Source organism: Streptomyces sp. NPDC017991, assembly GCF_044328075.1.
GTDB lineage: Bacteria > Actinomycetota > Actinomycetes > Streptomycetales > Streptomycetaceae > Streptomyces.
The window spans coordinates 112,750-343,435 of record NZ_JBIRGP010000001.1; the positions used below are offsets into that span (position 1 = coordinate 112,750).

The 230,686-nt window shown below is 71.7% G+C and carries 169 protein-coding genes and 2 pseudogenes (1 of these 171 cut by a window edge); 78 read left to right on the forward strand and 93 right to left on the reverse strand.

The window, feature by feature from the left end:
* The first annotated feature begins 224 nt into the window (after window positions 1–224).
* Window positions 225–893 (forward strand): DUF4352 domain-containing protein, encoded by a 669-nt coding sequence (locus ACH4DZ_RS00540; protein WP_398284660.1) that lies wholly within the window; start codon window positions 225–227, stop codon window positions 891–893.
* Window positions 894–1,034: 141 nt separating this feature from the next.
* On the opposite strand, the gene ACH4DZ_RS00545 is transcribed toward ACH4DZ_RS00540, so the two are convergent.
* Together ACH4DZ_RS00545 and ACH4DZ_RS00550 are read right to left on the reverse strand one after the other, a co-directional pair.
* The gene (locus ACH4DZ_RS00545; RefSeq protein WP_398284661.1) at window positions 1,035–1,181 is read right to left on the reverse strand and encodes a hypothetical protein; all 147 of its coding nucleotides are present in this window, start codon (window positions 1,179–1,181) and stop codon (window positions 1,035–1,037) included.
* Between the two features lie 155 nt (window positions 1,182–1,336).
* On the reverse strand, window positions 1,337–1,789 hold the full coding sequence (locus tag ACH4DZ_RS00550; RefSeq protein WP_398284662.1) for a MarR family winged helix-turn-helix transcriptional regulator: 453 nt from the start codon (window positions 1,787–1,789) through the stop codon (window positions 1,337–1,339).
* A gap of 63 nt (window positions 1,790–1,852) precedes the next feature.
* On the opposite strand from ACH4DZ_RS00550, the gene ACH4DZ_RS00555 reads away from it, so the two are divergent.
* Complete coding sequence (locus tag ACH4DZ_RS00555) at window positions 1,853–2,221, forward strand: VOC family protein (protein WP_398284663.1); 369 nt, start codon at window positions 1,853–1,855, stop codon at window positions 2,219–2,221.
* A gap of 59 nt (window positions 2,222–2,280) precedes the next feature.
* On the opposite strand, the pseudogene ACH4DZ_RS00560 reads toward ACH4DZ_RS00555, so the two are convergent.
* Window positions 2,281–3,259, reverse strand: a pseudogene (locus ACH4DZ_RS00560) (phosphotransferase family protein).
* 642 nt (window positions 3,260–3,901) lie between these two features.
* Here ACH4DZ_RS00560 and ACH4DZ_RS00565 point away from each other — a divergent pair.
* Genes ACH4DZ_RS00565 through ACH4DZ_RS00580 form a run of 4 tightly spaced genes read left to right on the forward strand, consistent with a single transcriptional unit; the run spans window position 3,902 to window position 8,664 of the window.
* Window positions 3,902–5,062 (forward strand): polyprenyl synthetase family protein, encoded by a 1,161-nt coding sequence (locus ACH4DZ_RS00565; protein WP_398284664.1) that lies wholly within the window; start codon window positions 3,902–3,904, stop codon window positions 5,060–5,062.
* The gene (crtI, locus tag ACH4DZ_RS00570) at window positions 5,059–6,678 is read left to right on the forward strand and encodes a phytoene desaturase family protein (RefSeq protein ID WP_398284665.1); all 1,620 of its coding nucleotides are present in this window, start codon (window positions 5,059–5,061) and stop codon (window positions 6,676–6,678) included. Before ACH4DZ_RS00565 ends, crtI begins: the two co-directional genes overlap by 4 nt.
* Window positions 6,665–7,660, forward strand: coding sequence for a phytoene/squalene synthase family protein (locus tag ACH4DZ_RS00575; RefSeq protein ID WP_398284666.1), 996 nt, complete (start codon window positions 6,665–6,667; stop codon window positions 7,658–7,660). The genes crtI and ACH4DZ_RS00575 overlap by 14 nt, the downstream gene beginning before the upstream one ends.
* Window positions 7,657–8,664 (forward strand): DUF5914 domain-containing protein, encoded by a 1,008-nt coding sequence (locus ACH4DZ_RS00580; protein ID WP_398284667.1) that lies wholly within the window; start codon window positions 7,657–7,659, stop codon window positions 8,662–8,664. The genes ACH4DZ_RS00575 and ACH4DZ_RS00580 overlap by 4 nt, the downstream gene beginning before the upstream one ends.
* Before the next feature lie 92 nt (window positions 8,665–8,756).
* Here ACH4DZ_RS00580 and ACH4DZ_RS00585 read toward each other — a convergent pair whose 3' ends face one another.
* From ACH4DZ_RS00585 to ACH4DZ_RS00600, 4 genes are read right to left on the reverse strand one after another with little or no spacing between them, the layout of a single operon-like run.
* Window positions 8,757–10,262 carry an FAD-dependent oxidoreductase gene (locus ACH4DZ_RS00585; protein WP_398285432.1) on the reverse strand — a complete coding sequence of 502 codons (1,506 nt, stop codon included), beginning with the start codon at window positions 10,260–10,262 and terminating at the stop codon, window positions 8,757–8,759.
* 53 nt (window positions 10,263–10,315) lie between these two features.
* Complete coding sequence (locus ACH4DZ_RS00590) at window positions 10,316–11,047, reverse strand: class I SAM-dependent methyltransferase (protein WP_398284668.1); 732 nt, start codon at window positions 11,045–11,047, stop codon at window positions 10,316–10,318.
* On the reverse strand, window positions 11,044–12,237 hold the full coding sequence (locus tag ACH4DZ_RS00595; protein WP_398285433.1) for a lycopene cyclase family protein: 1,194 nt from the start codon (window positions 12,235–12,237) through the stop codon (window positions 11,044–11,046). The genes ACH4DZ_RS00590 and ACH4DZ_RS00595 overlap by 4 nt, the downstream gene beginning before the upstream one ends.
* A gap of 26 nt (window positions 12,238–12,263) precedes the next feature.
* On the reverse strand, window positions 12,264–12,701 hold the full coding sequence (locus ACH4DZ_RS00600) for a hypothetical protein (RefSeq protein ID WP_398284669.1): 438 nt from the start codon (window positions 12,699–12,701) through the stop codon (window positions 12,264–12,266).
* Window positions 12,702–13,020: 319 nt separating this feature from the next.
* On the opposite strand from ACH4DZ_RS00600, the gene ACH4DZ_RS00605 reads away from it, so the two are divergent.
* The 5 genes from ACH4DZ_RS00605 to ACH4DZ_RS00625 all read left to right on the forward strand — a co-directional run bounded on the left by ACH4DZ_RS00605 (window position 13,021) and on the right by ACH4DZ_RS00625 (window position 16,430).
* A complete protein-coding gene (locus ACH4DZ_RS00605) occupies window positions 13,021–13,821 on the forward strand; it encodes a thioesterase family protein (RefSeq protein WP_398284670.1) in 801 nt (266 codons plus the stop codon).
* Between the two features lie 302 nt (window positions 13,822–14,123).
* Entirely contained in the window at window positions 14,124–14,342 is a 219-nt protein-coding gene (locus ACH4DZ_RS00610; protein WP_398284671.1) for a hypothetical protein, read from the forward strand.
* A gap of 394 nt (window positions 14,343–14,736) precedes the next feature.
* On the forward strand, window positions 14,737–14,943 hold the full coding sequence (locus ACH4DZ_RS00615; protein ID WP_398284672.1) for a hypothetical protein: 207 nt from the start codon (window positions 14,737–14,739) through the stop codon (window positions 14,941–14,943).
* Window positions 14,940–15,323 (forward strand): hypothetical protein, encoded by a 384-nt coding sequence (locus ACH4DZ_RS00620; RefSeq protein ID WP_398284673.1) that lies wholly within the window; start codon window positions 14,940–14,942, stop codon window positions 15,321–15,323. Before ACH4DZ_RS00615 ends, ACH4DZ_RS00620 begins: the two co-directional genes overlap by 4 nt.
* Window positions 15,324–15,527: 204 nt before the next feature.
* The gene (locus ACH4DZ_RS00625; protein ID WP_398284674.1) at window positions 15,528–16,430 is read left to right on the forward strand and encodes a TIGR03619 family F420-dependent LLM class oxidoreductase; all 903 of its coding nucleotides are present in this window, start codon (window positions 15,528–15,530) and stop codon (window positions 16,428–16,430) included.
* Window positions 16,431–16,677: 247 nt separating this feature from the next.
* Here the strand turns inward: ACH4DZ_RS00625 and ACH4DZ_RS00630 are convergent, their stop codons facing one another.
* Complete coding sequence (locus ACH4DZ_RS00630; RefSeq protein ID WP_398284675.1) at window positions 16,678–17,586, reverse strand: NAD-dependent protein deacetylase; 909 nt, start codon at window positions 17,584–17,586, stop codon at window positions 16,678–16,680.
* Between the two features lie 325 nt (window positions 17,587–17,911).
* On the opposite strand from ACH4DZ_RS00630, the gene ACH4DZ_RS00635 reads away from it, so the two are divergent.
* The 5 genes from ACH4DZ_RS00635 (at window position 17,912) to ACH4DZ_RS00655 (ending at window position 24,443) form a co-directional block, all read left to right on the forward strand.
* Entirely contained in the window at window positions 17,912–18,922 is a 1,011-nt protein-coding gene (locus tag ACH4DZ_RS00635) for an Lrp/AsnC family transcriptional regulator (RefSeq protein WP_398284676.1), read from the forward strand.
* A 91-nt stretch (window positions 18,923–19,013) separates the two neighbouring features.
* A complete protein-coding gene (locus ACH4DZ_RS00640; RefSeq protein ID WP_398284677.1) occupies window positions 19,014–19,991 on the forward strand; it encodes a polysaccharide deacetylase in 978 nt (325 codons plus the stop codon).
* Window positions 19,988–21,319, forward strand: coding sequence for an MFS transporter (locus ACH4DZ_RS00645; protein ID WP_398284678.1), 1,332 nt, complete (start codon window positions 19,988–19,990; stop codon window positions 21,317–21,319). The genes ACH4DZ_RS00640 and ACH4DZ_RS00645 overlap by 4 nt, the downstream gene beginning before the upstream one ends.
* Window positions 21,319–22,149 carry an SDR family NAD(P)-dependent oxidoreductase gene (locus ACH4DZ_RS00650; RefSeq protein ID WP_398284679.1) on the forward strand — a complete coding sequence of 277 codons (831 nt, stop codon included), beginning with the start codon at window positions 21,319–21,321 and terminating at the stop codon, window positions 22,147–22,149. The genes ACH4DZ_RS00645 and ACH4DZ_RS00650 overlap by 1 nt, the downstream gene beginning before the upstream one ends.
* Window positions 22,146–24,443, forward strand: coding sequence for a 2-dehydropantoate 2-reductase (locus ACH4DZ_RS00655; protein WP_398284680.1), 2,298 nt, complete (start codon window positions 22,146–22,148; stop codon window positions 24,441–24,443). Before ACH4DZ_RS00650 ends, ACH4DZ_RS00655 begins: the two co-directional genes overlap by 4 nt.
* An 85-nt stretch (window positions 24,444–24,528) precedes the next feature.
* Here the strand turns inward: ACH4DZ_RS00655 and ACH4DZ_RS00660 are convergent, their stop codons facing one another.
* From ACH4DZ_RS00660 to ACH4DZ_RS00675, 4 genes are all read right to left on the reverse strand, one after another.
* Entirely contained in the window at window positions 24,529–26,031 is a 1,503-nt protein-coding gene (locus ACH4DZ_RS00660) for a family 43 glycosylhydrolase (RefSeq protein WP_398284681.1), read from the reverse strand.
* Between the two features lie 692 nt (window positions 26,032–26,723).
* Window positions 26,724–27,599: a SigB/SigF/SigG family RNA polymerase sigma factor gene (locus ACH4DZ_RS00665; RefSeq protein WP_398284682.1), complete on the reverse strand. Its 876-nt coding sequence runs from the start codon at window positions 27,597–27,599 to the stop codon at window positions 26,724–26,726.
* A 172-nt stretch (window positions 27,600–27,771) separates the two neighbouring features.
* A complete protein-coding gene (locus ACH4DZ_RS00670) occupies window positions 27,772–28,206 on the reverse strand; it encodes a DUF2267 domain-containing protein (RefSeq protein WP_398284683.1) in 435 nt (144 codons plus the stop codon).
* Window positions 28,207–28,424: 218 nt separating this feature from the next.
* Entirely contained in the window at window positions 28,425–28,859 is a 435-nt protein-coding gene (locus tag ACH4DZ_RS00675) for an Hsp20/alpha crystallin family protein (protein WP_398284684.1), read from the reverse strand.
* A 138-nt stretch (window positions 28,860–28,997) separates the two neighbouring features.
* On the opposite strand from ACH4DZ_RS00675, the gene ACH4DZ_RS00680 reads away from it, so the two are divergent.
* Window positions 28,998–29,660 (forward strand): type III effector protein, encoded by a 663-nt coding sequence (locus tag ACH4DZ_RS00680; protein WP_398284685.1) that lies wholly within the window; start codon window positions 28,998–29,000, stop codon window positions 29,658–29,660.
* A gap of 113 nt (window positions 29,661–29,773) precedes the next feature.
* On the opposite strand, the gene ACH4DZ_RS00685 is transcribed toward ACH4DZ_RS00680, so the two are convergent.
* From ACH4DZ_RS00685 to ACH4DZ_RS00715, 7 genes are all read right to left on the reverse strand, one after another.
* Window positions 29,774–31,099 (reverse strand): APC family permease, encoded by a 1,326-nt coding sequence (locus tag ACH4DZ_RS00685; RefSeq protein ID WP_398284686.1) that lies wholly within the window; start codon window positions 31,097–31,099, stop codon window positions 29,774–29,776.
* A gap of 104 nt (window positions 31,100–31,203) precedes the next feature.
* A complete protein-coding gene (locus ACH4DZ_RS00690; protein ID WP_398284687.1) occupies window positions 31,204–32,460 on the reverse strand; it encodes a PP2C family protein-serine/threonine phosphatase in 1,257 nt (418 codons plus the stop codon).
* A 220-nt stretch (window positions 32,461–32,680) separates the two neighbouring features.
* Window positions 32,681–33,175: a MarR family transcriptional regulator gene (locus ACH4DZ_RS00695; RefSeq protein ID WP_398284688.1), complete on the reverse strand. Its 495-nt coding sequence runs from the start codon at window positions 33,173–33,175 to the stop codon at window positions 32,681–32,683.
* A gap of 37 nt (window positions 33,176–33,212) precedes the next feature.
* On the reverse strand, window positions 33,213–33,692 hold the full coding sequence (locus tag ACH4DZ_RS00700) for a MarR family winged helix-turn-helix transcriptional regulator (protein WP_398284689.1): 480 nt from the start codon (window positions 33,690–33,692) through the stop codon (window positions 33,213–33,215).
* 205 nt (window positions 33,693–33,897) lie between these two features.
* Window positions 33,898–35,268 (reverse strand): hypothetical protein, encoded by a 1,371-nt coding sequence (locus ACH4DZ_RS00705; RefSeq protein WP_398284690.1) that lies wholly within the window; start codon window positions 35,266–35,268, stop codon window positions 33,898–33,900.
* Between the two features lie 394 nt (window positions 35,269–35,662).
* Window positions 35,663–36,676 carry a helix-turn-helix domain-containing protein gene (locus ACH4DZ_RS00710; protein ID WP_398284691.1) on the reverse strand — a complete coding sequence of 338 codons (1,014 nt, stop codon included), beginning with the start codon at window positions 36,674–36,676 and terminating at the stop codon, window positions 35,663–35,665.
* Window positions 36,673–37,473 carry a peptidoglycan-binding protein gene (locus ACH4DZ_RS00715; protein WP_398284692.1) on the reverse strand — a complete coding sequence of 267 codons (801 nt, stop codon included), beginning with the start codon at window positions 37,471–37,473 and terminating at the stop codon, window positions 36,673–36,675. Before ACH4DZ_RS00715 ends, ACH4DZ_RS00710 begins: the two co-directional genes overlap by 4 nt.
* 264 nt (window positions 37,474–37,737) lie before the next feature.
* Here ACH4DZ_RS00715 and ACH4DZ_RS00720 point away from each other — a divergent pair, with 264 nt between their 5' ends.
* The 3 genes from ACH4DZ_RS00720 (at window position 37,738) to ACH4DZ_RS00730 (ending at window position 40,850) form a co-directional block, all read left to right on the forward strand.
* Window positions 37,738–38,184 carry a peptidoglycan-binding domain-containing protein gene (locus tag ACH4DZ_RS00720; protein ID WP_398284694.1) on the forward strand — a complete coding sequence of 149 codons (447 nt, stop codon included), beginning with the start codon at window positions 37,738–37,740 and terminating at the stop codon, window positions 38,182–38,184.
* Window positions 38,185–38,417: 233 nt separating this feature from the next.
* The gene (locus ACH4DZ_RS00725; RefSeq protein ID WP_398284695.1) at window positions 38,418–40,061 is read left to right on the forward strand and encodes a peptidoglycan-binding protein; all 1,644 of its coding nucleotides are present in this window, start codon (window positions 38,418–38,420) and stop codon (window positions 40,059–40,061) included.
* Between the two features lie 57 nt (window positions 40,062–40,118).
* Window positions 40,119–40,850 carry a DUF4253 domain-containing protein gene (locus ACH4DZ_RS00730; protein ID WP_398284696.1) on the forward strand — a complete coding sequence of 244 codons (732 nt, stop codon included), beginning with the start codon at window positions 40,119–40,121 and terminating at the stop codon, window positions 40,848–40,850.
* On the opposite strand, the gene arsM is transcribed toward ACH4DZ_RS00730, so the two are convergent.
* Window positions 40,813–41,661: an arsenite methyltransferase gene (gene arsM, locus ACH4DZ_RS00735; RefSeq protein WP_398284697.1), complete on the reverse strand. Its 849-nt coding sequence runs from the start codon at window positions 41,659–41,661 to the stop codon at window positions 40,813–40,815. The genes ACH4DZ_RS00730 and arsM overlap by 38 nt on opposite strands.
* Window positions 41,662–41,765: 104 nt before the next feature.
* Between arsM and ACH4DZ_RS00740 the strand changes: the two genes are divergently transcribed.
* The 3 genes from ACH4DZ_RS00740 to ACH4DZ_RS00750 are packed head-to-tail and all read left to right on the forward strand — an operon-like array spanning window position 41,766 to window position 43,319.
* Window positions 41,766–42,149 carry an ArsR/SmtB family transcription factor gene (locus tag ACH4DZ_RS00740; RefSeq protein ID WP_398284698.1) on the forward strand — a complete coding sequence of 128 codons (384 nt, stop codon included), beginning with the start codon at window positions 41,766–41,768 and terminating at the stop codon, window positions 42,147–42,149.
* Window positions 42,146–42,883 carry an aquaporin gene (locus ACH4DZ_RS00745; protein ID WP_398284699.1) on the forward strand — a complete coding sequence of 246 codons (738 nt, stop codon included), beginning with the start codon at window positions 42,146–42,148 and terminating at the stop codon, window positions 42,881–42,883. Before ACH4DZ_RS00740 ends, ACH4DZ_RS00745 begins: the two co-directional genes overlap by 4 nt.
* Before the next feature lie 22 nt (window positions 42,884–42,905).
* Window positions 42,906–43,319: an arsenate reductase ArsC gene (locus tag ACH4DZ_RS00750; protein ID WP_398284700.1), complete on the forward strand. Its 414-nt coding sequence runs from the start codon at window positions 42,906–42,908 to the stop codon at window positions 43,317–43,319.
* A gap of 145 nt (window positions 43,320–43,464) precedes the next feature.
* On the opposite strand, the gene ACH4DZ_RS00755 is transcribed toward ACH4DZ_RS00750, so the two are convergent.
* The 3 genes from ACH4DZ_RS00755 to ACH4DZ_RS00765 form a co-directional block, all read right to left on the reverse strand.
* A complete protein-coding gene (locus tag ACH4DZ_RS00755; protein ID WP_398284701.1) occupies window positions 43,465–43,932 on the reverse strand; it encodes an ATP-binding protein in 468 nt (155 codons plus the stop codon).
* Window positions 43,933–44,028: 96 nt separating this feature from the next.
* On the reverse strand, window positions 44,029–44,205 hold the full coding sequence (locus tag ACH4DZ_RS00760) for a hypothetical protein (protein ID WP_398284702.1): 177 nt from the start codon (window positions 44,203–44,205) through the stop codon (window positions 44,029–44,031).
* Window positions 44,206–44,418: 213 nt separating this feature from the next.
* Window positions 44,419–44,988, reverse strand: coding sequence for a TetR/AcrR family transcriptional regulator (locus tag ACH4DZ_RS00765; RefSeq protein ID WP_398284703.1), 570 nt, complete (start codon window positions 44,986–44,988; stop codon window positions 44,419–44,421).
* A 75-nt stretch (window positions 44,989–45,063) separates the two neighbouring features.
* On the opposite strand from ACH4DZ_RS00765, the gene ACH4DZ_RS00770 reads away from it, so the two are divergent.
* The 6 genes from ACH4DZ_RS00770 to ACH4DZ_RS00795 all read left to right on the forward strand — a co-directional run bounded on the left by ACH4DZ_RS00770 (window position 45,064) and on the right by ACH4DZ_RS00795 (window position 54,944).
* Window positions 45,064–45,906 (forward strand): MFS transporter, encoded by an 843-nt coding sequence (locus ACH4DZ_RS00770; protein WP_398284704.1) that lies wholly within the window; start codon window positions 45,064–45,066, stop codon window positions 45,904–45,906.
* Window positions 45,849–46,346 carry a hypothetical protein gene (locus ACH4DZ_RS00775; protein WP_398284705.1) on the forward strand — a complete coding sequence of 166 codons (498 nt, stop codon included), beginning with the start codon at window positions 45,849–45,851 and terminating at the stop codon, window positions 46,344–46,346. The genes ACH4DZ_RS00770 and ACH4DZ_RS00775 overlap by 58 nt, the downstream gene beginning before the upstream one ends.
* 458 nt (window positions 46,347–46,804) lie before the next feature.
* Window positions 46,805–50,089, forward strand: coding sequence for a GH92 family glycosyl hydrolase (locus ACH4DZ_RS00780; protein WP_398284706.1), 3,285 nt, complete (start codon window positions 46,805–46,807; stop codon window positions 50,087–50,089).
* 468 nt (window positions 50,090–50,557) lie between these two features.
* A complete protein-coding gene (locus tag ACH4DZ_RS00785; protein ID WP_398284707.1) occupies window positions 50,558–50,887 on the forward strand; it encodes a hypothetical protein in 330 nt (109 codons plus the stop codon).
* A gap of 353 nt (window positions 50,888–51,240) precedes the next feature.
* Complete coding sequence (locus tag ACH4DZ_RS00790) at window positions 51,241–52,698, forward strand: FAD-dependent oxidoreductase (RefSeq protein ID WP_398284708.1); 1,458 nt, start codon at window positions 51,241–51,243, stop codon at window positions 52,696–52,698.
* A 5-nt stretch (window positions 52,699–52,703) separates the two neighbouring features.
* A complete protein-coding gene (locus tag ACH4DZ_RS00795; RefSeq protein WP_398284709.1) occupies window positions 52,704–54,944 on the forward strand; it encodes an MMPL family transporter in 2,241 nt (746 codons plus the stop codon).
* Window positions 54,945–55,000: 56 nt separating this feature from the next.
* Here ACH4DZ_RS00795 and ACH4DZ_RS00800 read toward each other — a convergent pair whose 3' ends face one another.
* The 23 genes from ACH4DZ_RS00800 to ACH4DZ_RS00910 all read right to left on the reverse strand — a co-directional run bounded on the left by ACH4DZ_RS00800 (window position 55,001) and on the right by ACH4DZ_RS00910 (window position 79,844).
* Entirely contained in the window at window positions 55,001–55,531 is a 531-nt protein-coding gene (locus tag ACH4DZ_RS00800; RefSeq protein WP_398284710.1) for a PPOX class F420-dependent oxidoreductase, read from the reverse strand.
* 28 nt (window positions 55,532–55,559) lie between these two features.
* Entirely contained in the window at window positions 55,560–56,576 is a 1,017-nt protein-coding gene (locus tag ACH4DZ_RS00805; protein WP_398284711.1) for an NADPH:quinone reductase, read from the reverse strand.
* Entirely contained in the window at window positions 56,573–57,523 is a 951-nt protein-coding gene (locus ACH4DZ_RS00810) for a UbiA family prenyltransferase (RefSeq protein WP_398284712.1), read from the reverse strand. Before ACH4DZ_RS00810 ends, ACH4DZ_RS00805 begins: the two co-directional genes overlap by 4 nt.
* 12 nt (window positions 57,524–57,535) lie before the next feature.
* Window positions 57,536–59,095, reverse strand: coding sequence for a class I adenylate-forming enzyme family protein (locus ACH4DZ_RS00815; RefSeq protein WP_398284713.1), 1,560 nt, complete (start codon window positions 59,093–59,095; stop codon window positions 57,536–57,538).
* Window positions 59,096–59,176: 81 nt separating this feature from the next.
* Window positions 59,177–59,854 (reverse strand): 50S ribosomal protein L11 methyltransferase, encoded by a 678-nt coding sequence (locus ACH4DZ_RS00820; RefSeq protein WP_398284714.1) that lies wholly within the window; start codon window positions 59,852–59,854, stop codon window positions 59,177–59,179.
* Window positions 59,855–61,381: a flavin-containing monooxygenase gene (locus tag ACH4DZ_RS00825; protein ID WP_398284715.1), complete on the reverse strand. Its 1,527-nt coding sequence runs from the start codon at window positions 61,379–61,381 to the stop codon at window positions 59,855–59,857. It abuts the gene before it with no gap.
* 45 nt (window positions 61,382–61,426) lie between these two features.
* The gene (locus ACH4DZ_RS00830; RefSeq protein WP_398284716.1) at window positions 61,427–61,897 is read right to left on the reverse strand and encodes an SRPBCC family protein; all 471 of its coding nucleotides are present in this window, start codon (window positions 61,895–61,897) and stop codon (window positions 61,427–61,429) included.
* Window positions 61,898–61,983: 86 nt separating this feature from the next.
* Window positions 61,984–62,853, reverse strand: a complete 870-nt coding sequence (locus ACH4DZ_RS00835; protein WP_398284717.1) for a maleylpyruvate isomerase family mycothiol-dependent enzyme — start codon at window positions 62,851–62,853, stop codon at window positions 61,984–61,986.
* Window positions 62,850–64,025, reverse strand: coding sequence for a PEP-utilizing enzyme (locus tag ACH4DZ_RS00840; protein WP_398284718.1), 1,176 nt, complete (start codon window positions 64,023–64,025; stop codon window positions 62,850–62,852). Before ACH4DZ_RS00840 ends, ACH4DZ_RS00835 begins: the two co-directional genes overlap by 4 nt.
* Complete coding sequence (locus ACH4DZ_RS00845; RefSeq protein ID WP_398284719.1) at window positions 64,022–64,684, reverse strand: hypothetical protein; 663 nt, start codon at window positions 64,682–64,684, stop codon at window positions 64,022–64,024. The genes ACH4DZ_RS00840 and ACH4DZ_RS00845 overlap by 4 nt, the downstream gene beginning before the upstream one ends.
* Window positions 64,685–64,729: 45 nt before the next feature.
* Window positions 64,730–65,005 (reverse strand): acyl carrier protein, encoded by a 276-nt coding sequence (locus tag ACH4DZ_RS00850; RefSeq protein WP_398284720.1) that lies wholly within the window; start codon window positions 65,003–65,005, stop codon window positions 64,730–64,732.
* Window positions 64,992–66,503, reverse strand: a complete 1,512-nt coding sequence (locus tag ACH4DZ_RS00855; protein WP_398284721.1) for a PEP-utilizing enzyme — start codon at window positions 66,501–66,503, stop codon at window positions 64,992–64,994. The genes ACH4DZ_RS00850 and ACH4DZ_RS00855 overlap by 14 nt, the downstream gene beginning before the upstream one ends.
* Window positions 66,500–67,483: an SDR family oxidoreductase gene (locus ACH4DZ_RS00860; protein ID WP_398284722.1), complete on the reverse strand. Its 984-nt coding sequence runs from the start codon at window positions 67,481–67,483 to the stop codon at window positions 66,500–66,502. Before ACH4DZ_RS00860 ends, ACH4DZ_RS00855 begins: the two co-directional genes overlap by 4 nt.
* Window positions 67,480–68,598: an SDR family oxidoreductase gene (locus ACH4DZ_RS00865; RefSeq protein ID WP_398284723.1), complete on the reverse strand. Its 1,119-nt coding sequence runs from the start codon at window positions 68,596–68,598 to the stop codon at window positions 67,480–67,482. The genes ACH4DZ_RS00860 and ACH4DZ_RS00865 overlap by 4 nt, the downstream gene beginning before the upstream one ends.
* On the reverse strand, window positions 68,595–69,845 hold the full coding sequence (locus ACH4DZ_RS00870) for an acyl-CoA dehydrogenase family protein (protein WP_398284724.1): 1,251 nt from the start codon (window positions 69,843–69,845) through the stop codon (window positions 68,595–68,597). Before ACH4DZ_RS00870 ends, ACH4DZ_RS00865 begins: the two co-directional genes overlap by 4 nt.
* Complete coding sequence (locus ACH4DZ_RS00875; protein WP_398284726.1) at window positions 69,842–71,521, reverse strand: AMP-binding protein; 1,680 nt, start codon at window positions 71,519–71,521, stop codon at window positions 69,842–69,844. Before ACH4DZ_RS00875 ends, ACH4DZ_RS00870 begins: the two co-directional genes overlap by 4 nt.
* A gap of 15 nt (window positions 71,522–71,536) precedes the next feature.
* Entirely contained in the window at window positions 71,537–73,120 is a 1,584-nt protein-coding gene (locus ACH4DZ_RS00880) for a class I adenylate-forming enzyme family protein (protein ID WP_398284727.1), read from the reverse strand.
* Window positions 73,121–73,177: 57 nt separating this feature from the next.
* The gene (locus ACH4DZ_RS00885) at window positions 73,178–73,708 is read right to left on the reverse strand and encodes an SRPBCC family protein (protein WP_398284728.1); all 531 of its coding nucleotides are present in this window, start codon (window positions 73,706–73,708) and stop codon (window positions 73,178–73,180) included.
* The gene (locus ACH4DZ_RS00890) at window positions 73,705–74,370 is read right to left on the reverse strand and encodes an isochorismatase family protein (RefSeq protein ID WP_398284729.1); all 666 of its coding nucleotides are present in this window, start codon (window positions 74,368–74,370) and stop codon (window positions 73,705–73,707) included. The genes ACH4DZ_RS00885 and ACH4DZ_RS00890 overlap by 4 nt, the downstream gene beginning before the upstream one ends.
* Before the next feature lie 9 nt (window positions 74,371–74,379).
* Window positions 74,380–75,168 carry a 2,3-dihydro-2,3-dihydroxybenzoate dehydrogenase gene (locus tag ACH4DZ_RS00895; protein WP_398284730.1) on the reverse strand — a complete coding sequence of 263 codons (789 nt, stop codon included), beginning with the start codon at window positions 75,166–75,168 and terminating at the stop codon, window positions 74,380–74,382.
* Window positions 75,169–75,476: 308 nt separating this feature from the next.
* Window positions 75,477–76,706 (reverse strand): 3-deoxy-7-phosphoheptulonate synthase, encoded by a 1,230-nt coding sequence (locus ACH4DZ_RS00900; RefSeq protein ID WP_398284731.1) that lies wholly within the window; start codon window positions 76,704–76,706, stop codon window positions 75,477–75,479.
* Window positions 76,703–78,757, reverse strand: a complete 2,055-nt coding sequence (locus ACH4DZ_RS00905; protein ID WP_398284732.1) for an anthranilate synthase family protein — start codon at window positions 78,755–78,757, stop codon at window positions 76,703–76,705. The genes ACH4DZ_RS00900 and ACH4DZ_RS00905 overlap by 4 nt, the downstream gene beginning before the upstream one ends.
* Before the next feature lie 175 nt (window positions 78,758–78,932).
* A complete protein-coding gene (locus ACH4DZ_RS00910; protein WP_398284733.1) occupies window positions 78,933–79,844 on the reverse strand; it encodes a ParB N-terminal domain-containing protein in 912 nt (303 codons plus the stop codon).
* Between the two features lie 169 nt (window positions 79,845–80,013).
* Between ACH4DZ_RS00910 and ACH4DZ_RS00915 the strand changes: the two genes are divergently transcribed.
* The 3 genes from ACH4DZ_RS00915 (at window position 80,014) to ACH4DZ_RS00925 (ending at window position 83,662) form a co-directional block, all read left to right on the forward strand.
* Window positions 80,014–80,553 carry a hypothetical protein gene (locus tag ACH4DZ_RS00915; RefSeq protein WP_398284734.1) on the forward strand — a complete coding sequence of 180 codons (540 nt, stop codon included), beginning with the start codon at window positions 80,014–80,016 and terminating at the stop codon, window positions 80,551–80,553.
* A 202-nt stretch (window positions 80,554–80,755) separates the two neighbouring features.
* The gene (locus ACH4DZ_RS00920) at window positions 80,756–81,310 is read left to right on the forward strand and encodes an SRPBCC family protein (protein ID WP_398284735.1); all 555 of its coding nucleotides are present in this window, start codon (window positions 80,756–80,758) and stop codon (window positions 81,308–81,310) included.
* Window positions 81,311–81,349: 39 nt separating this feature from the next.
* Entirely contained in the window at window positions 81,350–83,662 is a 2,313-nt protein-coding gene (locus ACH4DZ_RS00925) for an FdhF/YdeP family oxidoreductase (protein WP_398284736.1), read from the forward strand.
* 24 nt (window positions 83,663–83,686) lie between these two features.
* Here the strand turns inward: ACH4DZ_RS00925 and ACH4DZ_RS00930 are convergent, their stop codons facing one another.
* The 9 genes from ACH4DZ_RS00930 to ACH4DZ_RS00970 all read right to left on the reverse strand — a co-directional run bounded on the left by ACH4DZ_RS00930 (window position 83,687) and on the right by ACH4DZ_RS00970 (window position 130,002).
* On the reverse strand, window positions 83,687–84,196 hold the full coding sequence (locus ACH4DZ_RS00930; RefSeq protein ID WP_398284737.1) for a GNAT family N-acetyltransferase: 510 nt from the start codon (window positions 84,194–84,196) through the stop codon (window positions 83,687–83,689).
* 133 nt (window positions 84,197–84,329) lie between these two features.
* Window positions 84,330–84,533, reverse strand: coding sequence for an MbtH family protein (locus tag ACH4DZ_RS00935; protein ID WP_398284738.1), 204 nt, complete (start codon window positions 84,531–84,533; stop codon window positions 84,330–84,332).
* 122 nt (window positions 84,534–84,655) lie between these two features.
* Window positions 84,656–105,445, reverse strand: a complete 20,790-nt coding sequence (locus ACH4DZ_RS00940; RefSeq protein ID WP_398284739.1) for a non-ribosomal peptide synthase/polyketide synthase — start codon at window positions 105,443–105,445, stop codon at window positions 84,656–84,658.
* Between the two features lie 13 nt (window positions 105,446–105,458).
* Window positions 105,459–124,313: a non-ribosomal peptide synthase/polyketide synthase gene (locus ACH4DZ_RS00945; RefSeq protein WP_398284740.1), complete on the reverse strand. Its 18,855-nt coding sequence runs from the start codon at window positions 124,311–124,313 to the stop codon at window positions 105,459–105,461.
* A gap of 123 nt (window positions 124,314–124,436) precedes the next feature.
* Window positions 124,437–125,738, reverse strand: a complete 1,302-nt coding sequence (locus tag ACH4DZ_RS00950) for a serine hydrolase domain-containing protein (protein WP_398284741.1) — start codon at window positions 125,736–125,738, stop codon at window positions 124,437–124,439.
* 149 nt (window positions 125,739–125,887) lie between these two features.
* Entirely contained in the window at window positions 125,888–127,096 is a 1,209-nt protein-coding gene (locus ACH4DZ_RS00955) for a cytochrome P450 (protein WP_398284742.1), read from the reverse strand.
* A gap of 1,081 nt (window positions 127,097–128,177) precedes the next feature.
* Window positions 128,178–129,242, reverse strand: coding sequence for an aldo/keto reductase (locus ACH4DZ_RS00960; RefSeq protein ID WP_398284743.1), 1,065 nt, complete (start codon window positions 129,240–129,242; stop codon window positions 128,178–128,180).
* Window positions 129,243–129,385: 143 nt separating this feature from the next.
* Window positions 129,386–129,769, reverse strand: coding sequence for a hypothetical protein (locus ACH4DZ_RS00965; RefSeq protein ID WP_398284744.1), 384 nt, complete (start codon window positions 129,767–129,769; stop codon window positions 129,386–129,388).
* A 35-nt stretch (window positions 129,770–129,804) separates the two neighbouring features.
* Window positions 129,805–130,002 carry a hypothetical protein gene (locus ACH4DZ_RS00970; protein ID WP_398284745.1) on the reverse strand — a complete coding sequence of 66 codons (198 nt, stop codon included), beginning with the start codon at window positions 130,000–130,002 and terminating at the stop codon, window positions 129,805–129,807.
* Between the two features lie 326 nt (window positions 130,003–130,328).
* On the opposite strand from ACH4DZ_RS00970, the gene ACH4DZ_RS00975 reads away from it, so the two are divergent.
* Together ACH4DZ_RS00975 and ACH4DZ_RS00980 are read left to right on the forward strand one after the other, a co-directional pair.
* A complete protein-coding gene (locus ACH4DZ_RS00975) occupies window positions 130,329–130,838 on the forward strand; it encodes a beta-class carbonic anhydrase (protein WP_398284746.1) in 510 nt (169 codons plus the stop codon).
* Window positions 130,839–131,069: 231 nt separating this feature from the next.
* Window positions 131,070–131,810, forward strand: coding sequence for a VOC family protein (locus ACH4DZ_RS00980; protein WP_398284747.1), 741 nt, complete (start codon window positions 131,070–131,072; stop codon window positions 131,808–131,810).
* Between the two features lie 74 nt (window positions 131,811–131,884).
* Here ACH4DZ_RS00980 and ACH4DZ_RS00985 read toward each other — a convergent pair whose 3' ends face one another.
* From ACH4DZ_RS00985 to ACH4DZ_RS00995, 3 genes are all read right to left on the reverse strand, one after another.
* Entirely contained in the window at window positions 131,885–132,382 is a 498-nt protein-coding gene (locus ACH4DZ_RS00985) for a sensor histidine kinase (protein WP_398284748.1), read from the reverse strand.
* Entirely contained in the window at window positions 132,280–133,035 is a 756-nt protein-coding gene (locus ACH4DZ_RS00990; protein ID WP_398284749.1) for a hypothetical protein, read from the reverse strand. The genes ACH4DZ_RS00985 and ACH4DZ_RS00990 overlap by 103 nt, the downstream gene beginning before the upstream one ends.
* Window positions 133,036–133,770: 735 nt before the next feature.
* Window positions 133,771–134,373 carry a TetR/AcrR family transcriptional regulator gene (locus ACH4DZ_RS00995; RefSeq protein WP_398284750.1) on the reverse strand — a complete coding sequence of 201 codons (603 nt, stop codon included), beginning with the start codon at window positions 134,371–134,373 and terminating at the stop codon, window positions 133,771–133,773.
* 108 nt (window positions 134,374–134,481) lie between these two features.
* On the opposite strand from ACH4DZ_RS00995, the gene ACH4DZ_RS01000 reads away from it, so the two are divergent.
* On the forward strand, window positions 134,482–135,042 hold the full coding sequence (locus ACH4DZ_RS01000) for a TetR/AcrR family transcriptional regulator (RefSeq protein ID WP_398284751.1): 561 nt from the start codon (window positions 134,482–134,484) through the stop codon (window positions 135,040–135,042).
* A gap of 3 nt (window positions 135,043–135,045) precedes the next feature.
* Here ACH4DZ_RS01000 and ACH4DZ_RS01005 read toward each other — a convergent pair whose 3' ends face one another.
* Window positions 135,046–135,528 carry an MSMEG_6728 family protein gene (locus ACH4DZ_RS01005; RefSeq protein WP_398284752.1) on the reverse strand — a complete coding sequence of 161 codons (483 nt, stop codon included), beginning with the start codon at window positions 135,526–135,528 and terminating at the stop codon, window positions 135,046–135,048.
* Between the two features lie 453 nt (window positions 135,529–135,981).
* On the opposite strand from ACH4DZ_RS01005, the gene ACH4DZ_RS01010 reads away from it, so the two are divergent.
* The gene (locus tag ACH4DZ_RS01010; RefSeq protein ID WP_398284753.1) at window positions 135,982–137,256 is read left to right on the forward strand and encodes an NAD(P)/FAD-dependent oxidoreductase; all 1,275 of its coding nucleotides are present in this window, start codon (window positions 135,982–135,984) and stop codon (window positions 137,254–137,256) included.
* Between the two features lie 72 nt (window positions 137,257–137,328).
* Here the strand turns inward: ACH4DZ_RS01010 and ACH4DZ_RS01015 are convergent, their stop codons facing one another.
* Both ACH4DZ_RS01015 and ACH4DZ_RS01020 read right to left on the reverse strand, forming a co-directional pair.
* On the reverse strand, window positions 137,329–139,359 hold the full coding sequence (locus tag ACH4DZ_RS01015; protein WP_398284754.1) for an ATP-binding protein: 2,031 nt from the start codon (window positions 139,357–139,359) through the stop codon (window positions 137,329–137,331).
* Window positions 139,360–139,604: 245 nt separating this feature from the next.
* A complete protein-coding gene (locus ACH4DZ_RS01020) occupies window positions 139,605–140,519 on the reverse strand; it encodes an oxygenase MpaB family protein (RefSeq protein ID WP_398284755.1) in 915 nt (304 codons plus the stop codon).
* Window positions 140,520–140,793: 274 nt separating this feature from the next.
* Between ACH4DZ_RS01020 and ACH4DZ_RS01025 the strand changes: the two genes are divergently transcribed.
* A complete protein-coding gene (locus ACH4DZ_RS01025) occupies window positions 140,794–141,930 on the forward strand; it encodes a P1 family peptidase (RefSeq protein WP_398284756.1) in 1,137 nt (378 codons plus the stop codon).
* Between the two features lie 26 nt (window positions 141,931–141,956).
* Here ACH4DZ_RS01025 and ACH4DZ_RS01030 read toward each other — a convergent pair whose 3' ends face one another.
* Both ACH4DZ_RS01030 and ACH4DZ_RS01035 read right to left on the reverse strand, forming a co-directional pair.
* Entirely contained in the window at window positions 141,957–143,927 is a 1,971-nt protein-coding gene (locus tag ACH4DZ_RS01030; protein WP_398284757.1) for an FHA domain-containing protein, read from the reverse strand.
* 171 nt (window positions 143,928–144,098) lie between these two features.
* Window positions 144,099–146,189: a serine/threonine-protein kinase gene (locus ACH4DZ_RS01035; RefSeq protein WP_398284758.1), complete on the reverse strand. Its 2,091-nt coding sequence runs from the start codon at window positions 146,187–146,189 to the stop codon at window positions 144,099–144,101.
* 231 nt (window positions 146,190–146,420) lie between these two features.
* On the opposite strand from ACH4DZ_RS01035, the gene ACH4DZ_RS01040 reads away from it, so the two are divergent.
* The 3 genes from ACH4DZ_RS01040 to ACH4DZ_RS01050 all read left to right on the forward strand — a co-directional run bounded on the left by ACH4DZ_RS01040 (window position 146,421) and on the right by ACH4DZ_RS01050 (window position 148,744).
* Window positions 146,421–146,546, forward strand: coding sequence for a hypothetical protein (locus ACH4DZ_RS01040; protein WP_398284759.1), 126 nt, complete (start codon window positions 146,421–146,423; stop codon window positions 146,544–146,546).
* 194 nt (window positions 146,547–146,740) lie between these two features.
* The gene (locus tag ACH4DZ_RS01045; RefSeq protein ID WP_398284760.1) at window positions 146,741–147,970 is read left to right on the forward strand and encodes an MFS transporter; all 1,230 of its coding nucleotides are present in this window, start codon (window positions 146,741–146,743) and stop codon (window positions 147,968–147,970) included.
* Between the two features lie 96 nt (window positions 147,971–148,066).
* A complete protein-coding gene (locus ACH4DZ_RS01050) occupies window positions 148,067–148,744 on the forward strand; it encodes a 2-phosphosulfolactate phosphatase (RefSeq protein ID WP_398284761.1) in 678 nt (225 codons plus the stop codon).
* Here the strand turns inward: ACH4DZ_RS01050 and ACH4DZ_RS01055 are convergent.
* Window positions 148,713–150,149 (reverse strand): PLP-dependent aminotransferase family protein, encoded by a 1,437-nt coding sequence (locus ACH4DZ_RS01055; protein WP_398284762.1) that lies wholly within the window; start codon window positions 150,147–150,149, stop codon window positions 148,713–148,715. The two genes, ACH4DZ_RS01050 and ACH4DZ_RS01055, sit on opposite strands and share 32 nt — an antisense overlap.
* Before the next feature lie 46 nt (window positions 150,150–150,195).
* Here ACH4DZ_RS01055 and ACH4DZ_RS01060 point away from each other — a divergent pair, with 46 nt between their 5' ends.
* The 3 genes from ACH4DZ_RS01060 (at window position 150,196) to ACH4DZ_RS01070 (ending at window position 152,692) form a co-directional block, all read left to right on the forward strand.
* Window positions 150,196–151,137 (forward strand): aldo/keto reductase, encoded by a 942-nt coding sequence (locus tag ACH4DZ_RS01060; RefSeq protein WP_398284763.1) that lies wholly within the window; start codon window positions 150,196–150,198, stop codon window positions 151,135–151,137.
* A 107-nt stretch (window positions 151,138–151,244) separates the two neighbouring features.
* Window positions 151,245–152,219: an aldo/keto reductase gene (locus ACH4DZ_RS01065; protein ID WP_398284764.1), complete on the forward strand. Its 975-nt coding sequence runs from the start codon at window positions 151,245–151,247 to the stop codon at window positions 152,217–152,219.
* Window positions 152,220–152,476: 257 nt separating this feature from the next.
* Complete coding sequence (locus tag ACH4DZ_RS01070; protein WP_398284765.1) at window positions 152,477–152,692, forward strand: hypothetical protein; 216 nt, start codon at window positions 152,477–152,479, stop codon at window positions 152,690–152,692.
* A gap of 114 nt (window positions 152,693–152,806) precedes the next feature.
* On the opposite strand, the gene ACH4DZ_RS01075 is transcribed toward ACH4DZ_RS01070, so the two are convergent.
* The 3 genes from ACH4DZ_RS01075 to ACH4DZ_RS01085 form a co-directional block, all read right to left on the reverse strand.
* Window positions 152,807–153,010 (reverse strand): cold-shock protein, encoded by a 204-nt coding sequence (locus tag ACH4DZ_RS01075; RefSeq protein ID WP_107014587.1) that lies wholly within the window; start codon window positions 153,008–153,010, stop codon window positions 152,807–152,809.
* Between the two features lie 255 nt (window positions 153,011–153,265).
* Window positions 153,266–153,604: a hypothetical protein gene (locus ACH4DZ_RS01080; protein ID WP_398284766.1), complete on the reverse strand. Its 339-nt coding sequence runs from the start codon at window positions 153,602–153,604 to the stop codon at window positions 153,266–153,268.
* A gap of 368 nt (window positions 153,605–153,972) precedes the next feature.
* The gene (locus ACH4DZ_RS01085; RefSeq protein WP_398284767.1) at window positions 153,973–154,968 is read right to left on the reverse strand and encodes an aldo/keto reductase; all 996 of its coding nucleotides are present in this window, start codon (window positions 154,966–154,968) and stop codon (window positions 153,973–153,975) included.
* A 162-nt stretch (window positions 154,969–155,130) separates the two neighbouring features.
* Here ACH4DZ_RS01085 and ACH4DZ_RS01090 point away from each other — a divergent pair, with 162 nt between their 5' ends.
* Entirely contained in the window at window positions 155,131–155,991 is an 861-nt protein-coding gene (locus ACH4DZ_RS01090; RefSeq protein ID WP_398284768.1) for a helix-turn-helix transcriptional regulator, read from the forward strand.
* A 127-nt stretch (window positions 155,992–156,118) separates the two neighbouring features.
* On the opposite strand, the gene ACH4DZ_RS01095 is transcribed toward ACH4DZ_RS01090, so the two are convergent.
* Both ACH4DZ_RS01095 and ACH4DZ_RS01100 read right to left on the reverse strand, forming a co-directional pair.
* On the reverse strand, window positions 156,119–157,579 hold the full coding sequence (locus tag ACH4DZ_RS01095; RefSeq protein ID WP_398284769.1) for an amidase: 1,461 nt from the start codon (window positions 157,577–157,579) through the stop codon (window positions 156,119–156,121).
* Between the two features lie 187 nt (window positions 157,580–157,766).
* Window positions 157,767–158,354, reverse strand: a complete 588-nt coding sequence (locus tag ACH4DZ_RS01100; RefSeq protein ID WP_398284770.1) for a TetR/AcrR family transcriptional regulator — start codon at window positions 158,352–158,354, stop codon at window positions 157,767–157,769.
* A gap of 107 nt (window positions 158,355–158,461) precedes the next feature.
* Between ACH4DZ_RS01100 and ACH4DZ_RS01105 the strand changes: the two genes are divergently transcribed.
* The 13 genes from ACH4DZ_RS01105 (at window position 158,462) to ACH4DZ_RS01165 (ending at window position 170,463) form a co-directional block, all read left to right on the forward strand.
* A complete protein-coding gene (locus ACH4DZ_RS01105) occupies window positions 158,462–160,288 on the forward strand; it encodes a CocE/NonD family hydrolase (RefSeq protein ID WP_398284771.1) in 1,827 nt (608 codons plus the stop codon).
* 77 nt (window positions 160,289–160,365) lie between these two features.
* On the forward strand, window positions 160,366–162,033 hold the full coding sequence (locus tag ACH4DZ_RS01110; protein WP_398284772.1) for an ABC transporter substrate-binding protein: 1,668 nt from the start codon (window positions 160,366–160,368) through the stop codon (window positions 162,031–162,033).
* On the forward strand, window positions 162,030–162,980 hold the full coding sequence (locus tag ACH4DZ_RS01115) for an ABC transporter permease (protein WP_398284773.1): 951 nt from the start codon (window positions 162,030–162,032) through the stop codon (window positions 162,978–162,980). Before ACH4DZ_RS01110 ends, ACH4DZ_RS01115 begins: the two co-directional genes overlap by 4 nt.
* The gene (locus ACH4DZ_RS01120; RefSeq protein WP_398284775.1) at window positions 162,977–163,852 is read left to right on the forward strand and encodes an ABC transporter permease; all 876 of its coding nucleotides are present in this window, start codon (window positions 162,977–162,979) and stop codon (window positions 163,850–163,852) included. Before ACH4DZ_RS01115 ends, ACH4DZ_RS01120 begins: the two co-directional genes overlap by 4 nt.
* Complete coding sequence (locus ACH4DZ_RS01125; RefSeq protein ID WP_398284776.1) at window positions 163,849–164,889, forward strand: ABC transporter ATP-binding protein; 1,041 nt, start codon at window positions 163,849–163,851, stop codon at window positions 164,887–164,889. The genes ACH4DZ_RS01120 and ACH4DZ_RS01125 overlap by 4 nt, the downstream gene beginning before the upstream one ends.
* Window positions 164,882–165,745, forward strand: a complete 864-nt coding sequence (locus tag ACH4DZ_RS01130) for an ABC transporter ATP-binding protein (protein ID WP_398284777.1) — start codon at window positions 164,882–164,884, stop codon at window positions 165,743–165,745. Before ACH4DZ_RS01125 ends, ACH4DZ_RS01130 begins: the two co-directional genes overlap by 8 nt.
* Complete coding sequence (locus ACH4DZ_RS01135; protein WP_398284778.1) at window positions 165,742–166,200, forward strand: DUF3237 domain-containing protein; 459 nt, start codon at window positions 165,742–165,744, stop codon at window positions 166,198–166,200. The genes ACH4DZ_RS01130 and ACH4DZ_RS01135 overlap by 4 nt, the downstream gene beginning before the upstream one ends.
* A 364-nt stretch (window positions 166,201–166,564) precedes the next feature.
* Window positions 166,565–167,059, forward strand: coding sequence for a lamin tail domain-containing protein (locus ACH4DZ_RS01140; protein ID WP_398284779.1), 495 nt, complete (start codon window positions 166,565–166,567; stop codon window positions 167,057–167,059).
* A 113-nt stretch (window positions 167,060–167,172) separates the two neighbouring features.
* Window positions 167,173–168,138, forward strand: coding sequence for a bile acid:sodium symporter family protein (locus tag ACH4DZ_RS01145; protein ID WP_398284780.1), 966 nt, complete (start codon window positions 167,173–167,175; stop codon window positions 168,136–168,138).
* Between the two features lie 266 nt (window positions 168,139–168,404).
* A complete protein-coding gene (locus tag ACH4DZ_RS01150; RefSeq protein ID WP_398284782.1) occupies window positions 168,405–168,506 on the forward strand; it encodes an RICIN domain-containing protein in 102 nt (33 codons plus the stop codon).
* A 56-nt stretch (window positions 168,507–168,562) separates the two neighbouring features.
* Window positions 168,563–169,342 carry a DUF1963 domain-containing protein gene (locus ACH4DZ_RS01155; RefSeq protein ID WP_398284783.1) on the forward strand — a complete coding sequence of 260 codons (780 nt, stop codon included), beginning with the start codon at window positions 168,563–168,565 and terminating at the stop codon, window positions 169,340–169,342.
* Between the two features lie 185 nt (window positions 169,343–169,527).
* On the forward strand, window positions 169,528–169,830 hold the full coding sequence (locus tag ACH4DZ_RS01160) for a hypothetical protein (RefSeq protein ID WP_398284784.1): 303 nt from the start codon (window positions 169,528–169,530) through the stop codon (window positions 169,828–169,830).
* Window positions 169,831–170,334: 504 nt separating this feature from the next.
* Window positions 170,335–170,463 carry an LPFR motif small protein gene (locus ACH4DZ_RS01165; RefSeq protein WP_263973004.1) on the forward strand — a complete coding sequence of 43 codons (129 nt, stop codon included), beginning with the start codon at window positions 170,335–170,337 and terminating at the stop codon, window positions 170,461–170,463.
* A 169-nt stretch (window positions 170,464–170,632) separates the two neighbouring features.
* Here ACH4DZ_RS01165 and ACH4DZ_RS01170 read toward each other — a convergent pair whose 3' ends face one another.
* Entirely contained in the window at window positions 170,633–171,943 is a 1,311-nt protein-coding gene (locus ACH4DZ_RS01170; protein WP_398284785.1) for a hypothetical protein, read from the reverse strand.
* Window positions 171,944–172,182: 239 nt separating this feature from the next.
* The gene (locus tag ACH4DZ_RS01175) at window positions 172,183–173,418 is read right to left on the reverse strand and encodes a sensor histidine kinase (RefSeq protein WP_398284786.1); all 1,236 of its coding nucleotides are present in this window, start codon (window positions 173,416–173,418) and stop codon (window positions 172,183–172,185) included.
* A gap of 305 nt (window positions 173,419–173,723) precedes the next feature.
* On the opposite strand from ACH4DZ_RS01175, the gene ACH4DZ_RS01180 reads away from it, so the two are divergent.
* Window positions 173,724–174,734 (forward strand): lysostaphin resistance A-like protein, encoded by a 1,011-nt coding sequence (locus ACH4DZ_RS01180; protein WP_398284787.1) that lies wholly within the window; start codon window positions 173,724–173,726, stop codon window positions 174,732–174,734.
* Window positions 174,735–174,892: 158 nt separating this feature from the next.
* Here the strand turns inward: ACH4DZ_RS01180 and ACH4DZ_RS01185 are convergent, their stop codons facing one another.
* Together ACH4DZ_RS01185 and ACH4DZ_RS01190 are read right to left on the reverse strand one after the other, a co-directional pair.
* Complete coding sequence (locus tag ACH4DZ_RS01185; RefSeq protein WP_398284788.1) at window positions 174,893–175,168, reverse strand: hypothetical protein; 276 nt, start codon at window positions 175,166–175,168, stop codon at window positions 174,893–174,895.
* Between the two features lie 139 nt (window positions 175,169–175,307).
* Window positions 175,308–175,883: a TetR/AcrR family transcriptional regulator gene (locus ACH4DZ_RS01190; protein WP_398285434.1), complete on the reverse strand. Its 576-nt coding sequence runs from the start codon at window positions 175,881–175,883 to the stop codon at window positions 175,308–175,310.
* Here ACH4DZ_RS01190 and ACH4DZ_RS01195 point away from each other — a divergent pair.
* The 3 genes and pseudogenes from ACH4DZ_RS01195 to ACH4DZ_RS01205 all read left to right on the forward strand — a co-directional run bounded on the left by ACH4DZ_RS01195 (window position 175,824) and on the right by ACH4DZ_RS01205 (window position 177,167).
* Window positions 175,824–176,417 carry an SDR family NAD(P)-dependent oxidoreductase gene (locus ACH4DZ_RS01195; protein WP_398285435.1) on the forward strand — a complete coding sequence of 198 codons (594 nt, stop codon included), beginning with the start codon at window positions 175,824–175,826 and terminating at the stop codon, window positions 176,415–176,417. The genes ACH4DZ_RS01190 and ACH4DZ_RS01195 overlap by 60 nt on opposite strands.
* Before the next feature lie 51 nt (window positions 176,418–176,468).
* Window positions 176,469–176,549, forward strand: a pseudogene (locus ACH4DZ_RS01200) (hydrophobic protein); the annotation flags it as partial.
* Window positions 176,550–176,717: 168 nt separating this feature from the next.
* Window positions 176,718–177,167, forward strand: a complete 450-nt coding sequence (locus ACH4DZ_RS01205) for a spore-associated protein (protein ID WP_398284789.1) — start codon at window positions 176,718–176,720, stop codon at window positions 177,165–177,167.
* 165 nt (window positions 177,168–177,332) lie between these two features.
* Here ACH4DZ_RS01205 and ACH4DZ_RS01210 read toward each other — a convergent pair whose 3' ends face one another.
* Both ACH4DZ_RS01210 and ACH4DZ_RS01215 read right to left on the reverse strand, forming a co-directional pair.
* Complete coding sequence (locus ACH4DZ_RS01210) at window positions 177,333–177,503, reverse strand: hypothetical protein (RefSeq protein ID WP_398284790.1); 171 nt, start codon at window positions 177,501–177,503, stop codon at window positions 177,333–177,335.
* Window positions 177,504–177,530: 27 nt separating this feature from the next.
* The gene (locus tag ACH4DZ_RS01215; protein ID WP_398285436.1) at window positions 177,531–177,887 is read right to left on the reverse strand and encodes a PRC-barrel domain-containing protein; all 357 of its coding nucleotides are present in this window, start codon (window positions 177,885–177,887) and stop codon (window positions 177,531–177,533) included.
* A 249-nt stretch (window positions 177,888–178,136) separates the two neighbouring features.
* On the opposite strand from ACH4DZ_RS01215, the gene ACH4DZ_RS01220 reads away from it, so the two are divergent.
* The 6 genes from ACH4DZ_RS01220 (at window position 178,137) to ACH4DZ_RS01245 (ending at window position 198,669) form a co-directional block, all read left to right on the forward strand.
* Window positions 178,137–178,661, forward strand: a complete 525-nt coding sequence (locus ACH4DZ_RS01220) for an NUDIX domain-containing protein (protein ID WP_398284791.1) — start codon at window positions 178,137–178,139, stop codon at window positions 178,659–178,661.
* 267 nt (window positions 178,662–178,928) lie between these two features.
* Window positions 178,929–179,900 (forward strand): polysaccharide lyase family 1 protein, encoded by a 972-nt coding sequence (locus tag ACH4DZ_RS01225; protein WP_398284792.1) that lies wholly within the window; start codon window positions 178,929–178,931, stop codon window positions 179,898–179,900.
* A gap of 175 nt (window positions 179,901–180,075) precedes the next feature.
* Window positions 180,076–183,636 carry a substrate-binding domain-containing protein gene (locus ACH4DZ_RS01230; RefSeq protein WP_398284793.1) on the forward strand — a complete coding sequence of 1,187 codons (3,561 nt, stop codon included), beginning with the start codon at window positions 180,076–180,078 and terminating at the stop codon, window positions 183,634–183,636.
* Window positions 183,637–184,278: 642 nt separating this feature from the next.
* Window positions 184,279–188,346 (forward strand): amino acid adenylation domain-containing protein, encoded by a 4,068-nt coding sequence (locus ACH4DZ_RS01235; protein WP_398285437.1) that lies wholly within the window; start codon window positions 184,279–184,281, stop codon window positions 188,344–188,346.
* Entirely contained in the window at window positions 188,346–197,720 is a 9,375-nt protein-coding gene (locus ACH4DZ_RS01240) for an amino acid adenylation domain-containing protein (protein WP_398284794.1), read from the forward strand. Before ACH4DZ_RS01235 ends, ACH4DZ_RS01240 begins: the two co-directional genes overlap by 1 nt.
* Before the next feature lie 70 nt (window positions 197,721–197,790).
* The gene (locus ACH4DZ_RS01245; protein ID WP_398284795.1) at window positions 197,791–198,669 is read left to right on the forward strand and encodes a TauD/TfdA dioxygenase family protein; all 879 of its coding nucleotides are present in this window, start codon (window positions 197,791–197,793) and stop codon (window positions 198,667–198,669) included.
* Between the two features lie 97 nt (window positions 198,670–198,766).
* Here the strand turns inward: ACH4DZ_RS01245 and ACH4DZ_RS01250 are convergent, their stop codons facing one another.
* Both ACH4DZ_RS01250 and ACH4DZ_RS01255 read right to left on the reverse strand, forming a co-directional pair.
* Window positions 198,767–200,371: a hypothetical protein gene (locus ACH4DZ_RS01250; RefSeq protein ID WP_398284796.1), complete on the reverse strand. Its 1,605-nt coding sequence runs from the start codon at window positions 200,369–200,371 to the stop codon at window positions 198,767–198,769.
* 148 nt (window positions 200,372–200,519) lie between these two features.
* On the reverse strand, window positions 200,520–200,690 hold the full coding sequence (locus ACH4DZ_RS01255; protein ID WP_398284797.1) for a hypothetical protein: 171 nt from the start codon (window positions 200,688–200,690) through the stop codon (window positions 200,520–200,522).
* A gap of 356 nt (window positions 200,691–201,046) precedes the next feature.
* Here ACH4DZ_RS01255 and ACH4DZ_RS01260 point away from each other — a divergent pair, with 356 nt between their 5' ends.
* Window positions 201,047–203,326 (forward strand): M4 family metallopeptidase, encoded by a 2,280-nt coding sequence (locus ACH4DZ_RS01260; protein WP_398284798.1) that lies wholly within the window; start codon window positions 201,047–201,049, stop codon window positions 203,324–203,326.
* Between the two features lie 88 nt (window positions 203,327–203,414).
* Here ACH4DZ_RS01260 and ACH4DZ_RS01265 read toward each other — a convergent pair whose 3' ends face one another.
* The 3 genes from ACH4DZ_RS01265 to ACH4DZ_RS01275 are packed head-to-tail and all read right to left on the reverse strand — an operon-like array spanning window position 203,415 to window position 205,697.
* On the reverse strand, window positions 203,415–204,386 hold the full coding sequence (locus ACH4DZ_RS01265; protein ID WP_398284799.1) for an alpha/beta fold hydrolase: 972 nt from the start codon (window positions 204,384–204,386) through the stop codon (window positions 203,415–203,417).
* Window positions 204,386–204,619, reverse strand: a complete 234-nt coding sequence (locus ACH4DZ_RS01270; RefSeq protein ID WP_248775526.1) for an acyl carrier protein — start codon at window positions 204,617–204,619, stop codon at window positions 204,386–204,388. The genes ACH4DZ_RS01265 and ACH4DZ_RS01270 overlap by 1 nt, the downstream gene beginning before the upstream one ends.
* 37 nt (window positions 204,620–204,656) lie before the next feature.
* The gene (locus tag ACH4DZ_RS01275) at window positions 204,657–205,697 is read right to left on the reverse strand and encodes a beta-ketoacyl-ACP synthase III (RefSeq protein ID WP_398284800.1); all 1,041 of its coding nucleotides are present in this window, start codon (window positions 205,695–205,697) and stop codon (window positions 204,657–204,659) included.
* A 193-nt stretch (window positions 205,698–205,890) separates the two neighbouring features.
* On the opposite strand from ACH4DZ_RS01275, the gene ACH4DZ_RS01280 reads away from it, so the two are divergent.
* Complete coding sequence (locus tag ACH4DZ_RS01280) at window positions 205,891–207,120, forward strand: hypothetical protein (protein ID WP_398284801.1); 1,230 nt, start codon at window positions 205,891–205,893, stop codon at window positions 207,118–207,120.
* A 58-nt stretch (window positions 207,121–207,178) separates the two neighbouring features.
* On the opposite strand, the gene ACH4DZ_RS01285 is transcribed toward ACH4DZ_RS01280, so the two are convergent.
* From ACH4DZ_RS01285 to ACH4DZ_RS01300, 4 genes are all read right to left on the reverse strand, one after another.
* Entirely contained in the window at window positions 207,179–207,985 is an 807-nt protein-coding gene (locus ACH4DZ_RS01285; protein ID WP_398284802.1) for an HD domain-containing protein, read from the reverse strand.
* 208 nt (window positions 207,986–208,193) lie between these two features.
* A complete protein-coding gene (locus tag ACH4DZ_RS01290) occupies window positions 208,194–208,937 on the reverse strand; it encodes a TetR/AcrR family transcriptional regulator (RefSeq protein WP_398284803.1) in 744 nt (247 codons plus the stop codon).
* Between the two features lie 116 nt (window positions 208,938–209,053).
* On the reverse strand, window positions 209,054–210,199 hold the full coding sequence (locus ACH4DZ_RS01295; protein WP_398284804.1) for an RNA polymerase sigma factor: 1,146 nt from the start codon (window positions 210,197–210,199) through the stop codon (window positions 209,054–209,056).
* Between the two features lie 6 nt (window positions 210,200–210,205).
* Window positions 210,206–210,613 carry a YciI family protein gene (locus ACH4DZ_RS01300; RefSeq protein ID WP_398284805.1) on the reverse strand — a complete coding sequence of 136 codons (408 nt, stop codon included), beginning with the start codon at window positions 210,611–210,613 and terminating at the stop codon, window positions 210,206–210,208.
* Window positions 210,614–210,905: 292 nt separating this feature from the next.
* On the opposite strand from ACH4DZ_RS01300, the gene ACH4DZ_RS01305 reads away from it, so the two are divergent.
* Together ACH4DZ_RS01305 and ACH4DZ_RS01310 are read left to right on the forward strand one after the other, a co-directional pair.
* Window positions 210,906–211,295 (forward strand): VOC family protein, encoded by a 390-nt coding sequence (locus ACH4DZ_RS01305; protein ID WP_398284806.1) that lies wholly within the window; start codon window positions 210,906–210,908, stop codon window positions 211,293–211,295.
* A 240-nt stretch (window positions 211,296–211,535) separates the two neighbouring features.
* A complete protein-coding gene (locus ACH4DZ_RS01310; protein WP_398284807.1) occupies window positions 211,536–213,791 on the forward strand; it encodes a catalase in 2,256 nt (751 codons plus the stop codon).
* Window positions 213,792–213,911: 120 nt separating this feature from the next.
* Here ACH4DZ_RS01310 and ACH4DZ_RS01315 read toward each other — a convergent pair whose 3' ends face one another.
* From ACH4DZ_RS01315 to ACH4DZ_RS01340, 6 genes are all read right to left on the reverse strand, one after another.
* Window positions 213,912–214,478: a type 1 glutamine amidotransferase domain-containing protein gene (locus ACH4DZ_RS01315; RefSeq protein WP_398284808.1), complete on the reverse strand. Its 567-nt coding sequence runs from the start codon at window positions 214,476–214,478 to the stop codon at window positions 213,912–213,914.
* A gap of 52 nt (window positions 214,479–214,530) precedes the next feature.
* A complete protein-coding gene (gene dps, locus ACH4DZ_RS01320; RefSeq protein ID WP_398284809.1) occupies window positions 214,531–215,091 on the reverse strand; it encodes a DNA starvation/stationary phase protection protein Dps in 561 nt (186 codons plus the stop codon).
* A gap of 61 nt (window positions 215,092–215,152) precedes the next feature.
* On the reverse strand, window positions 215,153–215,983 hold the full coding sequence (locus tag ACH4DZ_RS01325; RefSeq protein WP_398284810.1) for a glycosyltransferase: 831 nt from the start codon (window positions 215,981–215,983) through the stop codon (window positions 215,153–215,155).
* Window positions 215,984–216,018: 35 nt separating this feature from the next.
* Window positions 216,019–216,633 carry a class I SAM-dependent methyltransferase gene (locus ACH4DZ_RS01330; RefSeq protein ID WP_398285438.1) on the reverse strand — a complete coding sequence of 205 codons (615 nt, stop codon included), beginning with the start codon at window positions 216,631–216,633 and terminating at the stop codon, window positions 216,019–216,021.
* A 104-nt stretch (window positions 216,634–216,737) separates the two neighbouring features.
* On the reverse strand, window positions 216,738–217,607 hold the full coding sequence (locus ACH4DZ_RS01335) for a PIG-L deacetylase family protein (RefSeq protein ID WP_398284811.1): 870 nt from the start codon (window positions 217,605–217,607) through the stop codon (window positions 216,738–216,740).
* Window positions 217,604–218,704 carry an acyl-CoA dehydrogenase gene (locus ACH4DZ_RS01340; protein ID WP_398284812.1) on the reverse strand — a complete coding sequence of 367 codons (1,101 nt, stop codon included), beginning with the start codon at window positions 218,702–218,704 and terminating at the stop codon, window positions 217,604–217,606. Before ACH4DZ_RS01340 ends, ACH4DZ_RS01335 begins: the two co-directional genes overlap by 4 nt.
* 271 nt (window positions 218,705–218,975) lie before the next feature.
* Here ACH4DZ_RS01340 and ACH4DZ_RS01345 point away from each other — a divergent pair, with 271 nt between their 5' ends.
* The 7 genes from ACH4DZ_RS01345 to ACH4DZ_RS01375 all read left to right on the forward strand — a co-directional run bounded on the left by ACH4DZ_RS01345 (window position 218,976) and on the right by ACH4DZ_RS01375 (window position 228,305).
* Entirely contained in the window at window positions 218,976–220,028 is a 1,053-nt protein-coding gene (locus ACH4DZ_RS01345) for a formylglycine-generating enzyme family protein (RefSeq protein ID WP_398284813.1), read from the forward strand.
* Between the two features lie 209 nt (window positions 220,029–220,237).
* Window positions 220,238–221,479, forward strand: a complete 1,242-nt coding sequence (locus tag ACH4DZ_RS01350; RefSeq protein WP_398284814.1) for an ROK family protein — start codon at window positions 220,238–220,240, stop codon at window positions 221,477–221,479.
* 31 nt (window positions 221,480–221,510) lie between these two features.
* Window positions 221,511–222,329, forward strand: a complete 819-nt coding sequence (locus tag ACH4DZ_RS01355) for an ABC transporter permease (RefSeq protein WP_398284815.1) — start codon at window positions 221,511–221,513, stop codon at window positions 222,327–222,329.
* Window positions 222,326–223,288 carry an ABC transporter ATP-binding protein gene (locus ACH4DZ_RS01360; protein WP_398284816.1) on the forward strand — a complete coding sequence of 321 codons (963 nt, stop codon included), beginning with the start codon at window positions 222,326–222,328 and terminating at the stop codon, window positions 223,286–223,288. Before ACH4DZ_RS01355 ends, ACH4DZ_RS01360 begins: the two co-directional genes overlap by 4 nt.
* Window positions 223,289–223,474: 186 nt before the next feature.
* Complete coding sequence (locus ACH4DZ_RS01365; RefSeq protein WP_398284817.1) at window positions 223,475–224,452, forward strand: aliphatic sulfonate ABC transporter substrate-binding protein; 978 nt, start codon at window positions 223,475–223,477, stop codon at window positions 224,450–224,452.
* On the forward strand, window positions 224,449–225,930 hold the full coding sequence (locus ACH4DZ_RS01370) for a sulfatase-like hydrolase/transferase (protein WP_398284819.1): 1,482 nt from the start codon (window positions 224,449–224,451) through the stop codon (window positions 225,928–225,930). Before ACH4DZ_RS01365 ends, ACH4DZ_RS01370 begins: the two co-directional genes overlap by 4 nt.
* 50 nt (window positions 225,931–225,980) lie before the next feature.
* Window positions 225,981–228,305, forward strand: a complete 2,325-nt coding sequence (locus ACH4DZ_RS01375; RefSeq protein WP_398284820.1) for a family 43 glycosylhydrolase — start codon at window positions 225,981–225,983, stop codon at window positions 228,303–228,305.
* A 49-nt stretch (window positions 228,306–228,354) separates the two neighbouring features.
* On the opposite strand, the gene ACH4DZ_RS01380 is transcribed toward ACH4DZ_RS01375, so the two are convergent.
* The 3 genes in view from ACH4DZ_RS01380 to ACH4DZ_RS01390 are tightly spaced (at most 56 nt apart) and all read right to left on the reverse strand, a layout consistent with a single transcriptional unit that may run on beyond the window.
* Window positions 228,355–228,693 (reverse strand): 2-oxo acid dehydrogenase subunit E2, encoded by a 339-nt coding sequence (locus tag ACH4DZ_RS01380; RefSeq protein WP_398284821.1) that lies wholly within the window; start codon window positions 228,691–228,693, stop codon window positions 228,355–228,357.
* A 56-nt stretch (window positions 228,694–228,749) separates the two neighbouring features.
* Complete coding sequence (locus ACH4DZ_RS01385) at window positions 228,750–229,733, reverse strand: oligopeptide/dipeptide ABC transporter ATP-binding protein (protein WP_398284822.1); 984 nt, start codon at window positions 229,731–229,733, stop codon at window positions 228,750–228,752.
* Window positions 229,730–230,686, reverse strand: partial view of an ABC transporter ATP-binding protein gene (locus ACH4DZ_RS01390; protein ID WP_398284823.1) — the 3' portion only. It continues 30 nt past the right edge of the window; only the last 957 of its 987 coding nucleotides appear in the window; the start codon falls outside the window, past its right edge — the gene reads right to left on this strand; it ends in the stop codon at window positions 229,730–229,732. Before ACH4DZ_RS01390 ends, ACH4DZ_RS01385 begins: the two co-directional genes overlap by 4 nt.

Genomic DNA, 230,686 nt, shown 5'->3' on the forward strand with positions numbered 1-230,686 from the left:
TTACAGGGAGGTCATCCGCCCTGCAGATCCTGCGTGCCGACCAACACCAAGACACCGTTCTCGGACCACCAGCCGTCCGCGTACCTTTCCGAATCCGGACCGCCGGTCCATCGGCCGCCAGTGCCCTGCCAGTTGTGGCAGGAACGCGGGCAACAGACCTCACGCACCTCACACATGGTATAGATTCACGTCTCTTGCGCATATAACGACCAATGGGGGGCGACATGAACCAGCACGACCCGCAGAACCAGAACCCACAGAATCCGCAGAATCCGAACTGGGGCCAGCAGCCGCAGCAACCGCAGTGGGGCGGACCGCAGCAGCAGCCGGGGTGGGGAGCCCCGCCCCCGCCGCCACCGCGGAAGAGCAACACGGGTCGCAACATCGGCATCGGATGCGCCGGCGCCGTCGGCCTGCTCGTCATCCTGGGCATTTTCGGCGCCGCTCTCGGCGGCGACTCCGACGACAGCACCGGCAAAGACACAACTGCGGTCGCCAGCAAGGACAGTGGTGCAGGGGACGAGAAGAGCGAGACATCGAAGAAGAAGGAAGAGGCGGCGCCCGAGTCGCCCATCAAGGTCACCGCGAAGGAGACCGCCTTCAACGGCTCGATCCTGGCGCAGAACGGCAACTACACCAGCGTGTCCGTGACGATCACGAACAACAGTGACGACACGATCGACGTGAACCCGCTCTACTTCGCGATCACCGACAGCAAGGGCACGAAACATGCCTCTGAGCTGGCCGCCGACGAGAACCAGATCGACACCGTGAAGTTGGCCCCCGGCGAGAACGTCACCGGAGCGGTCACCGGCAAGGGCAAGTTCACCGCGAAGACCGTGACATACACGGACGGGCTCATCGGCGAATCGATCCGCGCCGACGTGTCCTGACTCTGCGCCCTGTAAGCCCGGCCCGCTTCCGTGCGCGGTCGGGCTTCGCCATGACGCCGGCCACATACGCACTTTCCCGATCACCGACACGATCAAGAAGGCCGTAGCCGCCCGCAGTCGCCAGGTCCGCGGCGTCGTTCTTCACATCGACAAGGACACCCAGTGCAGTGCGGCCACCTTCGCCGAGGTCTGCCGCCGGTGCCGTAGGTCGCGAAGCAGGTGTTCCGGCAGCGTGCCGCCCGGATGTGGCATTTTGTGGTCCACCGCCTGCTGGGCAATGCCGGTCAACTCGGTGACGTAGGTGGGCAGTTGTGGCCGGGACGGATCAGTACTTTCCCAAGGCGCCTGCGGGCGTTCCTGACATCGCTCCCTACCGACGGTCCGCCGCCGAAGCCGGTGAGCCTTCTTGCCTGCGGCTTCCTGACGTGCGACGGGCTCAAGAGCTAGGCACCGTCGTTGCCGTCGCGCAGGGAATGAATCATGCTTCGCAAGATCCGGAACGCGCCTGACTGCTCGGTCTCGGTCATGCCGGCCAGCATTCTGACCTCGACCGACCGGACCGCCAAGGTCGCCTTCTCCAGGCTCCGGCGGCCGCGAGGCGTGAGCCGCGTGGGAAGAACCTTGCCGACGGGCGCCTCCGCGGGCCTGGTCACGTAACCCTCTCGCTCCAGGGTCTGGAGCAGCACGTTCATCGACTGCCTCGTGACGAACGCGCCCCGTGCGAGCTCGGAGTTCGACAGGCCCGGTCGTTGCGCCAGCAGCTCAAGGCAGGAGTAGTGCGTCACGCTCATCCCGAGCGGCCGCAACACCTCCTCCATCGCCGCGCGCAGGACGCTCGACGCCTCTTTCAGCAGGTAGCCGAGAGACGACTCCAGGTCGACACCGTCTTGATTCATGTCAGCATTCTGACATAGGTTGACCTGTGTCAGAAAACTGACACGAGAATGAGGAGCATCACCATGCCCGCCACCGGACCCGACTTCATCTCGCTCCAAGCGCGCGACCTCGACGCGTCACAGGCGTTCTACGAGCAGTACCTCGGCTTCGTCCGCTCGCCGGCCGGACCCCCGCACGCCGTCGTCTTCGAGACGAAGCCGATCGCGTTCGCACTCCGCGCCGTCGTTCCCGGCACCGATCTCGCATCCGTTGCCCAGCCCGGCATCGGTGCCGCGATCTGGCTCCACGCCACCGACGTCCAGGCCATCCACGATGCTCTCGTCGCCGACGGTCACACCATCGTCTCCGCACCGATCGACGGCCCCTTCGGCCGGACCTTCACCTTCGCCGACCCCGACGGCTACCACGTCACCCTCCACGACCGCGCCTGATACTCCCCACGCCAACAGACAGCTGGGCCGCCGGCACCCGTTGGGGCGACAACAGCCGCTCAGCCGTACGCGGTGAAGAGCGCTTCCAGATAGTCCTCCAGGCGCTCTGCCAGGACGGATGACGTCAGGTCTTCTCTCCCTAGTTCCCGCCACGGCCCGGCGACCTTCTCCGCGTCCGGCGCGAAGGCCAGCGCGTCCAGCACACGCCAGTACAGGTGGTCCGGGTTGTCGCCGAGCGTTCCACCGGCTGCGGCGTAGTGCTCGGCCAGCCGCATACCCGCGGGCACTCCGCAACAGAGCAAGTGCGGTGGAGCAGTGGGCGACATCCAGGTCAGCCGGCCCCCAGGACGTCTCCACCCAGTCCACGACACCGGTGATCGTCATGGCGGCTCCCTCCCCGCTGAAGAGCACGTTCCCAGGGTGGAAGTCACGGTGCAGGAAACAGGACCGGTGAGCAGGCGGAGGGCGGCGGATCACGTCGACGGCCCGCCGCCACACGTCCGACCGTCGCGGACGGTCGGGCAGCCGCACCCGCTCCGGACTCGTCCATGCCTGATACGTGCGCGGCCGGTCCCCCGCAGGGACGGGCAATCCGTGTATCACCGCGAGCTGCCGGGCCAGGAGTTCCGTCTGCCGCTCGAAGCCCTCTGTCGTCAGCCTGAGGCTTCCCGGCAACATGGACATCAGCAACGACGGATGATCACAGTGCTCGGCTGACGCATCGACACGGTGGAGACGAGCGGCCGGCACGGTCGTGTCGGCGAGCAACCGGAGGACGTCCGCTTCCCTCGTCAGCAGCCCCGGCGCGTGCTCCACGAAGAACGGTTATGTGAACGACCTGAGCACGAGGGAGTACGGCTCGTCCTTCCCCTCGATGTCGAGGCGGCGCATCCGTGACGTCCACCCGCCGCGCAGCGTTTCAACAGCACGAATGCGGTCTCCGGAAGGGAGGTGCTCCTCCGCCCACGCACGAGTGGCGGCCCAGCCCGTGTCCCCGCCGTCGTGTTCAACAACCACTGTGCGCCTGCCCTCAGCCATGACCGCAGCCTAGTGACCGGGAAAGAACGTCCCGAACGGACACGTGCTCGCTCTGCCACGCACACAGCGTCACTCTGGGGCCACCAACGCCCGGACCGGACCCGCGGGACGCGTCACACCATGACCGAATCACCCGAATCCAGCTCCTCCCACCACCGGTGGGCGCTCTCGTTCAGGTGCGTACGGGCGATCGGACCCTTCTTCATCTCCCAGCGGGCCAGCCACGAAGTGACACGGCCCGGGCCAGCGGGCTGGGCCTGGGCCACCGCGGCCGGCCCGCCGCAGCCAGTCCCCGAGCAAGTCGGGCTCGTACTCCCCCTCAGCCAGCATCGAAGCACCGCTCGCTTCCGGTCTCGCGATCACAGCCGCTGCGAACACCACACTGCTGCGAGCCGGCCGCCGCGGGCAACCGCCGAGCCGCTCAGCCGGTACGGGAACTCGTCCCGTTCGCAGGCCCGGCGCAGGTGCGATGCGAGCAGCGTCTCCGGGGTGACACACCGCCCCGAGACGCGGGGCGCTGCGCCAGTGGAGTGACTCCAACCGGCGACAGGTCCCGCAGCGGGCAGGAATCAGCGCATCCGTTAACAGGCCCGTGAGAGAAGCACTGGTGTGCAGGTGACCGAGAGTGAAGGGGAGTTGTGCATGCTGGGACTCCGGCCCACCGTGGCCGAAGCTGCCGTGCCCGTCGACAGTCCGCTCACGGCCCTGGAGGCCGTCCGCGCCGTCGAGGCGGAGCTCGGGCGTGTACTCGACACCAAAGCGCGCGGGGCCTTCGACGTGGACCAGGTGTTCGCGCAGGACGTCGCAGGCCGCGTCACCGCGTTCGTCCGCCGGGGCGGCAAGCGGCTGCGCTCGGCGTTCGCATGGTGCGGCTGGCGGGCCGCGGGCGGCTCGGGTGACCCCACCCCGCTCCTGCGGACCGCGGCCGCGCTCGAACTCGTACAGGCCTGCGCTCTCATACACGACGACGTCATGGACGGATCACCGCTCCGCCGGGGCGCACCGGCTGTCCATGTGGAACTGGCCCGCATGCACCGCAACACCGGGATGACCGGCTCACCGGAAGCGTTCTCGACCTCCGTCGCGATACTCGCGGGCGACCTCGCCCTGGTCTGGGCGGACGACGTGCTGACCGAGACGGCACTCGGTTCGCCGCACGGCACGCGGCTGTTCCACGAGTGGCAGGCGATGCGCACGGAGATGGTCGCCGGTCAGTACCGCGACATCCACGCGCAGGCCGCCGGATCGTCCGGCGTCGACGAGGCAGTGAGCATCGCCACGCTCAAGAGCGCCCTGTACACGGTCGAGCGGCCCCTGGCGCTGGGCGCGTCCCTGACCGGTGGCGACGAACACACCCTGCGCGCCCTCCGCTCCGCCGGGCGCTGTGCCGGGCTGGCTTTCCAACTGCGGGACGACCTCCTCGGCACCTACGGCAACCCGAACAAGACCGGCAAACCCGCCGACGACGATCTACGGACCCGCAAACTCACCTATCTCCTCGCGGTCGGCTTGTGGCTCGCTGACGCCGCCGGTGACGAGGAGGCGGCCGACGCCCTGGGCCCCGGCTCCAGCATCGAGGTCGGCGCCGGCATCCGGTCGGACGACGCGGTGAACCGGATGCGAGCGGCCCTGGAGCGGACCGGCGCCAGGGACGTCGTGGAGTCCAAGATCTCGGAGTTGGCGGCGACGAGCGTACGGCACTTCGCGGGGGCCACCACCGACCCCGTCGTACGGCGGGAGTTCACCACGTTGGTCGAGCGCGCTTCGGGCGTCGCACCGGGACACACCGGGGAGGCGGCATGAGAACCGTACCGGGGCCGACGGATCATGTCGTCGTGGTGGGCGCCGGGCTGTCCGGCCTCGCCTGCGCGCTGCACCTGCTGGGCTCCGGCCGCCGGGTGACCGTCGTCGAACGGAACGCCGGACCGGGCGGCCGAGCCGGCCACGTACGCATGGGCGGCTTCGAGGTGGACACCGGCCCCACGGTGCTGACCATGCCCCACCTGGCCGACGAAGCCTTCGCCGCCGTCGGTGACAGCCTCGCCCGGCACGTCGAGCTGACGGCCCTCCACCCGGCCTACCGGGCGTCCTTCGCGGACGGGACTTCGCTCGACGTGCACACGGACGGCGAGGCCATGGAGGCGGAGGTGCGGCGGTTCGCGGGACCGGCCGAGGCAGCGGGCTACCGCGAGCTGAGGGACTGGCTGGAGCGGCTGTACCGGGCGCAGATGCGGCGCTTCATCGACACCAACTTCGACTCCCCCTTCCAGCTGCTCCACCCGGACCTGGCCCGGCTGGCGGCGCTGGGCGGCTTCGGACGACTGGACCGCCGTATCGGCCGCTTCCTCTCCGACCCGCGTCTGCGCCGCATCTTCTCCTTCCAGGCCCTGTACGCCGGAGTCGCCCCGGCCAGGGCCCTCGCGGCGTACGCGGTGATCGCCTACATGGACACGGTGGCCGGCGTCTGGTTCCCGAAGCACGGCATCCACGCGCTGCCCCGGGGCATGGCGAACGCGGCGGCCGGCGCGGGCGCCGACTTCCGCTGGTCGGCCGACGTGACCTCGCTCGAACACAGCGGCGGTCGGGTGCGTGCCGTACATGTCGCCTCGGGCGAGCGGATCCCCTGCGACGCGGTGGTGCTGACCTGCGAGCTCTCCACGGCGCACCGGCTCGTCGGACGGACGCCCAGGCGCCCGGTGGGGCTGCGGCACTCACCGTCGGCCGTGGTGCTGCACGCGGGGACCGACCGTACGTGGCCCGGTCTCGCCCACCACACCCTCTCGTTCGGCGGGGCCTGGGAGGGCACCTTCGAAGAGCTGACCCGGTCGGGGAAGCTGATGAGCGACCCGTCCCTGCTGATCACCCGGCCGACGGCACACGACCCCACCCTCGCCCCGCCGGGCAAGCACCTGCACTACGTGCTGGCCCCCTGCCCGAACACCGACCTCGGCCCCTCCGCCGAGGCCTGGCGGGACCTCGGCCCCCGCTACCGCGACAGTCTGGTCGCCGAACTGGAACGTCGGGGCCTGCACGGATTCGCCGACAGCGTGCAGGAGGAACTGCTGGTGACCCCGCTGGACTGGGCGGCGCAGGGGCATGCGGCGGGCAGCCCGTTCTCGGTGTCCCACACCTTCGCCCAGACAGGGCCGTTCCGCCCGCGCAACCTGGTGCGCGGCCTGGAGAACGTCGTGCTGGCCGGCTGCGGCACCACACCCGGCGTCGGTGTGCCGACGGTGCTCATCAGCGGAAAGCTCGCCGCCGCACGCGTCACAGGCGGTGTCACAAGCGGCGTCACAGGCGGTGTCACAAGCGGTGTCACAGGTGGTGTCCGAGGCAGTGGCCCGCGTATCCGTCCCGTACCGCGCGCCGCACGTAGCGCCGCGGTCCCCACCGAGGAAGGCGCTCATGACGCGTCGTGAGCTGGACGCCGCAGACATCACCGATCCCGCCCTGCGTGCGGCCTATGCCCACTGCCGGCGGCTCAACGCCCGCCACGGCCGGACCTACTTCCTGGCCACCCGACTGCTCCCGGTGGAACGCCGCTCCGCGGTCCACGCGCTGTACGGTTTCGCCCGCTGGGCGGACGACATCGTGGACGACCTCGACCGGCACCGGACTCCCGACGAGCGCGACCGGCTGCTGAGGTGCCTGGAGAGCGACCTCTCGCACGGGCTGCGTACCGGATCCGGGGACGAGCCGGTGGTGCGGGCCGTGGCCGACACCGCAAGCCGGTACGCCATCGAGCACACGCTGTTCGCCGACTTCCTGGCGTCGATGCGCAGCGACCTGCACATCACGGACTATCCGACCTACGCCGACCTGCGCGCCTACATGCACGGCTCGGCCGCGGTGATCGGGCTGCAGATGCTGCCCGTGCTGGGCACGGTCACCTCACGCGAGGAAGCGGCACCGCGCGCCGCCGACCTGGGCGTGGCCTTCCAGCTCACCAACTTCCTGCGCGACGTGGGCGAGGACCTGGACCGGGGCCGCGTCTACCTGCCCACGGACCTGCTCGCGGCCCACGGCGTGGACCGTTCGCTTCTGGAGTGGAGCCGCCGCACGGGACGCCACGACGCGCGGATTCGTAGGGCGCTCGTCGCCGCCGAGGGCATGACCAGGGAGGTCTACCGGGCGGCGGAACCGGGCATCGCCATGCTGAACCCTCGGACGCGGCCCTGCATCCGCACCGCGTTCACCCTCTACGGCGGCATTCTCGACGCGATCGCGGACCAGGACTACACAGTGCTGCACCGCCGCGCGGTCGTGTCGCGCGGGCGCCGTGCGGCGACGGCCGCCGCGGGGATCGCCGGCATCGCGAGGGCGCGCTGGGGCGCTCGCGCCTCCCGTCGGACATCACGGGCGGACGTCACGCCCCTGCAGCGGAAGGGATCCGTGCGGTGAGTGACCGGGCGAACCGAGCAGGCTGGACGCCGCCGTTGCGGCGGCGCCGTCGGTCGGACTGGGCGGCACAGCCGCCGACTTGGCAGGAGGCACGCCCGACGGTCATCTCCGACGCACTCAAACGGGCGTCCGCCCGTGCGTCCGGGAACTGGTTCGTCGTGGGTGCCTCGCGGGACGTGCGCGTGGGCGGCGGCCCCTACGGCAGAACGGTCGGCGGCGTCGAAGTCGTGCTGTGGCGGTCGGACACGGGCCGGCTGCGGGCCGGCCCGGGCGTCTGCCCGCACCTCGGCGCCCCTCTGCGCGACAGCCGGGTGGTGTGCGGCACGTTGGTGTGCCACTGGCACGGACTGGCCCTGGACGGAGGGTCGTTCGCGGGTTGGGATCCCTTCCCCGCCCACGACGACGGTGTACTCGTATGGGTCCGGCTGGACTCGGTGGGCGGCGAGCAGCCGTCCGAGCAGCCCTTGGTTCCGGAACGGCCGACGGCGGGCAGCGGAGTCGACGCCGTCTTCACGGCCGTCGGCCGGTGCGAGCCACAGGACGTGGTCGCCAACCGGCTGGACCCCTGGCACGGTTCGTGGTTCCACCCCTACTCGTTCGTCGACCTCACCGTGACCCGCCCGCCGCTCGGCGAGACGGACGACGCGTTCGTCGTCGATGTCTCCTTCCGCCTGACCGACCGTCTGGTGGTGCCGGTGCGGGCGGAGTTCACCGCTCCCGGGCCACGTACCGTGGTGATGCGCATCACCGAAGGTGAGGGGACCACGTCCGTGGTCGAGACCCATGCCACGCCGCTGACCGGCGCGGCCGAGGAGCAGCCGCGGACCGCCGTGATCGAAGCGGTCGTGGCTGCCTCGGACCGGCGGGGTTTCGCCCTGGCACGGGCTGCCGCGCCCGCGCTGCGCCCGTTGATGCGCCGGACGGCCGGCCGGTTGTGGCGGGACGACCTGGCCTACGCGGAGCGGCGCTGGGCGTTGCGCAGCACGGGACGCTTCCCGGGCTGAGCGGAGGGCGTGCCGGCGACGGACCGGGGCTGATCCCGAGCCGGCACCGCTTTCCGGCACACCTTTCTCGACGTCTGCCCGACGGGCGGGACTCAGCGGCTCCCGACCGTGCCGAGCGCCCGCAGTACCGGCGAGCGGCCCGCCCGGGGCACCGTCCACAGCACCTGGCCCTGGACTCCCCAGCCGGCCAGCAGGGCGTTGGCCGCCAGAAAGCCGGTCGTGGCGGCGCGTTCCATGAGGGCGACGGGCAGGTCGCAGCGGATCGCGTCACCGGCCAGTGTCACCTGCGGATGCGCGGTGGTCACGGTGGGCCGCCGGACGTAGGAACCGACCGGGAAGAGCGGGCAGTCGGAGCGCCACTCGTGTCGGGCGTCCACGGCGCGCGCCCTTCGTGTCTCCGGATAGACCTGATGCAGCCGCTCGACGAGTCGGGACTGTACGGCTTCGGGCCGCGCGTCCTCCGGAACGGCGTAGGCGTGCAGTTCCACCACCGAGCCGCCGGAACGGGCCGACCACCGGGCGGCCTCGTCCTCGTAGCGATCCAGGACACTGACGTTGTCGAGGCCGTCGTAGCCGCTGGTGCCGAGGAACGCGGCGCGGTCGGCACGCACCGGGCGGTCGAGCCAGAGCCGCGAGACAAGAAACCGCGGAGCGGTACGCAGACCGGCGACGTCATCGCGCCAACCGGCGGTGCCCAGACCGGGTGACGCCGCGACAAGACCCCGCAGGGCGCCGACGTCGAGGGCGAGAACCGCCGCGTCATGACGGTCCACGGCGAGGTCCGTCCGCACTTCCACTCCCCGTCCGCCCCCTCCGTCGCACGGCTGGACGGCGCGCACCGGCGTCCCGGTGCGGACCTGCGTCCCGAGGCGCTGGAGGTACGCACCGAGCGGGTCCCACAGCGCCTGGGGAAAGGGAGCGGTCGGTACGTCGAAGAGCAGGCCCTCGGACGAACCGAGGAAGTAGATGTGGAACATCAGCAGCAGTTCCGCGGCGGACAGTTCACGTGGGTCGGCGAAGAAGCTGCGGGAGAACACCTCGAACGCCAGATGATGCGCGGCTTCGGGGAAGCGGACGCGTTCGAGGAAGTGGGTCGCGCTGACCGAGTCGAAGCGCTCGTAGACCTCGGGTACGCGGACGTCGAGGAGGGGCAGCGCGGCTCGGGCGTCCATCGCGGCGAGGTCGCGCCAGCCGAACGTGGGGCTCAGCGCGACGAACCCGAGGGCGCTGAACGGTGGTGTGCGCGGTACGCGGGCGAAGCTGTCGGTCAGCCCGCCGCTGTGCTGCAGAGGGTAGTCGGGCAGCTGCCGGAGTCGGTCGAGGGCCGGATCCGTCCGCCGCAACAGGCCACGGAGGTTGTAGTACTGGCGGAAGAATGCGTGGAAGCCACGGCTCATGGTGGCCTCCCCGCCGTCGGCCAGACGGGTGCGCCAGCCGGCGAGCCGGCCGCCGAGCGACTCCTCCTGTTCGTAGAGGGTCACGCGGGCGCCTCGTTCGGCCAGCAGGGTGGCCGCGGCGAGGCCCGCGATCCCCCCACCGATCACGGCGACACCCGGGGTGTCAGCGGAGGCGAACCGTTTCACGCCGGGCGCGGGCATCACGACCTCGGCCTTGCGGTCGCGGCCTCGCCGGGCGGCAGGTCGCGGATCGTTCACCGTGCGTACTCCGTCGTGGCCGCCGAGCCCTCGCGGGCAAGGAAGGTGTGCACGATCCCGGTCTGCCACCCGGCGACGGGCAAGGCGCGTACGGCCGAGAATCCGGTGCCCCGCAGACGGTCGCCGAAGACGGGAACCGTGTCGAAGTCGAGGACGCTTCGCCACAGGTGGCGGTACAGGTCGCGGTCACCGCCGACAGTCCCCGCGGGGATGATCACGCCTCGACAGACAGCCGTCCACACGGCTCGGTGGACGGCGGAACCACTAAGGCTGTACTCGTGGACGGCGAGCCGTCCACCCGGGCGCAGCAGAGTCCGAACGGTCTTGAGTACGTCGTCCGGGTCCGTGACGTTGCGGAGCAGGTAGGCGGCGAACACCGCGTCGTAGGGCCCCTCGTCCGCGGCGGCCAGCGCCTCGGCCGTCAGGTGCCGGAAGCGCACCTGCGCTGGCCAGGATTTGGCCCGCGCACGAGTCAGCATGCCGGACGACGCGTCGACGGCCGTGATCCGGGCGCGGGGCGCGGCCCGGAGAAGGGCCCGGGTGGAGGCTCCCGTTCCGCACCCCAGGTCGAGCACGTGCAGGCCGGCGCCGGCCCGGGGCAGCCGAAGCCGTCGCGCCGAACGCAGGAGATCCGTGCGGTATCCGGGATTGAGGGCCGTGAGGCGGTCGTAGCGGTGCGAAGCGTGGTCGAAGGCGAGTGCCAGGTCGTGGTCACGCAGCAGGGTCATCGGTGGCTCTCTTTGATTCGTGGGGCTGGGTGGGTACGGCGCCGCAGGAAGGGGAGTTCGACGGCGGTCCGCAGCATGGGGCCCACGGGGGTGCGCAGGCCGATGCGCCACTCCTCCCAGGGTGAGGTACCGCCGTCCAGGAAGCGCAGCAGCCGCTCCGGCGGAACGCGGCGGAACAGGCCGGTGAAGAAGCCGGGGCCGTCGATCCGCCCGGTGTCCAGAGCCCGCAGCAGGATCGCGTCCATGGCCAGCACGCGCCGCGTATGCGGTCGGGGCGCGATCGCGTGGCCCTCCCGCAGGGCGGCGGCGATGGCCCGGCTCTGCCGCTGCACCGCGGCGAAGGTATAGCCGGTCGCCGGGCGGGTGGCGCCACCGGCGGTCCCGATCCGGAAGACGGCTGTGCCGATCCGGCGCGGGAAGCGCGCGTCGGTCATGGGGATCACACCCTGCTCCGCCCTCTCGACGGTGAACGCACCGATTTTGAGGATCTCCCGGCTGTAATGCCCCAACGCCGACTCGTACGCCGCACGGGTCAGCGGGGTCCGGGAGAACTCGGTGTACTCGACGAGCGCACGGTCCGGCGCGAGCGGCAGTACGTATCCGAAGGCGAGGCCGTGGCGCGGCTGTGGCACCCGGAAGTCCATCAGGTCCGCGACCGCCGGATCGAACCGTTCCGTGTCCGTGCGCACGAACCAGCCGCGGAAGTGCTGGAGCAGTTGCGTCCTGGCCGGCGGCAGGGCCCGGAGAGGGCGGGAGTCGAACACATGGCGGGCATGGAGCGTCAGTGTGCGGCCGTCGGGCGCCGTGCACCTGACTTCGGCTCCCCCAGGGATGTCGCGCACCGTGTCCGCCGTCGCGCGCACGATCCGCGCACCGGGCGACCGGACGATCCTGGAATGGGCCACCTGCTCGAAGGCCGTGGAGCGGAGCATGCGGTAGCGCAGCGGGGAGGGATCCACGGTGATGACGCCGCCGTCGGTGTCGTGAACGCGAAGCCGCGACCAGGACGCGTCGACCGCTTCATCGAGCTCGTCGCTGTCCGCGTCCCAGAAGCACCAGGTCCGCTCGGGCGCGCGCAGCGGACCGTCCGGCGCTTCCACCAGGGTCACGGTCATGCGATCGGTCGCCACCAGGCACTGCGCGAGGCTGAGTCCGGACGCGCCGCCGCCCACGATGACCACGTCGGACATCTCGTCCGGGGCGCCGGAGCGGCCGCTCACCGGGCGCGCCGTTCGATGAGCGGTGTTCCGTCAGGAGCCGTGCGCAGCAGCTCGGCGTCCGCCGCCATCGCGTCCGCGACAGCTTTGACGGCGTCGCGCGGGTCGCCGGCCGCGGGCGACGGCGGGGCCGTGCACATGACCACGCGGTCGGCGCAGCCGGTGTCCAGCTGTCCGGGCCGGACTTCCAGGACCGGGACGCCCGCGGTCCGTACTTCGCGGCGCACGGCGCCGAGCCAGGCACTCAGACTCGGCGCGGCTTTCGAAGCCCTGTAGTCGGCCAGGCCCGCTTGCGGGTGTTCCGCGACCACACCGGTGGACGCGGCGACCTCGTCACCGACCGCCGCCGCTCCGCGGGCTTGATCCCGTCCAATGAGCGCGCCGCCGAGGACACCGGTGGCTCCGGCCACCAGCACCCGCGCGCCGTTCCTTCGCACGTCTCACTCCCGATCACGAGGCAGGGGGCTTCGCCCCCTCTCACACCAGTGGTTCCGTGAGCCGGCCGCCCATGGATGCGCCGGACAGGAACCAATCGAAGTCAACCGCAAACGATGCCGCTCGGCGCGTCGCGGACGGCGTATGCGTCCACCACCACCGAGCAAGCATGCTCCTGGCCCTGTCCCGCATCCTGGGGAGGCAGTGCTACCTGCATGTGTACTGAGCCGGGAGGGTCACCGCCGCCGTCACCTGGGCGTTGCGGGCCCTGCCCTTCGCCTTCCTCTCCCCCGTCCGCAGCGCCCGTAAGGAACCCGCCCGTTGAACACCGGCAGCTACTTCGAACCCATCGACGACTACCGCTACAAACCCACCCCGCACGCAGGCGGGGCGTGGGATGCCGACGAGATGCACGTCAGCCCGCTCGCCGGCCTCATCGTCCACGCCCTCGACCGCCACCTCGTTCGCGATCTCGGCCGCGACCGGGACAACGGCCTCACCCTGTCGCGGATCAGCTTCGACATCCTCGGGCGTCTCGCCCTCGACGAATGCGAGATCCGGATCAGGACCCTTCGGCCGGGCCGCACCATCGAACTCATCGAGGCCGTCGCTCATATCGCCGGCCGCCCCGTCGTACAGGCCCGCGCCTGGCTCCTTGCGTCCGGCGACACCGCCGCCGTCGCGGGCGGCGCGGGCGAACCGCTCACACCGCCCGATACGCTCGACTCCTGGCCGCTGACCTCGGTGTGGCCGGGCGGTTACATCGCCTCCCTCGACGTCCGGCCGGTCGCGCCCCCGCAGCCGGGCCGGGCGACCGCGTGGCTCACCACCGACCTGGACCTGGTAGCCGGTGAGCCCGTCAGCTCGCTCGCCTCGTACGTCGCCCTGGTCGACACCGCCAACGGCATCGCCGTACGCCGGCCGCCCACCGCCTGGATGTTCCCCAACGTGGACCTGACCATCCACCTCCACCGCAGGCCCGAGGGCCGCTGGACCGGCCTGGACACCACCGTCGTCTTCGGCCCCACGGGCCAGGGCGTCACGAGCACCGTCCTCCACGACACCGCCGGCCCCGTCGGCCACGCCCAACAGATCCTGACCATCCGCCCCCAGCCCTCCTGAAACGGCGCCGCCAGCAGAGCGTCGACGGCTCGCTCGCGGTACTGAGCGCGGCGGCCACCGTCGCCGGGTACGGGGTGTTCTGGTGGTGCATTGCGTGATGCAGGTGATCCAGGGCGCGGGCTCGCGCCTGCCGGGCCGGGCGAGGCTGCTAGTCGCTGTGCACGCCCGCGTCCGCCGATCACTCCTGGCAGGAGCCGTGGCCCACCCACCACCTGCTCCTGCCGAACCACGAGGTCGTCACTCACCCGGCCCGCAACCCGGCCCGCAGGCATTCGACCGGGAACAGCGGGAACATGGGGTGTATGACAAAGCATGATGACGACACGCACACGCCCCACGCTCCCGGATCCCAGCCGAGCGTCCGCCCCGGTTCCGATGAACCGCAGACGATCCCGGTGCCGACGCCTCCCGTCGCGTGGGACAGCGATCCCACGGACCCGGCTGACCTTGCCGACGAAGATGCCGAGCCGGAGCAGCCCGCCGCCCACGAAGAGCCGAAGACGACGTCGCAGGACGACTGACCCCCTGCTGGGGATGCGCTGGAAGCCGGCGAGACATGGTGGCGGGCCGGGCCGGGGTTCCCAACGGAACCCCGGCCCGGCTCGGTCGTGCTGCGCCCGCTGCCCCGACGCGACGACCAGTGGGACGCCCGACACCTGACATGGCCAGGGTTGACACGGTGTTCGGCCCACCATGTGCGGAAGCCGGTGTCCCGTCGGCCACCGGAAGGGGGAGCCGACTCGGCCCCCCGGCATGGCCCGCAACATCCTTACCTGCCCATCGTGCGTGTCGTAGCCAGGCTTGTCGTTGTGCGCGGGAACGCACCGGTGTGCAGTCTGCGCGTCCCAAGGGCCCCTGGCCTGCTTGAAGGCAGTCCGGCACCGTAACCGGTACCTAATGAGGTACCTTCGATCCATGCCTGCACTCAACGTGGAATTCAGCGAGGAAGAGATGGCGCGCCTGCGTCACCGGGCGGCTCTGACCGGGCGGAGTCTGAAGCAGCACGTGCACGACGTGACCGTGGAGGAGGCCGACCGGCTGGCCTTCGTGGAGGGGGCGGTCGCGGAAGCCGCCCGGGTGCTGCCCGGTGTCGAGGCCCGCTTCCCTGTGGGACAGCGGTGAGCCCTGTCATCCGTGTCGATGTCGGCTGGGTCCTGCAGATCCAGTCGGCGATCTCCCCGCTGAACGTGCCCATCGCGGACTGGGGCGTCCTGGGATTCATGGCCGACCGGCACAAGTTCGAGCGGGAGCGCGGCGTCCTCTACTACGAGGAGCCCGCGTCCCGGGCCGCGACCTTCCTGCACACCGCGCTGCTGCTGCGCCCCTTCACCGACTACAACCTGGTCATCGGTTGGGCCTGCACCAGCCAGTACATGCACGTCTCCGGTCAGCCCCTCCAGGCCAAGGACGACGACCTGTACGAACTCGCTCAGACGATCCGCACCCAGGAAGCCGACCTACGCGCCATCGCGCAGCGCTTGGAGTCCTGGCGGACCGAGTAACCCTCCGGCGGTGAACGGTGAACGGTGAACGCCGAGCGGCGCGCGCGCCCAGGACTCGGCTGTGGCCAAGTCACCTTGCACACACAACTACCCTGTGAGTGCGCCGACTTGGCGACGGGCGTCCGGTGGTCATGAGCCGGCCGCCCGACCGTATCGGGCGGCCGATGGGCTGCCCGGCCGTGTCCCAGCAAGGAAAGACAGAACATGAAGATCGGCTTCGCGCTCCCGCAGTTCCACAAGCAGGCTTTCGGCATCTCCCGCATCGCCCGGTTCGCCCGTGAGGTCGAGCAGGCCGGTGCCGCGAGCCTGTGGGTCGGCGACCGCAACCTGGCCGCGGTCTCCCCGAAGGTCGGCTACGGCGGCCAGGGCGACACCATCCCGGCCGAACTCAACCCGGCCGCCGACCCGTTCGTCCTGCTGGGCGCGGCGGCGAGCGTCACCGAACGCGTTCAGCTGGGTATGCACGTACTGATCGCGCCGCTGTACCCGCCGGTCCAGCTCGCTCGCTCGCTGACCACCCTCGACCTGGTGAGCGAAGGACGTCTGCTGCCCGGGTTCGGCATCGGCTGGTCCCCCGAGGAGTACGAGGCTGCCGGCCTGGACTTCCACCGGCGCGGTGCGCGGATGGAGGAGCTGCTCGACGTCCTCGACACCATATGGACCAACGACCCGGCCGAGTACAAGGGCGCCCACCTCACCGTGCCCCTGCACCACTCCCCCCTCAAGCCCCACCAGAGCCCGCGTCCGCCCATCTATCTGGGAGCGATGTCCGAGCGCGCCCTGCGCAGGGTCGCCCTTCGAGGCGACGGCTGGCTGCCGCTGTGCGTGGTGCCGAGCTACGTCGACATCGACGGACTCGTCGCCCAGCGCGCCCTCATCGACAGCCAGGCCCAGCAGGCCGGCCGCGACCCGGCGGGCATCGACACGGTCCTCCGCGTCAACATCGACTCCGGTACCCCGACCTCGGCCGTCGTCGACACCGTCAAGTCCGTGCACGAGCGCACCGGAATCGCGCACTTCATGATCGACTCCCTCTACACCGCCGACACGGTCGAGGACTCGATCGAGCTGGCCGCCGAGATCCTCGCCCTGGTGAACGAAGGCTGAGCCTGGCCCCGTGTCCCCGTACCTGCGGGGACACGGAACCCCTCGGTGAGCTGGAACTTCGAACTTCGCCCGGCTGACCGGGCCCGCACCCGGGCCCGACCCCGGACACGGTTCCGGGTGCGGGCCGGACACGGTTCCGGGTGCGGGCCGGACACGGTTCCGGGTGCGGGCCGGACACGGTTCCGGGTGCGGGCCGGGTGCCACCCGTCGACGCCACTCACCGAGGTGTGCCGTCAGGGCGCGGTCACTACCCGATCCCGGCCGCCGCCTCACCCTCGACCGGGATGCCCAGCCCGTCGGCCACGGTGGTCAGCGTCGCCCCCAGAGGGAGCGCGATCCGGGTGACGGCGTGGACGTCGCCTCGGGTCGCGTCCCGGTTGACGATCAGCACCGGCTTTCCGTCCTGGGCCGCCTGGCGGACGAAGCGGAGCCCGGACATCACCGTCAACGAGGAGCCGAGGACCAGCAGAGAGGTCGCCGCACGGACCAGTTCGCGGCACTGCTCGACCCGGGCAGCGGGCACGGATTCACCGAAGAACACCACGTCCGGCTTGAGAACTCCACCGCAGAACGTGCAGGGCACCACCTGGAAGTCCCCGACCTGCTCATCGGTGAGGTCGGCGTCACCGTCCGGGTTGATCGCGGCGGCCACCGGTGCGAAGCCCTCGTTCGCCTCCTCCAGTCGGCGGGCGAGTTCGCGGCGCGGGCTGAAGGTGCCGCAGGACAGGCAGACGACCCGGTCCAGACTTCCGTGCAGCTCCACGACGTCCTCGGCGCCCGCGGCCTGGTGCAGGCCGTCGACGTTCTGCGTGATCACACCCGTGAGCAGGCCGTGCCGCGCGAAAGCGGCGACCGCCCGGTGCCCGGCGTTGGGGCGGGCACGGCCGAAGGTGCGCCAGCCGAGGTGGCTGCGCGCCCAGTACCTGCGCCGCGCCTGCGCGCCACCGACGAAGTCCTGGTAGGTCATCGGGGTGTGCCGGCTCAGGCTCCCGCCCTCGCCCCGGTAGTCGGGGATGCCCGATTCCGTGGAGATGCCCGCTCCGCTGAGCACCAGCACACCGCCGAAGCGCAGCGCGTCGGCGACCGGCTGCGGATCCGTGGTACCGGGCGGCAGGTCTTCGGACGGGGTCCAGCTCAACGTGGGGCGCATGCGCATGCCACCAGAGTAGGCAACCGTCATCGTCTCGCCCCTCCGGACGCCTCCTGCCCCCGCGTCCACGGGACTTCCGCTCCGCGGTGAGCGCGGGTCGGTGCGTGCGGACCGGTGCGCGCGGATCGGTGCGCGCAGGCAGACTCCTGATGAACTTTTTCGGACACGCGATGGCGTAATCCGTCGCCTTCCAGCCACGCGCGGGCACGGGCCCCAACTGCGTCCTTTACACCTCCGTAATCCCCCGGGTGCCGGATGACACGCCTTTGACCAGGGGTGATGCAGGATTCCTTCATTGACGGCGGCCTCGGTGCTCATTAGCGTCGGCGCCATGAACCACCGAGCCCCCGTGGACACCATCGACGAACTGGACCGGCGCATCATCGCCGCGCTCCAGCTCAACGGTCGTGCCCCGTGGAGCGCGGTGGCGCGGTGGGTGGACGCCAGCGAGACGACCGCCCAGCGGCGCTACCGGGCCCTGCGCGAGCGCGGGCTGCTGCGGGTCGTCGGCACTCTGGAGCTGGACCGGACGCGGGAGGGATCCTCCATGCTCGTCCGGGTGCAGGCCAGGCCCGGCCGCGGACTGGACGTGGCGGACCGGCTCACCGCCAGTCCGGATGTGCGTTTCGTCGCCGTCGTCACCGGCGCCGCCGACCTGATCGTCGACTTCGTCGCCCGCGACAACGAGGAGATGATGCGGATGCTCTTCACCGACCTGCCCGCGGCCGACCTCATCACCAGCACCGAGGCCGTACCGGTCATCCGCGCGTTCACCTCGGCGTCGATGTGGGACACCGGACTGCTGCCCGCCGAGGCAGCCGCCGACCTGCGGCCCGACTCCCTGGCGTCGTCCTGCGACCGCGCCGACTGGGACGTCACCCCACAGGCGCTCACCACCCTGGAGCAGGCGGTCGTGGCAGCCCTCAAGGAGGACGGCCGCACCCCGGTCAGCACTCTGGCCCGGAACCTGGAGCACACCGAGTCCAGCGTCGCGCGGGCCATGGACCGGCTCATCGCCCGCGGCATCCTCCAGTTCCGCACCCTCGTCGAACCGGCTCTGATCGGGTACGACGCGGAGTTCATGGTCTGGCTGTCGATCGAGCCCGACCGTCTCGACGCGGCGGGACGGCAGCTCGCCGGGCATCCGGGAACCAAGTTCCTGGGCGCGGCGACCGGACGCTTCAACCTCGTCGGGCACATGGTGCTCCCCCGCCGCACCGACCTCTTCCGCTACACCAGCGACGTCATCGGGGCGCTGCCCGGCCTGCTGGCCTCCGACGTGACGCTGCACCTCGTCACCATGAAGTACTCCTGGCACCGCATGGTCCGTCCCGCCGCCTGAGCGGGCACCCGCCCGGCCGCGCATCCGCGACCTCCCCCACGGCCCGCTCCCCCACTTTTCCCGTCCCGTCCCCGACCCCAGTGGAGTCACCATGCCCACAGACGACTCCGGCCTGCCCGCGGAGAGCTGGCGCTGGACCGAACAGACCTGGCGCGGCCACCTCGACGCCGTGCGCGCCGGACGCCGGCTGGTCCCCGACCGCTGGCCCGGCGGCGCCCGCGCCGCCGTCGCGATCTCCTTCGACTCCGACCACGAGACGATCCCGCTGCGCGACGGTGAGACCAGCCCCGGCCGCCTCGCCCAGGGCGAGTACGGCGCCCGCGTCGGCGCGCCCCGGATTCTCGATCTCCTCGCCCGGTACGCCGTACCCGCCACGTTCTTCATGCCGGCGGTCTCCGCCCTGGTCCACCCCGAGGAGGCCCGGGCGTACACGCGTGACGGGCACGAACTGGCCGTCCACGGCTGGATCCACGAGCGCAACATGCTGCTGGGCCGCGACGACGAGCGGGAGCTGACCGCCCGCGCCCTGGACACCCTCGACACGCTGACCGGGCAACGGCCCGTCGGCATCCGCACGCCGTCCTGGGACTTCTCCGCCTCGACGCTCGACATCATGCTCGAACTCGGCTTCGCGTACGACTCCTCGCTGATGGCCGACGACGAGCCCTACGAGATCCTCGCCGACGGCAGGCCCACCGGTCTGGTCGAGATCCCCGTGGACTGGATCCGGGACGACGCCCCGTACTTCACGATGGACCGCTACGGCTCCGTCCGCCCGCACAGCCGCCCGCGCGACGTGCTGGAGATCTGGACCGACGAATTCGACGCCGCGTACCGCGCCGGCGGTGTCTTCCAGCTCACCCTGCACCCGCACGTCATCGGGCACCGCTCGCGCCTGGTGGCGCTGCGCGAACTCCTCGACCACATCGCCGCCCACAGCGACGTCTGGTACGCCACACACGCCCAGCTCGCCGACACGGCCCGCACCGTGCTGACGGGTGAGACGGCCCTGTCGAACGGCCAGACGACCACCCGTTCCGTCCCCGACGCCCCGGAGCAGACGCCATGACCACCGGATCCGCCACACCACCCGCAGGTCCCCTGTCCAAGGACGGCGACTCCCCAGCCCCGGGCAGACTGAGCGGCGCACAGCGCAAGGCCATCGTCGCCGGCACCATCGGCAACACCGTCGAATGGGTCGACTGGGCCCTGTACTCCATCTTCGCGAAGATCATCGCTGACGAGTTCTTCCCCAAGGGCGACGGAGCGGTGGCCCTGCTGTCCACGCTCGCCGTGTTCGCCGTCGGCTTCGTGATGCGCCCGGTCGGTGCCGCGGTCCTCGGCGCCTACGCCGACCGCCACGGCCGCAAGAAGGGCATGACCCTCACGGTGGCCCTGATGGCGGGCGCCGGCTTCCTGATCGCGATCACCCCGAACTACGACACCATCGGCGTCCTCTCGCCGCTCGTCCTGCTGATCGCCCGGCTCGTACAGGGCTTCTCCGCGGGTGGCGAGTTCGGCTCGTCCTCCGCCTTCCTCGTGGAGTCCGCCGCCCGCGGCAGGCGCGCGTTCGCCGGGTCGTGGCAGCAGGTGTCGGTCGCGGGCGGTGTCCTCATCGCCTCGCTCCTCGGCACCCTCACCACCTCGACGCTCAGCGACGACGCCGTGCACTCCTGGGGCTGGCGCGCCGCGTTCGTCTTCGGGGGACTCCTCGGCCTGGTCGGACTGTGGCTGCGCGTCACGGTCGAGGACACCGAGTCCTTCACCCAGGCCCAGGACACGGGCCGCACCCGTACCAACCCCGTCAAGACGATGTTCGTCGAGCACCCCGCCGCGACCCTGCGCGTCGCCGGCATCACCATCGCGGGCACGCTGACCTACTACATCTGGGTCAACTACCTTCCCACGTACGCGAATCTGACCACCGGCATCCCGCTCAAGACGGCCCTGTTGTCGCAGACCCTGTGTCTGATCGTGTTCGTCGTCGCGCTACCGTTCGTCGGGCTGCTCTCCGACCGGATCGGCCGCAAGCCGACCATGGCGGCCTTCGCCGGCGGCTTCGTGGTCCTGGCCTGGCCCCTGCTGCACCTGCTCAGCGGCAGTTTCCTGAGCCTGTTCCTGGTCCAGCTCGTCGGCATGCTGCTGATCCTCGGCTACTCCGCCAACTGCGCCGTCATCATGGCCGAGCAGTTCCCGGCGGAGGTACGCGCCACCGGTATCGCCCTGCCCTACGCGCTGGCGGTCGCGGTCTTCGGTGGCACGGCCCCCTACCTGACCACCTGGATGCACGAGAACGGCCACAGCGACCTGCTGTGGATCTACGTCTCCGGCGCCGCGCTCATCTCCCTCGTCGTCTACCTCACGATGCCGGAGACCAAGGACAAGGAGTTCGACTGATGGCGCACGTGCTCGTCACCGGTGCGGCGGGCGGTATCGGCGGGGCGATCGCCGAGGAGTTCGCCGCGCGGGGCGCCCTGCTCACGCTCGCCGACCGCGATCCCGAGGCGCTGGAGCTGACCGCGGCACGGCTGGGTGGCGCCACGTCGGCGCACGCCGCGGACCTCACCGACGCGGACGCGCCCGCCGCCCTGGTCGAGGAGGCATGGGCGGCGCACGGTCCCGTGGACGTCCTGGTCAACGCGGCGGGCGTCTACCCGTCACTCGATATGGCTCAGGTCGACGCCGGCGCCTGGGACCGGCTGTTCGCCGTGAACCTGCGCGCCCCCGTACTAGCCACCGCCGCGTTCGCCCGGCTCGCCATGGCGGCCGGACGGCCCGGCGCGGTCGTCAACATCTCCTCCGGTTCCGCGCTGCGGGCCCGTCCCGGCGGCGGCCCGTACGCGAGTTCCAAAGCCGCGCTGGAGATGGCCACCCGGGCCGCCGCCCTGGAACTGGGCGAGCACGGCATCCGCGTCAACGCGGTCAGCCCCGGGTTCGTCCAGGTGTCCAGCGACTGCAATCCCGTCTCCGCCGAGTACGCCGCGGCGATCGGCGGCAATCCGCTGGGGCGCCCGGGCAGTCCGAGGGACATCGCCCGCGCGGTGTGCTGGATCGCGGGCCCGGACGCCTCCTGGATCACCGGAGAGGTCCTGCGGGTGGACGGCGGATCCAGTACGGGCGCACTGCACCTGCCCCGCATCTGGCAGCCTGGCGACACCCGCGCCCTCCCCCACGCGGCGATCCCGGCCGCCGGCGCCACCGCCTCCACGGAAGGACTCCCCTCATGACCGCCCCCTCCCCTCAGCGGGCCGCCTACACCGTCGTCGGCGGGGGCGCGATCGGCGGCACGCTCGCCTTCGCCCTCGCGCGGGCCGGCCACCCCGTCACCGTCGTCGACACCGACCCCGCCCACGTGGCCGCGATCCGCGCCCGCGGACTCGTCGTCGCACACGGCGACTCCCGTACGAGCGTGCCGGTCGCCGCCGCCACGCCGGACGAGTTCTCCGGCACCCTCGGACGGGTCCTGCTGGCCGTGAAAGCACAGGCGACAGCCACCGCGGCGGCATGGATCGCGCCCCGCCTGGCGCCGGACGGCTTCGTGGTCTCCCTCCAGAACGGCTTCAACGAGGGCCTGATCGCACAGCATGTGGGCGCTCCTCGCACCGTCGCCGCGTTCGTGAACATCTTCGCCGACGTGGTCGAACCGGGTGTCGTCCTGGACGGCGGCGCCGGGGCGCTCGTCATCGGCGAACCCGGCGGCGCCCCGGTCAGCCCCCGCGTCCACTCGGTCGTGGCCGACCTGCGGAGCTGGGGTCCGGCGGTGGCCAGCGACAACGTCGAGGGGTATCTGTGGGCCAAGGCCGGCTTCGGTGCGATGCTCGCCGCGACCGCCCTCGCCGACGCCCCCATGGCCGACCTCATCGACCGGCACCGTCCCGCCATGTCCGGCCTGACCGGGGAGATCTTCGCCGTGTCCGACCGGCTCGGCGTCACACTGGAGGCCTTCGACGCCTTCGACCCCCACCCCTTCCGGCAGGGAACGGATCCGGCGGCACGCGACGCGGCCTTCGACCGCCTGAGCGCGTGGCTGCGTACGCAGGCGAAGGACCGCAGCGGGATCTGGCGGGACCTCGCCGTACGGCACCGGCCCGTCGAGGTGACCACCCACTACGCGGACGTCTTCGACCACGCGGACCGCGAAGGACTCCCCACGCCGCTGCTGCGCACCGTCATGGACGGCCTGCGCTCACTGGAGGGCGCCCCGGAGAAGATGTCGGAGTCGCGGCTGGAGGAACTGGACCGCCTCGCCGGGCAGGCGGCAGCCGGGCGGCTGGACGAACCGGACCGCCCTGCCCTGTCCGCGGTGCCCGGACGGCTGCCGGAGGTGGAGCAGGCCGCGGCGGTCCGGCGTTGGCTCGACGAGCACCGCGAGGACATGGTCGCCGACCTCGACGCGTACACGTCCCAGGGCAGCGCCAGCGACGACCTGGACGCCCTCGGTACCTGCCTCGGCTGGCTGCGCGACTGGCTCGACCGGCGCCTGGGCGCACCGGACGCCGAGGAGATCCTTCCCCGCGCGGGAGCGCAAGCGGGAGTGGATCAGCAACTGAGGGCGGGGGACATCCTCGTTCGCCGCTATCCGGCCCGGGACGCGTCCGCCGAGGACGGCCGGCCGGTCCTGCTCCTCGGCCACTACGACACCGTCTGGCCGACCGGCACCCTCGACACCTGGCCCTTCCGGCGGGACGGCGACCACATCACCGGGCCCGGTGTGTTCGACATGAAGGCCGGTCTCGTACAGGCGGTGTGGGCCCTGCGCGCCCTCGACGCCCTGGGCCTGCCCCGGCCTGCCTGCACCCTGATGCTGAACGGTGACGAGGAGACCGGCAGCCTCGCCTCCCACGAGGCCATCGTCGCGGAGTCGCACGGCAGCAGGCTCGCCATGGTCTTCGAGGCGGCCGTGGACGGCGCGATCAAGACGGCCCGCAAGGGAGTGGGACTGTTCACCCTCACGGTCACCGGCAGCGAGGCCCACGCCGGGCTCGACCCCACCGCCGGGGCGAGCGCGGTGGACGAACTCGCCCACCAGATCCTGCGGCTGGCCGAACTGCGCGCCCCGGACGCGGGCACCTCGCTCAACGTGGGCGTGGTGGAGGGCGGCACCCGCAGCAACGTCACCGCGGGACGCGCCGTCGGCCGCATCGACATCCGTGTCGCCTCCGCTGCCGAGCAGCAGCGGATCACCGGTGCTCTCGCCGCGTTGCGCCCGGTGGATCCGCGCACCCGCGTGGAGATCGGCGGGGACTGGAACCGGCCCGTCTTCGAGCGGACCAAAGAGGTCGCGGCGCTCGCGGAGCTGACCCGCCGGTGCGCGGCGCTGCTCGGGGAGGACCTGCGGGAGGCGTCCGTCGGCGGGGCCAGCGACGGCAACTTCGTGGTGGCCGCGGGGACGCCCGTCCTGGACGGCATCGGGGCGGTCGGTTCGGGCGCGCACGCGCGCTCGGAGAACACCTCGGTGTCCGGCATGGTCGCACGCTCCGCGCTGGCCGCCACGGTGCTGGTGTCGCTGGCCGCCGGATGACCGCCGACGCCGCGTCCCGCGGCTGAAGCCACAATGTACGACCGCGCCGGGGGGCGGGACCGTCAGCGGCCGGACCGTCGGGCCGTCACCCCGCGGGCGCTACGGCCACGTTGTCGAAGGCGGCCTCGGTGTCGAAGACCCGGACGCCGTTCGCGCCGCTGCGGTAGGTGCCGTCGCTGACGGAGATCTTGGGGGTCGTCATGTCGTCGACGAACACCTTGATCGATGAGCCGACGGCGGTGACGCGCATCCGGTGGGCGGAGCCGGAGCCGACGGCCGTGCGGGCGGTAGCCAACTCGGTCCAGGAACCGTTCGCCCGGCCGAGGACGACCTTGCCGCTCGGGCTGATGCCCGCGTAGTAGCCCGTGTAGCTGTCCCAGCCGACCGACGGTCCGCTCACTCTGAACGTCAGACCCGCGTCCCCGCCGCCCGAGGTGACGGTGACGTCGGCGTCGTAGGTGAAGTCGGCGAAGTTCGTGTCGAGCAGCGCCTTGCCGCCCAGGTTCCGCCCCACCCGGTACTGCCCGCCGCTGACGGACCATGCCCCGCCGTACGTCTTCCAGCCCAGCGCGTTGCCGTCGGCGAAGTTGTCCTTCACCTGCATGGCGATAGGCCGGATGGTGCCGTCGGCGTTGAAGTGGAGGCGGTCGTACGCCAGTTGGCGGTGGTTGCCGTCCGTCTCGCTGAGCGGACGCCGGTGGTAGACGATGTACCAGATGTCGGTGCCGGGCACGTTGACGACGGAGTTGTGGCCGGATCCCTTGGCGACCGCCGGATCCTGGGCGAGTACTTTGTCGATCTTCTTGAAGGGGCCGGTGGGTGAGTCGGACATCGCGTACGACACCGAGTAGTCGGGCCCGGTCCAGCCGCCCTCCGACCACATGAAGTAGTACTTGCCGTCGCGCTTGAACATGTAGGAGCCCTCGGTGAAGTTCTCGGGGGTGATCTCCTTGTAGGTGGACCCGTCGTCGAACGTGCCCAGGCTGGTCATGTCCGGGTTGAGCTTGACGACGTTGGAGTGGTGCCAGCCGCCGTAGTACATGTACGCCTGACCGTCGTCGTCGATGAACACGTCCTGGTCGATGGGCTGGGCCCCGTTGTGGAACTGCGAGATCAGCGGCTTGCCGAGAGCGTCCTTGTAGGGGCCCCCGGGACGGTCGGCGACGGCCACGCCTATGCCGCCCGGCTCGGAGTCGTTCTGGATGTCGTTCGCGGCGAAGTACAGGTAGTACTTGCCGTTCCGTTCGACCGGCGCCGGGGCCCACACCGCGTACTTGGCCCAGGGGACGTCCGCCGTCTTCAGGACGTCGCTGTGCTTGGTCCAGTGGATCAGGTCGGTGGAGGAGAAGGCGTCGAGGTGGGTCTGCTCGGCGTAGGACTTGGATGCCGTGGGGTAGACCCAGAACGTGCCGTCGTAGACCGCGATGTCGGGGTCCGCGTACCAGCCGTCGACGAAGGGGTTGCCCGCCTCGGCGGTCGAGTGGTCGGGCGCGGCGACGGCGGCCGACGGCGAGAACATCGCCACGAGGCCGCCGACGAGCAGCGTGGCCCAGGACTTGGCGACGAACCCGGTCGAACGGACAGTCACGAGAACCTCCGTGGGGGTGAGGCTGACGGTGGCAGACAACGTTGTCGAGAGCGCGGTGCCGAGAAGTGACACACGGGGTTGCTGCACGCAGGTGTTTACATCGTTGCAAGAGGGCTGTAAACCCTTTGCGCACGGATCGTCAGCTACGGGGCCACGGAACTTCGCCCGGTCACGCGGTCAGTTGTCGGCCTCGGTCACATGGACGGGATGAACGGCCCGAGCGGGGGCACTCGGCCTCTGCGACACCAACGGGTGCCGCGCTTCCGACAGAGAGAGAAATCATGTACATCGGCCTGGGTACCGTCGTCGTCATTATCATCATCATCGCCGTTGTCATGATGCTGCGCCGTCGCTGACATGAGTCCGGCTCGGACTCGCGGTCCGTCGGGCGGGGACGCCGTGGCCTACCGGTGGCTGCCGTGGCACTCACGTGCCATGTGCCGGAACACCACCCCTCCCCGCCCACAGGCCCGCCGAGTCGTGAATCCGCCCTGCGCTACTGCGACTTGCTCCGCACATGAGGCTCCGCACATGAGGCAGAGCCAAGGGCCTGATGAACCCCCTTCGCTGCCGGAACCAGGCTCGTCCTGGTCGGCGCCGCCCTGCTCGGCACGGCGCCGACTCTCCCCATGGCGGCCGACCCTCCCGACGGTGGCCGGTCGGGCCGGTGGCGGCCGGCCGGCCCGGCGGTGTCAGTCGGTGGCCAGCAGGCCGGCGCGGAGCTTGCCGAGGACCCGGGTGATCAGCCGCGACACGTGCATCTGCGAGTAGCCCAGTTCGTCGGCGATCTGCTGCTGGGTGAGTTCGTCGACGAAGCGGAGGTGGATGATCCTGCGGTCGCGCTCGTCGAGTTCGGCGACCAGCGGGGCCAGGGAGTGGAAGTTGTCGATGAGGTCGTAGGAGTTCTCCTCGAAGCCGATGAAATCGGCGAGCGCGGTCTCGGACTCCTCGTCCTGGTTCATCACCGCGGCGTCCAGCGAGGCGGCGTTGTAGCCGTTGGACGCCATCTGCGCCTGGACGACCTCGGAGGGCTCCAGTTGCATCAGCTCCGCGAGCTCCGCCGTCGAGGGACGGCGCCCGAGGCGGGTCCGCAACTCCTCGGTGGCCTTCGACAGTTCCAGCCGTGCTTCCTGAAGACGGCGCGGAACGTGTACGGCCCAGCTCGTGTCGCGGAAGAACCGCTTGATCTCGCCGGTGATGTAGGGAACGGCGAAGGACGTGAACTCGACCTCGCGGGACAGTTCGAACCGGTCGATCGCCTTGATCAGACCGATGGTTCCGACCTGGACTATGTCCTCCATCTCCTGCGGGCCGCGGTGCTTGAACCGGGAAGCCGCGTACTGCACGAGGGAGAGGTTCATCTCTATCAGACAGTTGCGCACGTACTGGTACTCGTGCGTGCCCTCCTCAAGCTGCGTGAGGCGGTCGAAGAACCGCTTGCCGACCTCCCGCGCGTCCCTGGGCGCGATGGAGGAAGGGTCCGCGTATGCGCGCTCGACGAGGTCCTGCTCCACCCCGGTGGCCCGGACACCGGCCCCGGTCTGTTCCTGCGCCGTCACGATGGTCATGGGGTCTCGCTCCTTGTGCCTCAAGCATGGCTGCCGTTTACGATCCTGCCCGCGCGTACCCGGGCAGCGGACTCGTACGCCCATGGAATTCGGCCGAGTGCCGGAAGGGCGCCGGGGCTGCGACTCGGGCCGCCGCGACGCTGTCCACCCGCTCGGTGCCGGCCTGGAAAGGTCAGGCGGCCTGGATGAGTTCCGCGCGCCCGAACAGCAGCGCGTATCCCGACGGGAGGCGGGCGAGGACGCGGTCGAGGAGGTCGGGGCCCGCGAGGTCCGCGACGGCGGCGAGGACGGCTCCGGTGTCCCAGCGCGCGGTGGCAGGCGTGCCGCCCGTGCGGGTGGCGAGGTCCTTGACGAAGCCCCAGCCCGTGAGGGGCCGGGGATCGGGATCCTGGCCGGTGAGGACGAGCGCGGCCTCGGCCGGCAGACAGGCGGCGAGATCGCTTCGCTCCTCGCCGGTGAGCTGACGGCCCAGCGCCGCCAGCACGGCGTACGTGACTTCCTCAGCCCGCTCCCTGGTGGAGTACGCGCCCTCGTACCGGATCTTTTCCAGCATCCGGTGAAACGTCGTGCCAGGACGAGCGGAAGCCGGTTCACGCAGCGGAATCATCGGAGATCATTGCCTTTCTCGCCCGTCGGGCGTGGTGCCAGTGGGTGGGCCGACCACCGGGTGGGCGCTGGTCGGCCGTGCTGTTTCTGTGAGCCCGCGGGGCGGCCGGCCTGCACAGCGTGGCCGCCCCCACTCCCCGCGTGCCGCGCGCGGGACGGGATCGAAGCGGGAGCCCGCGATCCCGTCCTCCGCCCGCGGCTCTGCCGGGGAAAGAGTCCTCAGCCGCGGATCTGCCGGCGTGCGGACCCGCCGCCGATCGCGACCTTGCGCGGCTTGGCGCGCTCGGCGATCGGGATGCGCAGGGTCAGCACCCCCGCCTCGTAGTCGGCCGTGATGCGCTCGGTGTCAAGGGTGTCGGCCAGCACCAACTGGCGCGAGAAGACGCCGACGGGCCGCTCGGAGAGCTCCATCTGCACATGGTCGGTCTCCGCGGCCGGGCGGCGCTCGGCCTTGACGGTGAGCATGTTCCGCTCGACATCGATCTCGACCTCGTCCTTGTCCACACCGGGCAGGTCGAGAGCGATCACGTACTCCTCGCCTTCCCGATAGGCGTCCATCGGCATCAGCGAGGGCCTGGACCGGGTGCCCGTCACGCCGGTCAGCTGCTGGGCGAGCCGGTCGAGTTCGCGGAACGGGTCAGTGCGCATCAACATCGCGAAAACACCTCCACAGGTCTGGCAGTAACTGCCAATGCGCTTCGTCTGACACCGTTGTAGCATGTCATCCAAACGATGACAACTCCGATGTCATCCAAGTGATGACACTCGGGAATGACGTCCGAGAGGATCTCGATGCCCCCTGCTTCCGAACCCCACGACCCCGCGTCCCTCCTCGCCGCCAAGGCGGCGCTCGACGCGATCGGCGAAGCCGTCCGTACCGCCCGGAGCACGCGGCCGGGGCCGTCTCCCGAGGGCGGGCAGGCCGCCGCCGAGCAGGCGTTGGCGGCCCTCGTGCTGTTGCGTGAACTGCGCGAACAGCTCGCGGGATGGGAGCCGGGACTGATCGAGGCAGCCCGGGCAGCGGGTTCCAGCTGGGCGGAGCTCGCCCAGCCCATGGGCGTCGCCAGCCGCCAGGCCGCCGAGCGCCGCTACCTGCGCGTACGCCCCGGTACATCCGGCAGCACCGGCGAACAACGCGTACAGGCGACCCGGGACCACCGCGCCGCCGACCGCACGGTCTCCGCCTGGGCACGGGCCAACGCCACCGAACTGCGCCAGCTCGCCGGGCAGATCACCGCTCTCACCGACCTCCCCGCCCAGGCGCACACCCCCCTGGCCCGGCTCGCCGACGCCCTCGCCGCCGACGACGCCACCCACCTCATCGGCCCCCTGACCGAGACGCACACACACCTCGCAGCCGGTCACCCCGACCTCGCGGCGCGCATCGACTCCATCAGTGACAGCACGGACCGACTCCGCCAGGCCCGTGGCGGCCGTGACGGAACCACCTCCTGAGGCCCGGAGGCGACAGTTCGGACGGACGGGGCCGCCCGCGGGGCCCGGAGGCGCGAGGCCCCTCCCCCGGCGGGCCGGGCGCCGTCCACCCGTCGATGCCGGGCCGGCCCGGTTCAGCGGGTGCGCCGCAACCGCACCGCGGCGACGATGCCGAACACCGCACCCACCGCGAGTACGGCCAGCCCCTTCAGCCAGACATCGCGTTCGATCTGGGTCGCGAGCACGACGCAGGAGGCCGCCCCCAGGACCGGCACCACGGAGGGAGTCCGGAAGTGATCGTGGGCGGTGACGTCGCGGCGCAGCACGAGGACAGAGGTGTTGACGAGGAAGAACACCACGAGAAGGAGCAGGACCAGGGTCGAGGCGAGGGTGCTCACGTCGCCGGTCAGCGCGAGCAGCAGCGAGAGCGCCGTGGTGGTGGCGATCGCGGCCCACGGCGTACGTCGGCCGGGCAGCACCTTCGTCAGGAAGCCGGGCAGCAGGCCGTCCCGGGCCATGCCGTAGGCCAGCCGCGACGACATGATGCCGGTGAGCAGCGCGCCATTGGCGACAGCCACCAGGGCGATGGCGCTGAAGAACTTCGTGGGGACCCCGCCGGCCGCACGGACGACTTCGAGGAGCGGCCCGCTGGACTCGGCCAGTTTCCCTGTCGGCACGGCCGCCGCGGCGGCGGCTCCGACCAGGACGTACACCGCGCCCGCGGTGACCAGCGCGCCGAAGAGCGCCCTGGGATACGCGTGCCGCGGATCGCGGGTCTCCTCGGCGACGTTGACGGACGTCTCGAACCCGACGAACGAGTAGTAGGCGAGCACGGCCCCGCTGAGCACGGCGGCGGCAGGGCCCTTGCTCGTGGTCCCCAGATCGGTGAGCCGTCCCACGTCTCCGTCGCCGCGGAGCACGATCCAGGCACCGAGCCCGATCACCAGCAACAGTCCGCCGACCTCGACGACCGTCGCGACAGCGTTGGCCCTTGTCGACTCACTGATGCCCCGCGCGTTCAACAGCGCCAGCGCGGCCAGGAAGACGATCGTGACGAGCACCACCGGGAGCGAGACGAACTCGGACAGGTAGTCGCCGCCGAATCCGCGGGCCAGGGCGCCCACCGACACGACGCCCGCGGCGAGCATGCAGAAACCGGCGAGGAACCCGGCGAAGGGCCCGTAGGCCAACGTGGCGTAGTGGGAGGCCCCGCCGGCGCGCGGATACTTGGTGACCAGTTCCGCGTACGAGGCGGCCGTCAGCAGCGCCAGGCACAGGGCCGCGAGGAGCGGCGCCCACACGGCGCCGCCGGCATCGGCCGCGACCTGCCCGACCAGGACGTAGACGCCTGCGCCGAGAATGTCGCCGAGGATGAAGAAGTAGAGCAGCGGGGTGGTCAGAGCTTTCTTGAGCGCCGTGGGAGCTTCCGGCGTCCGGGGCGCGGATTGGGGAGTGTGCACGGAGCGCCGGGTACCCGGTGCGGCGGGTTTGTGACGTGGCGAATGGAGGGTCCATGGATCGGGCGGCGGGTCGGTTCGCCGTGTCGATGGTGATCGTCCGGTCGTCAGCCCGCGCTCACCGGCGACCGCGGACCCGACACGCCTTCGTCCGGCAGCGGCGGGGCTGTCCCGGTTCCGCCGTGCCACGCGCACAGCAGCACGGTGGCGTCGTCGGTGAGGCGCCCGTCGTGGTGCTTCAGCACGGCGCGCACGAGCCTGCGAAGCGTTTCGGGAGCGGCCAGGCCGTCGGCCTGGTGCCGGATGACGAAGTCGACGAAGCGCTCGCGGCCGAACTCGTTGCCTCCGGTGTCCTGGGCCTCCACGATGCCGTCGGTGTACAGCAGCAACTGGTCACCCGGCTCCAGCTGTTCACGGCACAGGGTCGCGGGAAGGCCCAGGTCCGTCCCCATCGGATGGGTCGGGGCACAGCCGAGGTGGGTGGTCCAGCGCCTGCCGCGGATCAGGACGGGGAGATGGTGGCCGCAGTTGATCCAGGTCAGCACCCCTGTCTCCAGGTCCAGGTCGGCCAGTATCGCGGTCGTGTACCGGGACCGCGCGAACTGCTCGATCAGCGTGGCCTCTATGGCGTCGCGGGCCTCGATGAGGCTCTTGCCCCGGCGCCGCTGGTTGCGGCACGTGGCCATGGCGAGGTTCGCCGTCAGCCCGGCCGAGGTGTCGTGGCCCATGGCGTCGAAGACCGCCAGATGGGCGGTGTCACCGGCCAGGGCGTAGTCGAAGGCGTCGCCCGCGGTGACGTAGGCCGGTTCCATCGCCGCGGCGATGGTCACCCGCTTGTTGGCGAACGTCCGCGGTGGCATCAGCGTCCACTGCATCTCCGCGGACACCGACATCGGGCGTACGCGGGTCAGCCGGGCGTAGGAGTCGCTGTGATGGCGTTTGGAGATCAGGAACAGGCCCACCACCGACGCGAGATCGTCCATCGCCGCCCGCGTCGTCTCATCCGGTTCGCCATCGGTCTCGACCCGCAGGGCGCCCAGGCGTTCGGTGCCGTCCAGGACGGGCAGCCAGTGCTGCACGCGCCCGTTCACAGGTACGGAGTGGTGGTGCGCGCTGCGGAAGACCCGGCCCGCCAGCGTGGCGTCGACCCGCAACTCCTGTCCGCCCGCTCCGGCGTCCGGACCCCGGCCGGTCACTTCCCGCAGCATCAGCTCCTGGATGTCGGCCACATGGATACGCGCCTCGTGCAGCCCTGCCGCACCCGCGTGCCGTGCCACCAGATCCGGCAGTTCCTCGAAGGCGGACAGGTGGCTGGCCCGCAACAGGGCGTGCAGCATACGGGCGCGGTCCTCGTACGAAGTCATGCCGATCACCTGCCGAACAGGGACGGCTCGCTTCCGCCAGGCCGGTCCCGCGAGGCCGACCCCGCCGGACCGACGCCGCCGGACCGATCCCGCAAGGCCGGTCCCGCCATCCGGGACGGATACGGATGGATGCTCGGCAGACGACAACGAGAAGTCCGAACCAATATCAGGACCAGCGTACGACTCGGCCCTTCGGCGGTGTGCTCACGGTGTCGAACGGTCAGGCCGTCAGCGTCGACAGCTCCGCGTCGGCGCGCTCGGTGACGAGTGCCAGGACGCGGCCGGCGGCGGCCAGGTCCTCTGCGGGTATCCCGCCCCAGATGCGGGCGGAGACGGGCGCGGTCTCCGCGCCGACGGCGGCGAGCAACTCGCGCCCCGCGTCCGTGGGGCGAAGGTACGCGCCGTCGGCGACGAGCAGTCGCTTGGCCAGCAGCTCGTCGAGCGCGGTACGGATGTCGGCCGGATCCGCCTTGAGGAACCCCCGGACCTGATGGAGGAGATCGTCCGGCGTCTGCGGGGTGTCGGAGGTGAGGGCGGCGCGCAGGACGACCTGCTGCTGGAACGTGGCGCCGTGCCGGGCCAGGACGTGCTCCAGGACTCCGCGCGCGGCGTAGTGGGCCAGGGCGAGGTCGCGGGCGTTGGCGGCGGGCGCGGTGGTGGTGTCCGCAGAGGTGGATGCGGTGGTGGATGCGGTGGTGGATGCGGTGGCGGTCATGTTGTCGTCCCCCTGATTTCTCTCGTCAACGCTTACGTCAATTGCTCTCGTCGTTCGGTACGGATGCAGCGAGAGGTACGCCGAGCAGGGCCGTCAGCTCGTCGGTGAACGCACGCGTTCGCGGGGCGTCGAGACCACCGAGCGGCTCCAGCAACTGCTGGAGCAGGTCCTGGACCACCTCGACGGCCTGCCGCGTGACGGCCTCACCCCGCTCAGTGAGCGCCAGTTGGACGGCGCGCGGGTCGCGGGGATCGCGGGTGCGCTCGACCAGGCCGGCCGACTCCAGTGCGCGTGCCAGCTTCGAGACGTACAGCGCCTCCAGGCCGGTGTGGTCGGCGAGGCGGCGCTGGCTGGGCCGCTCGCCGGTGCGCTGCATGCCGAGCAGCGACGCGACCAGTGAGTACTGCGCGTGGGTGAGACCCAGCGGAGCGACCGCGCGATCTACGGCGACGCGCCACTTGTTGGCGAGCCGCCACACCAAGAAGCCGGGCGTGGGGCCCGGTGAACCCTTGCTCATACCAAATAGAGTACATAGACATAATATCCATGGCTACTATTTACGACAGCGTCTCGTCCATTGGGGGCGCCGGGCCCGGTCGACGGACGAAAGGGCGGACCGGCGGCCTGCGCACACCGGCCCGCTCATCACGCGGTGCCGCCGTCGACCGGGTGAGGGGCGCCGCTGAGGTCGGCGGCGCCCGCCCGGCGAAGTCCCGGGCCGGTCAGTTGACCGCCAGGACCCCCGTGTTGTTCGTGAGATCCGGGTCGAAGTCGAACGGGTACTCCCCGAACTCGCCGGACGTGGGGTGGACGCTCACGGCACCGGTCGCGCCAGGCACCACGGTGTCGACGCGCACCGAGAACGCGAACGTGCGCCGGGTGTCTTCCAGCACCCAGTACGGCAGGGCGCAGTCGTAGCGCGGGGCGCCCGTCTTGTTCTCGTAGTAGCCGCCGGCGAGGGTGCGCGGGGAGCAGCCGGACGGCACGCCGGTGACCTTGGTGCCCTGGGGCACGATCAGCCGGACCTTGGCGGCCGGTTCGCCGGATCCGAGATTGCCGAACCAGGCCGGGCCGTTGTTCTTGAACGTGAACTCGGCCGTGGCCGTCTCGCCCGCCGCGCCGGAGATCGTGTCACCCGTCACGGAGAAGTCCGCGGTGTTGTCCACGCCGATCGGAACGACTGTGTAGTCGTTCTCGGAGTCGAGGTCCCGGGCCCCGTTGCCCGGCTCGACATCGATGTCCAGACGCTCGTTCAGCGCGTGCGGGGCGAGTCGCACGGTCAGCGGCTCGGGCAGCTCGAAGGAGTCGCCGGGCGCGAGCACCTGGTCGAACGTGCAGAGCGCCTTGTTGGACGGCGCGTAGTCGCTGCCGGTCGTCGTGGTGTACGTGCAGGCGTCGTACCGGGTCAGATCCGTCAGCCCGTAGGAGGCGTACAACTTGAGCGTGAACCCGTCAGCGCTCTCGTTGCCGTTGTTGGTGACCTTGAACGGGACCGTCCGCTCGTCGCCCGGCCGCCCCTCCTCCATGTCGTCGACGGGGCCGATGGCGAGGTCGGGCCCGGCGCCGACGGTGAGCGTGCTGTCGAAGCTCTCGTGCGGCGCGGTGAGCGTGCCGTCGGGGCCGCCGGTGGCCGTCGCCTCGTAGGTGATCTTTCCCCGCGCGCCGACTTCGGCGCCGTCGGCCGCGTGCACCGTCAGGAACACCTGGTCCTCGTAGTCGCCCCAGATCGCGGGAACCACGGGAATGTCGCACACCGCGCCGGATCCGGTGGGCGTGCAGTTGTCGGGCCAGCTCACCTCGGCGACCCCGGCGAGGTCGGAGACGTCGACGGTGAGCCTGCCGTCGGTCACCGTGAAGTTGTCGTTGTCGTGGTAGATGCCGACGCCGAGGGTGCGCGACTGTGGCCGGCCGCCGTCGGTGGCGAGCGGCAGCGTCTGCTCGTACGGCGAGTTGATCCACAGCTGATCGGTCTGTGGCGGGTCGTCCTCGGCGAACGCGGGCGAGACGAGGCCCGCAGTCAGCAGACCGGCCGCGACCGCTACGGCGGCACCGGATCTGACACGTAACGGGTGTCCAGCAGAGAACAGTCGCATTGCTACCCCCAGGGTGTGATGTGGTGTGGTGACGTGACTGACGCGCCGGTATCCCCGGCGCCCCGGCAGGATCATCACATGATCATGGATCCGACGCACCCTGGTTTCCGGCCCGCAGAGCCCCCAGCGACCGGCCAACTCCTGTGCGCTCGCGTGGACTTGAGATACTGGACCCTGCACCGGCTGAGACACTCTCTCCTCACCCATGCCGTCAAGGGCAGTGCCTCCGTCTCTGGTATGGGCGGCGGTCAGCCGCGCGATCGCGATATCCGAAGCACACCGTGCAGGTCTGCAGGGGCAGTCGACTCGTCCGGTCGCCTGGTTCGGGGTTCGGGGTTCGGGGTTTAGAGACTGGCGACGCCGACAGGCGCGGTCAGGGCCACCGAGGATTGGCTCAGCCGTTGTGCGGGGTGGCGACGGCCTGGTCCGCGCGCGTTCTGACGCATTCTTTCGCGCCGCCCGTCGCGGGGCTGAAACAGGCCCGCACCGACGCCCCTGGGCTCACCACCGTCATCAGCGTGTGGACGTAGGTGTCCGCCTCGTCGCGGCTGGTGACCCGCGCGCCGTGGAGGGAGCCGTCCCGGCCGCCCGTGCGGATCTCGACGCGGTCGTCCACGACCGCGCCCCACATCCGGGCCCAACTCGCTCCGCATTCCTGGCTGTAGCGGATCTGGATCCAGGCCCCCGTGGCAGTCTCGTGCTCGGCGAGCGTCATGGGCTCGGCGCCGCATTTCATCGTGATCGGGTCCTTGTCCTGACAGGCGTTGTGCCGGCAGAGCGCCCCGGTGGCGGGTGACGGCGTGGGGGAAGGTGGCGCCTCTCCGCGGCGCGAGGGGGGAAGGTTGAGGAGCACGAGCGTCCCTATGGCCACGGCACAGACCGACACCAGGGCGGTGAGCACCGTTACGGGCCGGGGGACGGCGGGGCGGGGGCGGGCGAGGTCTGCGTCCTCCAGCGCCGAACAGGTCAGGCCGGTCCCGGGCAGGTGTGTCCGGGGCGGGCCGACGCTGTCCGGTGCCGTCGCGTTCTCGCCGGTGTCGGACGGGGCGGCGGCCGGGGCCGGGGGCGGCGTGTCCGGCCGGGGGCCGGTGCGCTGTCGAGTCGGTGTCCCCCGCGTCGGCGCACTGTCATCGGTCCGAGGCGTCGCGGGCGTACGGTGCGTCCGGTGCGTCCTCGCGAGGTCCAAGAGCGCCAACGGATGGTCGGCCGGTTCGCCGACGAGACGGCACAGCTCGACGACCGCGCTGCGGGGTGGCAGGCTCTTGCCGTTGAGGTAGCGCTCCCAGGACGACTTGCTGAAGGTGGTCACGTTCGCGAGCTGCGCCAGGCTCAGGCCGGTGCGCTGCTTCAACTGCCGGAGTACGACGGCCAGTCGGGCGCCCGGCGGTGAGGGTGCAGCCCGTGTCATCCGCGCAGCGCCTTCCAGGAGCGCGGCCCCAGCATGCCGTCGACGACCAGGCCCGCGCGCTGCTGGAACGTTTTGACGGCCCGCAGTGTCAGCGGGCCGAACATGCCGTCGATCCCGCCGGGTGAGATGCCCGCCCGGCGCAGCAGACACTGCGCTTCGGCGACGTCGGCGCCCGTGGCCCCGTAGACGATCTCGTCGTTCCGGCCTCTGTTGATTCCTGCCGACCAACTGCCGTCGATGCGGGTGATGCGGCACGTGTAGGAGGGCGACGGCGAGGCTGCGGCGGTGGAGGGCGGGGCGGCGACGGCCGCCTGGGTCATGTCCTCGTCGAGGCGCAGCATGAGCAGCAGTGCCGCCACCAGGGCAACGGCCAGGGCTACGACGCCTGTTGTGAGAGCGATGTGCGGAAAGCGGCCGGGGGTGGGCGCGATGGCAGGCAGGGTCGTGGGCCCGATCAGTGTGACCGGTTCCTGTTCCTGCTCCTGTCCCTGCGTCGTGGGCCGCGGCTCCACGACCGCACCGGCACGGCGGCCGACCCAGGTGTCGGCGGCGATCTCGTGCAGCGCGAGCAGAGGGACGGGGTCGGTGCCGGTGATCCGCGCCAGTGCCTCCAACGCCTCCCGGGGCGGCAGCGAGGTACCTCCCAGGTACCGCTCCCACGACTTGACGCTGTAACCGGTCTTTGCCGCGAGGTGCCGCATCGTCAGCTCGCCGTGATCCTTCAGTTGGCGTAACCGTTCCACCAACTGCCGGACACACGGATCGAGTTCATCGGACAGCGCCTTGTAGCGCGACATGTTTCCCCAATGCGGTCATGAGCGTGAGCGGCGACCTCCCCCGCTGCTTCGCATTCTGCATGAGCCCGTCACATCTGTCACAGCTGTCCCACACAACCGTCCTCCGGGACCCTGTCGTCGCAGGTCATCAGGGTGGTCGTCCCGAGCAGCCGCCACCTGCGCCACAGCCGTGGCCACGACGCCCCGGCGCCCTGCACCTTTGACCTCGCCACCTGATCCCGCCGGGCGGGACAGGTGCGGATTCCACGACCGAAAGAGGAAAGCATGCGACCGAACGCTCTGGGCACGACCATCGCCGGACTCGTCACCGTCGTCGGCCTCGCCGCCGGCAGTGTGGCGACCGCGGGCACCAGCTTCGCGGCGACCGCGACCACCGCGCAGACAGCGGCGGTCGCACAGCCCGCCGCCGTGGCCGCGACGCAGAACTTCGGTCTGACCACGGCCGAGGCCAAGAACGTCCAGGAGTTCCTCGCGGACAACTGGGGCTACACGGACACCGTCGACGGTCAGTTGGGCACCAACAGCTGGAAGGCCTTCCAGCGCTGCCTCGCGCGGTACTGGGGCTACACGGGCGCCATCGACGGGGACCCCGGCACGAACACCATCAAGGCGCTGCAGCGTCTGCTGAAGGACAGCTACGGCTACACCGGTGACATCGACGGCATCGCCGGTTCGGGCACCCGCGCGGCGTTCAAGCGCTTCGCCGCCTGACCGTCCAACCGCTGCACCTGGTCACCGGTCCGACCCGTCCGACCCGTCCGACCCGTCGGACCCGTCGGACCCGTCGGACCTACGGGTGACCGTCGAATGACCTGCCCCGGCCCGTCCTGCAACGGCAAGGACGGGCCGGGGTTGCGTGTTCCCGCCCCTCCGGCCCGAGCCGGGCCCGTAGCCCGACGGGGCGTCAGAAGCCCCGCCGACGACCGAAGGAGAACCACCCCGCCATGGAAAGACTCGCATTCGTCGTTCGCGCCGAGGACGAAAGTCCACAACGCCGGGACACGCACCGCGCCGGGACGGGATGGCGGACGCGCGTCGGGACCTTCGCCGCCACCGCGGCCATGGTCGCGGCCGGCATCGTGCTCGGTGCCCAGCCCGCCGCGGCGGCACCGGCCCCGATCAGGCTGACCTCCGCGTCCTGCCCCGCCGAGATCGTGCAGGGCCAGACGAGCGGCTGCGTCACGGAGTTGCAGAACCTGCTCAACGCCCACGGCGCCGGTCTGGTCGTCGACGGTCAGTTCGGGGCGGGCACGCTCTACGCGGTCCGTGAGTACCAGGCCGCCACCGCCATCGCCGTGGACGGGCGGGTGGGCGCGGCGACCAAGAGCAAGCTGTACGCGACCGGCGGCTCGGCGCCCTCCCCCGTCAACCTGAACTCCGCCTCCTGCCCCGCGAACATCGTCCAGGGCGCCAAGAGCGGATGCGTCACCGAGCTCCAGCGACTGCTGCGCCACCAGGGCTACGCCGTGGACGTGGACGGCGACTTCGGGGCCGGGACAGCGAGCGCCGTCCGCGCCTTCCAGTCCTCCCGCGGCCTCACGGCCGACGGCCAGGTCGGTGCGGACACCAAGCGGGCGCTGTACGACACGGACGAGTCACCGTCGACGAGCCTGGACCTGAGGTCGTCGTCCTGCCCGGAGAACATCGTGGAGGGGCAGAGCGGCGGTTGCGTCGCCACCCTGCAGTCCCTGCTGAACGGCAAAGGTCAGAGCCTCGACGTCGACGGCGGCTTCGGCCCCCAGACCCTGGCGGCCGTGAAGGCGTTCCAGTCCGCGAGCGGCCTCACCGCCGACGGCGCGGTCGGCGCGAACACCAAGGCCGCCCTGTACGCGAACATCGGCGGTGGCGGTGGCAACGGCGCGCCCGCGCCGATCAACCTGAACTCCGCCTCCTGCCCGAACGAGATCGTGCAGGGGCAACGCAGCGGCTGCGTCACCGAGTTGCAGAGCCTGCTCAACCACCACGGTGCCGATCTCGCCGTCGACGGGGACTTCGGTGCGCTCACCGACAGCGCCGTCAGGGACTTCCAGGCCGAGAAGGGGCTGTCGGTCGACGGCCATGCGGGACCGAACACCAAGGCCGCGCTGTACGGCACGGTCACCCCGCCGTCGTCGCCTCCGCCCGGCGGCGGCTACGGCAAGATCCTCGACGTGGCCGAGGCCGAGGCCGGCACGGTCGAGGGCAGCGCCCGCGCGAACAGCTACGGCTCGTCCGTGGGTCTTTCGCTCTCCACCAGCAACTACGCCTGGTGCGCGACCTTCGTGAGCTGGGTGGCCAAGCAGACCGGAGCCAGCTCCTACCGCAACTCCTATGTCTCGGGCTGGGTCAAGCAGGCACGGGCCGGCAACTACCACCTGTCCGTGACGACGAGCCCGCAGCCGGGTGACATCGTGGCCTTCGACTGGGACGGCGGAAGCGACTTCACCGGCGGCAACGAGCACATAGGCATCCTGCGTACGGTGTCCGGATCGTCCTTCACCACCGTCGAGGGCAACACGGGCAACCCCAACGGCGACAACGACGGCGTCTACGTCAGGTCCCGAGCCACGAACAGCGGGTACGACGTGGTCTTCATCCGCGTCCGCTGAGCGGCTCGACCGGGTTCGTCGGCAGGTGCTGTCAGAGGTACCGCGTAGATTCCGGTCATGGCCGAGCCCTTGCGCGCAGACCTCAGAGAGCTGTTGGACAGCCTGCCACCCGGTCGGCTGCTGGGTCCGTGCCGCGCCCCCTGTCCGCTGGTCTGGCTGAGCAACGGGCCGCGCGGGGACGCGGCCGACTGGTGGAAGCGGTTGTACGCCCGCCGCCGTGAGACCGGCCTGTACCCGCTCTTGCTCGAATACCCTGACGACTCCTTCGAACCCGGGGGCGGCGGCTACGGAGCCGATGCCGACGCGGCCACCTACTTCCGGAGCGCGTGGCGACACGACGACTCCTGGCCGCCCCTCCCGCGGTGGCCCGGTCTCGCCGCGCCGGCCTCGGTGATATCGGGCATCGACGTGCACGCGGTTGACGTGGCGTCCGCAGTCGTCCGCGAGGGACGGGCCCGCTGTCTCGCACTGGTACAGATCGCGCGAGGCGCTGACGCGCCCGCCGCCCTGAACTGGCGCGGGATGGCGAACCACCTGAACGCCCAGGAGCTGTCGGCAGTGCTGCGCTCCTGGGAAGACCGCTTCGGCCTGCGCGTCGTGGGCCTCGGGCACGGCAGCCTGTACGTCTCGGTCGCGGCCCGGCCGACCCGGCTCGACCAGGCCCGCATCCTGGCCGCGGAGCACTACCTCACCTGCCCGGACGTCTTCTACGAGGACCCCGATATGGACTGGTCCACCTACCCGGAGGACCTCATGAGGCGTCACACGTGGCGCTTCTGGTGGGACTGACCCCAGGGCGCCCCTGGCGGCGTCCCCGTACCAGCCCAGCGGCGGTCGCCGGCTTGCCGGCGCGGACGATGGCGGAGTGCATTCCGTCGGCGACCGAGTGGGTCGGGGTGATCTCGATGTCCGTGAAACCGGCCGCTTCCAGCCCTTGGCGGTACTCGGCGAAGGACAGCGCTCCGGCGATGCAGCCGACGTAGTCTCCGCGCTCGGCCCGCTGCCCGGGGGTGAGGGTGTCGTCGGCGACGACGTCCGAGACGCCCATGCGCCCGCCGGGCCTGAGCACGCGGAAGGTCTCGGCGAAGACGGCGGACTTGTCGGTGGACAGGTTGATCACGCAGTTGGAGATGACGACGTCGACCGTGTCCGCGGGCAGCGGGATCGCCTCGATGGCGCCCTTGAGGAACTCGACGTTCGTCGCGCCCGCGTTCTCGGCGTTGGCCAGGGCCAGTGCCAGCATCTCCTCCGTCATGTCCAGTCCGTACGCTTTGCCGGTCGGGCCCACCCTGCGAGCGGACAGCAGGACGTCGATTCCGCCGCCGGAGCCGAGGTCGAGCACACGTTCGCCCTCGCGCAGTTCGGCTACGGCGGTCGGGTTTCCGCAGCCGAGCGAGGCCGCGACCGCCTCGGCGGGCAGGGTGTCGCGCTCGTCGGCGCCGTACAGGGCCGAGCCGAAGTTGTCGTCGGCCTCGACCGGCTGCGGTCCGCAACAGCCGGTACCGCCGTCGGTGACGTCCAGGGGCGTCGTGACCTTGAGGGCCGCCGCGGCGTACCGCTGACGGACGATCTCACGCAGGTCGGTGGGCTGCTCGCTCATGTCTCACTCCCCGATCGAGGACCGCAGCACGGCCCGGAACAGTCTGTATTGACGTTCATTGATGCAAGCTTGCGCCTTGGATCGAAAGACGTCAACATAGAAGCATGTCGAAACAAGAGATTCGGGTGATCGGCCAGGACAGTGCCTGCTGCCCCGGCCTGGCCGCCGCGCCGCTGGACGAGGACCGGGCGGCCGACCTGGCGACGTTCTTCAAGGCCCTGGGTGACCCGGTCCGCCTGCGCCTGATGTCGATGATCGCCTCGCGCGGCGAGGGCAGTGAGCGCGGCGAGGTCTGCGTGTGCGAGTTGACCCCGGCCTTCGACCTGTCCCAGCCGACGATCTCCCACCACCTCAAGCTGCTGCGACAGGCCGGCCTCATCGACTGCGAGCGTCGCGGGACGTGGGTGTACTACTGGGTGCTGCCCGGCGTACTGGATCGGCTCGCCGCGTTCCTGGCCACCGCGCGGCCCGCAGCAGTCGGCGCGTGAAGGCCCCGCTCGGCCGCCGTGTCGCCGCGGAGGCGATCGGGACCGGGCTGCTGGTGACGGTGGTGGTCGGCTCCGGCATCCAGGCGACCGGCCTGTCGCGCGACGTCGGCGTGCAGTTGCTCGCCAACTCCCTGGCCACCGTCTTCGGCCTGTACGTGCTGATCATCGCGTTCGGGCCGGTGTCCGGCGCGCACTTCAATCCGGCCGTCACCCTCGCCGTCTGGTTCACCGGGCGCCGCACCCCGGACGGGCCGACCGCGCGGGATGTCGCCGCGTACGTGCCCGCGCAGATCGCGGGGGCGATCGGCGGAGCGGTCCTGGCCGACGCCATGTTCGGCGAACCACTGGCGAGGTTCTCGGCCCACGACCGCTTCGCCGGACACCTGTGGCTGGGCGAGGTCGTCGCCACGGCGGGGCTGGTCCTGCTGGTTCTCGGCCTGGGCCGAACCGGCCGCGCCGCGCTCGCGCCGACCGCGGTGGCCTCCTACATCGGGGCCGCCTACTGGTTCACCTCGTCCACGTCGTTCGCGAACCCGGCGGTGACCGTCGGCCGAACCTTCACCGACACCTTCGCCGGGATCGCGCCCGCGTCCGTCGCCCCGTTCATCGCCGCACAACTGGTCGGCGCCGTGCTGGGGCTCGGCATCGTGGCCGTCGTCCACGGCCCGCGAACCACCCCGGCCCGCCGCGGGACCGGCGTCCCCGGCAGCGAACCCCAGCCCGTCTCCTCCTGACCCCACCCGGAGAAAGCCCTCCATGGACACTTCCGCCGCACGCCCGTCGGTGCTGTTCGTCTGCGTCCACAACGCCGGCCGCTCCCAGATGGCCGCCGCCTTCCTCGCCCACCTCGCGGGCGACCGCGTCGAGGTCCGCTCGGCCGGATCCGCGCCCGCCGACGCCGTCAACCCGGCCGTGGTCGAGGCGATGGAGGAAGTCGGCATCGACGTCTCCGCCGCATCTCCGAAGATCCTCACGGTGGAGGCCGTCCAGGCGTCCGACGTCGTGATCACCATGGGGTGCGGCGACGCGTGCCCCGTCTTCCCCGGCAAGCGGTACCTCGACTGGCGGCTCGACGACCCCGCCGGCCAAGGCGTCGAGGCCGTCCGCCCCATCCGCGACGCGATCGAGAAGCGCGTTCGCGAACTGATCGCAGAGGTGGCACCCCGCTGAGAGTGACGGGGGCTGCGAGTGACGGGCGGATGCGCGGCCCGTCGTCAGTCAGTACCGCCGCGCGATCCGCAGACGTGCGTCTCCGGCCACGCGGCGAGCCCCTGACCGGGCGGCGGGCACCCACACACGGCTGGGCTCACACCGGCTAGTGGCCGGCCGCGTCACCGCCCGGGTCGTCGGCGAGGACGACCGAGGCCCGGATGCGCTTGCCGACCGGCTCGCGATGGATCTCGAAGCTCCGGCACACCGCCATGACGATCTCCAGACCGTGCTGCCCGACCCGAGCGGGGTTCGGCGGCAAGATCTGCGGCAGCGTGGCGCCGCTGTCCCAGACCGTCACGGCGACGGCCTCTTCGCCGGCTTCCAGGGTCATCACGCAGGGACCCGGAGCGTGTTTACGGGCGTTGGTCACCAGCTCGGACACCACCAGCTGAACCGTTCCGATCGCCCGCGAGGACACCGGAACCCCATGCTTGACCTGCAAGGTCTTCAAAAATTCGCGGGCCGCGTCACGGGAATCACCGATCCCCGCGGCGTCCTCCACCACAACGGTGACCGCTGCGGAAATGCCCGTCAATTGCTGCCGGCCTTTGTCCTGCTCAGCCAGATTCATCCGTTCCGCCTCACTGCCGAAGCGCTCTTACGGGATGTCGCTTACCCCGAAAACATCACCTCACCGGTAAAAACGGGACCGATTCCAGGTCGGCTGTCAGCGCAGCGTCGACTTGATGACGAAGTGGCCCGACAGCAGCCGGAATGTCGCCGTGCCGCCCTTGAAGCCGTCGAGCGCGACGCCGTCCACTTCCGCGAGCGGGGTGCGTCCTTCGCGTACCGCGGCAGCCGAAACCGAGGGGATGTACGAGGTCGCTTCCGTATGGGCCCGCACGACCGCCTCGTGATGCAGCTCGTCGCCTCACGCGCTCCATGCCTTCGCGGAGGCCGTGGACAGTCAGGGAGTCCTGGTGCGTCTCGCCACCCGAGGCGTCCTTGAGGATGTAGGTGCTGGTGGCTTCGGCGCTACGGAGGTTGCACAGGAGTTGCCCGGACGTGCCTGCTCGCCGCCGGTCGCCGGAGGGTGGGCGGCCCGCTCGAAGCGGGTTCAGGCCAACGCTCTGGACGCCGCCAGGAAGGTGGCCACCAGTTCTCGCGCCCAGTCGCTGGAAGCCGGCTGGGCACTGAAGATGGCGCGGTAGTACAGCGGTCCGAGCAGGAAGTCGACGGCGTTCTCCACCGCGGGGGCACGGCCGCCGCGGGAGCGTTCGCGCTCGATCATGGCGCTCAGCTGCTCGTGGCGGTCCCCGATGCAGGCGCAGCCGCCGTCCGGCCCGGAGCCGATGGTGGCGCGCATGAGGGCGAGGGTGTCGGGGTCCCGGAGGTCCGTGGCCACGTCCCCCAGCCAGCGTTCCAGGTCACCGGCGAGCGTCCCGGTGTCGGGCACGACGACGTCCCCGCTGAACCGGCTGGTGGCCACATCGCCCAGAAGCTGAGCGGGTGAGCCCCAGCGCCGGTACACCGTGGTCGGGTGCACGCCCGCGCGGGCGGCGATGGCGGGAATCGTCAGGGCTTCCGCGGGCTCCTCCGCGAGGAGCTGCGCGACGGCGTGGTGTACGGCCGCACGGACCTTCGCGGAGCGACCGCCGGGGCGTACCTGAGCTTGAGCGTCAACCATGGGGAAATTATCGCACTGATCGTTGCGTTAGTGGTAGCGTCCTTAACGCATCGATCACTGCGTTTGGAGAGAGTCGTGTCCGTCTCCGCCCTGCCCGACAACGACAACCCGATACCGCCCCCGCCCGATACCGCCCCGCCCCGTCGAAGCCGCCGCGAACTCAACCGTCCGACCGCCTTCGCCGCCATCGCCGTCGTCTTCGTGCTCTTCATGGCCGCGTCCAGCGCGCCGTCCCCCCTCTACGTCGTCTACCAGCAGCGCTGGGACTTCTCCGCGACCACCCTCACCACGGTGTTCGCCGTCTACGTGCTCGGGATGATCGCGGCACTGCTGGTGCTCGGCTCCCTGTCCGACCATCTCGGCCGCCGCCCTGTACTGCTCTCCGCGATCACGCTGGAAGCCGCGTCGATGGCGCTCTTCCTCGTCGCGGACAGCGTCTCCCTGCTGCTGACCGCACGCCTGGTCCAGGGCATCGCCACCGGGGCCGCCATGACGGCCCTCGGCGCGGCCCTGGCCGACCTCAACCCCGCCCACGCGCCGCACCGCGCCGGCGTCGTCACCGGCGCGGCACCCACCTTCGGGCTGGGGCTCGGCGCTCTGGGATGCGGCTTCCTCGTCGAGTACGGGCCACACCCACCCGGCTCGTGTACGTGCTGCTGCTGGCGGGTCTCGTCCTGGCCGCGGCCGTGGTCACCGCGCTGCCCGAGACGTCGCTGCGGCGGCCCGGAGCCGCCCGCTCGCTCCAGCCCCGCCTCAAAGTCGCACCCCACCTGCGGGCGGACCTGCTGCGCCTGGTGCCGATCCTCGTCGCGAGCTGGGCACTGGGCGGCCTGTACCTCTCGCTCGGACCGTCGGTCGCCGTGGGCCTGTTCGGCCTCTCCAGTCACGTCGTCGGCGGCCTCGTGGTCACCCTGCTGACCGTACCGGCCTGCCTGACCGCGATCGCGCTGCGCGGCTGGCCCGTCGCCCGCACCCTCGCACTCGGCGCCGGCCTCCTGCTCACCGGCACGGTCGTCGCCCTGACCGGGGTCGAGGAGGACTCGCTGCTCACCGCGGCACTCGGCACCGTGGTCGCCGGGGTCGGGTTCGGCGCCTCCTCCCTCGCCACTTTCGGCACACTGGCCCGTATGGCCGCGCCCTCCGAACGCGGCGAACTGTTCTCCGTCGCCTTCGTGATCTCCTACCTGTCCTTCAGCGTGCCCGCAGTCGTCGCCGGAATCGCCGCCACCCATACGGGACTCCACGAGACGTCCGTCGCCTACGCCGCCACGGTCGCCTTCCTAGCCGCCCTCGCACTGCTCGCCCAGTGGCTCCGCTCCCGTCGCACCCCCGAACGCGTCACCTGCCCGCAGACGTGACCCCATGGGGGGGGTGGTACGAGCAAGACGCTGCCCCCGGCGCCCGCCGCACCCAGCCACCGCGCCCAGCCACGGCCCGTCGCCTGCGGCCCGCCGCCCGTCTCAAGGTGCTCGACGGGCAGGCCGCGGCCAGCCGCCCGCCGGTCGACATCCGCTCGGCCACGGGTCGGCCACGGGTCGACATCCGGTCGCGGGTGACCGCAATCCGACGTACCGCCGGCGGTCCCTGCCAGAACCCTTGACAACGATGTCAGACGCGTGATCTAGTCCGCTTCCAGCCAGCCGGATGCCGTCGATTGCGCTGCGAGGGGGGCTCAACGCGATGACCTGCGCACCGCTTCCTTCCCGTGCCGAATTCCCGCGCCCGAGGCACACACATACATGAGCGCCGGCCCCATCGGGCCGGCGCTTCTTTCCGTGCGCAGCACCTGAAGAGTGAGGAACAGGAGACCGCTTCCATGCACAGACCCCTCCACCGATTGCGTAACCGCGCATCAACAGTCCTCGCCGCACTGCTCGTGGCCGGCGGCGCGCTGGCTCCCGTGCCGGCCGTCGCCCAGGCACCCGCGGCCGCCGCTCAACCGACCTCCCTGGTCAACCCGTTCATCGGCACCCAGAACTTCGGCAACACCTTCCCCGGCGCGAGCGCCCCCTTCGGCATGGTCCAGGTCAGCCCCGACACCGGCGGCCAGGGCGGCTACGACTACCAGCAGGACAAGATCCACGGATTCAGCCAGACCCACCTCTCCGGTGTCGGCTGCTCCGTCATGGGTGAGCTGCCGATCATGCCGACGACCGGGGCGGTCGACAGCGTCGACCCGGACTCCTACCGGTCGTCGTTCTCGCACGACGACGAGGACGCCGAACCCGGTTACTACCGCGTCGGGTTGAAGTCGTACGACATCGACGCAGAGCTGACCGCCACCTCCCGCACGGGATGGCAGCGCTACACCTTCCCGTCGACGGACCGCGCCAACGTCCTCTTCAACACGGGCAGGGCCAACCAGAAGGTCTACAGCTCGGAAGTGCACGTCGTCGGCGACCGGACCGTCGAGGGCCGTGTCGAGGCGGGCAACTTCTGCGCGGGCAAGGACAAGCACACCGTCTACTTCACCGCGACCTTCGACAGGCCGTTCGCCTCGCACGGCGCCTGGCGCGGGACCACTCCCACCCCCGGTGAACGCGACGCGGCCGGCGAGGGCGAGAACGGCGCCTGGGTGACCTTCGACGCCGACGCCGACCGTGACGTCGTCGTCAAGGTGGGGCTCTCCTACACGGGCGTCGAGGGCGCCCGCAAGAACCTGACCGCGGAGACGCAGGACTCGTACGACTTCGACGCCACGCGTGCGGCGCTGCACACGACCTGGGAGCGGCAGCTCGACGCGGTCAGGATCGGCGGTGGGTCGGCCGAGCGGCAACGCGCGTTCTACACCGCCCTCTACCACGCGCAGTTGCACCCGAACCTGGCCGGAGACGTCGACGGCCACTACGCGGGCTTCGACGGGAAGAACCATCTGGCGTCGGGGTTCACGCCCTACCAGAACCTGTCGCTGTGGGACACCCACCGGCCGCAGAACCAGCTGCTGCAGATGCTGCAGCCGAAGGTCGCCCGTGATGTCGCGCTGTCGGTCGTCGCGATCGGGCGGGACGGCGGCTGGCTGCCGCGCTGGTCGCTCGCCAACAGCGAGACCAACATCATGACCGGCGACCCGGTGACACCCTTCCTGGTCGAGGCGTGGTCCAAGGGCCTGCTCGCGGGCCACGAGAAGGAGGCGTACGCGCTGCTGAGGAAGAACGCGGTCAGTACGCCACCGGCCGACTCCCCCTACAACGGCCGTGCGGGAGTGGACGCGTACCAGAAGCGCGGCTACATACCCAGCGGGCTGGAACCGGGGAAGGACTGCGCGGACAAGGGCGGTGACAACGACTGCCGCCATCCCGCCTCGGCGACCATGGAGTACGCGGCCGCGGACGCGTCGCTGGCGCTGATGGCCAAGGGACTGGGACACGGTGCGGACGCCCGGATGTTCGCGGCGCGCGGCCAGTGGTACCGGAACCTGTGGGACTCCTCCATCCAGCAGTTCCGGCCGCGTACGACCGACGGCACCTGGCTGACGCCCTATGACCCCGTCGAAGCGGGTCACCAGTTCCACGAGGGCGGCGCCTACCAGTACCAGTGGCTGGCGCCCCAGGACCCGGCCGGGCTCGTCTCCCTGATGGGCGGCAAGCGCGAGACCGAGAAGCGGCTCGACTCCTTCTTCGCCTACGACAAACTCCTCGCCGACCCTGCCAAGACCGCTCGCGAGGACTGGATCTCGGCACCGTACGACTACTACGGGAAGCCGACCTACAACCCGAACAACGAACCGGACCTGCACGCCCCGTACATGTATCTGTGGGCCGGCGCACCCGCCAAGACCGCCACCGTGGTCCGCGCCGCGATGACGCTCTTCACGGACGGGCCCGACGGCATGACCGGCAACGACGACCTGGGCACCATGTCGGCCTGGTACGTCTTCTCCTCGCTGGGCCTGTATCCGACGACGAACGGCGGTGACTTCCTCGCCGTCTCCAGCCCGCAGTTCCCCTCCGCGGTCATCCGCGTCGGCGCCTACGGGAACAAACAGGGCGGCACCCTGACCGTCAAGGCACCGGGGACGAGCGACGCCCAACGCTATGTGAAGCAGGCGAAGTTCGGCGGGAAGAACCTGCGCGCCACCTGGCTGGACTGGGACGCGGTCGCCAAGGGCGGAAACCTCGCCTTCGAGATGACCGGCAAGCCGTCGGCATGGGGTACGGGCAAGGGCGCCGAGCCGCCGTCCGTGAACCGCGCCGCAGCCGATGCGCGCCGGAACCTCGACGCGTCGCTGCGTACCGCTTCCGACGTTCTGCCGACGTCCGACAGCGCGCAGAACGTCCGTCTGAAGCTGGACGTGCTGGGCCAGTCCCCCGGCACCCTGCGGGTGGGCGTCGACGCGAAGGCTCCCGGCGGCTGGACCGCGAAGACCTCGGAGCCCTTCTCCCTCACGTCCCGCCGTCTTCCGGTCCAGCGGACCGCGACAGTGGACGTGAACGTGCCGGCCGGGACCGCTCCGGGTTCGTACACCGTGCGGATCACGGCGGCGGCGAAGGGGGTGAAGAGCGTGGAACGGGTCGCGACCATCGAGGTGCGCGCCGCGGCCCGCTGCACGCCGGACATCGACGGGCAGTGTGCCGTGGACCTCGGCAAGGAGGTGAACCACGACGGAACCGCGACCGTCGCGGCGTCCGACCAGGGCGACTTCGACGGAGGCGGCTGGAGCTTCGACGGTGATCTGCTGCCCGCGGCGGGTCCGGTCGTCTGGGGCGGCGTGACCTACGACGCTCCCGATCCGTCCGGCACGGCCGAGAACTTCGTCGAGGCCCGCGGTCAGTCCATGCTGCTCCCCGCCGGGTCGTACGGCGCGCTGCGCGTGGTCGCCGTGGCCCACCACGGCCCGGTGACGACCGCGCTGACCGTCCGCTACACCGACGGAACCACCGCCGAGGTGCCCGTCCCTGTGGGCGACTGGGCGGGATCGACTCCGCAGGGCAGTTCCGTGGTGCTGGAGATGCCGCACCGGATCAAGCGCGGGCAGGGTGTGGACGGGCCGCCGGTGCGTCTGTTCGGTGCCTCGGCGGACCTCGACGCGTCGAAGACGGTGCGTTCCATCGGCCTGCAGAACGATCCTCGGGTGCAGTTCTACGCGATCACTCTCAAGTAGGACTCCGTCTCAGGTAGGCCAGGTAGGACTCCGTACCTTCGCCGGCCCACGTTCCCGATCGGGAGCGTGGGCCGGCGTGTTGCCGTCCTTCGTGAAGCGCGCCGCCGCATGAGTACCTCCACTCATGACACCCACTGCCGAAGGCCTCAGAATTCCTCCATGCCCATGCCCATCTCCATGCCCATCTCCAGGTCCAGGCTTCTCAGGCGGTCGGCCGCCGCGGCAGCCCTCGTCGCGGCCACCATGACCGCGTGCGGCACCCAGCAGAGCGGTCAGTCGCAGTCGGCCAGCCCCCAAGTCTCGTATCCTCCTCGGCCGAAGTGCGCGCAGCCTGCGGAAGAGCCCGCGGATCCCCCCACCGCGCTGCCGTCCTCGCCCCGTCCGAGTGGGGATGGCGATCGTTCGGGAGAGCGGTCGGGAGAGAACGAGGACCGCCCTCCCCACTACGCCGAGAATCACGCCTACCGCATGCAAGGGTCTCTGTCCGAAGGCAAGCGCGCCCAAGGAGAAGCCTCGGCCGGGCTCATCCGGAGGGAACTGGAGAAAGTCCGGGAGGAGGGCGGTTCCGGCGCGTACGGCGTCTTCAGCGAGCAGCGGATCGCGGCGGCGCTGAAGCGTCTCGGCTGCGGCAAGGAGCACGGTGTCTACATCGGGAACGGGTTCTACAGCGTCCACACCGGAGTCGTGTGCGTGTCCGGTCATGTGACGAAGGACGAGTTGACCAGCGAGGTGCACGGCGCCTACGCGGAGCCTCAGCCCGGAACAGGCCCCTGTGTCGAGAACCGAGGGGGCCACTGACCGCCTCGCCTCTCGTCGAGAGCGCGGAGCACCGGGAACGCCCGACGCCGGAAGAGGCGGTGCGGGAGGTCATCCGTGTGGCATCGCTGTGGCCGAGATCCGCTGTGCCCGTTCGTCAAGCAGCAGCCGGTCAGGAAGATGTTTTTCCGCCAAAAGGAAGTCGTGCTTCGCCTGCGGCAGATGGTTCTTGCGCACTTCCGAGGCGCGATGAAGCATGGATGACCGGGCTGCCGCGGAACGTCGGAACTGAGCGTCGGATTCGGGCGGACGGGCACACCTCACTCCCTCCCCGTACACATGCGTGCGCGCCCCGAAGCGGCCGGATGAGGCCGGCGAACTGTCTGGAGGTCCTCGTGTTGGAGTCTGCCGCCCGAGTGTTCGCCCGCCTCAGTACCGACGAACCCCCCACGAGAACCCGGACGTTGATGGGCAAGGCCGTGGTGCTCGGCGGGAGTCTCGCCGGGCTGCTGGCCGCACGGGTGCTCTCCGACCATGCCGAGAGCGTGGTGATCATCGAGCGGGACTCGCTGCCCCCGGCCGCCGCCGCACGGCCGGGCACCCCGCACGACGGGCAGTTGCACACCCTGATGCACGGCGGCCGGATGCAACTCCAGCGGCTGTTCCCGGGCTTCGAGGAAGAGGCGAGGGCGAGCGGCGCGATCGTGTCGTCGCCGTACACCATCCGGGCCTACGCGGACGGCGTGCCGAAGGTCAGCGACGGCGCGATGGGGCTGATTTCGAGCAGCAGGCCGTTCCTGGAGGCGCTGGTACGCCGCCGCACCCTGGCCCTGCCGAACGTGAAGGTGCTCACCTGCCGCGCGATCGGCCTGGAGTTCCACGGTGGTGCCGTGAGTGGTGGGGGCGTCGGCGGCCGTGCCGTCAGCGGGGTGCGGTGCGGCCCGGTCACCCGCCGCGGGGCCGCCTCCGGGACCGGAGGCGGCGAGTGGGTCGAGGACGCGGACTTCGTCGTCGACGCGATGGGGCGCGCGAGCAAACTGGGTGACTGGCTGGAGAAGGCGGGCTGGGAACGGCCCGCGATGCGCCGGATGGCCATCGACATCGACTACGCGACCGGCTACTTCCGGCGTACCACGAGCGACCCCGAACTGGCCGCTGCCATCGCCTACCGCACTCCCACCGCGACCCCGCCCCGGGTGGCGAGCGGCGCGATCACCGCCATCGAGGACGACCGCTGGCTGATCACCCTGGCCAACTACGGTAAGCAGCCTCCGATCCGGGACGTGGACGAGTTCCGGAAGCTGTGCGGCGAGCTGCCGCCCGTGTACCGAGAGGCGGTCGAGGGCGAACAGCTCGGCGACATCCTCACCTATCACCAGGCCGACAGCCGGCGCCGCGACTACCACCTGTTGAAACGGTTCCCGGCGCGGCTGATCAGCGTGGGTGACGCGGTCGCCTCGTTCAACCCGATCTACGGACAGGGCATGTCGTCGGCGGCCCTGCACGCGTCCGCCCTCTCCCACCACCTGCGCTCGGCGCCGGACCTGCGCAGGCCCGCCCGCTCCTTCTTCGCCGACCAGCGTGTCGTGGTGGACGCGGCCTGGCAGATATCCACCGCCGCCGATCTGGCCCGTCACGACGTAGATGGCCCCTACCCACGCGGATACCGCCTCACGAAGTGGTTCGCCGAGCAGATAGCGGAGGCCTCCATCACGGACCGGGAGGTCGCCGTACGGTTCAACTCCGTGACCTATATGCGCAGCCATCCCAGTTCCCTGGCCGCTCCCGCCACTCTGCTGCGCGCACTGCGGGTGAACCGCTCGTCCAGGAAGCCGCGGCGCGAAAGGGGTTAGCCGAAGTGTTCGCCTCACTGGCCCGACTCGCCTGCCGCCGCAGCAGACTCGTCCTGTACCTCTCCGGAGTCCTGCTCGTCGTCGCGGGTGCGCTCGGCGGGAGCGTGCTCCAGGAACTGTCCGCCGGAGGGTTCGTCGACGACTCGACGGAATCGGCGAGAACCGCGAAGGCGATGGACGACAGATTCGGGGCGGGAGCCCCGGACCTCGTCCTCCTGGTCTCCGACGAGCGAGGTGTGGACTCCCCCGCGGTCGCCGCCGCGGGCGCGCGGCTCACCACCCGGGTGGCCCGTGAGCCGGGGGTCGAACAGGCCGTCTCCTACTGGTCGTTGGGCAAGGCCGAACCGCTGCGCGGCAAGGACGGACGGCAGGCCCTGGTGATGGCCCGGATCTCCGGCGACGAGGACCAGGTGCAGGACACCTTCGAACGGCTGGAAAACCGCTACCGGCACACACCCCAGGGGCTGGACGTCCGGGTGGGCGGCAACGCCCTCGCCGACAAGGAGATGTCCGAGACCACGGAGAAGGACCTCGTCAAGATCGAGGCGGTGACCTTCCCGGTCCTGCTGATCGTGATGCTGTTCGTGTTCCGCAGTGTGGTCGCCGCCGTGGTGCCGCTGCTGGTCAGCGGGCTCACGATCCTGTCCGTCCTCCTGGTCATCCGTGTCCTGACCCTGTTCACCGAGGTCTCCGCGCTGGCGAGCAACGTCGCCACGGGACTGGGGCTCGGCCTCGCCATCGACTACAGCCTGATCCTCATCAAGCGCTACCGGGAGGAACGGGACCGGGGCGCCGGGACCGACCTGGCGATCACCCTGATGCTGCGTACAGCGGGCCGTACCGTGCTGTTCTCCTCGGTGACGGTCACCCTGGCGCTCGCCGCGCTGCTGGTGTTCCCGTTCTACTATCTGCGGTCGTTCGCGTACGCCGGGATCCCGACCGCCCTGCTCGCCGCCCTCGTCTCGCTCACCTTCCTGCCCGCGCTGCTGAAGGTGCTGGACCACCGCATCGAGAAGGGGCGGCTCCCCGGCCGTCGCTCCGCGAAGGCCGGGGCACAGGGAAGCGGCGGGCAGGAGGCCGGGGAACGCCCGGCCGAGGAGGGATTCTGGCACCGGCTCGCGATGGTCGTCATGCGGTTCCCGCTGCCGGTCGCCGGCGCCGTCGTCGCGCTTCTGCTGCTGCTCGGCGCGCCCTTCCTCGGTCTGCGGCTGAGCCTGCCGGACGAGCGGGTGCTCCCGGCCGACAGCCAGGCCCGGCAGGTCGGTGGCGTCATCCGGGACAACTTCCGGGCGCAGGAGACCCAGGCGCTCAATGTGGTCCTCAGCGACACGCCTGCACCCGGCGCCCGCCAGGTGGCCCCGTACGCCGAGCGGCTGTCCGGGCTCGACGGGGTGGCGCGGGTGGACAGCGAGGCCGGGACCTTCGCCGGAGGCCGGCTCGTCCAAGAGCCGTCGGTCCACTCCGCGCGGTTCGGCGCCGAGGACAGCACCTACCTGTCCGTGGTGCCGCGCGACCAGTCGATGTCGGAACAGGGCCGGCAGCTGGTGGAACACCTGCGCGGCCTCCCGGCCCCGTACGCCGTGCAGGTGGGCGGACCCGCGGCGGAGCTCACCGACTCCATCGACTCGATGAACGCCCGGCTGCCCGCCGCCCTGGCCGTGATCGCGGTCAGCTCCTTCGTGGTGCTGTTCCTGTTCACCGGCAGTCTACTGCTCCCCCTCAAGGCACTGGTCCTCAACTGCCTGAGCCTGAGCGCCACACTGGGCGTACTGGTGTGGGGGTTCCAGGAAGGCCATCTGCGGGGCGTCGTCGGGGACTTCGTGGTGACGGACTCGATCACCTGGACCGTGCCCCTGTTGCTGTTCTGCCTCGCGTTCGGGCTGTCGATGGACTACGAGGTGTTCCTGCTGTCCCGTATCAAGGAGGAGTACGACAGAACCGGCGACAACACGGCGTCGGTGGCCCGCGGGCTCGAACGCACCGGCTCGATGATCACGGCCGCGGCGGTACTGATCTCCATCGTGTTCCTGGGCTTCCTCATCTCGGGCATCGTCTATCTCAAGGCGATCGGACTCGGACTCGCGCTGGCGGTCCTGATGGACGCCACCCTGGTACGGGGCCTTCTGGTGCCCGCGTTCATGCGGCTGGTCGGGAAGGGCAACTGGTGGGCGCCGAAACCGCTGCGGGCGCTGCACGCCAAGGCCGGCCTGCGCGAACATCAGGACCCGCGCGCGCGTCGGGCGTGACCGGGGACGGAGACACCCCCGGACACGCCCGACGTGCGCCTGCGGGCGCGGGTCAGTCAGTCCCGTGCCCGCGCCGCTCGCGCCTGCGCCTCCGCCTCCGCCTTCAGCAGGGCGTTGGGCGTGATCTCGATGTAGGCCGCCTCCTCGTAGACCGTGGCGACCGTACGGTCGTAGAGCTTGCGGCCGGTGCCGTAGGCGCCCGCGATGATCCGCGCGGCTGCCGGCTTCTCCTCGGCCGGCAGGATGCGCGCCGTGCACGCGAGGACCGCTCCCTTCGGCTTGCCCCGGATGTTGGACGGCGCGAACAGGACCTGCGGGTTGTTCCGCATGCGCCGCACCTTCCAGGAGTCGCAGCCGGTCCGCAGATACGCCCGGCCGTCCTTGAGGCCGAACCACATCGCCGACGGTACGGCGTCACCGCTGCGCTTGTAGGTGACGAGCAGGGCGAAGCGACGCCGCTTGAACTGCCGCAGATCCCCCGGGCCGTCGGGCGTCTCCGTGACGTGCCAGGTCACCGGGTCCCGCCACGAGTCGTACATGCGCAGGACCCGCTCTTCCCACCATTCCTTGCTCAGCAGACGCGGCACGTGTGCCTTCCTTCCTTGTCGGCCCTGTTCAGACGCTGTCGCCCAGGTCTTCGGGGAGCAGCACCACGCGGCCCGGGGCGCCCGCACCCTCGCGGCCCTCCAGCATGCGGTGGGCGCGGGCGGCCTCGGTCAGCGGAAGCCTGGCCCGGACCCTGCCCTTGAGGCGGCCCCGCGCCAGTTCGCGGTTGATGTCCTCGGCGGCCTCGGCCAGTTCGGCCGCGGACGCGTTGCTGATGACGAAGCCGCGCACGCTGATGTCCCGGGTGTACACGGCTCCGACGGGCAGCACGGCGCGTACCCGGAGCCCGGCCGTGAGCACGACGCGAGCGCCCCGTGCGAGCAACGGGAGGGTCGTCTCGAAGTCGTGGTGCCCGGAGCAGTCCCACAGCACGTCCACTCCGCCGGGCGCCAGGTCACGGACCGCCTCGGGCGTTTTCGGGTCGTCGCGGTCGAGCACCTGGTCGGCTCCGCGGGCGCGGCACCACTCGGCGTTCTCGGCACGGTCGACGACGACGACCCGCGCACCGGCCGTGGCGGCGAGCTGGACGACGGCGCTGCCGACCCCGCCTCCGCCGCCCTGGACGAGGATCGTCTCGCCCGCTTGGAGGCGGGCGGTGCGGAACAGGCCGAGATGCGCGGTGGCCGCCGTGTGCAGTACGGCCACCGCGCGCTCCGGATCGACTCCGGCGGGCAGGGGATACAGCCGGTCCACCGGGACGGCGGCGTACTGGGCGAACGAGCCCTGTCTGCCGTCGTGGCCGAGGCTGTTGCACCACACGCGGTCACCGACGGTGAACGGACCGGCGGGCACGGCGACGCTGCCGACCAGGTCCCGCCCGATCACGAAGGGAAAGGGCACGTCGGTCGCGTACGCACCGGAGCGGACGAAGGTGTCGACGTGATTGGCGGCCACCGCGTCGACGCGGACGAGCGCTTCGTCCGGGCCGGGGACGGGCCTGGCCAGCCGGCCCACGCGGATGTCGTCCGCTCCGCCGAAGCCCGTGACGTAGGCCGCCGCCATGTCGGCGTTCGCTGCCTCCCTCATGCCAGTACGAAGGCGAGGGCCAGTCCCAGGCAGCCCAGGTCGACCGAACTGAGCCCGATGAACCTCGCCTTGCGCCACTCTTCCTTCGCGGCGCCGAAATAGAGCTGTACGGCGTGCAGGACGACGACCGGTACGACCGTCAGTGCGAGCAGCGGGTCGAACCGGGTGATGGTGAACAGCAAGGTCAGCAGGGTGACGCTGGCGACGAAGAGCAGGGACAGGAAGACCTTGAAGCCGCCGAGCGGCAGCAGCACGGCCATGGTGTGCCGGGACACCTCGGAGTCACCCTCTTTGTCGGAGGCGTTCCCGTAGGACACGATCAGCAGGAACCACACCCCCACGAGGGCCGCGGTGAACAGCGCTTCGGCGGTGACCTGGCCGGCGACGAGCCAGTACGGCACCAGGCCTATGCAGCCGATCACGTAGAAGATGGTGACTTCGAGACCGCCCGGCAGATAGCTGAGCTTCAGGCCGGTCGAGTACTGCACCGAGGCGATCTGGCCCACGAGCATCACCAGGACGGCTGCCAGCGGCGCCCTGCCGTCCAGGGTGAAGACGGCGATGAGTCCCGCCGCGACCGCGATCACCCACATCACGACGCCGAAGCGGACCGCCTCCGCCTCCGTCAGCACCCCGGTGAGCAGGGGTTTCTTGGCGACGGTGCCGGGTGGCCGGCCCGCGTAGTTGCGGGCGTCGCTGCCGTCCCGGAAACCGCCGAGGTCGTCGGCGGCGCCCCCGCTCCACTGGGTGGCGAGCACCATCAGCAGGAGCAGGGCGAGCGCGGGCGCGGTGTCGCTTCCCACGTGGCCGTCCAGGCGCAGCAGGAGCAGGGCGAGGATCCACCCGTAGGCGTGGTGATAGATCCGGACCTTGCCCAGCCTGACGTATCCCATGGCCTTCGAGGCCGTTGAGCTCTTGGTGGCCCCGGACGCGCTGGTGGCGGTCATACGAACGCTCCCTCAAAGACGTACGGAACGGCTCTGGCCGGCCGGGCGCCGATCGGCCAGCGTCTTCTTCAGCTGCTCCCGCTGGATCTTCCCGGTGACGGTCCGGGGAAAGTCGCGGTCGGGGACGACGACGGGTTCGGCCATCTTCGGCAGCCGGCCGGCCGCGGACGCCCAGGCGCGCTGCCGGAACTCGGTGCCGGGGCGCAGCGACAGGACGGGCTGGAGGGTTCCGTCCATCTCCAGGACGACCAGTTCCAGGAACTCGGGGAACTTCTCCAGCAGGATGTCCTCGATGCCGATGCCGCTGATGGCGCCGGAGACCTTGTCGACCTGGCGGTCGATGAGGGTGATGCGGCCGGTACGCGACTTCGCTCCCCAGTCGCCGGTGTCCCACCAGCGGTTGTCGGGGTAGTTCCGGGAGGTCAGGTCCGGCCGGTTGATGTAGCCGGAGAAGACGCCGGGGGTGTTGACCACCATCCGGCCGGGGGTACCGGCCGGTACCGTGCGCCCGGAGTCGTCGACGATACGGACCCGGCAGAACGGGAAGTGCTGGCCCGCGGGGTGCCCGCGCAGCAGCTTGGACCGCTGGATCCGGCGCAGTGCGCGGGTCGCCCTCTGCATCCCCTTCAGATGGCTTCGGATGGCAATGGGGCCGGTCTCGTTCTGTCCGTACACCTCGACGCAGACGGCGAACCGGTGGGCCGAGCCCGCGAGCAGGGCGCCGACCGTGTCGGGGTGGATGACGTCGAACCCGGCGCCGAAGAAGCGGATCGAGCGGAACGCGCCGCCGGGCGCCAGGTGCTGCCAGGAGCGGAAGGTGTTGGGGTGGGTCTCCAGGTAGACGGGGCGGTGGCGCTTGAGCATCCGGTCCACGTTGTCCGGTGAGTCGTCCTGCAGCAGCAGGAGGGGCGCCCGCCGCATGAGCGCGGCGAGGATGCCGACCACGGTCCGGCCGTGCACCGGGGAGATGACCAGGGCCAGATGTCCGTCCAGGCGGGACAGCCAGTGGATGACCGCCTGCACCCGGGCGTTGAACCGGATGCTGGCGCTGGAGCACTCGGCCAGTTTGGGGGTGCCGGTGGTGCCGGAGGTGTGGACGATGACGTACGGCGCGTCGGAGGCCACCTCGCGGCGCCGGGAGATCCGTCGGTGGCCCGGGAGTTCGGCGGCGATGTCGCGCCAGTCGACGAGGCGGCCGATGTCCGGGAAGGTCTTCTCGCTGGTCGCGAGCCGGTCGTCGGTGGCGATCACGGCGGTGATCCGGGAGACGTTCTCCACCATCGAGGCGGCGACGGGGCCCGGGAGGGTCGGGCTGAGGAGGATGGGCACGGCGTCGAGCGCGGTGATGGCCGCGTAGGCGACGATGATGTCGGTCGGGGACTCCAGCCAGACGACGCACCGCTCCCCCGGGACGACTCCGCGGGAGCGCAGCGCGGTGGCGGCCCGCGCGGCGGCGTCCGCTATCTCGCTCGGCGCGATCCGCTCGTCCTGGGCGGCGACGATGATCGGCTGATGGTCGACGATCCAGGGCTCGGCGTCGCTGGGCAGAGCCAGCAGCTTGTCGAAGATCAAGGGTGGCCTCTTCTCGGGCTTGTGGGACGAGCGACGGGTGGCGGCCTCACGACGAGGGCGCGTCCGGTGCCAGGTCGGGGATCACAGGGGGACGACCTCCAGCAGTTCGTAGACCACCGGCCCTTCCGGCTCCTCCACCGTTGTGGTGTCGACCGTCCGCAGGCCCTGTCCCTCGGCCGCCGCCAGCTCTTCGAGTTCGGCGCGGCCGGCGCGGCTGCTCAGCGCGATCAGCACCCGCCCCTCGGGCGCCACATGGTGCCGGGCCTCGCGGAAGTACCGTCGGTGCGCGTCGTATCCGGGATCGACATAGGCCAGCTCGTGGACGTTGATGGCGAGTTCGGGCGGGGCCCAGACGTTGTTGGAGTGCCAGTAGACGACGTCGGAGGCGGGTGCGTCGCGCAGGCCGTCGAAGAGGTCGCTCTCGACGCTGGTCACTTTGTCCGCGACGCCGAAGCGCTCCGCGTTGAGCGCGGTGTTCCGGACGGCGGCGGGGTTGAGGTCGGTGGCGTGGACGGCACGGCAGCCGGCGAGTGCGGCGCTGACGGCGATCAGCCCGGTGCCGGAGCCGATCTCCAGGAAGGTGCCTCCGACCGGGAACTTCAGCAGATCGAGATGGACCAGGCTGGACTTGGAGTCGGCCGGGGAGAACACGTCCGGCAGCAGGGTCCAGTATCGGCCGCGCAGTTCGATGTCCGTCTGCTGCCGTACTTTCGCCCGGCTGGCTTCGCTGCGCATGAGGGGCTGGGTGTAGTCGTACATTCAGCGCTCCGCGGGGGTCGTGGCGTAGTTCTCGATGTCGAAGCGGGCCAGGTCCTTGCGCAGCCTCTTGGTGGACCAGGGCCAGGTGACGAAGTTCTTGCCCTTCTCGTCGAGGTAGACGCTGGTGCATCCGCCGTTGTTGTAGACGGTCGAGGCGAGACCGCGCTGCACCTCGTCGTTGAACGAGCGGAACGGCTCGGGCCGGATCTCCAGGGCGTCGAGGCCGCGGTCGCGTGCGGTGCGTATCGCGTCGACGATGTAGTCGAGCTGGGCTTCGGCGAGCGCGAGCAGCGAGTTGTACATCACGATGTTCGGGCCGAGCAGCAGATAGGCGTTGGGAAGGGCGGGCAGGGTGGTCGCCCGGTAGGCCTCGGGGCTGTCGACGGCCCAGGTGTCGGCGAGGGTTCTGCCGTCGCGCCCTATGATCCGTTCGGCGATCGGCGGGTGGCGCAGCTCGAAACCCGAGCCGAGGACGATGACGTCCGCTTCGGCCCGCTCGCCGTTCGCGGCGACGAGTTCGCTGCCCTCGACGGCGACGAGGGCGTGCGGGACGAGCTGGACGTTGGGCCGGGACATGGCGGGCAGATAGGTGTTGGAGAGCAGCAGCCGTTTGCAGCCGATGGTGAAGTCCGGGGTGAGCCGGGCACGCAGTTCCGGGTCGGGCACCTGGCGTTTGAGGACGCGTGTGCCGACCGGGGTGAGCAGCCGGGCGACACGCGCGCGGCGCATGAGGAGCGCGAGCGTCTTGAGGGCGGTGTCGCAGATCCCGCGGAACAGCCGCTGGGTGAACGGTACGTGCCGGAAGAGCCGTTGGACGGCCCGCGGGACCCGGAAGTCGAGCCGGGGCATGACCCAGGCGGCGGTGCGCTGGAAGACGTAGAGCTCGCGTACCTGCGGCTGTATCTCGGGGACGAGTTGGACGGCCGAGCAGCCGGTGCCGATGACGGCCACGCGCTTGCCGGTCAGGTCCACGTCGTGGTTCCAGCGGGCCGAGTGGAACATGGGGCCGGGAAAACCGTCCAGTCCTGGCAGGTCCGGGACGATCGGCTCGTGGAGGAGGCCCGAGGCGAAGACGACGTGCTGGGCGGTGTGGCGTCCCCGGCTGGTCTCCAGCACCCAGCGCCGGCGCTCCTGGGACCAGGACGCTTCGAGCAGTTCGGTGCCCAGGAGCAGGTTCGGGGCCAGGCGGAACTTCTCGACCGTGGCCTCGATGTAGGACAGCAGCTCGGGCTGGCCGACGAAGTTCCTGCTCCACTCGGGATTGGGGTTGAAGGAGAAGGAGTAGATCGGCGAGGGAATGTCTACGGCGCAGCCCGGATAGGTGTTCTCCCGCCAGGTCCCGCCGACCCGGTCGGCCTTCTCCAGGATCAGGAAGTCCGTGATGCCGCCGCGTCGCAGTTTGACCCCTGCGGCAATTCCCGATAATCCCGCGCCGATCACGATGACATGCGCGTATCGTTCCCCGGCCGGATCCGGGGTCGCGTCCGGATGGGCGTCCGGGGTCGCGTCGTTCGCCGATACGGGCATGGGTTTCCCCTTGTCGTCGACCTGTGCGCGGATTGCGTTCCGAGGCTATCCGGTTTCGCCGCGTTCCAGAATCGCCTTGCTCAACCGCAGTTCGCGCTCGACGGACGTGGGCAGTGTGCGCCTGAGCACCGGGTCGAGCATCCACCGGGTGAAGGGATTGAAGCGGAAGGAAATCATCCGGGTGGCCCGGATCCCGCCGTCCACGGGCTCGCAGGAGAACCGTGCGCCGAATTCCGCCATGCGGTGGTTGAACTTGTTGAGGGGCAGCGGGGCCAGCTGGATGTCGATGCTCTTGCCAGGCGTGAGCCGCATCTGGGCAATTGCCTTCGGCTCCGGAAGGGGCAGACCGGGCAGTCGTGGCTGGAACTTGAACTCGGTGAGATTGCCGTCCCTGCGCACCCAGGAGATCGCGCCGATCTTGTCGTCGACTTCGATGTAGCGCTCGACGTCCAGCACAAAGCCGAGAAAGGCTTCCGGTGTACAGGCGATCGTCTGTTCTTTCTCCACCTTGACCATGCCGTCACACTACCGGCTTGACAGCTTGCGCTCCTTCCGCGTGTCTCCACTCTTTTCGGTCGACCCAAAAGATCGCGTCACAGGATTCATAGATAGGCCCGGGCGTGCAGCACGGCCAGTTCGGCCAGTTCACCTTCGGCGATCAGTTCACCTCCGGCAGGCATTTCGCCTCCGGCGATCAGTTCACCTCCGGCAGGCATTTCGCCTCCGGCGGTCAGTTCACCTCCTTCGGTCGATGCGCTCGACGCGGTCGGTGCGCTCAGTACGGCCGGGCTGCCGCGCACGCGCCGGGTCGCGACCCGGCACCATTCCAGCAGCGGGCCGCGCAGCACATCGGTGGCGTCGGGCGGGCCGATCACGTGTCCGGTGCCGTCGCGCTCGGTCAACTCCAGCCGCAGGTTGCGCCCTTGGGGCCGGTGCACGCGGGCCACGGCCAGGGCGTAGTGCAGGGTGGAGTGGCCCAGGACGGCGATCCTGCGCAGCCGCGGTGTCTCGTCCACCGAAAGTCCCAGCGCGTCACGGATGTCGAGGCCGTGCGCCCAGTGCTCCATGAGCCGGGCGGACGCGAACGTCTCCGCGGTCATGCCGAAGCCCCAGGCCACGCGGTCCTCGGGGGCGCGCTCGGCCAGCAGCCGGCGGGTTCTCGCGGCGGCGCGGTCCCACCACGCGGTCAGTTCACCGGGCGGGAGGCCGTCGCCCCGGCGGCAGCCGGCGGCGGTGAAGTCCTCGGCCGTCGCGTAGCGGGGCACGGTCTTCGCGAACGCGCGCGGCCCGTCGGCCAGGGTGTCGGCGGCGACCTCCTCGGTGTCGGCCAGATGCGCCACCTGGTCGGCGACGGTCCAGCCGTCCGCCGCCGAGGGCCGCCGCCAGTCGGCGTCCTGGAGGGCCCCCAGCAGTTCGGCGAACTCCCGCTGCTCGTCGGCCAGACCGGCCAGTGCCTCCTGCACGGGGATCACAGCACGGCCACCGTTCCCGCCGAGCCGTCGACCGCGAGCGGGCGCCCCGAACCCAGGCGTGCCAGCGCCGCGGCGCCCACGCCGGTCACACAGGGCACCCCCAACTCGCGGGCGACGATGGCCGCGTGGCACAGCATGCCGCCCTCGGCGGTGACCAGTGCCGCCGCCTCCGCCATCAGCGGGACCCAGTCCGGGTCGGTGTGCTCCGTCAGCAGCACCGCGCCGGGCTCCCAGCGCGGATCGTCCACGTCCCGCAGCCGCAGGCCCCGCGCGGTGGCCAGCCCGCCGGAAGCCGCGATGCCGCGCACGACCTGCTCACCGTCGTCGGCACGCCCGTCGGAGCACTCGTCGGCACGCTCATCGCCGGGCTGATCGCCGCGCTGGTCACCGCGCTGGTCACCGGGCTGGTCGCCGGGCTGGTGGGCCCGCTCGCCCGGCGCCTCGCCCAGCGCGGCCGTCATCGGACGGAACTGGAGCCACAGCAGCGTCCCGTCGAGCTGCGCGAACTCCAGGTCGGCCGGGACGCCGAGTGCTTCCTGCAGCATCGCGCACGCCGTGCCGACGGGCTGTCCGCCGCTCTCCCACGCGTCGGCTTCCGATCCGGCGGTACGGCCCTCGGGCGTCCACTCCTCCCAGGCGGGCGTGACGGCACCGGAGACCAGCGTCTCCCCGCTGCCCGCGGTCCACTCCAGACGTCCCCGGCCGGGCCCGCGGCCGAGCCAGAGCCCGCTGCGTACCGGAGGACGGAACGGCTGGAGCAGCACCGCCATCTCCACGTCGGGGGACCCGGCGGTCGTCCGTTCCCGGTAGGCGGCGACCCGGCCGCTGTGCGCCGAGGCCCGGACGGCGGCGATCGCCTCGGCCAACTCCCCCGCCGGGACGTCGAGTTCGCTGCGGAACAGACCGGCGTAGCTCAGGCCGGTGCCGTCCTCGACCGTGGCCGAGCTGCGCACCGCCCAGCGCGGCGCCACGGCCGCGAGCCGCGCCAGTGCGGCGGCGGTGGGGTCGGCGCCGACCGGTACCACCCAGGTGTCGGGGATCACCGCCCCGACCCGCAGCAGCGCGGCGAGCCCCACGGCCTTGCCGCCCAGCACGCTCCGGTCACGGTCTCCGACATCCCCGACATCCCCGAGGTCGCCGGTGAGCCGCAGCAGCGCGTCGGCGCCGCTCATCGTGGTGTCCTGGCACGTTCCTCGGTATCCCGCTCGATCTTCAGCGAGACCAGCAGATCGCGGTGCAGCTCCATCCAGACATCGTGGTACGAGTCGCAGAGCACGCCGGTGAACGCCTGCTGCTCGCCCCCGCGCAGGCGGGCCAGTGCGCGGGTGAGTCCCTCGGTGTAGCGCCCGAAGCGCGGGCGCACGGCGGTGAACCGGTCCACGACCGGCATGGACTCCTCGTGCAGCGCGCCGAGTTCGTCGAGCCGCGCGCGGTCGTACGCGGGATCGGTGTGGTCGTTGGCCGTGCCGTCGCGGAGCTGCCAGCGGGTGCACAGCTCCTTGAACCGGTCGTTCAGGGGCAGGAAGAGCTCGTACCCCGGTCGCAGCCGGGCGAGGGCGTCACCCGTGACGCCCTCGTCGTGGTCGGTGGGGTCCTCGTCCGTGAGGTCTTCGTCGAGCAGCGCGGCGTGCCGGTCGCGTCCCTCGGGCGTGACGCGCCACAGACCGCGCCGCTCCAAATGGGTGGCGAGCCCGTCCGCCCGCAGCTTCTCCAGTTCGGCGAGCACGTCCTCGCGCGCGTACCGGCTGCCCGTCACCAGTAGGTCGGTGGCGGCCATCCCCTTGAGGGCCAGCACGTGGAGCACATCGAACGCGGCGGTCTCGGGAAGCACGGCATCTCCCGTCGTCGTGGTCGGGCGGTCGTCGGGCACGGGGCGTCAGGAGGCGCGGTCGGCGCGCAGTTCGTCGAGGAGTCCGACGAGGTCGCCGACGGTCACGATCCCGGCGGTGCGGGGGTTGTCCACCAGCGCCACGCCGAAGCGTTCCTCCAGGGCGAGCAGGATCTCCAGTGTGGCCAGCGAGTCGACCCCGAGATCCTGGACGATCCGGTCGGCCGGCCGCAGGTCCCGCTGGACACGTTTGACCTTGGCGTAGATCTCCTCCAGTGCCGTGAGCGTCTCGCTGGGCGTCGAAGTGTGGTCAGGAACGGTCAAAGATGTTCACCTCTCCGGTACTGCCGTTGATGGAGACGGCCGTGCCCGCGGGCAGGGAGGCCGCTCCGGGGTAGCCCACGACGCACGGAATCCCGTACTCGCGGGCGAGGATGGCGATGTGCGACAGGTCGCTGCCGCGTTCGCTGAGCACGCCTTCGGCGAAGGGCAGCAGGGGGGCGATGTCCGCGTCCGCCGACGAGCAGACGATGATCACCGGTTCGTCGGGGAGGTCGTCCTGCGGGGCCATCACCGTGCCGGTGCCGATGCCCGGCGCCACACCGCGCTGTTCCTGGGGTGTCGTGCTGAGCCACGGCCGCATGACGTCGTCGCCGGCGCTCAGGTCGAGGTGTTCGGGCATCGGGGTGGCGAGCGCCGCCCGGCAGGCCTCGACACGCGGGCGGGCCCGTTCGATCCGTCCCGGTGAGGCCGCCAGGTCCGTGAACTCCCGCAGTGTCAGATACGGCCACAGCCGCTCGGCGTCCTCGCCGAGTGCGGTCGCCAGCGCCGGGAGCAGCCGCCGGTAGACGTGCAGGGTGCGCATCGCCAGCGACTTGGAGTGCTCGCGTCCGGCCATCATCTCGCCGACCGCGACCGCCAGGGCCCGTACGGTGCGGCTGCGCCACGGGGACACCATCCCGGCCAGCGCCTCGGCCGGGTCGATCGGGGCCACGGCGGCCCCGGCGCCGCCGCTCGCCACCTGCTTGTGCCGCACCGCGTAGTCCTGCCAGGGGGCCAGTCCGTCGGCGACCTCGTAGAAGGACGAGGACAGGAAGTCGCCCGGCCCGTAGGGGTCGAGGGTGGCGGCGGCGGTGTGCAGCCGGTCCCAGACCAGTTCGCGGGGCCGGGTCAGCCAGTGCGCGATCTCCTCGCCGTGCCGCAGCAGCTTGCCGTAGACCCGGCGTTGCAGTGCGCGCACCGGTACAAGACCGGAGGTGGTGAGGATGTGCACCGCCCATGCCTCCTCCAGGACGGGCCGCGCGTCCCGCAGTACCCCGGCCAGGGCGATCGGGCTGTTCGCGGTGGTCGCGGCGCGCAGCCCCCACTCCAGTTCGGCGACCTGTTCCTCCAGGGCGCGCAGCCGCGGTCCGGCGTCCCGCATCTCCCGCAGCAGTCGGGCGGAGCCCGCCAACTGGCGGGTGCGCCCGGAGCGCAGGGCGGTGAGTTCCGCCGGGGAGTCGACGCCCTCGAAGTAGGCGTCGGTGACGTCGCTGGGCCGCAGTCCCGGGATGGACGCGGACAGATGACAGTACGCGGCCAGGTTGTGGTAGGGACGGCAGCCGAAGTAGCCGACGAAGACGTAGTGGCCGCCCTCGGCCCAGGCGGGGCGGCCCCACAGCCGTCGTGCCAGGGCCCGGGTGCCGCGTTCCATCGGATCGCCCACCAGTGACCAGGACATGGGCGAGAGCCGCTGGGGGGCCACCTCGCCGAAGTTGCCCGCCGAGTAGACGGTGAAGTACGGGTGCGGATCGGTGTCCACCGACGCGGGTCGCCCGGTCATGTGAGGGCCCTCCTCTCCGTGCCTGCCCGTAGGGCCTCGCCGGTCGCGCCCAGGTAGTCGGGGTCGGGTACCGGCCAGGGCTCGGGTATCTCCTTCAGGACGTCCACGTCCAGGTCGAGCCAGGGCTCGGCGTAGTCGGCCAGTTCCCGCGGGGTGCCCACGCGTTCGCCGATCAGCCGGGTGAACCGGCCCAGCGGCGCGGCCTCCACGATCTTCGGTACGACGCCCCAGGGCCGGCACACCTCGGTGAAGACCTCGCCGAGGGTGGGCAGCGCCGGGTCGAACCAGGTCCAGGTGGCCCGCCCGATGGGGGTGTCGAGGGCCTTGAGCACGATCTCCGCAGCCGAGGACACGTCGGTGACCCAGCAGGGGAAGTCGCCCCGGCGGGCCAGGTGTACGGGATAGCCCGCGAGCAGGTGCGGGAACGCCATCGGCAGTCCGTGCCGGGTGTCGGGGCGTCCGCCGCGCGGATCGGGTCCCAGCACCGGCCCGAAGCGGACGACGCCGACGGGCAGGTCGGGGGTGTCCCGTACGAGGCGTTCGGCGCAGTACTTGCCGTACTCGTACCAGTTGCGGAACCGCTGGCCGGTGTACAGCTCGCGGTTGGTGATCCGGCCCTCGGACCGGCCGAGCGCGAGCAGCGAGGAGATGTGCACGGCCTGCCGCAGGTGCGGGAGTTCGCGCAGGAAGGCCAGCGCCGAGCGGGTCCCGGAGCTGTGGGTCTCCAGTACCTCGCCGGGTCCGGAGGTCCAGGAGACCGAGCCGAAGCAGAGGACGACGTGGGTGGTCTCCGCCCGGACCCGGGCCAGGTCCGCGGCGGACAGGCCGAGCCGTGGCAGCCGTACGTCGCCGCGTACCCCCTCGCCGTCGGTGGTGCGGCCGGTGCGCGACAGGACCCGGACCGTGGCGCCGGAGCGGACGCACGCCTGTGCCACGGCCGTGCCGAGGAATCCGGAGCCGCCCAGGATCAACACGTTCATGCCAGGAACCTCGACAATCCGCGGTCGGCGGGGGCCAGGGGCCGCTGGGGCTCCGGCAGATCGAACAGCAGCCGGGCGAGCAGTTCCGTGGAGGGTTCGGGCAGTGGCCCGTCGACGAGCTGGGCCAGCCGTCCGCGTTCCATCACGCGGTCCAGACCGATGTAGCGCAGTCCGATGAGGCTGTTGCGCCAGGCCGGGGACAGGGGCAGGAAGCGTTCGGCGTTGGCCGAGATCCACAGCACCTGTTCGGCGGAGGCGGGCACGAGCCGGACCCATTTGCCGAAGGCCAGGGGGGAGAGGGCACGCGCCGTCTCCAGCAGGGCCCGCAGCGTCGGGGCCCGTTCGCCGGCCGAGAGGTGGGTGATGACGGGTTCGGGGTGCGGTCCCGAACGCCGCAGGCCGGCCACCGCGTCCAGCAGCGTCCCGGCGGCCAGGTCGCGCGGCAGGACGTCGACCTTGGCTCCCCGCATGGCGGGCAGGACCCGGCCGGGCAGTTCGTCCCACCGTTCGGCCAGCAGGTACAGCGAGTTGCGCTTACGGGTGGCGCCGGTACGGGAGTCGCCGAGCAGTGCGGCGACCCGGCTGATGAGGATGTCGGGGTCGCCGGGGCCGTGCTGCCGCTCCAGTTCCCGTTCGGCGAGCCACTTGCTGTGCTCGTACGCGGTGCGGTGGCGGTCGGGGGCGAGCGGCGTCTCGGCGATGCGGCCGAGGGTGCCGCCCACGACGTAGATCGAGGACGCCTGGACGTAGGCCACGCGGCGGCCGGAGCGGCGTTGCAGCTCACGGGCCACGTCGTAGCCGTTGCGGGCGCCCAGCACGTTGACGGCGTACAGGTCCCGTCCGCTGCCCGCCCAGTTGGTGTCCCCGGCGAGGTTGACGACGGCGTCGACGTCGTTCGCGAGGTCGTCCAGGTCGGCTTCGCCGAGGCCCCAGAGGGGTTCGCGGACGTCGCCGGTGACCCTGGCGGCGGCCAGTGACGGGAACGCCCGCTCGAAGGGGACCTGGCCGGGGCGGGCGGGACGCACGAGCGGCACGATCGCGACACCGCGCTCGGGCGCGATCCCGGCGACCGCCGTGCCGAGTTGTCCGGTGATTCCGGTGAGCAGCAGTTTCATCCGAGGTCGACACTCTCGTCGTAGGCGGCGTCGTCGGGGACCAGTCCGCCGGCGACCAGTTCCCACAGCATCTCGTCCGTCCCGCCGCCGATCCGGGCCAGCCGGGAGTCGCGCCACATGCGGGACATCGGCGTCTCGTCCTCCAGATAGCCGGGGCCGCCGAACAGGTGCATGCACTCGCTCGTCGCCTCGGCGACGAACCGGGCCGCGGTGGTCTTGAGCGCCGCGATCTCCCGGGTGCCGCACGCTCCCGGCACCGGTACGCCCTGGGCGGCGGCGTAGACGGCGAAGCGCAACGTCACGAGCCGGGAGGACAGTTCGGCCAGCCGCAGCCGCAGGGCCTGCTGCTCCATGAGCGGTCCGCCGAACTGCTCGCGGCGCTGGAGATGGGCGGTGGCGAGGCCGATGGCGCGGGCGGCGCCGCCGACGGCCTGGGCGGCGATGGAGAGGCGTTCGTGGTTGAGCCCCCAGGTCGCGACCAGCAGTCCGCTGCCCGGCCGGCCGACCAGTGCCTCTTCGGGCACCTCGGCGTCGACCAGCATCCAGGTGGTGTCGAGCGCGGCGGTGCCGGCCTTGCTGAGCCGCTTGCGCGGGGTGAGTCCGGACGCGGGGACGGCGAGCAGCCCGAGGCGTCCGGCGACCGGTCCGGCGCCCTCGTCGAGGCGGCACAGCAGCAGGGCGATGTCGCACACCAGGCCGAGTGACAGGTATTTCTTCTCGCCTGTCACGTGCCAGCCGCCGGGGGTCCTGCGGGCCACGGTGCGCACCCCGTTGAGGTCCGAGCCGCCGGTCGGCTCCGAGGCGCCGAGGCAGCCCACGAGCCGCCCCTCCAGCGCCCGGGCCCGGTATTCGGCGAGCAGGGGGGTGTCGCCGTAGCGGGTGAGGACCGACAGGACCGTCTCGCAGTGCAGGCTGAGCCCGACCGACAGGCCGGCGTGTCCGAGCCGGCCGCTCTCCTCGGCGATGATCACCGCGAGTCCGGGGTCGCCGTACGGTTCGGCGGCGTCGGCCTGCGCCCAGCGCTCCCGGAAGAGCCCGGCGGCGCCGAGTCCGGCCAGCAGCTCCCGGGGGAACAGGCCCTCGGTCTCGGCCTGTCGGGCGACGGGTTGGAAGGTCTGCCGCAGCAGTCCCGCGACCCGTTCGCGGGCCTCCTCCACGCGTTCGCCGAACGGTCCCGCCGCGAACAGGCGGGAGGTCCGCGCCGGTGTCCTGGCCGGTGTGTTCGCCTGCGTGTCCACCACACTCACGAGTCGCCGCGCTCCTTCAGTTCGCCCGCCAGGTACGCCAGCCACAGCGAACGTCGGCGGGGTTTGCGGCTGGAGGTCAGGGGGATGGTCCCCCGCTTGACGGACAGCACCTCGGCCCGTCCCGCGTCGCCGGTGAACGACGTGACGACCGACAGCACGTCGTCCAGCCGGTCGCCCAGGGGACGTTCGGTGACCACCAGCACGCGCGGCTCGCCGCGTACGACTCCGGCGACGACGGTGGCGTGGCGCTTGGAGACGGCTCCGGAGGCGACGAGTTCCATCTCGATGTCCTCGACGAAGACGTTCTGGCCGTTGATCTTCACGCTGTCGCCGAGCCGGCCGATCACATACAGCTCGCCGTCCAGCAGGAATCCGGCGTCGCCGGTGTACAGCTTGCCGTCGCCCAGCCTGGCCAGGTCCTCGGGGGTCGCGTCCGCGTAGCCCTCGGCGACCGAGGGGCCCTGGACGAAGATCTCACCGAGGACGCCCTCCGGTTGCGGGCTGCCTTCCTCGTCCAGGATCTCCACGCGCGCGCTCTCCAGCGGTGGACCGCAACTGACCTGCCAGTTCCAGGGTTCGGCGACCGGCTCGGTGCCGAGTACGGCGCTCTCGCGCACATCCAGCTTCTCGCCGAGGCGCCGCTCAAGGCCGCCGACGCGCACCAGCCGGGGCAGGTCCCCCTTGCCGACGCCCGTGACCGCGAGGGTGCCCTCGGCCAGACCGTACGCGGGCATCAGCGCCCGGACGTCGAAGCCGTACGGGCCGAGCAGCGCGGCGAACCGGGCCAGCACCGCGGGGTCGATCCGCTCGGCGCCGCTGACGACGGCGGTCAGCGCGGAGAAGTCGAGGCCCTCCAGATGCTGGGGTCGGACCGTCGCCAGCACCCGCTCGAACCCGAAGTTGGGCATGCACATACAGGTGTACGGGGTGCGGCCGTACTCGGCGAGCCAGCCCGGGGTGTCGCGGACGAACTGCTCGGGGCGCATCAGGGCGTGCTCCACCTGGAGGGTCAGCGCGCCCAGCAGCCCGCCGACCAGACCCATGTCGTGGTAGAGCGGCAGCCAGGTGACCGCGCCGTGGCCGACCGGGTCCATCCAGCTCCCGATCATCCGGAGGTTGGCGGCCAGGTTGGCGACCGAGACGCGCAGGGCGCGCGGGGAGCCGCGGGAGCCGGAGGTGAACTGGAGGACGGCGAGGTCGCCCCGGGCGCGCGGCGCCTCGTCGGGGCGGTCGGCGTACCGCGGCGCGATGACCTCGGTGCCGCCGCCGATACGGGCCACGTTCTCCGCGACGATGTCGTGGTAGCGGGGGTCCGCGACGGCGTGACGCGGGTGGATGCGGGCGGTGATGGCCTTCAGCTGGCTCTGGTAGCCCTCCCCGGCCCGCAGGGCGAGCGGCAGGGGCAGCACGGACGGGGTGGCGCCGATCGCCAGCAGCCCGAAGAACTGGGTGACGAAGTCCTCCCCGCCCGGCACCACCAGCGGTACGACGTCGCCCGGACGCACCCCGGCGTCGGCGAGCGCGGCGCCGGCTCCCAGGGTCCGGCGGGCGAGTTCGCGGTAGGTGAGCCGCTGCCAGGAGCCGTCGTCCAGCCGGAACCGCATCCCCCGTTCGTCGGACGGGGCGTCCAGCCAGCCGAGCAGCCGCTCGTGGTCGGCCGTCTTACGCTGCGACAAGGTGACCTGCCCCCTTCACGTGACCGGCTCGGCGCCGGGGTCCGGGGCCCACAACCGGCGGGCCAGTTCCAGCCGCCGCACCTTGGCGGTGGCGGTGCGCGGCAGTTCGGCGAGGCGCAACTGGACGGGCGGCCGCATGGCGGGGAGTCCCGCGGTGGCCGCGGCCCAGTGGGCGGGGTCCAGCGGGGCGTCGTCCCGGGTGACGACGACCGGGGTCGGCGCGCCCTCCTCGCCGGGGACGACCACGACCTCCAGCAGTGCGTCGAGCCGCGACATGAGCGTGTCCTCGGCCTCCAGCGCGCTGCCGAAGCCGGGGATGACGTCGACCTCGCGGTCGGAGACGTGCAGACAGCCCCACCGGGTGCGGTGGCCGACGTCGCCCATGCGCCACCAGCCGTCGTCGATCTGGCGCAGGAAGCGCGCGTCCTCGCCGAAGTAGGTGAGTGCCCGGCCGTCCGAGCGCACCTCGATGAAACCGGGGGTGCCGGGGCCGGGCGTACGGCCGTCGCGGTCGACGACCCGCACCGCGGTCATCCCGGGGAACGGGAAGCCGACGCACCGGCCGTCGGCGGACATCGCGCGCCGCCGTGAGGTGGCCCGGCCGACGGTCGGCCCGATCTCGCTCTGCCCGTACAGCTGGAGGTGGAAGGGGCGACGACGCCGGGAGGCGCCGAGAATCCGCTGCACGGTCCGCGGGTGGATGGCGTCGAACGTGGAGCTGAGGGCCAGCACGTTGGACAGGGGACCGCGCGGGTCGTCGGCCAGCGTCTCCCATTCCACGAACGTGTTGGGGTGGGCCTCCAGGACGCCGGGTTTGACCTCGGCGAAGATGTCGGCGATCCGCTGGGGCGTGGCGTCCTTGGTGATGACGATCGGGAAGCCGCGGTCCAGCGCGATGGCGAGTGCGGTGACCAGACGCGAGTGGACGAACGAGACCCGCACGGCGAGGGTTTCGCGTCCGCGAATCAGCAACCGGGCAGCGAGTGCCTGGGGGCGGTAGCGGGCACGCAGGGAACGGGCCGTGTGGACGACGAGTTTGGGCACGTCGGTGGTGCCGGAGGTGTGGGTGAGCAGCGCGGGGCGGTCCGCCCGGGGCCTGGCGAAGGGGCGCGGGTGCGTCGCGGGGTTCCGCCGGAGCGCGTGGGCGCCCTCGGCCTCGCCGGACACCAGCAGGACGCGGGCGCAGCGGCCGGCCACCTCGGCGGGCAGTTCCTCGCGCAGCTTCTTCTCGTCGGTGATCAGATGCGGCCACGCGCAGCGCTCCAGCAGCCGCGTCACGGTCTCGCCGTCGAGGCTCGGGGAGAGGGCGACGGGAACGGCGCCGATACGGGCCACCGCGCACATGAGCAGGAAGATGTCGAAGCAGTCCTGCTTGTAGACGGCGACCTTGTCGCCCGGGCGCACGTTCTGGTCACGCAGGGCTGACGCCATTTCGGCGACGAGGTTCGCACAGGCGTAGACGGTGAGGTCACTGCCCAGCTCCGGCGCGATGTCGAGTTCGTGGTCGAGGGTGATGCGCTGGTACGGGCTCTTCCTGGCGGCGCCGTCGAAGAAGGAACCCAGGAACAGTCCCCTGTTCCCGATGCGTTGCAGAATCACGGTGCTGCCACCTTCCACGGGCGTCCGCATTCAGCCGTGCCGTTCGCTGTCCTGTCGTCAGGAGGCGGGTTCCACTCGGGCCTTGATACGCGCGAGTGTCTGACGCATGTCGCCCTGGATCTTGTCCGCCCAGTCGACGAGGAACTTCTTCACCTCGTCGTCATTCATGCCGGCGAGAATTCCCCGCATGCCCTCGGTCAGTTCGCCCATCCAGAAGGCGTGGGTGAGTGCACTGCCCTCCGCCGCCGGCGCGACCGTGAACGACCATACGCTTTCCTGGGCGCGCCCGCCGCTGTCCCTCATGGCCCAGCTGAACACCCGCGGCGGAACGGCCTCCACCACCTCGCATTCGGTGGTCCATTCACCGCGCACGACCGGTGCCCAGGCGACCACTTCCGGCTCTCGGTGATTGCGTGCGGTGAAGACGGAACCGACCTTCGCCGGATCTCCCGAGGTCCATTCACCACCCCGGCACTCGGGACTCCACTCACCGCTCCTGGTGAGATCGCTGACGTAGGCGAACACCGTCGCGGGATCCGCCCGCACGTCGGTCGTCACATCGACGCGGAAAGTCTCGGTGGAGCTCATGACTGCGTCACCCCTCCTGCGTTCGGCGCGTCCAGGAAATCGAGTATCCGCGCGGTCGTATACACGGCCGCACAGCACCGGACGGCGTAGTCGAGTGCGGAGCGGTGGTGTTCGGCGGTGAAATCGGCGACCGCGTCCGCGACCAGGAATGGCTGGATGTCGGAGCTGAAGGCGTCGACCGCGGTGATCAGGCAGCCGACATGGGCGTACACCCCGCACACGATCAGCTGGTCCCGTCCGGACTTCTCCATCACGTCACGGAGTTCGGAGCGGACGAACGCGCTGTAGCGCCATTTGGTGAGCACCAGGTCACCGTCGGCCGGCTTCAGGGCGTCGACGATCGCGGTGTCGTGCTCCCGCGCGGACATGCCGGGGCCCCAGAAGTCGTGGAGCAGGCCGCGCTGTTCACGGTCCATGTCGCCGGGCTGGGCCGAGTAGACCACCGGTATCCCGAGGGCCACGGCACGCTCGCGCAGGGCGCCGATGTGGGCGAGCAGCTCCCCGTACGGAGAGCTGTCGGAGTCGAAGGGAGCGAGGAAGTACGCCTGGAGGTCGTGCAGGAAGAGGACGGCCCGGTCGGCGTCCGGCCGCCAGTCGACCCGGTTCTCGGGCAACTCCGCGGCGGTGGGCATGGGATAGGGCGGGATGGCGGGGATGCTCATGTCCGCTGCTCACACCCCCAGGACGGCGCCGCCGTCGACGCACAGGTCCTGCATGGTGATGTGCCGGGCCCGGTCGGAGGCGAGGAAGACGACGGCGTCCGCGATGTCACCGGGCTCGGCGATCCGGCGCAGCGGAATTCCGGTCCTGTACGTCTCCGCCGAACCGTCGATCGTCGACCGGCGGCCCGATTCCGTCGTCCACAGCGAGCGCAGCATCCCGGTGTCGGTGGAGCCGGGCGACACCACGTTGCAGCGAATTCCGTGTTCCGCCAGTTCCAGCCCCAGTGACTTCGTGAAGAGGGACGCGGCTGCCTTCGAGGCACCGTAAGCGGCCATCTGCATCCGGGGAATCCGCCCGGCATTGGAGGCGACGGTCACGATCGCGCCCTTTCCGCGTTCCCTCATCCGTGCGGCCACGGCCCGGGAACAGTGGAAGAGTCCGTCGACATTGGTCGAGAAGATCGCCCGCCAGTCCGCGTCGGACATGTCCACCAGGGATCCGGAGCGCATTACTCCGGCGGCGTTCACCAGCAGGTCTATGGCACCGAGTTCGTTCTCGATCCGCTCGACCGCTTCCTCGATCCGGCCGCTGTCGGTGATGTCGGTGGGAAATGCGACGGCCTTCAGCCCGTCCGCCGCCGACTTCTCCACCAGATCGGCGAGTCCCGCGGAGTCCTTGTCCACGGCCGCCACCACGGCTCCGCGGCTTGCGAGGGCGCGCACCACGGCGGTTCCGATTCCGCCCGCCGCTCCCGTCACCAGCGCGACCCGGCAGACGGTTTCACTGTGCTCGGTCACATTCCCACCTTCCAGAAAGGTTCCAGAAAAGAAGGGCGTCCGCCGGCACAACTCACAGGGCAACGGCGGGATATCGCGAGTCTACGGATTCCTGTGCCCGAATCCAGGTGTGGACGCGGGCGGAACCTATTTCCTGTCACAGCGCTAGGGCGCTTCTTTTGGATCAGGTCGGATCAGGCCGCGGTGTCCGGTGCGGTGCATCGCAAGGCGGAGCATGATCCGCGTACTGGGCGTACTCGGGTCGTGCGACAACGCCGCGAGGTGCCGTGCCGGGCGCCGCGGACCCGGGCTGATCCAAAAGAAACGCCCTAGGCCCGGACCCAGGCGCGCATCAATTCGGCGGCCTGGTCCGGATTCAGCCGTGGATCACACAGGGTCGTATACCGCTCGGCCAGCCGGTCGACGCCGTCGACCTTTCCACCCAGGCATTCGGTGACATCCGACGCGGCCACTTCCAGGTGCAGTCCGCCGGGGTGCTCCCCCGCCCGCTCCAGCACGCGTTTGCAGCGGCTCGCCTCGTCCACGATGTCGGTGAGGCGCCGGGTCTTCCGTCCGGCCTCGCGGACCGTGTTGCCGTGCATCGGATCGCTCAGCCAGACCGGCCGGTGCCCCGCGTCCCGTACGGCGGCCACGAGCGGCGGCAACTGTCCGGTCACCCGCTCCGCGCCCATCCGCACGATCAGGGTGAGCCGGCCGGGTATCCGGTGCGGGTCCAGCAGGGCGCACACCTCCCGCAGTTCGACCGTCGTGGTGGACGGTCCGAGCTTGAGGGCCACCGGGTTCACGACGGATGCGAGCAGCCGTACATGGGCCGAGTCGGGAGCTCTGGTGCGGTCGCCGAGCCAGGGCAGATGCGTGGAACCGAGGAACCGTCGCCCGCCCTCCGTACGGATCAGCCGGGCCTCGTAGTCGACGACCAGGGCGTCGTGGCTGGCCCACGGTCCGTCCTCGAACCCCTGCGGCCCCTGGGCCTCGTGGAACTCCGGGACGTGGCGGGCCCGTTGGTCCCGCTCGCGGGCCAGCGCGCGCAGTACGTCGGCGCTCGCCTCGTAGGCCCGGACCATCCGGCGCGGGTCGTGCACCCGTGCCTCGGGGGTGGGGCTCTCGCCGTTCACCATGTGGCCCCTGAAGGCCGGCAGCAGTACTCCGCCTACCTCTTCGTGGGGCCGGGTGCGGGGCTTGGCGAACTGGCCACCGATCCGGCCGACCCGTAGCACCGGCAGGCCCGTACCGTCGGCCACCTCGTCGGCGAGGGCGTGCAGCACCGCCGTCTTGGCCCGGACCTGGCCGGCGTCGGTCTCCTCGAAACTCTCCGCGCAGTCGCCGAGTTGCAGCATCACCGCGCCGCCCCCGGCCACCACCGCGAGGGCCCGCCGCAGCCACGCCAGTTCCTCCGGGGTCACCAGCGCGGGCGCGGACTCCAGCACGGTGCAGCTGGGCCCGTAGGCGGGGTGCGTCGCCCAGTCCGGCTGCTGGGCCGCCTCGGCGCCCGCCGGCCACGGCGGCCGGGAGGTGTCTCGCGCTCCGTCGCCGGTCATCGGTGGGCGCCGCGTTCGTCATGGTCCGCCGCTCGGCGCAGCACCCGTTCCAGGAGGTCGGCGAGCAGTCCGGTGCCGTGTTCGGTGAGCACCGACTCCAGGTGGAACTGGACGGCGGCGAACCGCTCACCGCGCAGGGCGTGCACCTCCCCGCTGACGGGGTCCCGGCACAGGTGCACGGCTCCGCGCGCGAGGGGCGAGCGCAGGACGTCCTCGGTGTGGCGGGCGGCGTAGGAGTTGTAGAAGCCGACCGCTTCGGGGCGCCCGAAGAGGTCGATACGGCGCTGCGTGCCCTGGTTGGGCCGCTCGCGGCGGAAGAGCGGAAGCCCGAGCAGCGTGCACAGTGCCTGATGGCTCAGACATTCGCCGACGAACGGGGTGCCCCTGGCGAGGAGACGGCTGATCATCTCGGTGATCCCGCGGACCTTCGGGTCGGTGGTGGCCCGGGGGTCGCCGGGGCCGGGGCCGAGCAGGACGCAGTCGTACGCGTCCAGGTCCGGGGGGCGCACCGACCACCACGGGCGGACGGTGGCGTCCAGTCCCAGGGCCCGGGTCTGGTGGCCGAGCATGTCGGTGAACTTGTCCTCGGCGTCGACTATCAGCACGCGTCCCGCGTCGGGTGCCTGGGCGCGTACGGGCCGGTCGTCCTCCTTGCCGAGCCAGAACGCCGACAGCCCCACGTTGCGGCGGCCCAGGGCGTCAGTCACACGAGGGTCGTCCGTCACGCGGGGGCCGCCCGCCGGGGATTCCGGCATGTGGTCCGACGGGTGTTCCGACGGCCGTTGTGACTGCTGTTCCGACAGTTGTTCCGGCTTCGGGGGCCCGTCGCCCGGCGCGGAGGGTCCTGGGGTCCGCGGGCGTCCCGTCAGACCGGTGGCGGCCAGCAGCGCGTCGGCCTTGGCCCATGTCTCGGCGACCTCGGCGGTGGGCCGTGAGTCGCGCACGAGCGTGGCGCCCACGTCGATCCGTACGGCGCCCTCCCGGCGGATCTCGGCGGTACGGATCAGGATCGCCGAGTCCAGGGTGGCGCGGCCCGCTGTGTCCCGGCCGAGCAGGGCGAGGGCCCCGCCGTAGTAGCCGCGGCCGCTCTCCTCGTGCCGGGCGATCACCCGGCAGGCGTTCTCCAGAGGGCTGCCGATGATGGTCGGCGCGAACATCGTCTCGCGCAGCACCTCGCGCACGTCCAGGGACGTAGGGCCTTCCAGCAGATATTCGGTGTGCGCCAGCCTGGCCATCTGCCGCAGGTAGGGGCCGCGGGCCCGGGCGCCGCCGTCGCAGACCCGGGCGAGCATCTTCAGCTCCTCGTCCACCACCATGAAGAGCTCGTCGGTCTCCTTCCGGTCGCCGAGGAACTCCAGTACGCCGTCCGCGTCCGCGCCCGAGGGCGGGTAGCGGTAGGTACCGCTGATCGGATTCATCCGCGCCGTGCCTTCGGCCACCTGGACGTGCAGCTCCGGGGAGGCGCCGACGAAGGTGCGGTCGCCGGTGTGCACCACGAACGTCCAGTGGGCGCCGGACTCCATGGTCAGCAGGCGCCGGAAGACGGTCAGGGCGACCTCGGGCCGGTAGTCGCGCAGGGTCGCCCGGAAGGACCGTTTGACGACGAAGTTCGATCCCTCGCCGGACCGGATCTCCTCGTCGAGGACCTTCTGCACGATCTTCTCGTACTCGTCGTCCGCGACGTCGAACCCGGCGTCGGCCAGGGCGACTTCGGTGTCGGGCAGCAGCTCCAGCGCCTCCTGGACGGGCAGGGCGGCTCGTTGCCGCACGGCCAGCGTCAGGATGGGTTCGCCGTCGTCGTTGCAGGCGTACCCGCGCTCGGTGATCTGGCGGAAGGGGATGGCCGCCAGCACCTCCGCCGGTCCCCCGGGCAGCGGCACGTCGGCGAGCGTCGTCACCTCTCGCACCTCCCCCGTCAGTACCTCCACCTCCGGGGTCCGCGCACCGGCTCTGCGCAAGAGCGCGAACGGGGGCGGGTCGGGCGTCAGCAGGGAGTTGAGGAGGTCCCGAGCGCACGTCTCGCGGGAGTCCCGGACAGTGCTGATCGTCATGCCTGCCTTTCCTGGGCGCCGTGAAGTAGGCCGCACAAGGCGACGGGCGTCGGTCCTTTGAGGCGGAACAGATGGGGAGGGAGGAGAGGGGAGAGAGCAGAGGGAAGCGAGCGAAGGGGGAGACGGGCGGAGCGGCATCCAGCACCGAGGCAGAGAGACGGAGGGACGACGAACGTCAGCCGGAAGCCTGCCGATCGGAGCGTCGTTCCAGCTCCGTCGCGAAGTCCTGCCACGCCCGGCTGCACGCGCGGGCGGCCGAGACGATGATCTCCGCGCGGTGCGGCGGAACGTTTTCGCTGATCCGGGTCCACTCTTGCGGGCCCACCGTGCAGACGTCCAGGAGCCGGAGCAGGGTGCGGCCCGATTCGGAGAACCGCAGCGAGGGGTCCTTGCGGAGGTTGTGGATCAGTCCCGCGAGGTCGACGTCGTGGTCGGCGCCACCGTCGATACGGGCCAGTGCCTTCGGCCGCGACAGTGCTCCCGCCGCCTCGGGGGCCCCTTCGGGGGCCGCCTCGGGAGGCGCCGTCCCCGGCCCGCGCCGCGTGGGGCCGGCGGGTGCCTCGCCGCGCCGCAGCCGCTCCCGGACGTCTCGCACGGTGGCGGTGCAGACCCCGGCCTCCCTGGCGACCTCGCGCAACGAGACGCCGGGACGCTCGGCGAGGATCCTGCCCGCCTGTTCGCGCCCCTCGGCGGCGTCGACCGGCCGCTCCCGGCCGTCACGCCCCAGCCGGGTGGGCGAGTGGGGAATTTCCCCACTCGCACGGCGCCGGATCGCGCCGACGGTCTTGTGGGAGAGTCCGGTGACGGAGGCGATCGCCCGATCGCTCCACTCGGGGTGGGAGCTGACGATACGTTCGGCTGCGGCGTTTCTGTCGGAGCGCGGCAGGGGGAGGCCGTGGGAGATGTTCGCCTTCACCGCGAGGACGAATGCCTCCTCGTCGTCGCACTCGCAGAAGACCGCCTCGATCTTCTCCTGACCGCGCAGTTCTGCCGCGCGCACGCGATGCATTCCGTCGACGACACTCATCGTCCGGCGGTTCACAAGAATGGGCGGCAGTTCGGTGTCCGATTCGGCGAGGAGGCGCACGTGCTCATTGTCCGCGCCCGAAAGCCGGGGTGAATCGAAGCGCGTCAGTCCGCTCAACGACACCAATTCGGTGGACGGACGTGAAATGAGTGCGGAAGCGTCAGCTAATCGCTGACCGTTCATGAGTTTATCCCCCTGGGGCGAGCTGGAGCTTTACAGGACGACAACGATGGCAAAAGACATCGGAGGGCGTCCGCCCGTGGAGGCACGCGGCCGAAAAGTTCTCCACCCGCGTGAGCGCGAAAGTAAAAGGCTGATCGACTCAAAGCACACCCCCGTGCATTTCGGCCAGTTGTCCCGTCTGTCCAGTGGAAAGCCGAACCCACCCACACCGCTCGGGGCATCGACGACGCGCAACACCACGCAGTCACCCGAAGAGCACGCCAGAGATGCAGCAGAGATCATCTCGGGCGCGATCAAGCATGGTGAAAGAGTTGCCATTCCACCTTTTAGTCAACAGCAGTTCCAAGACAAAGCGACCGTATCAGCCGCCCAGCAGCACCGGCAACCAAAACGTGATGTGCCGTTAACAGGCCACACGCGCCCGCCAATGCCCCGCACGGCGCAGCGGTCGGCGATCTTCGTCCACGCCACCGGGTCGGACGCCGGAGACAACGACGCACCTCAGAGGCACCGCGACGGCGGAGAACCCGAGCCTCGGAAAAGCACCCCCCTGAATTCCATCGATCCCCGTTTGCATCACGAATAGCTGGGCATCAGGGACAGGTTATCCACCTTGAAACGCGAACGCGCCGCACGCAAAAACGGAATATTAACTTCCGCTCTCGCGATCGGTGTGTTAGGCGGCCCGGCTGACGGGTACCCGGCGCCCGGCAGCGGGGGCGACGTGTGGCGGCCCGCCGGACCTGCGGTGAGACTTGGGGCGAGCGGCGCCTGACGATGGGTGGAGCATGTTCAGCGTTGAGGAAACGATCGAGGTCGCGGTGCCGGTGAGTGCCGCGTACAACCAGTGGACGCAGTTCAAGAGCTTTCCCCGGTTCATGACCGTGGTGAAGAAGGTCGAGCAGGTCCGGCCGGCGCTCCTCTCCTGGACGCTCGCGGTCGGACCCCTGCGCCGCGAGTTCCAGGCCGAGATCGTGGAACAGGAACCCGACTCCCATCTGACGTGGCAAAGCCTCGAACGGCACTTCGTCCACCAGGGTGAGGTGTCGTTCCGGCCCACCGCGACGGACGGCACGACGCACGGCCCGGCGGACGGTACGACGGACAGCACGACCGTCACCGTCCGGATCCAGGTCGACTCACCCGGCGCCACCGCCCTGCTCGGCGGCCTCCCCGAACTGGTCGGCCGCGTCGTCCAGCGAGAGCTGCGGCACTACAAGGCGTACATCGAGGGGCTCGGCGCGGAAAGCGGAGCCTGGCGGGGCACCATCCACGGCGGACGCGTACGGCCCGAGGACCCCAAGCCGCACCGGAGCCGTGTGCCCCACTGGCCCGTCGGCTGACGCCGCGAGCACACATCGGAGCAGGTGAAAGGCAATTTGATGAAGAAGGCGCCCGGCGAGGAATCGAACGAGGCTCTGCGTGTCACGCCGCCGAAGAAGTGGGCCGCGGGCGTACCCGCGGTGGCACACGCGTTGGAGTACTCCCTGGAGGAGACCTCCGTACGGCGCACCGGGGAGACGCTGCTGACCATGAACCAGGTGGGCGGCATCGACTGCCCCGGGTGCGCGTGGGCGGATCCCTCGCCGGGCGACCGGCATCGCAACGAGTACTGCGAGAACGGCGCCAAGCACATCAACGACGAGGCGACGTCGCGGCGCGTCGGCGCCGACTTCTTCCGTGCGCACACGGTCTCCGAGCTGGGCCGGCGCTCCGACAAATGGCTGAACCAGCAAGGACGGCTCACCGAGCCGATGGTCAAACGGCCGGGGTCCGACTCGTACGAGCCGATCAGCTGGCACGACGCCTTCGACCTGCTGGCTTCGGAGCTGACGGCACTCGACTCCCCCGACGAGGCGGTGTTCTACACCTCCGGCAGGGCCAGCAACGAGGCCGCGTTCGTTCTGCAGCTGTTCGCCCGGGCGCTGGGCACCAACAACCTGCCCGACTGCAGCAACATGTGCCACGAGTCCAGCGGCTTCGCGCTGCACGAGACGCTGGGTACGGGCAAGGGGACGGTCAGCCTCGACGACCTGCACCACGCCGACCTGATCTTCGTGGTGGGACAGAACCCCGGGACCAACCACCCGCGCCAGCTGTCCGCGCTGGAAGAGGCGAAGCGGAACGGCGCCCGCATCATCGCGGTGAACCCCCTGCCGGAAGCGGGGCTGTTGAGGTTCAAGAACCCGCAGAAGCCCAGCGGGGTGATCGGCAAGGGCACCCAGATCGCCGACCGGTTCCTCCACATCCGCAACGGTGGCGACCTGGCGCTGTTCCAGGGGATCAACCGGTTGCTGCTGGAGGCCGAGGACGCCCGGCCGGGTGAGGTGCTCGCCCGCGACTTCATCGAGAGCGACACCAAGGGCTTCGACGAGTTCGCCGAGCACGCCCGCACCATCGGGTGGAACGACATCCTCGCCGCGACCGGTCTGGCCCGCGAGGAGATCGAGCAGGTCCGGGACGAGGTGCTGGGCAGTCGACGCGTCATCGTCTGCTGGGCGATGGGCATCACCCAGCACAAGCACGCCGTCCCCACCATCCGGGAGATCGTGAACTTCCTGCTGCTGCGCGGGAACGTCGGCCGGGCCGGCACCGGCGCCTGTCCGGTGCGCGGGCACAGCAACGTGCAGGGCGACCGCACGATGGGCATCTGGGAGCAGATGCCGGACGACTTCCTCGACGCGCTCCAGGAGGAGTTCGGCTTCGACCCGCCGCGCGCCCACGGGCTGGACTCCGTGAACTCGATCCGGGCGATGCGCGAAGGCCGTGTCAAGTTCTTCCTCGCGCTGGCCGGCAACTTCGTCCGGGCCGCTCCGGACAGCGAGGTCACCGAAGAGGCCATGCGCGCCTGCCGTCTGACGGCCCACATCTCCACCAAGCTCAACCGGTCCCACACCGTGTGCGGCGAGACCGCGCTCATCCTGCCGACCCTCGGCCGCACGGAAGTGGACATCCAGGCCGACGGGGAGCAGTTCGTCACCGTCGAGAACTCGATGAGCGAGGTGCACACGTCTCAGGGGCGGCTGCAGCCGGCCTCACCCCTGCTGCTCAGCGAGATCTCCATTCTGTGCCGGCTCGCCCGCCGCACCCTGGACGGCACGGCCGACATTCCCTGGGAGCGGTTCGAAGCCGACTACGGCGCGATCCGTGACCACGTCTCCCGTATCGTCCCGGGACTGCACGACTTCAACCGGCGCGTGACACGGCCCGGCGGCATCCAACTGCCGAACGCGGTCAACGAGGGCGTCTACCACAACGATGTCGGCAAGGCGCTGTTCACCGCCAACGACTTCGCGATGCTGCGGGCCCCCGAGGGACATCTGCTGCTGCAGACCCTGCGCTCCCACGACCAGTGGAACACCGTCCCGTACACGTCGAACGACCGCTACCGGGGCATCCACGGAAGCCGCCGGGTGGTGCTCGTCAACCCGGAGGACGTGGCCGCACTGGGCCTGTCCGCCGGGCAGCACGTCGACCTGGTCGGCGTGTGGGGCGACGACCCCGAGCGGCGCGCCGGGGACTTCCGCGTGGTCCCCTACCCCACCACCCGGGGCTGCGCCGCCGCCTACTACCCCGAGACCAACGTCCTGGTGCCCCTGGACAGCGTGGCCGACACGAGCAACCAGCCGACGTCGAAGGCGATCGTGGTTCGCCTGGAGCCTGTCCCGTCGCCGGTGCCCGCGGCCCCGAACTGAGCCTCGGCCTCCGGGCGGTGAGCCTCAGGCACCGGGTACGGAGATGACGACCATCCGGTTCACCGTGCCGTCCTCGCCGACGACATCGCGTACGTGCCGGAAGCCCAGGCGCCGGCACAGGGCGAGACTCGCCGTGTTCCCGGCGCCCACCATGCCGTAGGCCTCCGTCAGCCCGAGGTTGTCGGAGGCGTGGCGGAGCAGGCCGTGCACGGCCTCGGTGCCGATGCCCCGCCCCCAGTAGTCGGGGGCGAGGGCGAGGATGAGTTCGTGGCCGTCGACGTTGCCGGTCTTCTTCACCTCCGCGTGGCCGATGTACGTCCCCTGCCACCACACCCCCCACACATCGAACCGCTGCGTGGGATAGACGTCGGTGAGGATGGAGCGGAACGCCGTGCGCAGGTCGGCCTCGGGCACCATGTCCTGGCCCATCCAGTGGCACACCTCCTCGTTGCGCAGCAGGGCGACGAAGTGGGGCTCGTCCTCGGGGCGGTAGGGCGTGAACTCCAGGCGTTCGGTCTTCAGGACGGGTGTCATCGGTGGACTCCTGGGGTGAGGTGGAGATGTGACCTCGTCTCGCGGAGCGTAGCGACAACCCTCCGTCTCAAGGCCTGGCGGTGCGCCCGGCCGCGGAGAGACGGGGTTCCGTCCCTCCGCGGCCACGGACGGGTCAGACCTCTGTGTTCTCCATCCGCTCACGCAGGCTGCGCGGACGCATGTCGGTCCACACCTCGTCGACGTACCCGGAGCACTCCTCCTCGGTGCCCTCCTTCCCGACGGGCTGCCAGCCCGCGGGCACCTCGACGTCGACCGGCCAGAGGGAGTACTGGTCCTCGTCGTTGCGCAGCACCTGGTAGCGGGTGTTCTCGTCCATGTCGTTCTCTCCTGTCGTGGGTGGGGCCGATCGTGATGGAGCCGATCGTGATGGAGTTGGTCTTGGTGGGGTCGGTCCGTGGAGAGGCGGTTTCGGGTCGCCGGGTCCGTGTGGGTATGGGGTCACAGGCTCTCCCTGGCATGCCGGGCGATGTGGCCGAGTGCCTCGGCGAAGTCCCCCGCGACGCGGCGCACGGTCGCCGGGGCGTACGCCCCGGAGTGGTGGTGCCAGGTGAAGGCGAAGCGTCCGTCCCGCACCGCGCCGACCACCTCCAGCGGATGCGAACCACTGTCCCGCGGGTCGTGGTCCTGGCCGAAGGAGCCGTGCTCGGTACGTACGAGACCGCCGTCCGGGGCGGCGGGGCGGGCGTCCCACTGGCCGAGGTAGTTGAAGACCACCTGCCCGTGTGCGGCCGCGCCGAGCCGTTCGCGTACCTCGGGCGGCCCGAAGGTGCGCAGGGCGCCGAAGCCCAGCCCGTTGCCGGGTACGGAGCGCAGTTGGCGGCGTACCGACTTCACCAGGGAACGCCAGTTCCGGGCGGGCCCGGGGCGGTCCAGTTCGGAGACCTGGAGGACGACCGGGTGGATGGTGGTGAACCAGCCGACCGTGCGGGAGAGATCCACGTCGTCGAGCAGGTCCTCGCGGCCGTGCCCTTCGAGGTCCAGGCGGACGCGTTCGCTTCCGGTCCAGCGGGCCAGCGCCAGGGCCAGCGCGGCCAGCAGGACGTCGTTGACGCGGGTGCGGTAGGCGGCCGGCGCGGCGCGCAGCAGTGACTCCGTGTCCTGCTCGCCCAGTTCGACGGTGAACGAGCCGGCCTCCTGGGCGGCCGGGTCGGGTGTGGCGGCGACCGGAAGCCGTCCGGCGGTCACGGCCTCCTCCCAGTAGGCCAGTTCGTGGTCCAGGCCGCCGTCGGCGACATGCCCGGCGAGTTTGTGGGCCCAGTCGCGGAACGAGGTGGTGCGCTCCCCCAGGCCGACGGGCTCGCCGCGCACGGCCTGCCGGTAGGCGGCCTCCAGGTCGTCGGCGAGAATGCGCCAGGACACGGCGTCCACGACCAGGTGATGGGCGACCAGGAGGAGGAAGGCCGTCCCGTCTCCTCGATCCGCCGAGACGTCGTCAGCTGTCCTGTCCCCACGTCCGCCGCCGAACTCGGCGGTCCTGCTCCCAATTTCGCCGCTGACCTCGGCGGTCCTGTCCGCGCCCGCTCCGGTGAACAGCGCTGCCCGCAGCAACGGGCCCCGGCTCAGGTCGAAGCCGGTGTGCAGATCGTCGGCGGCCTTCTTCATGGCCGCGTCCGCCTCCTCCGTCGGCAGGCCCGACAGGTCGTACCGGACGAGAAGTTCCTCGCCCTCTCCCGGCGGCGGGTTGAACTGGTGCCAGCCGTCGGCGTCCTCGGTGAAGCGCATGCGCAGCGCGTCATGGTGTTCCCTCAGCGCGTCCAGGGCGGTGCCCAGGGCGGCGAGGTCGGGCGCGGCGTCGAGTTCCAGCAGCGCCGACTGGTTGAAGTGGGTGCGGTCGGCGCGCGGTGTGCTCAGGAACCACTCCTGGATCGGAGTGAGCGGCACCGCGCCGGTGGCCGGTCCGTCGCCGGTGTGCTGGGGAGCGGTGCCGACGACGCGGGCCAGCTCGGCGACGGTCTGGTGGGTGAACAGGTCCCGGGTGGCCAGATGCAGGCCCTCGCGGCGCAGCCGGGAGACCACCTGCATGCTAAGGATCGAGTCACCGCCCAGGACGAAGAAGTTGTCGTCCACGCCGATGTCCTCCACGCCGAGGACGTCGGTCCAGACCTGTGCGATGCGGCGTTCGGTGCCGGTACGGGGCGCGGTGCGCGGGCCGGCCGCGACGGCGGTGTGCGCGGTGGCGGGTGCGGGCAGGGCCCGCCGGTCCGTCTTGCCGTTGGGGGTCAGCGGCAGCCGCTCCAGCGGCACGAACACGGACGGCACCATGTGCGGGGGCAGCAGCGCGGCGAGGTCTTCGCGCAGCGCGGCGATCGGCAGCCCCTGCGCGACGGCATCGGCATCGGCGCCTGCTCCAGACTCAGTTCCAGTTCCAGCGTCACCGCCTGCCCCAGCACCTGCGTCACCGCCTGCTGGGACGACGTACGCCACCAACCGCCCGTGGCCGTCCGCTGGTTGACCGTCCGGGCCGTCGGTGCGGACCACGACCACCGCGTCGCGCACGTACGGGCTGCGGCGCAGCGCGCTCTCCGTCTCTCCCGGCTCGATGCGGAAGCCGCGCAGCTTGATCTGGTCGTCCGCGCGGCCGACGAAGCGCAGTTCGCCGTCGGCGCCCCAGCGCACCAGGTCGCCGGTCCGGTACATGCGCTCCCCGGCCGCGCCGAACGGGTCGGCGACGAACCGCCGGGCGGTCAGGCCAGGTCGGTGCAGGTAGCCGCGGGCCAGTCCGGGCCCCGCCACGTACAGTTCCCCCGTCACACAGGCCGGTACGGGGCGCAGGGCGGCGTCGAGGACGTACACGCGGGTGGCGCCGGCCGGGCGGCCGATCGGCGGTGCGCCGCCTGCCGGGCTCAGCGGGCCGGTCCAGGTGGCGACGACGGTCGCCTCGGTGGGCCCGTAGGAGTTGATCATCAGGCGGCCGGGGGCCCACCGCTCCACGAGGTCGGCCGGGCAGGCCTCGGCGCCGACGATCAGGGTGCGCAGGTGCGGCAGGTGCTCGGCGGTCTCCGGTGCCACGGTGGCGAGCGCGGCCGGTGGGACGAGGGTATGGCTGATGCGGCGCTCGGCGAGCACCTGGGCCAGCCGTTCACCGATCAGCGGCCCTTCCTCCCCTGTGACGAGGGTGGCGCCGCTGAGCAGGGAGACGCACAGTTCGAGGACAGAGGCGTCGAAGCTGGGAGAGGCGAACTGCAGCACCCGGTCGCCGGGGCCCGCCGCGTACCGCTCGGCGGCGGCCTCGGCGAAGCCCGCCAGCCCCCGGTGCGTCACCGTGACGCCCTTCGGTTTCCCGGTGGACCCGGAGGTGTAGATGACGTACGCCGGGTGGTCGGGGGTGAGGGCGGTGACACGGACCGCGCCGGAGGGCACGGTGTCCGGGCCGGTGGGCGCGGTGTCCGCGCCGGTGGGCGCGGTGTCCGGGCCGGTGGGTGCGGTGTCCGCGCCGTCCGCCACCCATATTCGCGCTGTCTCCGCTATCTCGGCCGGATCGTCGAGGACCACCCGGGCGCCCGCGTCGCGGACCATGAACTCCCGCCGCTGTGCGGGGTAGTTCGGGTCGACGGGCAGGAAGGCGGCGCCCGCCTTGGCGACGGCGAGCTGCGCCACCACCGTCTCGGCGGTGCGGGGCAGGGCGAGGGCCACGACGTCCTCGGGGCCGACCCCGCGGGCGATCAGCCGGTGCGCGAGCCGGTCGGCGGCGCGGTCGAGTTCGGCGTACGACAGCTGCCGTCCGGTGTCCTCCAGCGCCACGGCGTCGGGGGTGGCGGCCACCTGCCGTTCGAACAGGCCCGGCAGTGTCGCCACCGGTACCGGCCGGGCCGTGCCGCGCCCCTGCTCCAGCAGGGCCTTCAGTTCCTCGTCGGAGGCGAGCGGCAGGGCGCCGAGAGAGCGGTGCGGGTCGTCCGCCACGGCGGTCAGCAGCGTGGCCAGCTGATCGGCGAGGTGCTCGGCCGTGGCCGCGTCGAACAGGTCGGTGTTGTAGGTGAGCAGGCCGTCCAGCGCGCCGGTGTCCGCCTCGGCGAACTCCAGGGTGAGATCGAACGCCGCGTGCTGGAGCTCGGTCTCGACGGCGGACACCTCCAGGTCCGGCACATCGAGACCGGCGGCCGGGGTGTTCTGCAGGACGACCATCACCTGGAACAGCGGGGTCCGGCTGGTGTCGCGTACCGGACGCACCTCGTCGACCACCTGCTCGAACGGCACCTCCTGGTGGGCGAAGGCGGCCAGCACGGTCCGCCGGACGTCGTCGAGGAACTCGGCGAAGGGACGCTCGGCGTCGACCCGCGAGCGCAGTACCAGTGTGTTGACGAAGAAGCCGATCAGGTGCTGGATCTCGGCCTGGTCCCGGCCCGAGGTGACCGTGCCGACGGTGACGTCCTGACTGCCGCACAGCCGGGCCAGGAAGGTCTGGGCGGCGGCGACCAGCGTGGTGAAGAGGGTCACTCCCCGGTCCCGGCCCACCTGTCCGAGACGGCGCGCGACGCCGGACGGCAGGGTCAGCCGGGCGGTCGCACCGGACCGGGTGCGCATAGGCGGGCGGGGCCGGTCGGTGGGCAGGTCCAGCGGCTCGATGTCCGCCAACTGCTCTTTCCAGTAGCCCAGTTGCTGTTCATGTCCGCTGGTGGTGCGCTGCCAGTTGGCGTAGTCGGCGTACTGGACCGGCAGCGGCGGCAACGGCCCGGTGGCCGCGTCGAGTTCGGCCCGGTAGAGGTGGGCGAGATCGCCGGTGAGAACGGCGGTCGACCAGCCGTCGGTGACGATGTGGTGCAGCGTGAGCGTCAGGACGTGCTCGTCGTCGGCCAGCCGGATCAGGCCGGTCCTCAGCAACGGGCCCTCACGCAGGTCGAAGGGGAGGGCGCGGTCGGCCGCGAGCCGCTTCTCCAGGCGGGCCGTGCGGTCGCCCTCCGGCAGCTCGGACAGGTCGTGGAGCGGCAGCGGTACCTCCTGCGGCGGCTGGACGATCTGTACGCCCCTGCCGTCCACCGTGTCGAAGGTGGTACGCAGCGACTCGTGCCGTGTCACCAGCTTCCGCAGGGCCGCCGCGAGGGCCCGGGTGTCGAGCCGGCCGCGCAGGCGTAGCGCCAGGGCGGTGACGTACTCGGTGCCGCCGGGTGCGAACTCCTCCAGGAACCAGAGGCGTTGCTGCGCGTACGACATCGGTGCCGTCGCGTCCCGGGCCACCGGCACGATGACGGGGCGCTCGTCGTCCGCGGTCCGGTCCCCGGTGAGCAGCACGGCGAGCGCGGCGGGCGTCGGGTGGGTGAACACGACCCGCGGTGAGAGGGTGGTGCCGAACTCCTCGGCCAGGCGGGAGGCCAGGCGGATGCTGAGGATGGAGTCGCCGCCCAGCGCGAAGAAGTCGTCCTCCACGCCCGGCGGCCGGCCGCCCAGCACGTCGGCGAAGACCTCGGCGGTACGGCGTTCGGCCTCCGTGCGCGGTGCGGTCCGCTTGCCCTGTCCCGGGCCGGTGTCCCCTTCCGGAGCCGGGAGGGCGGCGTGGTCCACCTTGCCGTTGCCGCTCAGCGGGAGGGCCGTCAGCGCGACGAACGCGGAGGGCACCAGGTAGTCGGGCAGCGAGCGGCGGGCGTGGGCGCGCAGTTCGTCCGGGTCGTCCCCTGCCGGACCGACGATGTAGGCGACCAGGCGGCGGGCGCCCGGCCGGTCCTCGCGGGCCACCACCGCCACGTCCGCGACGCCGGGGTGGGGCGCCAGCGCGGCGGCCACCTCGCCGGGCTCCACCCGGAAGCCGCGGATCTTCACCTGGTCGTCGGCGCGGCCCAGGAACTCGACCGTGCCGTCCGGGCGGCGCCGGGCCAGGTCGCCGGTGCGGTACATCCGGGCGCCGGGCGGTCCCAGGGGGTCCGCGAGGAAGCGGCGTGCGCTCTCACCGGGGCGACCCAGGTAGCCGCGTGCCACGCCCTCGCCGGCGATGTACAGCTCGCCCGCGCAGCCCGGCGGGACGGGGCGCATCCGCGCGTCCAGGACGTGGACCCGTTTGTCGTCGAGCGGCCTGCCGACGGGAACGGTGTCGGGGACGGCCGCCGCGTCGTCGAGGGCGTGGGAGGTGGCGAAGGTGGTGGTCTCGGTCGGTCCGTAGCCGTCCACCACGGTCAGGCCGGGGCAGGCGGTCAGTACGCGTCGTACGGCCGCCGCGGGGACCACGTCGCCGCCGGTCCACACCTGGCGCAGGCCCGCGAAGGCGTCGGGCGCGTCCTGCGCCAGCAGCCGGAAGAGACCGGCCGTCAGCCACACGGAGGTCAGACCGGCGCCGCCGGAACGCCCGGTCTCCACGGGCCGCCGGAGATCCGCGCCTCGCAGACCGTCACGGGAACGCCCGACCTCGCCGACGCGCCCGCCACCGTCCGAGCACTCGACATCCCCGGCCCGCCCGAGGCCCGCGCCTCGCAGGCCGTCACCGGAGCGGCCGATCTCGCCGACGCGCCCGCCGTCCTCGGACGTTCCCATGGTCTCGGCGCACAGGCCGGCACCGGAGCGCCCGACGGTCTCGGTTCGCCCGTCGGCGCCGGAACGGTCGATGCCGTCGGGGGCGGTCTGTTCGTCGTCCGCGGCTCGCGGGGCCGTGCCGATCAGACGCCGCAGCAAGGCCGCGTCCACCGTCTCCCCGGGGGCCACGACCACGCAGCCGCCGGTCAGCAGGGGCGCCCACACCTCGAAGGTCGCGGCGTCGAACGCGACCGGCGAGTGCAGCAGCACGCGGGCGCACACACCGTCGGTGAAACGGCTGTCGGTGGCCAGCGACGCCACGTCGCGATGGCGTACCGCCACGGCCTTGGGCAGGCCGGTGGATCCGGAGGTGAACATGACGTAGGCCAGCCGGTCGGGATCCGCCGGCCCGGTCGCCGCTCCCGCGAGGGGGGCCGGTCCGGACGCCGTTCCCGTCAGGGGGACGTGGCTGGCCGCGGCGACGTCCTCGGCGGTGAGCCGGGCCCTGACGTTCGCCTGCGCGAGCATGGTCCGGCGCCGCTCCTCGGGGGCGCGGCCGTCGACCGGCACGTAGGCGCCGCCCGCCTTGAGGACCGCGAGCTGGGCGACGACGAGTTCGGCGCAGCGGTCCATGAGCAGGGCCACCCCGTCCTCGGCGGCGAGGCCGTCGGCGAGCAGCCGGGACGCCACCCGGTCGGACCAGTCGGCGAGTTCACGGTAGGTCAGCCGTCGGTCGCCGTCGTCCAGGGCGAGCGCGTCCGGGGTGCGGCGGGCCTGCTCGGCGAACAGGTCCACGGGGCTGCGCGGTTCCACCCGGCGGGCGGTGGTGTTCCACCGCTCCAGCAGTCGCCGGTCCCCGGCGGTGAGCGGATCGAGAGCGCCGACCTCGCCGTCGATGCCGTCGGCGAACCGGGTGAGCAGGGTGGCCAGGCGAGCTGTCGCCCGTTCCACCGTGGCGCGGTCGAAGAAGGCGGGGTCGTAGGCCAGGTCGAAGCCGAGCCGGTCGCTCAGGTGGGCGCGCAGGCACAGCGGGAAGGTGGTCGCGTCGTCGGCGCGTACCTCGGCCACTCCCACACCCGTCCGGGCGGTGGCCGACTCGTCGACGGGATAGTTCTCGAAGACCACCATGCTGTCGAACAGGGCCTGTCCGGCGGGGACTTCGGTCAGCGACTGGATACGGGCGAGGGAGAGGAAGTCGAAGCGCCGGTCCTCGCTCTGCGCCTCCTGAAGGCCCCGCAGCCAGGCGCGGACGCCGTCGCCCCGGACCCGTACCCGGGTGGGCACGGTGTTGATGAACATGCCGATCATGGTGTCGACGCCGGGCAGTTCGGCGGGCCGGCCGGAGACGGTCGTACCGAAGACGACGTCGTCGCGCCCGCTGTAGCGGGCCAGCAGCAGCGCCCAGGCCGCCTGTACGACGGTGTTCACGGTCAGTCCGGCGCGGGCCGCCGTCTCCCGCAGCCGCAGCGACACCTCCCCGTCCAGCTCGTGGTGCACGGACTCCGCGGAGCGGGCCCGGTGTGCCTCGGCGGGGGTGCGGTCGTACGGCAGCGGGGTGCGCTCGGTGACACCGGTGAGGGTGTCGGTCCAGTGGCGTTCGGCCGCGCCCTCGTCCTGTTCCCGCAGCCAGCGCACGAAGTCCGCGAACGGCCGCCGCACCGGCGGTGCGGTGTCCTGGCCGCCGGTGAGCGCGGCGTACCGCTCGCACACCTCGGTGAGCAGCTGCCCGGTGCTCCAGCCGTCGAGGATGAGGTGGTGGGAGGACCACAGCAGCAGTGCCTCGTCACCGGGCAGCGCGGCCAGGGTGATCCGGGTGAGCGGCGCGGCCGTCAGGTCCATGCCCGCCGCGCGGTCCTCGACGAGCAGCCGCTCCGTCGCGGCGGCGCGCTCCTCGCGGGTCAGGGTCCGCCAGTCCAGGTGGGTGACGGGCAGTTCCGCGTGGTGGTGGACGACCTGGACGGGGTGCGGCAGGCCCTGCCAGTGGACGTCGGTGCGCAGGACAGGGGTACGGTCGGCGACCTCCTGCCAGGCCGCCGCGAACGCCCTCGGGTCACCGACTCCCGTCAGCCGTACGGCCGTACGGTCGAAGTAGGCCCCGGCGGTGTCGACCAGTCCGTGGAAGAGCATGCCGGACTGCAGGGGCGTCAGCGGCAGGACGTCGGCCACGTGCCGTCCGTCGCCCACCAGCCGGTCGAGCTGCTGCTGGGAGAGACAAGCGAGGGGGAAGTCCGAGGGGGTACGGCCGCCCGCGTCCGGCTCCGCGCAGTGGGCCACGATGTCGCGCAGCGCCACGCACATCTGCTCGGCCAGGTGCCGCACGGTGGACTCGTCGTATACGGCCGCCGGGTAGGTCCAGCCGAGTTCGAGCCGTCCCTCCTGGACCACGCCCGTGATGTCCAGCAGGTAGGGGCGGGTCTCGTCCGGGTCGGCGTCGCGGCCGGCCGGCGGGAGCGCCGCCGCCCCGTACAGGCCGTCCTCGGTGCCGCCGCCCGTGTCCCAGCGCCCGTGGTAGTTGAAGCCGACCCGTGGGTGGGAGGCGTCGGCGAGCGGGCTGTCCGGCAGGAGGTGGCGCAGGGCTCCGTGGCTCAGGCCGTGCAGCGGCACCGCGCGCAACTGCTCCTTGACGGAGCGCAGGGTGGCGCGCCAGTCGGCACCGGGTGCGACGGTCAGGGCGAGGGGGAACTCGGCGGTGAACCAGCCGACGGTCCGGGACAGGTCCACGTCGTCGAACAGGTCCTCCCGGCCGTGCCCCTCCACCCCGACGAGGACGGTGTCGCGCCCGCACCAGCGGGCCAGCGTACGGCCGAGCGCGCTGAGCAGCACGTCGTTGACCTGGGTGCGGTAGACCTCGGGCACCCGGCGCAGCAGCGCCTCGGTCTCCTCCTCGGCCAGCGTCACGGTGACGGTGGCGGCGGCGTCGTGGGTGTTGCGGCCCGGCCTCCCGGCGGGCAGGTCGGCGGGGGCGGCGACGGTGCGGGTCCAGTGCGCCAGGTCGGCGTCCAGGGCACCGGACCGCGTGTGCTGCTCCAGTCGCTGCGCCCAGCGGCCGTACGAGGTGCCGGCCGGCGGAAGTTCGACGGGCTGCCCGGTCGCGGCGGCGCGGTGGGCGGTCTCCAGGTCGGCGAGCAGGATGCGCCAGGAGACGCCGTCGACGACCAGGTGGTGCACGGTGAACAGCAGTTGGGCCGGGCGTTCCGGGCCCCGGTCGAACAGCAGGACCCGTACGACCCGGCCCTCGGTGGGATCCAGCGCCCCCTGTGCGGCGTCCGCCGCGCGCTGTACCTGCGCCTCCAGATCCGGGGCGTCCAGGTGGGACGTGTCGTAGCTCGTGAACACGGCGTGCGGTGCTTGCGGCAGCACCTGCTGGCGCCAGCCGTCCTCGGTGTGCCGGAAGCGGGTCCGCAGGGCCGGATGGCGGCCCACGAGGGCGTCGACCGCCTGCTCCAGCGCCGAGAGGTCGGTGCCGACGGCCAGTTCCAGCCGCTGGGTCATGGTGAACCGCAACGCGTCACCGGGACGCCGGTGGTCGAGGTACCAGCGCTGGATCGGCGTCAGCGGGGCCTCGGCGGGCGGGGTGTCGTCCGTACCGTCCGCCGGCCGGGGCGCCGACTCGGCGACGCGCAGGGCGAGTTCGGCGACGGTCTGGTGGCGGAAGACGTCCTTGGTGGTCAGGGCGAGGCCCGTCCGGCGGGCGCGGGAGACGATCTGGATGCTGAGGATGGAGTCGCCGCCGAGCGCGAAGAAGTTGTCCCGCGCGCCGACCCGCTCCACACCGAGCACCTCGGCCCAGATGGCTGCCAGCCGTTCCTCGGTGCCTGGGCGGGGTGCCACGTACGGCGTGCCGCTGTCGGGCTGGGCCGCCGGTGCGGGCAGTGCGCGGCGGTCGGTCTTGCCGCCGCTGGTGCGCGGTATGCGGGTCAGCGGCACGAACGCGGTGGGCACCAGGTGGTCCGGCAGGGTCCGCCGCAGCCGCACCCGCAGCTCGTCGGCGGAGGGGGCGTGCTGCCCGGTGGGCACGACGTACGCCACCAGCATGGTACGTCCGGCGTGTTCGCGGGCGGTCACGGCGGCGTCGGTGACGTCCGGCAGCGCGAGCAGCGCGGCCTCGACCTCGCCTGGCTCGATACGGAACCCGCGGATCTTGACCTGCTCGTCGACCCGGCCCAGGAACTCCAGCGCCCCCGACGCGGTCCACCGGGCCCGGTCGCCGGTGCGGTACATCCGCTCCCCCGGTGCCGTGAACGCGTCGGACGCGTCGGCCGGACGGGACGCTCCGAACGGATCGGCGATGAAGCGGGCGGCGGTGAGGCCCGGCCGGTTCAGGTAGCCGCGGGCGACCTGCGCCCCGGCGAGATACAGCTCGCCCGGTACGCCGGGCGGGACCGGGCGCAGGGCGCGGTCGAGCACGTAGGCGCGCAGGTTGCGGCCCGGCCGGCCGATGACCGGGCGTCCGCGGTGGTCGGCGCAGCGGCCGTAGACGGCGTCCACGGTCGTCTCGGTGGGGCCGTACATGTTGTACGCGGTGACGCCGAAGTCGTCGTGGGCCGCGCACAGTTCGGCCCAGGTGTCGGGGCCGACCGCCTCGCCGCCCACCAGCAGCAGCCGCGGGTGGTGGCGGCCGGGGGTGAGGAGTCCGGCGGCGGTGAGTTCGCGGAGGAAGGACGGGGTGACGTTCACCAGGTCCAGTTCCCGCTCGTCGACCTGGGCGCAGAACGCCTCGGGGTCCAGGCGTACGTCCTCGTCGACGAGGTGGACCTCCTGGCCGAGGGCGAGCAGCAGCGGACCCTCCCAGGAGGTGTCGAAGGAGAAGGAGGCGCTGAGCGCGGCCTTGAGCCGTCGTCCGTCGGCGGTGTGCGGGGCGACGAGTCCTTCCCGGTGGTCGTGGCAGAGGTTGACCAGGTGGCGGTGTTCCACCGTGACGCCCTTGGGGCGGCCGGTGGAGCCGGAGGTGTAGATGATGTAAGCGGCGTTGTCCGGGTGCAGCGGAGCGAGCCGGTCGGCGTCGGTGGGGTCGTGGGCGGGCAGTTCGTCCCAGGGCGTCCCGCGCAGGGTGTCGGCCGTCAGGACCGTGTGCGGCGCGGCGTCCTCGACGAGGAACGCGACACGCTCCTCGGGCAGGTCCGGGTCGAGGCAGAGCAGGGTGCCGCCCGCCTTGAGCACGGCGAACACGGCCACCAGCAGCTGCGAGGTACGCGGCAGCCGCACGGCGACCACGCGCTCCGGGCCGATGCCCAGCGTGATCAGGTGATGGGCCAGCCGGTTGGCCCGCTCGTTCAGGGCCGCGAAGGTGAGCGTGCCGTCCCGGGCCACCAGGGCGGTGGCGTACGGGGTGCGGGCCGCCCGCGCCTCGAACAGGGCGGGGAAGTCACTGTCCGGCACGGGCAGCCGCCCGCCCTGCCACTCGTCGAGGACCTGCCGCTGTTCGGCGGTCGTCAGCAGCGGCAGAGCACGGGCGTCCCGGTGCGGATCCTGTACCGCCGCTTCCAGCAGCAACCGCAGCCGTACGGCAAGTCGTTCGGCGGTGTCCGCGTCGAACAGCCCGGTGTCGTACTCCAGATAGCCGGTCACGCCACCGTCACTCGCGTCGTTCTCGACGAAGTCGAAGGCGAGGTCGTAGGCGGCGTACCGGATCGGGGGCGTGAGCGGTTCGACGTCCAGGTCCGGCAGGTCGAGGTTCTCGGCGCCCAGGTTGTGCAGCGCCACCATCACCTGGAACAGCGGGGTGCGGCTGGTGTCCCGCTCGGGCTGGAGGGCGTCCACCAGTTTCTCGAAGGGCACGTCCTGGTGGGCGAACGCGTCCAGGGCGTTGGTGCGCACCCGTTCCAGCAGCGCACGGAACGACACTCCGGGCTCCACCCGGTTGCGCAGCACCAGGGTGTTGACGAACATGCCGACCACGTCGTGGAGTTCAGGCCGTTCACGGCCCGCCGTGACCGTGCCGACGGCGATGTCCTCCTGGTCGGACCAGCGGGAGAGCAGGACCGTGCAGGCCGTCAGCAGTGTCATGTAGAGGGTGGCGTCGGCCTCGTGGCCCGTCTCCCGCAGCCGCTCGGTGAGGGCGGCGGGGAGGGCGAAGGTCACCAGGGCGCCTTCCCGGTTGCGTACGGCGGGACGCGGCCGGTCGGTGGGCGGCTCCAGCGGGGTGATGCCGTCCAAGGTGCGCCGCCAGTAGGCGAGTTGCTCGGCCACCTCGTCGGTGCGGGCGCGTTGCCAGGCCGCGAAGTCCGCGTACCGCACGGGCAGGTGCGGCAGCCGGGGCGCGCGGCTCTCGCGGGCGGCCGTGTACAGCTCGCTCAGGTCCCGGCCCAGTACACCGGCCGACCAGCCGTCGGTGACGATGTGGTGGACGGCCAGGACCAGGACGTGCTCGTCCTCGGCCAGGCGTACGAGGCGGGCCCGTAGCAGGGGCCCGGCGCCCAGGTCGAAGGGGACGGACGCCTCGCGTTCCACGAGGGCGTCCAGGCGGTCGCGGGCGCCGGTGAGGTCGTCCAGCGGCAGGTCCACCGGGTACGGCCGGTGGACGATCTGCCGGGCACGGCCGTCCTGGCCGGCTTCGGCGAACGTGGTGCGCAACGCCTCGTGCCGGGCGACCAGTCCGTCGAGAGCGGCACGCAGGGCGTCGGCATGGAGCGTGCCGCGCAGGCGCAGCACGGACAGGGTCGTGTACTCGGTGCTGCCCGGCTCGAAGCGGTCGAGGAACCACAGCCGCTGCTGCGCGTACGACAGCGGCGCCGGGGCGTCCGGGTCCACGGCCGGGATGACATCCGCCGGTGCCCCGCCGTTCCGCGCCGGGTCGCCGAGTTCGGCGGCCAGGGCGGACAGCGTCGAGTGGGTGAACAGCAGCCGGGGCGAGACCTCCGTACCGAAGGCGGCGCGCAGCCGTGAGACGACCCGGACGGCGAGGATCGAGTCGCCGCCGAGGGCGAAGAAGTCGTCGTCGGCTCCCACCTCGTCGGTGTCGAGGACGTCCGCCCAGGCGGCGGCGACCGCACGCTCGGCGGGCGTGCGCGGCGCGACGCGCTCGGTGTCCATGGCGAAGCCGTCCGGTCCGGGGGCGGGCAGCGCGCGCCGGTCGAGTTTGCCGTTGACCGTCAGCGGAAGGGCCGCCATCGGCACGTACGCGGCGGGCACCATGTGTGCGGGCAGCAGCCGCTCCAGGTGGGCGCGGAGTTCGGCGGCGGGCGGCGGTTCGGTGCCGCCCCGGCCGACGACGTGGGCCACCAGCCGGCGCGTCCCCGAGCCGTCCTCGTACACGCCGGCCGCCGCGTCGCCGACGCCCGGGTGGGTGTGCAGGGCGGCCTCGATCTCGCCGGGTTCGATGCGGTAGCCGCGGATCTTCACCTGCTGGTCGGCGCGGCCCAGGTACTCCAGCGTGCCGTCGGCCCGCCGGCGGGCCCGGTCGCCGGTGCGGTACATCCGCCGCCCCGGCGCCGCGAACGGGTCGGACGCCGCGAACGGGTCGGCGAGGAAGCGGGTCGCGGTCAGGCCGGGCCTTCTCAGGTAGCCGCGTGCCAGGCCCTCCCCCGCCACGTACATCTCGCCCACGGCTCCGGGCGGTACCGGGGCCAGGTCGCCGTCGAGGACATGGATCCGCAGGTCGGGTATGCCGGTGCCGATCGGGCTCGCGGCGCCCGTGCGGGCCGTGGTGCGGTCCAGCGGCTCGTAGGTGACGTGCACGGTGGTCTCGGTGATGCCGTACATGTTGACCAGGCGTGGCGCGGTGTCGGGGTGGTGCGCGTACCACTCGGCGAGGCGGTCGACGTCCAGGGCCTCGCCGCCGAAGACCACGGTGCGCAGCGCCAGTCGGGCGCTGAGTTCAGGGTGTTCGGCGTCGGCGCGGGCCAGTGGGTAGAAGGCGGACGGGGTCTGGTTGAGGACGGTGACCCGCTCGTCGGCGAGGAGCCGCAGGAAGTCCTCCGGGGAGCGGGCGGTGTCGTCGGGGACGACGACGAGCCGGCCGCCGTGCAGCAGGGCACCCCACAGTTCCCAGACGGAGAAGTCGAAGGCGTAGGAGTGGAACAGGGTCCACACGTCGCTCTCGTCGAAGCCGAACCAGTGGCGGGTGCGGCTGAACAGGCGCACGACGTTGGCGTGCGGGACGACCACGCCCTTGGGGCGGCCGGTGGAGCCGGAGGTGTAGATGGCGTAGGCGGGGCTCTCCGGCAGGGGGCGGCGGGCCGGGGCGGGTCCGGTGGCCGGGCGCCGGGCGAGGTCGGCCCGTACGTCGGGGGCGTCCAGTACGAGGAGCGGGACACCGGCGCCCCGCACGCGTCCGGCGGCCTCCGTGGTCGTCACCAGGGTCACCGGGGCGGCGTCGTCCAGCAGTTGGGCGACGCGTTCGGCGGGCAGCTTCGGGTCGATGGGCAGATAGGCGGCGCCCGTCTTGAGCACCGCGAGGACCGCCACGACGAGGTCGGTGGAGCGGGGCAGGGCGAGGGCCACGAACCGCTCGGGTCCGGCGCCGGCCTCGGCCAGCCGGTGGGCGAGGCGGCCGGCCGCCGCGTCGAGCGTGGCGTAGTCGAGGTGGTCGGTGCCACAGGTGACGGCGGGGGCGTCGGGGGTGCGGGCGGCCCGGGCCTCGAACAGGTCCACCAGGGTGTCCGTCGGCCGGCCGTGCTCGGTGCCGTTGAAGTCGACCAGCATGCGCCGCCGTTCCTCGGCGGTCGTCCAGGCCAGGGCGCGCAGCGGCCGGTCGGGATGCTCGGCGATCTGCGTGAGGAGCAACCGGAGGCGGTCGGCGAGCGCCCGGACGGTGTCGACGTCGAAGAGGTCCGGGTCGTAGGCCAGGTCGAAGCCGAGCCGCTCACCCTGGTAGGCGCGCAGCACCAGCGGGTAGTTGGTGGCGTCCCGGGAGGCGACGTCCACCAGCCGCACTCCGGAGCCGGAGGTGCGGGCCGCGTCGAAGGGGTAGTTCTCGAAGGCGACCATGCTGTGGAAGAGCGGGGTGCCGGACGGTACGTCGCTCAGGGCGGTCAGCTCGGCCAGGGAAGCGGCGGCGAACCGCCGTGACTCGGCCTGTACGTCCTGGAGTTCGCGCAGCCAGTCGGCGGCCGGGCGGTGGCCGTCGACCTGGACGCGGGTGGGCACGGTGTTGATGAACATGCCCACCATCGACTCCACGCCGGGCAGTTCGTCGGGGCGGCCGGAGACGGTGGTGCCGAACACCACGTCCGGCTCGGCGCTGTGGCGGGCCAGCAGCAGCGCCCAGGCGCCCTGCACGACGGTGTTCACGGTCAGTCCGGCGTCGCGCGCGGTGCGGGCCAGCGTCGCGGACACCGCGTCGGACAGCTCCGCCGTGTGGACGTCCGCCGACCGGCTCTCGTGCGTGCCGGTCAGGGGCCGGTCGACGGGCAGCGGCGTGGGTGAGGCGAAGCCCCGGAGGGTTTCCCGCCAGTGCGCACGCGAGGCCTCGGCGTCCTGGTCGGCCAGCCAGCGCACGTAGTCGGCGAAGGACCGGCGCACGGGCGGGCTCGGCTCGCCGCCGACGGTGAGCGTGGCGTACTCCTCGCACACCTCCGTCAGCACCTGGGCCAGGCTCCAGCCGTCGAGGATGAGGTGGTGGGAGGTCCACAGCAGGTGCAGCCGGGCGTCGGGCAGCCGGACCAGGGTGAGCCGCATCAGCGGTGCCGAGGCGAGGTCGATGCCGTGTGCGAGGTCGTCGGCGCGGAGCCCGTCGAGCCGGTCGGCGCGCTCCTTGGGATCCACGTCCCGCCAGTCGAGCTGCGTGAGGGGCACCCGCACGTCCCGGTGCACGATCTGGAGGGGGGCGGGCACGTCCTGCCACACGACCGAGGTCCGCAGCGCGGGTGTGCGGTCGGTGACCCGCTGCCAGGCCAGGCCGAACGTGTGCGGGTCGGCCACACCGTCCAGCAGCAGGGCGGCCTGGTCCACGTACACGTCGTCGGCGCCGCCCACCAGGCGGTGGAAGAGCATGCCCTCCTGGAGCGGGGTGAGCGGGAGCAGGTCCTCCACCGCACGCCCGTCGCCGGCGAGGCGGTCCACGCCGGCCTGGTCCAGGCGGGCGAGCGGGAAGTCGGAGGGGGTGCGACCGCCCGCGCCGGGACGGGCGCAGTGCTCGGCGATCGCGGCGAGGGCCGCCACCATGCCCTGCGCCAACTCCCGTACGGTGTCCGGCGTGTGGGCCTGGTCGCTGTAGTGCCAGGTGATCTCCAGCTCGCCGTCGGCGACCACGGCGGAGATGTCGAGCAGGTGGTCGAGGGGTTCGTCGGCGGCCATGTCCCGGCCGGGCACTTCGGCGGCCGGTGCGAAGTCCGCTCCGGCGGCGCTGTCCCACTGCCCGTGGTAGTTGAAGCACACCTGGGGCAGCGGCACCTCGCGCAGGGCGCGGGCGGCCGGGTCGGGCGAGCCCAGGCGTGCCAGCGCCTCGTAGCTCAGTCCGCGCCTGGGCACGGCCCGCAGCCGTTCCTTGACGGCCTTCAGGGTGCCGCCCCAGTCGGGTGCGGCGGGCGTTCCGGCCGGGGTGAGGGTGACGGGGTACTGGGAGGTGAACCAGCCCACCGTGCGGGACAGGTCCACGTCCCCCGGGATCAGGTCCTCGCGCCCGTGGCCCTCCAGGGCGACGGTCACGTGCCCGGTGCCCGTCCAGTCGGCAAGGATTCTGCTCAACGCGCTGAGCAGGACGTCGTTGACCTGCGTGCGGTAGGCGGCGGGCACCCGGCGCAACAACGCCTCGGTGGTGGCGCGGTCCACTCGGGTACGGACGGTGCGCACGGTTGCGGCGAGCGGGGTTCCCCGGCGGTCCACCGGCAGCGGGGTACGGGGCCGGGTCGCCTCCGTGGTCCAGTACGGCAGGTCGTCGTCCAGGTCGCCGGCCCGCGTCAGGCGGGCGAGGTCGGCGGCCCAGTCGGTGAACGGCGTGGGTACGGGCTCCAGTTGGACGGCCTCGCCCGCTGCCGCCTGCCGGTAGGCCTGCTGCAGGTCGGCGAGCAGGATCCGCCAGGACACGCTGTCCACGGCCAAGTGGTGTGCGGTGACGAACAGTTGGGGGCGTTCGCCGGGCGGGGGCAGGAGCAGGGCGGCGCGCAGCAGGGCGCCGGTCGCCGGGTCGAGGGCGGCGCGGGCGGTGTCGGCGGCCGTGAGGCGGGCCGCCGCGGGGTCCGCGGCGCCGGACAGGTCGTGCCGGGTCAGCAGCCCCGTGGTCGGCCCTTCGCCGGGGTGCTGCCACCAAACGCCACGGGTGTCACCGGTATCGCCGGTGTCACCGGTCTCTCCCCTCTGGCCGGTCCCGCCGCTGCGGGCGAAGCGGGTGCGCAGGGACGGGTGGTGGGCGGCCAGCGCTTCCACGGCGCGTTCCAGCGCGGGTTCGTCGACGTCGTACGGCAGGTCGAGCAGCATCGACATGCTGAAGGGCCGCAGGCGGCCGTCCCGGTCGCCGTGTGTGGCGGCGTACCACTCCTGCACCGGGGTCAGCGGGGCGGGCCCGTCCTCGCTCGGCCGGCGGGGCGCGGGTGTCTCGGCGGTGCGCAGGGACGCGGCGGCGGCCAGGTCGGCGACGGTCTGGTGGCGGAAGACGTCCCGCGAGGTCAGGTGCAGACCTGCCGCGCGGGCGCGGGAGACGGCCTGGATGCTGAGGATGGAGTCGCCGCCGAGTTCGAAGAAGTTGTCGGTGACGCCCACCCGCGTGACACCCAGTACCTCCGCCCAGACACCGGCCAGCGTCTCCTCGTCCGGGGTGCGCGGTGCGACGAACTCCCGCTCGCGCGGGGCCGATTCGAGATCGGGGGCGGGCAGGGCGTGGCGGTCCAGCTTGCCGCTGGTGGTCAGCGGCAGCGCGTCGAGCACGGTGAACGACGACGGCACCATGTGGTCGGGCAGGACACGCCGGCAGGCGGCCCGCAGCTCCGCGGCGGCGGGCGGTTCGGCGTCCGCGGCCGGTACGGCGTAGGCGGCGAGCCGCAGATGGCCGTGCGCGTCGGGGAGCGCGACGACCGCGGCGCCGGTGAGGCCCGGCAGGCCGAGGAGGGCTGCCTCGACCTCGCCGGGCTCGATGCGGTGACCGCGTACCTTCACCTGGTCGTCGGCCCGCCCGAGGTAGTCGAGACGTCCGTCGGCGGTCCAGCGGGCCAGGTCGCCCGTGCGGTACATCCGGGTTCCGGGCGGGCCGAACGGGTCGGCGAGGAAGCGCGCGGCGGTCAGCCCGGGCCGGCCCGCGTAGCCGCGGGCGACCTGCTCGCCCGCCAGGTACAGCTCGCCGCCGACACCGGGCGGCACCGGGTGGAGGCGGCCGTCGAGGACGTACGCGCGGACGTTGGGCAGCGGCCTGCCCACCAGGGGGCGCCCGTCGCCCTCGATACGGCAGACGAGGGCGTCGACCGTGCACTCGGTGGGGCCGTAGAAGTTGTACGCGGCCACGCCCGGGTGGCCGGCCAGCTCGCGCCACAGGCCGGGGCCGATCGCCTCGCCGCCGAGCATCAGGACGCGGGGGTGGTGGCGCGGGTCGGTGAGCAGTCCGGCGGGCAGCAGTTGGCGCAGGTAGGAGGGGGTGAGGTCGAGGAAGTCGACGCGGTGCTCGACGACGTACTCGACCAGCGCGGCGGCGTCGAGCCTGGTCGCCTCGTCGACCAGGTGCAGCGGGTGGCCGTCGGCCATCAGCAGCACGCCCTCCAACGAGGTGTCGAAGGAGAACGACGCGGTCAGCGCCACCCTCAGTGGACCGCCTCCCGCGTCGGCCACGAAGCCCTCGCGGTGCGCGGCCAGCAGATGCGCGAGCGACCGGTGCGTCACGGCGACACCCTTGGGACGCCCGGTGGAGCCGGAGGTGTAGATGACGTACGCGGTGGAGTCCGGGTCGGGGGCCGCGACGGCCACGCCGGCCCCCGAGCCCGAAAGCGCGCCCGGATCGGTGGTCGGCTCCCGGTGCCCGCCCGGGGCGGCGTCCGGGGCGGTGTCCGAGGCGGTGTCCGGCAGGGGCGCTTCCGCTGACCCGGGCGCGGGCGCGGGCTCGGGCTCGGGCTCGGGCACCGGCACCGCCCGCAGCGCCGTCTCGTCCAGCACCAGCGTGGGTCGGGCGTCCTCCAGCAGGAAGCGGACCCGCTCCTCCGGCAGCGCGAGGTCCAGGGGCAGATAGCCGGCGCCGGACTTCCAGACGGCGAGGATCGCCACGATCATGTCGGCGGTACGCGGCAGCCGCAGCGCGACCAGGCGTTCGGGGCCGGCGCCCCGGGCGACGAGGTGGCGGGCGAGCCGGTCGGCCCGGGTGTTGAGCGTCGCGTAGTCGAGGCGCTCCTCCCCCGCGACCAGCGCGGTGGCGTGCGGAACGCGGTCCGCCTGCCGGGCGAAGAGCTCGGGGCAGGTGAGGGCGGGAACGGCCCGTGCGGTGGCGTTCCACTCCTCCGTGATCCGCCGGGCCTCGTCCGGACCGAGCAGGGGCAGCGAGCCCAACGGGCGGTCCGGCGCGGTCGCGGCGCCCTCCAGGGTGCGTGACAGCTGGTCGGTCAGCCGTTGCGCGGTGGCCGTGTCGAAGAGGTCGGTGCGGTACTCCAGCAGGCCGGTCAGCCCGTCCCCGTCGGGGACGAACTCGACGCTGAGGTCGAAGGTGGCCGCCTGCCGGGGCACCGCGACCGGCGAGGCGGTCAGATCGCGCAGGGCGGGGGCGGCGGGCGGCGCCGGATGGAGGAGGACCATCACGTCGAACAGGGGGTTGCGGCCCGCCTCGCGGGCCACGCCCACCGCCTCCACCAACCGCTCGAACGGCGTGTCGCCGTGCGCGAAGGCGTCGTTGACGGTGGTCGCCGCGGCCCCGAGCAGGTCGCGGAAGGAGCCGTCCGTGTCCACGGGGGTGCGCAGGACGACCGTGTTGGCGAAGAAGCCGACGGCACGTTCCAGGTCGGTGCGGGAGCGGCCCGGGGTGAGGGAGCCGACGGTGATGTCGTCCTGCCCGGACCAGCGGGCCAGCAGGGCCTGGCAGGCCGCGACCAGGGAGGTGAACAGGGTGGTGTGCTGCTCGCCCGCCAGCTCCCGCAGCCGTGCGGTGGTCTCCGCGGGCACGGTGAAGGTGCGTACGGCGCCCGCACCGGACTCCTCACCGTCACGGGGGTGGTCCAGTGGCAGCCGGGAGGCGACGGCCCCCGACAACTGGTCTCTCCAGTAGCCGAGTTGCTTCTCCAGCCGAGGGCCGGTGAGCTGTTCGCGCTGCCATGCCGCGAAGTCCGGATACTGCGTCGCCACCGGCCCCGGTTCCGGCGCCGCGCCCCGGGCGAAGGCGTCGTACGCGGTGCACAGTTCCTCCAGCACGATCCCCATCGACCAGCCGTCGGTGATGATGTGATGGGCCGTCAGCAGCAGGGTGTGCGCGGTGTCCGCTTCGCGCAGGAGCAGGGCCCGCAGCAGCGGACCGGCGCCCAGGTCGAAGGGCCGCTCGTACTCCGCGAGCAGCGCCGCCTCCAGCGCGTACGGCGGCGTGTCGGCCACCGGGAGCGGCACCGGGGCCGCCGGTCGTACCGTCTGCGCGGGCCGTCCGTCGCTCTCCTCGAACGTGGTGCGCAGCGCCTCGTGCCGCTCGACGACGGTGTCCAGGGCGCGGGAGAGGGCGGTGCGGTCCAGCGGGCCGGTCAGGCGCAGGGCGACGGCGCTGTTGTAGCGGGCGTCGCCGGGGCGCAGCCGGTCCAGGAACCACAGCCGCTGCTGGGCGAAGGACAGGGGCAGCGGCCGGGTGCGGTCGGCGTGCGGGATGCCCTGGCGGGCGGTGGCGGCCCGGCCGGCGAGGCGGCGGCGCATCGCCTCCTGGAGGTCCTGGGGCAGGGCTTTGGCGCGGTCTCGCTTCGAAGACGTCATGGTCTGCCGGTCCTCACCGTTCGTCGTGGTCGCTGTCGCCGCGTGCGGCGTCTTCGAGTTCGCTGAGCACCTGTTCCTCCACCAGGTCGGCCAGGGCGGCGACCGTGCGGTGGACCAGGACGTCACGGGGTGTGAGGTGCACGCCGAAGGCGTCGTTGGCCCGTGAGGAGATGTGCAGGGCGCGCAGGGAGTCGCCGCCCAGGTCGAAGTAGTCGTCCTCGGCGCCGACGCGCGTGTCCAGCGCCTCCTCCCACAAACCGGCGAGGATCTCCTCGGTGGGGGTGCGGGGAGCGACGTGCTCCGCGGTCCGCGGCGCGTCCGGTGCGGGCGCGGGCAGGGCGGCCCGGTCGGTCTTGCCGTTCTCGGTGAGCGGGAAGCGCTCAAGGACGACGTACGCGGAAGGCACCATCGGGCCCGGCAGGCTCGCGGCGGCCAGCGCCCGCAGTTCGGCGGCGGTGGGGGTCTCGGCGTCGGGCACGCCCAGCAGGTGGGCGACCAGACGCGGCAGGCCCGGTTCGTCCTCCCGTACGCTCACCACGGCGTCCAGCACGGCCGGATGGCGTACGAGCGTGGCCTCGACCTCGCCCGCCTCGATGCGGTGACCGCGCAGCTTGAGCTGGTGGTCGGTGCGGCCCAGGTAGTGCAGTTCGCCGCGGGCGTCGCGTCGTACGAGGTCGCCGGTGCGGTACATACGGGTGCCGGGCGGCCCGAACGGGTCGGCGGTGAAGCGGGTCGCGGTCAGACCGGGACGCCCCAGATAGCCGCGGGCCAGCGCCGGTCCGCTCAGCCACAGTTCGCCCGCCACACCGTCCGGGACCGGCCGCCGCCGGGCGTCCAGGACGTACGCTCCGGTGGCGGGCAGCGGGCGGCCGATGGGCGGGGCGCTGCCGTTCGCCTCCAGGGGGTCCGACCAGGTGGCGACGACGGTGGCCTCGGTCGGTCCGTAGGAGTTGACCAGGCGGTGGTGCGGGGCCCAGCGGGCGACCAGGTCGGCGCCGCACGCGTCGGCGCCCACGGTCAGGGTCTTGAGGTCGGGCAGGGTGCCGGGGGTGTCCGGCGGCAGGGTACCGAGCGCGGCCGGGGGCAGCAGGGTGTGGGTGATGCGCTCGGTACGCAGCGTGTCGGCCAGTTCGGCGCCGAGCAGCGGACCGGGTCGTGGGACGACCAGGCGGGCGCCCTGCGGCAGGGACATGCACAGCTCCAGCACCGAGGCGTCGAAGCTGGGTGTGGCGAACGCCAGCACCCGGTCGTCCGGTGCCACCTGGTAGTGCGCGGCCTCGGCGGCGGCGAAGGCGGCCAGACCCCGGTGGGTGACCACGACGCCCTTGGGGGTGCCGGTGGAGCCGGAGGTGTAGATGACGTAGGCGGGATCGTCCAGGTCCAGCGGACGGCCGCGGTCGGCGTCGGTGGGCCGGTGGCCGGGCGTACCGTCCGGCGTGTCACGCCCCTCCTGGGCTTCGGACCCACCGTGCTCGTCCGCGAGCAGCGCGGACACCTCGGCGGCGTCGAGGGTGACGGCGGGCGCCGCGTCCCGCAGCATGAACGCCACCCGCTCCGGCGGGTAGTCGGGGTCCACCGGCAGGAAGGCGGCGCCTGCCTTGGTGACCGCGAGCTGGGCGAGGACCATGTCCGCCGAGCGCGGCAGGACCAGGGCGACGAGGCTGCCGGGGCCCGCGCCACGCGCGATGAGCCGGTGCGCCAGGCGGTTGGCCCGCTCCTCGGTCTCGGCGAAGGTCAGGGACAGGCCGGGCGCGCTCAGCGCCGTGGCCGTGGGACGGCGGTCCACCGCCGCCTCGATCAGGGCGGGCAGGGTCGCCGGCTCCACCGGTGCGAGTTGTGGGCGGGCGGGGCCGCGCAGCAGCCGGGCCCGTTCCCCGGGCGGCAGGATGTCGATCGTGTCCAGGCGGTCGGTGTCCTGGGCGGCGGCCAGTTCACCCAGTGTGCGCAGGAGTTGGGCGGCGAGGGAGGTGGCGGTGGCGGCGTCGAAGTGGCGCGGGTCGTAGCCGAGTTCGATGCCGAGCCGCTCGCCGGGCGAGATCACCACGGTGAGCGGGTAGTTGGTCGCCTCGCGGGCGTCGAGGTCGTGTACGTGGACGCCGTGGGCGCCGGCCGTGGCGTCGCCGACCGGGTAGTTCTCGAAGACCAGGAGGCTGTCGAACATCGGCGTCCCGGCGGGCAGCCCGCTCCACGCCTGCAGGTCGGTCAGGGGTACGTGATCGAAGCGCCGGTCCTCGGCCCGTACGGCCTGGGTGTCCCGCAGCCAGGTGTCGCAGGCCGCGCTCCCGTCCACGGTGACCCGGGCGGGCAGGGTGGTGATGAACAGGCCGGTGATGGTGTCGGCGCCGGGCAGGTCGGCGGGCCGCCCGGAGACGGTGGTGCCGAAGCACACCTCCCGTTCGCCGCTCCACCGCGACAGCAGCAGCGCCCAGGCGCCCTGCGCGACGGTGTTGAGGGTCAGGCGGTTGCGGCGGGCGAAGTCCTCCAGCCGCTTGGTCTCCTCCGTGTCCAGCCACTGGGACAGCCAGGTGTCGGAGCGGGCCGCGGAGCTCTGGGCGGGCCTGCGGTCGTAGGGCAGCGGCGTGGGAGCGGTGAGCTCCGTGAGGGCGCTCCTCCAGTGCTCCTCGGCGGGTGCGGTCTCCCGGGCTGCGAGCCAGGCCGCGTAGTCGCCGAACGGGCGGCGGTCCGGCAGCCGGGGTTCCTCGCCCCGGACGAGCGCCGCGTGGGCGGCCATGACGTCGGCCAGGACGTGGAAGACGCTCCAGCCGTCCAGCAGGACGTGGTGGAAGGTCCACACGACCCGTACCTGGTCCGGGCCGAGCCGGATCAGGGCCAGGCGCAGCAGCGGGGCGCGGTCCAGGGCCAGGCCGCGGGTCTTGTCCTCGGCGAGCAGCCGTTCCAGTGCGGTGTCGCGCGCGTCCGGGGTCAGCGCGCTCCAGTCGAGTTCGGTGACCGGCAGCACGGCGGTGCGGTGCACGGCCTGGAGCGGGGCGGGGACACCGTTCAGCACCACGGTGGTGCGCAGGACGGGTGTGCGGTCTACCACGTGCTGCCAGGCGGCGGCGAGCAGGCGCGGGTCGCGCACCCCGTCCGCGACGAACGTGATCTGCTCGACGTACATGCCCCGGCCGGGCTCGTCCAGGCCGTGCACGACCATGCCGGTCTGGGTGGGGGTGAGCGGATAGAGGTCCACGATGTCGCGGCCGGTGCCCACCAGCCGGTCCACCTCCTTCTGGTCCAGCGCCACCAGCGGGAAGTCGGACGGGCTACGGCCTCCGGCGCCGGCTTCGGCGCAGTGCCGCACGATGTGCCGCAGTTCGTCGGCCAGTTCGGTCGCCAGCCGGGCGACCGTGTCCCGCCGGTGCACCTCGCGCGAGTACGACCAGGTGAACTCCAGTCGCTCATCGGTGACTTGCCCGAGCAGGTCGAGCAGGTGCGGCCGGTCCGCCGCGCGGTCGAGGCCGCCGGCGAGTCCGGCGTACGGGGTGTGCAGCAAGCCGTCCGTGGTGGGGCTGCGGTCCTGCCGGCCCAGGTAGTTGAAGCCGACCTGCGGGAGTCCCGGCAGGCCGAGTCGGTCGCGGTCGGGGTGCAGGTGGCGCAGGGCGCCGTAGCCGAGCCCGCTCCTCGGCACGGCCCGCAGGCTCTCCTTGACGGACTTCAGCGCCGCCCCGGTGCCCGCGTCCCCGGGCACGTCCAGCGCGACGGGGAACATGGTGGTGAACCAGCCGACGGTACGGGCCAGGTCGACGTCGTCGAACAGTTCCTCACGGCCGTGGCCCTCCAGCGCCACCATGACCCGCTCCCGGCCGGTCCAGCGGCCGAGGACCCGTCCCAGGGCGCACAGCAGGACGTCGTTGACGCGGGTGCGGTAGACGTCCGGTACGTCCTGGAGCAGCCGCCGGGTGTCGTCGGCGTCCAGGCTCACCGTCACGGTCTCCTCGCAGGCGGCCGTGTTGGCGCCGGTGAGGTCGGTCGGCAGCGGGGTGGCATCGGCGGACAGGGCCTGCCAGTGGGTGAGTTCGTCGTCGAAGCCGCCGGAGGCGGTGTGGGCGGCCAGACGCCGGGCCCACGTACGGAAGGACGTGCTCTTCGGACCGAGATCGGCCCGCTCGCCCGCGCGCAGTGCCCGGTAGGCGGTCTCCAGGTCCTCCAGGACCAGGCGCCAGGAGACCGCGTCGACGACCAGGTGGTGGGCGGCCAGCAGCAGGACGGGGCGCCGGTCGTCGCCGCGCCGGCACAGGGCGGCCCGGAGCAGGGGCCCTTCGGCGAGGTCGAACCCGGCGCACAGGCGGTCGGCGAGGTCGCGTATCGCCGCGTCGGAGGCGTCGGACGCCTCACCCGGGGTCGACGCGTCGGGGCCGCCGGAAACGTCATGCGTCTCCAGTCGCGGCGCCTCCCCCGGCGCGGTCCCGTACTGCCGCCACCGTCCGTCGCCGGACGGCTCGAAGCGCAGACGCAGGGCGTCGTGGTGTTCCAGGACGACGGCCAGGGCGGCCCGCAGCAGCGTCTCGTCGGTGTCGGCGGCGAGGTGGAAGGAGACGGCCTGGGTCAACTGGGCGGGGTCGCCGGTGAGCTCGTCGAACAGCCAGTGCTGGACCGGAGTCAGCGGTACGTCCCCGACGACCGGGCCCTGTTCCGCCGCGGTCCGTGGGACCGCCGGGTTCTCGGCCGCGGCGGCCAGTTCGGCCACGGTCTGGTGGCGGAACAGGTGCCGGGGTGTCAGTGCGAGACCGGCCCTGCGGGCGGCGGAGACGATCTGGATCCCGAGGACGGAGTCGCCGCCGAGCGCGAAGTAGTTGTCCTGCGCGCCCACGTCGGGCACGCCCAGCACCTCGGACCAGATCGCGGCGAGCACCCGCTCGGCCTCGGTGCGCGGCGGGCGGTCGCCGCTCCCGCCCGGCGCCGACCACACGGGGTCGGGCAGCGCGCGCCGGTCCAGCTTGCCGGTGGCCCCCAGGGGCAGCCGCTCCAGCGGCACGACGAGCGCGGGGACCAGGTGGTCGGGGAGCGTACGCGCTAGGAAGGCCCGCAGTTCGGCGGAGCCGGGAAGCCCGGGGCCCTCGGGGACCACGTACGCCACCAGACGCTTGTGACCGTCGTGCTCGACCACGCGGGCGGCCGCCGCGGACACCTCGGGGTGCCGGGTCAACGCGGCCTCGACCTCGCCGAGTTCGATGCGGAAGCCGCGGACCTTCACCTGGTCGTCCGAGCGGCCGAGGTACACCAGCTCGCCGTCGGCCGTCCACCGCACGAGGTCTCCGGTGCGGTACATCCGGCCGCCGGGTGGGCCGAACGGGTCGGCCGGGAAGCGGGACGCGGTCAGGCCCGGACGGTTGAGGTAACCGCGGGCCACCCCGGTCCCGGCCAGGTACAGCTCACCCGGCACTCCGGCGGGCACCGGGCGCAGCCGGGCGTCCAGGGCGTAGGCGCGGGCTCCGCCGACGGGCCTGCCGATCGGCGGTACGCGGTCGGGTTCCGCCGGGTCGCAGGTGAAGGCGGTGGCGTAGACGGTGGCCTCGGTGGGGCCGTAGATGTTCATCACCCGGCAGCCGGGGACCGCCGAGCGGACCTGGCGCACGGTCTGCACGGGCAGCGCCTCGCCGGCGAGGACGACGGTGTCGGCGCTGACGTGGACGGTGTCCTCCGCCAGCAGCCGCCCGAGCGCGGAGGGCACCGCGCTGAGCAGTCCCGCCTGCCAGGGTTCCTCGCGTTCGGCGAGGGCGAGGAGGTCGTGGACGATCTCGACGCGGCCACCCGCCAGCAGGGGCGAGAAGATCTCGAACACGGACACGTCGAAGTTGAGCGAGGTGGAGGCCACCACATGCTCCAGGCCGCGTCCGCCGAACTCGGCGGCGGCCCAGTCGGTCAGGGCCAGCACCGACGCCTGGGCGACGACGACGCCCTTGGGCCGGCCGGTCGAGCCGGAGGTGTGGATGACGTAGGCGGGATGGTCCGGCAGCAGCCGTCCGTGCCGTTCGTCGTCGGTGAGGTCGTCGCCGGACAGGGCGGCCAGACGTGCGGCGCAGTCCGGGTCGTCGAGGGCGATCCGGGTGAACGGCCCGTCCGGCAGCCGCCCGCCCGTCTCCGCGCAGGTGACGACCGCCTCGGGCCGCACGTCGTCGAAGAGGAAGGCGATGCGCTCGGCCGGATAGCCCGGGTCGACGGGCAGATAGGCGGCGCCGCTCTTGAGGACGGCCAGCAGCGCCACGATCAGGTCAGGGGTGCGCGGCAGGGCGAGCGCCACGAACCGCTCGGGCCCGGCCCCCGCCTCGACGAGCAGCCGGGCCAGCCGGTTGGCACGCTCGTCGAGCTGCCGGTAGGTGAGCTGTTCCCGGCCACCGCCGAGCACGGCCGGGGCGTCGGGGGTACGCGCCACCTGGGCGCGGAAGGCCTCGGGCAGGGTGCGGTACGGGGCCTCGGCCACCGGGCCGCCGAAGCGGTCCAGCAGTCGGCGGCCCTCCTGGGCGGACACCAGGGGCAGGTCGGCCAGGGCGCGTTCCGGTCCTGTGGCCATCTCGGTCAGCAGCGTGCGCAGGCTCGCGCCGATGCCGTCGACGGTGGCCGCGTCGAAGGCGGCGGGGTCGTAGTCCAGGGTGACGGTGAGGGAGTCGCCGGGCGCGACCACCACGCTGAGCGGGTAGTTGGTCGGCTCCACATCGCGTTCCTGCTCCATGGCGAGGCCGTGCCGGGCCAGGGCGTCCGCGTCGAACGGATAGTTCTCGAAGACCACGATGCTGTCGAACAGGGACGTGCCGCCCGGTACCTCGCTCCACGTCTGGAGCTGGGCGAGGGAGACGAAGTCGTGGCGCCGTGACTCCGACTGGGCGGCCTGCAGTTCACCCAGCCAGTCCAGCAGGCGGCGCCCGCCGTCGATCCGCGCCCGGGTGGGCAGGGTGTTGATGAACAGGCCGACCATGGAGGTCACACCCGGCAGATCGGCCGGACGGCCGGAGACGGTGGTGCCGAACACCACGTCGTCCCCGCCGCCGTAGCGGGACAGCAGCAGCGCCCAGGCGCCCTGGAGGACGGTGTTGACGGTCAGACCCGCCGTCTGTGCCGTCTCCCGCAGCCGCGCCGACACGTCGGCGTCGAGCGTCACCCGCACCGACCCGGAGGAGGAGGTGCGGTGCGCCTCGGCGGGCCGCCGGTCGCGCGGCAGTGCGGTGGCGACGGGGAAACCGGCCAGGGCCTCGCGCCAGTACGTTTCGGCCCGCTCGGTGTCCTGCCGGGCCAGCCAGCCCAGGTAGTCGCCGAAGGGGGCGCGGTCGGGCACGTCCGGGCGGCGCCCCGAGGTGATCGCCGCGTACCGCTCGCACACCTCGTCGAAGACCTGGGCCGCGCTCCAGCCGTCGAGCAGCAGGTGGTGGAAGGTCCACAGCATCCGCACCCGTTCGGGCGACAGCCGGATCAGGGCCAGGCGCATCAGCGGGGCCGTCTCCAGGTCGAGGCCCGCCTGCCGGTCCTCGTCGACCAGCCGCGCGAGTTCCGTCGCCCGGCGCTCGTCCGACCATCCGGACCAGTCGTGGTGCGTGACGGGGACGGCAGCCCGCCGCCGTACGGCCTGCATGGGCTCGGCGGTCTCCTGCCACACCGGGTGGGTGCGCAGCATCGCGTTGGCGTCCACCGTCCGCTGCCACGCCTCGGCCAGGGCGTGCGGATCGGCGACGCCCGACAGCACCAGTTGCACCTGGTTGACGTAGGTGCGGCTGTCGGGGTCCAGCAGGCTGTGGAACAGCATGCCGGCCTGCATCGGCGTCAGCGGGTACAGGTCGTCGACCGTACGGCCGTCGCCCACGACCCGGTCCACGGCGGCCTGGTCGATCCGCACCAGCGGGAAGTCCGACGGCGTACGGCCTCCCGCGTCCGGCCCGGCGCAGTGGGCGACGACGTCCTCCAGTGCCCGCAGCATGCCCGACGCGAGGCCGTCGACGGTCTCCTCGCGGTGCAGGTGCCGGCTGTAGTGCCAGGTGATCTCCAGTTCGCCGTCCTCGACGCGGGCGACCACGTCGAGCAGATGCGGGCGTACGGACTCCGGTGCCTCGGCGCCGTCCAGGCCGCCCGGCACGGAACGCACCAGCGCACCGCCCCGCGCCGACCAGTCGAAGCGGCCCAGGTAGTTGAAGCTGACGCCGGGCATCGGCGCGTCGGCCGGCCGCTCGTCGCGTGCCAGATGGCGCAGGGCGCCGTGGCCCAGACCCCGCGCGGGCACCGCCCGCAACTGCTCCTTGACGGACTTCAGGGCGGTACCCCAGTCCCCGTCCCCGTCCGGGAGGTCGAGGGCGACGGGGAAGAGGCTGGTGAACCAGCCCACCGTGCGGGACAGGTCGATGTCGTCGAAGAGCTGGTCCTCGCGGCCGTGTCCCTCCAGGCCGACGGCGACGGTCCGCCGTCCGGTCCAGTCGGCGAGCACCCGGCCGAGGGCGGTCAGCAGGACGTCGTCGACGCGGGTGCGGTAGACACCCGGCACCGCCCGCAACAGGGCATCCGTGCGCCGCCGGTCGAGGCGTACGGTCACGGCGTCCGCGTCGGCCATGGTGTTGCCGCCGTCGCCGTCCACCGGCAGGGGTGCGGCGCAGTGCCGGGCCACCGTCTCCCAGTGCTCGCGCTGCGCGGCGAAACCGCCCGAGGCGGTGTGCGCGTGCAGCCGCCGCGTCCACTCCTGGACGGAGGTCGTCCGCGCCGGCAGCCGTACGGACTCGCCGGTACGGGCCTGCCCGTAGGCGGTCTCCAGGTCCTCCAGCAGGACACGCCAGGAGACGCCGTCGACGACCAGGTGGTGCACGACCAGGAGCAGGCGGGCGCCGGTGGTGCCCGTTCCGCCCGTAGCACCGGAGGTACCGGTGAACAGACGGGCCGTCAGCGGCGGTCCGCCCGCGAGCCGGAAGGAGGCGTGCGCCTCGGCCGTCACCCGGGCTTCGGTCTCCGCCGTCGCCGTCTCCCCGAGCCCGCGCAGGTCGTGGACCGCCAGCAGTTCGGGGGCCTCCTCGTCGGCTCCCGGGCACTCCTGGCGCCAGGAGCCGTCGGCGGACCGGACGAAACGGCAGCGCAGGGCGTCGTGGTGCGCGTACACGGCGGCCAGGGCGCGGCGCAGGGCCGCCGGGTCGACGTCGTCGGGCGTCTCCACGACGACGGACTGGTTGAAGAACTCCGGTCGCCGCGGCCCGGGTTCGAGGAACCAGTGCTGGATCGGGGTGAGCGGGACCTCGCCGCTCACGGGACCGGTCCCCGCGACCGGTACGGCCGTGCCGGTGGTCGCCGCGGCGGCCAGAGCGGCGACCGTCGGATGCCGGAACAGGTCCCTCGGTGTGAGCGCGAGTCCGGCGGCGCGGGCGCGGGAGACGACCTGGATGCTGAGGATCGAGTCGCCGCCGAGCGTGAAGAAGTTGGTGTCGGCGCCGACCCGTTCCACTCCGAGCAGTTCCGCCCAGATCCCGGCGAGGGTCCGCTCGGCCTCGGTGCGCGGCGCGCGGTACCCGGCGTCACCGGCCGCCGTCCATTCGGGTGCGGGCAGCCGGCGCCGGTCCACCTTGCCGTTGGCCGTCAGGGGCAGTTCGGCCAGCGTGACGAAGGCGGCGGGCACCATGTAGTCGGGTAGTTCGGCGACGACGTGCGCGCGCAGCTCGTCCGCGGACGGCACGGCGGCCGAGGGCGCGGGCACGAGGTGCGCGGCCAGCCGCTTGCGTCCGGCGTGCTCGTACACCGAGACGACCGCCTCGGCGACGGACGGATGTGCGGTGAGCCGGGCCTCGATCTCGGTGGGTTCGACGCGGAATCCGCGGATCTTGACCTGGTCGTCCGCGCGTCCCACGAAGTGCAGTTCGCCGTCGGCGCTCCACCGCACGATGTCTCCGGTGCGGTACATCAGCCCGCCGGACGGACCGAACGGATCCGCCAGGTAGCGTGCGGCGGTCGCACCGGGCCGTCCGGCGTAGCCACGGGCCAGTCCGGCACCCGCGATGTACAACTCCCCCGGTATGCCGGGCGGTTGCGGCTGGAGGGTGCCGTCCAGCACGTACACGCGTGTGTTGTCGAGCGGCCGTCCGATGGGCAGCACGGGCGGCAGCGGGTCACCGGCACGGAAGACCCGCCGGGTCGCGAAGGTGGTGGTCTCGGTCGGTCCGTAGCCGTCGACGACGGTGAGGCCGGGGCAGGCGTCGAGCACGCGGCCCACCACCGCTCCGGGTACGGCCTCGCCGCCGGTCCACACCTCATGGGCGCCGCGCAGGCAGGTGGGGTCCTCCTGGGCGAGCAGCCGGAAAAGGCCCGCGGTGAGCCACAGGCAGCGCACTCCCTGCTCGGTGATCGCACGGCGGACGACGGCGGCGTCCACGTCGGCCGGCGGAGCCAGCACGGCCGTTCCGCCGCGCAGCAGCGGCACCCACAGTTCGTAGGTGGCGGCGTCGAAGGCGTGCGGGGAGTGCACGAGGATCCGGTCGTGTCCGGCGAAGGCGCTGTCGAGGGCGAGGGCGGCGACGTCCCGCTGGCGTACCGCGACGCCCTTGGGGATGCCGGTGGAGCCGGAAGTGAACATCAGGTATTGGACGTTGTCCGGGTGGATCTCCCCGAAGCGCGCGACCTCGCCTTGCGCGACCTCTCCTTCCGCGCCCTGTACGTCTGCGCCCTGTACGTCCGCGTCCTGTACGTCCGCGTCCTGTACGTCTGCGGCTAGAAGGTCGGCCACGCGCAGTACGGTCCCGTCGGGCAGCACCTCTCCCGCCGACGCCCGCCGGTCGGCGTCGGCATCGGTGAGCAGCAGCCGCGCCCCCGCCTCGGTGAGCATCCGGCGCAGCCGCTCGTGCGGTGCCCGGCTGTCCAGCGGCACGAACACACCGCCGGTGCGGACCAGGGCGAGCTGGACGACCACGAGGTCGGCCGAGCGGTCCATCAGCACGCCGACCGAGACCTCGGCGGCCACGCCGAGCGCGGCGAGCCGGCCGGCCAGCAGGGCGGCCCGGGCGTCGAGTTCCCGGTAGGTGAACCGCGCCGCGTCCGTCTCCAGGGCCACGGCGTCCGGGGTGCGCCGGACCTGCGCGGCGAACAGCTCCGCCACGGTGGCCCCGGGTGTCCCGGTGGCCGTGTCGTTCCACTGCCCGACCACCTGGGCGCGGCGGGTGGCCGAGAGCAACGGCAGCCGGGCGGGCGGCAGTTGGGGCGTGGCCGCCATGTTCGTCAGCAGGACGGTGAGGTATTCGACCATGCGCCCGACGGTGTCCGCGTCGAACAACCGCGGGTCGTAGCCGAGCCGCAGACCGAGTTCGGCGCCCGGGTAGGCCACCAGGCTCAGCGGGTAGTTGGTGGTCTCGATGCCGTCCAGGGCGCTCAGCCGCAGTCCGTGCGCGGCGGCCAGCTCGTCGTCGACCGGGTAGTTCTCGAAGACGACGATGCTGTCGAACAGGGCGACGCGTTCGGGGAGTTCGGTGAAGCCCTTCATCCGGGTGAGCGGCACGTGGTCGTGGCGGCGGTCCTCGCTCTGCTCCTGCTGGAGGTCGCGCAGCCAGTCGAGCAGGGACCTGTCGTGCGGCACCGTCACCCGCGTGGGCAGGGTCGTGATGAAGAGGCCGGTCATGGTGTCCGCGCCCGGCAGCTCGGGGGGCCGCCCGGACACGGTCGTGCCGAAGACGACGTCGTCCCTGCGGGCCTGACGGCGCAGCAGCAGCGCCCAGGCGCCCTGCACGAGGGTGTTGACGGTCAGCCCGGCCGTCCTGGCCAGCTCCTCCAGTGCCCGGCTGGTGGCCGTGTCCACGGTGGTGCGGACGGCCGCGGTGGACTCGGCCCGGTGGCTCTCCCGCGGCTCGCGGTCGTACGGCAGCACGGTCGCCTCGGCCAGGTCGGCCAGGCGGCGGCGCCAGTGTCCGTCGGCCTCCGCCCCGTCGCGCTCGCGCAGCCAGGCGATGTAGTCCCGGAAGGGGCGCCGGTCGGGCAGCGGCTCCCGCCCGCCCGTGGCGTGTCCGGTGAACACGTCGGACAGCACCTGGAACAGGCTCCAGCCGTCCAGGATCAGGTGGTGGAACGACCACACCACCCGTACACCGCCGTCGGAGATCCGGGCGAGCACCAGCCGCTGGAGCGGGGCCCGGTCGAGGTCGATGCCCTGTCGGCGGTCCCGGTCGAGAAGGTCCCGCAGCCGGTGCCCGTGCTCCTCCTCGCCCAGGTCGCGCCAGTCCAGGTGGGTCACGGGCAGGCTCGCGTGCCGCTGCACCACGAGGAGCGGCTCGGGTACGTCCTGCCAGACGACACGGCCGCGCAGCACGGGTGTGTGGTCGGTGACGCGCTGCCAGGCCGCCGCGAGCGCGGCCGGGTCGGGCACGCCGTCCAGGTCGAAGGTCAGCTGCTGGAAGTAGACACCCAGGTCGTCCTGGGAGAGCCGGTGGAAGAGCATGCCGGTCTGGGTGGGGGTGAGCGGGTGGACGTCCTCCACCGCGTCCGGGTCGTCGCCGACGATCCGGTCAACGGCCGCCTGGTCGAGGCGGGCCAGGGGGAAGTCCGAAGGGGTGCGTCCGCCGCTGCCGGGCAGGCCGGCGTGCCGTGCGATGCCGGCCAGCGCGTCGGCGAAGTGTGCGGCCAGCTCGGCGACGGCCGTCCGCGTGTGCAGTGCGTCGGAGTAGAACCAGCTGAACTCCAGTGCGTCGCCGTCCAGTCGGCCCACGACCTCCAGCGGGTGCGGGCGCAGGGCGGCGGGGTCGGCGTCCAGTTCCAGCGTGCGGAACGGGCCCTCGTACAGGCCTCCGGTGGCGTCCGGGAGGCCGAACCTGCCCAGGTAGTTGAAGCTGACCTGTGCTTCCACCGCCTCGGGCAGTGCCCCCGGGCGGGCGAGGTGTCGCAGCGCGTCGTGCCCGACGCCGTGCCGGGGCACCGCCCGCAACTGCTCCTTGACCTGCTTGAGTACGACGTCCCAGTCGGCGTCGGGCGGCACGGCGAGGGCGACGGGGTGGCGTGTGGTGAACCAGCCGAGGGTACGGCTGGTGTCCACGTCGGCGAACAGCTCCTCGCGGCCGTGCCCCTCGACGTCCACCAGCACCCGCTCGTGCCCGGTCCACGAGCACAGGACCCGGCCGAGCGCGCTCAGCAGCACGTCGTTGACCCTGGTGCGGTAGGTGTCCGGCAGGGTGCGCAGCAGGGCGGAGGTGTCCTCCGGCGTGAGGCGTACGGTCACCGAGCGGGCGGAGGCGTAGGTGTTGGCGCCGTCTCCGTCGGTGGGCAGGGCCGCACCGGCGCCGGTGACGGCATCGGTCCAGTACGCGGCCTCGTCGTCGAAGCCGCCGCCGGCCGCGTGGGCGGACAGCCGCCGGGCCCAGTGCCGCAGCGGTGAACTCTTCGGGGGCAGCGCCGCCTGTCCGTCCCGGCCCTCCCGGCGGGCGCGGTAGGCGCGGTCCAGGTCCTCCATGAGCACGCGCCACGACACGCCGTCGACGACCAGGTGATGGACGGACAGGTGCAGCACGCGGGACCGGCCCGGGCCGCGGTCGTGCAGCACGGCGCGCAGCAGCGGGCCTTGGCGCAGGTCGAAGGCGCCGTGGTGCGGTGAGTCGGTGTCCGGGCCCGCGTGGCGGGCCAGCGGGACGCGGGGCGCCTTGTCCTCGATGCGCCAGACGACGGGCGGTCGGACGTCGGCATCTTCGGCCCCCGCACCCGGTGTCTCCTCGGTGAGGAAACGCGAGCGCAGCGCGTCGTGGTGGGCGACGAGGTCGTTGAGGGCCTCCTCCAGCGCCGCCGGGTCCAGGTCGTCGGGGACCTGGAACGACAGGGTCTGGGCGAAGCGGCCCGCGTGGCGGGCGGCGCTCTCGAACAGCCAGCGCTGGATGGGGGTCAGGGGCGCGGCGCCGGTGGCGTCGACGAGCGCCGGGGTCGCGGGCTCACGGCCGCCGGCCGCGTCGGCACAGCGGGCGAGGGCGGCGATCGTCTGGTGGCGGTAGACGTCCCGGGAGGTCAGGGTGAGGCCCGCCTGCCGGGCCTGGGCCACCACCTGGATGCTGAGGATGGAGTCGCCGCCCAGCATGAAGAAGTTGTCGTCCACCCCGATGCGGTCCACGCGCAGGATGTCCGCCCAGACGGCGGCGAGGACGCGCTCGGTGGGCGTACGCGGGGCCACGCGGTGCGAACGGCCGCGGGCCGGTCCCGGGTCCGGGAGGCGCCCCCTGTCCAGCTTGCCGTTGGGGTTGAGGGGCAGGTCCGTCAGGACCATGACGGCCGTCGGCACCATGTAGTCGGGCAGGGTGTGGCCGAGGGTCCGGCGCACCTCCTCCGGCTCGACGCGCGCGTCCGGAGCGGGGACGACATAGCCGACCAGCCGACGGTGGCCCTGGCTCTCCCACACCGTGGCCGCCGCCTCCGCCACACCGTCGAGGCCGCGCAGCGCCTCCTCCACCTCGCCCAGTTCGATGCGGAAGCCGCGTACCTTGACCTGCTGGTCGGTGCGGCCCACGTACTCCAGTTCGCCGTCGGCGCTCCACCGCACCAGGTCCCCGGTGCGGTACATGCGGTCCCCCGGCGCGCCGAAGGGGTCGGCGACGAACCGGGACGCGGTCAGTCCCGGGCGCCCCAGATATCCGCGGGCCAGTCCCCCGCCGCCCAGATACAGCTCGCCGGTCACACCCGGCGGCTGGAGACACAGCAAGGAGTCCAGGACATAGGCCCGGGTTCGGGCCACGGGCCTGCCGATCGGCGGCGCCTGGTCCGGTGCCGCGTCACCGGCGAACCAGGCGGTGGCGTAGACGGTGGCCTCGGTCGGGCCGTAGATGTTGGCGATGTCGCAGCCGGGCATCGTCCGCCGCAGGTCCTGCACGGTCTGCGCGGGAAGCGCCTCGCCGGCCAGGACGACGGTGTCCGCCGTCACGGGCGCGCCGTCCTCGGCGAGCATCCGGGAGATCACCGACGGCACACCGCTGATGAGCCCGGCCCGCCGCGTCTCCGCGGCAGCGGCGGTGTCGACGGTGTCGACGAGGGCCGGAAGGTCGGGGACCACCTCGATGCCGCCGCCCACGAGCAGGGGGCAGAGCATCTCGAAGACCGACACGTCGAAGTTGAGCGAGGTGGAGGCCACCACGTGGGCCAGTCGCCCCGGCCCGAAGCGATCCCCCGCCCACGCGGCGAGCGCCGCGACACTGCGATGGGTGATCACGACGCCCTTGGGACGTCCGGTCGAACCCGAGGTGTAGATGACGTAGGCGGGATGCTCCGGATCGAGGGGCCGCACCCGGTCGGCGTCGGTGAGGTCGCTGCCGGTGCTGTCGCCGTCGGTGCTGTCGCCGTCGGCGGTGGGGGTGGAGGTGGCCTCCCGCGGAAGGCAGTCCTCCATGAGCAGCGGGACGCAGTCCTCGGGCAGCGCTGCGGCGGTCTCGCGGGTGGCCAGGACCAGGGCGGGAGCCGCGTCGGCGAGCATGAAGCGGATGCGCTCGACCGGATAGCCGGGGTCCACCGGAAGGTAACCCGCGCCCGCTTTCAGCACGGCCCACAGGACCGGCAGCAGGTCAGCCGTCCTCGGCAGGCACAGGGCCACCAGTGTCTCGGGTCCGACGCCGCGGGCGGCCAGCAGCCGGGCGAGCCGGTTGGCACGCCGGTTGACCTCGGCGTAGTCCAGGCGTTCGGGCCCGCACGTCACGGCGGTCCGGTCGGGTGTCCGTGCCACCTGTGCCTCGAACAGCGCGGGCAGCGTACGGGCCGGTGTGCGGTCGGGGTCCTCGGCCGGCGGGTTCCATTCCTCCAGCACCGTGTGCCGTTCGTCCTCCGAAAGGAGGGCCAGTTCACCCACGGTGCGGTGCGGCCCGTCGGCCATGCCCTCCAGCAGCCGGCGCAGCTGGCGGGCCATCCGCGCCACCGTCCGCGCTTCGAACAGACCGGTGTTGTACTCGACCGTCAGCTCGCAGCCGCCGTCGGGACGCGGTACGAACTCCAGCACCAGGTCCAGCCGGGCGGCCGGGCGGGGCAGCGGCTGCTGCTCGATCCGTACCCCGCCGGCCTGCGGAAGGTCGCTCAGGGCGGTCTGCTGGACCACGAGCGCCTGCACCAGCGGGGTACGGCTCGGGTCCCGGGTCGGGGCCAGTTCCTCCACCACCCGGTCGAACGGCACCCCTTCATGGGCGAAGGCGTCCAGGACCGTCGCGCGCATGCCCTCCACGAACCGGTCGACGGTCATGGCGTCGTCCACCTCGCCGCGCAGCACGACGGTGTTGGCGAAGAACCCGGTCACGTCCTCCAGTTCGCGGCGCCCCCGCCCGGTGGTGACAGTGCCGAAGGCGATGTCCCGCTGCCCGGAGTACCGGGAGAACAGCACCGCGGCGGCGCCGGCGAACAGGGTGAAGATTGTCGTGCCGCGGCCGCCGGCCAGGTGCCGCAGCCGTGCGACCAGTTCGGCCGGGAGGTGCTGCCGGTGGGCCTCGCCCTCGGTGGTGCGCACCACCGGCCGGGGCCGGTCGGTCGGCAGATCCAGTTGCGGCATGCCGGAGAGATGCCGCTTCCAGTACGCGAGGTCCGACGCGTCGCCGTCCCCGGAGCGCCGCTGCCGCTCCCACACGGCGAAGTCCGGGTACTGCACGCGGGGTTCGGGCAGGCCGGACGGCAGCCCGGACGCCTCGGCCCGGTACAGCGCCGCCAGGTCACGGGTCAGGATGCCCACGGACCAGCCGTCGGTGACGATGTGGTGCTGGGCCAGCAGCAGCACATGGTCTTCGTCGCCGCGGCGGACGAGCAGGGCCCGGGTCAGTGGACCGGTGGCCAGGTCGAAGGGGCGGCCGAGTTCCTCGGTGAGAAGCTGTTCGACGGCCTCGTCGAGCCCGTCGGCGGGCAGGTGGGCCACGTCGGCGGTGCGCAACGGCAGTTCCGTGTGCGCGTGGACGTGCTGCACGCCCTGGCCGTCCTCCGTGGCGAAGGTCGTGCGCAGGGAGTCGTGCCGGGCGGACAGCCGGTCCAGGGCCCGGCGCAGAGCCCCGGCGTCCAGCTCGCCGCGCAGCCGCAGCGCCAGGCCGGTGTTGTACTCGGTGCCGCCCGGGGTGAGGTCGTCCAGGAACCACAGGCGTCGCTGGGCGCTGGAGAGCGGGAGCGGCCGGTCGCGGGGGACGGCCGGGATCGGGTCCGGGGGTGCCACGAGGGTCGACGGGCTCACCAGCCGGGCCAGCGCGGCGACGGTTCGCGCGGTGAACACGTCCCGGATCGACAGCCGGGCGCCGAGTTCCTCACGGATCCGGGCCAGGACGCGGGCGGCGAGGATGGAGTCACCGCCCAGGTCGAAGAAGTCGTCCTCGACGCCGACGGCGTCGGCCCCGAGGATGTCCGCCCAGATGTCGGCGAGGACCCGCTCCTGCGAGGTACGCGGCGCCACATGACCCGGGGCGACCGCCCGGACCGGGGCGGGCAGCGCACGCCGGTCGATCTTGTTCTGCGGGGTGAGCGGCAGGGCGTCCAGGACGACCACGGCGGACGGCACCATGTGCGGTGGCAGGACGGCGGCGGCGACCGCCCTCAAGTCGGCCGCGTCCAGGGCGTGTTCCGGGTCGCCGGCCGTGACGTATCCGACGAGTTGACGTCGCCCGGGCTCGTCCTCGCGCACCACGACCACCGCGTCGCGCACCCCGCTGTGGCGCCGCAGTGCCGTCTCGATCTCCCCGGGCTCGATACGGAAGCCCCGCACCTTGACCTGGCGGTCGACCCGGCCCAGGTACTCCAGTTCGCCGTTCGCGTTCCGGCGTGCCCGGTCGCCCGTGCGGTAGAGCCGGGCTCCGGGCGGGCCGAAGGGGCTGGCGACGAAGCGGCCGGCGGTGAGGCCGGGCCGGTTGAGGTATCCGCGGGCCACTCCGACGCCGCCGACATACAGTTCCCCGTCGGTTCCCTGCGGTACGGGGCGCATGGCCGCGTCGAGGACGTGTGTCCCGGTACCGGCGAGGGGCCGGCCGATGCTCGGTGTGCCGCCGCCCGCCGCCAGCGGTCCGGTCCAGGAGGCCACGATGGTCGTCTCGGTGGGACCGTAGGAGTTGATCATCCGTCGGCCGGGCGCCCACTGGTCGACGAGTGCCGCCGGGCACGCCTCGGCTCCCACGATCAGCGTGCTCAGCCGTCCCGGGCCGATCCGCGCGGGGTCGGGCACGGTGGCGAGGGCGGCCGGCGGGATCAGCGCGTGGGTGATGCGGTGCTCGTTCACCACCGCGGCCAGTTCGTCGCCCAGCCAGGGGCCGTCGGGCGGTACGACGAGGGTGGCGCCGGACAGGACGGAGATGAACAGCTCCAGCACGGAGGCGTCGAAGCTGGGCGAGGAGAACTGCAGGACCCGGCCGCCCGGCCCCACGGCGTACTGTCCGGCGGCGCCCGCGGTGAAAGCGGCGATGCCCCGGTGGGTGACGGTCACTCCCTTGGGCGTTCCTGTCGAGCCCGAGGTGTAGATGACGTACGCGGCCTGGTCGGCGTCCACCCGGGGGCCCGGGCCGTCGGGGGCCGGCCCGGCGGCCTCCATGACGGCGCGCAGGTCTGCCGGGTCGTCGAGGACGACGGCCGGCGCCGCGTCCGCCAGCATCAACGCGCGCCTCTCGCCCGGGTACTGGGGGTCCACCGGCAGGAAGGCGGCGCCCGCACGGGCGGCGGCCAGTTCGGCGGCGATCAGCTCCAGTGAGCGCGGCAGGACCAGCGCCACCGTCCGCTCCGGCCCGGCCCCGCGCCGTACGAGATCGGCGGCCAGGCGCCCGGTACGCTCCGCCAGTTCCCGGTAGGACCAGGTCCGCCGGCCGTCGGTCACCGCCGGCGCGTCCGGCGTACGGCGCACCCACGACTCGAACAGTTCACCGAGCGGCAGCGGCTCCACCGCGCCGTCGGTACCGCCTCCGGCGGTGACGCCCTCCGCCCGGGCGGAGGGGGACATCGGCACGGGCTCGTTGTGCAGGTCCGTCATGGGAGGTCCTTCGAAAGCGGTGGTGACGCGGGTGCGCGCGGACGTGGGGAGGCGCCCGGGCGCGCCGGGCCGCCCGGGGGCGGCTCCTCGGCGCGGGGAGGGGTACGGCGGGACGACTCGGCGTCAGGCGGTGCCGACGCGACGGGCCGTACGACCGGAGATCTGTACGCGGTCGACGCTTCCGTCGACGGGATCTCGGTGGAAGCGTCCGCCGGGTTCCCGGAGACCGGTGGCCGGGTCGACCAGATCGCAGCTCAGATCCGGGTAGCACACCAGGGGCAGCGACAGGTCACCGTCGATGGACAGGGCGGGCAGGCCGTCGGCGCCGAGGCTGATCCGGTACTCGCTCGTCCCGTTGCGATAGGTCCCCGCGCACTGGGGGAAGGCGATGGGTCCGTCCCGGTCCGGGCACGCGGGAGTGGCCGGCACGCGCATGCCGGTGAGCCGGGTGAGCTGGTCGGCCAGATCGCGCCACAGTGCGGTGGCGCCGCCGGCGTTGCCGGTGAAGGCGACCACGACGCCGCTGCGCGGCTCCGCGCGCAGATGGCAGGAGGTGCCCTGGGCATTGCCGTCGTGACCGCACCACCAGCGGCCGTCCTGCTGGTAGAGGGCGGCACCCAGCCCCCAGGCGTCCGCCAAAGGGCCGGCTTCGGTCCCCTCCTCGGGGCGCCGCATCAGCGCGGCGGTGACGGACGGGACGACGGCGGACCGGCCGATCAGGGTCCTGCCCAGGGCCAGCAGATCAGGGGCGCTCGCCAGCAGGGCGCCGGCCGGGGCCTCTACGGGCGCCAGGCTCTGCCGGGCCGGCCGCATGGCTCCCGTCGCCGTGTTCAGGGCGTGGCCGCTTGCGGTGGGACGGCCGGGGATGGTGTCGCCGAGGAAGGCGGGCGTGATGTCCAACGGCTCCAGCAGCAGCACGCGTACGGCTTCGTGCCAGGTCATGCCCGTGACGGCTTCGATCAGCCGCCCCGCCGCCACGTAACCGGCGTTGGAGTAGGAGAAGTCCGTCCCGGGGGCGAACAGCGCGTCCTCGGCGGTGCAGACCGCCGAGAGATAGCGGGAGGCCGTCATCCCCGCCGCGGTGTCCGAGTCGGGGCCGGTGGGCAGACCGGCCGTGTGGGAGAGCAGGTGACGCACGGTCACCTTGGGTAAGTCCTGGAACTCCGGCAGGACATCTGCGACGGACTCGTCCAGATCGAGATCCTCATCATCGATCAGGAGCATGACAGTAGCGGCCGTGTACGTCTTGGTGACGCTGCCGAGCGGCACGGCCGTGTCGGCGGTGAACGCGGTACCCCGGACGGCGTCGGCCGTGCCGGTGTGCACACTGACGATCTCCGTCCCGGTGTCCACGGCCAGATGGGCGCCGGGCACACGGTGGGTCCGCGCGAGGCTGTCGAGACGGTCCTGCAGTGTTCGGCGCAAGGGGGACGACGGGGGGGCGACTTGAGCGGTGGTGGGGAAAGGCATGTGAAGGGGACTCCCACTGATGCTTGGTGTGAATGTGACGTCGGGGGCCGATGGGGATGAGCGGAACGGCCCGCGCGTCGGTGCGGGTGACGTGTTCTTGTCGGCTAACTCCTTGCGACCTCGACCGGCAGATGACGTACGCCGACGATGACGCCCGGGTTCTGGAAGGTGACTTCTCCGTAGGTGGGGACACGCAGGTCGGAGAAACGTTCAAGCAGCATCCGGAGCGCGATACGCGCCTCCAGCCGGGCCAGCGGCGCACCGAAACAGAAGTGGATGCCGTGACCGAAGGTCAGATGGGGATTCGGGCTGCGGGCCGGATCGAAGACGTCCGGTGCCTCGAAGCGGGAGGGATCGCGGTTGGCGGCGCCCAGATGGGCCACCACCATCGCGCCCGCTGGGATCTCCTGCTCGCCGATCACCACGGGCCGTGTGGCGCGTCGGCCGAGTTCCGCGAAGGGAGGCAGCCAGCGCAGTACCTCCTCGACGGCGTCCGGCAGCCGGCCGGGGTCGGCACGCAGCGACGGGAGCGTGCCGGGGTGCCGGTCGAACGTGACGACCGCGTTGCCCAGCAGCGCCGTGGTGGTGACGTGCCCGGCGACGAGCAGCAGGGCGACGAACCCGACGATCTCCTGGTCCTCCAGCCGGACCCCGTCCACCTCGGCGGCCAGCAGTTTGCTGGTGAGGTCGTTCCCGGGATTCGCCCGGCAGCGCCGGATATGGTCCAGGACGTAGCCGTTCATCTCCCGGACGGTCGGGGCGATGGCTTTGAGAGCGCGGGCCAGGTCGTCCATGTTGGGCGCTTCGCCGAGTTCGTCGCCGCCGAAGAGCGTGGCCGCCCATTCCTGGAAAAGCCTGTGGTCGGCTGCCGGTATGCCGAGCAGTTCGGCGATGACGATGATGGGCAGCGGGTAGGCGAGCGTGTCGACCAGATCGAACCGGTCGCGGTCGGCGACGTCGTCGAGCAACCGGCCGCACACATTCTCGATGCGTGGTTGCAATCCGCTCACCACGCGGGGGGTGAATGCCTGGCTCACGAGAGTTCGCAGTTTTCGGTGCTCCGGCGGGTCCATACCGACGAAATTGCCTTGCCGGAAGACCTCGAAGTCCTCCTGCGTGGGCGCGATGGACGAGAAGTCGGAGGAAAACGTCGCCGGGTCCGCCAGAACCGCGGCCACCGACTCGTGGTCCACCACCTGCCAGGCACTCTGCTGTTCGTCGTAACGCACCGGTCTCAGTGCGCGTAAGGACCGCCATCGATCGCTCAGCGCGTCGAAGGGTAAGTGCTCCTGCTGCGATGCGTTGCCGGTCACCTGTTCTCCTTCGTGCGGTACGCGGGGACAGCGAAACCACAAGCGGGATGGTCGACGTCGAGCCCGGGCTCGGAGGCGGATACGGATCGCGACCTGGTGTGATCCCGACCGGCGACAGCCCTGAGCGGATGGCTGGGCGGCTCGCTGGAAGTTCCCGACCACCGAACTCGGTCACCGCCGTCGGGCATGCCGACCCGTACAGCCGTGTGCCTCGCAACATCGGCTTCGGTCGTACGCGTCAACATATGCGGCGCGGACCGTATCGGCTCCACGCCCACCGCTGGACAACCGGTGGCACTCGTCGTGCGTGAGTAGCTGACATCACACATCTCCAGTGAGTGAACGTACCGCGCAGCGTTCGCGCGGCGACTTCCCCTTGCCTTTACCTCACGTATGCCAGGCCTTTGGGTGGGGCCTGAGTCCTGCCGACACACGCGAGACTGTGCATAGCCGCCGGGCGGAGCGGAAATAAACGGGGCGAATACCCTCGACCCCGTCGAACCCGGCGACAGTCTTCATGGTGGGTCAAGCGAGGGCAACCCCCCGAAGTCGGGTGGAGGGTATATCGGCAAGCCATTGCGCATTGTCTGCGAGCAGCCCGAACCAAACGCGTCGGTGATGGTCCTGGCCTGCTCCACCGCCCTCGACGCGTGCCCCGGAAGCAGATGGCTAAACAGCCGATTACATAGAATCTGGACTTCCTCTTGAGCACCCACAGGCCACAACTCGCCTCACCTGCACAGAGATTGTTCGCGGCAGCATCGCGAGCATGGCCATAAAAAAGCGGAACACTTCATTCGAAGACCGCCCGAAGCCCGGGGGCGTTCGGCACCGTGCCTGGTGGCCGAACTCCCCCTACCGTCGGCCACCCGGCCGGTCCGGCAGCAACTTCGGCCGAATCCCGCCCGGAGCACGCGGGGCGCACTCGCCTGGCGCGTAGGCGCGCTCGCGCTTTCAGGCCCTTGTCAGGACAGCGACCGCAGGACAGCGGCCACGGGCAGCGCGGAACGGCAGGCGACAGGAGACCCACCCGCCTCAGTTCGGTACGGCAACCCCACGCTTCCCGGCCGGAACTGCGCTCTCACGCAAGCTGCTCGTTGTCGTTGACGGGGCGCCGCGAGGCGCGCCGGCGGTCGACGACCTGCCGCCACTGGTCTCCGTAGACGAGGCCGATCATGTCCTCGCCCGCCATCACGTCGTGGGGGAACCCCAGTTCCGGAACACTGATCGCGTCGAGCCGGCTCAGCGCGTCGTCGTCGAGGACGACGTCGACGCCGGCGAGGTTGGCCGTCAGCTGCTCTTCGCCGGTCGCCCCGAGCAGCGGGACGACGGTGCCGGGCCGGGAGCGGAGCCATGCGTACGCGACCTGCGCGGGGGTCCAGCCGCCGGCGTCGGCGACGGCGACGACCTCGCGGACGATGTGGTCGCCCCGTTCACCGCTGAAGTCCCATCCCCCGCGGGTGAGTCGGCCTTCGGAGCCGCCCAGGTACTTGCCGGTCAGGCGCCCCTCGGCCAGCGGGCCCCAGGCCACGATCGCCAGGTCGTGCGCCTGGGCCATCGGCGTCAGCTCGGACTCGACCGAACGGGCCAGCAGGTTGTAGCGCAACTGCACGCCGACGAAGGGCGACCAGCCGCGCAGCTCGGCGAGAGTGTTCGCCTGGGCGATCTCCCACGCCGGCCAGTCCGAGACGCCGACGTGCAGGACCTTGCCCGCGCGGACCTGGTCGTCCAGCGCGCGCATCAGCTCGGGCAGCGGAGTGAGGGTGTCGCGGGCGTGCACCCAGAGCACGTCGACGTGGTCGGTGTCCAGACGCCGCAGGCTCGCCTCAAGAGAGGTGACCAGGTTCTTGCGGTGGTTGCCCGCCGTGTTCAGATCGCCGGGAACGGTCTGCGCCGTGTACTTGGTGCTCAGCACGAACCGGTCGCGTCGCCCCCGCAGCGCACGGCCGACGATCGACTCGGAGGAGCCACCGGTGTACACGTTCGCGGTGTCGATGAAGTTCCCGCCCGCGTCCGCGTAGATGTCCAGCAGCCGCGCACTGGTCTCCGGCGCCGCGCCCCAGCCCCAGTCCTCGCCGAAGGTCATGGTGCCGAGCGCGAACTCGGAGACGCGAATGCCGGATCGGCCGAGAAGTGTGTAACGCATGGAAGGTCCTCGTTTCGAAAGCACGCATGTCGATCACCGCGGAACGGGCCGGCCGCCCCGCATCTCCAAGGTGCTGGACCCCGCGCACACCAACCAGGCCGCGCTCATCCTGGGTGCGTCCCACCCAGGAACCGGGGAGATCACTAACGGGTGAGCGTCTCGAAGCCCATGTCTGCGCAGTACTCGACGATGCGCTGTTCCGCCTCGGAGTCACTGTTGTTCATCGCGGCCACGGTCGCCTCCGCCAAGGTGCGGCCCTGGCCGACGGTCTCGTCCTGGAGGGGTCGCATCGCGAGGAAGGCGTCCCGGGCGACGGTTCCGGCCTCATCGTCCCCTGCCTGGTCCGACGTGTCCGTTCGCGCCGTGTCCCGCGCCCTCTGCCACGCGCCCAACTGCGTGCAGTAGTTCTCCCGCTGGGCCGTCAGCCGCTCTTCGTCCCTGCCGTCGGACGAGGAACATCCCGCCAGCAGTGCCAACAGCGGCAACAGGACGAGGACCGGGACTGCTGCCCTGTGTGCGCGCACCACGATGCCTCCGGCTGATACTGCGTCCGCTCGCCCTGTCACCTGCAACTCCCGCAGCAGGATAGATGGTTGATCATCTTGCCACGCGTTCCGCGTACAGGGCCGCTCGGAGTGGAACTGCCGGGCAGGACCAGGAAGTCCGCCTCGGATCCGATCGCCGTCCAGTCGGTGCCGCCCTCCGCCTGCGCTGCGTCGGTCTTGCGCAGCCAGGGCATGAACTCGGACGTCGCGGCCATGTCCTTGCACTGCTGGGTGTTGTCCGCGCGATACCTATGCCCGGGCAACAGCCTGCAGCTGTCCCGGACAGGCGTCGCGTGTCCGGCCCGGCCGGAGACTTGTCCGGGACGCCTGGCGGGACACCGCCCGGGATTACGGGACAGCGATTACGGGGCGAGGGTTGTGGCCGCTACTGGAGATCGGCGTAGGTCCAGTGCACGAACGGCAGCAGATTCGGCATACCCCATGTACGACCGCCAAGGGGCCGAATCTCGGATCAGAATCCCGCCCGGCGCCCGTGCCGTTATCTTTCCGGGGACGGTCTCCATGGAAAGCGAGCAGAATCATGTCCGTGACGGACGAGTACCTGAGCAACAACGCCGCCCACGCGGTTTCCTTCGAAGGGCCGCTCCCTCTGCTGCCGTCCCGTCACCTGGCGGTGGTGGCCTGCATGGACGCACGCCTGAACATCTACGAGATTCTCGGGCTCACCAAAGGCGAGGCCCATGTGATCCGTAACGCCGGAGGTGCCGTGACGGACGACGCCATCCGGTCGCTGACGATCAGCCAACGCCTTCTGGGGACGCGCGAAATTGTCCTCATCCACCATACGGACTGCGGCATGCTGACGTTCACCGACGATGAATTCAAGCAGCAGATCGAAAAGGAAACAGAAATTCGACCGGCCTGGGCGGTGGAATCCTTCTCCGATCTGGAGGACGACGTGCGGCAGTCCATCCGCCGCATCACGGTGAACCCCTTCGTGCCCTACACCGACGCCGTGCGGGGATTCGTCTTCGACGTCGCCACCGGCCGGCTGCACGAGGTCCCCGCCCGCCCGGGCGAAGGCGCCTGAGGGGTCCTCTTCCCGGGCCGAGGCCACTACACCCCTGTGCGCGCTTTCGGGTGTCCGCCTCGGCCAGCCGGTGCTGCTGCCGATGTGCCGGAACTGGCAGACCGCTCCGACCCGGCGCAGCCCGCCGGCCCGCCGTACGTTCCCGCCGCCACGACGCCGAGCCCGCCCCGTTCCTCCCAGCATGGCGAGCGCCCCGGGGGCGTCGCAGGGCGGGTGCATAGGATCGCCCGCATGACCCTTCGACCTGTTCTGGTGAACATCAAGGCCGTTGACGACGCGGCGGTCGGCCGGTTCTGGGCCGAGGCTCTCGGCTGGCGGGTCACCGGCGAGGGATCCGGCGCCACCGCCGCTCAACCCGCCGGCTTCGACTGGCTGGACCCGAGCACCGTCTGCGTCGACGTCATCGCCGTCCCGGAACCGAAGACGCCGACGAAGAACCGTGTGCATCTCGATCTCGCCACCACCTCCGAGGCCCATCAGGCGGAGCTGGTCGCACGCCTCAGAGCTCTCGGCGCGACACCCGCCGACGTGGGCCAGGGCGCTGTGCCGTGGACGGTCCTCGCCGACCCGGAGGGCAACGAGTTCTGTGTGCTGGAGCCTCGGGAGATCTACCGGGACACCGGGCCGATCGCCGCGGTGGTGGTCGACTGCGCGGATCCGCGGGCCATGGCGCGGTTCTGGGACGGCGCGATGGACTGGACCCTGCACGAGGTGACCGACGACCAGGCGGTGTGGCGCTCGGCTAAAGGTGTCGGTCCGTATCTTGAGTTCCTCCGCTCGCCCGACGTGAAGACGGTGCCGGACCGCGTCCATCTCGATCTGGTGCCGGGCCCCGGTGACGACAAGGCGGCGGAGGTGGACCGGCTGCGGGCCCTCGGTGCCACCGACCTCGACGTCGGCCAGGGGGACGTCCCGTGGACGTGTCTGGCCGACCCGGAGGGCCATGAGTTCTGCGTCCTCTCACGCACGTAAAGGTGCTCTCGCGTACGTAAAAAAGTCCTCTCGCCCGAGTGAAGGTCGCCTCGCGCGTGCGGAGTGACGAGCGCTCAGCCGCTCCTGGCTGGTGAGGCTTCCTCCTCCGCGATACCGGTGCCGGTGTCGGTCACCTCGATGACGGCCGCGGCATCGTCCTCGCGCGCGTGGAGGGTGACCCGGCCGCCGGGCGGTGTGTGGCGGACGGCGTTGGAGACGAGGTTGCCGACGATCTGACGCAGCCTCAACGGATCGGCCCACAGGTCCAGCCGGCCCGCGCTGTCCACCAGCAGCGTGACCCCCGCCTTCTCCGCCGAAGCCCGGTGGGCGGCCGCCACATGCCGCAGCACGCCCTCGGCCAGGATCTGTTCCGCGTACAGGCGCAGGGTGCCCGCGTCGGCGGCGGCGAGGTCCTGCAGGTCGTCGATGACGTGCTGGAGCAGCAGGACCTCTTCCAGAAGAGAGACCGTCAAGTGCTCGTCCGCCTCGATGACGCCGTCCTGAGTCGCCTCCAGGGCGCTGCGGATGGTGCCCAGCGGAGTGCGCAGTTCGTGGGCGATGTCGCTGACCATGACCTTGCGTTGCCGTTCGGTACGCGCCCGGTGCTCGGACAGTTCGTTGAACGCCGCCGTGAGCCGGCCGATCTCGTCGTACCGGGCGACCGGCACCGGGGGAGGTCTTCGTCGCGGCCCTGCGCCGCCCTGGTCAGGGCTCGCAGCGGGCGGACCAGATGGACGCCGGTCACGACGGTGACGAACGCGCCGAGCAGCAGGACCACCGCGGTGACGACGAGCGTCCGCGGGGCGTTGGCCGGCGACAGGTCGAAGGGCGCGGCGGACGAACCGGAGGTGTCGCTGACGTAGAGCAGCGCCGAGGGGGCGACGTAGGGCGCGAGCTGTTCGCGGCGGCCGGTGTCGACGCAGTTCCGCGCGGAGAGCGGGACGTCGCCCCGCGCCGCCGCGGTGCCGGACATGATGTCCGGCCCGAGTTCCACCTCGGGCAGCTTCTGGCGGCGCAGACACGCGTCGACGGCGTCGTTGAGGGCGGTGAGTGCGTGGTCTTCACCGGCGGTCGGAATGTTCAGTTCGAGCAGTCCGCAGTCGTCGGCGCGCTTGGCGCGGTACTGCTGCTGATCCGTGCCCCGCATCTGCTCCTGGAGGGAGACGTCCTGCAGCAACGCGATGACCGGGCGGCCCGAGGGGGACGCCGATCGCTCGAAGGGCACACCCGCGCCGGTCAGGCATGTCGCGACGGCGTTCGCCGCGCGGTCGAGACGCTGCCGGTCATGTCAGGTCACACGTCGAGCGTCAGGTTGCCGCCGCGCGACCTGTCGAAGCGCGCTCGCCCCCGGTCCCCCCAACCCCCTGCCCTCGCAGAGAAACCAGGAGACATGAACCATCACCGCCTCCGGTCCCCCACCCGCCCCCAGCTCCAGCTGCCCCGGATCCGGCGGCTGCCGACCCTCCTCGTACCGGTCACGGCGGTCCTCGCGCTTGCCACCCTCACCGCGTGCGGGCAAAACCCCAGCCGACGCCGGTACGAACGTGGCGTCCGTGCCCGACACGGTCACCGCTCCGTCCGATGAGCCGCAGGCGAAACAGACCCCGTACCAAGACGCCGGACGCCCCCAACTGCGCCTGGACACGAGCGAAGAGGAGAAGAGGCGCCTCTTCAACGTCTGGTCGGCCTGCGTTCATGAGCACGGGGTGCCCGACCAGAGCGTGGTCAAGGACGGCAGAAACGTCCCCGACGAGTCCCACGCCGCCTTCCCCGAGGCCGCCAAGGCGTGCATCAGCAAGCTGGCCCTCGGGCGAGGTCGACGTGCCCAACCTGCCCGAACTGCAGCAGCGTTGCCGAGTCGAGGCGTTCGGCAACAAGGACGGGTGACGAGTCGCTAGCCACCGGCACCCGGTCGGGCCTGTTCCGGGTCAGGCCCGACCCGGGTCAGGCCTGTTCCCCTTCAGTCCTCTTCCAGCGCCCGGCGCCAGAGGCCCGTGACCTGAGGCCGTAGGCGTTCCGTGTCGACGCCTTCGGGATCGATCAGCCGTTGCATACCGATGCCCCGGAGCTGCGCGACGATGGCGATCGCGGTCTCGTCGGGTGCGACTTCGGGGCGAATCGTGCCCTCGGCGATCCCGGCCGCGATGTCCTCGTACAGGTCCGCGTGGAACGCCTTGTTCCGCTCACGGAAGAGCGGAGCCAGTTCCGCCGTCGTCGCGGCCTCGGTCCAGAGTTGGAGAAAGACCCTGTTCAGTACACCCATGCGGCCGAGTCCGCCGATGTATCCGTCGATGAGTCGCAGGAGACGGTCCAGTCCGGGTGGCAGGCCGTCCAGTCCTGGCACGAATCCGGCCTGCGCCGAGCGTGCCAGGCGTTCGACGAGCGCCTGCTTCGACCCGAAGTGGTGGGTCACGAGTCCGCGGCTGTAACCGGCGCGCTCCCCCACGCCCGCCAGTGTCAGCGCGCGCACGCCCTGTTCGTCGACCAACTCGGCGGCAGCCGTGAGCAGTGCGGTTTCGGCCTCTTCACGGCGCTGCTTCTGCGTGCGGCGGGCGGTGGTCATGAGACGGACTCTACAAGAAACTTGTCATACGACCAACAAGTGCATAAGAATGCGCTGTCGGCGGCGCATGCCGCGGAGCACGCCGTAGACCGGAACGGGAGGCGTCGGATGATGCGAACCCCTCGTCGTGCGCCGCGATCGGACGCCCTGGAGAATCGCGCCCGCATCATCGAGGCCGCGCACGCCGCCTTCGCCGACGCCCCCTCGGCGAGCCTCCAGGCGATCGCGAGGGCGGCCTGCGTCGGCCAGGGAACGATGTACCGCCACTTCCCCGACCGCGAGGCCCTGCTGCTGGCCGTCTACCGCGACGAGCTCGCGGTGCTCGCCGCCGCCGCCCCGCTCCTGCTGCACGAGCACGAGCCGCTGGACGCCCTGCGCCGCTGGTTGGAGCGCCTCGCCGCTGAAGGGCGGCTCACCGGTGGAGCGTCCCAGGCCGTGGCGGCCGCCACCCGTGCCGGCCGGCACCACCCGCCGATCGTCGCCGCCCTGGACCTGCTGCTCAACGCGGGCAAGGAGGCGCGGCAGGTGCGTCCGGACGCCGAAGCGGAGGAGGTCCTGCTGCTGGGGTCCTCCCTCTGGAGGGGCGACGGTGGACCCTCGTGCCCGGATCGCAGTCGGCGGATGCTCACCGTCATCATCGACGGCCTGCGCGCCGGCACACCGCACTGACGCCTACGGCTCGCCCAGTGACGTGAAGCGGTCGGAGGCGGGCCAGAGGTAGGGCAGGTCGTCGGGTACGTCCGGGAAGAACGGCGTGTAGACCTCGGGTGCCTTGCGCACCAGCGCCGACTGGTGGCTGCGGTGGAAGGCGGGGTCTCCCAGCCAGGGCGGCAGCTCCCCGTCCTCGGCGAGATCCCCCTGGACCCGGACAACGGCCCCGGGACGGTGCAGGGCGAAGTCGGTGACGAGTGTGGTGGCACAGGTGTCGGCACGCCCCTCCGCCACCCACATGGCACACACGTCCAGGCCGTAACGGACCAGGGCCTCCTCGTAACCGATCCACATACGTACCGCGGGATGGTGCCGCCATCCGTAGCCGGGCACGGTCAGGCCGCGCAGCACCTGAAGGGCCTCGACCCGCTGCTTGCCCAGCCGCGCCTGGTCCAGGACCGCGGCGGACCGCGTGAAGTCGGAATACGGAAGAAAGGTCTGCACGCAGCATGCCTACCGCGGCGGACCCGTTCCCATACGGGCCCCGTACGGGCGATCCGGGTGCAGATCGCTCCAGACACCCCAGACACCCCAGACACCCCAAACTCTCCAGACGCACCAGGCGCACCAGGCGCACCAGGCGCACCAGGCGCACCAGGTCATCGCGTCATCGCGTCATCGGCCCCTGCTCGAAGGCGACCTGCGGGTGGGCATGCGTCTCAGCGCGTCCCGCATCCGTCCGCGTGCCGCGGCTGGAAGATCGGTTGTGGAACGTGCGTGCGCGGGTACGCGGAGTCGGGGTGCCGACAGCGGCCACGTCGGCGGATTCCACGCGACACGCCGAACGCCGGACGCCGGACGCCGGACGCCGGACGCCGGACGTCGCACGTCGCACGTCGCACGTCGCACGCCGCACGCCGCCGGTCGAACGTCGCATGCCGAACAAGGAGAGTGCCCATGGCCGCTACTCGCGGAGAACCGGATGTCCTGGTGGTCGGCGGGGGTCCCGCCGGTCTGGCCTGCGCCCGCGACCTGGTGGATGTCGGTCTCGACGTCAAGGTCCTGGAGGCGTCCGACGAGGTGGGCGGGCGCATGCGCTCGGACCGTCACGAAGGCTTCGTCGTCGACCGCGGCTTCCAGGTCTTCAACACCGCCTACCCGCAGGTCCGCCGCCGGCTGCCGCTGCGCGAACTGCGGTTGAGGCCCGTCACCCCCGGTGTTCTCGTGCACACCGAGGACGGGCCGCGGCGCTTCAGCGACCCGACCCGCAGGCCGCGCACTCCCCACATGCCCTCCATGACACGCAGTCTCCGCGACCTGCGTCCCGGCCGTCTGGCGGGCACCCGCGATCTCATCGCGCTGGGCGCCCTTTCGGCCCGGGACATGCTCGCGCCCGTACGGCTGCTGAAACGTGAACGCGGTGAGGAGCGCACCACCCGGACCGCGCTCGCGGCGGCGGGGTTCTCGGAGGAGTTCGTCGAGCGCTTCTTCCGGCCCTTCCTCTCCGGCATCTTCCTGGAGGACGAGCTGGAGACCTCGGAGCGCGTCTTCCACCTCGTCTGGCGCAGCATGCTGCGCGGCACGCTGTGTCTGCCGGACGAGGGCATCGGAGCGGTCCCGCGCGCGCTGTCCGCCGCGCTCCCCCGGGCGACCGTACGTCTCGGCACCCCGGTCGCCCGGCTCACGGACGACGGAGTCGAACTGGCCACGGGGACCGAGCTGCCGGCCCGCGCCGTGGTGGTGGCCACCGGCCCCGGCCCGGCCGCCCGTCTGCTGCCGGGCCTCGACGTGCCCGCGTACCGGGTGGTGACGACGTACTACCACGCCGCGACACGTTCCCCGCTCCCCGAGCCCACCCTGGTCACCGACACCCGCAGACGTTTCCTGAACTCCTGTGTCCTCAGCGAGGTCGTCCCCTCCTACGCGCCCGCGGGCATGTCCCTGATCGCGACCTCGGTGCTCGGCCAGGACACGGAGGGCCGCGAGCGGGAGGTCCGGTCGGCACTGGCCGACGCGTACGGCGCCGACACCGGTGGCTGGGATCTGCTCACCGTACGTACCGTGCCCGACGCGCTGCCCGTCATGGCGCCTCCGCAGCCCCTCAGCCGTACCGCCCGCATCGCTCCCGGCCGGTACGTGTGCGGCGACCACCGGGCCACCGGATCGGTACAGGGCGCACTGGCCTCGGGCGCCCGTGCGGCCCGTGAGGTGGCCCGGGACCTCGGCCGGTAGCCGCGTCGCGGGCGCCCCTCGCACAGCCGTCACCGTCATCGTCGCCGTCGCCGTCGCCGTCGCCGCCGTCCTTCAGCCGGTTCGGTGTTCCAGGAGCTCCTGGAGCACCGACTCGGGGTCGCGGAGCACCGAGACGAGCAGGGCCTTGTCGTACGCGGAGTCGCCCAGCAGGGAGCGGGCCGTCGACTCGTACCGGTCCCGTACCGGCCCGAGTTCCGGAGTGCCCCGCTGCGGATGGCCGACGGCGGCCCAGTAGTTCTCGCCGGCCCCGTACGCGGCGACCGCGGGCCCGCCGGCGCCCTGCGCGGCGAGCGCCGAGGCGAGCAGGTCCAGGCCGAGGGCGATGCCGAAGCTGTCGCCGATGCGGCGCTTGCCGTCGAGCATGGCGGCCGCGTGTCCGGCGGCGTCCTCCGCGCGGTCCTCGAACAGCGCGAGCAGCGCCAACTGGTACTCGGCGTACGACCGGGTCCACCACTCGCCGCGTACGACACAGTCCCTACGCAGCTCACCGGCCTCGTGGCGGGCCTCCTCGCGCAGTCCCTCGCCCGTCAGCGCGAAGACGCGGACCAGACGGCACAGCACGCGGCCCACAGAGGCGAAGGGCCCACCGTCCACGCTGCCCAGGGCCCTGTCCACGATGAACCGCGCGGCCATCGGCCGGCCCCCCAGCAGATGGACCAACCCCTGCAGATAGGCGGCGTGCAGCGCGCCTTCGGTCTCCTCCTGGGCCGCGGCCTGTCGCTGGCAGGCCAGGGCGAGCCGCTGCGCCGCGTCGTGCTCGCCGCAGAGCACCCGGACGACGCCCAAGGACCACAGGGCCCGGGTGCGCACCGCTCCCGGCTCCTCCGTCAGTGCCAGGGCCTCCTCCAGATAGCCGGTGGCTTCCCGCAGGTGGCCGCAGCAGCTCCAGAAGAAGCCCAGCAGCCCGGCCAGTTCGAGCGCCTGCTGAGGCCGAGCGGTGAGGAAGTGGTCGAGCGCGGCGCACAGGTCGGAGTGCGCCGCGGAAATCCAGCGGTACGCGTCGATCTGGCTCGGGCCCAGCCAGTCGGCGTGGGCCCGCCGGGCACGGCGCAGGAAGTACGCGGCGTGGCGCCGGGACAGCACTTGGGTCTCGTCCAGTTCTCCGAGCCACATACGGCCGTACTCGCGCAGGGTGTCGAGCATCCGGAAGCGGCCGTCCACGCGGGCCACGACGGATTTGCGCTCCAGGCCGGCGAGCGCCCGTTCGACGTTCGAGGCGCGCAGGGCTTCGTCGGCGCACACCGCGCGCACCGCGTCGGCGTCCACGGCGTCCCGGAACACCGAGAACCGGGCCCACAGCAGACGCTCCGCCGGCTCGCACAGCTCGTGGCTCCAGCCGATCGCGGTGCGCAGCGTCCGCTGCCGGAAGTGGACGCGACCCGCGCGGACCGAGTTCTGTGCGGAGAGGTCCAGGCGTGCCCGCAGGAGGCCCTCCACCTCTTCGAGCGAGTGGTGGGCCAGCTGGCCGGCCGCCAGCTCCAGCGCGAGCGGGATCCCCTCCAGCCGCCGGCACAGACGGGCGGCGATCAGGACGTCCTCCGGGCCCATCCGGCCGGTTCCCGTCGCAGCCGCACGACGGCAGAACAGTTCCACGGCGTCGGAGGCCGGTGGCAGCGGCTCCACGACGAGGCGGTGCTCGCCGTCCATCCCCAGCGGCTCCCGGCTGGTCGCCAGCACGGTCACTCCCGGACAGTCGTCGAGGAGACGGGCGAGCAGGTCGCGGCAGGCCGCCGAAAGGTGCTCGCACGAGTCCAGCACCAGCAGGACGTCCTTGCCCGCCAGCCATGCGCACAGCGCGTCCAAGGGCTCGGCCGTCGCGTGGTCGGCGAAGTCGAGGGCGTCGGCGACCGTGGCGAGCAGGAGGCGGGCATTCGTCAGCGGCCACAGGTCGGCCCAGGCAACGCCTCGGGTACCGGTACGCATCACCTGGTGCGCCGCGTGCAGCGCGAGCCGGCTCTTGCCCACACCGCCCACGCCTGTGAGGACGACCAGGCGGTGCCGGTCCAGTGCGTCGGCGACGTGCGCCAGTTCCCGGCGTCGTCCGACGAGTTCGTCAGGGGGCTCGGGCAGGTTCCTCAGCACGGTGACCGTCCTTCGTGGGCGTCGCTCGGGCAGGGGCCGGAGCGGTGGTCGTAGGGGACGCACATGCTGCGCGTGGCGTGTGACGTGCGCGTGGCGTGTGCGGTCCGCGTGGCGTGTGCGGTGCGCGTGGCACGGCTGGCACAGGCGCCGCGTCCGGTACGCCGGACGCGTCCGGTACGCGGGATGCGCCTGGTACGTGGGATGCGCCTGGTCCGGCGCCGGCACGGCATCTCGGATCGGTCCCCTCAGTCAGGCGCGGTCTCGGTCGCGGTCTTGGTCGGAGCCGCGGCAGCGGCCGGCGGCGGTGTCATGGCCCACCGCACGGCCGACGTCATGGCTGAGCCGAGCGGCCGTACGCACAGGTTCTCGGCCACCGCCAGCCGGGGCAGGCCGAGTTCCGTGGTGGCCCAGGCGGGCAGCAGGGACACGGCGTTCGCGGCCAGCACTCCGTAAGGGAGCCGGGCGATCAGCGGCAGCGGCGGATTCAGCAACAGGAAGCGGGCGGCGGCGCGCGCCTGTGCGGTCGCCCGCAGTTCCGGACGGTAGGCGTCGAGCCGTGCGGCCAGCTCCGCCCGGTCGCGCGGCGGATCGACGACACCCAGCGCGGCGGCGACGCGCGCCATGTCCGCGACGTACCCGTCGCACTCCGCGGCCGTCAGCGGGCGGCGCCCGTAGAGCTGGTGGGCGCGCAGAAAGCTGTCGGTCTCCGCGACGTGGACCCAGCCCAGCAGACGCGGGTCGCTCGCACGGTAGGCCATGCCCTCGGCGGTCACCCCGGACACCCGTTCGTGGACCGAGCGCACCTGCGCACAGGCCAGCCGTGCGCTCTCGGCGATGCCGTACGTCGTCGTCGCCAGGAACGTACTGGTGCGCTGGAGCCTGCCCCACGGGTCGCCGCGGAAGCCGGAGTGGGCGGCGACCGCGGCCATGGCGAGCGGATGGAGCGACTGCAGGAGCAGGGCCGACAGACCACCGATGAACATCGACGCGTCCCCGTGCACCCGGCGGACAGGGCGCTCGGGCCCGAACCAGCGCGGGCCCGGCGTGTCGTGGATGCGGGCACGGTTGCGAGGGCCCTCGGGTCCTGCCACCCGGGCGAAGAGCCCGCTGCCCAGGCGTTCCCGCAGTCCGTCGACGCGGGATGGTCTGTTCGGTTTCATCGGTGCCGTGTTCTCCTGTCGGGCGGTCGCTCGCGGGCGCGCGTGGCATGCGGTACCCGCGCCCGGTGCGGGTCGGCACCCGTCCCGCCGGTTCCGTCCGGCGGGTGTCGGGCGCGCTCCCCACCTCTGATTCCGGACTGCGGATGCGTTCGGACGCACCGGTCCGCGAAATCCGCACGCGCCGCGCCGGGCGGGTCCCGGGGCGCCCGGGGAAGCGGAGTGGTCCGGGAGGCCGAGTGGTCCGGGTCGTACGCCGTCCCGATAACGTGCCGGCATGCGCGAGTCACTGCCCGAGCCACCCCCGCCCGTCCCCGCCCGCAGAGCCCGTGAGCTGGGGATCTGCATCGGTGACCTGCCCACGGGAACGCACAACGCCCTGACCGATGTGCCCGGGGTCCGCGTCGGACACACCACACTCGTCCGGCCGCCGCGAGTGCACAGCGGTGTCACCGCGATCGTGCCGGACGGGGTGGGCCCCGGCAGCCCACTGCCCGCCGGGGTCTTCACGGGCAACGGCTACGGCAAGCTGCTCGGCACCACACAACTCGCCGAACTCGGCGCGCTGGAGACACCGGTGCTGCTCACCTCGACCCTGTCCGCCTTCAGGGTCGCGGACTCCCTGGTCGGCTGGGTCCTGGAGCGGCCCGAGGGGGCTGCCGCGCGGAGCCTGAACCCGGTCGTGGGCGAATGCAACGACGGGCTCCTGTCGGACATCCGCTCACGTCCGGTCCGCGAGGAACACGTCCGGGCCGCGCTCGACGCCGCGTGCGGCGGGCCGGTCGCCGAGGGCTGCGTCGGCGCGGGCACCGGGATGACCGCGCTGGGGTTCAAGGCCGGCATCGGCACCTCGTCGCGCCGCGTACCGCTGGCCGGCCGGGGCGTGACACTCGGGGTGCTCGTCCAGGCCAACTTCGGCGGCACGCTACGGGTGTCGGGCCGTGTGGTCACGCCCGCCGACGTCGGCGTACCGACCACGGACCCGGGCTCCACCACGAGCCCCACGCCCGAAGCCGGCTCCTGCATGGTCGTGGTCGCCACCGACGCGCCGCTGGACGCCCGCCAGTTGACCCGCCTCGCCCGGCGCGCCGTCTACGGGCTCGCCAGGGTGGGCGCCGCGTACGGACACGGCAGCGGCGACTACGGCCTCGCCTTCGGCACCCGTCCCCTGGGCACGCCCGCCGGGCCCGCAGTAGTGCCGGACGACGGGCTGGACCCCCTCTTCGTCGCCGTCCTCGACGCCGTCGAGGAGGCCGTCCTCAACTCGCTGCTCACCGCCACCACGACCACGGGTCCGTACGGCCACACCCGCCACCCCCTGCCCGCGGCACCGCTCCTCGCCCTGCTGGGCAGAGGGGCCACCGGCGCCGCGGGACGTCGCAGCGGTACTCGTTCTCCTGGAGCCGGGTCGTAGGCCTCGCTGCCGGCCGGGCGGACCTGTCAGGCCCGGTCGAGGGCCACAGGACCCTGGGGACCCGAGTCGGGTCCCGCCACCCGTGGGTCCGCGGGGCGCGGGGCGTAGATGGGAGCGTCCGCCTGGTAGAAGAGGTCGATGTCGGCCTCCTCTCCGCCGACGATCAGCGTGTCCCACGCACCGCTCTCCTGGAGTGTCCGCAGGGTCGACGGCGCGAGCGTGGAGAGGTGTTCGCGCAGTTCCTCGTCGGAGGGCATGCCCGGAAGGCGGGTCTCCAGCCGGTCACGGATGGCGCGCATGCGCTCAAGCAGCGCCTCCAGGTCGGGCTGCTCCACCTCGGCCCCGGGCCCGCCCGCCTGGGCCACGGCGGCGACCGGAGTCCCGGCCTGCTCCATGCTGCGGGCGATGATGTCCTTGATCGCGCGGGTGGCACCCAGCTCGTCCGTGGTGACCATGGCGTTCCACGCGCGGCTCTTGTGCCGGTACTGCAGCATGGACATCGCGGCCTCGTGCCGGATGAAGTCGGCGTCGCGCAACGGCCGGCCCTGCCAGGTGCGGCTGAGCGAGCGGGCCAGGGACACGGCGGAGCCGAGGCCGCTGTTGAGACCGCGCCCCGGCCAGAAGTGGATGGCGTTGGCGGCATCGCCCAGCAGGAAGCCGTACGTTCCCGGGGTCGTCGCGGTGGAACGGGTGAGCTGCGCCGTGAACCTGGGACGCTGCACCATGTCCAGCCGGAACGAGGTGATGGCGCTGAGGTCGTCCTCGGCCACACCGAACAGCTTGAGGCCCTCCCGGATCCGCTTCCACAGGGGCGAGCCGCGCAGCAGGGCGGGCAGGAAGAGGGTGCCGTGGGTGGGACAGACGAACTCGTTGTCCTCGTGGCGGCTCATGACGCAGGGGCGTGCGGCGATGCACTCCTCGAAGACCTGACGGACGGGATCGATGCCGATCACGGCCTTGGTCTCCTCACGGGTGAGCCTCATGTTCAAGAAGCCCTCGCCGCGCAGCGAGTTGAGCAGGAACCTGTTCTGCGACACGGTCAGCAGGACGCTCATCCGGTCCGTGAGCGGCGACTTGACCCGCAGCCCCAGCACCACGTCCTGGAGGTGTTCGCCGTCGAGGGAGTAGATGGACGCGTCGGCCGCTCCGAAGCGGTCGGCGTAGTGCTCGCGGGTACGGGACCGTCCGCCGTCGCAGATCGCCAGGACATGGTCGTTGGCGACCCGGTGCTCGTGCTCCGAGGGGTCGAAGCGCTGGGGGACGAGCCGGATCGCCGACTTGCTGTTGGCCAGCTCCAGCAGCTGGTCCTCGACGTAGGCGATCCGGATGTTGCGGGGAGGCCGGCCTTCGACGGAGTCAGGACCGACGGGCCACATCTCGGAGAAGTGCTGCCCCTCGTCGAACAGCGCGGACTGCATCTCCTCGGTCAGCGCGAGGTACTGCCGGCTCTGGATGGTCACGACCTGCTGGCGGCGTACGTTGCCCAGCGTCTCGTCCTTCCAGGTCACCTTCGTGCCGTTCTTGACCCACCGCCCCTCGTAGACGGTGATGAACACCCGTCCCTGCAGGGCGTTTTCGAGCAGCAGGGCGAAGGCGAGGCCGACCGGGCCGCCGCCTGCGACGGTGACGCGGAGCGCGCTGGGGTTCGCCAGGGCCGTGGGGCGCGGCACATCGAGCTGGGAGAGGTCCATGACCGTCTCCAGCGCCTCCTGCGTCTCGAACAGGAAGGTCTCGTCGCCGATCCGGATGACGTCACCCGGGGCCAGCGGGTGCCGGGTGACGCGCTGTTCGTTGACGTAGGTGCCGTTCCTGCTGTTGCGGTCGTGCAGGACGAACGTGTCGTCCTCCACGACGATCTCGGCGTGCAACCGGGAGGCGCTGGTGCTGACGATGATCACGTCGTTGTCGCTCTTGCGACCGAACCGCAGGGCGGCGGTGCCCAGCACCACGCTCTGACCGCTGAAGGGACCCGTGCGTCCCACGATGACCGACGACACTCAAACTCCTTGCAGACATGCCCCGGTGCCGGGCGGGACCGACCGGGCGGGCCGGTCCGGCACGAGGGCCAACTGGACCATCACAAGCAGGCGACCCGGGTGCGATCAGGCCGCACCGGGCCGGTCAGCGGGCGGCGGTGCGCCGAGGGTGCACGGCCGCCGCCCGGACCGTCACTGGCATGTCAGCGTGAACGGCACCGTGTCGGAGATGGTCTGCTGCGACGACTTGATCTCCACGCCCATCGCGCTCGCCAGCGTCCCCTCGTGCGCGTACGTCGTCACACGTATCGTCTCCTGGTGGGTGCGGGGGCCGCCTTCCGAGAAGGTCAGCGCCCGCCACGTCTTGTCGACCACCTTCCCTTCGGCCGAGACCCATCGGTAGGTGAACCGCACGGGCAGCTCCGTCACTTCGAAGGTGGCCGTGAACGCGGGGGCCTCCCCCTGCGGTGGCGGGCAGGCTCCCGTGTACGTGGTGTTCGTCCCCGTGACCGCCACCGTCACCGGCGGCTGCGCCGCGGCGCCCGAGCCGTCCCCTTCCGCGGAGGGGGAACCGTTCTGTGCCTGCTGTGCGGAGGAACTCGTCTCCGCGCCGGGGCTCTTGTCGTCCGCCCGGTCCTCGTCGTCATGTGTCAGGGCGTAGCCCAGCCCGCCCAGGAGCAGGGCGGACACGGTGGCCAGCGCCGCCAGCAGGTATCCGGTGCGCCGGGTGCGCCGCGGCCGGTCCGTGGCGGGTGTCTCCGCGGTGACCGGACCGCTCGCCGTCGGGAGCGAGTACGCCGACGGGGTCTGCGGCGGTGTGGGCGACGCTGCCGGATGGGCGGGCCCAAAGGTGCCCATGGCGCCGGTGGTGCCGGTGGTGTCCGTCGCCGTCGCGTCGAAGGGCGAGGCCTGCGGTGAGCTGTGCGCCTGTCCGGCGGGCGCGTCGACGACGGTCTCCGACGTGCTCCCCGCGGGGGCGGGCCGCGCCGCGGGGTGTACGTCCCCGGTCTGCGCGGAGACGGTCGCCGCCGACGTGGCTCCGGTCGCCGCGGCCTGCGCCGCCGCGGTCTGTGCTGCCGCGGCGTGCGTCACCGCGGTCTGTGCCGCCGCGGCTTCCGTGGCCGCGGTTTGCGTCGCTGTGAGGTCCGAGGACGAAACCCGCGTCGCGAGGCGCGGATCCTCGGTGGGCGCGTCGAGGGTCACGTCCGAGGTGACGTCCGCCGAAAAGGGCTGCGCCGCGGGGCTCACCCCTGCGGTCTGGGCGGTACCGGTCGGCGCGGTACCGGTCTGGGCGGTACCGGTCGGCGCGGTACCGGTCCGGGCGGTACCGGTCGGCGCGGTACCGGTCCGGGCGGTACCGGTCGGCGCGGTGCCGGTCTGGGCGGCGACGGCCACCGTCGGGGTGGATTCCGTCGCCGTGACGTCGGCGTCGGGCGTCCCGCCGGCCGCTATGAGCCGCAGGTCGCGTGCCGTCTGTTCGGCGGAGGCCCGCTCGGCGGGGTCCTTTCGCAGGAGACCCTCGATGACCGCGGTCAAGGGACCGGCCCGGTGCGGGGACGGCGGCTCGTCGTCGACGACGGCGCGCAGGGTCCCCAGGGCGCTGTCCTGCCGGAAGGGCGAACGTCCCTGCACGGCGGTATGGAGCAGGACGCCGAGGGACCACAGGTCCGTGGCGGGACCGAGGGCGCGGCCCAGGGCCTGTTCCGGCGCGAGGTACTCGGGGGAACCGACGACCTCGCCGGTCATGGTGAGCGCGGTGTCGCCGACGACCATGGCGATACCGAAGTCGGTGAGGATCACCCTGTCGTCCTCGGCCAGCAGGACATTGGCCGGTTTCACATCGCGGTGCAGCACATCGGCGGCGTGTGCGGCGCGCAGTGCGCTCAGTACCTGGACGCCGATCCGCGCGGTCTCCTGCGGGCTCAACGCACCCTGCGTCGAGATCAGTTCCGCGAGCGAGCGGCCACGGACCAGCTCCATCACGATCCACGGGCGGTCGCCGTCGGTGACCACGTCGTGGACGGTGATCACGTTCGGGGCGGTGATACGCGCCGCGGCCCACGCCTCCCGCTCCAGCCGGGTGTACATGCGCTCGATCTTCTCGGCGGACAGCCCGGAGGGAGCGCGCACCTCCTTGATGGCGACCTCGCGGCGCAGCACCTCGTCGCGAGCGCGCCACACGGTTCCCATGCCGCCCTCGCCGAGGGTGGACAGCAGACGGTAGCGGTCAGCGACCAGCCGCTCCGGGCTCGCGGCCGGGGACACTGCGTCCTCGTGGTGCATCGGGACCAATCTCCCTTGTCTTCAGGCATGAATGAGCGCCCGGACATGCGCTGTCCGATCGGCACCTCTCACCACTCAGGTGCTCTCAGCTACCAACTACACGCAGGACAGGGGCCGTTCGGTTGCTGCAGTCTAGCCCTGACGCCGGTCGCGTTCGGACAGCTTCGGTCGCCTATTGTCCGCATCTGTTCACAGCGCACCAGTTAACGCTTCGGATTGCGCTTTGAGACAGTGGCCCTGCTTGACGAGCTGCCGGACAGCCAACAGCACCGCTGCGGCTTCTCGCCGGGCTGGAGCATCCGGGCGTACGCGGACTCCCTCGGGATACGTCCTGTCACGGCGGGCGACAGTGCGTGACGGCGGGTCGCGAGGTGCTTGTCAGGGCGCCGAACGCCTAGGTCAGAGGCCCTGTCACCTTCTTATAGGCTTGCCCCGTTCTGGGGCTGCCGGGCAATGGTGCTCAGCGCGACGGGCCACGGGCACGGGGAACGTTTCCGGGCCCGACCTCGCCTCCCATCACCGGACCCTGTCTGTGAAAGGTCTCCCGCACCATGCCCCTGGCCCTGCTGGCCCTGGCCGTTGTCGCGTTCGGCATCGGCACCACCGAGTTCGCCACCATGGGCTTGCTGCCCCAGATCGCCGACGGGGTCGGGGTCTCCGTGCCGCAGGCCGGCAATCTCGTCTCCGCCTACGCGCTCGGGGTCGTCGTCGGCGCCCCCGTCCTCACGGGCATCGGTGCGCGCGTCCCCCACAAACGGCTGCTGCTGCTCCTGACCGGGCTGTTCGTGATCGGCAACGCCGCGTCCGCGCTCGCCCCCGACTTCGGCCTTCTCTTCGCCGCGCGCTTCCTGTCGGGTCTGCCGCACGGAGCGCTGTTCGGCGTGGGAGCGGTCGTCGCCTCACGGCTCGTCGCCCCCGACCGGGCGGCACGCGCCGTCTCGAAGATGTTCCTCGGGCTGACCGTCGCGAACATCGTCGGCGTACCGGCCAGCACGGCGCTCGGGCAGCAGCTGGGCTGGCGCTCCGCCTACTGGACGGTTGCCGTCATCGGCCTCATAGCCCTGGTCGCGCTGGCCCTCTTCGTCCCTCACCAGCCACGCGGGCAGCTGTCCGGCATCCGGCACGAGCTGCGGGCGATGGGCAACCGTCAGGTCGCGATCGGTCTGGCCACGGCAGTGGTCGGATTCGGCGGGTTCTTCGCCGTCTACAGCTATCTGGTGCCGATGCTCACACACCTGACGGGCATCTCGGACACTTCGACCACACTGGTTCTCGCGCTCTACGGCGTCGGTATGACCGGCGGCACACTGCTCGCGGGCCCGCTCACGGACCGCGCACTCCGGCCGACGCTGTACGGGGGACTCGCACTCCTCGCCGCGGCGCTGGTGACGTTCTACTTCACCGTCCACAGCACCGTGCCCGCCCTGATCACGATCACCTTCATCGGTGCGATGGGCTCCCTCATCACCACGCCCGTCCAGATGCTCCTCATGGCCAAGGCGAAGAACGCTCCGACCATGGCGGCGGCCTCCAACCACTCCGCTTTCAATCTGGCCAACGCGGGCGGCGCCTGGCTCGGCGGCCTGGTCATCTCGGCCGGCTGGGGCTGGGCCTCCCCCAACCTGGTCGGCGCGGCCCTTGCCGTGGCAGGCCTGGGCCTCGCCTTCACCGGAGGCCTCATGGACCGGGGCGGCCCCCGCTCCGAGACCATCACGAAGTCCGCGGGAACAGCCGAGGCCCCGACAACGGGAGAGGGCACGGAGCGCCGCCAGCGCACCTAGCCCGGACAACGTCACGGTGACAGCGCCCCGGACCGTCGGTGTGAAGCCCCTCACTCTGCGGGGGCTCCGGGGCGGGCGTGCACGATCATGCTCGGAATGGACACTCGTTTCTCCGGCATCGCGGATCTGGCCGAGACCCCGTCCGTGGCGGTCGTGGTCGACGTCATGCGTGCCTACACCGTGGCCGCCTGGGCTTTCGCCCAGGGTGCGGAAAAGATCGTTCTCGCCGAGTCGCCGGACGAGGCCCTGGCGCTCAAGGCTCGTCACCCGGACTGGGTGGCGCTCAAGGACGGCCCGCCCGCGCCCGGGTTCGACGCCGTGAACTCGCCCGGGCTGCTGCGGTCCGTCGACCTCACCGGCCGGACCGTCGTGCAGAAGACCACGGCAGGGACGGTAGGCGCCCTCGCGGTCAAGGGGGCGCGGCTGGTGCTGTGCGCCGGCTTCGTGGTGGCGGAGGCAACGGCTCAGTTCCTGCGCACGCACAACGTTCCCGATGTCACGTTCGTGGTCACCGGCGAGGACGGGCGGGCCGACGAGGACCTGGCGTGTGCTCAGTACATCGCCCGGCGGGCCACCGGGACCGGGGCGGACGCCGCGGAGTTCCTCCGCCGCGCTGCCGCCTCGCGCGCCGCCGTCGAACTGGCGCAGGGCATACGTCAGGGAGTCCATCCTGACGACGTCGCGCTCTGTCTTGAACTCGACCGGTTCCCCTTCGCCATGGTGGCGGTCTCGGACGACCCGCTCATGGTCCTGCGCCCCCACGCGATGCCGTAGGTGTACGCAGCGCTTCGCGCAGGAGCGTGACGGCCGGCGGAATCTCCGTGTCGCCGATGTTGCCGTACCCGAGGACGAGCGCCCGTTCCACCGGCCGGTTCGTGCGGTAGTCGTCGAGGTCCGACAGCCGCAGTCCCACGGCGGTGGCCGCCCGGACCGCCCCGCGGGTGTCGGTGTCGTCCGGCAGGTGCAGCAGGATGTGCAGCCCGGCGGCGGTCCCGGCGACCCGGCCCTGCGGCACCTGTTCGCCGAGTGTCCGAACCAGCAGGTCGCGGCGGCTCCGGAACCGCCGCCGCGCCGCGCGCAGATGGGCGTCGTACCATCCGCGGTCGATGAAGGTGGCGAGCGCAAGCTGGTCGAGCACGGGCGGCGCGGCGGCGACGAGGTTCGCCGCCCGGAGTACCGGGGTCATCGCGGCGGGCGCGATCAACCAGCCCAGGCCGAGGGCGGGCGACAGCGTCTTGCTGACCGAGCCGAGAAGGAAGACCCGGCTCGGGTCCATCCCCTGCATGACGGCGACCGGACGGCGGTCGTAGCGGAACTCGGCGTCGTAGTCGTCTTCGACGACGAACCCGTCCACCTCGCGGGCCCAGCGCACCAGACGTGCCCTGCGTGCCGGGGACAGCACCGTCCCGGTGGGGAACTGGTGCGCCGCGCCGACGACGACGGCCCGGGCCGGCGTACGCGCGAGGTCGGCGACACGGAGGCCGTCGTGGTCCACGGGCACCGGGTGTACGCGCAGACCGGCGCTCGTTGCGGCGTCCCGCAACCGCCCCCAGCCCGGGTCCTCCACGGCCAGGTCGGCGATACCCTCCGCGCGCAGGGCCCGGCAGGTGCGTACCAGACCGTCGGTGACGCTCGCGCACACCGACACGGACCCGTCGTGTGTGTCCGCGCCGCGCGAGCGCCGCAGGTACTGCGCGACGGTGGTACGCAGCTCCGCGTGTCCGGCGGGGTCGGGCAGGCCGAGGTCGTAGTGGACGGCCGAGCCGGTGACCGCCCGGACGGCGTCCGCCCAGCGACGGCGGGGAAACGCCCGCAGATCGGGCAGGCCGGGCGCGAGGTCGTACCGGATCGGTGGCTGTGCGGGTGCGCGCGGCGCGCGAGAGCGCGGCGGCGCGGTGTCGGGCGACCACGAGACACGCGTGGCGGAGCCCACCCGGGCGCAGAGGTATCCCTCCGCGACGAGCTGCCCGTACGCCTCCGTCACGACCCAGCGTGAACAGCCGAGTTCCTCCGCGAGCGCGCGGCTCGGGGGCACGGCGGCGCCCTCCGCCAGTCGGCCGTCCCGGATCGCGGTGCGCAGCGCGCGAGCCAGCCGATCGTGCAGACGGCGTCCCCCGCCGTCCGCGGGTCCGACGTCCAGGAGGGTCGCCCACGCGAGATTGGTCTGAGAAACGGTCACAGGATTGGAGCGTACCGCCGATCCGAATCCGCCTAGCGTCGGGGACATGATGGAGAATCTGGTCCTCGGGGCCATGCTGTTCGGGACCACCACGGACGAGCGACAGTCGTTCACGCTCCTCGACCGTTTCGTGGACGCCGGAGGTGTCTGGATCGACACCGCCAACTGCTACTCGTTCTGGGCGGATCCGAGTGGATTCGGCGGGCAGAGCGAGTCGCTGCTCGGCCACTGGCTGGCGAGCCGCCCGGGTGTCCGCGACCGCGTCAGGATCAGCACCAAGGTGGGCTGCGAGCCGACCCTGGCCGGACGGTTCCCGGAGACGGCCGAAGGTCTCGCGGCCGGGGCCGTCAAGAGCGGGATCGAGGGCAGTCTCCGACGGCTGGGTACGGATCACGTCGAGCTGTACTGGGCCCACAAGCCCGACCCGGCCACACCACTGGAGGAGACGGTGGCCGCCTTCGACGAGCTCGTGTCCGCGGGTACGGTCGGTCGGCTCGGCTGCTCCAACTACCCTGTCTGGCAGGTCGAGCGGGCCCGGCAGCTCGCGCGGGCGAACGGCGGTGCCGGCTTCACCGCGGTGCAGCAGCACCACACGTACCTGCAACCGCGCCCCGCGACCCGGCCCTCCGTGGTGCACCGGTTCGGCGCGGTCACCGATGAGGTGCTGCACTACCTGGAGCAGCACCCGGACATGGCCCTGTGGGCGTACACGCCGCTGCTGGGCGGGCGCTACACCCGCACGGACAAGCCCCTGCCCGCGGAGTACGACCACCCCGGCACCGTCCGACGCCTCACGGTGCTCGACGAGATCGCCGCCGAGACCGGCACGAACCGCAACCGGGTGGTACTGGCATGGCTGACCGGAGGGAACCCTGCTGTCACGCCGATCGTCGGTGTGAGCACGGTCGAGCAACTGGACGAGGCGTTCGCGGGGGTGACACTGGACCTGACCACCGATCAGCGCCGACGCCTGGACTCCGCAAGGTGACCCGGTCCGGCAGGAGCCACCGCATCCGCAGGTGAAGGGGCATGTGGGGGCGCCCTGCCGGAGAATGGACGTCGGCGCGTCGGCGGACCATGAGAAGAGGAACAGTGATGAAGCACATCGAACTGCGCGACCTGGATGTTGCCCGTATCGGTCTGGGTGCGATGGGCATGTCCCACGGCTACACCGGCGCCGGTGCCGACGACGCGGAGTCCGTCCGCACCATCCACCGCGCACTGGAACTGGGCGTCACCTTCATCGACACCGCCGAGGTCTACGGCCCGTACAGCAACGAGGAACTGGTCGGCCGCGCCCTGAAGGGGCGCCGGGACCAGGTCGTGCTGGCGACCAAGTTCGGTCTGATTTCCCACACCGGTCGTCCAGGGCCCACGGACAGCAGCCCGGAGAACGTCCGCGCCGCCGTCGAAGGGTCGCTCAAGCGTCTGGGCACCGATCACATCGACCTGTACTACCAGCACCGCGTCGACGCCGGCACCCCGATCGAGGACACCGTCGGTTGTCTGGCTGAGCTGGTCACCGAGGGCAAGATCAGGCACATCGGCCTCTCCGAAGCCGGTCCCGACACCATCCGCCGCGCCCACGCCGTGCACCCGGTCACCGCTGTCCAGTCCGAGTACTCGCTGTTCACCCGTGACCCCGAGGCCCGTGTGCTGCCCGTGCTGCGCGAACTGAACATCGGCTTCGTCCCCTTCTCCCCTCTCGGGCGCGGCTTCCTGACCGGCACGATCCGCTCCACCGACCAGTTCGACCCCACCGACTTCCGTGCGGACAACCCCCGGTTCACCGACGAGAACTTCCAGCACAACCTGCGTCTGGCCGACCAGGTCGCCGCCGTCGCCGTACAGATCGGTGTCACCCCGGCCCAGGTCGCCCTTGCCTGGCTGCTGGCGCAGGGCGACGACATCGCGCCCATCCCCGGCACCCGACGGGTGGCCCGCGTCGAGGAGAACACCGCCGCCGACGCCCTCCGCCTGACGGGCGATCAACTCGCCCGCCTCACCGGCCTTCCGCCGGCCGCCGGTGACACCCACAACGAAACCCAGATGCGCATCATGGAGCGCTGACACCTGCCCCGCGGCCCGCCTCGCGCCTCCGCGCCTGCCGGGTCATACGCGTCCAGCAGCGCTTCAGACAATGCCTGAACAGGCCGTTCGGCTCGTAAGCGAACCGGGTGACAGCGGGCGGGGACCCGGCGTGGACAGCACGACCGGTCTGCGACAGCGGCGAAGATCGCGAGGTCAGAGGCCATCGGTGCCTCTTCCACTCCGCAAAGGGGAAGTCCATGCGCATGATCGCGCGCGCCTCACTCACCATTCTCTGCATGACCGGAGCTGTCTTCGCGACCGTTCCCACGGCTCAGGCCGCCGCCCCGAGCGCCGCTCCGGTGGCCGACTGCCGTCTGCTCTTCCCCCACGACTCCTCCGGGCAGACGGGCCGATTCTGCAAGGACGGCCGGTCGCAGTCGTCCGACGACCGCGACCGGGCCGAGGAGGTCGGCGGTCTTGTCGGCCTCGTGCTGGACATCCTCTTCGACTGACTGAGGCAGTGAACTTACCGGCGGCGTCGCCACGGCGCATGCCAGGAGGCTTCAGGCAAACACGGTGGCCCCCGGAACACATGTTCCGGGGGCCACCGACGTCTGACCGCGAGATCAGGCGGGCGTGATGTTCTCCGCCTGCGGGCCCTTCTGGCCCTGCGTGACGTCGAAGTTCACGACCTGGCCCTCCTGGAGCTCACGGAAGCCGGAGGCGTTGATGTTCGAGTAGTGGGCGAAGACGTCCGGGCCGCCACCCTCCTGCTCGATGAAACCGAAGCCCTTCTCGGCGTTGAACCACTTGACAGTTCCCTTGGCCATGCTGGTGCCTTCCAGTCGATATCGGACCCACACCGCGTGAGCCCGGAGGTGATCGCCCTGGTCCTGCACTGCACAGCAAAATGCCCGCACCGGAGCGCGGGCAGGTACTGCGAACCACGACATCTGGGGATGACGCTACACCGCGAACCCGCCTACCACCAGGGAACAACGACCATGATCCGCACCGCGCCGCGCGGACTGCCTCGCGGCCGACCCGGAGCAGTCACTGACCCCCCTACGGCCGGCATGCCCGGGTCAGGAAAGGGTGCTGCCGGGATAGTTGTCCGATGTGCAGCCCGTCGCCTTGAGCACCGACAACGCTTCGGTGCCCGCCTCGGGCCGCACGCTGATGTTCGTGCACGTCCAGCCGCTGGAACCGTTGAAGTACCGGACCTTGCCGGGCCCGTCGTAGGTGAGCGGCTCCCCGCAGTCGTACCCCTCCACGCGAGAACCGTTGCCGAAGACGTAGACCATCTGGCAGTCGAACGTGCGCCCTTCGTCGGCCCGTGCGGTGCCGGAGAACAGCGGTCCTCCGCCGGCCAGAGCGACAGCACCGAGCAGGGACGCGGCCTTCGTGATCAACGAAACGCGCATGGGGGAGATCCTTTCGTGCAGGAGGCGGGATGCGAATGGCGGGATGCGGGTGACGGCGGGGCGGTCCGTCCGGGGACCGTGGCGGCGGCACGGGAAGTGCCGCGCACCTTTCCTACCGGCAACGGGGCCGCTCCACGCCTCTCAGCGGCGGCGCCACCCACACGGTCCTGCGAGCTGACACCTCTAGGCCCTGACCCGCGCTGCCTGACACCCGATCAGCGCATCGGTCCGACCACAGGTGCCCACGCCCGGGCCCCTCATGTTCGGCAGTGGCCACCACCCACAACGCGCTGCTCGCCGACCTGCTGGGCACAACCGGGGCGACGGCCTGGTCGAGGTCACCCGCCGGACCGCCGGCCTTCCGGGAGTCAGTTCCCCACACCGAGGCCGGACATGAACGCGGAGGGGTACCGGTCACCTCGTGCCGCCCCCGGCGGCACCGCCTTCTCGATCTCGGCCAGGTCGTGCGCGGTGAGGTCCACCTCCAGGGCGGGCAGCGCCTCGGCCAGCCGCTCCCGGGTGCGGACGCCGACCAGCGGCACGATGTCCTCGCCCTGTGCGGCCACCCAGGCGATCGCCAGCTGGGCGACGGTGCACCCCTTCGCGCCGGCGACCCGGCGCAGCGCCTCCACGAGGGTGAGGTTGTGCTCCACATTGCCGCCGGAGAACCGCGGACTGAAGCCGCGGGCATCACCGGGACCCGCGGCACGGCCGGCGGACCAGTGCCCGGAGATGAGGCCGCGGCTGAGCACGCCGTACGCGGTCAGCCCGATGCCGAGTTCCCGGAGCGCGGGGAGGACGTCCGCCTCCACCGCGCGGGAGATCAGCGAGTACTCGATCTGCAGGTCCGCGACCGGATGCACGGCGTGTGCCCGGCGGACCGTCGCGGCGTCGACCTCCGAGAGACCGAGGTGCCGTACGTGTCCGGCGTCGATCATGTCCTTGATCGCGCCCACCGTCTCCTCGATGGGCACGTCCGGGTCCAGCCGGGCCGGACGGTAGACGTCGATGTGGTCGGTGCCCAGCCGGGTCAGTGAGTAGGCCAGGAAGTTCTTCACCGCCTCGGGACGGCCGTCGTGCCCGCCGAACCCGGGGCCCGGCCCCCGCAGCATGCCGAACTTGACGCTCAGTTGGTAGCTGTCCCGGTCCCGGCCCCGCAGCGCCTCGGCGAGCAGCAGCTCGTTGTGGCCCATCGCGTAGAAATCGGCGGTGTCGAACAACGTGACTCCGGCCTCCAGCGCGGCGTGCACGGTGGCGATGCTCTCGGCGCGGTCGGCCGCACCGTAGGCGCCGGACATCCCCATCGCGCCCAGGCCCAGCGCGGAGACGGCCGGGCCGGTGCTGCCCAGGGTTCGTGCCCTCATGGTGTTTCCCCTCGTCATCGCGTTCTCCGTCGTCATCGCGTTCTCCCTCGTCGTCGGTCCGCCACCCACTGTGGGTCCGGGCAGCCGCGTACGGGAGCGGAGCGTTCATCATGGGAGCGCCGCTCCCTGGCTGGGCCCGCCCGCGCGAGGGACCATGACCGCATGGAACGTGATCAGCTCGCGGACTTCCTGCGCCGCCGACGGGAGTCGATCCGCCCGGCCGAGGTCGGCATCACCGACGGCCCTCGCCGCCGCACCGCCGGTCTGCGCCGGGAAGAGGTGGCCATGCTCGCCGGCATGTCGGTGGACTACGTCGTACGCCTCGAACAGGGCCGCAGCAGTCAGCCGTCGACGCAGCTGCTGGGCGCGCTGGCCCGGGCGCTGCGGCTCTCCGACGACGAGCGCGACCACCTCTTCCACCTGGCAGGCCATCGGCCCCCGCCCGCCGAGGGGGTGGCCCGGCTGGCCCGTGCGGGCCTGATCCGTATGCTCGACCTGCTCGGTGACACCCCGGCCCTGGTGCTGTCCGACCTGGGCGAGATCCTCGCCCAGAACCGGGCCGCCCTCCTGCTCATGGGCGACCTCACCGACATCTCGGGCGACCGGCGTTACGTCGTGTACCGCTGGTTCACCGATCCCGCCGCCCGTGCCGTCTGCCCGCCCGAGGAGCAGGAGAATCACGGCCGCCGGCTCGTGGCGGACCTGCGCGCGGCGGTCGGCCGCCGGTCGGGCGACACCGCGGTCGCCGGTCTCGTCGAACGGTTGCAGGCCGCGAGCGCCGACTTCCGCCGGCTGTGGACCGAGCACGAGGTGGCGGTCCGGCGCACCGACCGCAAGACCTTCCTGCACCCGAGGGTGGGCCGACTGACGATGGACTGCGAGACCCTGGTCACTCCCGATCAGGGCCAGCAACTGCTGGTGCTCACACCGGCGGACGCCGAGGCCCGCGAGCGGCTGGACCTGCTGCGAGTGCTCGGCGTCCAGGAGTTCCCCACGGGACCCACCGGCCCGCCCGTACGGTGAGGCGGCCGATCACGGGCTGTCCGTTCGTCCCGCATCGGGGCCGAGCGCGGTTCAGCGCCGGCCGGGCACAGGACCGGCCGAGCAACTCGGCCGACGGCCGCCGCAGCCCAGCGCAGTTCACCTCACCTCAGCTCCACAGCGTCACGCCGACGGACCTGGCCTCGATCACCTCCGCCGCGTCGAGGACGAGGTGCTCCTCGAAACGGCCGCCGATCAGCTGAGCACCGATGGGCAGGCCGTCGCTGACGGTCACCGGGACGGTGACCGCGGGGAAGCCGAGCACGGGGACCGCGGTCATCGGCCACATCGCGGTGAACAGGTCACGGGCCCGGCCGGGTTCGGTGATGTCCGCGTCCTGCTCGAAGGCGGGTTCGGCGCAGACCGGTGTGAGGAGCAGCCGCCCGGAGCCCAGCATCTCCTGAAGGCGCGTGATGAGCGTCGCGCGGCGGGCCCAGCCGTTGATGTACGCCTCCAACTCGGGCCGCTCACCCCACAGTTCGGCGGCAGCCGCGAAGTGGTTGTCCAGCGCGGTACGGATGCTGTCGTCCCCCAGCCGGGCCACCACCGGCCGGATGAGACGGATGTCCTCGGTGATCAGCAGGGACCACAGCCGACTGGCCTCGGCGAGCAGCGGCATGTCCGCCGACTCCTCGACCTCGTACCCTGCCTCCGCGAGCCGGGCCGCGGCCTCCCCCACGGCCCGGTCGACGGCCGGGTGGTTCTTCACTGTGCCGATCTCACGGACGAGGGTGACCTTCGGGCGGCCCCCGCCGCCGGCCGACGGCCCGCGCAGTGCGGGGATTCCGTGTGCGTGCCTGAGGTCCGGAACACTCATCGCCGCGAGCGCGAGCCGCACGTCTCCGACGGTACGCGCCATCGGGCCCTGCACCGCCATCGCGTGCACGGTGGGCGGGAAGTCCAACTCGACGGGCCCGTCCGGCGTTTCGGCGTACGCGGGCGGAGCCCAGTCGGAGACCAGCCCGACGGTGGGGCGCAGACCGACGACACCGCAGCAGGCGGCGGGGAAGCGGATGGATCCGCCGATGTCGTTGCCCTGGGCCAGCGGGGTCATTCCGGCGGCGAGGCCGCTGGCGGCGCCACCGCTGGAGCCGCCTGGCGTCCGGCTGTGGTCCCAGGGGTTGAGCGTGCGGCCGTACAGGTCGTTGGTGGAGAACCAACGGAAGGAGAAGGCGGGCGAGTTGCTGCGTCCGACGGGCACCGCTCCGGCGGTGCGCAGTGCGGAGACACAGGCCGCGTCACCCTCGGCCCGCCGCTGTGCGAGCGCGCGGACACCGTTGCTGGTGGGATGGCCCCGCTGATCCGTATTGATCTTGATGGAGACGGGAACGCCGTGCAGGGGCCCCAGTTCGTCCCCTGCGGCGACAGCTCGGTCGGCCCGGTCCGCCGCGGCGAGTGCGTCGCCGGGGCGGATGTCGACCAGTGCGTTCAGTACGGGGTTGGTCTCCTCGATCCGGCCGAGACAGGACCGCATGACCTCGACGGCCGAGACGTCACGGGCGCGGATCCGGGCGGCGAGCTCGGTGGCGGTGCACTGCCACAGCTCGTCCGGCGCGGTGGTTGATGCCATGGGCTACCTCTTCGGGAACAGGGCGCGGCCGTCACCACGGCAGGGCGGACAGCGGGGCGGGGCGGGGCGGACGGCAGCGCGGGAGAGGGCAGGGACACCGACGTAGTACAACGGCGTTTTATTTAGCGCTCAGATTGTGCGGCGCCCTCTGCGTTGTCAACCCCCGGCCCGCCAGGGACCGGCCCGCTCAACCCTCGCGCACGCCATCCCTGAGCAGGTCGATGACGGCCAGCGCCACCTGGGACCCCCGGTCGGCCGTCCAGCTCTCGGGGTCCTCCAGGGTGGAGAGCCAGTACCCACGGAACAGCAGATGCAGGATGTCGGCACTGAGGGCGGGGTCGGGCAGACCGGCCTGGGCGGCGAGGGCGGACAGCTCCGCCCGGTTGCGCCGGGAGGTGACGCGCCGCAGATCCTCGATCTCCTCACCCGCGGCCGGACCGGCGCTGGCGATCTCCATGAGCAGCCGGCGCAGCACCTCGTCGTCATGCTGCGTGGTGCTCATCCATCGGGTCGCGACCCGCAGCCGGTCCAGGCCCGTATGACCTTCGAGCACTTCCTCCATCTCCTCGGTCCACTCCTCCTCCGCCTTGCGCAGGGCGTTGAGCATGAGGGCGGAGCGGCTGGAGACGTAGTTGGTGACCATGGCCGTCGATCCGCCGAGCTGGGCGGCGACGGCCCGGATGGTGACGGAGCGGACACCTCGCTCGCGGGCGACCTGGATGGTGGCGGCGGCGATCTCGTCGAGCCGCCTGGCTTCGTCTACCTCGATCGGCATGTCGCAGACCTTAACTCAATGGGTTGACCACGTTTACGTGGAGCTGCAATGTTGTCATACAACGTTGTTGCATAACGGCGTTGCATCTGGATTCCCGGAGATCTTTCATGAGCATTCGCTACGAGCGGACCGGCTCCGCACCCGTTCCGGACCACGCACGACAGCACTGGGTGCGCATGCGGGACGGGGTACGTCTGGCCACGGACGTCTACCTGCCGGAGGGCGCCGACACGGGCTCCGGCACAGGTTCCGGTACGGATTGCGGTACAGGTCCCGGTACAGATTCCGGCACCGCCGAACTGCCCGCCGTGCTGGTCCGCCTGCCCTACGACAAGAACAGCCGGTACGTCTACTTCGACAGGATCGCCTCCCTGTTCACGGCACGCGGTTACGCCCTGGTCGTCCAGGACGTGCGCGGCAAGTTCCGCTCGGGCGGCCAGACCCTGCCGTTCCTCCGGGAACCCCTGGACGGCTACGACGCCATCGACTGGATCACCCATCAGTCCTGGTCGAACGGTGTGGTGGGCATGTTCGGCGACTCGTACTACGGCTTCACCCAGTGGGCCGCCGTCGCCGCGCAGCACCCGGCGCTGCGCGCGGTCGTCCCCAGGGTGACCACGGTCGACTTCAACGGGACCACCCAGTCCGACCCCGACGACCCGTCCCCCGTCGGCAGACCGGTGTGGCTGGAGGGCATCGAGTACTACGCCCACTACTGGGTCGACAACACCGTCTACGACTTCACGCCCGACCGCTCCGTCCGCCCGGTCATCGAGCAGTACGAGCGGGCGTTCAGCGCGATGGGTGCCCGCTCGGCCTGGTTCGACCTGCTCGCCCCCCGCTACACGAACCTGCTGCCCGCGCTGGGGCGGCATCCCTTCGACGCACGGCCCGTTCCGGTGCTGCACTGTGTCGGCTGGTTCGACAACATCTCCGTACCGCACATGCGGGACTACCTGGAGCTGGCCTCCCGACCCGGTTGGGACGCCGTCCAGTACCTGTGGGCCGGAGCGATCGACCACGAGAACTACCACCTCGGTCTCGCCCCGGCCGCCCCCGCGGACGACCACGCCCACGACGAAGCGGCCCTGGACCGCATGCTGCCGGGCTACGCGGGACCCGCGTTGGACTTCTTCGACGTGTTCCTCAAGGGCATCCGCCCGGTGTCCGCGCTGCCCAAGGTGGCCTGGGAACTGGGCCATGCGGGATGGCGTACGGCCGAGGTATGGCCGCCCGCGGGCAGCACCGAGCGCACCTTCTGGCTGACCGAACCCGCCCGTGCGCGCGGGCCGTTGCCGGGGGGTGCCCTCAGCGACGAGCCGGACGAAGGTGACGGCGACGGCGACGGCGACGGCGACGGCGACGGACAGAGCGTGCAGTGGGTCTACGACCCCGAGTCGCTCGTCCCGTCACAGGTCGCCAACTCCTTCTCGTTCCTGCAGAGTTACCCGGACGAGGCACAGCTCGCCGACCGCGATGACGTACTCGTCTTCAGCACTCCGGCCCTGTCCGACCCCCTCGATCTCGTCGGACCGATCGACCTGGTTCTGCGTGTCACCGGCACCGGCGAGACGTTCGACGTCTTCGCGAAGGTCCTGGACGTCTCACCCGACGGACAGGCGCACATGATCGCCCGGGGTCAGGTGTCCGTCCGCACGCTCCGGGCCCCCGCGGAGATCCCGGTCGCGCTGGGCCACACCGGCTACCGGCTGCGGCCCGGCCACCGGCTGGCCCTGACCGTCGCCGGCAGTGACTACCCCATGTTCCTGCCGTCGTCGGGAAGTACCGAGAACCCCTGGACCACGCTCGCACCCAAGCCGAGCACGCAGACCCTGTACGCCGACGCCGTCACCCGGCTGACCGTCACCGTGCTCGCCGCCACCGACGCCAACACCGATGGCAACGACACCGGCACCGGCACACACGCGGTCTGACGCGCCCGCACCCGGCGCCCCCCACACCCGAAGGACCTCATCACCCTCCCAGCACTCCCCTCATCAGGAGCACCGACATGCACGCTCCCAGAACCGCCCTCGCCGCCACCGCTGTCGGCACTCTCCTCGCACTGACCGGCTGTTCCTCCGGCGACGGCGCCTCCACGGCCCCGACCGGGGCCGTCAAGCTGACCTCGACCACGCCCGCGGCCTCCGGCGCGCTCGACAACGTCACCTGGAACCTGCCGATGGGTGAACCGATCACCCTCGACCCGGCCAAGGTCGGCGACTACTCCCCCAGCACCGTGACCTCGAACCTCTGCGACCCGCTGATCCGGCTTAAGCCGGACTACACCCTCGCCCCCGGTCTGGCCACCGCCTGGAAGCACCCCGACCCGAAGACCCTCGTACTCGACCTCCGTAAGGACGTCACGTTCTGGGACGGCAAGCCCATGACGGCCAAGGACGTGGTGGCCAGTCTGTCCCGGCAGGGCGACCCGGCCACCCAGAGCGTCAACACCCAGGTCCTGGCGAGCGTCGCGGGGATCACCGCGACCGGCGAGCACCAGGTGACCGTCAGGTTCAAGGCCCCGGACGAACTGTTCCTCAAGTACCTGGCCAACGGTTTCGGAGCGGTCGGCGAAGCCTCGTACCTCAAGAAGGCCGGCGCCTCCTACGGCACCGCCAAGGGCGGCCTGATGTGTACCGGCCCCTTCGAGCTGAAGAGCTGGAAGTCCGGCGAGTCCATCACCGCGGTACGCAACGCGGACTACTGGGACGCGTCGCTGCGCCCCCGGGCGAAGAAGCTGACCTTCGCGTTCATCACCGACAACGGGACGCTGACGAGCGCACTGCTGTCCGGGCAGATCGACGGCAGTTACGAGATCCCCTCCACCGTCGCCAGGGCGCTGCGCTCGTCGGACGCGGGCACCCTCTACTACGGGCCCTCCGCCCAGACGGTGTTCATCTCACCGACGGGCCCCTCGTCACCGCTGGCCGACCATCGCGTGACGCGTGCGCTCTCCCTCGTCCTGGACCGTGACGCCCTGGTCAAGAACGTCTTCGACGGCGCCGCGCAGAAACTCAAGACCTTCATACCGTCCCTGGTCTGGAAGAACGGCGAGGCCGCGGACGTCTACGCGAAGGGCTACGACGAGCTGCCCGCCGTACCGGACGTCGACGTCGACCAGGCCAAGAAGCTGGTCGACCAGGCCGCCCCGAAGCGGCGAACCGTCACGGTGGCCACGGCCGCGGGCGACCAGCAGTCCCTGCAGACGCTCACCTTCGTGCAGGCGGCGGCCAAGAGGATCGGGCTGAAGATCGTCATCAAGCAGCTCCAGCCCACCCAGATGTCGGGCCTCTTCTACGACGCGTCGCTGCGCAAGGGCCTCGACGCGACGATGGCACTCGGGTACGTCGAGATCCCCGATCCCCTCTCCTACGCGCAGATGTTCACCTCGCCCGCGTCCCCGATGAACTGGATCCACTACGACAACAAGCGGGTGACGTCGCTGCTCACCCGGTCCCAGGCGGCCCTGGACCCCGAGGAGTCGGCGAGCCTGTTCACCCAGGCGCAGGCCCTGTACTCCGAGGACCTGCCGATCGTGCCCATCGCCGCCCCCTACGAGCGGATGTTCCTGAACAAGCGGCTCAGCGGGGCGCCCGCGTCCTTCGCGTACATCAACATGCCGTGGGCCGCGCAGCTCGGTGCCACCGGCGGGGACACGGGCGGGGCCACCTCATGATCTGGCGCTTCGTCGCCCGTCGTGCGGCGATGCTGGTGGTGACCGCGCTGGTGGCCAGCATCGCGATCTACGGCGCGCTGTTCATCTCGCCGGGCGACCCCGCCACCCTGCTGATCGGCGGCGGCAAGCCGCCCAGCCCGCGGCTGCTGGAGGAGATCCACCGTCAGTACCACCTCGACGATCCCTTCGCGCAGAGCTACGGGCGCTGGCTGACCGGGATCCTGCACGGAGACGCCGGTGACTCCCTCACCTACAAGGACTCCGTACTGCACCTGGTGCGGAGCCGCATCGGCACCACCGCCTTCCTGATCGGCTACGCGGCCCTGCTCATCATCGTCCCGGGTGTGCTCCTCGGCACCCTGGCGGCGCTGCGCGGCCGGTGGAGCGACACCCTCGTGACCGTACTGACCACCGTCCTCATGGCCGTCCCCACGTTCGTGATGTCCGTCCTGTTGATCTGGTGGCTGTCCGTACGCTGGGACCTGTTCCCCGCCTACGGCGCGGGCACCGGCTTCGGTGGACGGATCGAACACCTCACGCTGCCCGCCCTCGCGCTCGCCGCCTCCTGGCTCGCCTACGTCACCCAGGTGACCCGGTCCGCGGTCCGCGCCGAACTGGGCTCCGAGCATGTCCAGACCGCACGGAGCCGCGGTATCCCGGAGCGTTTCGTGATCCGCAGACATGTGCTCCGCAATGCCTCGGGGCCGATCTTCTCCGTATCGGGCGTCGCGGTCGCCGGTCTGATCGCCGGCTGCTCCATCGTCGAACAGGCCTTCGGGATCAACGGAGTCGGCGCTCTGCTCATCCAGAGCGCCGCCAAGCAGGATCTCGCGGTGGTCCAGGCACTGGCTCTGATCACCGTCGTCGTCTTCGTCAGCGTCAACACCCTCGTGGACGTGGTCACCGCCGCGCTCGACCACCGCGTCTCCCTGGAGGCCCGCGCATGAGCACGTATCGGATCGCCGCGCCGGGACGCGGCCGGACGAACCTGGGCCGGCTGCGCTCCCTGGCCCGGGGACGCGGCTTGCTGATCGCCGCCTCCGCCGTCGTCGCGGTGGCTGTGCTGGCCGCCCTCTTCGCGCCGCTCCTCGCGCCGTACGATCCCGACGCCGTGGACGTGACGGCCGTGTCCCAGCCGGGTTCCGCCGCGCACTGGCTCGGCACCGACGACGCCGGCCGGGACATCCTGTCCCGACTGATGTACGGGGCCCGGCCCAGCCTGTTCGCCCCTGCGGTGGTGACACTGACCGCGGGTACGGTCGGCACCGCGCTGGCCGTCAGCGCCGCCTGGATCGGCGGCTGGTACGACCGGCTCGTGTCCGCCGCGCTGGACGTCGTCTTCGGCTTTCCCGGTCTGGTCCTCGCGGTGGTGGCGGCAGCCGTGTTCGGCGCCGGACTGACCGTGGCGGTGGTGACCCTGTCCCTCGCCTATCTGCCCTACGTGGCCCGTGTCGTGCGCAGCGCGGCCCAGCGCGAACGCCGGCTTCCGTACATCTCCGCGCTGCGGACGCTGGGCATGTCGGGACCGCGGATCTGCCTGCGCCACCTGCTGCCCAACCTCCTGCCCCTCGTCCTCGTGCAGGTGGTCACGTCCTTCGGGTACACCCTCCTGGACATCGCCGCCTTCTCCTTCATCGGGCTGGGCGCCCAGCCGCCCACCGCGGAATGGGGGCTGATGGTCGCGAACGGATCCTCGGGCATCCTGGCGGGCAGCGCGGAACAGTCCCTGTACGCGGGTCTGGTGATCGTCGTCTTCGTCATCGCCTGCAACCTGCTCGGCAGCGGAGTGTCCCGGCGCCTCCTGGGAGAGCCGCGATGACCCGGCCCCCCGCTCTCCTCGAACTGGAGGACCTGCGCGTCACCCTGCCCGTCGGGGGCGGCCACCGACCCGTCATCCACCACGTCGGTCTGAGCGTCCCGGCCGGTACCGCCGTGGGGCTGGTCGGCGAGTCCGGTTCCGGCAAGTCGATGACGGCCCGGTCCGTGCTGCGGTTGCTGCCGCACGGCGCCCGCACCAGCGGTGACATCCGTTTCGGGGGCGCCTCGGTCCCGGCCATGGGCCCGGCACAGCTGCGTACCCTGCGTACCCGGGATGTCGCCATGATCTTCCAGGACCCGCGGGCGCACATCAATCCCGTCCGCAGCGTCGGGGACTTCCTCACCGAGGGCCTGATCACCACCCGGGCTGTCCGGCCCCGGGCCGCGGAGGCCACTGTCACCGCCCTCCTGAAGGACGTGGGTGTCGCCGACGCCTCTCGCCGGCTGCGCCAGTACCCTTCCGAACTCTCCGGCGGTCTGCTGCAACGCGTCATGATCGCCGCCGCGCTGGCCGCCGAGCCGAAGCTGCTGCTCGCCGACGAGCCGACCACCGCGCTCGATGTCACCACCCAGGCCGAGGTCATGGCCATCATCGACGAGGCGCGCGCCGAGCGTGGGCTGGCGATGCTGTTCATCACCCACGACCTCGCGCTCGCGGCGGCCGTGTGCGACCGCGTCGCGGTCATGTACGCGGGGACGGTGGTGGAGGACCTGCCCGCCGGGCAGTTGTACGACGACGCCCATCACCCGTACACCAGGGCCCTGTTGGCCTCCCGTCCGGAACCCGGCGCCGGCGCCCGGCCCCTGCGTGCCATCGCGGGCCGCCCGCTGTCGGCCTTCGAGGCCGGTCCCGGCTGCGCCTTCGCGCCCCGCTGCCCCTCGGCGGCGGAGGTGTGCACGGTCGAACGCCCCGAGCCGCGCCCCACCGGTGACGGCCGCACGGCCTGCCATTTCCCGCTGTCCGACACCGTCTCGGACCCAGGCCCGAGCACGGATACCCGTACGGGTACGAGTGACAGGAGTTCCCAGCATGGCTGACTCGGCCCCGCACCCGCACCCGCAGGCGCAGGCGCAGGCGCCCGTGCCGGCGCCCGTCCCGGCGCTCGAAGTGGCCGGACTGCGCAAGACGTTCGGCGACTTCACGGCCGTGCACGACATCGGGCTGACCCTGGCGGCGGGCGGTTCGCTGGCCGTCGTGGGCGAGTCGGGGTCCGGGAAGACCACCACCGCGCGGATGATCGCCGGTTTGGAGCGGCCGACGGCCGGCACGATCCGGCTCGGCGGCCACGCCGTTCCCGGCCGTCGGGCCCGCGCCGCCGAACGCAGATCCCATGCCCGCCGCATCCAGATGGTCTTCCAGGATCCGTACGCCTCCCTCGACCGCCGTCAGCGCGTCCAGGACTGCATCGCGGAAGTCCTCACGCTGCACACGGACTTGAAGGGGCAGGCGCTACGGGAACGGGTGGCCGAGCACCTCGACCAGGTGGGCCTGGACGAACGCCAGGCGGCTTCCCTCCCCCGCGCGCTTTCGGGTGGTCAGCGCCAACGTGTCGCCATCGCCCGCGCGTTGGCCGTACGCCCCCGTGTTCTCGTCCTCGACGAGGCCGTCGCCGCGCTCGACGTCTCCGTCCAGGCCCAGATCCTGACCCTGCTGGGCCGGATCCGCGAACAGACCGGCGTGGCCTACCTGTTCATCACGCACGACCTGGGCGTCGTCCAGCACATCTGTGACGACGTGGTCGTCATGCACCGCGGTCGCGCCGTGGAGAGCGGCCCCGCCGAGCAGGTGCTGACCGACCCCCGGGACGCCTACACCCGCACCCTCCTCGACTCCGTGCCCCGCCGGGGCTGGAAGCCCACCCGCCGCACCACGACGAACGGAACCGCGTCATGACCTCCGCCCCGAGCCTGACCTACGCGTTCGAGATCCGCGCCCGGGTCGCCCAGAGCCTGCACATCGGCCACGGAGACGGCGAGCGCACCGAGTTCACCCCCATCACCGGCGGGAGCGTCGACGGACCGCGTCTGAAGGGCACTGTCCTCGCCGGTGGCGGCGACTGGTCCAACACCCGTGGTCCCATCTGCGAGTTGGAGGCCCGTTATCTGATCCGGGCGGACGACGGAGCCGTCATCGACATCATCAACCGCGGCTACTACCACGAAGGCGCGGGCAGCCCGGAGCAACACGACGGGACCGTGAGGACGGCCGAGGCCGGGACCTACTTCCGGACCTCACCCGTCTTTCGCACCGACGCTCCTGCCCACCGCCGGCTCGCCGCGACCGTCTTCGTCGGCCTCGCCCGCGAGGAGGACGGCCACATCGTCATCCGCTGCTACGCCGTCGACTGAGGGCCCTCGCGGTGCGGCCGTGGACGGTCGTCACCACTCACCCCAGACCGAGCAGGACGACCGCCGACGGCCGCGCTCATCGGACCGAGCGCCTGTGCTCGGGTGACCCGTTCGCGCAGCACCGTGAGTCCGAGGACCGCGGGCACGCGGGCACGGCGTGCCGGGTGGATCGTTCTGTCCGCCCTGCTCGGCATCGCCACCCACCTGCACGTCGAGGACGAGGACGCCGCGACGAGGCCGCCATTCCCCTGCTGCGTAAGGCAGTCGAAATATCCGTCTCCACATTTCGCACACAATGAACGCCTTAAGTTCACATTAGGTATGCTCCAACAGCTTCATCCGCACCACTGAGGGGGGTCTTCTCATGCGCATACGCTGTGCGCTGACCGCAGTTGTCACACTCGGCACCTTTGCCGCACTTTCGACGGGCACCGCCCAGGCGGCCGAGTACTCGTCCGCGCTGAAGGTCAAGGGCGTCCAGTACGACGCACCCGGGACCGACTCGAACCGCTGTTCCGGGGGGAACACGAAGAACGAGTACCTGACCATCAAGAACTACTCCCGCACCGCGACGGTCAACCTCAAGGGGTACGTCGTCAAGGACGCCACCGGGAACAAGTTCACTTTCACGGCGAGCCACAAGCTGGAGCCCGGTGACTATGTGAAGCTGCGCGGCGGACGTGCCACCGACTCCGACGCCGGCAATGTCGTGTACCGCCAGAACTGCAACTTCATCTGGAACAACGACAAGGACACCATCTACCTGTACAAGCCCAGCGGCGCCAGGGCGGACGTCCACTCCTACACCAAGCGCGCGAACGACCGCGACGGCAACGGCTACATCACCTACCACGGCTGACGCACCGCTCGGGCGCTTTCCTGCCGGACTTGTCGCGGGAGGGCGCCCGGGCCCGGTGATCACATCGCGAGACAGGCTTGCGTCAAGGCGCTGACCAGGCGTTGTCTCTCACGGTGAGTACCGAACGACCCGAACAGCACGCGACCGACAACGGCACCGCGGGAGACCGCTCCGCACGCCGCGCCGTCACCATCTTCCCCCTCCTCGTCCTCGCGGCGGGCGCCACCGGGCTGCTGCTCCCGGGCAGCTTCGCCGGCTGGGGCGAGTCGGTGCCGTACCTGCTGGGCGTGGTGATGTTCTGCATGGGCGTCACGATGACCCCGCAGGACTTCCGCGGTGTCGCCAGACGGCCCTGGGCGGTGGCCCTCGGGCTGGTCGCGCACTACGTCATCATGCCGGGACTCGGCTGGCTCATCGCTCACCTGCTGCAGCTTCCGCCGCAGCTCGCGGCGGGCGTCATCCTCGTCGGCTGTGCCCCCAGCGGCACCGCCTCCAACGTGGTGACGTATCTGGCGCGCGGTGACGTGGCGCTGTCCGTCTCCGTGGCCACCGTCTCCACCCTCGTGGCCCCGCTGGTCACTCCGCCGCTGACGCTGCTGCTGGCGGGCGAGTACCTGCCCGTCGACGCCGGCTCGATGGTCGTCGACATCCTCAAGACCGTGCTGCTGCCGGTGCTCGCGGGGCTCGCCGTCCGGCTGCTGGCGAGCCGCCATGTGCAACGCGCCCTCCCGGTGCTGCCCTGGCTGTCCGCCGTGACCATCGGTGTGATCGTGACCGTGGTGGTGGCGGGCAGCGCCGACGCCATCAAGTCGGCGGCGCTGCTGGTGTTCGTCGCCGTCGTGCTCCACAACGGTCTGGGACTGGCACTCGGCTACGGCGCGGGACGGCTCACCAGGTTGGGCGAGCCGGCGAGCCGCGCCATGGCCTTCGAGGTCGGCATGCAGAACTCGGGGCTGGCTGCTTCGCTGGCCACCGCCCACTTCAGCCCGCTGGCCGCACTGCCCGCCGCCGTCTTCTCCGTCTGGCACAACATCTCCGGCGCCCTGGCCGCCGCCTGGCTGTCACGCCGACGCCCCTGACCGTGCCGCCGGCCCCGTGCGACCCGGGATGGTCGGCAGGCCCAGGAGCGGGGCGAACTGCCGGCCCGCAGCACGGTCAGCGACCTGCTTCGCGGGACCCGCCTGCTGGGCCCCGGGACACCGGCGGCGTACGTCCGCGCCTGCGGGGCTCCCGAGGCGGACGTGCCCGCCTGGCTGGAGGCCGGACAACGGGCCGAGGAGGAGACGGACACCCGGCTCCCGGACCCGCACGCCACCTCCTCCGGCTGGAGGGCACCCGTCGCTGCGTGGGCCTGCAGGACGGCTCCACCGAGACCGGAACCGACGTCACGGTGGAGCCCTGCGACGGGACGGCGGACCAGGAGTTCCTGATCAGCTCGGCGGCCTGAGGCCAGAGCAGCCCGAGGTTCGCGGCGTGTCCGTGACTGATGGCACGATCGCGGACATGACATCGATCGACGAGCAGTTCGTTCGTGAGACAGCTGCCGAGTACGGCGTTCCCGGCCCCGTCGCACAGGAGTTGACGGCCCGGTCCCGGCCGTGCGTCTATCTGGTGCCGCACGGGCAACTGCCGCACTCTCAGCAGGAGGACGTCCGCCCCGCCGCGCGAACGGGCGGGCTCCCTTCATTGCCGGAGGGGATGGACTGGCCGGAGGGGAAAGAGCCGCTGGTGCTGAGTGTCGACTGCGGGGCCCTGCCCCACGGGGTCCTGGACATCGAACTGCCCGCCGACGGCCACCTGTTGCTCTTCACCGAGATCGAGTACCCGCCGGAGTCGTCCGTGGTGCTGCACGTTCCTGCCGGCACCCCCACCACCGAGCGCGCCGCGACGTACGCATCCGACGGTGAGCCCATGCGGGTCAAGGTCTATGAACCACAAACCCTGTACCCCCTGGCCGGACTCACCCTCGACGAGGACCGGCGGCAGTCCCCCGCCACCCGCGCCTTCCTGGAGGGCGGCGGAAAGGATGCCGCGCTGGACGCTTTCGAGGAGGCCGTCCTCGATGCGGCCTCCGGCGGGGCCCGTCCGGGCGTCTGCGTGCAGCTCGGCGGTTTCTCCCGCTCGTGGGACGTGGCACCGGACGAGGGCGACCTCGTACTCCTCGCACAACTGGCCGGGCAGGCGATCGACTACGACGTCTACACCATGAACCTGATCGTGGGCACCCGTGAGGACATCGCCGCACGGCGGTACGCCGACCTCCAGTACGAGCAGCAGTGCTGACCTCGAACGGGCGGTGCACGCTCTCACCTTCCCGGCATGGGCGGCGGCGCGGTAGGCCTCGTATCCGGCGGCTTTCGGTGGCTTTCGGCGCCATGGAAATTCGGTGGCGTACGAGGAGGCATGATCTCCGTCCTCGGGGGCACCCGGGTCCGGTGTCATATGTACCTACGGAGCTCGTTGCACAAGTGAGATTTGCCCTGGTTCAGGCCGGCTTCCAAGTACTGAGCGACGCGGAGCTCGGCGTCCCGGGACTGCGGGTGACCGAGGTGGCGGCCGGCGCCCTGGTCAGCTGGACGGCCTCGGACGAATTCGCCTCGCTGGCCCGTGAGCGGGGCGGCTGCGCTTCGAGCGACGACAGCATAAGGGTGATCGTGAAGGTCGCCGTGTCGGGGCTGCTGCTGCGACTCGGACACAGCGTCGCCGAGACTGTGGCCGACGGTGACCTGCTGGTGCTCGCCGACACGATCTCCGCGCCTGAACAGCGGTGACCGACAGACGGGTGTCCACGGGCAGATTTTTCGCGGGAAAGCCGTGGTGAGCGCCCCGCGGACGAATGCGCCGGTTCGGTGTGCGGACATGTCGCGCCCAGGGTGGGACGCTGGTTGTCGCCGACCGCTGACGCGCGGATGCGCGGCATCGGCCGGACGGCGCGAGGACCGAGGAATTCCCCCCGGCTCGGACCTCGCGCGAGGCGCCCTCCCGGCGGTGCGAGATGGCGGGAGTTGCCTCTCCGGGCGCGCCTGGAGGACGAAGGCCGGAGCCGCGTAGTCGGCGATGCGGCTCCGGCCGGCCTCGACGGGCAGCTACGGCTCGGGACCCGGGAGCCCGCGGCGCGGAACACAGCCCCACGACTCGTCCGGCGCCGACGCACGCCCGCGTGTCCGCGGGCGGGGTCCGTTTCCCCGACCGATCACCGGGCACCCGTTCGATGATCGGCCGTACAACGGCAAGCCAGACCCGGCGCACCGCGCCCAGAAGTACGGAGGACCACCGTGTTGAAGGCCATCGCAGATGTTCTTCGCTCCATCGGCGGAGCCATCGCCACCGTCGTCACCCTGCCATTCCGGGCCGTGGCACGGCTGTTCGGCGGCGCATCGAGCTCTGCCCACGGCCACCACTGACAGGCGGGTCGCCCAGCGCGCAGCGACGCGCCGGCCCTCCCCCGCAAGCCCATGCCCGGCTGGAACCCCCGTCCAGCCGGGCATGCGTATGCCATGCTCGCCAGGTGTCGACACAGGCCTGTCCGCGCGCCTCGGGAGCCGATGCGCGGGGGCGGCGGCTTCCGTTGCCTCATGGGCCTTCGCACGCGGCGCGGACCTCGTCCAGCAGCGTCTGATGGTCCTCGCCGAAGGTGACCACGGCCGCGTACACCGCGTCCAGGGCGGCCCGCAGCGGATCGGCTTCGGCCGCGCCGGTCACGGCGGGCAGCGCCATGTGTGGCTGTGACATCCGCAGGGCCGGATCCGGCGGACCCATCGTGACCAGCACGCCGTACTCGGCCGATCCGTCGGTGGGCGGGGCCGGCAGAAGCGGCGAAAGCGGCCCGGTGGCCGCCGGGCCCGCCACCTTGGGCCGTTGCGCGGGCTGCGGCTCGGGGGTAAGTGCGGCTGCGGATACGCGCGCTCCGGGGATCGCGGGTGGATCGAAAGGAGGCCGCTCAGGAGGGATGGCTCGGCCGACGGTCCGGTCGGGGACACGTGGGTCACAGCGGAGGGTCTCCCACACATGTGCGAAGTCGTCGAAGGGCGGCGGCAGCGGACGCCGCTCGGCAAGGGCCGTGAGCGCCGCCGCGACCCAGTCCAGATCGTCGAGACCGGCCGCGGCGCACGCGCGCCGAGCCGCCAACAACGCCACACCGCGCTGGCGTTCGGGCCCCACCGCATCCAGCGTGTGTACCAGGCCGGCGTCGAAATCGAGCAGCCCGCGGACATTGCCCCGCACGGCACGCAGCGCTTCGCTGGGCAACCGGCCGCCCCAGCGCCACTGTTCGACCGCGAGCAGCCGCTTCCGCTCGGCCTGCTCCTGTGCCTCACGCACCTGGCGCGCGGCCTCGGCACGCTCTTCGGGAGTGGGAGGCGGCGGCTGCCGTCGGGCGTAGTCGTGCCAGTACGCGGCTGTCTCCGCCGTCTGCCGGATCACCTGGTCCGGGCCCGGCAGGGCGGGCCACAACTGCAGGAGGTAGGAGTCCACCTGCGGCTCGTCGGACAGTCGGGTGTCCAGTTGCCGGGCCCGGTCCATACCCCGGCCGCAGTAGCGCACCCGGTAGTCGGTCTCGGCCAGATCCAGCTCCCAACTGTCCTGCCCCGCCCACTCCGTAAGGCTGCTTCGCTCGGACACCGGACGGAAGGAGACCTCCACGACCTCCTCCCACACCGGATCCACCGGTGGGGCGTCATCGTGCACTTCGACGGAGAAGCCGACAGAGCCCGTGTGCAAACCGGTCGACAGCCCCAGCGCACCGGGGATCGCGGCTCCGCACAACCCTGATGTCTGACCCGCGAACGCCTCCGGCAGACCCGGGCCGAAACTGTCCGGGTCGCTCTCGACATAGATCTGGCCGTAGTGCACGTGCACTTCGCCCTCGACCGGCCTGCGCACCACTACGACCTCCCCCGCACCTGGGCCTGCCGACTGTGACACGCGCCGCCGTCCGCCACCGGCCATGGACCGGTGGACGACCGTGAGCGAGTGATCAGTGGGTCGAGGGAGAGAGGACCACGAGAATCCCCCGGACATGTGCGCGCCGGCACCCAGTTGTAAGCCATGTCCAGCAGCCTAGGGAACACCACTGACAACGGTCGGCCGTCGGGCTCGTACGACGCGGACGGGCATACAGGTGGTCACGAGGCGACCGGCGTCGGCTCCTCGTAGGGCGCCGGCTGGGGTAGTGGCAGTCGGGCCACCACCCGGAAGCCGCCTTCCGGACGCGCGCCCGCGGTGAACTCCCCCCGCAGCAGGGCGACTCGCTCGCGCATGCCGACCAGGCCGTATCCGGCGGGGGATCCGTCGCCGCCCGGCCCACGGCCGGTGTCCGTGATCTCCAGAGTCAGCTCCGCGTCCCGGTGGTCGACGCGCACCAGGCACGAGCGGGCGCCCGCGTGTCTGACCACGTTGGTGACCGACTCCTGGACGATGCGGTACGCCGACAGGTCGATGTCCGGCGGCAGAGGCCGCCGCCGACCGTGCCACTGCACGACGACCCGCACCCCCGCTGCCGTGGTGGCCGCGGCGAGCCCGTCGACGTCCGACAAGGTCGGTGCTTCATGCGGTGGAGCACCCGCGGCGTCCGCCTGACGCAGCGCGCCGAGCATCCTGCGCAGTCCGGACAGCGTCTCCCTGCTCGCGTTCTCCACCTCGCCGAGGGCCTCCCTGGCCCGGGCCGGTTGTGTGTCGATGACTCGGCGGGCGGCACCCGCCTGCAGGGCGACGATGCCGATGGTGTGCGCGACGATGTCGTGCAACTCGCGCGCTATGCGCAGACGTTCGGCGGTGGTGGCCTGGACGGCGGCCTGGGCCCTGGACTGCTCTGCATGGAGCCGGGACTGCCGGGCGGAGTTGCCGAGGAGCCAGGCCACGAGCACCGTGAGGGCCACGGCCAGCTGCGCCGCGGTGTTGATGCCGGCGCCCCCGGACAGCCGTACTGTTACAGGGATCATCAGAACGGTGAGCGCCATCCCCGCCGCGCAGCCCGAGGTGCGTCGCGTCGCGGTGGCCGCGACGAAGTACAGGGCGACGTCCGGCGCCAGGAACTGCACCAGCGGAAACTCGTCGGCCTGGCCGAGCAGTCCCGCCCCGAGGACCGAGCCGAGCAGCAGGAGGGCGTAGGCCACGAGCGGGCGACCGCGCAGGAGCCGGCAGGCGGTCAGCACGAGGACGGCGGCGCCCAGCATGATCGAGCCGCTCCCATACGTCAGGTCGAAGCCGGGGGCTGCCTGGTCGTCGCGGACGTAGTCGCCCGGGAGGACGAAGAACGTGTCGGCGCACGCGAAACCCATGGCCCCGCCCCAGACGACCGCCGTCCAGTGGCCGGGCGACAGGCGCTTGAGCAGCGGCAGTTGACCTGGAGGCGCTGACATGACGCGAGCATAGATGCGCCCGTGCGCCTCGGTCATCGGCCTGCGGGCGTACATCCACGGGTGACAGCCGTCAGGGAGGACAGCCGTCACGGAGGACAGCCGTGGTGGCTCGCTCGTCGATGCGTGTTCTGTCGGGCACAACATATGGAGGTTCTGCCCGTGAACCCACTGTCCCGGCGGATGCCCCGGCGGATACGGAACGTCTCCTACGCCGTGCGCAGGAAACGCGCCTCTATCGGGAGACAGGGTCCCTGTTCCTGCCATAGGCCGACGCGACGGCGGCGGGCCTACGGGAGGCTTGTGCCATGACCTTTTCGACAACCCCTCCCGTCCCGGCCGGAGTTCTCGGCGCCGGCGCACCCCTGCCCTACCACCGTATGGCCCATGTGACCGGGAGGCACCGCTGGTGGCGCCCGCTGATCGGGACCGTGACGGTGGTCGGCATGTGGCTCCTGCTGTTCATGGTGGTGTATGTCGTGACCTACGGGGTGGGCAGCGCCCATGGATACCCCGAGGATTCCGATGAGGCCATCGACTTCGGCCCCACGCTGAACACCGCCCTGGACCTCACTTACCTGGCCCTGGCCATTCCTGTGGTGCTGCTGGCGGTGCGATGGGTGGGGCGCCGCCCGGCGGGGACGGTCTCCTCCGTCCAGGGGCGGCTGCGCACACGCCGGCTGGGGCGGTACGTGCTGGTCGCGCTGCCCGTCGTGGCGGCGGGGACGGGCGCCATGTTGCTCGTACCGGCCGGTGGTGGGACGGCGGGGACGAGCGGCGAGGTCTGGGTCGGCCTGGACCGGTATCTGCCCGCGCTCGCCATGCTCCTGGTGCTGGTGCCGCTCCAGGCCGCCGCCGAGGAGTACGCGTTCCGGGGCTGGCTGCTGCAGGCGGTGGGCGGCCTCTTCCGTTCGCCGTGGATAGCGGTGCTGCCGCAGGCGGTGCTCTTCGCGGCCGGCCACGGCTGGGGCACGCCGGCCGGGTTCGCGGACCTTGTCGTCTTCGGTGTCCTGGCCGGATGGCTGACGGTGCGTACCGGCGGACTCGAAGCGGCCATCGCGCTGCACGCGGTGAACAACCTGATGTCGTTCGCGCTGGCCGCGGCCTTCGTCGGCGGACTCGACTCCGACGAGACCGCGGCCGACCTGCCCTGGCAACTGGCGGCCCTCGACATCACGGTGATCGTGGTCTTCACCTCGGTGGTGCTGTGGCTCGAACGCCGTGACCGTTCCCCCGGCGCCGCGGCCCCGCGCTCCTTCCCTGAAGGTGCCGATGCATCGCAGCACGCTGAGCGTGTTGTGGGTTCGACGACTTCCTGAGTGCCGATGACCGCGAGCAGGTCGAGGTCTTAGGCCCGTCCGGCGTTTGTGGACGAGCACGTCTGCGCGATGCGAAGGTCCAGGGGCGGCAGCGCCCGGGGGTGTGGGCGGGCGGCCGGAACACCAGCGGTTCTCGTCGTCCGGACTCCCCTGCCGAATCAAGGGCTGTCGCCGGACCAGTCGAAGCGGGTCGGGTCGGACGGGCGTGGGTCGTACAGCGCACGGCCGCCCGCGCCGAAGCGGCCGAGCTCGGTGGAGAGGGCGGCGCCCTCGGCGATCCGGTCCGGCGTCCAGTCGGTGACGTCCAGGAGCAGGCCGTCCAAGGGGCCGCCGACCAGGGCGACGTAGGAGCGGCCCGGGCGTGGGCCCGGATCGGGGTCGTCGTGGTCGTGGCCGTATATCCGGCCGCGCAGTAGCTGCTCGTCGCCATTCACGACATTCAGCCTTCCACCCGCCACTGACAATGGGCCCCCGACGGCGTGCGGGGCCTCTCGTGGCTCAGCGGGAGCCGGGTCTGCTGCGTTTCGCGCCTTCCCGTCACCTGGGGCGCGCCGTGACGAACGCGGGCGGGTCTCAGAGGGGTGGCCAGTTGCGCAGCGCCGCGTCGGCCGTCTTCTGGAGTTCGTCCCGGCCGACACCGCTCGCGGCCTGTACGGCGATGCCGTAGCCGAAGGTGGTGAGGTAGCGGGCCAGTAGCCCCGGATCGGTGTCCGCGGGCAGGTCGCCCTCGTCCACGGCCCGCTGGAACCTCTCCCGGAGGCAGGAGTGGCCGTCGTTGCGCCAGGCGACGAGGAGGTCGCGGACTTCCTCCGCTGAGTCGCTGACGGTCAGGGCGCTCTGGACGCCCAGGCAACCGTGCGGGTTGGCCGGGCGGGTGGTGGTGCGCACGGTGCCGGCCAGGATCGCGGTGGCGGTGCCGAGCGCGGTCGGCTCCTCCAGGGCTCGGGCCATGTACGCGCTCGGGCCCTCGGTGTAGCGCTCCAGTGCCTTGCGGAACAGCTTCTCCTTGTTGCCGAAGGCCGCGTACATGCTGGTGGTGGAGATGCCCATCGCGTTCGTCAGGTTGGCGGTGCTGGCCCCCTCGTAGCCATGTCTCCAGAAGACCAGCATGGCGCGGCCGCCGCCGAGATCGGCGCACGATTCGTGCAGCTCGACGTGACCGACGACGCGTCGGTGAGCCGCGCGCTGGCGACGATCGACGCGGCCGAGGGCCGACTCGACGTCCTGGTGAACAACGCGGGCGTCCTTGGGAGCGGGGTCCTCGACGGGCCCACGGCCCTGCGGGCCTTCGACACCAACGCGGTCGGGATCGTGCGCGTCACAGAGGCCGCGCTGCCCCTCCTGCGTAATTCCCCGAACCCGACCGTGGTCAACGTTTCGAGCAGTGCGGGATCTTTCTGGGCGGTGACCAATCCGGACCGGCCGGAGTTCGGCCTGCCCCTGGCGCTCTACTCCGCCTCGAAATCCGCGGCCACGATGCTCACGGTCCAGTACGCCAAGTCCCAGCCGGGCATCAAGTTCAACGCGGTCGAACCCGGCACCACCGCGACCGACATGACGGCGGCGTTCGGAATCGGAAGGACACCGGAGGAGAGTGCCGGCGTCGTCGTACGTCTGGCGACTCTCGGCGCGGACGGCCCGACAGGAACCTTCCAGGACGAGAACGGCGAACTGCCCTGGTAGCCGCGTAGGCCCGGCCGGGCTGTACCGCTCCACGTCGGCGAGTCGGCACTTCTGGTTCCGCTTCTCGCGCTGATCCTTCTCGGCGCCGGTTTCGTACTCAAGGCACTGTGGTGGATAGCCATCAGCATATTGCGCCTCCAGCGCCATCCGCTCCGGCCGTTCTCGCGTACCCGGCCCAGCGACCACCGGCGCCGCTCCGCTCGTCCCGCATATCTCTTGCGAGCTACGCACAACCCTTCCCATACCTCGCGTGTCACATCAGGCAGGAGCAACAGACCGCAAAGATCACAAGGGGGAAATATGGGATTCCACCGTTCTGTTCTGTCCGTCGTCGCATGCGCCGCCCTGTCCGTGGGGGCCACGGCCGCTCTGGCCGCGCCCGCCTCCGCCGCACCCAACACCACACCGCAGAAGGTCTGCGGGAGCGCCTACAAGACCGTGAACTCGGCTCCCGTCGGCTCGCTCGGCACCGTGTACCTGACGTACAACGCCTCGAACGGCAAGAACTGCGTCGCGACCATCCGCAAGAACCCCGGCACGGCCGTGGAGATGTCCACCTGGGTCTACGTCCCCGACACCGACGAGAGCGACGAGGACTTCGGCTGGTACACGTCGTACGCGGGACCGGCGTACGTGTACGGCAAGGGCCACTGCGTCGACTGGGGCGGCCACATCAACAACGTGTACGTACAGGTGACCGGCTCCAACTGTGCCGCTCTCAAGGAGCACCGGGTCACCTCGACCCGCTGACCCACCGTTCCTCCCGGCCACCGCGTGACGACGGGGGAACCCGCACCGGTCCGGCCCGCCCTGGCAGACTCACGGAGTTCTGCCAGGGCGGGGGTGTGTCCTGGCGAGTCCTTTCGAGCGCCACCGCCATGTGCCGCACTACGAGTCCATCGACGCTCTCCGCCGTCAGCGGATGGGGCGGTGGCTGGAGCGCCGGGACCAGCGCACAGCCGTGAGGGCCAGAGCCGCCACGAGAACCGCGATGCCGATCGCCAGCAGATAGCCCAGCCCTTCCGCGGTCACCCCGATGATTCCGAGCACGACGGCGACCAGGACCAGAAACAGGAAGAGAGCCATGGCAGAACCTTCAGACCGAGTAGGGAATCAACGACGCGCGAGTTGTCTCTCTCCATTCACGCCCGTCTGGTAGGCCATGTCGTAATGCCGGAAGATCGCTTCCTCTTCCTCTGCCGGGAGGATGTCGTCCATGCCCACCGAGGGTGCCTTCTTCACCAGAGCCTTGGCGTAGGCGACCCTCACATAGCCGGGTCCGAGGACCGCGTCGTCGAGCGGGACGAAGGCCAGCCGCTGACGGGTAGGCAGCCCGATACGGACCGTCGCCATGGCCGACTCGTCGGTAGCGGTGTTCACGTAGATCGATTCGAGCACGCCGATCTTGTGCCCCTTGAGATCGACGACATCGTGAGTGCGCCACTCACGCACATCGGCCGCGTGGATCATGCTCATGTTCACCTCCTGAGCCACTCATCTGCGACGAGTTCCCCCGCTGCCGCCTCTGACACCACGGCGGCACGGCCGGGATCGAGCACTTCAGGAGCGCCTGGACGGTCTCGGAGCGCGCGCAGCCGTTACCCAAGGTAACCACTAGGCGGTCGGTCTGAAATGGGCACGGCCGTTCATAAGAGGGCTGCCCTCCCCGGCCCCGCCGCACCCGCACGGTTGTCAGTGGTCCGCCGTACTGTCCGCCCAGTGACAGGACAACCTATCGAAGCGCGCGTTCTCGCGGCTGCCGTGATCGATGCGCGGCTCGCTCCGGATGCCCGCGACGGTGTGCTGGAATGGCTGGTCCGCCCCGAGGTGGCCTTGCGCGGTCCGCTCGCCGCCGAGGTGTGGGTGTTCGACCGCGAGCGGACCCATGTGCTGTTGGTGCACCACCGTTGGCGCGGGTGGGTGCCGCCGGGCGGCAAGGTGGACCCCGGCGAGACACCGCGGGAGGCCGCTCGTCGGGAGCTGTTCGAAGAGACCGGAGTACAGGCGGACCTGCATGCCGTGCCCGCGGCCGCCACGGTGCGGTCGTACCGCCCCGACTGGCCGGCCACCGCGGGCATTTCCTACGTGGCGGTCGTCGACCGGCGTACGCGGTTGGCGGCCGAAGGAGGGCAGCCGACTGTCTGGCACCGGCTCGACGAACCATGGCAGGGATGGTTCTCCGAGGATCGCCCGCGCATGCGGCAGTGTGCCCTCCGGCTGCGTACGCCTCAGCCGGGTGCCTGACAGCGCGTCAGTGGTACAGCGGGCCCGGGCGGAAGGGCGTGCCCGCCTCCCTCACCCTGCGGCCCCGCCACTCCCCACCGCGCCCGGCCGCCCGCCCGCCCCGCAGCCCCGGGCCACAGCAAGCGTAGGCAGGACGCAATAGTCCACACACGGCACGTCATTGTCCACATCCGTCGCTCTAGTCTCACAGCGAGCCGACCGCGCGGCCCCGGCGCAGCACCCGCACTGGCACGTCACTTCTCCAAAACCCCACGGACGGAGATCCACATGCGCAGGACGAGCGCACGGTTCACCCTGACCGGAGCCGCAGCCGCGAGTGCCGTCGCACTGGCTGTCATCGGAGCCAATACGGCGAGCAGTTCCACCTCCTCCCAGCTGGAGCCGGCGGTCGCCGCCGCCGCCGCGCCCATCGGCTTCGGAGCCGGCACCACCGGTGGTGCCGGCGGAAGCACGGTGACCGTCACCAACGCCTCCGCCTTCATCGCTGCTGTGCAGAGCAGCGCGACCCAGATCGTCCGCGTCAACGGCACCATCGCGTTGACGGGGATGACGAAGGTCGCGTCGAACAAGACCATCGTCGGCGTCGGCACCGCAGGGAAGATCACCGGCAGCGGACTGAACGTCGCGAGCGTGAACAACGTGATCATCCAGAACCTCACGTTCAGCGGGTCCAACGACGACGCCATCAACGTCCAGTACTCGACGAAGGTCCACATCGACCACAACGACATCTCCGGCGCGTACGACGGGGCCATCGACATCAAGCGTGCCTCGACGAACATCACGGTGTCCTGGAACCGCACCCACAGCCAGGACAAGAACATGCTGCTCGGTCACTCGGACGACAACTCCGGTGAGGACACCGGCAAGCTGAAGGTGACGTACGACCACAACTGGTTCGACGGCACCAACCAGCGCAACCCGCGCGTTCGCTTCGGCAACCCGGTCCACGTGCTGAACAACTACTTCAGCAACGTCGGCTCCTACGGCGTGGCGTCCACCGAGAACGCGGGCGTCCTCGTGGAGGCCAACTACTTCGAGAACACCGACGACCCCTACCACCTCGGTGAGGGTTCGTCCGACGCGGGCTCGCTCGTGGCCAAGAACAACCACTCGGTGAACTCCGGCTCCGGCCAGACCGGTGGCTCCGTGGCGGCGATCCCGTACAGCTACACCGCCCAGTCGGCCTCCACCGTCAAGGCGACCGTGACCGCCGGTGCGGGTGTCGGCAAGATCTGATCCCGGCTTCCACACCGCACCAGAACCTCCGCACAGCACCACACGGCGCGGGGCAGGACCGGTGACCGACGTGTCACCGCTCTTGCCCCGCGCTTCCGCCTCCCCTACGTTGCCCTGGACCCGGCGGGCCCAGGCCCTGCCGTCGAATTCCCGTCTGCCGGGCGAGGGGGCGCCGATGGACCCGGGTCCGGACACCGGTCCGTACATCGTGGGCGGTACGTCGCCCGGGGCGAACCGGCCTCTGACGGTCGGGCTGCTCACCGCCAACATCCATCTGGGGGTGGGGGCGACCCTGTGGTCCGGGGCCCGCGCCGCCGCCGAACGCAACGACGTCAATCTGATCTGCTTCCCCGGCGGGAACCTCCGGCACGGTGACGTGGCCCGCAGCGAGTTGTACGAACTCGTCGGCCCCGCCCGCCTCGACGGCGTCGTCTGCTGGAGTTCGACCCTCGGGCTGCCCTCGGCCGGACCCAGGGCCCGCCGCCTGCTGCGCCGCCTCGCCCATCTGCCGCTGATCAGTCTCAACCAGCCGCTCAGCGACCAGACCGACGTACTGTCGATCGACTCCCACGCGGGCATGCGCAAACTGGTCGGGCACCTCGTCCAGCACGGCCGCAGACGGCCGGCCTGCATCCACGGGCCGCTCGCCAACCCGGTCTCCGAGGAGCGTTACCGCGCGTGTGTCGACGCGCTGCGCCACCACGGCATCCGCAACGAACACGTGGGCGCGGCAGTCGACTTCGCGGCGGCGGCCGGCGCCTCGGCGATGCAGGTGCTGCTGGATGCCCGCGGACTGACACCCGGCGTCGACTTCGACGTGGTGCTCGCCTGCAGCGACGTCCTCGCCGCCGGGGCTCTGCGCCATCTCACCGAACGCGGCATCAGGGTGCCGGAGGACGTGGCCGTGGTCGGCTTCAACGACTCCCCCGAGGCCCGCCTCGGCGACCCGCCCCTGACCTCCGTGGCGCTGCCCTTCGAGGAGCTGGGCGCGCTCGCCGTGGACACCCTCGTCGCCCGGCTGCGCGGCACCCGCCCGCCCGACCGCACCACCATCCCGGCCACGCTGGTGCCGCGCCGCTCCTGCGGCTGCCCCTACCCGACGTCGTACCAGCCCCCACTCGTCGCCCCCGCGCCGCCCACCGCGCGGCGCCCGGCGGGATGGGACGCGGTGGACGGCGTACTGCCGTCCGGCGGTTCCCGCCTGGCCGCGGCCTTCCGCGCCGAACTCGCCCGCGCCGACGGCGATCCGCACCCGCCGGCGAGCACCGGTGGCAGTGGTGGCGGCAGCGGGGACAGCCCTGGCCACGGCGCGGTGAACGGCGATGCACGGCCCGGGAGTTTCCTCTCTCTCGTCGAGCGGCTGCTGCGCGGCAACGCGGGTACACAGGCCGAGGTCGACCGGTGGCACCAGGCGTTGGAGAGCGCCCGCCGCGGTGTCGTCGACACGCTGCCGGGCCCGCTGCGCCCGGCCGGTGAGGTCCTGTTCGGACAGGCCCGGCTCGTCGTGGCGGAGCGATCGCGTGCCCTCCTTGAGTACGAGCGCTGGTCGGGGACCCAACGCGCGCGCAGACTGCGGGAGTTCGGTACCGCGCTGACCACGGTCGTGGACCTGGAGGGCCTCTCGGACGTACTGGAGCGCCATCTGGGCCAGTCGGGCGTCCCGCACTGCCGGATCGTCCTGTACGAGCGTGACGCCGGCGCCTCCGGTCCGGCGGCTCTGGGGATGGCGCGTCCCCTGCTCGCCCGTGCGGAAGCGGGCCGTGAACCGGGCCCCGCCGGCCCGCTCGGCAGCCCCGCGTTCTCGCCGGCCCTGCTCCTTCCCGACTCCCTGCTGCCGAGCGAGGACCGCTTCACGCTGGTCCTCGAACCTCTGCACATCGGCGAGGAGCACCTGGGAGTGGCCGTGTTCCAAGCCGCCTCCGCCCGGACGGCGTACCACGACGGAGCCGACGGAGCCCTGTACCGGGAACTGGGCGATCAGATCAGCGCCGCGCTGAAGGGCATCGGACTCTTCGACGAGGTGCGGCGCGCCCGGGACGCCGCGGAGCAGGCGAGCAGGTTCCAGACGCGGCTGCTGACGCATGTCGGCGACGAGTTGCGGACTCCGGTGGAGGCCATGCTGCACCGGTCCGGTGACCCCGCGGCGGCCCTCATGGAGGTGCGGCGGGACGCCGCGCGCGTGCTGCACCTCATGGAGAACCTGCTGGACCTCGCGCGGTCGGAGGCCGGCGACCTCCTCCTGACCAGGCGGCTCATGGACCCGCTGCCGGTGCTCGCGCGGGCGTGCGCGACGGCGGCCTCCGCGCTGCCCGCCGGCCCCGCGTGGCGCCTCGACCTGCCCGAACGGCTGCCCTCGGTGTGGGTGGACGAGACGCGCCTCCAACAGATCCTGCACAACGTGCTGATCTCGGCGGCGGCCCGCGCGAAGGACACACCGCCCCGGGTGGCGGCCGCCCTCGGCCCGGCAGGCGTGCGGATCACGGTCGACGTCCCGGACGCCCGTACGTCGATCACCAAGCCCGGCCGGCTCCTGGATGTCGGGGTGACCACGGCCCGGCGGCTGGCCATGATGCACGGCGGGGCGCTGACCGTCTCCGACGCGACGGACCGGGCCCAGTACGTCCTGGAACTGGCCCTGCCCTCTCCCGACGGACAGGCACACCTCGCCGCCGCCGGCGACGCCCCGCTGCTCGTCGTCACCCCCGGCGAACTCGGCGCCGACATCCGCACGCACGCCGCCCGCCACGGTCTGGAGGTGTGCCGGCCCGACACCGCGCACGACCCCATGCCGTCGGTGGCGCGGCGTACGCCCGGAGCCGTCGTGTGGGACGCGCTGCCCGACCGGCCCCAGGAGTGGCGGGCGGTGCAGCGGCTGCACGACCATCCGGCGCTGCGCCACACGCCGTTCGTGCTGTTCGGCGCCGACGGCACCGATCTGCCGCAGGCCCTGCGCGCGCTGCGGCCCAACGGTTTCGCCGAGCCGGTGATCGTCGCGGGCGGCTCGCAGGAGTCCCGGGAGGCGTTGCGGCGGCTGGCCGAGTCGGCGCTGCCGGACCATCCGGCGCGGGTCTCCACCGACGCGACGACGCTGCTGGCGCTGGTCGCGGAGGAGACGCCACGGCTGGTGGTGCTGGAGCGGGCGCTGCCCGACCTGCAGGCGCTGGACGTGGTGGACCGGTTGCACGACGGCACGGGCCGGGCCCTGTGTCCCGTCGTCATCGCCGACCACGAGGGGATGACGGCGGCGGACGCCCGGCGCGGGCGTCAGCACCCGGCGCTGCTCATGCTGGACATGGACGTGTTCGCGCCGCAGGAGGCCGCCGCGCTCGTGCGCGAACTGGCCGCCCACGGACCCCGGTTGCCGCCGCGCACCAGGGACGTCCTCGACGAGGCCCTGGTCTTCCTCTACGAGCACTGGCGCCGGCCGATCTCCCGCTGGCAGGTCGCACAGGCCGCCGGCGTCAGCCCCGACCACCTCGGCAAGCTCTTCCAGCAGCGGTACGGTCTGACCGTGTGGGAGTACCTGACCCGGCTGCGGATCCGGCGGGCGGCGGAGCGCCTGCGGTCGAGCAACGACAGCGTGCAGAGCGTCGCCCGGGCCGTGGGTTTCCGCGACCGCGCGTACTTCAGCCGGGTGTTCCGCAGGGTCACGGGCGCGGCCCCGCACCACTACCGTGAGAAGACCGCCTCCGGAGAAGGCGGACGGGACCTGTCCGCCGGCCCGGCCCGCCACTGAACGGGCGCGCGACCCGCTCCCGACCTGTGCTCGACCGGCGCTCGGACGCTGTCGATTACTCAGCAGGTATTGCGGCGGCAAGCACTCACGGTCCGTCAAGTCTTTTTAAAGAACGCGCCTCGCCCGTTTATGCGGCGGCGGACGTTTCTCGTCCATCGGGCCGGTTGTCGACTTCTCTTCCGGCTCGTGGAGCGCGGCTTGAACACCTCCCGAAACAGGGCGATCTTTACATCTCAGAACGCCCTCACTTCCCGAAAAACCGGTCGCATATGCATGTTCCGGGCGGGCGGTTCCACCCGCCCGGAGACCGTTGACAGGCTCTGGTCCGCTGATCAATTATCGGCCTGCGTCCAGGTGTTCCCCATCGGTACACCAGTCGGACGACGTCTCCGCACCCGTGGGACGCCGTGAGCAAGAAAGCTGGTGGGCAGAATGCCGCACGACGAAGGCATGAACTCGTCGTCGTTATCGCCTGGCAACGTTGTCGCAATGAATTGCCGCATCACCGCCCGCCCCGACTCCGCAGCTCCGCCCGGCAACCGGACGTAGAGCAGCCTCGGCGGCCCGCCGCACGGGCGGCCGAACTCCCAGCGTGACTCTCGGAACCAGTAACCCTGACGACGGGAAGACCCAGCCTTGTCCGTGCATGACACCCCCCAGGTTCCGTACACCCCCCGGGTTCCGTCTCCCCGACAGCACCCCGCCGACCCCGCGCGGCGGGCGCCCTCGGCCCCCACCGCCCTCGCCCCGGCCTCCTTCGCCCAGCAGCGCCTGTGGTTCCTCGCCCAACTCCCGGGCGGGAACGAGGCGTACAACGAACCCGTCACCTCCACCCTCCGGGGCCCCCTCGACACGGCCGTCCTGCGCCGCGCGCTCGACGCGCTCGTGGTCAGACAGCACGCACTGCGCACCAGGCTCGTGGCCGTCGACGGCGAGGTGTACCAGCACATCGATCCGCCGGAGACCGGATTCGCCCTCGCGGCGGACGATCTCACCGGGCTGCCGGACGCCGCGGCGCGCCTCGACGAACTGCGCCTGCGGGAAGCCTCGGCCCCGTTCGACCTGGCACGCGGCCCCCTCTGCCGCGGCCGGCTCCTCACGCTGGCCAAGGACCACCACGTCCTGCTGCTGACGGTCCATCACACCATCTTCGACGGCCGGTCCATGACCGTGATGATGAGTGAACTGGGCACTCTGTACGCGGCATTGCTGGAGGGACGACCCTCGCCGCTGCCACCGCTTCCGCTGCAGTACGCCGACCACGCCCGCGCCCAGCGGGAGCATGTCCTCGGCGGCGGGCTCGCCGAGCACGCCGACTTCTGGCAGAGGCAGCTGGCCGACGCGCCGCCGCTGTCCGGGCCGCCCACCGACCGGCCGCGTCCCGCCCAGCAGGATCTGCGGGGCGGCCGGGTGGAGTTCGCCCTTGACGCCGACCTCACCGCCGGCCTGCGGGCATTGGCACGCCAGCGCGGACGCACCCTGTTCGGCGCCGTCCTGACCGGCTGGTCGCTGCTGATGTCTCGGCTCAGCGGCCGTACCGACGTGGTCGTGGGCACACCCACGGCGGGCCGGCGGCACAACAAGGACCTGTCGGATCTCATCGGCTTCTTCGTGAACACGCTGCCCCTGCGCGCCGACTTCTCCCGCACGGCGACGGCCGGCGACGCCCTCGCGCACGTAGGAGGTGTCCTGCGCGAGGCACTGGACCACCAGGACCTGCCCTTCGAGCACATCGTGGAGCTCGTCAACCCGGTCCGCAGCGCCGCCCACACACCGCTGTTCCAGACGATGTGCGCCTGGGTCCCCGAGCGGGACGGACTGCTCGAACTGTCCGGCCTGGACGTCACCGCGCTCGACATCCCGGACGCACCGGCGAAGTTCGACCTGGCGCTGTCCCTGACCGAGTCCCGGGGTCGTATCGTCGGGCATCTCGACTACGCGTCGGCGCTGTTCGACGAGGACACCGCGCGCCGGTACGTACGTCAGCTGGAGCATCTGCTGACCGACATGGTGGCCCGGCCCGAGGCGCCCGTCGGCACGCTCAGGCTGATGGACGAGCGGGAACGGCGGTTGCTGCTCACGGACTTCGCGAACGGACGGCCGCTCACGACCGAGTCCTCCTCCCGGGCGGGGAGGGCAACGGAGTCCCGCACGCACTCTCGTCCGGACTCCCGCGCGGGCGGGCTGGTGGACCGGTTCGACGAGCAGGTCGCGGCCCGCCCCACGCAGACCGCGCTGGTGTGCGGCGACGAACGGCTCGACTACGCCGCCCTCGCCGGGCGGGCCGGTCGTCTCGCCCGTGCCCTCGCCGACCAGGGTGTGGGCCCGGGCGACATCGTCGGGCTGCACACCGGACGTTCCGTCGAGCTGGTCGTCGGCGTGCTGGGCGTCCTGAAGTCAGGCGCCGCCTATCTGCCGCTCGACCCGGCCCAGCCGCCCGCCCGGCTCGCCGCGATGGTCGAGGACGCGGCCCCCGTCCTGGTGCTGAGCGACCTCCCCGGCGGGCAGAGGCCGGCCGCGTGGCGCTACCTGCCGACGGTCGAGGCGTCGGCGGACAACGATGTCCCGCCCGCGCCTGTCAGGGATGACGAGCAGGTGGCCTACGTGCTCTACACGTCCGGTTCGACCGGCCGTCCCAAGGGCGTGGCCGTCACCCGGCGGAGCGTACTGAACCTGTTCGACAACTGGGTGGCCCGCATGGGCGCGACGCCGGGGGAGGCCACCTCCGCGTGGTCGAGCATCGGCTTCGACGCCTCGGTCCACGAGTTGCTGCTGCCGCTGACGACGGGCGCCGAACTGCACCTCGTTCCGGAGGAGTTGCGGGGCGATCCCGAGGAGCTGATGGGGTGGATGCGAGAGCACCGCATCGTGCAGGCGTTCCTGCCGCCCGCCTACGTCCGGTGGATCGACGAGGAGCCGGGCAAACGGCTCGACGGGCTCGCGCTGCGCCAGTTGCTCACCGGTGTGGAGTCCCTGCCGGAGGCCGCGCTGCACCGCATGGGTGAGCATCTCGCGAATCTCAAGGTGTGCTTCGGCTACGGGCCGACCGAGACCACGCTGTACAGCACGGCGTACTACGATCCGCAGCCCCTCGACCGGCAGTGCCCGATCGGGCGGCCCCTCGCCGGAACGCGGATGTACCTCCTCGACGAGCACAGGGAGCCGGTCCCGGTCGGTGTCGCGGGAGAGGTCCACCTCGGCGGCGCGAGTCTGGCGGCCGGGTATCTGCACCGCCCCGACCTGACCGACGAGCGCTTCCTGCCCGACCCGTTCCTCCCTGGCGAGCGCGTCTACCGTACGGGGGACCTCGCCAGGTACCTGCCCGACGGCAACGCCGTCTACGTGGGGCGCGTCGACGACCAGGTGAAACTGCGCGGCTTCCGTATCGAACCGGCCGAGGTCGAGGCCGCGTTGCTCGCCCTGCCGGAGGTGCGCGAGGCGGCCGTGGTCGTCGACCGGGACACCGGCACCGAACCCAGGCTGGTGGCGGCGGTGGCTGTCGGCGAGGCTCCCGCCCGGCCTCCGCACGAGTGGCGCGCGGCCCTGGCGGACCGGCTGCCGGACTACATGATCCCCGCGGTCGTCGTCGAGCTGCCCGTCCTGCCGCTGAGCAGGAACGGAAAACTGGACCGTGCGGCCCTGCTGCGCGAGGCGGCCGAAGCCGGCACCGGCCAGGTCAACACCCAAAGCCCCCGCGACCACATTGAGTTGACGCTTCATCAGATATGGCGGGGCATTCTCCTCGGCCCGGACTTCGGCATCCGTGACAGCTTCTTCGACATCGGGGGCACGAGTCTGTCGGCCATCAAGATGGCCCACGGCATCCGCGAAGCGCTCGGCACCACGCTTCCCGTCCGCGACCTCATGCTCCACCCGACGATCGAAGGACTCGGCGGTCTCGTCCGCCGCGGCCGTTCGGGGACACCACCGAGCAACCTCATCGCGTTCCGCAAGGGCGGCACCGGTGGAAACGTCGTGTGCGTCCACCCCGCCGGCGGCACCGCCTTCTGCTACCTCCCCCTGGCCAGGACACTGCCCACGGACATCGGCCTGTACGGGATCCAGTCCCCCGGAGTGAATCCCGGTGATGCCTTCCTCCCCGACGTCGAGGCCATGGCCGAGGCATATCTGCGGCTCATCGAACCGTTCGACGACGGCCCTCTCGTCCTCACCGGCCTCTCCTACGGCGGACTGGTCGCACACGAAATGGGCCGCCGGCTGGCGGGCGCCGGCCGCGCCGACGTGAGTGTGGTGCTGCTGGACACCCAGGCCACCGAGGACCCCGAGGTGCGCGCCGCCGCGTCCGTGCCCGTGGACCTGGCCGAGTTCCGGGACAAGCTCGTGAAGTTCAACGGCATGTATCCAGGGATCGACGACGAGCAGATCGACCAGTACTTCCGGATCTACAACCACAATCGCCTGACGGCCCGCGACCACCTGCCGGCGTCCTCGGCGGCCCGTCTCGTCCTGATGCAGGCCGTGGGCGGCACGACCACCGACCCGGCGTCCCTGCCCCAGGTACGCGACTTCTGGCGGCGTCGCGCGGAGAACGGCTTCCGGGTCGAGCCACTGGACTGCGACCACTGGGAGGTGCTGGAGAGCGGTACCTCGCCACAGGTGGCCGCCGTGCTCGGCGCCGAACTCGCCGCGCTGTCCGTCGCACCCGCCGTCGCGCCCGTCGTCGCGCCCGTCGTAACCGAGGAGGCGTGATGTCCGGCTCCGCCACGTCCGGTCCGCTGCTGGCCGAGGCCGTACTCGCTCAGGCACGCCTGAGCCCCGACGCCGTCGCCGTGGTGGAAGGGGACCACAGCCTCGACTACGCGGCCCTCGACCGGGCCTCCCTGCGCGTGGCACGCGGCCTGCGCGCCCGCGGAGTGTGTGCCGGGCAGGCCGTTGCCGTCCGCCTGCCGCGGTCCTGGCAACTGGTGTGCGTCATGCTCGGCATCCGCCGTGCCGGGGCCACCGTGGTCCCGCTCGACGCGCAGAGCCCCGCCGAGCGCCGCCGCCACATCCTCGACGACTCGGCGGCCGTGGCTCTGGTCCACGACGGCAGGGGCGGGGCGCCCGGCGAGGGTCCCGGCCTGACGCTGGACGTCGCCGACCTCCTCGGGGAGGACACGGGCACCGGCACGGACGCGAGGCCCTTCGACGAGGTCACCCCCGCGACGGACGCGGCGACCTCGTTCCTGTTCTACACCTCGGGCACCACGGGCCGCCCCAAGGGAGTGGAGGTCAAGGACGCCGGAATCATGCGTCTGGCCGACCCCGGCTTCCTCTCCCCCACCGCGGGCGCACGATACGCGAGCATCTCCAACCCGGCCTTCGACGCCCTGAGTTACGAGGTCTGGGTCCCGCTGCTGACCGGCGGAACCTGTGCCGTCCTGAGCGACGAACAGGTCCAGAACCCTCAGCTGCTCGCCGAGACCCTGCGGCGTGAGCGGATCGACGCCCTCTTCGTCACCGCGGCCCTCTTCAACGCCGTCACCGACAGCGTGCCGCACTGCTTCGACTCCGTCGGCCGGGTCCTGATCGGCGGCGAACAGCTCAACGCCACCCGCGTCAAGCGCTGGTACCGGGACAACCCCGGCACCACGACGTGCCTGGTCAACGTGTACGGGCCCACCGAGTCGTCGACCTTCGCCCTGCACCACCCCGTGCCCCGCGACTTCGACGGCGACACCGTTCCCGTGGGCCTGCCCGTACCCGCCACGGACGCGCTGCTGGTCGCCGACGGCTCACGGGCCGCCGAGACCGACGAGATCGGTGAACTGTACGTGGCCGGGGCCGGGTTGGCGGCCGGCTACCGCAATCTGCCCGAGGAGACGGCCCACCGCTTCGCCCCGCTGCCGTGGCACGACGCGGGCCGCGCCCTCTGGTACCGCACCGGCGACCTCGCGCGCCGCGACGCCACGGGGCTGTTCACCTTCGTCGGGCGGGCGGACCGCCAGGTGAAGGTACGCGGCTTCCGCATCGAGCCCGGGGAGGTCGAGCAGCAGCTCGGCGCACACCCCGCCGTCCGGCAGGCCCGGGTCTGCACCCGGCACGACGTGGACGGCGCCCATGAACTGCTGGCCTACCTGGTACTGGGCACCGAGCTGACACACGAGGAGTACGAACGCCATCTGACGGCCACCCTGCCCCCGTACATGCGCCCGCACCGCACCCATCTCGTGGAGGCACTGCCGCGCAACGCCAACGGCAAGGTCGACGACGCGGCCCTGCTGGGCTCGGCGACGCCGGCGTGGCGCCGTACCTCGGACGCGGCCGTCGAGGTGACCGACGCGCAGCGCGAGGTGCTGGAGATGGCCGGGAGCGTCCTGGGGGTGCCGGGGCTCCGGCCCGACGACCGCTGGATTCCCAACGGCGGCGACTCGCTGAAGGCGCTGCGTCTGCGGTTTCGGATCCGGCACCGCTGGAACGTCGAGGTGCCGCAGTCGGTCGTGCTGCGGGAGGACTTCGGCGCGCTGACCGCGGCCATCACCTCCGCCTCCGCCGGCTCCTCCGGCGCAGGGCAGTCGCCACCGCACCCGCCGGTGCCCGGCCCGAGCGGACGCCGTTCCGCGCCGGCCACCTCCGAGCAGCAGCGCCTGTGGCTCCTCGCCCGGAGCGACCCGCACAGCCGCGCCTACGACGTTCCGCTCGCCTTCCATCTGCAGGGCGCCGTCGACGAGGACGCACTGCGCGCCGCGCTCACCCGTCTCGTCGCCGAACACCCCGCGCTGCGTACTTCTTTCCGCTCCGCCCCGGAGGGTCTGCTCCAGGAGATCGACGCCCCCTTCGACCCCTGGGAACCGGCCGACGCCCTCGACGGTGAGGGCTGGGAGCCGGCCGCGCGGCGGTTCTTCGCCCCACCCTTCGACCTCGCCGAGGCGCGGATGCTGCGGGCCGGCCTGCTGCGCACGTCCGACGGCCCGGTCCTCCTGCTCCACCTGCACCACATCGCCGTCGACGGCTGGTCCCTGAACGTCCTCTTCCGCGACCTCACCACCTTCACCGCGCCGGCGGCCGACCGCGGTCAGGGCGAAGACCTGCGGCACACGCCGCACGATTTCGCCCTGTGGCAGCGGCGTTGGCACCTGGAGCCCTCCTACGACGAGCAGCGGTCGGCGCTGCGCCGCCACTACGCGGCCCTGGAACCTTCCCCGCCCCCGCCCGCCGTCACGGGCACCGCCGACGCCGGTGCCCGGTTGCTGACCGCGTCCCTCGACCTCGTCCAACGCTCCCGTCTCGACCGGCTCGGGGCGGAACTCGGACTCACCCGTTTCCAGCTCCTGCTGGCCGCCTTCTCCTGGAGCCTGTACGGCGTGACGGGCCAGACCCGTCCGCTCGTGGCGAGCCCTGTCTCGGGCCGGCCGGTCGGCGACTTCGCCTCCACCGTCGGCATGTTCGCCAACACCGTGCTGCTGCCACTGCGGCTCCAGCCGGGCGACGGCCTGCGCCGGCAGCTCGGCCGGCAGGCCGCCGAGGTCCAGCACGTCCTGGACCGGCAGGACGTGACGCTCGCCGACGTGCTGACCGACCACGACTTCGGCGGCGGCCCGCTCTTCGACTTCATGTTCGTCCTGGAGAACACGGACTTCGGCGCGCTGTCGTTGCCGGACTGCCGGGTACGTCCCCTCTGGCCGCAGCCCCTCGACACCAAGTGCGCGCTCACACTGTCCGTCGTCGAGCAGGACTTCGGGTTCGACTGCCTGTGGGAGTACGCGGCCGGGCGCTTCGACGCCGAGGTGGTGACGTCCGCCCATCGGCTCTTCGTACGGGCCATCGACCTGCTCACCGCCGCGGACGAGGACGAGGACTGGAGCCAAGGCCAGGGCGAGCCCACGTTGGCGGCCCTCGTCGCGCCCTACCGGCGCGCTCTCCCCGATCCTGGACAAGGGGCGCGGAGCGCACCGGCGTTCACGACCGTGGCGGAGGGCTTCGCCACGCAGGTACGGAGGACTCCGCACGCGCCGGCCCTGACCACGAGCGACCACACCCTCACGTACGCGCAACTGGACGCGCACGCAAGGGCGTTGGCAGCCGAGTTGACGGCCCGGCTGCCGCTGCCGTCCGATCCCGGGGCGCCCGCCCGGGTCGCGCTGCATCTCACGCCGTCGGCCGAGCACGTCGTGGCGCTCCTCGCTGCCGCGCAGCTCAACCTGACCGTCGTACCGCTCGATCCCGCCTATCCGCCGGCGCTGCTGCGCCGGGTCCTGCGGGACGCCGCCCCCTTGTGCGTCCTCACCGCGGTCGGTGCGGAGGAGGACGTCGCCGAGATCGCGCCACCGGAGCTGCCACGGCACCCGATCGATCTGGCCGCCGCCGTGCCGTCCGCACCGCGACCGGCTCCCCACGCGGGACTGAGGCCGCTCTACACGCTGTTCACGTCCGGCTCGACCGGCACGCCCAAGGGTGTCGACGTGCCTGACCTGACCCTGTGCAACCTGCTCCACTGGCAGAGCGAAGCGGGCGGTCTCGGCGGGGCAGCTGTCACCCAGCAGTTCTCGATGCTGTCCTTCGACGTCTCCTTCCAGGAGATCTTCTCCACGCTGTGCTCGGGCGGGCGCCTGCACCTCGTACGCCCGGAGTGGCGGCAGGACCTGCCCGCCCTGCTCGACCAGCTGGAACAGGCCGGCGTCGAGCGGCTGTTCCTGCCCTGTGTGGCGCTGCAACTGCTGGCCGAGCACGCTGTCCACCTGGGTCGCTTCCCTTCGCGGCTGCGTGACGTGGTCACCGCCGGCGAGCAGCTGATGTGCACCGACGCCATCCGCCGCTGGTTCGCCGGTCTGACGGACGCCCGTCTGTTCAACCACTACGGGCCCACGGAGACCCATGTCGTCAGCGGTCTGTGCCTCGACGGCGACCCGACGCTGTGGCCCACCCGCCCGGCCATCGGGCGCCCGGTGGCCAACGCGGTCCTCCGGGTGGCCGACGACAGCGGCGCGCCCCTCCCGCCCGGGGCTGTCGGCCAGTTGCTGATCGGGGGCCCGATGGCCTCGCCCTGCTACCTCGGCGACGCCGAACTCAACCGCTCCAGGTTCACCGAACTGCCCGGCCGCGGAACGTTCTACCGCAGCGGCGACCTGGCGCACTTCGACGCCGACGGGCTGCTGCACTTCGACGGCAGGGACGACGACCAGGTCAAGATCAGCGGTTACCGGCTGGAGCCGGGCCAGCTGGAAGCCGCGCTTCTGGGGCACCCGTCGGTCGTCGGTGCCCTGGTGTCCCGCGACGGTGACTCCCTCGTGGCGCTGCTGCAGTGCCGTGGCGACGACCCGGATCCGGACCAGCTCAGCGCCCACCTCGCCGGGCGGTTGCCGCCCTTCGCCCGTATACGCGCATTCCGCAGGGTGGAGGCGCTGCCGCGCACCCCGAGCGGCAAACTGGACCGCCGCGCGGTCGCCACCCAGGGGCGTGATCTGCGGAGTGGACCACGTTCCGGGCCACCGGTCCCGGTGGCCACGGAACCCGTCGTGTCCGCGCGGGAGAGCCGGCTGTGCGAGCTGTTCGCCGCGGTCACGGGCAAGAGGGTGCTGCCGGACCAGCGGTTCTTCGACGCGGGCGCGGGCAGCCTGGACCTGATGCGTTTCCAGTTGCGCTGCGGTGTCGACCTGGGCCTGTCCTTCACGGTCGCGGACCTCTTCGAGCACGTCACCGTACGCAGCCTGAGCCGGTTCCTCGACACGCCGGACCCGACTTCAGCCTCAGCCTCAGCTACGGCTACGGCTACGGCGCGTGTACCGGTCGAACGGAACAGCGGCGCTGACGAACCGATCGCCGTGATCGGGATGGCGGTACGGCTGCCCGGCGCCCCCGACCTCGCGTCGTTCTGGCGGATGGTCGAGTCCGGAGAGCGGGGCATCGAGCACTTCCCGGCCGCCGAGGGGCGCGTGGGCGCCCGCAGCCAGATGGACGGGCTGCTGGCCTTCGACCCCCACCACTTCGGCATCAGCCCGCAGGAAGCACGGCTGATGGACCCGCAGCAGCGACACCTGTTGATGAGCTGTGTCGAGGCACTCGCCCACGCGGGCATCGCCGACCCCGCCGCCGGCCGCGTCGGCCTGATAGCGGGCTGCGGGGAGAACACGTACTTCCAGTCCATGCTGCGGGAGGCCGACCCCGCCGCCCTCCCGGACGGCTTCCGCCTGGCCCTCCACCACGACAAGGACTTCCTCGCCACCAAGGCGGCGTACCACCTGAACCTGACCGGCCCCGCCTTCACGGTCCAGGCCGCCTGTGCCAGCTCTCTCGTGGGCGTGCACATCGCGGCGGGGCTCCTGCGGCAGGGCGAGGCCGACGTCATGCTGGCCGGCGGGGTACTGGTCGACACACTGCTGACGGACGGGTACACCTACCGGCCGCAGCACATCTTCTCCCCCGACGGCCACTGCCGGCCCTTCAGCGACGACGCCGCGGGAACCGTCGGCGCGAGTGGTGCCGGCGTCGTGGTCCTCAAGCCGCTGAGTCTCGCCGAGCGCGACGGCGACACCGTCTACGCGGTCGTCACCGGCTCCGCGCTCAACAACGACGGCGCGTCGAAGCTCGGTTACAGCGCGCCTTCCGTCTCCGGGCAGCGGGAGGTCATCCGTACCGCGCTGCGCCGCAGCGGCCGACCGGCCACCGACATCGGTTACGTCGAGGCGCACGGCACCGGGACCCGGCTGGGCGACCCCGTGGAGGTCGGCGCGCTGCGGCAGGCTCTCGACCTGCCCGACTCCGCCTCGTGCGCCCTGTCGTCCGTGAAGAGCCAGATCGGTCACCTGGGCGCCGCCGCGGGCGTCGTCGGCCTCGTGCGCGCGGCGCTCGCCGTCCACCACGGGGTGATCCCGCCGAACGTCGACTTCCGGCGTCTCAACCCGGAGATCGGCGCCGACCCGGGCCCCTTCCACATCCCGACGAGCGCCCAGCCCTGGCCGACGGGGCGTCCTCGCGTGGCCGCCGTCAGCAGTTTCGGCATCGGCGGCACCAACGCCCATCTGATCCTGGAGCACCACGAGGCCGACGGACCGGCGCAGGCACCGCCGAGCGCGGGCCGGAGCGCCCACGCCGGCCGCCTGGTGCTGTCCGGCAGCAGCGAGCAGTCCCTGCGTACGGACGCCCGGCGCATCGCCGACCATCTGGCCGCCGCTCCGCAGACGTACGACCAGGTCCTTCGCCATCTGCGGAGCGGCCGGCCGGCGCGGACGCACCGGGTCGCGGCCGACTGCCCGGACGCCGGGACGGCCGTGGCGTGGCTGCGGACCGTGGCGGACGGCGCCGAGCGTGCGACGACCGGCGCGGGCGCCGTTCCGGAACCGGGGCAGGGGCCGGTCAAGCCTACCGACGCGAGCGCCGACGCGGAGCCGGGTGCTCACTCCGCTCCCCCGCCCTGGGATTTTCCGCCCCCCGCCTTCGCCCTCACCGACTACGACTTCCCGCGCGGCGCCCGGCGACCCGAGCGCGTCACGGCAGCCGACCCCGCCGCCGCCACGCCTCCGGTGCGGATGCCGGAGGACGAGTGGCTGCACCAGACCGAGTGGGCGCGACTGCGCCGGGCCGTCCCGTACACCGGGCCCTTGTCGGGGCACCCGGTGGTGGTCGTCACCGACGGCACCTCGACGCCGGTCGACTGGAAGGCACTGCACTCCGCGCACAGCCGCGTCGTCCACGTCACGACCGGTACCGCGTACGCCCGGTCCGGCACCGACCGGTACGAGGTCGATGCCGCCGACCCCGCCTCGCTGGCCCGGCTGCTCCGGGACGTGGGACACGAAGCTCCCGAGGGATTCGAGTGGCTGCACGCGCTGCCCCTCGGCGTCGAAGGGCCGGTCGGGGAACGGTCGTTGGAGGACGCGAGGCGCGTCTGCCTCGACCACACGGCCGCCCTGTGCCAGGCCGTGGCGAGCCTGCCGCCCGGCGCACGTCCGCGCCTGTGGTGGCTGTCCCACAGCGCGCAACCGGTGACGGGCGAGGTGACGCGCCCCGAACTGGGCCTGCTGGCAGCGGCGGTGGAGGTGCCGCGCCAGGAACTCGGCCTGGACACACGCTGGATCGACCTGCCGGGCGCCGACCCGTCCGACTGGGCCCACCTCCTGCCGCTCGTCCTCGCGGACACCCCCAAGGAGGCCGCCGCCGCGGAGCGCCGTGTCGCCCTGCGCCAGGGCTACTGGTGGCGGCCGGTCGCCCGGTCCGTGGCGCGACCGCTCCCCCGCGCCGCCGGGCTGATGGGGAGCGCCGGGCTCGTGGAAGGCGACGGCACACACCTCGTCCTCGGCGGCACCGGAGGCATCGGCACCGGCATCGCCACCTGGCTGCTCGAACACTCCGAGGCGCGGCTCGTGTTGCTCGCACGCCGCCCCCACCTGCCGCCCGCCCTCGCCCGCTGGTCCGACCGTGTCACTCTCGTCGCAAGCGATCTCGCCGAGGAGCCACTCGACGACCTCCTGGACCGCCTCGCACCCCACACCGGCCGCCTCCACGGCATCGTGCACGCCGCGGGCAGCGCGTCCGGCGCCCTCCTGATCCGCCGCGACAGCGAGACCATGCGCGACGCCGACCGGGCGAAACTGAACGCCGTCCTGCTCACCGAGCGGCTGATCGCCCGCCACCGGCCGCGTTACGCCGTCTACTGCTCGTCCCTGTCGGCCCTCTTCGGCGGGGTCGGCCAGTTCGACTACGCGGCTGCCAACGGGGTGCTCGACGCCTTCGCCCACCACGGTGGCGAGGCGGCGCCGGCGACCGTGCGCCTGAGCATCGGCTGGGACGTGTGGCGGGACGCCGGAATGGCTCGCGACGCGCTCGGCACCGACGCGCGCCACCAGGCGCATCTGCGGACGGGACTGTCGACCGCCGAGGGACTGCGCGTCTTCGCCGACGCCATGGAACTCCAGCTGCCGCACCTGCTCGTGTCCAGTACGCCGCTGGAGGCTTCCCGGTACTTCTACGAGCCGGAGCCGACGCCGGTGTCGGTGCCGTCGCCGGTGCCGGTTCCGGGGGCGAGGCCTGCCTCGGTTCCGGGGTCGGCGTCGCAGGTCGGCCAGGGCCCGGCCGGTGCCGCGGAGTCCCCCGGCTTCACGGCGGGACCGCCCGACGCCACCGAACTCGTCGAGGCGGCCCGGGAGTTGCTCGGCACGGACACGCTGGACCCGGCAGCGTCCCTGTACGACCTGGGCGCGGACTCCCTCACCCTGCTCGACCTGCTCTCCGAGGTGAAGCGACGGTACGGAGTGGACATCGAGCTCTCGCATCTCAGCCATCAGGTGAGCGTCAACGATCTGCTCGCGCGCCTCGACCGTCCCGTGCGGACCGCGGAACCCGCCGACGACCCAGTGACCGTCGAGACCTGGCAGACCGGTGACGACCAGGACGTCCTGTGCGTGATCCACCCGGTCGGCGGCGACATCCAAGCCTACCGGCCCCTGGTCTCCGCCCTGGACGCGCGCACCACGGTCTGCCTCGTCCCCGACCCCGCTCTGCACGATCCCGGCCTGCCGCAGTGGTCGGTCGCCGAGCGGGCCGACCGCTACCTCGCCGCGCTGCGCGCCCGGTTCCCGGACCCGCGGACCCGATTGCGGCTCGCGGGCTGGTCGTTCGGCGCGCTGGTCGCCCACTCCATGGCCGCGAGCGCCGAAGCGGCGGGCCGTCCCGTGGCCCGGCTGTATCTCCTGGATCCGCCCGCCCCGCAGGCCGCGCCGCAGCCGGAAGGCCAAGACGGCCCGGACAGTCTTGAGATTCTGGATGAGGACGCCCTGCGTGCCGTCTTCGAGCACGAACTGCAGGGCAACAAGGCCCAGTCGGCGTCCCTGACAACCGGGGCAACCGAGGTAACGGGGGCAACCAGCACGACTTACGCCGAACGGCTCGCCCACTGCTGCCGGGCCAGTATCTCCGCGATGAGCGCACACATCGCACCCCGTCTGACCCGTACGCCCAGCGCCCTGTGGCTGGCCACCGAGATCACCCCCGACCTGCCCCTCGCCCCGCCCGCACGGACGGCCGCCGAGGAGTGGACGGCGCTGCTTCCCCATCCCACCCAGGTGCGTCACGTGCGGGCCACGCACTACGAGATCGTCACCGGACGGCACGTACAGGACATAGCCCGCGTGATCGACGCCGACCGGTGAGCCACGGCCCGTGGCCGTCACCAACCGTCCCCTGCCCCTCTCCCCGCCGCCCCTCACATCGGAGACACCCATGGACCAGTTCACCCTGGACGCCGTCGCACGCATCACGACGGCTCCCCGTGAGACCTACGAAAGTTTCACCGTCGACCCGCTGACACCACTTCTCGGTGCGGAGATAGCCGGCCTCGACCTTTCCGAGGAACTGACTCCGGTCCAGCAGAAGGACATCCGGACGGCCTTCCTGACCCACCACGTCCTCGTCTTCCGGGACCAGCACCTCACCCCCGACGACCACAAGAGGTTCGCCGCCCTGTTCGGGCCGCTGCACCCGGACTCCCTGCCCGAGGAGGGGGCCGACCCGTACATCCTCAAGGTCAGTGCGAACAAGGACTCCAAGGCCGTCGTCGGCAACGGCTGGCACGCCGACGGGACCGCCGACGACGAACCCTCCCTCGGCTCCATGCTCTACGTGACCGAGGTTCCGGAGATCGGCAGCGGAGGCGACACCCTCTTCGCCAACATGCACCTCGCCTACGACATGCTGTCCCCGGCGATGAAGACGTTCCTGGACGGACTGACCGCCGTGCACGACGGTGCGCGTCCCTGGCTCATGCAGGGGCAGATGGCCCCGGCGGAGTACGACGTGCCGCGCAACGAGCACCCGGTCGTGGTGCGCCACCCCGACACCGGACGCAAGATCCTGTTCGTGAACGGCCCGTACACCTCGCACATCACGCAGCTGGCCGCCACCGAGAGCAAGGCCGTCCTGGAGATGCTGTACGACCACGTCGCCCGCACGAACCTGCTGCACTGCCGGGTCCGCTGGCAGGCCGACACCCTGGTGTTCTGGGACAACCGCTGCGTCCAGCACCACGCCACCTGGGACTACTTCCCGTACTCCCGTTACGGGCAGCGCATCGCGATCGACGGGACGCGACCCTTGGCGTGACAGGAGTCGCGACGGCCCGGCCCGACCCCGGGTCACCCGGGCGGGCGGGCCTGCCCACATTCCTCCCTGTCCGTCTGCTGCCTGCCTGGTCGAGGTGTCAGGGGCGCAGGTACCGGGTCAGCTGTTCCAGCAGGCGTGCGGCGTCCTGGAGGTTGCGGGCGGTGTCCGAGAAGTCCGCGGCGAGCAGTTCGCCGGCGCTGTCGTCACCCTCCTTGTCCGCTCCGGCCACGGGCGCGGGGACCCTCGTCCCTCGGTATCCCACCGGCTCCGCGTCCGCGTCCTGATGGTGGCCGACGAAGTCGCAGAGGCCGGGAGCGGCGGCCTCGGCACCTCCGTCGAAGAAGCGCACCTCCAGCAGCTGGGTCTCCTCCGCGCCGTGGTTGTCGGTGATCCGCAGGCGGTGGTACCGGTAAGCCTCGGTGCGGGCGAGCACGAACTCCCTGCTCTGGTAGCGCCCTTGGAAGGTCTCGCCCGCACGGGAGTCGAGCAGCGACCAGGACCTGCCGTCGGAGGAACCCTCCAGCACCCAGTCCTGCGGGTCCCGTTCGGGGACGTCGTTGGCGGAGGTCAGGCTGTAGGCGCTCAGGGCGACGGGAAGGTCGAAGGTGAAGCTCAGCTCGGGGTCCTGCTCGTGAGCGAGCCATTTGCCGCCCGACTTGACCAGGTTCCGCGCGACCTCGCCGAAGTCCGTGAACTCGTCGCTGGCCCACACCTTCGAGACCAGCTCGGTGATGTCACGGCGCTCGCCGGGTGCCGCGGACCGTCCCGCTACGACCGGGACGAGCACGGAGAGCGAGGTGGTCGCGCCGCCGCGGTCGCTCCACGTCACACGGTCCACCGGGGCGCCGCCGTCGTCGAGCAGCAGCCGCAGCCGACCGGCCGGGCTCCACACGCCGTCGTGCTCCTCCTCGGTGGTGAAGTGCTGCACGGCGGCACCTGCGGTGCGCCCGGCCTGGGGCAGGGGGCCGGTGAGGGTGCCGCGCAGTTCACCGAGGGAGCCGTCGGCGTCCCTGAAGTGGCCGTGGAAACCTGACAGATCGGTGCGGAACGCCACGGAGGACTCCGCTCCCGTGGCCCCGCGCCACGCCAGTCGGGTCACGGGTTCCCGCTCGGCCGCCCGGTCGCGGGTCTCGCTCCGGTCGAGTTGGAAGCGCAGCTCCGCCGCCGGCTGCCAGGCGGCGGCTCCGAGGCGGCGGCGCTCGGTGGCATAGACCCACCCGGACCGTTCACCCGCCCCGCGCCCGGATACGGACTGTGCCCGGCCTTTGTGCTCGTGCTCGCCGGAATCCAGGGTGACGGTCCGCAGCCGCACCACCCCGTCGTCCCCGCCCTCGCCCTCGATGCCCTCGCCGCCCGTGTTGCGTACCGCCAGGACGTTGGCGCCCGGCCGCAGTGCCGTGCCGGGCACGGTCAGCACGTACTCCCGCACGGTGGCGGGTCCTTCGGCGCCGGGCAGCAGGAAGTTCTTGACCACCGGCTCCCCGTTCACCTCGACGTCGATCGGCGCGGTGACGCCGAGCACCGACATGCGCAGCGTGGCTTCGCCGTTCTCCTCCCCCTCCGCCACCATGAAGTCGACGTAGAGGTGACCGCCGGACGCCACCACCACGTAGGACGGGGCGACTGCACAGCGGTGCTGGCGAACGACGGCGTTCGCCAGCTCGGCGGGCCGAACGGCGAAATCGGCGAAGACAGGATCCATTGCATTTCCTCACGAGCGTCCACTGCACCACACGCGGTCGGGCGACCGGCCGGTGCTCCATGCCGTCCCGGAGACTAGCCGCCACCACTGACAACGGGCCGCCCACGTAACCCAGTTGGGGACCACGAGGGACGCCGAAGCCGCCGGCCTACGGGGCGAGTACGGCTGCCGTGCCGTCCGCTCCGGGGTCCGTCGCCGCGTCGAGGTCGTTGTCGCGCAGCCGGGCCGTCTGTACGTGGCCCGCCTCGTCGTGGGGTCCTGACGTCTCGGCCACCTCCAGGCCCAGGCGGTGCGCCACCGGCACCTGGGCCGCAGCCACACGGCACAGCCGTCGACGGCCCCGAGGGACCGCGGCCGAAAACATGTGCCGCGGGTGAGGAACTCCCAGCAAGCAATGGTCAATTCAAGCCGTTGTCTTGTCACATCCATGACAACCTGTGCATCGGATGTCACTCTGCTGTCGAACGTTCACCCTTCGTTCACACCCTCACACCCCCCACTCACACATCCCCCGTACCCCCACGTCTCACGCGCCGCCGAGGTCTCCGGCGCATTCGTGTGCACCTCGTGCTGCGCTTCTTCCCGCTCCACCCCCCGTCTCGGGCCGGCCGTACCCCGTCGGCCCGCTCACCGCCGGTATCCACCAGACGCCGGCCGTCGCAGGAGGAGAAGACATTGTCCGGGCCCCATCGCTTTGCCCACCGGCGCAGACGCGCCGCAGCCCTCGCCCTCACCACCGCGAGCTCGCTGCTCGTCCTCGGCATCCAGGGCGCACCCGTGTCCGCCGCGCCCGCCGACCCCGGCTCCGGCCCCTCGAAGATCGTCGCCACACCGCGTGCCGGCGCCGCCCAGCCGACCCTGTCACCCGCCGCGCGTACCGCGCTGCTCAAGAGCGCCACCGCGAAGTCCGGTGACACGGCGAAGCAACTCGGCCTCGGCTCCCGCGAGAAGCTCGTCGTCAAGGACGTCGTCAAGGACGCCGACGGCACGACCCACACCCGGTACGAGCGCACGTACGCGGGGCTACCGGTCCTCGGCGGCGACCTCGTGCTGCACCTGAAGAACGGCCGGAGCACCACCTCCAAGGCGACCCGCGCCACCCTCACGGTGCCGACGACCACGCCGAAGATCTCCGCGACCGGCGCCGCCGACAAGGCACTGGCCGTCGGCAGGGCGGCCGATGTGGAGCGGTCCGCGATCGAGGGCAAGCCCCGGCTCGTGGTGTGGGCCGCCGGGTCCTCCAAGCCGGTCCTGGCCTGGGAGTCCGTCGTCGAAGGGGTCCAGGACGACGGCACGCCCAGCGAGCTGCATGTCGTCACCGACGCGAGCACCGGGAAGGTCGCCGCCGAGTACGAGGGCGTGCACACCGGAGCGGGCCACGGCCAGTACAACGGCGAGGTGTCCGTCGGCAGCACGCTCTCCGGTTCGTCGTACCAGCTCGTCGACGGCGACCGCGCCGGGCAGCGTACGTACGACCTGAACCAGGGAACGTCCGGCACGGGCACGCTCTTCACGGATGACAACGATGTCTGGGGTGACGGCACACCGGGCAACCGGCAGACCGCCGGCGTGGACGTCGCCTTCGGCGCGTCTGCGACCTGGGACTACTACAAGGACGTCCACAACCGCAACGGCATCCGCAACGACGGTGTGGCCGCCTACAGCCGCGCCCACTACGGCAACAACTACGTCAACGCCTTCTGGCAGGACTCCTGCTTCTGCATGACGTACGGGGACGGCGCGGGCAACGCGGCGCCGCTGACGTCGCTGGACGTGGCCGCCCACGAGATGAGCCACGGCGTCACCGCCGCGACCGCCAACCTGACGTACTCGGGTGAGTCGGGCGGTCTCAACGAGGCGACCTCGGACATCTTCGCCGCGGCCGTCGAGTTCAACGCCGATCTGGAGGCGGACGTCCCCGACTACCTGGTCGGCGAGAAGATCGACATCAACGGCAACGGCACGCCGCTGCGCTACATGGACAAGCCCTCCAAGGACAGCCGGTCCCGCGACTACTGGGACGCCTCGCTGGGCAGCATCGACGTCCACTACTCCTCCGGTCCGGCGAACCACTTCTTCTACCTGCTGTCCGAGGGCAGCGGAGCGAAGACCGTCAACGGGGTCGACTACGACAGTCCGACCGTCGACGGCGTGCCGGTGGCGGGCATCGGCATCGAGAACGCGGCCGACATCTGGTACCGCGCGCTGTCGACGTACATGACCTCGTCGACCAACTACGCGGGCGCCAGGACCGCGACCCTGCAGGCCGCGACCGATCTCTTCGGGGCCTACAGCGACACCTACCTCGCCGTCGCCGCCGCCTGGGCGGGCATCAACGTCGGTGACCGCATCGCGCTCGGGACCAACCTCGCCCCGATCGACGACCAGCTCTCCGGCGTCGGCCAGGACGTGTCCCTGCAGATCGAGGCCTACACCACCAACTCGGACTCGGGCCTGACCTACGAGGTCACCGGCCTGCCCGACGGTCTGACCGCGAGCGACGGCGGACTGATCTCCGGGGTCCCGACCACCACCGGCACCGGCGAGGTGACCGTGACGGTCACCGACGGCACGGGCTCGACCGCCTCCGACACCTTCGAGTGGCGTGTGGCGGACATCTACGGCAGTTCCACCCGTGTCGACATCCCTGACAACGGTGCCGCGGTCGAGTCGCCCATCACCATCACGGGCCGCCCGGGCAACGCCTCGGCGACGACGGAGGTGTACGTCAACATCGTCCACACCTACCGGGGCGACCTGACGGTCGACCTGGTGGGCCCCGACGGAACCGTGTACTCGCTGCTGAACCGCAGCGGGGGTTCGGCGGACAACGTGGACCAGACCTTCACGGTGAACGCCTCGGCGCAGCCCGTCGACGGCACGTGGAAGCTGCGGGTCCGTGACGTGGCGGCGATCGACGTGGGGTACGTCCAGCAGTGGCGCATCACTCCCTGACGCCCGCTGACACCCTGTCGACATGACAGCCCGCCCGCCCGGACCGTGCCATGGTCCGGGCGGGCGGTGCCGTACAGGCCTCTGGCTCCTACCGGCGCGGCCCGAGCCGTTCCGGTGCGGTCGTGTAGGGCAGGCCGTCGAGCGGGAGGTCGGTGAGGAAGCGCAGGACCAGGTCGGCGTACTCGGCTTCCCGTTCCAGGTGCACCATGTGGTCGGCGTCGCGGACCAGGAGGAAGGTCGAATCGGTGATGGCGGCTGCCACGGCGCGGTTCTCGTCCGGAGTGCTCACGTCGTCGTGCTCGCCGGTGAACACCAGCGCGCGCACCGCGTCGATGCGCTCGGAGGGGAGCGGGTCCGAGGCGAGCAGGCGTCGGTGGCAGACGGCGTGGCGGCGGGCCGCGGCCGGGGTGATGCGGGCGAACTGCCGGTGCAACATCCGTGCCACGGTGGCCGCCTGGGAGACCTGGTCCCGCAGTGCGGTGTTCAGCAGCGTGGCGACGGCGCGGCCCGCGATCTCGTGCGAGCCGGAGTCCGAGAGCGACCCGTCGACGTCGTCGGCGAGCGCGGCGCGAGCACTCCACACCTGCTCGCAGTCGGACACCAGGCGCGGGTTCATCCGGTGCGTGGCACCCGCCAGGACGAGCCGTGCGACCCGCGCCGGCCGGCTCAGGGCGGCACGGTAGGCGATCGGCGCGCCGTACGAGGCGCCCAGGAGGTTGATCCGGTCGAACCCGAGCCGGTCGGTGACCAGCAGCGCGGCCTCGGCGAGCGCGTCGAAGCCCTGCTCGGCGGGCAGGTCGTCGGCCGTGCCGACACCGGGCAGGTCGACGAACACCAGCGGCATCCGGGCGCTGAGCCTGCGCTCCAGCCGGGGCCACGCGTACATGTCCTGCAGAGCGCCACCGAGCAGGAGCAGGGGTTCGGTGACCGGGGGCCGGTCCGAGGTGATGACGCGGCAGGTGTAGCGCAGGCCGCGCCATTCCAGGGGTACGAGTTCCTCCCTGGTCTCCTCGGGCGCGTTCCACTCGGGCGGGTTCCACACGGAGGGGGCGATCGACATCACGCGTTCCCGGCGGCTCGGCTCGCGATGAGGTCGGCCAGGGCGTTCACGGTGGGGGCGCACGACAGTTCGTCCTCGGTGAGGAACAGGCCCATGCGGTCCTCCAGTTGCATGGACAGCACGGTCACGGCCATGGAGTCGATGCCGGCGTCGGCCAGGGTCGCGTCGGCGGTGATGGGCGCGGGGGGCAGTCCTGCCTGCGCCGTGAGGATGCCTTTGAGTTCTTCCAGCACGTGCTTCGTTTCCTTACGTTCCTGGGCAGATGGATCTCTACAGCTCCGCGGTGATGCCCGGTGGCCATACGAGGCTGGTGGCGGCCCAGGCGAGCCCGCTGCCGAAAGCCACAACGAGCACGCGGTGCCCAGGTTTCAGCTGCCCCTCGTCCGCGGCGTGGGCGAGCAGCAGCGGGACGGAGGCCGCGGCGGTGTTACCGACCTGGGCGATGTTGGAGGGCGTGCGCTCGGGCGGGATACCGAGGGCGTCGGCCACGGAGGCGGCGATGCGCCCGTTGGCCTGGTGGACGATCAGCCGGTCGACCTCGTCGAGCGTCCATCCGGCGGCCTGTGCCGCGTCACGGGCGGCCTGGCTCATCCGGCGCACCGCGTGCCGGAAGACCTCGTTTCCGCGCATGTGAACGAAGAAGTCCCCCGCGGGCGCGGTGTCCCGCCGGTCGCGCTCGCGGGCTCCGCCGGCCGGGATGACGATGGCGTCGGCGAGCGAACCGTCGCTTCCCCAGGCGAAGGATCCGAGACTGCCGTCCTGCCCCGCGAGCCCGGCCTCCAGGACCATGGCCCCCGCGCCGTCGCCGAAGAGCGGGGCCGTCGCGCGGTCGTCGGAGTCGATGATGGCCGACATCGTCTCCGCGCCCACGACGAGGACCCTTTGGGCGCTGCCCGCGCTGATGAGACCGGCGGCGACGGCCGACGCGTACACGAATCCCGCGCAGCCCGCGGTGACGTCGAAGGCGATCGTGTCGCGCAGACCGAGCCGGTGGGCGACCGCGGGCGCCGTGGCCGGGCAGTGGTGGTCCGGGGTGGTCGTGGCGAGGACGAGGGCGTCGACGTCCGTGACGCCGGCCGACCGCATCGCCCGTCGCGCGGCTTCCAGGGCCAGGTCTCCCGTGGACACCGCCGTGTCCGCGCGGCGACGCTCCTGGATACCGATTCTCTCCCGGATCCACGCGTCGCTGCTGTCCAGCCGGGCGCACAGCTCGTCGTTGGTCACGCGACGGGGTGGAAGATGGGAGCCCACGCCCGTCACCACCGCGGCCGGCCCCTGCGGTTCACGGAGTCCCGCACTCGAAACGTTCATTTACTAAGCGTACTTGAGTGAAGGCGGAGAGTTATCTGCGGGCTCGGCCCCTCATGGGGCGGGAGAGGAGTGGGGGTGAGGGCGGGCGAGTCGGAGCGGTCCGCGCAAGGGAGTTCGAACCATCATGAACAGGTTCATATAGGCTGCGTACGCTGCTCTTTGCAGCCTTGTCCTTCCCCAGGAGAGTCTCCCAGTGACCGTAGTGACCGCTCAAACCGAACCGGCCGTTCCGCCCGTCGACCAGGTGCCCGGCCAGGCTGCCGCGGAAACCGGGGAGTTCTGGGTCGAGCCCGCGGCGTCCGTCGACGAGGTTCCGGCGGACGGGGCGCGCGAGGACGCTCCGGCCGCCGGCGCGCACGCCGAGGTTCCGGCGGACGAAGCGCACGGCGAGGTCGCTCACGCCGACGCGCACGCCGACGTCACGCCGGACGACGTGCCCGCCGAGATCACGCAGGACGCCCAGGACTTCGGGGCGTACGTGCGGGCCGGCGGCTGGGCGTTCGCGCTGAAGGTGGCGCGCAGCGTGCGGCCCGGCGGCGAGACGCCCGGCGAAACGCAGAAGGTCTCCGCGAAGGCCTTCGCCGAGCTGGCCGGGTGCTCGCCCGAGCGGGTCATGCGCTATTACAAGGCGTGGGACAAGGCGGCCGACGACGGTCTCGTCCCGTACTTCGAGGCGCTGGCGCCCGGGCAGGACGTGGAGCTGCCGGACTCCGACGTGTGGCACTCGTACTACGTCTCCCGTTCCAGTGCCTCCTCCGAGCGCGGCACGGCGATCACCGCGGCGGCCGAGGCCGAGGGCATCCGGCCGACGAAGGCCCTGGAGGTCGCCGAGAACCCCACCGCGCTGCGGGCGGCGATCCTCGCCGACCCCTCCACGGCGAAGGCGGCCCGGGCGGCGCTCCTCGACCGGCTCCAGGAGGACCCGGCGCTGCAGACGGAGTGGGCCCGTGACATCGCCCGCACCGACGACCTGAAGAAGGCGGTCGCCTCCGAGACGCAGGCCGCCGGCCGCATCGGCTATGTCCGCGACATCGTGGAGAACGGTCAGGTCAGGACTCCCGCGGGGCAGACGATCGACGCTCCCGCCGAGCTGCGCGCCGAGGCCGAACGCCACCTCTCGCTCATCGACGAACTGGACGAGAACGAGGACACCAGCGAGTGGGCCTCCGAGGCGTTCGAGTCGATGAAGGACATTGTCGCCCAGACCATCCAGGCCGACCCAGAACTCCGCCTGCAGGAACGGCGTACGAAGTTCTACAGCAGCCTGCAGAAGGCGACCAAGGTCTTCGAGGAACTGACCTTCGACGACGCCGACGACCTCGACACCATCTACGAGGACGACATGCTGCAGCGCCTGGAGGAGCTCCAGGAGGCCATCAGCACCTGCATCACCACCCTGCGCAAGGCGGCACCGGGAAAGTGAGCGTCCCGCCCTGACGTGACGGGACCCCGTCGGTCGGCCGTCGCTCCCCGGCCGGCCGTCACTCCTCGAACGGCGCGGCGAGCAGGAGATCCTCCACCGTGGGCACCGGGAATCCGGGAATGTGGCGGCGGCCGACTTCGGCGAACGGATGCATGAGCACCGACATGGGTTTGGTGCGGCACAGCGAGAGAATGTTGTCGAGCGCGTCCTGCTTGAACCCTTCCCTGGGGAAGGCCGCCAGTATTTCCTCCAGGGCGTCGGACGGAATGCGCCGCAGCTCGTTCCCCGAGAAATCCGCTCCCGAGCCGACGGAGACCATGGCGATCTCCGGCCGTTTCCGCGTGGCGATACCGGCGTTGGTGTGCAGAGCGATCGCGTCCCAGACGACCGCTACGCGTTCGGCCGGCATGTGCTGTTCCCGCAGGAACCGCTGTGCGGCGTCGGCGCCGTCGACCTCGAAGCGCTCGGCCGGGGTCCGGTACGCCTCGACCAGCCCGAGGTCGTGCAGAGCGGCGGCGACGAACGCGAGTTCACTGTCGTAGGGGTCGCCGCGGCGGTCGTACAGCAGGGAGCCGAAAAGGTACGTCCTCATGACGTGGTTGAAGAGCGTCCCGGAGGACACGCTCCGTACGAACTGAGCTGTCCTGCGGGCCAGTTCACTGCTCGGGATGCGCACTCCGGCCACGGTTCTCGGCAGGGCGTCCGTGCGGGATGCCGAAGGGTTGCCGCGCGTCGCCGGTCCCGCCGCGGCGGCGGGGGGACCGGACACGGCGGTGGCGAGCGCGGAGGCCGCGCCGATCGCGGCGACCCCGGCACCACGCCCGAGTGCCGCGCGCCGGGTGACACCTTTCACCTCGTCGCTCATACCCGCATCACTCGAACGGGAACTTCTCGTACGGGAACTTCTCGTACGGGAATTACTCGTACGGGAATTGCTCGTGCCGTCATTGCTCTTGTCGGACATGCGGACAGCCTTCTCGTCGGCGGTTGATGCCACGAGCCTATGGACGGTGCCACGGAGCAAACAGCGGCGAAAATGCCGATGAACTCCGGATTCTCGCCAGAGCCGGTGGTCAACAGGGCTGGTCCGCCGAGGGAATGCGGCTGAAGAGGTCCTTCAGGGTGTTCCGCATCCCCACGCGGAAGATTTCGGCCTGGTGTGCACCGAGGAACGTGGTGTGCCCGAACACCTCCAGGACGACCAGGCCGTGCATGTGCCCCCACGCGCTCATGACGAGAGCGGTCACGGCCGGCGGCAGGGCATCCTCACCGGTCGGCGGCAACTGGTCCAGATACGCCACGAACACGGGCGACAGGTCCGAGTCGTCGACCGCGGCCAGTTGCGCCGGGGTGAAGCCGTCGAACATCTCCCGCTCGAAGATCGCGCTCATTCGGCGCACCGCACGGGTGGTCGCACCCTCGACGGGAGCCTCGTAGTACCGCAACGGTGTGCCGTACAGGAGCTGGAACCGCTCGGGATGGTCGACGGCCCATCGGCGATAGCCCTCGGCCGCGGTCACCACCCGCTCCAGCGGTGAGTCCTCCCGCGAGGCGTCGATGGCGGCCTGGACGGCGTCGCCCAGGGCTTCGTACGCCTTGGTGATGAGGGCGGTGACCAGCTCGTCCCGGCTCGGGAAGTAGTGGTAGAGCGCCTGCACGGTCATACCCAGGCTCCGGGCGACGGCACGCAGCGACAGGGCCGCCGGGCCGCTCTCCGCGATCTGGCGCTCGGCCGCGTCCAGGATCTCCCGGGTGGCGGCCGCTCGACGCCGCTGACGCAGAGAGGGCAGGGCGGCCATGTGTTCGTCGACGGGCATGCGGCGACCGTACGACGTCAACTCGTCCCGTGTATAAGGAATGTGGAAACCAGGAGGAAAATCTGACACTGCCAGGTGTGCCGTACACCGCTCAAACCTCGCAGCCGCGCAGCCACTCAGCCGCGCAGTTCCGCGTTGAGCCGTGCGGCCTGTCGCGTGAGGTGCTCCCGTTCGGGGAGGCTGGGCGCCGAGAGGGCGGCTTCGGCGTAGAGCCGTGCCGCGGTCACCAGGTCGCCGTCGCATTCGTGCAGGTAGGCCGCCACGGCCGCGTGGCGGGGCAGCGCGGGGTCGAGTCGCGCCAGTGCGGCCAGGCCGGCGCGCGGGCCGTCGGCCTCGCCCACCGCGACGGCCCGGTTGAGGCGCGCCACCGGGTTGCCGGTCAGCCCTACCAGCTCGTCGTACCACTCGACGATCTGCACCCAGTCGGTCTCCGCGGCGCACCGGGCGTCGGCGTGCAGCGCGGCGACGGCGGCCTGCGCCTGGAACTCGCCCAGCCGGTCGCGGGCGAGGGCCGTCTGGAGAATGTTGACGCCCTCCGCGATCAGTCGGGTGTTCCACAGACCGCGGTCCTGCTCGGCGAGGGGTACGAGCCTGCCGTCGGCGCCGGTCCGTGCCGGGCGCCGTGCGTGGTGGAGCAGCATGAGTGCCAGCAGGCCGGCGACCTCCTCCTGCTCGGTCCTGGCCGCGAGGTGGCGGGTGAGCCGGATCGCCTCGGCGGCCAGGTCGACGTCGCCGGAGTAGCCCTCGTTGAAGACCAGGTAGAGCACGCGCAGGACCGTGGCGACGTCACCGGGCTGGTTGAAGCGGACGTCCGAGACGGTCCGCTTGGCCCGGCTGATCCGCTGGGCCATGGTCGCCTCCGGCACCAGGTAGGCCTGTGCGATCTGCCGTGTGGTCAGGCCGCCGACCGCGCGCAGCGTGAGGGCGACGGCCGAGGCGGGTGTCAGGGCCGGGTGCGCGCACAGGAAGTACAGCTGGAGCGTGTCGTCGGCCGCCTCGCCCGGGCCGGGCACGGGCTCGCGGTCGACGCGTACCTCCCGGTGCCGCCGTGAGGTGTCGGCGCGGACGGCGTCGAGGAACTTACGCCAGGCCGCCGTGACCAGCCAGCCCTTGGGGTCGCGCGGCGCGTCGTCCGGCCACACGCGCACGGCCTCGACCAGGGCGTCCTGCACGGCGTCCTCGGCCGCCGCGAAGTCGGCTCCGCGGCGGACGAGGACGGCGAGCACGGCGGGCGTGAGCGTCCGCAGCAGGGACTCGTCCACGGTGTGTCAGTCCGTGATGGTCACGCACGGGGACAGGAACGGCCGCACTTCCAGCCACTCCTGAACCGGCTTCCCGCCCGCGCCCGGCGCCGCGGACAGCTCGCCGGCCACTTCGAGCGCCCGCTCGTAGGTCTCGACGTCGATCACCATCCAGCCGGCGATCAGGTCCTTGGTCTCGGCGAACGGGCCGTCGGTGACCGGCGGCCGGCCCTCGCCGTCGTGGCGCACGAAGGTGCCCTCCGAGGACAGGGCCTGGCTGTCGACGAACTCGCCGTTTCCTTCCAGCCGCGCCGCGAAGTCACTCATGTACCGCGCGTGGGCCGAGACCTCCTCCGGCGTCCACTGGTCCATCGGCACGTCGTTGACCGATGCCGGACCGCCCCGGTAGTGCTTGAGCAGCAAGTACTTGGCCATCGTGTTCTCCCTGGTGCGGTACGGCCCCTGGTGGCCGTGTTCACTGCGGGGACGGAGCCGCGCACGGGTTCTCGACATTCCCCCGGAAATTCTTCTCCCGGACTTCGCGGACACCATGCGGGCACCACGCGGCTACCACGCGGCCACCACGCGGAAGGAGGCTACAACCGGCCGTCGGTCCGGCGTGCGGAGCCGTCCGCCGGGGGCGGGCGGCTCGCGTCGTCCGTGACCGCCGCGCCCGGGACGCGCCTGTCGCACCGGTCGGCTGACGCCGTGGTGGGACGATGGGGGCATGGCGGACTCAGCGACGCGGATCAACGCCCTCATCATCGATGCCACCGACCCAGAACGGCTGGCCGCGTTCTGGTCCGAAGTGCTCGGCAGGCCGGTGGTGGGCCGCACGGGCCCTTACGTGTGGCTGCGCCGGGAGATGGGCCTCGGCATGGGATTCCAGCGGACCTCCGCGCCCAGGACGGGCAAGAACCGTATGCACTTCGACGTCACCGCGCCCGATCCGGCCGTGGAGCAGCGGCGCGTCGAGGCGCTCGGCGGTCGCAGGCTCGACCAGTACGCCGACGGCGGGTTCCTGGTGATGGCGGACCCCGAGGGCAACGAGTTCTGCATCCTGCCCGACGGGCCTTTCGAGCTCGACGACGAGGGCCGCGCGCACTATCTCGGCTGAGCGGCGCCGCTCCCCCGTGCGGCGGGTCCCGTCGGCGGCGCTGCGCCACCTGCCCGGCGGAAGCGACCGCCCAGGGTGAAAATCCGCGCCTCCCCGGGCGGGCCGCTGCGTCGCCCTCAGCAGAAGGGGTACCTGGCATCCGCGGATTTGAGGCGACCCGTCCATGTGACGGACAGAGTCGGCTCCGCGATTCCCCCCCCCAGAGATCGGAACGCTGTGAGCGCCACGAAGAAGAACCCTGTGAAAGCCGCCACCGGCAAGGTGGCCAAGAAGGTTCAGGAGGCCGTCCACCCCGGCAACGAGATCCCCGGCGCGCCTGGTCCGGTGCCACCGCCGCTCGACGAGCCGACCGAACCGGCCGGACCGCTGCCGCCGAAGCCGGACCAGCGCGGCCCGGACACGTACAGCCCCACCGGGCAGGAGACGGGCGTCGCGCAGGAGAAGGTGGCGCAGGGCGGTGAGTATCTGACCACCGCGCAGGGCGCGCGACTGTACGAGACCGACCACTCGCTGAAGGCCGGGCCGCGCGGGCCGGTGCTGCTCCAGGACCATCACCTGCGGGAGAAGATCACCCACTTCGACCACGAGCGCATCCCGGAGCGGGTGGTGCACGCCCGGGGCGCCGCGGCGCACGGGATCTTCCAGGGGTACGGCACCGCCGGGCAGATCACCAAGGCCGCGTTCCTGGGCAAGGATGTGGAGACACCCGTCTTCGTGCGTTTCTCCACCGTCCTGGGCTCGCGCGGTTCCGCCGACACCGTGCGCGACACCCGGGGTTTCGCGACGAAGTTCTACACCGACGAGGGCGTCTTCGACCTGGTCGGCAACAACATCCCGGTGTTCTTCATCCAGGACGCGATCAAGTTCCCCGACGTGATCCACGCGGGCAAGCCGCACCCGGACCGGGAGATTCCGCAGGCGCAGAGCGCCCATGACACGTTCTGGGACTTCGTCACCCTGCACACCGAGGCCACGCACCACACGCTGTGGAACATGTCCGACCGCGGCATCCCGCGCTCGTACCGGATGATGGAGGGTTTCGGCGTCCACACCTTCCGGTTCGTGAACGCCGAGGGCGCCACGACGCTGGTGAAGTTCCACTGGAAGCCGAAGCTCGGTGTGCACTCGCTGGTCTGGGAAGAGGCGCAGATCACCGCGGGTGTGGACCCCGACTTCCACCGCCGCGACCTCGCCGACGCGATCGAGTCCGGCGCGTATCCGCAGTGGGAGCTCGGTGTGCAGACGTTCCCCGACACCGACGACCAGCTGTTCGAGGGCATCGACCTCCTGGACCCGACCAAGATCGTGCCGGAGGAGCTGGCCCCGGTGCAGCCGATCGGTCTGCTCACGCTGAACGCCAACCCCTCGAACTACTTCGCCGAGACCGAGCAGGTCGCCTTCCACCTCGGCCATCTCGTGCCCGGTATCGACGTCACCAACGACCCGCTGTTCCAGGGCCGGCTGTTCTCCTACCTCGACACGCAGATCAGCCGGCTCGGCGGCCCCAACTTCGGCCAGCTGCCGATCAACCGCACCCACGCCCCGGTCAACGACATGCTGCGCGACGGCATGCACCAGACCGCCGTCCACCGGGGTGCCGCCCCCTACCGCCCCAACTCCCTCGACGGCGGCTGCCCCTTCCTGGCCGGCGAGGACACCGGCGCGTACATCGAGGTCCCCGAGCCGCTGCCGGCGACCCGCAAGGTGCGCGACGCGGCGGCCTCCTTCGACGACCACTACAGCCAGCCGCGGCTGTTCTGGCTGAGCATGACGCCCACCGAGCGGGAGCACATCGTCGCCGCGTACACCTTCGAACTCAGCAAGTGCTGGGAAACGGCGATCAAGGAACGGGCCCTGCAGGTCCTGGCCAACATCGACTCCGAGCTGTGCGGTGAGGTCGCGACCGGACTGGGTCTGCCCGCACCCGCGCCCACCGTGAAGCTGGCCGAGCCGGACCCCAGCCCCGCGCTGTCCCAGCTCGGCGCCACCTGGCCGCTGGACGGCCGGATCGTCGGCATCGTCGCATCCGGCGATCAGGATCTGGTCGGCGTACGGGCGATCCGTCAGGCGGCCCTGGACGCGGGGATGGTGCCCCTGGTCATCGCCCCGGCCGGGGGTGTGCTCGACGCCGACGGCGAGCCCGTCACCGTGCAGCGCACCTTCGCCAACGCCCGCTCCACCGAGTTCGACGCCATCCTGCTGGCCGGTGCGCCCACGCCGGGCGCCGACGCGTACGGAGCGCGTGACGCCAAGGTCGACGACGTCGCGGTGGCCTCGGGCATCGACCCCCGTCTGCTGCTCATGCTCACCGAGGCGTTCCGCCACGGCAAGGCGCTCGGCGCCTGGTCCGACGGGGCGGACGCGCTGGAGGCGGCCGGCATCGCGCTCGACGCCTCCGGCGTGGTGACCGCGGACTCGGCCGACGCGGCGCTGGAGCGCGTCACCGAACTGCTGGCCGGTCACCGCGCCTGGGACCGTTTCACCCAGCCTGTCTGATCCCGCACGCGGTCCGCCCCGTGGTTCCTGTCCGATGAGACAGGAACCACGGGGCGGACATCAGACCGACGGCTGTCGAGCCGATGGCTCGGGCGGGGTCGGCGTACCGCCGGGTGGGGCTCAGGAGCCGACCAGGGCCTTGTCGACAGCGCCCACGAACGCGTCGAGGTCCTTCGGCGTCCGGGAGGTGACCAGGGTGTAGCCGTTCGCGCTGTCGCTCACGACCTCCTCGTCCACCCATTCCTTGGCGCCGGCGTTGCGGATGTCGGTGCGCACCGAGGGGAAGGACGTCAGCGTCTTGCCGTTCAGGACGTCGGCCTCCACCAGAGCCCAGGGGCCGTGGCAGATCGCGGCGATCGGCCGGCCCGACGCCGCGAACGCCTTGACCGTCTCCAGGGCCTTGGTCTGCAGGCGGAGCTGGTCGGCGTTGATGGTGCCGCCGGGGAGCAGCAGCAGCTGGTACGCGCCGGGGTCCAGCGCATCGAGCGTCGTGGTGGGCTCGACGGTCTCTCCGGGGTCCTTGTCGCCCACCAGCGTCTGGATGGGATCCGAGCTCACGGCTGCGACGGTGACGTCCGCCCCGTTCTCCCGGAGCCGGCGGACCGGTACCACCAACTCGTCCTGCTCAACTCCGTAGTTGGTGACGAGCACCAGTACCCGGTGGCCCTTGAGCGGCTTGTCAGACATGGAGGTGAGCCTTTCTCTCGTTCCGAAGGCGGTGCGGTGTGTGGCGTGTCCGTCAGTGCTTGCCGGCCTGCTTGGCGGCATCCGTCTCCGAGGTGGCGTCGCCCGTGGTGAGGGTGCCGCCCGCGGTCTCCAGGTGCGCGCGGACGAACCACTGGAACTGCTCCAGGTCACGCAGCTGCTCGATCAGCAGGTCCTCGGTGGCCGGGTCGATGTCGCCCGCCTTCTCGACCCCGGCGCGAACGTCCTGGATCAGCCCGGTGTACACGACGTCGAGGGCGCCGAGGTGGGCGATCGCGTCGGCCCGCTCGACGCTGTAGTCCTTCCACGTGCGCTCCTCGACCAGCGTGCCAGGAGTGCCGTGGGCGACGCCTCCGAGGGCCGCGAGACGCTCCGCGACATCGTCGGCCATGTCACGTACGCGGTCGACCTGCGGGTCGAGCATCTCGTGCACGGCGATGAAGTGCGGTCCCACCACGTTCCAGTGGACGTGCTTGAGCGTGAGGTGGAGGTCGTTGAGGGCGTGCAGCCGCAGTTGCAGCAACTCGATGAGCGAGGCGGCGTTCTCCACGGTGAGGCCCGGGACGGTGTAGCGGGGGGTGGCCTGAGAAGCCATGTCTGTGTCTCCTGTCTCGTGCATTTTGTACAGATCGTGCAGCTTGCACATCTCGTACAGCTCATAGGTTGCGTACGGGCATGTCTCGTACGGATTTGCCCCCTCCCGGTACCCCTGGTGTGCGAACGCAATCCACCCCGGCCCCATCCGAACCGGTGGGCGTGACACGAGGCCCCGGGGCGGGACACAGGGAGGCGAGGAGGTCGGCGAGGCCTCCGGGGGCCCTCCCCCGCAGGCGGGCGGCCGTGTGCACGGGATGCCGGTCGGTGCGGGCGACGCGATGGCCCGTCGCGACCAGCCGGGCCGCCAGGTCACGGTCCTCGCCGGTGGGCAGCGGGGCGAAACCGCCCACCCGCCGATAGGCCGCGGCGGACACGCCCAGATTCGCCCCGTGGACGTGCGGGTGCTCCCACGCGCCCCCTGTCCCTGTCCCAGCCCCTGCCCCTGCCGCTTGGAACCGGCGGGTGAGGAAGTAGGCGGCGTCGTGCCGCGCCACCAGGAGGGCATCGGCCGTGGTGGGGGCGAGGCGGATGGTTCCCAGGACCGCGTCGTGGCCCTCCCCGGCCCGGGCGACCTGGTGGGTGAGCCAGGCCGTGGGCACAGTGGTGTCGGCGTCCGTCATGGCCAGCCATACGTCCTGGCCGGCGTCGGCCAGCAGTTCCAGTGCGCGGTCGACGCCGGCCGCCCGCGCCACTCCGACGTTGCGGGCGCGGGTTTCCACGACGTGTGCTCCCCCACGGGCGGCCAGCCTCGCCGTGGCGTCCGTGCAGGCGTCCGCCACCACCACGATCACCACGGGAAGCGGCGCCACCTGAGCGGCGGCGGCGCTCAGACTGCGCAGACAGGCGGCGATGCGGCGTTCCTCGTTGTGCGCGGGAACGACGACGGCCACGGCGGAAGGTCTCGTACGAGGCCTGGTGCGAGACCTCACGCCAGACCTTCCGCGCGGGCCGGAGAGAGCGCCGGTCCCGGACCCCGGCCGCGCTCGTGGACGGAGAGGGTGAAGTCGGGATCGTCGTAGCGCGCCAGCCGTCTCAGGCCGCTCAGGGTGTCGAGGTGCCCGGCGATGTCGCGGCCCGTGCAGGTGTGCTCGGCGACCGGGTGGTTCCAGTGCACGGTGACCAGGTGACCGCCCTCGCTCAGGCTCTCCACGCTCTGCCGGACGAGCCGCGTACGCGTGCCGGTGTCGAAGTAGTAGAGGAGTTCCGACAGGACCACGAGGTCGAAGGGCCCCTCGGGCCACTCGTCGGGCACCGTCATCCGTCGAACCGTGACGTGGTCCAGGCTCGCGGTGCGCCGAGCGGTGGACTCGACGGCCGACGCGACGCGGTCGGTGGCGAGCAGGCGGTCGCAGCGGGCGGCCAGGAGCTCGGTCAGCACGCCCACCGAACAGCCGGGCTCGAAGGCCCGCGGGTAGCGGGGGCGGGGCAGCGCCGCCACGGTCAGGGTGTATTTGCGTCGGTCGTACCAGCGCTCGCCGAGGTGCCAGGGGTCGGCGGCCTGGGCGTACTGGTCGTCGAAGTAACGCGCGGGGGTGTTCACGGCGGTCTTCTCGGGAGGGTTCGCGTTGGTTTCGCCGGGAGCGTTGGCGCTGGTTTTGCCGGAGGTGTCGGCGCTGGTATTGCCGGGGGTGTCCGCCGGGGTGTTCACCGCATCACCGTCTCGAAGGTGCGGGTGTGGTGGGCTATCTCCGCCGCCGGCAGCACCGGCGCGACGCCCGCGCCCCGCGGCTCCAACTGGCTGGTGAAGCGTGCCAGGGCCGCCCTCTTGCGGTCGATCACCGGCTCGGGAAGAGGCAGGACAGCGGCCCGGTGCCACGGCACGCGGCGGTCGTGGGGGCGGGCCCAGTGCCACATCCACACCGGGTAGGACCACACCGGCGTGGAGGTGTCGCGGCCCGCACGCCGAGCGGCGCGGCCGGCGGCCTCGTGGTCACTGTGCAGGTCGCCCTCCCACGGCGCCACGCACAGGGCCGCTCCGACGGCGTCCAGGAGTCCGCCGATCACGGCTCGTGCTTCGTTCTCGTGCACGGGCTCGCCGAGGGCGGTGTCGGGCAGCCCCGCGTACACCGGATCGGGCAGCTCGCCCAGCTCTCGCAGCGCTGCGGACAGTTCGCCTCGGCGCCGGGCGGCCAGCCGCGCCCGCGTGGACGGCGTACCGGGGCCGTGCGAGGCTTCCCCGTCGCTCAGGCACACGGTGTGGACCTCCACACCCGCGTGGACGAGGGCGGCGATCGTGCCACCGAACCCCAGGACCTCGTCGTCGGGGTGGGCGGCCACGACGACGACGGGACCTGCCGGGAGGGCCAGGCGCGGCAGGCTGTCCGGCAGCCGCGCCTCCTGCCACTCGGCCTCGTCGGTGCCTTCCGCGTCGATCGCCGCGGCGGCTGCCTGCCTCGTGTCGGCAGCGGTCTTCCCGCCGACGGTGGGCTCGTCAGCGGTCAGGTCGTCCGCGGTCGGCTCGTACGCGGTCGGCTCGTCGGCGGTCAGCTCGTCGGCGATCCGGGGCGTGCTCATCGCGTCGCCTCCGCGGCGTCGGTCGCGGAGGTCGCGGGGGCCGTGGTGGTCGCAGGGTCCGTGGTGGTCGCGGAGTCCGTCGTGGTCGCGGAGTCCACGGCCGTCGTGGCTGGGAAGTCCGTGGTGGCCAGGCGGCCCAGTTCGGCCAGGTTCGCCTCCGCGTGGTGCTGGCGCACGTAGACCGTCAGGTCCGCCACCGCGCGGGCATGCCGTTCGTCGCGGCAGAGCGGCCCGGCGCCCGTGGCTCGTCCGACGTGCTCCAGAACCTCCGTGCACACCTTTTCGGCCAGGGCCCGCACCCGCAGACTGCGCACCCGCGCTTCCTCTCGTACGTCGAAGGGGTCGGCGTCGATGTCGTCGCCCGCCCGGCGCAGCACGGTGTCGGCGGTGTGCAGCAGCATGTCGACCGCTCCGAGGTGAGCGGCCGCGTGACCGTTCAGCTGCCCCGCCGCCGCCCGCCCGTACAACGGCGCGGCGACCGCGTGCGCTCCACCGAGCCAGCAGGCCGCCACCCCGATTCCCCCGTGCTGGAAACCGGGGCGCAGCAGATAGCCGTCCACCCCGCCGACGGCTCGCGCGGGCACGTCGGTGAACGACATGTCCAGACTGTCGCTGCCGGCCATGCCGATCGCCGGCCAGGTTCCTGCCACGGGCTGTGCGCCCGGGTGGTCCAGGGCGACGGCGAACAGGCGGTAGCCGTCGTCGGCGTCCGCGGTCACCAGGGCGTGGGTACAGCTGCGGGCACCTGAGCAGTAGGGCTTGACTCCGCTGATCCGCCACCCCTGGTCGCTGCGCGTGGCGTGCATCCCGGGGCCGGGCGGGCGCGCGGCCCACACTCCCCACCGTTCGCCTTCGGCGGGCAGGGAGTCGTCCAGTTCGTGCAGGATCGCCGCCGCGTCCAGGTGTCCTTCCGCGAGCCTCGCCAAGGACAGGTCCCGGCGCCCCAGAGCGCTCAGGACGGCGAAACGGTGCGCCGTCGACCTGCCCGGCAGGGGCACTCCGGAGGCCTCGCGTTCGACGAAGTGGGCGAACAGGTCAGCCGTTCGCCGCTCCGGGGAGCGCACGGGGTCGGTCACTTCGGGGGGCGTGGCGTTCACGCGGGCCTCCTGCACACATCGTCCGTCTGAAACGCTTCGTCCCGATTGCCCAGCGCATCTGCCGACAAACGGCCAGAAGATGACTCGACAGCGCGTACGGGCGGCCTGTACAGCCCAGCATCAGGCAGCGTCCGGACCCCTGCCACTTCGCGGGGTCCGAGGTGATTTCCCGAGGGGATTTCCCGGGCCACGGGCTCGGCGGAGGCCGCAATGATCAGTTCCCGTGAGGTGCCGTAGCCTCGGACAGATATCACTTCTTGAGGGAGGCCTGGTGGACGAGGCGGAGTCCGGGAGCTGTTGCGCGCCCTCGGTCGACCGGGGCACTGCGGGGCTCTCCCTCGGTCCGACGGTCCGTGCAACCGCGGATCACGCCATCGCGGACCGCGCCACCGCGGGCCACGCGACGGACGAGGGGCGGGACCGGAACCGGCCCCACAACCAGAGCCAGAGCCGGGGCCAGAACCGGGACCGGGACCGGGACGCGAGCGTGTTGCTGGGCGGCGGTTCCTTCCTCATGGGAACCCGGGACACGGACGGCTTCCCCGACGACGGCGAGGGACCGGTGCGCGAGGTCGTCCTCTCCCCCTTCCGGATCGACGCCTGTGCGGTGACCAACGACCGGTTCGCCCGGTTCGCCGAGGCAACCGGTCACCTCACCGAGGCGGAGCGCTTCGGCTGGTCGTTCGTCTTCGCCGGATTCCTGCCCGCCGCCCTGCGGCGCGGCGCGGCCCGGCCGCCGCAGACGCCCTGGTGGTGCGGGGTCGAGGGCGCGACCTGGCGGACCCCGGAAGGGCCGGGCAGTTCGGTGGCCGACCGCGGCGACCACCCCGTGGTCCATCTTTCCTGGAACGACGCCGCCGCCTACTGCCGCTGGGCCGGGGCGCGGCTGCCCACCGAGGCCGAGTGGGAGTACGCCGCGCGGGGCGGCCTGGTGCAGCGCCGCTACCCCTGGGGCGACGAGCTGACGCCGGCGGGCGAGCACCGCTGCAACATCTGGCAGGGGCACTTCCCGACCAAGAACACAGCCGAGGACGGCTACCGGGGTACGGCGCCGGTGGACGCGTACGGGCCCAACGGCCACGGGCTCTACAACATGTCCGGGAACGTGTGGGAGTGGTGCGCCGACCGGTGGGGCACGCGGCACTCCGAGCGCCCGCGCACCGATCCGAAGGGCCCCTCACAGGGCGCGTCCCGCGTCATGCGGGGTGGCTCCTACCTCTGCCACAGCTCGTACTGCAACCGCTACCGCGTCGCCGCCCGTACGGCCAACACTCCCGACAGCAGCACGGGCAACCTCGGCTTCCGCTGCGCCTGGGACGCCTGAGAGGCCCGTTCGAGCGACCTCGCCCCGGCGCGGCCGGCCCTCGGTCGGTGACCGCAACATTGCAGCCTCATGAAACGTGACGCCCCGCGCGACGGCTCTCGGCACCGCCCTGACCTGCTGTTTCATGGCCATGTAAGGCCTGATCCAGGATTCTTTTATTTTTTCCGGACTGTTGACGTAAAAGCAGCCGAGTCCGCATCCTGTGCCCCATGGCACACGACCACGAGGGTCCCCTGGCACGGCTGCGCCGTGGGCACGAGGAACTCGTCCTGCGGCAGATGCGCACCCACGGCCCGCTCAACAGGGCCGAGTTGGGGCGGCTGACAGGGCTGTCCCGTACGACCCTGTACGACATCGTGTCCGCCCTGGTGGACAGCGGTGCCGTCGTGGCCACGGCTCCCGCGCCCGCCGAGCGCCGCCGCGGCCGGCCAGTCGAGACGCTGACCCTCCACCGGGACGCGGGCCAGGCCATCGGCATCGACTTCGCGCGACGCGCGGTGCACGTCGCCGCGGTCAACGTCGCCCACGAGGTGATCGGTTCGGCGAGCGCCCCGCACGGCGCGGGTCTGACGTGGGAGAAGCGTGTCGACCTCGCCGCACGGCTGGTCGGCGGACTCGCCGGGGGCACCCTGCGTCTCGGGGCGCTCAGCGGGATCGGCGTGGGCGTGGTCGGACCCGTGCACGACGCCTCCGCGACCGACGCCCCGGCCAGCACTGCCTCCGCCACCGGCATCCCTGCCCCCGCCCTCGTAGGGCCTGGCTCCCCCGCGGCCGGCGCACCCCGGCCCCACGAGGACCTGCCGATACTGCTGCGCAAGCGCTTCGGCGTGCCCGTACTGCTCGACAACAACACCCGGCTCGCGGCGCTGGCCGAGGCGACCTGGGGAGCGGCGGCCGGTGTCCAGGACGTGCTCTATCTGCGGTTGTCGCACGGCGTCGGCGGAGGGCTCGTCGTCGGCGGCGCCCTGCACCGGGGAGCCCGCGGACTGTCCGGCGAGTTCGGCCACATCACGGCCGAACCGGGCGGGCGCCGATGTTCGTGCGGCAAGGACGGCTGTCTGGAGACGGTGGCCTCGATCGGCGCCGTGCTCGACGCCCATCGCGCCGCCGGTGATCTGGACGGCTTCCTCGCGGCGCTGTCCACGGACCCGGCCGCACGCCGTGTGCTGGACGACGTCGGTACCCGGGTGGGGGCCGTCCTCGCTGCCGTGTGCAACGCGGTCGGCCCGCACGTCACGGTGCTCGGCGGCGAACTCGCCGAGGCCGGACCCGCCCTCTTCGGACCCGTCGAACGCGCCCTGTCCGCCCATCTGATGCCGGTCTCCCGACCGGACATCGATCTGCGGCCGGCCACGCTCGGCGAGGTGGGCGGCGCGCTCGGCGCCATCGCCCTGGTCCTGCACGACTCCCCCCTGCTCACCCGCTATCACACACCGAATTCCGTGGAGTGACCGTGACCGTCCCCGTACCGCCGAGGTCGCCATGACCGTGCTCACCGCCCCCGGCAAGAGCCCCGACAAGACGCCCGCCCCGTCCGCCCCGCGACGCCGGTCCCGGACCGTGCCCCCGTTCGTGCTCAACCTGGCGGCACTCACCCTGGGCATCGCCGTGTGGGCCGTAGCCACCTCGGCCCATCTGGTGGACGTGCCGGGCCCGCTGTCGGTCGGCTCCCGCGCCCTGGACATGGCGGGTGACGGCACCTTGGGCGAGGACGCGCTGGCGAGCCTGCGCCGGGTCTTCCTCGGTTTCGCCCTGGGCACCCTGCTCGCCGTGCCCGTCGGGTTCCTCATGGGCTGGTACCCACTGGCCCGCGGTCTGCTCGAACCGTACGTGCAGTTCTTCCGGACCGTCCCACCGCTGGCGATCATTCCGCTCGCCATCGTGACGATGGGCATCGGTGAGACCCCCAAGGTCTTCGTGATCTTCCTGGCCGCGTTCCTGTCGAGCGTGGTCGCCGCGTTCCAGGGGGTGATCGGCGTGGACAGCACGCTCGTCAACGCGGCCCGTGTGCTGGGTGCCCGGGACCGCGTGATCTTCCTCAAGGTGGTCGTCCCGGCCGCCACCCCGTTCCTGCTCGTCGGTATGCGCATCGGACTCGGGGCCTCCTGGGCCACGGTCGTCGCGGCCGAACTCATCGCCGCGGACAAGGGCCTCGGCTACGAGATGATGCACGCGCAGACCTACTACGACCTGCCGACGATCTTCGTCGGGCTGATCAGCATCGGAGTGATCGGCCTGGTGATGGACCGGCTGCTGCTGCGCGCGGAACGCCATCTGACGGCCTGGCAGGAGCGACGATGACATCCACACGCGTGCCCTCTGACGCGCCCGGGGCGCCCGATGAACCCGGTATGCCCGGTGAGAACAGTACGGCCGGTGCGCTCGGCACATCCGGCTCCACCACTCCATCCGGCCCCTCCGCCTCATCCGCCTCATCCGCCTCATCCGCCGCCAAGATCTCCTTCCGTGCCGCCGGCAAGACGTTCCCCCTGAAGCAAGGGGACTTCACCGCCCTCGGCGAGGTGTCGCTGGACATCGCCGACCGCGAGTTCGTCACGGTCGTGGGCCCCTCGGGCTGCGGCAAGTCGACGCTGCTGAACCTGGCCGCCGGCCTCGCCGAACCGACCACCGGCCAGGTCCTGGTCGACGGATCCGTCGTGACAGGTCCCGGACCCGAGCGCGGTGTCATCTTCCAGCAGTACGCGCTCTTCCCCTGGCTCACCGTGCGCGGCAACGTCGAGTTCGGGCTCAAGCTCACCTCCCTGTCCGCCGCCGAGCGGCGCCGCAAGGCCGACCACGCCATCGAGCTCGTCGGACTCACCGAGTTCGCCGACGCGCTGCCCAAGACGCTGTCCGGCGGTATGAAGCAGCGCTGCGCGATCGCCCGGGCCTACGCCGTCGATCCCGAAGTCCTCTTGATGGACGAGCCGTTCGGTGCCCTGGACGCCCTCACCCGGGTGCAGATGCAGGACCAGTTGCTGGACACCTGGACCCAGGAACGGCGGACCGTCCTCTTCGTCACCCACGACGTCGACGAGGCCGTCTACCTGGCGCGCCGCGTCGTCGTGATGGCCGCCCGGCCGGGACGTGTCCACCGGGTCGTCGACGTGGACCTGCCCTATCCGCGGACCGAGGAGCTGCGGCTGTCCCCCGAGTTCGCCCGCATCCGCAATGAGGTATGGCACGCCGTGTACCACCAGGAACCGGCGAGCCCGGCGACCTCGGGGACCCCTGTGGCTCCGGTGACCCCGGTGACCTGACCGGCAGTCGGCTGCGAACTTCCTCGCCTCCGCCGCCCCTACCCCTTCCCGTCACGCACCTGGGGCTGCGCCCCTGGACCCCCTGTCGCGCTTCGCGCTCGTCCTCAAGCGCCGGACGGGCTGAAAATGCCACGCCTCGTCCCCGGACGCCGGACGGGCTGAAAACGAAACGAAAGGCTCAGCGCCATGAGCATGTCCCGCCGCACCCTCCTCACCTCACTCTCCGCCACAGCACTCGCGCTCTCCGTGTCCGCCTGCTCCTCCGACGACGGCGACAGCGGCGGTGCGACCAAGATCCGCTTTGGGTACATCGCCGACTACAACGGCGCCAGCCTGCTGGCCATCGCCGACGACCAGGGCCTGTGGAAGAAGCACGGCCTGTCCGCCTCGTACAAGACGTTCGTCAATGGGCCCATTCAGATCCAGGCGCTGGGCAGTGGGGATCTCGACTACGGCTACATCGGTCCCGGTGCGCTGTGGCTGCCCGCCTCGGGCAAGGCCAGGGTGGTCGCCATCGACACGCTCACCTATGCCGACCGCGTGATCGCCAAGCCGGGCATCACCTCGATCGCCGGGCTGAAGGGCAAGAAGGTCGGCGTGCCGGAAGGCACCTCCGGCGAGATGATCCTCCAACTCGCCCTGCGCGAGGCCGGGATGACGATGGACGACATCAAGAAGGTCGCGATGGACGCGCCGACCATCGTCTCGGCCTTCTCCTCCGGGCAGATCGACGGGGCCGGCATCAACTACCCGCTCATCGACACCATCAAGCAGAAGGTGCCCGACCTGGTCGAGGTGGCGAGCACCAAGGACATCGGCGGTTCCTTCCCCACGGCGTTCGTCACCGGCGGGAAGAAGGGTCCCGCCGAGGCGAAGGTCGTCAAGGTGCTCCAGGAGGCCAACGACTGGCGTGCCGCACACCCCGAGGAGTCGGTCGCGCTCACCGCCGCTCTCCTGAAGCTGCCGGAGGACAAGGTGAAGGCGGACGCGAGTCACGTCGAGACACTGACGACCGCCGAACTCGTCGCGAAGACGAAGGACGGCACGGTCGGCAAGTGGCTGGACGGCATGAGCGACTTCTTCGTGAGCACCGGTCAGCTCACGAAGGCACCGGCCGCGACCTCCTTCTACGCGGGCGACGTCTACACGAAGGCCGCCGCGTGAACCTCCTCTTCCTGATGACCGACCAGCACCGCGTGGACACACTGGGCTGTTACGGCAACCCGCATGTCGCCACCCCGAACCTGGACCGGCTCGCCGCCACCGGAACCCGCTTCGACCGCTTCTACACGCCCACCGCCATCTGCACACCGGCCCGGGCCAGCCTGCTCACCGGCCAGGCCCCCTTCCGGCACAAGCTGCTCGCCAACCACGAGCGCAACGTCGGCTACCTGGAGGACCTGGCCGAGGACGCCTTCACCTTCCCCGCCGCCCTGGCCCGACGCGACTACCAGCTGGGCCTGGTCGGCAAGTGGCACGTCGGCACCCACCGCAACGCCGCCTCCTACGGCTTCGAGGGCCCCGACCTGCCGGGCTGGCACAACCCCGTCGACCACCCCGACTACCTCGCCTATCTCAAGGAACGGGACCTGCCCCCGTACCGCATCACCGATCCGGTGCGCGGGACCACCCCCAACGGCAACCCGGGCAACCTCCTCGCCGCGCGCCTCCAGCAGCCGGTGGAGGCCACCTTCGAGTACTACCTCGCGACCCGTGCCATCGAACTCCTGGAGAAGTACGCAGCCGACGGCCGCCCCTTCTACCTGGCCACCCATTTCTTCGGCCCGCACCTGCCCTATCTGCTGCCGGACGCCTACTACGACCTCTACGACCCGGAACTGGTCGAACTGCCCGCCTCGATCGCGGAGACCTTCGAGGGCAAACCGCCCGTGCAGCGCAACTACAGCGCGCACTGGACCTTCGACACCATGCCGCTCGAAGTCACCCGCAAACTCATCGCCGTCTACTGGGGTTACGTCACCCTCGTCGACGAGCAGATCGGGCGCATCCTCACCCGGCTCGACGAACTCGGCCTGGAGGACGACACCTCGGTCTTCTTCACGGCCGACCACGGCGAGTTCACCGGCGCCCACCGGCTGCACGACAAGGGTCCGGCGATGTACGAGGACATCTACCGCATCCCCGGAATCGTGCGCGTGCCGGGTCAACCCCCGCAGGAGCGGAGGGAGTTCGTCAGCCTCACCGACTGCACGGCGACCATCCTAGAACTGGCGGGCTGCGACCCGGAGCCCGCCACCGACAGCCGCAGTCTGCTGCCGCTGGTGCGCGGCGAACACCCGGAGTGGCCCGAGGAGTTGCTCGCCGAGTTCCACGGCCACCACTTCCCGTACCCCCAGCGCATGCTCCGCGACACGCGCTACAAGCTGGTCGTCAATCCCGACTCGGTCAACGAGCTGTACGACCTCGAAACCGACCCGCACGAACTGACCAACCGCTACCCCGATCCCGAACTGGAGGCCGTGCGGCGGCGCCTGATGCGCCGTCTGTACGACCTGCTCCGGGAGCGCGGCGACAACTTCCACCACTGGATGACGTCCATGTACGACATCGGCGCCTCCGACTACGACCCGACCCTCAGCTCCTTCGAGGCTCCTTCGAGCAGTGAGGTCTCACCCCCGTGAACCGACTGAACCGATTGAACCGAGAGAACCGCGTGAACCGCGTGAACCGCGTGAGCCGAAGAGCGAGTCGCACCGGGCAGGCCGTCGCCGCACTCGCCGGCCTCCTGCTCGCTGTCCTCCCACCGACCGGGACCGCCACCGCCGCCACCGCCACCGCACGGGCGTCCACGTACACCAACCCGGTGACCGAGGGCACCGTCGACACCTTTCCCGATCCGGCGGTGATCCGCGGCAAGGACGGCTACTGGTACGCCTACGGCACACAGAACCCCGTCTTCCAGACCCAGGGCCAGACCGCCGAACGCATGCTGCCGATCCTGAAGTCCTCCGACCTCACGCACTGGACGTACGCCGGCGAGGTGTTCACCCCCCGGACCCAGCCTGCCTGGCACGGGGGCTCCCGGTTGTGGGCGCCCGACATCCGTTACACGAACGGCCACTACAACCTCTTCTACTCCGTGCCGAACCAGGACACCGTCGGGGTGGCCACCGCGCCCACGCCGACCGGGCCCTGGACCGACGCGGGTGCCGTGCTGCCGGCGGACAGCGGCTGCGCGACCGGTGACATCGACCAGGCGCAGTTCACCGACGTGGGCGGACAGCCGTACCTGTACTGGGGCAGCTACGACACCATCTGCGTGGCGCGCATGAACGGCGACCGCACCCGGATCGAGGGCACGGTCACCGAGGTCGCCCAGGGGCGGCGCATGGAGGGCGGTTTCGTCGTCCGCCGCGACGGCTACTACTACCTCTTCTACTCGGACGCGGGCTGCTGCGACGGCGCGTACAGCGGCTACCAGGTCAAGGTGGGCCGCTCCACCGGTCCGACCGGGCCCTTCACCGACGACCGGGGTGTCGACCTGATGTCCCCCGTCAGCAAGGGCGGCATCGTGGTCGGTTCGAGCGACCGCTGGATCGGGCCCGGCCACAACGCGCTGCAGACCGACCTGTCCGGGCAGGACTGGCTCGTCTACCACGCGATACCCGCCGCCGACCCCGACCTCGACCTCGTACCGGGCATCGACCGCACCCTCAGCAGGCGTCCGATGCTGGTCGACCGACTCGACTGGATCGACGGCTGGCCCGTCGTCCGGGCCGGCGCGGGTCCCTCCTCCGACGGCAGCGAGGCGCCCGTCACCACCTGGCGGGCAGGCGGCACCTTCAACGACGGCTCGCTCGGCGGCTGGCAGGCACAGGGCTCCGGTACGAAGGCCTGGGCAACGGCCACCGAGCAGGACCCCGGCACCTTCGTCACCCACTCCGGCAGCACCACCGCCCCGTCCTTCCTCGTCACTTCCGCCGACGCCCCGGCCCGGGTACGGGCCGAGGCCGACCTCCGGGTCACCGCGGCGGGCGGGTCGGCCGGTCTGGTCCTCGCCTACCAGAACTCCGCGAACCATGTCGTGGCGTGGCTGGACCGGTCCCGCAACGCCCTGGTCACCGACGTCCGGGTGAACGGTGTCAGCGCCGGGCAACAGGTGACCGCGCTCCCCGCCGGCTACCAGTGGGACGCCTGGCGCAACGTGGCCGCCGAGCTGCGCGGCAACCGCCTCACCGTCGAGGTGAGCGCGGACCGGCTGCGCGACGCCGTCGCCATCCAGACCCGTACCGTACCGGCGACTGCCGCGCGGGCCGGGAAGGTCGGCACCGCCGCCCTCGGGGAGGGAGCGGCCGCCGACAACGTGGGCGCCGTGAAGCTCTACGAGCCGGTCACGCGGCGCGTCGCAGACCCGCGGCCGGGTGCTCAACTGCGCTCCTACAGCGACGAGTTCGACTCCGCCACCCTGTCCTCCGACTGGAGCTGGGTCCGAGGGCCGGCCGCGGGTGCGACGACCGGCGAGGGGGTTCTGTCCTGGCCGACCCAGAACGCCGAACTCCACCTCGGCACCAACACCGCGTCGGTCCTCACCCGTCCCGCGCCCGCCGGTGACTTCACGGTCGAGACCAAGCTCGACCTGGCGAACGGTCCGGGCAATCAGCAGGCCGGGCTGGTGCTCTACGGGAGCGACGACCGGTACTTCAAGCTGGTGCACGCGGTGCTGCCGCTGAGCCACACCGCGGGGAAGGTCACCCACGTGACCGAGTTCGCGAAGGAGGGCGCCAGGCCCACGACCACACCGCCGACCGCCGTGGCCTACGGCCCGATGTTCGGCGGGCCGCCCGCGCGGACGGCCTGGATGCGGCTGGCGTACCACGCCGACAAGGCGGGCGGTGAGCACGAGGTACGGGCCGCCACCAGCACCGACGGCACGCACTGGACATGGACCGGCGTGTGGGCCCTGCCGGACGAGCAGGCGCTGCGGATCGGCCTGGTGTCGCTCAACACGGCCGGGGCGACGGCCCGCTTCGACTACGTGCGCACCTATCGCGGCTGACGCGGAAGTGGTCCGCATCCCGGGCTCCCGGGGGTGCGGACCACCGGTGTCACAGCAGGGCGAGCCCCGGCACCCGCAGCAGGTCCGCCACGTCGGCCGGCAGGCGCGAGCCCTGCCGGCCGTCGGCGAGCCGGTGGTCGAAGGACAGGGCGAGCTGGGCCGTCCAACGCGGCTCGATACGTTCCCCCGCCTGGTCCTGGACCACCCACGGGGTGCGTCGGACGTCCCCCAGGGCGAGGATGGCGGCCTCCCCCGGGTTGAGGATGGGCGTACCGGTGTCCACGCCGAACCCGGCCACGCGCGGGGCGAGTTCCTTGTCGGCGATCTCGGCGGTGAGTCTGATCAGCTCATGGGCCTCGTCGGACGGCAGTTCACGTTCGACACTCACTGTGATGCCTTTCGGTGACGTGCGGGTGCCGACGCCAAGGGGCCGGTGGGCAGCGGTTACCGGGTGTCGGCCGGTGCCTGGTGGCTCGACGGCGCGTGGATGCAGGCGGTGCGGTGCGATCCGTCGTGGACGTAGGGCGGCGGGGCCTTCGCGCAGGCGGCCTCGGCCTCCGGGCACCTGGGCTGGAACGGACAGCCCGTGAGCACGTCGAGGGCGCCGGACGGTTCGCCCTCCAGCGCCGGCGGACCCGGTTCGGTGCCGCGGCGCCGCAGGTCGGGCGCGGCCCGCAACAGAGCCCGCGTGTACGGGTGCTGCGCCGCGGCGAATATCCTCTCCGCAGTCCCCTCCTCCACCACCCGGCCCGCGTACATCACCGCGACGCGGTCGCAGAGCGTTCGGATGATGCCGAGGTCGTGGGAGATGAAGACGATCGTCAGCCCGAGTTCGGCGCGCAGATCGGCCAGCAGGTTGACCACGGTGGCCTGGGCGGACACGTCCAGGGCGGACACCGCCTCGTCGGCGACCAGCACGTCGGGCCGGACCGCCAAGGCCCGTGCGATGGCGACGCGCTGGCGCTGGCCCCCGGACAATTCACGCGGTCGCGCGTCCAGCACGCGCGGGGGCAGGTTCACCATCTCCATGAGCGAGTTCAGCGCGGAGGTCATTCCGGCGTCCGGCACGAGGTCGTGGCAGTCGATGAGTTCGGCCAGTACGGAACGGACCCGACGGCGGGGGTTGAGTGACGCGACCGGGTCCTGGAAGACCATCTGGATCCGCCGGCGCAGCTCCTTCGACCTGCGGATTCCCATGTCCTGACCGTCGTAGCGGACCAGTCCGGCGGTCGGCTCCGTGAGACCGACGAGTACGCCGGCCAGTGTCGACTTGCCGCATCCGGACTCGCCGACCACGCCGAGGCACTGGGAGCGTTCGACGGCGAGGCTGACGCCGTCGACGGCCCGTAGCGTCGTGGGCGGCACGGACCTGTGCGTCCTGACCTTGAAGTGGACGGAGATGTCGTCCAGTTCGACGAGGGCGCTCATGCCTGTTCTCCAGCGTTCGTGACTGTCTGCCGCACGCACGCCGTGGCTCGGTGCGGGCCGATGGCCAGCAGCGGTGGGTCCACGTCGAGGCACACGTCCGCGGCGAAGGGGCAGCGAGGGGCGAAGCGGCAGCCGGGGGGCAGCAGGCCGGCGGTGGGCGGGGATCCGCTGATGGTCTTCAACCGTGTCGGCGGGCCGTGCAGTTGGGGCATCGACTCGATCAGCGCACGTGTGTAGGGGTGGCTGGGGTTGTCGACCAGCGCGTGGGTGGGCCCCTGTTCGACGATGCGGCCGGCGTACATCACGGCGGTGCGGCCGGCGATGCGGGAGATGACCGAGAGGTCGTGGCTGACGAAGATCAGGGCCAGCCCGCGCTCGGTCCGCAGCCGCTCGACGAGGGTCAGGATCTGGTCCTGGACCGTGGTGTCCAGCGCGGTCGTCGGCTCGTCGCACAGGAGGAGCGAGGGTTCCACCGAGAGCGCCATCGCGATCATCACTCGTTGGCGCTGGCCTCCGGAGAGCTGGTGCGGCCACGCCCTGGCCCGCTGCTCCGGGTGCGGCACACCGACTTCGGTGAGCAACTGCAGGGCCCGGTCCGCGGCGGCCCGGCGGGACATGCCCAGGGCCCGGGGGCCGGCGGCGACCAGATCGCCGATGCGCATGGTCGGGTTCAGCGAACTCATGGGCTCCTGGAAGATCATGGAGACTCCGTGTCCGCGCAGCTCACGCGGTTCGACGGACCGCAGTCCCTCGCCCGCCCTGCGCTGGAACCGTGTGGTCCCCCGGGTCTGCTTCAGCGTGGGCGGCAGCAGGCCGAGGACGGAGCGCAGGGTGAGGCTCTTGCCGGATCCGGACTCGCCCACGATCCCGAGGCAGTCACCGGCGTCGACGTGCAGGGACACGTCGTCCACCAGGGTGACTCCGCCCTGTGCCGCGGCGATCGACAGGTTCTC

Coding starts and splice junctions, on each gene's coding strand:
- ACH4DZ_RS00540 (WP_398284660.1), top strand. CDS start 225: ATGAACCAGCACGACCCGCAGAACCAGAACCCACAGAATCCGCAGAAT.
- ACH4DZ_RS00550 (WP_398284662.1), bottom strand. CDS start 1,789: ATGAATCAAGACGGTGTCGACCTGGAGTCGTCTCTCGGCTACCTGCTG.
- ACH4DZ_RS00555 (WP_398284663.1), top strand. CDS start 1,853: ATGCCCGCCACCGGACCCGACTTCATCTCGCTCCAAGCGCGCGACCTC.
- ACH4DZ_RS00565 (WP_398284664.1), top strand. CDS start 3,902: ATGCTGGGACTCCGGCCCACCGTGGCCGAAGCTGCCGTGCCCGTCGAC.
- crtI (WP_398284665.1), top strand. CDS start 5,059: ATGAGAACCGTACCGGGGCCGACGGATCATGTCGTCGTGGTGGGCGCC.
- ACH4DZ_RS00575 (WP_398284666.1), top strand. CDS start 6,665: ATGACGCGTCGTGAGCTGGACGCCGCAGACATCACCGATCCCGCCCTG.
- ACH4DZ_RS00585 (WP_398285432.1), bottom strand. CDS start 10,262: ATGCCCGCGCCCGGCGTGAAACGGTTCGCCTCCGCTGACACCCCGGGT.
- ACH4DZ_RS00590 (WP_398284668.1), bottom strand. CDS start 11,047: ATGACCCTGCTGCGTGACCACGACCTGGCACTCGCCTTCGACCACGCT.
- ACH4DZ_RS00595 (WP_398285433.1), bottom strand. CDS start 12,237: ATGTCCGACGTGGTCATCGTGGGCGGCGGCGCGTCCGGACTCAGCCTC.
- ACH4DZ_RS00610 (WP_398284671.1), top strand. CDS start 14,124: ATGACAAAGCATGATGACGACACGCACACGCCCCACGCTCCCGGATCC.
- ACH4DZ_RS00615 (WP_398284672.1), top strand. CDS start 14,737: ATGCCTGCACTCAACGTGGAATTCAGCGAGGAAGAGATGGCGCGCCTG.
- ACH4DZ_RS00625 (WP_398284674.1), top strand. CDS start 15,528: ATGAAGATCGGCTTCGCGCTCCCGCAGTTCCACAAGCAGGCTTTCGGC.
- ACH4DZ_RS00630 (WP_398284675.1), bottom strand. CDS start 17,586: ATGCGCATGCGCCCCACGTTGAGCTGGACCCCGTCCGAAGACCTGCCG.
- ACH4DZ_RS00635 (WP_398284676.1), top strand. CDS start 17,912: ATGAACCACCGAGCCCCCGTGGACACCATCGACGAACTGGACCGGCGC.
- ACH4DZ_RS00640 (WP_398284677.1), top strand. CDS start 19,014: ATGCCCACAGACGACTCCGGCCTGCCCGCGGAGAGCTGGCGCTGGACC.
- ACH4DZ_RS00645 (WP_398284678.1), top strand. CDS start 19,988: ATGACCACCGGATCCGCCACACCACCCGCAGGTCCCCTGTCCAAGGAC.
- ACH4DZ_RS00650 (WP_398284679.1), top strand. CDS start 21,319: ATGGCGCACGTGCTCGTCACCGGTGCGGCGGGCGGTATCGGCGGGGCG.
- ACH4DZ_RS00655 (WP_398284680.1), top strand. CDS start 22,146: ATGACCGCCCCCTCCCCTCAGCGGGCCGCCTACACCGTCGTCGGCGGG.
- ACH4DZ_RS00665 (WP_398284682.1), bottom strand. CDS start 27,599: ATGACCATCGTGACGGCGCAGGAACAGACCGGGGCCGGTGTCCGGGCC.
- ACH4DZ_RS00670 (WP_398284683.1), bottom strand. CDS start 28,206: ATGATTCCGCTGCGTGAACCGGCTTCCGCTCGTCCTGGCACGACGTTT.
- ACH4DZ_RS00675 (WP_398284684.1), bottom strand. CDS start 28,859: ATGTTGATGCGCACTGACCCGTTCCGCGAACTCGACCGGCTCGCCCAG.
- ACH4DZ_RS00680 (WP_398284685.1), top strand. CDS start 28,998: ATGCCCCCTGCTTCCGAACCCCACGACCCCGCGTCCCTCCTCGCCGCC.
- ACH4DZ_RS00690 (WP_398284687.1), bottom strand. CDS start 32,460: ATGACTTCGTACGAGGACCGCGCCCGTATGCTGCACGCCCTGTTGCGG.
- ACH4DZ_RS00695 (WP_398284688.1), bottom strand. CDS start 33,175: ATGACCGCCACCGCATCCACCACCGCATCCACCACCGCATCCACCTCT.
- ACH4DZ_RS00700 (WP_398284689.1), bottom strand. CDS start 33,692: ATGAGCAAGGGTTCACCGGGCCCCACGCCCGGCTTCTTGGTGTGGCGG.
- ACH4DZ_RS00705 (WP_398284690.1), bottom strand. CDS start 35,268: ATGCGACTGTTCTCTGCTGGACACCCGTTACGTGTCAGATCCGGTGCC.
- ACH4DZ_RS00710 (WP_398284691.1), bottom strand. CDS start 36,676: ATGACACGGGCTGCACCCTCACCGCCGGGCGCCCGACTGGCCGTCGTA.
- ACH4DZ_RS00715 (WP_398284692.1), bottom strand. CDS start 37,473: ATGTCGCGCTACAAGGCGCTGTCCGATGAACTCGATCCGTGTGTCCGG.
- ACH4DZ_RS00720 (WP_398284694.1), top strand. CDS start 37,738: ATGCGACCGAACGCTCTGGGCACGACCATCGCCGGACTCGTCACCGTC.
- ACH4DZ_RS00725 (WP_398284695.1), top strand. CDS start 38,418: ATGGAAAGACTCGCATTCGTCGTTCGCGCCGAGGACGAAAGTCCACAA.
- ACH4DZ_RS00730 (WP_398284696.1), top strand. CDS start 40,119: ATGGCCGAGCCCTTGCGCGCAGACCTCAGAGAGCTGTTGGACAGCCTG.
- arsM (WP_398284697.1), bottom strand. CDS start 41,661: ATGAGCGAGCAGCCCACCGACCTGCGTGAGATCGTCCGTCAGCGGTAC.
- ACH4DZ_RS00740 (WP_398284698.1), top strand. CDS start 41,766: ATGTCGAAACAAGAGATTCGGGTGATCGGCCAGGACAGTGCCTGCTGC.
- ACH4DZ_RS00750 (WP_398284700.1), top strand. CDS start 42,906: ATGGACACTTCCGCCGCACGCCCGTCGGTGCTGTTCGTCTGCGTCCAC.
- ACH4DZ_RS00755 (WP_398284701.1), bottom strand. CDS start 43,932: ATGAATCTGGCTGAGCAGGACAAAGGCCGGCAGCAATTGACGGGCATT.
- ACH4DZ_RS00765 (WP_398284703.1), bottom strand. CDS start 44,988: ATGGTTGACGCTCAAGCTCAGGTACGCCCCGGCGGTCGCTCCGCGAAG.
- ACH4DZ_RS00780 (WP_398284706.1), top strand. CDS start 46,805: ATGCACAGACCCCTCCACCGATTGCGTAACCGCGCATCAACAGTCCTC.
- ACH4DZ_RS00785 (WP_398284707.1), top strand. CDS start 50,558: ATGCAAGGGTCTCTGTCCGAAGGCAAGCGCGCCCAAGGAGAAGCCTCG.
- ACH4DZ_RS00805 (WP_398284711.1), bottom strand. CDS start 56,576: ATGAGGGAGGCAGCGAACGCCGACATGGCGGCGGCCTACGTCACGGGC.
- ACH4DZ_RS00810 (WP_398284712.1), bottom strand. CDS start 57,523: ATGACCGCCACCAGCGCGTCCGGGGCCACCAAGAGCTCAACGGCCTCG.
- ACH4DZ_RS00820 (WP_398284714.1), bottom strand. CDS start 59,854: ATGTACGACTACACCCAGCCCCTCATGCGCAGCGAAGCCAGCCGGGCG.
- ACH4DZ_RS00825 (WP_398284715.1), bottom strand. CDS start 61,381: ATGCCCGTATCGGCGAACGACGCGACCCCGGACGCCCATCCGGACGCG.
- ACH4DZ_RS00830 (WP_398284716.1), bottom strand. CDS start 61,897: ATGGTCAAGGTGGAGAAAGAACAGACGATCGCCTGTACACCGGAAGCC.
- ACH4DZ_RS00840 (WP_398284718.1), bottom strand. CDS start 64,025: ATGAGCGGCGCCGACGCGCTGCTGCGGCTCACCGGCGACCTCGGGGAT.
- ACH4DZ_RS00855 (WP_398284721.1), bottom strand. CDS start 66,503: ATGACCGGGCGACCCGCGTCGGTGGACACCGATCCGCACCCGTACTTC.
- ACH4DZ_RS00860 (WP_398284722.1), bottom strand. CDS start 67,483: ATGAACGTGTTGATCCTGGGCGGCTCCGGATTCCTCGGCACGGCCGTG.
- ACH4DZ_RS00865 (WP_398284723.1), bottom strand. CDS start 68,598: ATGAAACTGCTGCTCACCGGAATCACCGGACAACTCGGCACGGCGGTC.
- ACH4DZ_RS00885 (WP_398284728.1), bottom strand. CDS start 73,708: ATGAGCTCCACCGAGACTTTCCGCGTCGATGTGACGACCGACGTGCGG.
- ACH4DZ_RS00890 (WP_398284729.1), bottom strand. CDS start 74,370: ATGAGCATCCCCGCCATCCCGCCCTATCCCATGCCCACCGCCGCGGAG.
- ACH4DZ_RS00900 (WP_398284731.1), bottom strand. CDS start 76,706: ATGACCGGCGACGGAGCGCGAGACACCTCCCGGCCGCCGTGGCCGGCG.
- ACH4DZ_RS00905 (WP_398284732.1), bottom strand. CDS start 78,757: ATGACGATCAGCACTGTCCGGGACTCCCGCGAGACGTGCGCTCGGGAC.
- ACH4DZ_RS00915 (WP_398284734.1), top strand. CDS start 80,014: ATGGCAAAAGACATCGGAGGGCGTCCGCCCGTGGAGGCACGCGGCCGA.
- ACH4DZ_RS00920 (WP_398284735.1), top strand. CDS start 80,756: ATGTTCAGCGTTGAGGAAACGATCGAGGTCGCGGTGCCGGTGAGTGCC.
- ACH4DZ_RS00925 (WP_398284736.1), top strand. CDS start 81,350: ATGAAGAAGGCGCCCGGCGAGGAATCGAACGAGGCTCTGCGTGTCACG.
- ACH4DZ_RS00930 (WP_398284737.1), bottom strand. CDS start 84,196: ATGACACCCGTCCTGAAGACCGAACGCCTGGAGTTCACGCCCTACCGC.
- ACH4DZ_RS00935 (WP_398284738.1), bottom strand. CDS start 84,533: ATGGACGAGAACACCCGCTACCAGGTGCTGCGCAACGACGAGGACCAG.
- ACH4DZ_RS00940 (WP_398284739.1), bottom strand. CDS start 105,445: ATGACGTCTTCGAAGCGAGACCGCGCCAAAGCCCTGCCCCAGGACCTC.
- ACH4DZ_RS00945 (WP_398284740.1), bottom strand. CDS start 124,313: ATGACGGACCTGCACAACGAGCCCGTGCCGATGTCCCCCTCCGCCCGG.
- ACH4DZ_RS00960 (WP_398284743.1), bottom strand. CDS start 129,242: ATGCGTTACACACTTCTCGGCCGATCCGGCATTCGCGTCTCCGAGTTC.
- ACH4DZ_RS00970 (WP_398284745.1), bottom strand. CDS start 130,002: ATGGCCGCGACGTCCGAGTTCATGCCCTGGCTGCGCAAGACCGACGCA.
- ACH4DZ_RS00975 (WP_398284746.1), top strand. CDS start 130,329: ATGTCCGTGACGGACGAGTACCTGAGCAACAACGCCGCCCACGCGGTT.
- ACH4DZ_RS00980 (WP_398284747.1), top strand. CDS start 131,070: ATGACCCTTCGACCTGTTCTGGTGAACATCAAGGCCGTTGACGACGCG.
- ACH4DZ_RS00985 (WP_398284748.1), bottom strand. CDS start 132,382: ATGGTCAGCGACATCGCCCACGAACTGCGCACTCCGCTGGGCACCATC.
- ACH4DZ_RS00995 (WP_398284750.1), bottom strand. CDS start 134,373: ATGACCACCGCCCGCCGCACGCAGAAGCAGCGCCGTGAAGAGGCCGAA.
- ACH4DZ_RS01000 (WP_398284751.1), top strand. CDS start 134,482: ATGATGCGAACCCCTCGTCGTGCGCCGCGATCGGACGCCCTGGAGAAT.
- ACH4DZ_RS01010 (WP_398284753.1), top strand. CDS start 135,982: ATGGCCGCTACTCGCGGAGAACCGGATGTCCTGGTGGTCGGCGGGGGT.
- ACH4DZ_RS01020 (WP_398284755.1), bottom strand. CDS start 140,519: ATGAAACCGAACAGACCATCCCGCGTCGACGGACTGCGGGAACGCCTG.
- ACH4DZ_RS01025 (WP_398284756.1), top strand. CDS start 140,794: ATGCGCGAGTCACTGCCCGAGCCACCCCCGCCCGTCCCCGCCCGCAGA.
- ACH4DZ_RS01035 (WP_398284758.1), bottom strand. CDS start 146,189: ATGCACCACGAGGACGCAGTGTCCCCGGCCGCGAGCCCGGAGCGGCTG.
- ACH4DZ_RS01045 (WP_398284760.1), top strand. CDS start 146,741: ATGCCCCTGGCCCTGCTGGCCCTGGCCGTTGTCGCGTTCGGCATCGGC.
- ACH4DZ_RS01050 (WP_398284761.1), top strand. CDS start 148,067: ATGGACACTCGTTTCTCCGGCATCGCGGATCTGGCCGAGACCCCGTCC.
- ACH4DZ_RS01060 (WP_398284763.1), top strand. CDS start 150,196: ATGATGGAGAATCTGGTCCTCGGGGCCATGCTGTTCGGGACCACCACG.
- ACH4DZ_RS01065 (WP_398284764.1), top strand. CDS start 151,245: ATGAAGCACATCGAACTGCGCGACCTGGATGTTGCCCGTATCGGTCTG.
- ACH4DZ_RS01070 (WP_398284765.1), top strand. CDS start 152,477: ATGACCGGAGCTGTCTTCGCGACCGTTCCCACGGCTCAGGCCGCCGCC.
- ACH4DZ_RS01075 (WP_107014587.1), bottom strand. CDS start 153,010: ATGGCCAAGGGAACTGTCAAGTGGTTCAACGCCGAGAAGGGCTTCGGT.
- ACH4DZ_RS01080 (WP_398284766.1), bottom strand. CDS start 153,604: ATGCGCGTTTCGTTGATCACGAAGGCCGCGTCCCTGCTCGGTGCTGTC.
- ACH4DZ_RS01085 (WP_398284767.1), bottom strand. CDS start 154,968: ATGAGGGCACGAACCCTGGGCAGCACCGGCCCGGCCGTCTCCGCGCTG.
- ACH4DZ_RS01090 (WP_398284768.1), top strand. CDS start 155,131: ATGGAACGTGATCAGCTCGCGGACTTCCTGCGCCGCCGACGGGAGTCG.
- ACH4DZ_RS01095 (WP_398284769.1), bottom strand. CDS start 157,579: ATGGCATCAACCACCGCGCCGGACGAGCTGTGGCAGTGCACCGCCACC.
- ACH4DZ_RS01100 (WP_398284770.1), bottom strand. CDS start 158,354: ATGCCGATCGAGGTAGACGAAGCCAGGCGGCTCGACGAGATCGCCGCC.
- ACH4DZ_RS01105 (WP_398284771.1), top strand. CDS start 158,462: ATGAGCATTCGCTACGAGCGGACCGGCTCCGCACCCGTTCCGGACCAC.
- ACH4DZ_RS01110 (WP_398284772.1), top strand. CDS start 160,366: ATGCACGCTCCCAGAACCGCCCTCGCCGCCACCGCTGTCGGCACTCTC.
- ACH4DZ_RS01115 (WP_398284773.1), top strand. CDS start 162,030: ATGATCTGGCGCTTCGTCGCCCGTCGTGCGGCGATGCTGGTGGTGACC.
- ACH4DZ_RS01120 (WP_398284775.1), top strand. CDS start 162,977: ATGAGCACGTATCGGATCGCCGCGCCGGGACGCGGCCGGACGAACCTG.
- ACH4DZ_RS01125 (WP_398284776.1), top strand. CDS start 163,849: ATGACCCGGCCCCCCGCTCTCCTCGAACTGGAGGACCTGCGCGTCACC.
- ACH4DZ_RS01130 (WP_398284777.1), top strand. CDS start 164,882: ATGGCTGACTCGGCCCCGCACCCGCACCCGCAGGCGCAGGCGCAGGCG.
- ACH4DZ_RS01135 (WP_398284778.1), top strand. CDS start 165,742: ATGACCTCCGCCCCGAGCCTGACCTACGCGTTCGAGATCCGCGCCCGG.
- ACH4DZ_RS01140 (WP_398284779.1), top strand. CDS start 166,565: ATGCGCATACGCTGTGCGCTGACCGCAGTTGTCACACTCGGCACCTTT.
- ACH4DZ_RS01155 (WP_398284783.1), top strand. CDS start 168,563: ATGACATCGATCGACGAGCAGTTCGTTCGTGAGACAGCTGCCGAGTAC.
- ACH4DZ_RS01175 (WP_398284786.1), bottom strand. CDS start 173,418: ATGTCAGCGCCTCCAGGTCAACTGCCGCTGCTCAAGCGCCTGTCGCCC.
- ACH4DZ_RS01180 (WP_398284787.1), top strand. CDS start 173,724: ATGACCTTTTCGACAACCCCTCCCGTCCCGGCCGGAGTTCTCGGCGCC.
- ACH4DZ_RS01195 (WP_398285435.1), top strand. CDS start 175,824: ATGTCTCCAGAAGACCAGCATGGCGCGGCCGCCGCCGAGATCGGCGCA.
- ACH4DZ_RS01205 (WP_398284789.1), top strand. CDS start 176,718: ATGGGATTCCACCGTTCTGTTCTGTCCGTCGTCGCATGCGCCGCCCTG.
- ACH4DZ_RS01210 (WP_398284790.1), bottom strand. CDS start 177,503: ATGGCTCTCTTCCTGTTTCTGGTCCTGGTCGCCGTCGTGCTCGGAATC.
- ACH4DZ_RS01215 (WP_398285436.1), bottom strand. CDS start 177,887: ATGATCCACGCGGCCGATGTGCGTGAGTGGCGCACTCACGATGTCGTC.
- ACH4DZ_RS01225 (WP_398284792.1), top strand. CDS start 178,929: ATGCGCAGGACGAGCGCACGGTTCACCCTGACCGGAGCCGCAGCCGCG.
- ACH4DZ_RS01230 (WP_398284793.1), top strand. CDS start 180,076: ATGGACCCGGGTCCGGACACCGGTCCGTACATCGTGGGCGGTACGTCG.
- ACH4DZ_RS01240 (WP_398284794.1), top strand. CDS start 188,346: ATGTCCGGCTCCGCCACGTCCGGTCCGCTGCTGGCCGAGGCCGTACTC.
- ACH4DZ_RS01245 (WP_398284795.1), top strand. CDS start 197,791: ATGGACCAGTTCACCCTGGACGCCGTCGCACGCATCACGACGGCTCCC.
- ACH4DZ_RS01250 (WP_398284796.1), bottom strand. CDS start 200,371: ATGGATCCTGTCTTCGCCGATTTCGCCGTTCGGCCCGCCGAGCTGGCG.
- ACH4DZ_RS01265 (WP_398284799.1), bottom strand. CDS start 204,386: ATGTCGATCGCCCCCTCCGTGTGGAACCCGCCCGAGTGGAACGCGCCC.
- ACH4DZ_RS01275 (WP_398284800.1), bottom strand. CDS start 205,697: ATGAACGTTTCGAGTGCGGGACTCCGTGAACCGCAGGGGCCGGCCGCG.
- ACH4DZ_RS01285 (WP_398284802.1), bottom strand. CDS start 207,985: ATGAGCGACGAGGTGAAAGGTGTCACCCGGCGCGCGGCACTCGGGCGT.
- ACH4DZ_RS01290 (WP_398284803.1), bottom strand. CDS start 208,937: ATGCCCGTCGACGAACACATGGCCGCCCTGCCCTCTCTGCGTCAGCGG.
- ACH4DZ_RS01300 (WP_398284805.1), bottom strand. CDS start 210,613: ATGGCCAAGTACTTGCTGCTCAAGCACTACCGGGGCGGTCCGGCATCG.
- ACH4DZ_RS01305 (WP_398284806.1), top strand. CDS start 210,906: ATGGCGGACTCAGCGACGCGGATCAACGCCCTCATCATCGATGCCACC.
- ACH4DZ_RS01315 (WP_398284808.1), bottom strand. CDS start 214,478: ATGTCTGACAAGCCGCTCAAGGGCCACCGGGTACTGGTGCTCGTCACC.
- dps (WP_398284809.1), bottom strand. CDS start 215,091: ATGGCTTCTCAGGCCACCCCCCGCTACACCGTCCCGGGCCTCACCGTG.
- ACH4DZ_RS01335 (WP_398284811.1), bottom strand. CDS start 217,607: ATGAGCACGCCCCGGATCGCCGACGAGCTGACCGCCGACGAGCCGACC.
- ACH4DZ_RS01350 (WP_398284814.1), top strand. CDS start 220,238: ATGGCACACGACCACGAGGGTCCCCTGGCACGGCTGCGCCGTGGGCAC.
- ACH4DZ_RS01355 (WP_398284815.1), top strand. CDS start 221,511: ATGACCGTGCTCACCGCCCCCGGCAAGAGCCCCGACAAGACGCCCGCC.
- ACH4DZ_RS01360 (WP_398284816.1), top strand. CDS start 222,326: ATGACATCCACACGCGTGCCCTCTGACGCGCCCGGGGCGCCCGATGAA.
- ACH4DZ_RS01365 (WP_398284817.1), top strand. CDS start 223,475: ATGAGCATGTCCCGCCGCACCCTCCTCACCTCACTCTCCGCCACAGCA.
- ACH4DZ_RS01385 (WP_398284822.1), bottom strand. CDS start 229,733: ATGAGCGCCCTCGTCGAACTGGACGACATCTCCGTCCACTTCAAGGTC.